Source organism: Nitratireductor kimnyeongensis (genome assembly GCF_019891395.1).
Classification (GTDB): Bacteria; Pseudomonadota; Alphaproteobacteria; order Rhizobiales; family Rhizobiaceae; genus Nitratireductor; species Nitratireductor kimnyeongensis.
The window spans coordinates 575,334-802,130 of record NZ_CP078143.1; the positions used below are offsets into that span (position 1 = coordinate 575,334).

Genomic DNA, 226,797 nt, shown 5'->3' on the forward strand with positions numbered 1-226,797 from the left:
CTCCCTGCCATTCGGGCATTTGCCGGCCCGGAGACTGGAATGGCATGCCCTGGCGGGGGCTGAAATCCCCTTTCCGGGAAGTCGCGTCGAAACAATGAGGACAAACGATTTGTCCGGGCAAGAAGCCCGCACCATTGGTCCCGATGAGAGGCGCGAAGCTGACTGTTTCTTCTCCCCCAGTAAACGACCGATAAAGCCATGGGCCCAAACCCGCCAAGAGGTTGGCCCGCCGAAACCAGCATAAAGGGAGAAAGGACTCCTTCCTATGTCGCAGAGTGGTACCGTCAAGTTCTTCAATCAGGCCAAGGGATACGGGTTCATCACCCCGGACAATGGCGAGAAGGACGTGTTTGTTCACATTTCGGCTGTCCAGGCATCTGGGCTGCAGGGCCTGGAAGACGGACAGAAGGTTACATTCGAGACCGAGCCGGACAAGCGTGGCAAAGGTCCGAAAGCCGTCAATCTGGAAGTTGCGCCCTGAGGGGGGCGCAGCATTCCCGCAAATAGCTTTGCCGGTGTCGCGAAACAACGATTGAGGCAAAGCTCCTAGTTTGGGAGCATTTCCGGACAATCGGTTGTCGTCGCGGTTCCGGAAATGCCCTGAGGCGCCCCGCGGCTTGCGGGGCGCAGTCTGTGTTTGCGTCAGTTTTTGGAGAGAGGCGGCGCTCCAACAGGCGTGCCGCTGACACGCGGCCTTGCCCAGCCGCGATCCAGCGCCGGCTCTCGTACCGAACATTCATTATGGCGGGAAGCAGTGTTCCCACCATCAATGTCGGGCAACGCCAGCCCGACCCGTGCAGCCTCATCCCTCCAAGCGACGAGGCTGAAGGACGCAGGCGCGGCCGCCCTCCATCGTTCGAAGCGCCTACACCGGAGATCCGGCAGAACGTTTGACCCTGAGTGTCCGCACCGCGACCCGCTCTTCAGGAATGTTTCATAACGGTTGAACGCAACCTGCCTGCCTCATTCAGGTGCCATTCAGGTGCGAGAGAGTAAATCCTTTGCGAAAGCTGCGGCTCCCCCTGAAAAAACCGCAGCTCGTGTTTGAAGAGGTAAAGTCATGAAACGCTTCCTGAAGACGGGCATCCTCACACTTGCCGTCGCAGCCACGACGCTCGGAGCGATCTCTACCGCCGACGCCGGTCATCGCCATCGTCATCGGCACAACAACAACAACAACGACGCGCTCGCAGCCGGTGTGATTGGCCTGGCCGCAGGTGCCATTGTCGGTGGTCTCCTCTCGGAGTCGCGTCGTGACAACGATCGTGTCTACATCGACCCGCCCTATCGCCCCGATTACCAGCCTGTCTACCAATACCGGGAGCGCCCGGTATATCGCGAACGTCCGGTTCGCTATCATTCCGCGATGGAGCCATGGTCGCGCGAATGGTTCCGCTACTGCTCCAACCGCTATCGTAGCTTCGACGGGCGTACCGGCACGTTCATGGGCTATGACGGTCAGCGCCATTTCTGCCAGCCGCGATAACATTAGGGTTCCCTGCCCCGAGTAGAAATAAGGCCGGGCTCAGCCCGGCCTTTCTTCATGAAAAGCTGGATGTGGAGATAAAGAACGCATCCCAAGGATACTCTGGAAAATGAAGGACCGGGCCTCGGACACAAGCAACGAACGCCAGACCTGGACCGCAGCCACCCGCTGAGCCAACGATCGCCTCGCGCGAAATTCAATCTGTAGTTGATTCACGGGCGCGATGTCAATCAGAGCAGGAGCGCACGCAAAGGGTTTTGAAAGCCATCATGGCATGGGAAACCCGTTCTACGACGAACTCAGGTTGCGGCTCCGGCAATACACCGATCACGCGCCTGATCTGAAGATCGCCAATCAGAAGACTGAAAAACTGTTCCGCAGCGGTCGACGGCGACAGCACATCAAGACTGCCATCCTCACATGCCTGGCGAAGCAACTGTTCAACAAGTGGCGCCACGGCGCTGCGTCCGCCGGCGGAGATGGCGCGGCCCAATTCTCCACTCTCATCGGCAGCGGCAGCACGATTGAGAAGTACCGCTTTCTCGCCAAGAAGCATCGACAGGAGAACCGGGGCAACGTTCTCCAGACATTCCAGGGGATCTACTCCAGCCTCAATCGCTCGCTGCAGGGCCTCGCGGGTTTCCTGCGCATTCGACTCGACCATTGTTTTGAAGAGACCATTCTTGTCGCCATACCAGCGATAGAGCGTTTCGTTTGACGCCCTCGCCTCCCTGGCAATAGCCAGCATCGAGGTTCCGCCATAGCCCCTTTCGCGCAAAAGCCGATAGGCGGCACGCTCAATCTGCGCCTGGCGTTCAACCCTCGTTTCCGCACGCATGCATATCTCCGACTGCCTTGACACACACCGTACACAAATGTACGAAAATATAAAGTGTACAGATATGTACGATTTTGAAGAGACATGTGCGATTTTGGAGACAAGGCGATGCGCAACGTGACAACCGGCCTCTCGGTGGTTGCTATTCTTTTCTCCGGGGCGATCTTCGGGTTCTTCTATGCGTGGGTATGCTCAACCATGTGGGGCCTCGACCAGACGGACCCTCGTGTGGCGATCGAGGCCATGCAGGCGATGAACGCCTCGGTGCGCAATGCGGTGTTCTTCCCCGCATTCTTTCTGACACCTGTTGTCCTTGCGTTGACAGCGTACATGATCTGGGTCCAGGGGCAAAAGGCTCCAGCCTTCTGGATCGCTGCAGGAGCCGCGATCTACCTGATGTTCGGCCTCATTCTTACGATGGCAGTCAACGTGCCGATGAACGAGGCGCTGGCGCTGGTTTCGGTACCGGAAGAAATTGAAGCGGCAGAAGCAATCTGGTCCGAATACTCTTCAAGATGGCAATTCTGGAACCAGACACGGACGGCCGCATCCGGCGTGGCGCTGGCGCTCGCCGGCTATGGAATTGCGCGCCTGCGCACAGACTGAACGCGAAACTATACGAGAAATGGGTTCGAGCGCCGTTCGTCGCCGAAGCGTCCACCGGGTCCGTGACCACACAGAAAGCCGATGTCATCGCCCAGCGGCAGAAGCTTTTCCCTGATCGAGCGGATCAAGGCATCATGATCGCCGCCCGGCAGGTCGGTGCGGCCCACGGAGCCGTTGAAAAGCACATCGCCCACATGGGCGAACCGGGCCTTGCGATTGAAGAACACGACATGCCCCGGCGCATGGCCCGGGCAATGAAAAACCTCGAACTCGTGCTCACCGAAGGAGACCGTTTCGCCCTCGCTCAGATAGCGGTCTGGTGTGACGTTGCGAACGGATTGATCGAGGCCGAACATGCGCGCCTGGTTTTCAAGATTGGCCAAAAGCTCCCGGTCGTCCTCGTGCGACCCGATCAGCGGCACGCCAAGCGCCTCCTTGAGATCCATCGCGCCACCCGCATGATCGATATGACCATGGGTCAGCCAGATTGCCTCAACAGCGATACCATTGTCCTCAATGGCCCCGCGGATACGCTCCACCTCGCCGCCAGGGTCGACGACAACACCGCATTTGAGCTCTTCATCGAAAAGAATGGTGCAGTTCTGTTGAAATGGCGTCACGGGAATGACGCCGGCACGGAGATTGCCCACGAAGCCCTCCTGATCACGCCCCAAAAACACGGGGCCGAAACGCGAAACGGGCAACCACCCCCGGCTGCCCGTTTCAGAGAATTGATGAAGATCAGCTCTTGTTCATGGCGCCCATAACGGCACCGACAATGCCGGTAAGCACACCGCCACCGACAGCGCCGCCAACAGCATCACCAAGCAGGCCGCCCAGCGCACCGGCATCGCCGCCCATGCTCGATAGCAGAGCGCCACCACCGACACCGCCGATGATACCGCTCAGTATCTTGGCACCGTGACCCATCGCGGCCTTCTTAACGACAGAGCCAATCGCCTCGCCGCCAAGAACACCAGTCACAGCCTGCACAATAATAGGAAGTAGAGCTTCCATGTCCGGTCCCTCTCAAAAAACCGACCTCCCAGGGCCGGCGCGCACATGAAAGCGCGATTCCGGCCCATGTCAAACAGAAGGCTGTGAATATTTGGAGAGGTAACTTGCGGTTGCGGCTACTTATTGCGCCGCCACGCGCAGTTCCGGACGCACTTCGTTGGCATAGTCATTCATCAGCAAACGCGTGATTTCGCCGACTTCGAAGCGGTAAGGGCCAATCTCGGAAACAGGCGTGACCTCGGCGGCAGTACCGCAAAGGAAGCACTGTTCAAAACCTTCCAACTCTTCCGGCATAATCGCACGCTCAACCACTTCGAGGCCACGGCGGCGGGCAAGATCGATCACCGTGCGACGGGTGATTCCATCAAGAAAGCAGTCCGGCTTCGGCGTATGCAGGACGCCGTCCTTGACGAAGAAGATGTTTGCACCGGTCGCTTCCGCGACCTGACCACGCCAATCCAGCATCATCGCGTCGGCATATCCTTTGGCCTCCGCCGCATGCTTGGAAAGCGTGCAGATCATGTAGAGGCCGGCAGCCTTGGATTTGGACGGGGCCGTGCGAGGATCCGGGCGACGATACTCGGCCATATCAAGACGAATGCCCTTAAGCCGCTGCTCCGGGTCAAAATAGCTCGGCCACTGCCAGATCGCGATAGCGAGATTGATGCGGTTGTTCTGCGCCGACACGCCCATCAATTCGCTTCCGCGCCACGCAATCGGGCGAACATAGGCGTCGGCAAAGCCCTGCCGCGCCAAAAGCTCTCGGCAGGCATCATCGATTTCCTGCACCGACCAGGGGATGGTGAAGCCCAGAATGCGAGCGGATTCATGCAGGCGCTCGGTGTGTTCAGTAAGCTTGAAGATCTCGCCACCGTAAGCCCGTTCACCCTCGAACACGGCGCTTGCATAGTGCAGGCCATGGGACAATACGTGAATCTTTGCGTCTGCCCATTTGACGAATTCACCATTGAGCCAGATAAAGCCCTCGAGCTGATCAAAAGGAACCGCTGCCATGTAACCTCTCCCGCCGGTTCGTTTCCGTGGAACCGGACAAATCGAAAATACCGCCGTCGCAGACTACGCGTTGCCAAAGGGAAATTGAAGGATGTTCCGAAAAATGGCCTTCAGGATACCTTTTTGTTCGCATCAGGACGAAAACATTGTCAAAAATTACCACGCCTTGAAATTATGTCAATAAGGCTGACATAATTTCTTCATTAATCGTCGAAACGACCGGAAGCAGCTAGAGAGCATGACCGACGCCGACCCGATCAAAACCCCGCTGACGCTGGATGATGGCGTTGACTTCGCAATCATTGAGCATCTGTTCTTCGCCTACCGGGACTTTACGGCTGACCCAGATGCCATCCTCGACGAATATGGTTTCGGACGAGCGCACCACCGGGTCCTGCATTTCGTGAACCGACTGCCGGGCTTGACCGTTGCGGAACTGCTGGAAGTTTTGAGGATCACCAAACAAAGCCTGGCGCGGGTGCTCAAACAGCTCATCGACGACGGATACATTGTCCAGGTCCCAGGCCCCCGCGACCGTCGCCAGCGCGAACTCTATCCGACACAGAAGGGACGCGACCTGGCAGTGGCGCTGGCCTTGCCACAGTCCCGCCGCATCCGTGCGGCACTTGAAGAGGCCGAGCTTGGCGACAGCGCAGCGGTAGAACGCTTTCTGCGCGCCATGGTGAACTCGGAATTGCGCGCCCAGATGGACAAACTGCCCAACGGGCGTTCTAAATGAGCAACGCGTCCCCATCGCTTGAGGAGATCGTCACGATGAGCGAAACCGGCAATCTCGAGAAGGACCCACCTGTCCTCAGCGATGATGCGCCGCATTTGCTGGTGGTCGACGACGACACACGTATTCGCAGCCTGCTCAAACGCTTCCTGCGGGAAAACGGTTTCCGCGTCACCATTGCCGGCAACGCAGCCGAAGCGCGCCGCAAGTTGGTGGGGCTCGATTTCGATCTCGTCGTGCTCGATGTGATGATGCCGGGAGAGGACGGTGTCTCCCTGACCAGATCGCTGCGCGAGGAGAAAGACACACCTATCCTTATGCTCACCGCGCTTTCAGAAACGGACAGCCGTGTCACGGGGCTTGAGGCGGGAGCCGACGACTACCTGCCCAAGCCCTTCGACCCGCGGGAACTGGTGCTGCGCATCAACAGCATCCTGCGTCGCAGCGCGCCACAGTCCACGCCGAAAGTGGAACAAGTCGTGTTCGGCCCTTACGCGTTTCAGATCGCCAAGCGTGAACTCAAGCACAGCGGCAAGCTGGTGAAGCTGACCGACAGAGAGCGCGACATCATGGTGATTTTCGCGGAACGGGCGGGTGAAACCGTGCCTCGGCATGAGCTGGTGGGAGAGGACTCGGAGGTGGGTGAGCGCACGATCGACGTTCAGATCAACCGCCTGCGCCGCAAGATCGAGCGCGACCCTTCCAATCCTGTTTACCTGCAGACCGTGCGGGGTATCGGGTACCGGTTGAGCGTGGAGTAACCCACGCCTCAAACGGAAACGGGTCGATAATTCGCAATATCCGCCGTGATACCGAGACGATCCATCATTTCGTGGCGGTCGAAGCCGATGTCCGAATGCATGCGAGCCACGGCCTTGCCTGCTCGCGCAATCGCTTCCATCCCTTCCCATTCCACCATCGTGACAAAATTGAACGCCCCGGGGCCTGAAGCCTGTTCAAGAATGACATCCCCCAGGAAACCCGCCTGCTGGCGCAGAAGTGCATGGGTGGCAGAAACGCGATCGAGAAACTCATCTCTGGCGGCTGCCGGAACAGTGAATTTATCGACGCGGTAGACCGCGCTTGGCGCCGACACTGCTTGAGAAGGTGCGGACATGGAGTCTCCTTGTAAAACGGCCGGAAGTGGCATGAAAAGCACTTTCCGAGTTCAAGCCGACTTTAAGTCAAGAGACTCTTCAGCACGATCAGCCCGCAAACCGCCATGGGGAATTGCGCGAGCGCCGTGCGGAAAAGCGGTTCCCTCTTTCGCACGCAATGCATAGGATCGGTCTGGACAGAAGTTTGGGAATGGATGCCCGAAAGGGCGCATGGCGGCATTGAATATAAGCTCAGATCAGAAGACGACAGCCGGGAAGATCAAGTCGTTGACGCGCTTCAAACAGGCATTCGGCGCCATGCGCAGACCCTGGCGACGGTTCTGGCGCATCGTTTCGCGCTACATGCCCAAGCAGCTCTATGCGCGCTCGCTGATCATCGTGATCGCACCAATGCTGCTGCTCCAATCGGTCATCGCCTTCGTTTTCATGGAGCGCCATTGGCAAACGGTCACGCAGCGTCTGAGCCAGGCGGTCACGCGCGACATTTCTGCGATTATCGACATGATCGAGACCTATCCGGGCAATGACGGCTATGCGCAGGTCATCCGCATCGCCCAGGAGCGGCTGGCGCTGAAAATCGACCTTCTGCCACCCGATCCTCTGCCCGCTCCCGGCCCGAAGCCTTTTTTCTCGATCCTCGATCAAACGCTGGGTGAAGAGATCACCCGGCAGATCAACCGACCCTTCTGGCTCGATACGGTGGGCAATTCGAACATCATCGAAATCCGCATACAACTTGAGAACCAGGTTCTGCGTATCTTTGCCAGACGCAGCCAGGCCTATGCCTCCAACACCCATATTTTCCTGCTTTGGATGGTTGGCACATCGCTGGTGCTGATCGCGATTGCAGTGGCGTTTCTGCGCAACCAAATCCGTCCCATCCTGCAATTGGCCGCCGCTGCGGACAGTTTCGGCAAGGGGCGACCGACCCCGAGCGATTTCCGGCCGCGCGGCGCGGAAGAGATTCGCCGAGCCGGCAGCGCGTTCCTCTTGATGCGCGAGCGTATCGAGCGCCAGATCGAGCAGCGCACAGCCATGCTCACCGGCGTAAGCCACGATCTGAGGACAATCCTGACACGCTTCAAACTGCAGTTGGCCGTGGCAGGCAGCAAAGAGGATATCGAGGCGCTCAATCAGGACATCGAGGACATGCGCTCGATGCTGGAGGGGTACCTGGCTTTCGCGCGCGGCGAAGCAGCCGAAGACCCCGGCGCTTTTGATCTGGCGGGCTTCCTTGACCGCGCCGTGGAAGAAGCACGTCTTCGGGGCTGCACTCTCGAGGTGGAGACCAAAGGCAACACGCTTCTGCATGTACGGCCCAATGCCTTCAGCCGGTTACTGAACAACGTGATCGGAAATGCCTTTCGCTATGCCCGCAATGTGGAGGTGACGGCGCGCAACGCCAATGGCACTCTCACCGTCACTGTGGATGATGATGGGCCTGGTATCCCTTCCGAAATGCGTGAGGACGTCTTCAAACCGTTCGTGCGGTTGGACGAAGCACGCAATCAGGATGAGAGCGGCACCGGGCTTGGGCTCTCCATCGCCCGCGACATCGCCCGCAGCCATGGCGGGGACGTGACACTGGACGACAGTCCGCTGGGAGGGCTGAGAGCGGTGATCAGGGTGCCGGCCTGACATTGAAGGTTCTGGAGTGGCCTGCCTTCTGACGCGCTGGTCAGGCTCGATGAAACCGGCCGTCAGAATGCGGAGCGCTTGTGAAGGTCCAGATACATGATCGTATTGATCGTGTCGTCGGTGTGCTTACTGATCCGGTCTGCTTCACTCTCACCGGCGGTTTCGTTGCCAGCGGAGCATCCGCTGAATGAATATTCGCCCCAATTAGAACGAGCCAGGCACTGACGTGTCGATGAGGCGGCAGCGGGCTGCGTCAGCGCACGGCCGGGCGTGCCGGATGATCGAGTTCAAAGACCAGCGTCTGCACATCATTGGCATCAACACGGATGCGTCGGGCGCGGATGATGAACACAATGGTCTCGCCGCGCCCCGCCAGCTCGACGACATCGCCCTTCTGCGCCCATGCCTCCAGATGAAGCCGGTCGAGAAACCCGGCAAGGCCGGCGGTCTCTGCCGCTCTCCGCGCTACGGCGGTCAATTCCACGATTGTCTGCACGCAATCACCTCCTGTGAACCGTAATCTTGAAAAACAAGTGGGCGGACCAGCCTTCTTGATGTGAACGTTTGCACACTATCCTTTCGTCTAACATACTGGCGTAAGGTCGGGCCACGGACACAACATTTTCACCCGGCCGGATTATTGCAAGGAAGGGCTCATGACTTCACGCTACGCAAAAATCGCCATGACGCTGGCACTCGCTGCCTTCGCATTCATGGTGACTTTCAACAACATCACAGACTACGGCTCGAATTTCGCGTTCGTGCAGCACGTGTTCAGCATGGACACAACATTTCCAGGCAATTCTGCAATGTACCGCGCGATCACCACACCTGCGCTGTGGCATGCCGGATACTGGCTGATCATTGCTGGTGAAGGGCTTACCTTCGTGCTTCTGCTTCTTGGTGGCCTTAGAATGTTTGGCGCGCGCGACGCATCGGTCGCCGAGTTCCAAGCATCCAAAAACCTGACAATCGTTGGCGCCACGATCGGCTTTCTCGTCTGGTTCTTCGGCTTCATGGTTGTCGGCGGCGAGTGGTTCCTGATGTGGCAGTCCGACACCTGGAACGGCCAGGACGCAGCCTTCAAGTTCTACATGGCGATCATCGGCGTCTTGATTTTCGTGAACCAGCGCGACGAAGTCGCCTGACGAGCAGACGACCCAGAGCAGAATTGACTGCAATACTGCACTGCAAGGCCGTCCGGATGAACACCTCCGGGCGGCTTTTTCATGTTCAATTACTGGAAAATCTGTTTGAGGTCAGCCTGTCACGTCACGCAGAACAGGCGACCTGCGAGGATCGCCCCGGAACCGGCCTAATGCAGACGGCTGCCGTTTGGCACCTTCTTGTCAGACCCGGCCAGAACGATGGCGCCATCTTCGTCGGCAAAGCCCATGACGAGTATCTCGGACATGAACTTGCCAATCTGCCGAGGCGGGAAATTCACCACCGCCACCACCTGCCGCCCGACGAGAGTCTCGGGCGTATAATGCACGGTGATCTGCGCGGACGATTTCTTGATACCGATCTCGGGACCGAAATCGACCTTGAGCTTGATGGCAGGCTTGCGGGCTTCCGGATAAGGTTCAGCCTCAATCACGGTGCCGATGCGAATATCCACCTTCAGGAAATCATCATAAGTGATTTCCGGGGTCTTCTCCGATGACATGCCCGCTTCCCGTCCTGCGACCTAGGCGTTTCCGTAGGTCTCGAACAACACGCTGTTCAACGCATCCTGCGCCGTGCTGCCCGACCAGATGACATACTGGAATGCCTGATAATAGCATTCGCAGGCTTCCAGAGCGCTGTTCAGCATGGTTTCGACCTGCTGGCCCGTCGGCTCGACGCCGCCGGCAAGAACCAACGCCTGCCGGAACATCACCACATTCTCGCGCTCCCACAGGTCGAAATGGCCGAACAGCATCTGTTCGTTGATGAGCGAAAGGAGCCGCATGACTTCCAGGGTACGCTTCGCAGGCACTTTCAGATCAAAGGCGCAGGCAACATGCAGCGCCTCGAATTCCTCCATCCAGGAGAAGGACACGTTGTAATCGGTCCATGTGCCGGCCACGGCGATGGCGATCTCGTCGTCGCCATTACGCTCGAAGCTCCAGTCATTGGTGTGCGCGACATGTTCGATGACATCAACGGGATGCGCATCACGGGTCATGTCGAGTTCAAGAAGGCTCATTAATCTGCTTTCCCGTATCTGGAGGCGCTGCAACACCCCGCAAGAATCCACAGCGGAAATGCTCTTCCGCAAGACGTTTCAGACCTGAAACACAATGTGGAGCGACAACGACAACGCATGGAACTTACGCGGGCCCGCCCCTGCCCGACTGCATGACCAGTTACGAATCACGCTGTAAATTCAGTGTATTGATGCAGAGTCGCGTTACCAGACCTTTTTTATCGAAAGCCTGTGGAGCGTGTGGATAGAAACGCCACGCGGCACCGAGCGGCGTGACGTAAGCGACTCTCGGACAAGGATTTTTCGACGCCGTACACAGGCGACGGTAATAAAAAATTATTTTTTTGCCCGGGTGGATGACGCCGGTTTCGAATCGGATTTCGCAGCTTTTGCAGCCGCGGTGTCGGACAATTTGGCTTCGAGTGCTTCGATGCGGGCGACAAGAGCCGCGTTTTCCTCGCGGGCCTTGAGGGCCATTTCACGCACCATCTCGAACTCTTCGCGCTGGACGACATCCATCGAAGCCAGGATACGTTCGGCCTGAGCCTGAAAAGCTGTCTCGACCTCGCGGCGCACCCCCTGGGCGGCACCTGCGGCATCGGTCATCAGCTTGGCGAACTCGTCGAGGATTCGGTTGCTTCCGTTGGTCATGGCTCGTTTCCCAGATTGAACCCTTGACCTAGTGGGCAAGGCGACCGAATGCAAGGCAAACCGCGCCTTGACCTTGCCCCGATGCTTCGCAATACCTGCGGCCATTGAGTTTCACGCGCCGGGAGGCCTGATTGACCGATTACCTGCTTACGCCTCTCGCCGCCCTGCCCTTTCCCGCGATCGATCCAGTAGCGTTGCAACTGGGGCCGCTCGCGATCCACTGGTACGGGCTCGGCTATGTGGTCGGCATACTGCTTGGCTGGTGGTATGCGCGCCGGCTGGTCTCAAACGAACGCCTGTGGACCGGCGGCGAGCCGGCAATGACGGTGACGGACCTTGACGATTTCGTGCTGTGGGCAGCCGTCGGCATCGTGGCGGGTGGCCGCGTCGGCTATATCCTTTTCTATGACCTGCCACGCTATCTCGCGAACCCGCTCGACATCCTGGCGGTATGGGAAGGTGGCATGTCCTTTCACGGAGGCCTGTTGGGCGTGACGCTCGCCATGCTTCTTTTCGCGAAAAAACGCGGCATCAATGTGTGGAGCCTGTTCGACACGGTCTCTGCCGTGGTGCCGATCGGTCTCGGACTGGTGCGGGTGGCAAATTTCGTGAACTCGGAGCTTTGGGGCCGCGTGACGGACGCGCCATGGGGTTTTGTCTTTCCCAATGGCGGGCCGGAGCCGCGCCACCCAAGCCAGCTTTATGAAGCTGCGCTCGAAGGGCTGGTGCTTTTCGTCGTGCTGCGCCTTTTGACCCACAAGGGCCTGAAACTGAAAATGCCTGGTTTCGTGGCCGGGGCGTTCGTATGCGGCTACGGCCTCTCACGCATCGTGGTCGAATTCTTCCGAGAGCCTGATGCGCATATCGGTTATCTCGCCGGCGGATGGCTGACCATGGGCATGGTGCTTTCGCTGCCGATGGTGCTGGCCGGCGTCTGGGCAATGCTGAGGGCGCGGGCCGCTGCTTGATGAAAACACTGAAGGACCGCATCAGAGCACAGATCGAGACCACGGGGCCGATGAGCGTCGCCGACTACATGGCGCTTTGCCTTTTCGATCCCGAGGCGGGCTACTACACGACGCGCGAGCCGTTCGGTGCCGAGGGCGATTTCACCACAGCGCCGGAAATCAGCCAGATGTTCGGGGAATTGTGCGCCGTCTGGCTCTACACTGCCTGGAAGGCAAGCGGCGCACCGAAAACGCCTGTTGTGGCCGAGATTGGCCCCGGACGCGGAACGCTGATGAAGGACATGCTCCGGACCTGGGCCAAAATCGACCCGGCATTCAGGGAGCAGATGCAGCTCGTCATGATCGAGGCGAGCCCGCGGCTGAGCGAAGTACAGCGTAAGACGCTTGGGCCATTGGATGGCGAAGCGTCTTGGATTGTCGATATAGGAGCGCTGCCGGAAGGTCCGCTGTTCATTCTTGGCAATGAGCTTTTTGACGCCATCCCGATCCGGCAATATGTGAAGGTCGGAAATGCCTGGCGCGAGCGCGTGGTGGGCCTCGATGCGGCAGAACAGCTTGCATTCATGGCAGGGGCCGGCTCTGCGGACCCTACGATTTTGCCGCCGGGTTCAGAAAACGCGCCCGAAGGGGCGATCGTGGAATTGGCACCGGCACGCAATACACTGATGTCCCGCATCGCCGAACGCATCGGCAGAGAGGGCGGCGCAGGGCTTTTCATCGATTATGGCTATGCCTCACCCGCCCCCGGCGACACGCTTCAGGCCATGCGCGGCCACGCCTATCAGGACGTGCTGAAGGAGCCGGGCAAAGCCGATCTGACGGCTCATGTGGATTTCTTCGCCTTGGCGGGTGCCGCAAAGGAGCAGAGTCTGGCCGCTGAATTGATGAGCCAGGGCGACTTTCTCATCGGTCTCGGTCTTCTGGAGCGCGCCGGCCGGCTGGGCTCCGGCAAGAACGCCACGGAGCAGCAGGCGATCCGCAACGATGTGGATCGGCTTGCCGGCCCCGACCAGATGGGTGCCCTGTTCAAGGCGCTGGCCGTAACGCCATCCACAGTGGCGGTTCCACCATTCGTTTCACCGCATTGACTTGATTTCGCCCCTGCCCCACCATCCCGCCGCTTGAGAACATCTGAAAAGGCGGCGCATGCTGGACACAACGAGGCCGGAACCGCTGCGGTCCCCACTACTGGACCGTGAGCGGGAGAATGGCGTGAAGCATGGCTTCTTTACCCGCAAGGGCGGCGTTTCAACGGGGCTCTATGAAGGGCTCAATGTAGGTTATGGCTCGGGGGACGACCGCGAGATGGTGACCGAGAACAGAAGGCGCGTGGCCGATTGGCTGGGCGTCGATGCAGATCACCTGTTGACCGTTCATCAGGTGCATTCGCCCCACGCGATCATCGTCGATGAACCTTTTGCGGGCGAAAGGCCCGAGGCCGACGCGGTGGTGACCAATCGACCGGGATTGGCGGTTGGCGCGCTTGCAGCCGATTGCGGGCCCATTCTGCTCGCCGATGGCAAGGCGCGGGTGATCGCGGCTGCCCATGCCGGGTGGAAAGGCGCACTGACCGGCATTCTGGAAAACACCATCGCGGCGATGGAACTGCTGGGTGCCGAGCGGGAAGATATCATCGCCGTGCTTGGTCCCTCGATCAGCCAGGAAAACTATGAGGTCGGGCCGGAGTTCGTGGAGCGTTTCATCAACCACAACCCCGCCAACCAGGACTGGTTCCGCCCGTCGACCAAGGCCGGGCATGCGCTGTTCGATCTCAATGGATATACGGTGGCCCGGCTGACGGCAGCCGGCGTCAATGCCGCCCGGATCGGGCGTTGTACCTACGAAGAAGAAGAGAATTTCTATTCCTATCGCCGTGCGACGCACCGCGGTGACAGGGACTACGGACGCCAGATTTCGGCGATCATCCTGGAGGACATTTGATGGCGCTTCATTTTGACCAGGCAGAGTTCGATTCCCGGCGTGATCGCCTCGTCATCGAAATGGCCGAGCGCAAGCTTGATGCCATGCTGCTTTTCGCGCAGGAGAGCATGTACTGGCTGACGGGTTACGACACGTTCGGCTTCTGCTTTTTCCAATGTCTTGTCGTGAAGGCCGATGGCTCGATGGTGCTTCTGACACGCTCGGCGGATTTGCGTCAGGCGCGGCACACCTCCACCATCGAAAACATCGTCCTGTGGACCGACCGGCATGACGCAAATCCGGCCGTCGACCTGCGCAATCTTCTGAACGATCTCGATCTTCTGGGCGCGCGGATCGGTGTCGAATATGACACGCATGGCCTGACGGGACGCAGCACCCGGCTGCTCGACGAACAGTTGCAGACATTCGGCAAGATCGAGGACGCCTCCGATCTTGTCAGCCGCCTGCGACTGTTCAAGAGCGAGGCGGAAATCAAGAAGGTGAAGCGCGCCGCAAAACTGGGCGACGAGGCACTGGACGCCGCGCTGCCGCTGATCAAACAGGGCGGCGACGAGGCTGCGATCCTGGCCGCCATGCAGGGTGCCGTGTTTGCAGGGGGCGGCGACTATCCGGCCAATGAATTCATCATAGGTTCCGGCGAGGACGCGCTTCTGTGCCGCTACAAGGCGGGCCGGCGCAAGCTGAACAAGAACGACCAGATCACGCTGGAATGGGCCGGTGTTTATCACCATTATCATGCGGCAATGATGCAGACCGTGCTGACCGGCAAGGTATCCAAGCGGCATCAGGAGCTTTTCGAGGCGGCACGGGATGCGCTGACCGCCGTGCAGAAATCGATGACACCGGGCAACACCTTCGGCGACGTGTTCGATGCGCATGCCCGGGTGATGGAAGCGCATGGCCTGACAAAGCACCGGCTGAATGCCTGCGGCTATTCACTGGGCGCACGCTTCTCGCCCTCCTGGATGGATCCACAGATGTTTTATGCCGGCAATGAAGAGCCCATGGCGCCGGGCATGACGCTGTTCGCGCACATGATCATCATGGATTCCGACACGGGCAGCGCCATGTGTCTCGGCCGAACCTATCTGACCACCGAAGACGCACCCGAACCGCTTTCGCGCTATGGGCTGGACCTTATCACCCGGTGAAGGCAATATGCCGCGCAGGATCGAAGCCATTGAGGGGGGCTGCGGTATTTTGACGAAGCGCGCCATAACGGGCATCGCCATGTTGAGCCTGGCCGGTCTTGCAGGCTGCAACACGGGCTCCACGCTCGATTTAAACTCCGGCCCGACACCGGCAGGCAGTGTGCCTGGCGGTCAAGCCGAAAGCCAACAGCCAACCGATACCGCTCTCGCTTTACAGACGGATACATCGGCCGCGAGCGCGACGACGCCTCTGCAGTCGGTGACCACCAGCGAGCGCATCCAATTTGCTCCCGTGATCGGAGCTACATCGGAGGCCGTGCCTGCACTTTCACGCCGGCTCGAGGCGCGCGCCCGACAAAGCGGCATACCCATAGTGCCTCAAGGCGGAAGCGCCTCCATGGTGATGAAGGGCTATTTCTCGGCCATCGCCGATGGCGGCAAGACGACCGTGATCTATGTTTGGGACGTGCTCGACCCATCGGGCAACCGGCTGCACCGCATTCAGGGCCAGCAGGCTGCGCCCGGCGGTCAGGGCGATGGCTGGTCATCCGTCACAAGTGCCACGATGGAAGCGGTTGCGGACTCCACCATCAGTCAGCTTTCCGCATGGCTGGCGCAGCGTCAGGGCTGATTTTTTTCGAGTTTTCATCGTGATTCTTTCCTCAGACGCTTGCAATACAGCCTCACCCCGTTAAAAGCGCGGTCAAGCGTCAAGGCGTTCTCCGAGGACATTCCATGAAGCTCTTTGCGGGCAATTCCAACCGGGTTTTGGCAGAGGCCGTTTCCCGCTATCTCAACATTTCTCTTGGCAAAGCCACGGTTCGCCGGTTCGCCGATCAGGAGATTTTCGTCGAAATCCAGGAAAATGTGCGCGGCGAGGACGTTTTCGTCCTGCAGTCGACCGCCTACCCGGCCAACGATCATTTGATGGAACTGCTCATCATGATCGACGCCTTCCGGCGCTCTTCCGCCCGACGCATCACCGCCGTATTGCCCTATTTCGGCTATGCGCGTCAGGACCGCCGCACATCAGGCCGCACACCGATTTCGGCAAAGCTGGTGGCCAACCTGATCACCCAGGCAGGTGCTGACCGCGTGTTGACGCTCGACCTTCATGCAGGGCAGATCCAAGGTTTCTTCGACATCCCTACCGACAACCTTTTTGCCGTGCCCGTGATGGCGCGAGACGTGAAGGCCAACTACACCCTCTCCAACGTGATGGTGGTTTCGCCGGATGTCGGCGGTGTGGTGCGTGCCCGTTCGCTGGCCAAACGCATCGATGCACCGCTCGCTATTGTCGACAAGCGCCGCGACCGGCCGGGCGAATCCGAAGTGATGAACGTGATCGGCGATGTGAGCGGCAAGGACTGCCTGCTGATCGACGACATTGTCGATTCCGGCGGAACGCTGTGCAATGCGGCGGATGCGCTGCTCAACAACGGCGCGACCAGTGTCACGGCCTATATCACGCATGGCGTCCTTTCAGGCGGCGCCGCAGCGCGCATCGCCGGATCGCGCCTGAAGGAACTGGTGATCACCGATTCCATCCAGCCCAGTTCGGCAGTGGAAGCCGCCGAAAACATTCGCACGATCACCATTGCCGACCTCATCGGCGAGGCGATCTCACGCACCGCGACGGAAGAATCGGTTTCAAGTCTTTTCGACTGACAGAAACAGCTTCCCGGACACGATAAAGCCGGCTCCAGGAGCCGGCTTTTTTGATCGCGTGCCTCTTTGCTCAGGCTGCGACGCGATCCTGCGCAGAACCAACCCACGCAGAGAATTTTTCGACGAAGCCTGACAGGAAGGCCTTCGTGTCTTCATTGGTGATGTCGTTGTTCTGATCGATGAGGCCGGGCTTCATCTGCAGATAGACCTCCGGGCTGGTCAGCAGCGTGGCTCCGAGGCTGACCATGATGGAGCGCAGATGGATCTGGGCCGCGATCGCACCCATGGCACCGGGGCTGGACCCCACGACGGCAGTGGCCTTTCCGGTCCAGCTGTTCTGTCCCCAGGGTCTTGAGCCCCAGTCGATCGCATTCTTCAGGATCGCGGGTATGGAGCGGTTGTGCTCGGGCGTCACGAGAAGCACACCATCGGCTGCTGCAATCCTGTCCTTGAGCTGCTGCGCGGCAGCCGGATACGCCCCGACGTCATCATCATTGTACATCGGCAATGTGGAGAGATCGAAATAGTCGAACGCAAGGCGTCCTTCGGCGAGCTTTTCCAAAGCCTGTGCAAATTTATGATTGATCGACTCCTTTCGGTTGGAGCCAACGAGAACCAAAATTTTCTTCATAATGTATTCCTCTTTCCCCCGGTTCAAATTCCCGGTGGTATCCTTTGGTAACCACCCCTATATCTGGTGAGGAAAAGCGAGTTGCAAGAAGGCACCTTTATGAAACCGCGTCACGGGCACATCTCTGAGAACTGCCGGCCGATCAGCGAGGTTCTCTCGTTGATTGGAGACAAATGGACCTCTCTCATCATCGAACGCCTCAACGAGCAACCGTTGCGTTTCAACGCGTTGAAACGGCGCGTGGATGGCATTTCGCAGAAAGTGCTGACAAGTTCGCTCAGGGCCCTCGAACGCGATGGCTTTCTTGAACGCATCGAACATCCGACGGTGCCCCCGAGCGTGGAATACCGATTGACCGCCTTTGGACATGAGCTTGCTCAACCGCTCTCGGCACTGAAACAGTTTGCCCTCGCCAACGCCGGCAGAATGGAAGCGGCCCGGGCAGCCTATGACGCGCGCAACAGCTCCGGTGAAAGCAGCGACAGGCGGCCACAGCCGATTCAGCCGGCGACCATGGTCTGAAAGGGCTTGCGCCCTTGCGCATACCCCTTGCATCGGCTATAGACCCGCCGTCCGCGTAGACACCCTTGGAGGCAACGCGGACGGAAGTCCGTCCGAGCGTTTTCGGTATTCAGGCAGTGCATCATGCGCCGCCTGTTTCTCTTCTCGGAAAGCTTTCACGTTCCCGGTTTTTCCGGGAGCGCTCCAAAACATGAAAGGATAGGCCATGAGCCATCAGAGCTACGAGCTGAAGGCCGAGGCGCGCGAACGGGTCGGTAAGGGGTCCGCCCGGGCTATTCGGCGCAACGGTAAAGTTCCTGCCGTCATTTACGGCGACAAGGATGCCCCGCTTTCCATCACGCTTCCCTACAAGGAAGTGTCCATGAAGATTTTCGGCGGCGGCTTCCTCACCACGATTGCCACCATCGACGTCGACGGCAAGAAGATTCAGGTCCTTCCGAAGGACTATCAGCTTGATCCCGTCCGCGATTTCGTCATGCATGTGGACTTCCTGCGCATCGGCAAGGGCACGGTCGTGACCGTGAACGTGCCGGTTCACTTCATCAACGAAGAGACCGCTCCGGGCATCAAGCGCGGCGGTGTCCTCAACGTTGTGCGCCACGAGGTCGAGTTCACCTGCCCCGCTACGGCGATCCCCGACTACATCGAGGTTGATCTGGACGGTATGGATATCGGCGACTCCGCTCACATCTCCACCGTCAAGCTCCCCGAGGGTGTTCAGCCGACCATCACGGACCGCGACTTCACCATCGCAACCATCGCAGCGCCTGCCGGCCTGAAGTCGGAAGAGTCCGAGGCTGACGAGGATGAAGCGGAAGTCGTGGCTGAAGAGAAGGAGGGCGAGGGCGAGGAGTAATCCTCCCCTTTCCTGCAAAACCTCATGCTGCTCATTGCAGGGCTAGGCAATCCCGGCCAGCAATACGAACGGCACCGGCACAATGTCGGTTTCATGGCGGCGGACGCGATTGCGCGCCGCCATAGTTTTTCTTCATGGTCGAAGAAGTTCAACGCGCTCGTGGCCGAAGGCCGCGTCGGCGGCGAGAAAGTTCTGCTCATCAAGCCGCAGACTTTCATGAACCTCTCAGGCCAGGCGATCGGAGAAGCCATGCGCTTCTACAAGGTCGAGCTCGAGGACCTGCTCGTTCTCTATGACGAACTCGATCTCGCCCCCGGCAAACTGCGCATCAAGACGGGCGGCGGCTCGGGCGGCCATAACGGCATCAAGTCGATCGACGCCCATTGCGGCAACGACTATCGCCGCGTGCGCATCGGCATCGGACACCCCGGCGACAAGGCACGCGTGAACGCACATGTGCTGGGCGATTTTGCCAAGGCGGATCAAGCATGGCTTGAACCCATGCTGGACGCCATTGCAGACAATATTTCAATGCTTGCCGAAGGCGACGAATCGGGCTTCATGAACCGGGTCAGCCTCGCGGTGAAGGAAACCGGTGCAGAGCCTGCACAGAAGCGGGAAAGCAAACCCGCGAAACAACAGAGCCACATCCGCCAGGCGCGGCAGAAGGGGCCTACAGCCCCCCTCCCCGAGAGCGGCCCAATGGCGGCCATGCTCAAAAAACTCCTCGGCCAGAAGGAATAGGAAATGGGTTTCAAATGCGGCATCGTCGGTCTGCCCAATGTCGGCAAGTCCACGCTCTTCAACGCGCTCACCAAGACGGCCGCCGCACAGGCCGCCAACTATCCGTTCTGCACTATTGAGCCCAACACGGGCGAAGTGGCCGTGCCGGATCCGCGCCTGAAGAAGATTGCCGGCGTGACCGGCTCCAAGGAAGTCATTCCCACCCGCATATCCTTCGTGGACATTGCCGGCCTCGTGCGCGGCGCTTCCAAGGGCGAAGGGCTGGGCAACCAGTTTCTGGCCAATATCCGCGAAGTGGACGCCATCGTGCATGTGCTGCGCTGCTTCGAGGATGACGACATTACCCATGTGGAAGGCCGCATCGACCCTGTCGCGGATGCCGAAACCGTCGAGACCGAGCTGATGCTCGCCGACCTCGAAAGCCTGGAACGGCGCACCCTGCAAATGCAGAAGCGCGCAACCGGCAAGGACAAGGAAGCCCAGACGCTTCTGCCCATGATGGAGCAGGCGCTGGCGCTGCTTCAGGAAGGCAAGCCGGTGCGCGTTCTTCTCGACGGGATCGCAGCGGAAGACCTGAAGATCCTGCGCGGCCTCAACCTGCTGACCTCGAAGCCCGTGCTCTATGTGTGCAACGTGGCCGAGGGCGACGCCGCCGAAGGCAATGCCCAGAGCAAACGCGTCGAGGAAATGGCAAAGGCGCAAGGCGCGATGACGGTCGTGATCTCGGCTGCGATCGAGGCCGAAGTGGCCCAGCTCGCCGACGAGGAAGCAGCTGAATATCTGGAGGCGATGGGGCTGGAAGAGCCCGGTCTCGACCGGCTGATCCGCGCCGGCTACGAACTGCTCGACCTCATCACCTTCTTCACCTCCGGCCCCAAGGAAACCCGCGCCTGGACAGTTCAGAAGGGCGCCAAGGCACCACAGGCGGCCGGCGTGATCCACACCGATTTCGAGCGCGGCTTCATTCGCGCGCAGACCATTGGCTACGAAGACTTTGTGACGCTAGGCGGTGAAGTGGCCGCCCGCGACGCGGGCAAGGCCCGTGACGAAGGCAAGGAATATGTGGTGACGGACGGCGATGTGATGCTGTTCAAGTTCAACACCTGACCGGCTGTCCGATCGGCAAGAAGGCGATGCTGTTGACGGCGCGGCGATAGCCGGGAATCTTCATTTCCAGGTCCGGGAAGCGAAGCGATGATCAAGGCCTTTACCCTCCAGAACGAGCGTCTGAAATCAGTCGACTTGTCATCTGTCGACCGTGACGCGATCGTCTGGATCGATATGCTTTCTCCTTCTCCGGAGGATGAAAAAACCATTGAAGCATGGCTCGGGATCGCGATCCCGACGCGGGCTGACATGGAGGAAATCGAGATATCGAGCCGGCTCTACAGCGAAGACGGGGCGCATTACATGACCGCTACCCTGCCGGCCAGGGCCGACGAAGACCAGCCGGAAATGGGACCCGTGACCTTCATCCTCAGCCCCGCAGGAACGCTCGTGACGCTTCGTTTTCACGAACCCAGCGCCTTCCAGATTCTCACCCAGCGAGCAGAAAAGGCCAGCCTTGGATGCAACAATGGTGAGGCAGTGCTTATCAACCTGCTGGAAATCATCACCGACCGGCTCGCCGACATTCTCGAAAGGGCCGGCCGCGAAATTCTGGAACTTTCAAAAGGCATCTTCCACCCTTCCGAAAAGAAGGCATCCAAGCGGGACCGCGACTTCCAGATTCTGCTGCGCCGGATCGGCCGCAAGGAGGATCTGATCTCCAAACTGCAGGACAGCCTCCTGACCATGCAGCGCCTATCCGGCTTCCTGAGCGCAGTTTCGAGCCGAAGCGGCAAGGATGAACGCGCACGCATCAAAACCCTTTCACGCGACATAGCCTCGCTCGCAGACCATACGAAAGGGCTTTCGCAGAAGATCGGATTTCTGCTCGATGCGACCCTTGGCATGATCAGCATCGAGCAAAGCGCCATCATCAAGATTTTCTCCGTGGTCGCCGTGATCTTCCTTCCACCGACGCTTGTCGCCTCGGTCTATGGGATGAATTTCGACATCATGCCGGAGCTGCATTGGCCGCTCGGCTATCCATTTGCTCTTGGGCTGATGGTGCTCTCGGCCCTTCTACCCTTCTGGTATTTCAAACGCCGCGGCTGGCTCTAGCGCGCAGGTCCAGCAATCTTCCCCTTCCTCATGCTTGAAGAATGAACGGCTTGCAGCCATAAGGTTCAAGCCTGAACAGGATTGAATCATGACTGACAAAAAGTGGGCGTTTGAAGAGCTCGAGCCCGGAGTGACTATCCCCTTTGGTGAGAAAAAGGTCGGCGCAGACGAGATCATTGCCTTCGCCCAGCAGTTCGATGCGCAACCCATGCACCTGGATGAGGAAGCCGGCAAGGCCAGCATTCTCGGCGGGTTATCGGCCTCCGGTTGGCACAGCTGCGCCATCTTCATGCGCATGCTCTATGACGCATTGTTGGTCAATTCCACTTCACAGGGCTCCCCAGGCATCACCGAGGCCCGCTGGAAGCGTCCTGTGATCGCCGGCGACACGCTGACGGGAAGCACCACGGTCCTCGAACGGCGAGCGTTGAAATCGCGCCCCGGTATCGGTCTCGTGACTTTCCGTCATCTGGTTACCAACCAGCGCGGGGAAACGGTGATGGAGATGGAGAACCCGATCATGTTCAGAATGCGCGATGCAGGAGGCGCAGCATGAGCCTCGATCGTTTTCTGCGCGTCGGCGAGACGATAACGCTGGGCACCCACACGTTCACCGCTGATGAGATCATCGCGTTCGGTCGACAGTTTGATCCACAACCCTTTCACACCGATGCGGAGGCAGCGCGCGACAGTGTGTTCGGCCGCCTATGCGCCTCCGGCTGGCATACATGCGCCATGTGGATGCGATACAATCTGATAGGCATCGAGCGCGATGCGTTCGGGCCATGGGAAGGACCAGGCGAAAAACCGGAGTTCGGCCCCTCACCCGGCTTCTCGAACCTTAAATGGTTGAGGCCTGTCTATGAGGGAGACACGATCACATTCACGCGGGCAGTGACCGGACATCGCCCCCTGGCCTCCCGCCCCGGCTGGCATCTGGTCTCGCTTTCTGCTGCGGCACACGGCACAGATGGCGAGCCCGTGATGAGCTTTGAGAACGGGGTGCTGATGAAAGCCGGCTGAACCGGTCTCACTCGCCCTCAAAAGCGATCAGTGTGTGAACATCGACGCCAAGCGCTTCCAGCTTGGCCCGTCCGCCAAGATCAGGCAGGTCTATCACGAAACAGGCTGCCACGATGTCGGCTCCCATCTGCGTGAGGAGCTTGACCGCACCTTCGGCGGTTCCACCGGTGGCGATGAGGTCATCGACCAGAATGACCTTTTCGCCCGGCGTCACCGCATCCTTGTGCATCTCCATTTCATCGATGCCATATTCGAGACTGTAGGCTACGCGCACCGTGTCATGCGGAAGCTTGCCCTTCTTGCGGATCGGCACAAAACCCGAAGAGAGCTGGTGCGCAATCGCGCCTCCAAGAATGAAGCCACGTGCCTCGATGCCGGCGACCTTGTCGACCTTGGCCCCCGCATAGGGATGCACCAGTTCATCAACGGCGCGGCGAAAGGCACGCGCATTGCCAAGCAGCGTCGTGATATCACGGAACAGAATGCCGGGCTTCGGATAGTCCGGAATGGTGCGGATCGCGGATAGAAGCGTGTCTTGAAGTGTCTGAGAAGCTGCCATGTGCCCTGCCCCGGTTCAGATAGTTCTTGCCGCGTTGTGAAGCAAAAGAAAAGGGCGCTGCAAGCGCCCTTCCTGCTTTTGTTGCCCGGTCAGCACCTTAATGGAGGTCCGCCCAGATCTTGCGCTTGGTGAGATACATGAGGCCACCGAAGAGCAAAAGGAAGATCATGACGACAAAACCGGTGGACTTGCGCGCTTCCATGTGCGGCTCGGCCGCCCACATGAGGAATGCTGCAACATCGCGTGCATACTGGTCTACCGTCTCAGGCGCGCCGTCATCATAAGTGACCATGCCCTCAGAAAGCGGAGGCGCCATTGCAAGCGACGCTGAGGAGATGAAATACGGGTTGTAATAGGTGCCTTCCGGAACCTCGTGCCCGTGAGAATCTTCCTCATAGCCCGTGAGAAGCGCGTGGATATAATCCGGACCAGCTTCGGCATATTGGGTGAAGATGTCGAAGACAAAGGTCGGGAAGCCACGTTCCACGGCCCGCGCCTTGGCAATCAGCGAGAAGTCCGGTGGAACCGCTCCGTTGTTGGAGGCGGCTGCCTGCTGCGGATTGGCGAACGGTGCCGGAAAACGGTCAGACGGCTTTGCAGCACGCATGAACATGTCACCGGAATCATCCGGGCCGTCCTCGACTTCATACTCGGCCGCGATGGCGCGAACCTGAGCTTCGGAATACCCCAGATCCTCGAGATTGCGGAACGCGACGAGGTTCATCGAGTGACAGGCGGCACAAACCTCGCGGTAGACCTTGAAGCCGCGCTGAAGCTGGCCCTTGTCGTAGGTTCCGAAGGGGCCGGCAAACGACCAGTCCTGCTCGACCGGCTTCTTGATCGGATACTCGGCCGCGTTTGCTGCCGTGACCGCTGCCAGGCCGAGGCCGAGCGCAGCCAATCCGTTGAGGATGCTTTTCATTGCGAAAATCCCTTTGCGCATTCTCTCGCTCAGCCCTTTGCCTGTTCTGTAACCGGCGCGCCGGCGGACTTCTTCTCCAGCACCGCTTCCGTGATGGAATTGGGCAAACGGCGGGGCCTCTCGACCAGGCCGAGAACCGGCATGATCACGATGAAGAAGGCGAAGTAGTAAAGCGTCGCCACCTGAGCCATCGCCACATAGGTGCCTTCTGCCGGACGGGAGCCGAGCCAGCCCAGGAAGATTGCATTGACGACGAAGAGCCAGAAGAACAGCTTGTACCAGGGACGATAAACCGCCGAACGGACCTTCGAGGTATCGAGCCACGGCACCACGAACAGAACCGCGATGGCGCCGAACATGGCCAGAACACCACCCAGCTTGGAATCAATCGGGCCGATGTTGAACGTGATGGCGCGCAGGATCGCGTAGAACGGCAGGAAATACCATTCCGGAACGATGTGCGCCGGGGTCTTCAGCGCGTCAGCCTCGATGTAGTTATCCGGGTGACCAAGGAAGTTCGGAATGTAGAAGACGAAATAGGCGAACAGAGCCAGGAACACGACCATGGCAAACGCGTCCTTGACGGTCGCATAGGGCGTGAAGGCCACGGTGTCGGTCTTCTGCTTCACCTCGATGCCGGTCGGGTTGGTCTGACCGGTAACGTGCAGCGCCCAGACATGCAGCACGACAACGCCGGCAATCATGAAGGGCAGGAGGTAGTGCAGCGAGAAAAAGCGGTTCAGCGTCGGATTGTCGACCGCGAAGCCGCCGAGGAGAAGCTGCTGAATCCAGTCACCCACTACGGGAATGGCCGTGAAGAAGCCGGTGATCACCGTCGCGCCCCAGAAGCTCATCTGACCCCAGGGAAGCACGTAGCCCATGAAGGCTGTCGCCATCATCAGGAGATAGATGATGCAGCCAAGAATCCACAGGAGCTCTCGCGGTGCCTTATAGGAACCGTAGTAGAGGCCACGGAAGATGTGCACGTAAACGGCGATGAAGAACATCGACGCGCCATTGGAGTGCAGGTAGCGGATCAGCCAACCGGAGTTGACGTCACGCATGATCTTCTCGACCGAGTTGAAGGCGACTTCGGTGTTGGCGGCATAATGCATCGCCAGCACGATGCCGGTCACGATCTGCGCGACCAGCATCAGCGTCAAAATGCCACCGAATGTGTACGCATAGTTGAGGTTGCGTGGCACCGGATAGGCCACGAAAGAATCATAGACCAGACGCGGAAGCGGCAAACGCGCATCCATCCAGCGGCCGAGGCCGGTCTTGGGCGTATAGGTCGAATGTCCAGCGCTCATAGAAAATCCCCTCTCGCCGAGCCTTAGCCGACCTGAATGACGGTGTCGGACACGAATTCAAATGTCGGAACCGCAAGGTTTTCCGGAGCCGGGCCTTTGCGGATACGGCCGGCGGTGTCGTAGTGCGAACCATGGCATGGGCAGAACCAGCCGCCGAAATCGCCGGCCTGGCCAAGCGGCACACAGCCGAGATGCGTGCAAACGCCGACCATCACCAGCCAGTTTTCCTTGCCCTCGCCCGCGGAGCGGTCGATGTCAGTGGCAGGCGCGTCAGCGGCGATGTTGGCGTTGCGCGCCACTGGATCCTTCAGATCCTCCAGTGCGACCGCCCGCGCTTCCTCGATTTCCTTTTCCGTCCGGTTGCGGATGAACACAGGCCGGCCGCGCCATTTGACGGTCAGGGACATGCCTGGCTCAACGCCGGACACATCGACCTGGATTGACGCCAATGCGCGGGTGGAGGCATCGGGCCGCATCTGGTCGATGAACGGCCATGCAACACCAGCCGCACCGACGGCACCGGCAACGCCTGTTGCGACGTAAAGAAAGTCGCGCCTTGTATGTTCGGTCGAATCGGTAGCGCTCACGGGACTGCGATCCTTTCACCTTGAGTCGGCCGGTGGGGACGCCTTATTGCACTTTGAACCCAAGCAAACTCCCGCGCATGGCTGGAACTGCCCGGTTCTACCCCCGGCATTTTTCGATGGTTTCTATGCGCCACGCAGGAACTTGTCCAGACGGCGGCGACCCTACAGGGCAGATTGTCGCGGGGAAAACGCAGTGAATAAACATGACTTAAAAACTCTTATTTTTCAATACAGGCGCTTTTGCCATGTTTTCATAGGCGATCCCCTACACTCAAAGCGGCATGTCCGCCTCGAAGGTAAAGATGGAGTTGCCCTGCTCCCACGCGCTCACTCTCCGATAGTCCGCATGGCGACCAACAGGAGACCAACATCGGTGAAACCGGCGGAGCGCGATGCCAGCTCGAGGCCCAGGCGCGCGCCCCCAGAGACGCAGGTGAAGAAGCTGGATTTCGCTGGCGAAGAGACGGGGGGAGCCAGGAGGGCGGTCACGGACCCGGGTGGCTTCAGCATGTCAGGAGTCGCTATTGTCTCGCTCGACAATGAGAACGTTTACCGCGTATTCTGCCGCGTCTTACAACCACCTTCGATTGGGGGATGCATCATGACGCCGATCGAGCTTGGAACCTTCACACTGGTTGCCGCACTGCTCGTCATGTCGCCGGGCCCGAACGGCGTGTTGATCGCCAAGACGGTTCCGACGTCAGGCAAAGCGGCCGGGTTTGCCAATATCGCCGGGTTCTTCGCCGCATTCTACGTCCACGGCGTTTTGTCGATCCTCGGCATTTCGATCATTCTGGTGCAGTCAGCCCAGCTCTTCTTCATCGTGAAAATGCTGGGCGCGGCCTATCTCTGCTATATCGGTTTGAAAGCGCTTTGGCAGGCCTGCCACGGCTTTGCGGCACCACTTGAAGTGTCACCTGCCAAACGCCGGCGCACGCTCATACGCGCAGCGTTCGAAGGGTTTCTGACCAACGCGCTCAACCCGAAGGTGTCGATGTTCTACCTGGCGGCGTTTCCGCAATTCATCCCCGCCAATGCCGACGCCACGCTCTGGGCCTTCGCGCTTGTGGTGATCCACTCACTTCTGAACATCGTGTGGTTCTCGTCACTGGTGCTTTTGTTCTCAGGCTTCAAGTCGATCGGCGGCAATGTCCGTATGCAACGCTGGCTGAAAGCGGCGACGGGAACAGTGTTTATCGGCTTCGGGCTGAAACTCGCCACCATGCGCCCCTGACATCCCCTCAGGCAACACATCCTCGCAGGCTTCGCACATCTCCGCCAAAGGGGCGCGCTTCCAGATGAGGGTCAGCATGAGCCCGGCAAGAACCAGTATTGCAGCTATTATGATGGTGAAAAACACCTGCGATTGAAGGACAGGCGAGGAAAGGCCGGCGGAAACTTTCCGATGCCAACCTTGATCGCCACGAAATTGACACCCCGACCCCAGTCGCGGCAAGCGCCAACAGACTACGGGGCAACTCACTCAAAACAAAAAAAGTGCCGCTTATCCATCAGCGAAACGGATCGTCGTGCTGGCCCTACGGCCACTTCACCTCGGGCGGTAGGCTGGACAGGATGGAATTGACATTGCCACCGGTCTTGAGACCAAAGATCGTGCCTCGGTCGTAGAGCAGATTGAACTCCACATAGCGACCGCGCCGCACGAGTTGCTCCTCGCGGTCGGCTTCAGTCCAGTTCGTGTTGAAGTTTTTGCGCACCAGATGCGGATAGACAACCGCGAAGGCGCGCCCCACATCGCGTGTGAAATCGAAATCGGCCTGCCACCCGCCCTTTTCCTCCGGCGAGCGCAGCCAGTCGTAGAAAATGCCGCCGATGCCGCGCGGCTCCTGGCGATGCGGCAGGTAGAAATACTCGTCGCACCAGGACTTGTATTTTTCGTAGTCAACGATTGAGGCGTGTCGTTCGCAGACGAAACGCATGGCCTTGTGAAAGGCCTCGGTATCCGGATCCTCCTGAGTGCGGCGACGGTCGAGAACCGGGGTGAGATCTGCCCCGCCCCCGAACCACTGGCTGGTGGTGACCACCATGCGGGTGTTCATGTGAACGGCCGGCACATGGGGGTTCTGCGGATGGGCGATCAGCGAAATCCCCGAAGCCCAGAAGCTCGGATCGCGATCCGCCCCCGGTATCTGCTTGCGAAACTCGGGCGAAAACTCACCGTGGACGGTGGACACATGAATGCCGACCTTTTCGAAAACCCTGCCGTGCATAACGGACATGACGCCGCCGCCGCCCTCACCGCCGTCCCGTTCCCAGGGCGTGCGCTCAAAGCGCCCGGGTGTGCGTGTCGAGAGCGGCCCGGTCAGACCGTCCTCGAGCTCCTCAAACGCAGCACAAAGCCTGTCGCGCAATTCCTCGAACCAGGCGCGCGCAGCAGCCTTCTTGTCTTCGATGTTCTCCGGCAAACCGGTTGGCAGATCTGGTCGTTCCATATCTTTCCTCTCGCCCGATCCTACGCGACGGTGCGGCAGGCGGACAGCCCTACAAATGACTCGCAATTTTCAACCGCGTTGCCTAAGCTTCTTATCCATCGGGTCAAGGAGTTCTTTTGTGCGCGTGCCCGCAAAACCACCGCTGGAGGGGCTGAAACGCAGCCTCGACAAACACCGCGCAAGGGCGAGCCGCCTGCCACGCGATGGTTTTTTGCGAGAGAGTTTTTCCCTGCCCCGTGCCCAAGCACGGGAAAAAGCACGGGAATGGCTGGAGCGCTGGCCCAAGCAAGCCTACTGGACCGAAATCGAAAGTTGGTGCGAACGGCCTGGCGATGTGATCGAATTCACGATGCGCCGATTACCGAGCGCCGACTGAGAGACAGACACCCTCAAAGCGGCGATGCATGGCCTCTGCGAGGCTTGACTTGAAGTTCACTTGAACTTTTAGACACCCCTTTCTCGGCGAGGAGAGAGGTGCGATGCCGCCCAGCATTGATCACATACACACGCCGGATCCCATCGGATCCCCGCAGGCCCACAAAGAACGATCCGACCTTTTGGCGGGCGGCCTGGGGACCCGAAAGCCGGTTTCGTCTTACCGGCCCGAAGTTTTAACGCAACTGCCGCAACGCCTCGCCGGCTGCCATCGCCGCGCTCATAGCCAGGTTGAGACTGCGCGCCCCTTTCTGCATCGGGATCAGCAGACGGGCATCGACCGCCTCGTGAACAATATCCGGCGCGCCGACGGATTCCCGACCGAAGATCAGAATGTCGCCTTCGGTGTAAGAAACATCGGTATAATGCGTTTGGGCTTTGGTTGTGAAAAGCAGAAGACGACGCTTTTCCTCCCGGCGCCAGCGGTCAAAAACCTCCCACGACGAATGACGGACCAGCGCGGCGCGTTCAAGGTAATCCATGCCCGCACGCTTCAGGTTTCTGTCGGAGAGGTCGAATCCCGCTGGCTCGATCAGGTCGACGGTGAAGTTCAAGCAGGCGGCAAGGCGGAGGATGGCACCGGTATTCCCCGGTATGTCTGGCTGGTAGAGCGCGATACGCATCTGGCTGTGTCTCTCGACATGGCTGGCTGTGGCTTTCCGGTTACACCAGGCAGCGGGCGAACGAAAGGGCACAAAAATCAGTGGCAGTTCGCTGCAACTTTGAGTATAAGCCCACCATTGTCAACGCGAACCGAAGGAGAAAAGCATGGATACGCTTCGACATTACATGACTTGGCTCCGCGCCATTGGCCCGAAGGCCTGACGGCGGACTCGGTTCGGCAAGCTCCCACTACCTTTTCAGGCAGCTACGCATCGCAGTCCGTCGGGATTTCTTCCCGCATCTCAAGGACGTTCGCGATGCACAACCGCTTCCCCCGGCGGCCTTTCGGCCGCAACAACGACTTTGTCGTTCCGCATATAGACCCAAGCCGCTCCACCTTGCAGGATCGCAGGCTGGAAGCCTGGACGATGACACTCGGCGCAACGCTGTCGCCTGATAGACATACCGAACACAGGCGGCCCCATCGAGGTCAGCTACCCGACGTGGATATGAAGTACGCCATGCCGGAGCGCCTCGCCCTTTGGACGTTGCTGCGAAAGCTGTTCCGGTGATGGGACATCTGTCGGCGCTGCATTCACCAGCCCCCGTCCCGCCTCCCTGCGGGACGGGCCGAATACGCCATTTCGTTTTGCAACCCCTGATAGCATCAGTACATAAAATCAGTCTGGTCAAGCCTGGCCGTGATGGCTATAAGATGCGCCCTATCAACGAAAACCGCTGGAGGCGGCAATGGACAATTCGATGCTTACCTCCTTCGCAGGCCTGCGCCCGTGGAACACGGCGCCGCACAAGGCCTGACGGCGGGTTTCGTTCTCCAGCTTTTTCAGCACAGGTAAAGCCGCATTCGAGCGAATCCGCCGACCGATTCTTCCGGTTGACACAATGGATTTGCATCATGACCGCACGCATTCAAAAAAGGGGCGTCTCGCCCCACAAGACCAATCTCGCGAAAGCCGACCCGGCCACCCGCGCACTCGAGCGCGGAAACGAATTCGCTCCTGCCACCTCACTTTCAGGAGCCTTCAGGGCCGCTCTCGGCAGGCCAGCGGTTCCGCCGCACGATATCGCTCGTGACATGGGCATTATTGGGCACCCCGAGCCACCAAGTGCGGGGCCCTTGAAGGGGCCGGGGAAAAAGCGAACGAACGCCCCTGCGGCATCCGTGCCGCGCAAGGGCCACAGATAGCCGGGCATCCGGCAGAGATTGCTTCTCCGCCAGCTATCGAACGCGGAAAAGCCTTTAACAACAAACAACTACCTCGGGAACGTGAATCAATTTTTCACGTTTCCGGAACCCAGAATGAAAGACGTCTGAGACAATGTTTCAATGGTTCGAACGAAGACTTGAGCCTTTTCCCGACGAGGAACCGCAGGAGCCGCCTCGCACATTCTTCGCCTTCTGCATGCATTTCACGAAAGGGGCATGGCCCTATGTCTTGCTGGGGACGATTCTTGTCGCGGCCATAGCCCTGGCGGAGGTCTGGATGTTCGCCTTTTTGGGCGACATCGTCGACTGGCTGTCCGACCGCGACCGAGCCACATTCCTGGACGAGGAAGGCTTGCGGCTCATTGGCATGGCGGGCTTCATCCTTCTGATCCTGCCCGGACTGATCCTGCTGACCGGTCTCAACAACCATCAGATTTTGATGGGCAATTACCCTATGCGCGTCCGCTGGCAGGTCCATCGCTACCTACTCAAGCAGTCAATGAACTTTTATCAGGATGAGTTCGCGGGCCGCATCGCCACCAAGCTGATGCAGACAGCCCTTGCCGTGCGCGAATGCGTGGTCAAGACCTTCGACGTCTTCAACTATGTCGTGATCTATTTCCTCGGCATCCTGTTTCTGACTGCCTCGGCCGACTGGCGGCTGTCACTCCCAATCCTGTTCTGGCTTGGGGGGTATATTGCCCTCATGGCGTACTTCATCCCGCGCCTGGGCAAGGTCGCTGAAAAGCAGGCCGATGCACGCTCCATCATGACCGGGCGTGTGGTGGACAGCTACACAAACATCCAGACGGTGAAGCTTTTCTCGCATGCGCAACGCGAAGCTGGCTATGCACGCGATGGCATGAACGGCTTTCTCCAGACCGTCTACACACAATTCCGCTATGTTACGAGCCTCTATGGGCTTCTCTATTTCCTGAACTCGGCCTGCCTTGTTGGTGTGGGCTATCTGTCGATCACATTGTGGATCGGCGGGGAAATTTCGGTCGGCGCGGTCGCTGTGGCCATTGGCCTGGTGCTGCGGCTGTGGAACATGTCGCAATGGATCATGTGGGAGCTGACAGCGCTGTTCGAAAATGTCGGCACAGTGCAGGACGGTATCAGTTCGATCTCGCTGCCAAGACTGGTGGACGACAAACCGGGCGCGAAGGCGCTTGCCGTGCCGAACGGCCGGATCGACTTCGATCAGATCGGCTTCCACTACGGCAAGAAGGGCGGTGTGATCGAGGAGCTATCGCTGGCGGTAAAGCCCGGCGAGAAGGTCGGGCTGGTTGGTCGCTCAGGTGCCGGTAAATCCACCCTCGTCAATCTTCTCCTGCGCTTTTATGATCTGGAACGTGGCCGCATTCTCATTGATGGGCAGGACATTGCCGGGGTCACGCAGGATTCGCTGCGGGCGGAGATCGGCATGGTGACGCAGGACACTTCCCTGCTTCACCGTTCCGTTCGCGACAACATTCTTTATGGCCGCCCCGACGCAACCGAAGATATGATGCTGGAGGCGGCACGGCGTGCTGAGGCGATGGGCTTCATCGGCGGGCTGAGCGACCCGAAAGGCCGCAAGGGCTTCGATGCGCATGTGGGTGAGCGGGGCGTGAAACTCTCCGGCGGCCAGCGCCAGCGCATTGCCATCGCCCGTGTCATGCTGAAAGATGCTCCGATCCTCATCCTCGATGAGGCGACTTCAGCGCTCGATTCGGAAGTCGAGGCGGCGATCCAGGAAAACCTCTATCGCCTGATGGAGGGCAAAACGGTGATTGCCATTGCGCACCGGCTCTCGACCATCGCCGCAATGGACCGCCTTGTCGTCATGGACAAGGGCCGCATCGTCGAGGAAGGCACACATGACGAATTGGTGGCTGCCGGAGGACTCTATGCAAGCCTGTGGCAGCGTCAATCGGGCGGGTTCCTCGATCTGGAAGCGAATGAGGCTGCGGAATGAGCGTAGACGAGAAAAGCAAGGAACCGCCCAGAGCCGAAACCTGGTGGCGCAGCGTCGAAGGGGTCATCGATCCCTTCGGCGACACCGGACGTTCCGTGCTGCCGGTCAAGGCGCATGAATTCATCCTTTTCTTTGCACGGCAGGCGAAATGGCCCTTTATCCTGCTTCTGATCGCCGGCGGACTGATGGGCGCCGTCGATGCCGGGCTCTACTGGGCGCTCGGCTGGCTGATCGATCTTCTGGATTCGGCTTCGCCGCAGACACTGATCGCCGACCACTGGGGAAAACTCGCGGCCTTTCTTGCGCTGCTCCTTGTGATCCGCGCGGTGGTGATCATCGGCAACACGATCCTTGAGGAACAGGTGATCGCGCCTGCGTTCTATCAGCGTGTGCGTTGGCAGGCGTTTCGCCGGGTGATCGAACAACCCTATGAATTCTACCAGAACGACTTCGCGGGCCGCATCGCGACCAAAATCCTGCAGGGCGGTGAGGCAACCGGCGACTTCATCATCGACGTTCTGCAGACCATGTGGAGCTTCCTCACCTTCGTCGTGCTGGCCGCTTCCATCCTCACCGTGCTCGACCCTTTCATGGGTCTGGTCGTCCTGCTTTGGCTGGTGGCCTATATGGCGGTTGCCCGCTACCTGCTGCCCCCGCTCCGGCGGGCCGGCCGCCGTACAGCAGACCAGCGCTCCATCCTGAACGGGCGCATGGTGGACGCGTTTACAAACATCCTCGCGGTAAAACTTTTCGACAGTGGCCAGCGCGAACACTCCTATGTGCGCGAGGGCATGGCGCATTTTCTGAGTGCGGTGCAAACGCTGACGCGCGCCATCACCCGGGTGCGCGTCACGGTGGCCATCGTCAACGGTTTCATGATGGCAGCGATCTTTGTTCTTGCCGTGTCCCGATGGCTGGACAGCGCGATCACGACCGGCGAGATCGCCGCCGCCATGGGGCTTGTTTTCCGGCTCAACCAGATGTCGGGCTGGATGATGTTCAACATCAACGGGCTGATCCGCAACTATGCGACCGTTCAGGATTCCACCACGGTGGTTTCGGTGGAGCCGGCTATCCGCGATGCTGACCATGCCAAAGAGATGAAGCCTGCGAAGGGGGACATCCGCTTCGACAACGTCACGTTCAACTATGGCAAGGAAAGCGGCATCATCGAAGGGCTCGACCTGCATATCAAGCCAGGCGAGCGGGTTGCGCTGGTCGGGCCTTCGGGTGCCGGCAAGACCACCATCGTGAACCTGATGCTGCGCCTTTTCGAGGCCGAGCACGGAAAAATCCTGCTGGATGATCAGGACATCACCCAGGTGACCCAGGCCTCGCTGCGCGCTCAGTTCGGCGTGGTGAGTCAGGAGCCCATGCTCATGCATCGCTCAATTCGCGAAAACATCGCCTATGGCCGGGGCAAGGCCAGCGAAGAGGACATCGTCGCCGCAGCGAAGCGCGCTTCGGCGCACGAGTTCATCCTCAACGTATCGGACCCGAAAGGCCGCACCGGCTATGATGCAGTGGTGGGCGAGCGCGGCGTCAAGCTCTCGGGCGGTCAGCGCCAGCGCATTGCCATCGCCCGCATGATGCTGAAGAACGCCCCTATCCTCATCCTGGACGAAGCGACTTCGGCGCTCGACTCCGAGATCGAGGCCGTGATCCAGGAAAATCTCGAGCGGCTCATGGAGAACAAAACGGTGATCGCGGTGGCACACCGTCTTTCGACGATCGCCGCGCTCGACCGGATCATCGTGCTTGATCAGGGGCGCATCGTGGAGGAAGGCTCCCATGAGGCGCTGGTGGAACGGGCCGGGCTTTACGCACAACTCTGGAAACGCCAGTCCGGGGGCTTTCTGGGCGAACGGATGGCCGCGGAATAGCCTCGTCGACACATACAGTCACAGGCGGGGAGAACCGGCCGGGCTGGGTCTTTTTTGCACCACAGATGCTGTTCATTGGCAAATCGGCCAGCTCTTCCATCGACATGGAGCGCAGGGCCGGATGGGTCAGCGGATCCCGTTGCCATTCGGCCTCTGCCAGCGCCCTGCGAGCCTCTCGGTAGCGGGTGGTAAAGGCCTGAACTTTTATCCAGAAAAACTGTATCATTGCATTCCCTTTCTCGAGGAATGGCGTTCTGAGCAGCCAAAATTCACGCAGATGCGCTGATTTTCAATGGAGATTGCCTATCGGATGCTTTAGAAAAACTGCATGAAGCATCTGCCAAGGGTTCACCTGAACGGTTTGCGCGCCGTAGAAGCGGTCGGCCGCGGCGGCTCTTTGAGTGCGGCCGCTGAAGAACTGGGTGTCTCGGTTGGCGCCGTCAGCCAACAGGTGCTCAAGACCGAGGCACAGCTCGGGGTCGCGATTTTCGAACGGACGGGACGCGGCATCCGCCCAACCGCGCTCGGGCACCAGTTCATTGAGCGGCTGGGCGCTGGATTTCAGGCGCTGGATTCGGCGGTGGCTCTAACGCGGCATGATACGGACTCGGTGTTGACGATTTCAGTCGCTCCGGTCTTTGCCGCCAAATGGCTGGTGCCGCGGCTCGCTCGCTATGCAAAAGCACATCCGGAGACCAAGCTTCGACTTGAAGCCTCCATTGGGCTGGTTCATCCCGACAGCACGGATATCGACCTTGCAATCCGCGTCGGGGAAGGGCATTGGCCGGACGTGCGCGCAGAATACCTTCTGCCGCAGGAAGTCTTTCCAGTCTGTGCCCCTTCGATCGCAAGGAATCTCAGAACACCGGAAGACGTGCTAACCGCTCCTATCATCCGCGATGCCAACTCCAACATCGAATGGGATGTGTGGCTGAAGCCGCTCGGCCTCGACGAGCGCGACCTCGCGGAAGGCGATACGTTCACCGACGCTGCACTCTGCCTCGATGCGGCGATTGCCGGACAGGGGGTGATGCTTGCATGGCACACGCTCGCCCATGACGCACTGCGCGGCGGTCAACTCGTCGCTCCCTTCCGCGAACGCGCGAAGACACGCTTCAGCTATTGGCTGGTCACATCGCAGAAACGGCCAGAGCCCGCCAAGGTGCGTGGTTTCAAAAGCTGGCTACAAAGCGAGATAGCGCAGATGCTGGCAGAATAACCGTTCTGGTTACGGTAAAGCCCGCTTGGGCTGCTGACGTTTTTTGTCATCGGCAACCTCTTGCCGCATTCCGTGTTATAGTTCATGGCACGCATAAACTGAGAACAGGAGGATCGTCTCATGAAGGAATTTCATTGCGGCTCGCTCGTTCCAGGCTGCGACTGGCACACGCGCCATGAGGAAGAGGCGGAAGTCATCCGTCGTGCAGCCGAGCACATGCGCGAAGCACACGGCGAAACCGTGATCCGCGAGAGCATGGTGGAAGCCATACGCTCACGCATCGGTGAGGCCCGCAACGCGGCCTGACCACGCTTGTTCCGCCGACCTTCTCAGCCGGCGGAAGAGATGATTGATGCGGCGCGCTCAAGCAGCGCGTCGCGTTTCAATGAGAAATCAGAGGCGACCCAATCTTCCTCCAACCGGGAAAGAACCTCTCCGACTGCCTTTCCCTTTTCCAGCCCCAGTTTTGCGAGATCGGTTCCGTTGATCGGGAAAGTGGGCTTCTGCCATGCTTGGGCGAGCTTGATAAGACGGGTGTATCCAGCCGCCTCCATCAGCGCCTTGTCGTCATCCGATGCGCGTGCACGAGCGCTCACCAAAGCCAATTTCAGGCGCCACCAAAGGCCATTTGCTTCCGCATTGTAGGCGAGTTTCCTGAATCCGCTTTCGCCCAGGTCAGCCGGCGGAACCGGTGCCCCCACCCAACCCGCAAGGTCTTTCTTCTCTGCATTGGACAGGCGCAAACGCTTTCCCAGTTCCGAGATACGGGGTTCATGCGGTGGAATGATTGCGGCAAGCCGCAGCAATGGGTCGGGCCGCCAGCCGAGCGTCTGCTCCGTTTCGATCAGCGGAGCGATGGTGTCGATGCCCCACTTTTCCGATTCCGGAAGAATTTTGGTCAGCACGCCTGTCTGGCGCATCCACAGGAGGGCACGTGAGGGATCCGGCGCCGAGAACAGCTTTTTCAGCTCCGCCCACACACGTTCGGCGGACAATCGCTCCAGCCCGTCACGATGGCGTGCACAGGCCTTCAGCCCCGCTGCATCGGGGCGGCCCCTCCCATACCAGGCGAAGAAGCGGAAAAACCGCAGGATGCGTAGATAATCCTCGTTGATCCTTATATCGGCATCGCCGATGAACCGCAGGGTCTGGCTTTCGAGATCCTGCAGGCCGCCCACCATATCAACGATCTCGCCATTCGCACGGGCATAAAGTGCGTTGATGGTGAAGTCGCGCCGCCCAGCATCGCTGCGCCAATCGCGGCCGAACGTGACATTCGCATGCCGGCCATCGGTTTCGACATCGGCGCGCAGCGTTGTGACTTCATAAGCCTTTCCTTCAGCGATCACCGTGACAGTGCCATGGTCAATGCCGGTGGGTGCGGTGCGGAAGCCGGCGCCCCGAGCCCGACGCACCGTTTCATCAGGCTCCGTGGTCGTGGCGATATCGATGTCCGTGACAGGCTGACCGAGCAAGGTATTCCGCACGGCGCCGCCAACAACCCGGGCCTCGTCTCCATCCATCGACAGCGCGGCAAGCAGCGCCTGCAGCCTATCGTCGGAAAGCCATTCCGAATCTGAAATCAATCGCTTGTCCATCAAGCATAAAGTCTTTCGTAAAGAGTGCGAATGATGCCTGCCGTGACACCCCATATGAAGCGCTCGCCGAAGGGCATGGTGTAATAGAACCGTTCCTTTTCCTGCCACAGACGGCTTTCACGCCGATGATTGGCGGGATCCATAAGGAAGGCGAGCGGCACCTCGAAAGCTGCATCCACCTCATCAGGATTGATGCGCAAGTCAAAGCCCGGTTGCACGATACCCAGAACCGGCGCGATGCGGTATCCGCTTCCGGTGGAATAGACTGGCATGCGCCCGACCACATCGACCGTATTGGGAAGAAGGCCGATCTCCTCGTCCGCCTCACGCAGAGCCGCGGCCTCTGGCGAGGCGTCTTCCGGATCGATACGCCCACCGGGAAAGGCTATCTGGCCCGAGTGGTTGCGCAGCGCCTGGGTGCGTTGGGTGAGGATAACGGACGCACCATCCGCATGGTCGACCACCGGAATGAGAACGGCTGCATCGCGCAGACCGGGCCGCACAATCATTTCACGCAGGTCGGGGTTCAGACTGTGATCGCCGTAATCTTCCGCTCCCGCGGGCCCTTGCTGGCGCGCCGCGCGGCGGCGGAATTCTTCGGCCGAATAAAGAGTTCTCGAGACACCCGTCATGGTCATTGCGACAGCCTGTGCAACGCGTCGGCGGGCATAACGGGAAACACCGTGCCGCGCGAGCGGATAGCAAACATCACACGCCCGTCGATCTCGACCTCCTCTCCGACTTCCACCAGATCATACAGGACAGAACGCGCGACAAGCGCTTCAAGCCTTCCGCGGACATGCAGATACGGCTTCAATCCACCTGTATCCCGCTGGTCCACAAAGCGCATTTCGTGCTCGGGACCGGCTTCGACCACGTCACCTACATTTGTACGGAAGGTAAGCGCCTGCGCGTCCCCCTCCCCCGTCACAACCATCTCCACCGCAAGAAACGGTGCATCTTCAACGCGAATACCGACTTTTTCCACCGGAGTTACAAGATAGGTTTTGCCATCCTCATCCTTGCGCAGAACGGAGGAGAAAAGCTGAACCAGCGCCGGGCGTCCGATCGGCGTTCCCATGTAGAACCAGGTACCATCGGCGCGGATCTCCATATCGAGATCGCCACAAAATGGAGGATTCCAGCGGTCGACCGGCGGTACGCCCTTGCCCGAACGGGCAGCGCGCGCGATCATGGCTTCCAGGCTGGCAGTGTCGCCGGCTCCCGAAAGGCTCGACGGGCTGTTGCTCGTTTTCTTGTCCATGGTCACGAAATAGTCACTGTTGTTTCGCTTGTCAGCCTTGTTGAGTGTTTTAAATTTGCCAAAGGGACGTGAAGGCACGAATCGCTCCAGACACGTGCCGGTGTGGTCCGTTCCTGCTGCCCTTTACTCCCCGGGGCCTTTAACGAGGATCGAGACGGCATGACCATTGTTTCCAAAAACGAAGTTCCCGGCAAACCTATAAGCGACAAGGAAATGGTCGCTGAAGCCGAGCGCGCGCTGGCAGATATCGCAAAGGTGCGGGAAGGCGTCGGCCAAGTGATTTTCGGACAGGAAGCAGTGGTGGAGCGCACGCTTGTCGCCATCCTTGCCGGTGGCCATGCACTGCTTGTCGGTGTGCCCGGACTTGCCAAGACAAAGCTCGTGGAGACACTGGGCGTGGTGCTTGGCCTCGATGCGCGGCGCATCCAGTTCACACCGGATCTGATGCCGTCCGACATTCTGGGCTCGGAAGTGATGGAGCAGGATGAAAAGGGCAAGCGTTCCTTCCGCTTTCTGCCCGGTCCGATCTTCTCGCAGCTTCTGATGGCCGACGAAATCAACCGCGCCAGCCCCCGCACCCAATCCGCGCTTCTGCAATCGATGCAGGAATATCACGTGACCGTGGCCGGCCACCGGCACGACCTTCCCTCGCCCTTCCATGTGCTCGCGACACAGAACCCGCTGGAACAGGAAGGCACCTATCCCCTGCCGGAAGCACAGCTCGATCGCTTTCTGATGCAGGTGGACATTCTCTATCCCGAGCTCGACGCCGAGCGGCGCATCCTTCTCGAAACGACTGGTACGGATGAAGCGGAGGCAAAAAACGCGCTTTCGCCGGAGCGGCTGAAGGAAATCCAGATGCTGATCCGCCGCATGCCCGTTCCTGAAAGCGTGGTCGATGCCATCCTCCAACTGGTGCGGACTGCAAGGCCCGGGGTTGGCAACCCCGACACGGATCGTCACGTGGCCTGGGGCCCCGGACCTCGCGCCAGCCAGGCGCTGACGCTTTGCGCCCGTGCCCGGGCGCTTTATGACGGCAGGCTTGCGCCTTCAGTGGACGATGTGCGTGCGCTGGCCGAGCCGGTGCTGCAGCATCGCATGGCGTTGACCTTCGCAGCGCGGGCGGAAGGCATGACGGTGCGCGACGTGATCCGGCGGCTCGTGAAAGCGCTCGATTGATGGACCCCACGCTCCAGATAGGATCCTGATGGCGAAGATCGGCGAAGTTTCCACTCCGGTCGCATCGAGCGATGCGCTGGTTCGCGCGCGTGCGCGGGCAGCGCTGATGCCTGACCTGCTTGTGGACGCAAAACGCGTTGCCAACAATGTGATCGCCGGCTGGCACGGACGACGCAAACGCGGAATAGGCGAGAATTTCTGGCAGTTCCGTCCCTATGTGGAGGGTGAAGCTTTTTCACGCATCGACTGGCGGCGCTCCGCGCGCGACGACCATCTTTATGTGCGGGACCGCGAATGGGAGGCGGCTCACACGGTGTGGCTCTGGGCCGACCCATCGCCTTCGATGCTCTACAAATCCTCGCTCGCGCCCACCGCCAAGGAAGCGCGGGCGCTGGTACTGACCTTTGCGCTGGCGGAACTTCTGTCGCGAAGCGGCGAGCGGATCGCATGGCCCGGCGTCACCGACCCGTTTTCCGCCCGCAATGGTGCAGAACGGCTGGCAGCCCAGCTCATGCATACCCCCGACCTGCCGGCCCGGCCCGACCTTCTGCAGATCCGCCGCTTCTCCGACGTGGTTCTGGTGAGCGACTTTCTCGATCCCGTGGAAGAAACCATCGCCTGGCTGGACCAACTGGCGAGCCGTGGCGCACGCGCCCATCTCGTCGAGGTGGCCGATCCGGCGGAAGAAAACTTTCCCTACACCGGTCGCACTGAATTTTCCGACCCCGAAACGGGCGAAAAGCTGACGGCTGGGCGCGCAGAAACACTGGCAGAAGATTTCCGGCGACTTTATCTCGCCCGGCGCGAAGAACTGGCTTTCTGGTGCAAGCGGCTCGGCTGGAGCTACACGGTGCATCATACCGACCGGCCTGCCGCGCAAGCGCTGGTCACTGTCCACAACGGCATGAGCGCTGATGCCGGTTTCGGTTTGGAGGGGCGCTCGTGAACTGGCTTTCGCTCTCCTTCGCGCAGCCATTCCTGCTATGGGGCCTGATCGCCCTGCCGGTGATCTGGTGGCTTTTGCGGCTCACACCGCCGCGACCGCAAACGGAAACCTTTCCGCCGCTGAAAATTTTGGCGCGCGTGGCAAAACGCGAGGAAACGCCGCACAAGAGCCCGTGGTGGCTGACACTGCTGAGGCTGTTGCTCGCCGCGCTCGTGATCTTGGCGCTTGCCGACCCGGTGCTGAATCCGCGCGAAAAGGCAGCAGGCGAAGGCTCGGCACTCGCCATCGTGCTCGACAATGGCTGGGCTGCGGCTCCCGGTTGGGAAGAACGCGTGGCCACGGCGGCACGCCTGATCGAGGATGCACGCGCCAATGAACAACCGGTCGTACTGGCGCTGACCGCCGAAGAACAGAACCAGGAAATAGGCCCGTTTGATGCCGATACGGCGCTGGAACGGCTGAACGCAGCGCAGCCGCGCCCCGTACCGGGCAACCGGCCGGCCCTCTATGGTCGGGTGGCTGGTGCGCTTGAGGATTTCCCAGCCGCCGCTGTTGCCGTTCTGACTGACGGCCTGGCCACAAATGGGGATGAAGCCGCCTTTGCAGAGCTTTTCTCCAGTGGCCCGGGTGAAATCCTTTGGGCGCAGCCCGACCGGCTTGACCTGCTCGCAGCGACGGATACGCAGAACACGGCTGAAGCGTTCGAGATCACCGCAACGCGCGCGCAAAGCGATACCGGCCCGCGTCAGGCTGTTGCTTATGCGAGCGACGAGAGGGGCCGACGCATCGCCGAAACGACAATCACGTTCGGCGCGGGCGCAACCCGGGCTGTTGGCTCGATGCGCCTGCCCTTTGAACTGCGGAATGATTTCGTCTCCGTGGGAATCGAGGGCCAGAACCAGGCCGCCGGCCTGAGGGTTCTGGATGAAAACAGCAGGCGCCGGCGCATCGGGCTCATTTCGCAAAGCGAAGCGGATCAGGCGCAGCCGCTGCTTTCGCCGCTCTACTATATCGAACGGGCGCTTGCGCCATTCGCCGACCTCATGGAGCCATCGAGCGCCGAACTGACCGAGGCGCTTCCGGAATTGCTGGAGCAGAAGCCGGCGGTGATCATCATGGCCGATGTGGGCACGCTGCCGGCGGCTCCACGACAGGCATTGATCGACTGGGTGAATGGCGGAGGAACGCTGGTGCGCTTCGCCGGACCGAGACTGGCAGCGGCGGACAATGACGAGGATCTGCTGCCCGTTCGCCTCAGGCTGGGCGAACGTTCGCTCGGCGGCGCGCTCTCCTGGACCGAGCCACAGCCGGTTGCCGAGTTTCCTGCCAACGGCCCCTTTTCCGACCTCGCACCCCCGCGCGACGTGACAGTGAGCCGGCAGGTTCTGGCCGAACCCTCACCCGACATCGTGGAACGGAGCTGGGCCAACCTGGCCGACGGCACACCGCTGGTCACCGGCGTTTCACGCGGGGAAGGACAGATCGTGCTCTTTCACGTGACGCCGGAAGCCACCTGGTCGAACCTGCCGATCTCGGGCAGTTTCGTGGAAATGCTGCGCCGAATCGTCCAGCTTTCGCGCAATCAGGGGGCATTCAACAATGCGGGTGCCGAAGGCGGACGGGCACTGGCCCCCTATCGCCTGATTTCGGCGGAAGGACGGCTCGTGCCACCGTCCGGCGAGGCGGAGCCTCTCACCGCAGGCACAAGTGCCGTGACGCTCAAACACCCACCCGGCCTCTATGGCAGCGAGGAAGGCGTTGTCGCGCACAATCTGCTCGCATCGGATGCCGAACTCCTCCCGATTGAACGGCCCGAGGCCCCTGCCCCGATAACGACGATCTCTTATGGGCTCGACGAGCAGCAACCGCTCAAGGGGCCACTGTTTGCAGCCGCCCTCGCCCTCCTTGCGCTCGATACGCTGGCTGTTCTCTGGCTCGGCGGGCGATTGCGCCGCAGGCCGCAACTGGCCACAAGCGTCGCCGCAGCTCTGGCGATGGCTCTGGTGCTTGCAACGATGACACCGCAGACAGTCCTCGCACAGGATGAGCGTACCGGCGAGGCAGACGCCATCGAGGCGATTTCACAGACACGCATCGCCTATGTCATCACCGGGCTTTCCTCGCTCGATGCAACGAGCCGCGCCGGCCTTCAGGGGCTATCGACCTTCCTTGCAGCCAAGACGGCGCTGGAGCCCGGGGAACCTGCGGGCGTCGATATCGCCACCGACGAGTTGTCTTTCTATCCGTTGATCTACTGGCCCATCGACCCGGACGCACCGATGCCGAGCGAAGAGGCCATTGCCCGCATGGACGCCTATATGCAGTCTGGGGGAACGGTTTTGTTCGACACGCGCGACCAATATTCAAGCGGGTTTGGCTCGGATGCCGTGACACCCGCCACGCAGCGCCTGCGCGATATCCTTTCCGGCCTCAACGTGCCGCCGCTGGAACCGGTGCCCGAAGACCACGTTCTGACGAAATCCTTCTTCATCCTGCCGGAATTTCCAGGTCGCTTTCGCGGCAGCCCACTCTGGGTGGAAGCATCTCTCGATTCCTCCACCCGCTCCGACCGGCCCGTCCGGGTGGGCGACGGGGTGACGCCGATCATGATCACCGGCAACGACCTAGCGGGCGCCTGGGCGCTGGATGCCAGCGGAGAACCGCTTCTGCCAACCGTGCCCAACGATCCGCTGCAGCGCCTTTATGCTTATCGCGCCGGCGTGAACATCATGATGTACATGCTCACAGGAAACTACAAATCGGATCAGGTTCACGTGCCGGTCCTACTGGAACGGCTGGGGCAATAGCATGAACTGGTCGCTGAGTTTCGAACCGTTCTTTTCGTGGCCTGTTCTGGCAGTGCTGTTGATCCCCGTTGCGCTTCTGGCACTTCTCGGACTTTGGACGCGGCAACGCGGCGCGTGGCTCAGGCTGGCTGCGCTGGCCGCATTGGCCGCGGCATTGGCCAATCCGGTGCTTCTCGATGAAGAGCGCGAGCCGCTTAAAAGCGTGGTCGCACTTGTGGTTGACGAAAGCCAGAGCCAGACCACGATCGACGGACGCAGCGAGACGACCGGTGAAGCCGCCGCCGAACTGGAAGCAAGGCTTGCCCGCTTCAAGGAATTTGAAACCCGCGTGGTGCGCACCGGCCGGTCTTCCTCGGCAACTGAAAATGCCCAGACGCACCTTTTCGAAGCGCTCGATGGCGCCCTGCGCGATGTACCGCCTTCCCGCGTGGGCGGGGCCGTGCTGATCACCGACGGTCAGGTGCATGATATTCCAGAAAATGCAGCCGCAATCGGCGCGCCGATCCATGGCCTCATCACGGGTAGGCCTGACGAGATGGACCGCCGCATCCGCTTCGAACGCGCGCCGCGTTTCGGCATAGTGGGCAAGCCCCTGGAAATGACCTATCGCGTGATCGGCACTGGCAACCAGCAGGGGCCGGTGGATGTGCGCGTGATCATCAACGGCGAAGAACTCTTCATCGAAGAGGCGATGATCGGCCGCGAGACCTTGCTCGAGATCGACGTGCCAAATGCCGGCCGCAACATCATCGAACTGGCGATCGACCCGGTCGAAGGCGAACTCACGGATGTGAACAACCGCGCGGTCGCACTGGTCGACGGCATTCGCGAAAACCTGCGTGTGCTGCTCGTTTCCGGCGAACCGCATTCGGGCGAACGCACCTGGCGCAACCTTCTGAAATCGGACGCTTCGGTGGATCTCGTGCACTTCACCATTCTGCGCCCGCCGGAAAAGCAGGATGGAACGCCCATAAACGAGCTCTCGCTGATCGCCTTTCCCACGCGCGAACTTTTCGTCGAGAAGATCGATGATTTCGACCTGATCATTTTCGACCGCTACCAGCATCGTGACGTGCTGCCGATCCTCTACTACGATTACATCGCCGAATATGTGGAAAACGGCGGCGCGCTGCTGATCGCTGCGGGTCCGGAGTTCGCCGGCAACCAGTCCATCGCCCGCACACCGCTGATCGCCGCCCTGCCCGGCCTGCCAACTGGCGATGTGGTGGAACAGGGGTTTTATCCCCGCCTGACCGAGACGGGCGAACGGCACCCGGTGACGCGCGGCCTTGAAGGAGCTGGCTCCGAGCCTCCGGCATGGAGCCGCTGGTTCCGCCTGATCGGCATCGACCGGCCGGACGGTCAAGTGGTGATGCAGGGAGCCAACGAACAGCCGCTACTCATTCTAAACCGAAAGGGCGAGGGTCGGGTCGGCATGTTCCTGTCGGATCAGGGCTGGCTGTGGGCCCGCGGCTTCGAGGGTGGCGGTCCGCATGTGGCACTCTATCGACGCATTGCCCACTGGCTGATGAAGGAGCCGGAACTGGAGGAGGAGCGCCTTTCGGCTGCCGGTCGCGGCATGCGGCTGGAAATCACACGCCAGACCATGGAAGAGAGCGCACCGCCTGTTGAAATCACAACACCTTCAGGCAATGCGCTCACCGCCCAGCTAGGCCCAGCCGGCCCCGGCCGTTTTTCCACGAGCCTGGACGCCAATGAAATCGGCATTTACAGCATCGCCAATGGCGAACTGACCACGCTTGCCCATGTGGGGCCCGTCAATGCGCCGGAGTTCGGCGACATGATCTCCACGGAAGAAAAGCTTGCGCCGGCCGCCGACGCGACAGGCGGCTCGGTGCGCAGAATTGCCGACAACGACCTGCCCAACATCGTTCCCGTGCGCCGCACCGGAAGCGCCTCCGGCAATGACTGGATCGGGTTCAGGACCACCGATGACAGCATTTTGAAAGCCGTTCGCCGGGTTCCTGTCTTCACCGGGCTTCTTGCACTGGCGCTGCTGCTCTTCGCTTTTGGCGCTATGTGGTATCGCGAGGGGCGCTGAAAGCCAGCGCCCGACCGATTTCAGCAATTGTAGGTCACCGGCTCACCGGCGCTGTTCCGCGTTTCGCAGAGGCGTTCTCTTCCCGGATAACCGCCCTTCACATAGGGCGATGGTGTGGCACTTCCCGTGAGCGCACCCGGCCCGCGTTGTTCCACCGTGTAAGGTTCGGGAGAAATGCACCCTGTCAAAAGGAGAGAGACGAAAGGAAATATTACTAAATAACGCATTTATTCTTCTCTGTAAAAATTTCTAAAATAACAAATATAATCACAAATCACCTATCAATAGGGGATTTTTATTTCACAATTATTTCTCAGAGTCGATATTATATTGCGAGCGCGGCATGGGTGACGCTACCATTCAGTCTCGCCACCGCCCCCTCATTCAGCTCAACGGCCAACAGGCGTTCCGCATCGACCGGCCGCGGCATCGCAAGCTGGCCGTGGGGAATCTTCTCGAAGCCGAGGGGTCCATAGTAAGGGGCGTCGCCAACGAGCACGACGGAGCCCGCCCCTGCCTTCCGTGCGGCATCGACTGCGATTGCCACTAGCTTCCGGCCAATGCCTATGCTTTTGAAGGCAGGCCGCACCGCAAGCGGCCCAAGCAGGAGTGCCCGCCCTTCCCCGGCGGCGATCCATGTCATACGGACTGAAGCAATGACCTGGTCCTGATGAACAGCCACGAAGGAAAGGGAGCGATCATGCGGCCCGCCTTCGCGAATCTTGTAGGCAGCACGCGTGAAACGGCCGGGGCCAAAGGCTTCTTCGTTGATGAGCTCGATCTCAGCGTCGTGGGCCGGCTCTTCCGGCAGGTAGTGAATGTCGGCAGAAGACATGATCAGTTATTCCGGTGGTCTCGAAAGGTGGAGGCGGCCGCAGGCGCGCCTGCCCCATGCCAGGGGCCTTCAGTCCTTTCGTCGTCGCTCCACCAGAAACCGGATCATTGCCGTGCATTTTCCTCGCTGAAGGGAATTCCCGCTACCAGCATTTTTCCGCCTCGTCCACTGCAACTTTGCCACTGAACGGAATTTGTTGACGCAGCGTTTACGCTCCCAACGGTTGGGATCGGTCGGCCAATGCCCTACATCCATCGAAACAGAGGAGTTTTGAATGGGTTTGCTCGTAGAAGGTGTTTGGCACGACAAGTGGTATGACACGTCAAAGACAGGCGGCCGCTTCGAGCGGTCCAAATCGCAATTCAGGGATTTCGTCACGAAGGACGGTACACCCGCTGAGGGGCGTGAGCGCGGCTTCAAAGCCGAGCCGGGGCGGTATCATCTCTATGTCTCGCTTGCCTGTCCCTGGGCACATCGCACGCTGATCTTCCGGAAGCTGAAAAAGCTGGAAGACGTGATCTCGGTTTCGGTCGTCCATCACTTCATGGGCGAGAACGGCTGGACGTTCCTCAAGGAAGATGGCGCAACGGGCGATGAGCTGTACGACTTCAACTTTCTGCACCAGATCTACACCAAGGCTGACCCAGCCTATTCAGGCCGTGTGACCGTTCCGGTGCTCTGGGACAAGAAAACCCAGACCATCGTCTCAAACGAGTCGGCGGAAATCATCCGCATGTTGAATGAAGCCTTTGACGAATGGGGCGATGACACGCTGGACCTTTATCCAGAAGAGCTGCGTAACGAGATCAACAGCATCAACGAGTTCGTCTACGACAACATCAACAATGGCGTGTACAAGGCGGGCTTTGCGACCACGCAGGAAGCCTATGAGGAAGCTTTCAAGGCACTTTTCAGCGCGCTTGATGAAGTGGAAGAGCGGCTTTCTCGCCAGCGCTACCTTGCCGGCGACCGCCTCACAGAGGCCGATTGGCGGCTCTTCACCACGCTTGTGCGTTTCGATCCGGTCTATGTCGGCCATTTCAAATGCAACCTGCGACGCATCGCCGACTACCCGCAGCTTTCCAATTACCTGCGCGAACTTTACCAGATGTCAGGCGTGGCAGAGACTGTCGACATGCTCCATATCAAGGCGCACTATTATGGCAGTCACGGCACGATCAATCCGACAGGGGTCGTGCCATTGGGGCCGGAGCTCGATCTGACGGCACCACACAATCGCGACCGGCTAAAGCACGCGGCCTGAATTGCTCCCACCTCATAAAATCGAGTGATGCCGCCAATCCTCCTTCTCGCAACTTCCTGTGAGAAGGAGAATGGTCCGACCGGCAGTGCCCTTGCCTACAAAATCTTATGCGCCCCTACCACTCGTCCGAAACGGCGGCATTCTCGAATATTTCAGCAATGCGGCGGCGGGTTCCTTCGCTCGTTCCCTCGGGCAAGGCATCCAACGGGAAGAAACGCGCTTCGGCAATCTCACGATCAGGCACGTGAGGATGCGTCTGGCGAAAACGCGTGATGAGGTAGACCGCGACATGATCACGATTGCTGGCCATGCGATTGAAATGGAATGATTTCAACACCGGCCGTTCGAGAAGCTCAATGTTGCCTTCCTCGGCCAGTTCACGTGCAAGAGCAGCTTCCGTGCTCTCACCGGGCTCGACGCCACCGCCGGGGAAGTGCCAGCCCTTCACATAGGTGTGGCGCACAAGAAACACGGCGTGCGCTTCCTGATCGTAGATCACACCACGCATACCGAGCGTGACTGGGCGACTCAAACGCAGCCAGAAGTGAAAGAGACGGGCATTCAGGGGCGGTGTGGGGCGCTGCGAGGTGGACCTTGAGGGTGTTTCGTTCATATGCTGCATCCTGCGGGGTGGTCAGGGCGTTTGGCGTGTTCTACACACGGAAGCATGTTTCGCCTTGCGCATTTTTCCGACATCCATCTGGGGCCTCTCCCTGCCATAAGCTATCGCGAGCTCGCTTCCAAGCGCATCACCGGTTACATCAACTGGCGTCGCAACCGCAGGCTCAATCTCGATCATGGGCTGATCGACCGCATCACCGACGACATGCTGGCGGCAGAACCCGACCACATCGCGCTCAGCGGCGACCTCGTCAACCTTGCCCTCGACAAGGAGATAGAGATGGCGCGGCTCTGGCTGGAGAGCCTTGGCCCGGCTGACAAGATCTCTGTCGTGCCCGGCAATCACGACGCGTATGTGCCCGGCGCGCTGGCGCGATGCTGCAAGGCCTGGGCGGCCTACATGACTGGAGACGATGGCAAGGCGCCGAAAGGGAAAGGCGGGTTCCCCTATCTTCGTGTCCGCGACAGGATAGCCATCATCGGCGTCTCCTCGGCACGCGCCACCGCCCCCTTTCTCGCGAGCGGACATTTCTCAAAGGCGCAGGCCAAACGGCTGGCAAAGATGCTTGATGCCACCGGGAAAGCCGGACTTTTCCGGGTTATCATGATCCACCACCCTCCGGTGCGCGGGGCGACCCACGCAGCCAAACGACTTTACGGCATCAGTCGATTTCAAAAACTGATCCGCAAGCACGGCGCGGAACTTGTGCTCCATGGCCACACGCACAAGCCGACGGTTCATCGCATCGATGGTCCGAAGGGGGAAACAGTGCCTGTTGTGGGTGTTGCCGCCGCTGGCCAGTCGCATGGTAGCGCCAAACCGCCCGCTCACTACAATCTCTTCGAAATCGATGGCGCGCAGGGCGCGTGGGAAATCCGCTTCTCCCGGCGCGGTGTCACCGATGGAAACGGCACGATCGGAGAGGTCTCCGGGGCTCTGCTTACCGGTGGCGAGAAATCGGCCGGCTGAGCGCGCTCAGGACCGGCGGACCCGCCTCCAGAATGCGCTGCAGGCCCCAGTCAATCCGAGAGCCATTCCCGCCACCAGGGACGTGACGCACAGGTCCATCAGGGCGAGAGGCTCGTGGAGAACGCCTGCGGCATCGACGGAACTGCCAATGATGATCACTGCGATCAGACAGACAACACCGGCTGAGACCAGAAGTAAGGTGCAAAAAAACAGAAACTTCATCACAACCACTCGCTATCGACCCTTCAACCAAGAGTTGATCCGATAACGCGGCGAAATTTTGAAGCTTCAGAAACGGGACAACAGCGTTTCCAGTTCGGGAAAACGATCCCACATGGCAATCGCGACAGCCGCTACACCAACAATGCCACCCAACAAGACAAGTCCCAATCCACCCAGGAAACTGCGCCAGGCACCGGTTGTCGACGTTGCGGGGGCAATCGTTTCGTGAATTGTCGCGCCGCGGCGTGGTACCGCTTCAACATCACCCTCCACGACCCGCTGGCGTTCGACCATGCGTTCGGCAATGTAGCGTGTGACCTGATCGGCCACCGGCGCAATCTCCGTGCTTTCGGCCAGCACCACCCGACCGAGGCGGGTGTCGCGCAGAAAGCGATAGGTTCTGCGGTCCCGCCCCATCACCACATGGGCAACAGCATCGATCCACAGCCTTGGCTGCTCCCCCGAAGAAACGGCAAAGTCAAACGAAGGATCGTCCGCCGGCACATCGGCGAAGACCGGCTGAAGTTCCTGAGCCAGCAGTTCGAGCCGCGTCCGGCTCGCCTCCCGCATCTCGACGACCACATCCGCCCTGTCGGCAGCCGCGTTTTTCATCTCGCGCATAGCCTCGGAGAGATTTCGCACATTCGTAACCGAAGCTGCGGACTGACCAGCCTCACTCATGGGCAGGACTCCTGATGAAACTTAGCGTTAACCCATCGTTAACATGGCTAAAACAGAAAATCATCACGTTTTGTTCCGCTTCAGAAAGCAGCGTTTACAAAGAAAATTTATGCAAAACCGGGGACTATGAGGGATGTGCCAGCCTTACACCGCCCCGATACTCCGGGCGATGATACGGGCCACTGCCTCTGGCCTTTCCTCCGGCAACATGTGACCAGCCCCCTCCAGATGGTGAAGAGTGAAGGAGCTTGGCGCGTGCGCCGCCTGGCGAGGTGGCAACACGGCATCGAGCGTGCCCCATACGAGATGGACCGGCATCATCAGTTCCTCAAGCATACCGGCTGGAAACGCGCCCTGTTCTCCGTCGCGCACGATCACACCCGAAATCTCGATAAGTTTCTCCCGCTGGCCAGCCACGGCGTTCAACGCGATGGCTTCGGCCACGGTTTCGGGTGATATTGGAGAATGCGCTCCGAACATGTCCTGCATGGCAGAGGCAATCTCGGCGTCGGTGCTGGCCTGTGCGCGTGCCATCATCAGGTCGCCGGCGATCTCCCGTCCAAAGCCGCCCGGTGCGAGCAGCGCCAGGGAAGCAACGGTGCGTGGCGCAAGATGGGCGGAAAGGACCGCGATAGCCCCGCCGAAGGAATGGCCGGCCATATGACAGCGCCCTATACGGCGCGTCTCAAGATCATCAACGATGGCCTGAGCGGTGGCCTTCGCCTTGCCTGCCCCCGCGCAATCGATCGAGCGGCCATGGCCGGGAAGATCGTATGCAAGGATGCGCAGACCAGTGGGAAGCGCGCGGCGCACACGCTCCCAGATACGGTGGCTGCCGGCAAAGCCATGCAGCAGAACGAGGGCGCATTCGCCCTCGCCCTCATCTTCGGCATAAAGTGCGGCCGTCAACCGACGATCCGGTTGGCCGCCGATACCACGGCCTCGAGCGAAGCCGTGACGATGTTGGTGTTGACACCCGCACCGAAAAGCTTGCCCCCGGAATGCTGGACTTCCATGTAGCAGATGGCCGCTGCATTCGAGCCCTGCTGCATGGAATGCTCGGAATAATCGACCACCGACATCTCAACGCCCAGATGCTTGGACAACGCGTCGATGAAACCGTCGACCGGGCCCGTGCCCACGCCCTTGATCACCGTCTCCTTGCCCCCGTCCGTGATCGTAGCCTCGACGATGCGCTGGCCTTTGACACTCGTGTCGGGGAAGGTCTGATGATCGACGAACTTGATCCGCGCGCCGGGCTGGTCGACATAGAGTTCCATGAAACGCTCATAGATCTGCTTCGCAGGCAATTCCCGCCCCTCGCGGTCGGTGATCTCCTGGATGTCCTCGCGGAACTCCACCTGCAGATTGCGCGGCAGGTTGAGCCCGTAATCGGCCTGCATGACATAGGCGATGCCGCCCTTGCCAGACTGGGAATTGATGCGGATGATCGCCTCGTAGGACCGCCCGACATCCTGCGGATCGATGGGCAGATAGGGCACTTCCCAAAGCGGTTTGTTTGCCGCCCTGATGGCCTTCATACCCTTGTTGATCGCATCCTGATGTGAGCCAGAGAAGGCGGTGTAGACCAGTTCACCCACATAGGGATGCCGCTCGGGGATGACGAGCTGATTGCAGTACTCGTAGACATCCTTCATGCGGTTGATGTCGGTGCAGTCCAGTTCCGGATCGATCCCTTGCGTGTACATATTGAGCGCCAGCGTCACGACATCGACATTGCCGGTCCGCTCGCCATTGCCGAACAACGTCCCCTCGACACGGTCGGCGCCGGCCATCAGGCCAAGCTCGGTGGCGGCGATGCCGGTTCCACGATCATTGTGCGGATGCAATGAGACGATCAGGTTTTCGCGCTGATCGAGACTGCGGCACATCCATTCGATCTGATCGGCATGAATGTTGGGTGTGGACATCTCGACCGTGGAGGGCAGATTGATGATCAGCTTGTTATCCGCAGTCGGCTTGATGATCTCGATCACCGCATTGCAGATATCGAGCGCGACCTCCAGTTCGGTGCCGGTGAAACTTTCCGGAGAATACTGGAAGCGATAGCCACCGCCCGCCTTGGCGGCCATGTCCATGACCATCTTCGCGGCGTCGGTGGCGATCTGCTTGATGCCGGCAACATCCTTGCCAAAGACGACCCGGCGCTGCAACTCGCTGGTGGAATTGTAGAAGTGAACGATCGGCCGGTTGGCGCCCTCCAACGCCTCGAAGGTGCGGGTGATCAATTCCGGACGGCACTGCACGAGAACCTGCAGCGACACATCATCGGGCACCCCGCCCTCCTCGATGCACCAGCGGGCAAAATCAAAATCCGTCTGCGAAGCAGAGGGAAATCCGATCTCGATCTCCTTGAAACCCATGTCGAGCAGGAGTTTGAACATACGCGCCTTGCGCTCATGTCCCATCGGGTCGATCAAAGCCTGATTGCCGTCGCGCAGATCGACCGAGCACCAGATCGGCGCTTTCTCGATCCGTTTCGACGGCCACGTGCGATCCGCGATATCGATCTGCGGATAAGGCTGATACTTGATTGAAGCGTCCGGCATGCCTTTACGGCCCTGCGCGGTTTTCTCTCCCTGTACTCGGTTTTCTGCCATGTCAGTCATCGTGTTCTGCGCGTCCATTCCATTTTCTCCCGGCACCGGTTGCGTGCGCTTCGCACGGCGGGCCTGTCAACAGTAAATTGCAGATTTGGAGAAAGAGCTTCTGCCAGTCGGCGACATCGATCGCCGGGCGCTCCTTCAACGGACCCGGCGATCGCCGATAAGGCCGAGAAGAAGAAGGCTGGATGCTAGCGCGCGCACAGTCGCGCCGGAAAAGGCGGCACGAGCGGAACGGGAAACTGTCTGGCGCGTCATCATGGAGCTTTCCTTAAACGACGCCGACGCGGCTGGCAAGTGGATCGTCATGCAGGCGGAAGGGAGAGCTTGACATGCCACTTTGCATCTGTATTTTACCAATCGGATAATTAACTTTATGGTGAAATAATGCAGGCCGACGTGCTCAGCGCTACCTTCTCCGCCCTCGCCGACCCGACACGCCGTGCAATGCTCGCCCGGCTGGCCGAAGGCGAAGCCACGGTCAACGAACTGGCGGAGCCATTCGAGATGACACTTCCGGCCATCTCCAAGCACTTGAAAGTTTTGGAGAAAGCTGGGCTCGTTTCACGCGGAAAGCACGCCCAGTTTCGCCCCTGCCGCCTCGAAGCCGCCCCCTTGAAGGATATCGCCGGCTGGGTGGAAGCCTACCGCCGCTATTGGGAGGCGAGCTTTGACCGCCTCGACAGCTACCTGGGAGAAATACAGAAGGAGCAACCACGATGAACGTGAAAATAACGCAGAACGCCGATGCCGAGCTCTCCATCCAACGCGTGTTCAATGCCCCGCGCGATCTCGTTCTCGAGATGTGGACCCGCAAGGAGCACCTGGACCGCTGGAGCTGCCCGGACGGGATGACGATACCGGTTTCGGAAGGTGACATCCGTACAGGCGGCTGGTTTCGCACCTGCATGCGCGGCAATGATGGCTCGGAATACTGGGTCAGCGGGACATATCACGAAGTCTCACCCGAACGGATCGTTTTCACCCATGCCTGGGATGAAGAGAGCGGAGAGCGTGGGCACGAAACCGTTGTCACGATCGCTTTCAGCGACACTGAAGACGGTAAGACGCACATGCATTTCCACCAGGCTTTCTTCACCTCGACCGCATCGCGTGATGGCCATGCAGAAGGCTGGAAAGCCTGTTTCGAAAAGCTCGACAAGCTCCTTTCGCAGACCGCTTGAATCACAACAAAACTGCCCGGAGGGGAATATGGGACAGCAGACCGCATCCCGCGAGGAATGGCAAAAGGCCCGCGAAAACCTGCTCGCCAAGGAAAAGGCCCACGCGCGGGCCAGTGATGCACTGGCTGCCGAACGGCGCCGCCTTCCCCGCGTTCTGGTCGAAAGGAAGTATCTTTTCGACGATGCAGATGGCAGTCACTCATTCGAGGCGATCTTCGAGGGCCGCAACCAATTGATCGTCTATCACCACATGCTGAAGCCGGCTGATCCTGCTCCCTGCTCCGGTTGCGCCATGTTTGTCGACAATCTGGGCGACCCGGCGCATCTCAACGCACGCGACACCACTTTGGCGCTCGTCTCGCGCGCACCGGTGGAAGACATTGAAGCCTTCAAGGCCCGGATGGGCTGGAGACTGCCCTGGTACTCGGTGATGCACTCCACATTCAACGCCGATCACGGCGTGAGCGGCGCGGTTTCGGCCTGAATGTCTTCCTGCGCGAGGGCGGGTCGATCTACCACACCTACCACACCAGCGGCCGTGGGGTGGAGACACTCGGCACGAGCTGGACCCTGCTCGACCTGACGCCCTATGGACGGCAGGAGACCTGGGAAGTGTCACCCGAAGGCACACCACAGAGCGCGCCCCATCAATGGTGGCGATTGCACGATGAATATTCCTGAGCGTCTCACCTTCGATCCTCTTCTGATCGACGGGCAACAACCGCCTCATAGGCGACCTGCAGGCGCTCGCGCACGCCCGGCCCCTTTTTGCCCGGGTCTGGCTGCAATCCAAGATGCGTCACACGCAGATCATCCATGAACTCCTCCCAGAGCGGCGAGCCACCCTCAGCAAGGATCTTGGCCCGGATCGAAAGTTCCTCGGTGACCGGAAGCCATTTGCTGCCCCAGGCACCGATCATCGCAAAGACGGGTACCAGCTCGATGCCCTTCTCCGTCAGGCTGTAGATCGCCTTCTGCTTGTGGCTGGGATCATCCGCTTTCGAGATCACGCCCTCTGACGTCAGCCGTCGCAAACGATCCGCGAGGATGTTGGACGCGATCCCCTCCATGGAATTGTTCAGCAATTCACGGAAGTGACGCATGTTCCCGAACATCATGTCGCGCACGACGATGAGGCTCCATTTGTCACCAATCACCTCGACCGTGAGATTGATCGGGCAACCCGAGCGATGCTGATCCTGCAAAAAAGCCTCCTGAAAATTCTGATTGCACAATGCAACCAGTGATACTAGTCTGCAACTGATTGCAGTTTGCATACGGTTCTAAATCATTCCAACTTGAAGCGAAACGGGGTGAAGGCGAATGCGTTGCAGCCGTTGAACACATGCCACGGCCAGCGACCCGCCGTCTCGCAACCCGCGAGCTCTGACTTGGCGAACAGGTGAAGAAAGTTCCGCATCATGACAGTGAAACTTTATTCCCATCCCCTCTCGTCCTATTCCCACAAGGCATTGATCGCGCTCTATGAGAATGAGACGGCGTTTGAACCCGTCACACCCAATCTAATGGACCCCAGCGAACGCCACGCCTATCAACGCATTTCGCCGACAACCAAGATCCCGGCCCTCGTGGACGAGGCCCGTGACCGCATCGTGGTGGAATCGACCATCGTGATCGCATATCTCGATCAATTTTATCCCGGTCCGACGCGCCTTGTTCCGGCGGATCCCGAGCAAGCCCTTGAGGCTGGGATGCTCGACCGGCTGTTCGGCAACTACGTCCACCAGCGCCTGCAGAAGGTCGTGGGGGGATCTGCTTCGCCCTGCGGAGAAGCGCGATCCTTTCGGGGTCGACGAAGCAATATCCGGGCTGAAAACAGCCTACGCGTTTCTGGAAAAGCGCCTGGAAGGCAAGCGCTGGGCGCTGGGCGACCAGTTCTCGTTTGCAGACTGCTCCGCGGCACCTGCGCTGTTTTATGCCAACAACATTGTTGCGCTCAACGATGGGCATCCGGCATTGGCAGCCTATCTGACCCGCCTGATGGAGCGTCCAAGCTATGCGCGAACCCTGTCTGAGGCCGAACCTTATTTCCACATGGATCCCCTCGACAACAAACCGACATTGACGCCGCCGGTAGCGTAACCTCATGAAGAATGGCAAACCTGACCGCACCCGCCGCACCCTCCTTGCCGGTGCTGCGGCGCTCATTTCCCTTCCCAACCTGCCTTGGAGATCCCAAGCCATGCCCACCCCGACACCAACAGAGGCAGCCCTCAAAGCCCTCGATCATTCCATGAGCGCGCGTGTGAAAGCGGGCGAAATTGCCGGGGCCACATGGCTTGTCCACCATGGAGAACGGATACATGTGTCCAGCGCAGGAACCTTCGAGATGAACGACGCCGGCGCAGCGATGGCGCGGGATACGATCTTTCGGGTAGCGTCGATCACCAAACCGGTGACAGGAGTGCTGGCGATGATGCTGGTGGAGGAAGGCCTTCTGACGCTGGACGGCCCCGTGGACGGTCTTTTGCCGGAGCTGGCGAACCGCAGGGTCCTAAAACGGATCGACGGGCCGCTTGATGACACCGTGCCGGCAAACGGACCGGTGACGCTGCGACAGCTCCTCACGATGACTTTCGGTCTCGGCGCCATCATGGTGTTCCCTGAGGCCTGTCCCATACAATTGGCGATGCGAGAAGCCGGCATCGCGCCAAGCTGGATCCTGCCGAAAATGTCGTCGGATACCTATATGCAAAAGCTCGGCGAGCTGCCGCACGCAGCGCATCCGGGAGAAAAATTCCTTTACAACAATGGTCTTGATGTTGCCGGCATCCTGATCGAGCGGGCGACGGGGGAACGGCTGGGCGCATTGATGAAAGCGCGGCTCTTCGAGCCGTTGGGCATGACAGACACGGACTTTTTCGTGCCACCGGAAAAGCAGCACCGGCTTCCACCTCTCCACGGCCCCGACTTCACGAACGGCACCATGGACATCAAGGCATACGGCCCGGAAGACGGCATCGATTTCAGTGCTCCGCCACCGCTCGATTCCGGAGCTGCAGGTCTGGCCACCACGGTGGATGATTATCTCGCATTCTCCCGGATGATGATGAATGGAGGCGAACTGGATGGCAGGCGTTATCTCGAGCCTGAGACCATCGAGGAGATGACGCGGGATCAACTGACACCGCAACAAAAGACCGGTCCCCATGCCGATATGTTCATGGAGGACGGAGGGGCTGGCTGGGGCCTTGGAGTCTCGGTCGGGCTGAAGAAGACGCGACCATGGCTCACGCCCGGCAGCTTCGGCTGGAACGGTGGCTATGGCACAACCGCATACACCGACCCCGCCAATGGGATCATCGGCATCTATTTCAGTCAGCAGATGATGACATCGCCCGAACCGCCGGCGACCTATATGGATTTCTGGACTCAGGTCTATAGCGGCGCCTGATGCAGCGCACCTAAGGCCCCGCCCAACGCGCCACCATGCGGCTTATGGGCGGGCCTGCCAAAAGCACGAAGAGAAAACGTGCCATTTGCACCGCCATGATGAAGGAGAGGTTCACGTTCTGCGAGGCAGCGGCTGCGATGATTGCAACCGAATCCATGCCGCCGGGACTCGTGGCCAAATAGGCAGTGAGCGGATCGATGCCCCATTCCACATGCAGGAACCAGGCGAGCCCGCCGCAAAACAACATCAGCGCGACGATCGACAGCACTACCTGTGGCATCGCTTTCATGGCGGTGGCCAGAAGCGGGCGATCAAATTTGAGACCTATACTCCAGCCCACGGTGAGATAGGCAGCCCCCATCAGCCAGGGTGGAAGCTCCAACGCCAGTCCACCGCCCAGATGCGCCAGTGCACCCACGAGAAGCCCTCCCAGGAAATAGGGGGAGGGAAAACGCAGCACCCGCCCCACTATCGCCCCAGCCACCATCAGAAGCGCGGTGATGAACAGCCCTTCACCATTGACCGGCGGAAACCACACGATACCAGGCGCATCAACACTCGATACATCCACCCAGAACCGGGCTATGAATGCCGCAGCGACAGTGACGAAGATGACCCGAAGATATTGCATGAACGCAACGAGCCGCTGATCGGCACCGAAGGCCCCCGCCATGAGAACCATGGCAGTCGCCGCGCCAGGCGCGGAGCCCCACACAGCCGTTGTGCCCGGCAGGATTTTCCATCGGCTTACGAGAAAGCCCAAAAGGCTGCTTGCCGAGACGGTTGTCACCACCGCCAGAATGAGAATGGGCCAGATATCGGCAAAGGAGGCGAGAATTTCCGGCTCGAGAGACCCGCCAATCAGCAAGCCCACCAGAGCTTGCGCGCAGGCAAAGGCCAATCCTGGCACACGTATTTTCGCCCCAAGCACACCTGCAAGAACGGCAGCCAGCATGGGCCCGATAAGAAGTGCTGCAGGAAGCTCGCCGAAAAGCATTAAACCGGCGAAACCGACAGTGAACGCTAGGAGAACCGGCCACTGGGCAACAGGAACGAGACGTGTAAGCGGGCCTTCGAAAGAGGGTGGCGGCGTGGAATCCATGAACGAGCGTCCTGACTGTCTGTCGGCACGGCATACAGGATGAGGTCGCGGATGGGAACGTCTGCGACTAGCCGTTGCGGCTCTTGAGACAAGATTGGCTCCCCGCCCCGCCCCGCAAGGCGGTTCACTCTCGCCCTCTTCTCTGCGAGGTCGACATGACGAAGGGCGGATCCGACCGCTTGTGCCTGGTACGACACCGAAAATGGTACAGACGCCGGACTTGCGATAGCGTTGCGGAGGTTCGGGTTCGCCGAACAAAGTCAACGAGCTTGTCGGGATGTCTCTTCCTCATCCGTCCTGGGTGGGAACAGAGGCGAGAAAGGAGCCCGAAATGCGCTACATGCTGCTGATGATCCCCAAGGGATACGAGACCGCCGGACCGGAGCTTGATCTGCCCGCCGATGCCGTGGCCAAGATGATGGCTTACAATGAAGAACTCCGTGCTGCCGGTGTGCTGGAAGCGCTGGAAGGACTGCATCCGCCGTCTACGGGTGCAAGGGTCTCCTTTGCCAGCGGCGAGCCGGTGGTGATCGACGGGCCATTCATCGAGGCCAAGGAAGTGCTTGGCGGCTTCTGGATCATTAATGTTCCAACATTCGACGATGCCCTTGAATGGGCGAAGCGCTGCCCCGGCGCCCCCAATGAGACCATCGAGATCCGGAAGATCCAGCAGATGGAAGACTATAGCGATGAAGTGCAGGAAATCGTGAAAACCTATCCTGACGTGCTGGAGAAAGGCATCGACCGTTCCTGATCAGCAGAATTTCGCCTTGTGCTCGGGCTCGACATGAATGGTGACTTCAGCACCGGGCTGGGCTTTGGCGAGCGCACCTTCGATCCGGTCGCAGATGCGATGCGCGGCTTCAACGGTCATGTCTGACGGCACCACCAAATGAAACTCGATGAAGCGGGCTCTGCCCGCTTCACGCGTCTTGAGATCATGGAATTCGATGGAACCTTCATCATTCTCCACGATCACGCGTTCGATTTTGGCCAGTTCCTCCGGCTCCACCGACACATCCATGAGCCCCTGGACGGAATCGCCCACCAGATGCCACCCGTGCCACAGAATGTTCACCGCAACCACCAGCGCCATCACCGGATCAAGCCAATACCAACCGGTGGCCACCGCGAGAATAAGCCCCAGGATTACGCCGGCCGAGGTGACGACATCGGTCCACAAATGCTTCCCGTCTGCCACCATCGCCGGCGAACGTGCCTTTCGCCCTGTCGAGATGAGCAGCCATGCCCAAAGGCCGTTTCCGACCGCGGCCACTCCGTTTACCAGCAAACCGAGAACGGGGGCGTCAAGCAGGCGCGGGTCGAACAGAACCGTCCACGCCTCATGGATGATCAGAAGCGCAGCGACGACAATGAGAACGCCTTCCAGAACGGCGGAGAAATACTCTGCCTTGTGATGGCCGAAGGGATGGTTCTCGTCCGCCGGCGTGTGCGCGATGCGCAGCGCATACCACGCAACGCATGAGGCAACGACGTTGACCACAGATTCCATCGCGTCGGAAAACAGCGCCACAGAATCGGTGAGCCACCATGCGGCAAGCTTGAGGGCGAAAATGCCGAGCGCCACGATGATGGACCACATCGCTATGCGCTGAAGCTTGCCGTTCGACGGCATGGCGGTTCCTTTCCATCCCTCCCGGCCAACTCCGGCGGGAACCCATATGGCCAATGCGTCAGGCCGCTTTCACCCGCGCCTTGCGCGGCAGGTGCGCCACCACATTCTCGATCATGCGCATACCTGCATTCTGTCCGAGCGTCATGATCGATTCGGGATGGAATTGCACGGCCGCAACAGGCTCATCCTCATGTTCTATGCCCATCACCACGCCATCCTCCGTTTCGGCAGTCACCACGAAGGCGGACGGCATGCGTACCGGATCGGCAAAGATGGAATGGTAGCGGCCGACAGTCACTTCTGACGGCAGGCCCGAGAACACGAGGCTGTTTCCACTGGCACGGATGCGCGAGGGCTTTCCATGCATCGGCTCGGCAAGCTGGCGCAGTTCACCGCCATAGGCTTCGACAAGCGCCTGAAGGCCAAGGCACACACCGAACATCGGCAGATTGCGCGCGCGCGATTTGGCGATGGTGGCCTTGCAGTCGAAATCCTCCGGCCGACCGGGTCCGGGCGAGAGAACCACCAGATCCGGCGCCACCCTGTCGAACACCTCATCGGCGACCGGCGAGCGCACCGTCAACACCTCCGCGCCCGTCTGGCGGAAATAATTCGCAAGCGTGTGCACGAAGGAATCCTCGTGATCCACGAGCAGGATCTTCACCCCCTCACCCACACGGGCACCGGCGCGCGTCTCGTCTTCCATGTTTGTCTTCCCGGCATCGCGGATCGCCGACAGCATGGCCGACGCCTTGAGCTCCGTTTCGGCCTCTTCCTCCTGCGGATCGGAATCGAACAGAAGCGTCGCCCCTGCCCGCACCTCAGCGACACCATCCTTGATGCGAATGGTGCGCAGAGTGAGGCCGGTGTTCATGTCGCCGTTGAAATGCACCATGCCGATTGCGCCACCATACCAGACGCGCGGGCTCTTCTCGTTCTCTTCGATGAACCGCATGGCCCACAACTTCGGCGCACCCGTCACCGTGACGGCCCAGGCATGGCTCAAGAACGCGTCAAATGCGTCCATACCCTCCCGCAGCCGCCCCTCGATGTGATCGACCGTGTGAATGAGCCGCGAATACATCTCGATCTGGCGGCGACCAATGACACGTACGGAACCCGGCTCGCACACACGGCTCTTGTCGTTCCGGTCGACATCCGAGCACATGGTCAGTTCGGACTCGTCCTTCTTGGAATTCAGGAGTTTGATGATCTGTTCGGCATCTGCGATGGCATCATCACCCCGCCGAATCGTACCTGAAATCGGGCAGGTCTCGACACGCCTTCCATTGACCCGCACGAACATCTCCGGCGATGCACCGACGAGATATTCCTGCTCTCCCAGATTGATGAAGAAGGAATAGGGCGAGGGATTGATCTCCTTCAGACGGCGCGAGATCTGCGAGGGACGGCGCTCGGAGCGCTCCAGAAACATTTGACCAGGCACGACTTCAAAAAGATCCCCGCGCTGGAAGCTCTCCTTCGCCTTTTCCACCAGACGGGCATATTCGCCGGGCTCATGGTCACCGCGCGGCGGGATCTGATCGGCGGTCTTGAAAGGCTGCCGTGAGCCATCACGCGGCAGGCCCGCCGTCGAGACATTACTTCGTGCATAATCATATCGGTCGTGCCAGGCCTTCGCGGCGTGATGGTCAACCACCAGGATTTCGTCCGGGAGATAGAGAATGAGATCGCGCTGGCTTTCCGGGCGCTTGAGGCTCTGCCTGATCGGATCGAACTGGAAAGCGAGATCGTAGCCGAAGGCCCCATAGAGCCCCAGGTTGGCGTCGTGATCGGTGTGAAAAAGATCGGTGATCGCGCGCAATACGGTAAAGACCGTCGGCACGCGGGAACGCTCTTCTTCTGAAAACACACGGTCGGGCTCGGCAACCATCAGCGCAATGTGGCTATCGTCGCGCTTGTGCACGGTGACATCTTCCAGGCCTTCGATCCGCCCGGTCATGAGGCGCATGAGCGTCTTGCCGCGGTCGTTCAACGCTTCGATCTTCATGTCGCGGCCACGTGCAGAGATCACCAGTGGGGGGTCGATGATCGCCGTGTCCCAGCGGGTGTAGCGGCCCGGATACTCATAATTCGAGGAGAAAACAGCACCACGACGCTCATCCAGTGCATCGATATAGGCGTCGATAGCACCTTCATAGGCCGTCTCCACACGGCTTCGCGTGATGGTGATACCGCCAGCGGTTGTAAAACGCTCAGCGCCGTTATCCAGAACTTCCAGGCTCATCTCATGCTCCCTGTTTCAGGCATCGCCGGGAAGCGCAGACAAAAATGGCCGCCCGGTTTTCACCTGCGGCCATGGTCTTTTCTACGCGCACACTGCACGGCTGGCCGCTGTTAACGGACCCACCACCAGAGTTTTGCGCAAGAAATCTTCGTCATGGCTTTTCCATAGCCTCGACTGCGCTTTCACGCAACTGCTTTCCTGAGCCATTGGGCAGTCGCCTGCCACGATAGAGCGCGAATAGGCTAAGACAGAGCCATGTGAAACTGGCCCATGCCGCGCCCAGCGCCCATCCGGCGGCCACATCACTCGGCCAATGCACGCCCAGATAGACCCGGCTCATGCCGACAATGAACGAAATGAACACCGCCACGGCGAGCACATAGAGCCTAACCCGCCAGTCGGGAAAAAAGCGGACGACGAGAGCGGCGAGAGTAAGGTAGGCAATGGTGGTGACCGTGGCGTGACCACTGGGAAAACTCGCCGTGTGAATGACGTCCAGATGCTCGACGAGATCAGGACGCGGGCGTTCATAATAGTTTTTCAGACCATAGGAAACCAATGCGCCGGACCCGACAGACAGGACCGCGTAAAAGGCCGCACCATAGCGCCGCCTCACCAAAAGCAGGCCCGTCACCACGAGAAGGGACAGCACGATGACCGGATAGCCGCCAATCGCCGTTATCTCAAGCGCGGTCTCTTCCAGCCAAGACGGCCCCAACGGATCCGAAACGTCGAGAGGGTTTCGCAGGGACAGAAGGACGGCTTCATCCAGCGCCTTCATCTCCCCCTCCGCGACCTCGTCGGCAATGGCAAAGAAGGCAAACGAGCCAAGTGTCAAAACCAGGAGAAGAATCACCGGCGCAAGCGCTCCGCGCTGTCGCGCAACCTGTCGAAAAAATCCGTTCTGCTCAATCTTCATCGTCCAAGTTGCCCCTTCGCGCCGATTGCCTTGTATCACACGGGATGCGAACATCATGATTGTTGCGCAAATAAGATGATTTTCGAGCAGGGCCGAAAGCATGACCGGTCCTGATGTGGGCCTCCAGATTGCGGGATCATTCCGTGCTGCACAACGCCCCCGCATTTACCGCAATTGCCTTGACATCGCCTCACACAGGCACCACGTTTAAAGTATGAGCACGAACCGAAAATACATGTCCGATTTTTTCCGGGTATGTCCCATTGCGGGATACTGACCCCCGGTTCGGTGCTGTGCGCCTCCGAACCGAGGGGCGCTCTTCCGCCATCTGATCCGAATGATCATGTGAGCGGCGGAAACGGTCTGAGGCGCATCAACAGAAATTCGTACGACAATCGAAGCCTCGTGGCGTGCAATGGATGCATGCCGCATGACACGCATGGACAAGCCAATGCAGCAGAAGACAGGGCGCAAGCCGAGCATCACGATTTCCGAAACCGATTATGAACGCCTGACCGGGTTGGCCGAGGCTCTGGAAGACCGCAATCCAGACGTTTCGGAAACCATGATGGCCGAACTCGACCGGGCCCGCGTTGTTCGCGACGGCTCGCTTGCCGCTACAATTGTGCGTATGGGTTCGACCGTCGTCTACACCGCAGACGGCGGGCCGGAAAAGACCGTTACACTCGTCTATCCGGGCGATGCGGACATCGAAAAGGGCCGGATCTCCATCACCACTCCGGTAGGCACGGCCCTGATCGGGCTGAAGGAAGGCCAGTCGATCGACTGGGCCGCGCGCACGGGCCAGACCCACAAGCTGACCGTGGTGCGCGTTACCCAGGAAGAAAACGCTGCCTGACCCTGCCGTACTTCCTGCGATCATGTTCAGTCCGCATCTCCGCTTTTTCACGGGACATCTCCTGACGGGAGCCTGACCCCTGCGTCATTCCCGGGCGCAGGGGCCAGACGACCGACATTCGAGCTGCGCTGCCGTTCAGGGCCGCGCGGATTTGTCTGTTCGCGGTTTCCCATACCAAGACGCCGAAACCGCGCTTGAGATCGTGCAGGAGATTGCCGTGTGGACCGGACAGGGATGCATTTTGACAACCAAGGACTTCACTATCCTCGAATTTCTGCAGGAACGCGGACACAGGTTCAGTGAAACCTATGCCGCGCTTCTGCGCGCAAAACTTGAAACGGCTACAGTCATCTTCCGGGAGGATATGCCCGCACACGTGGTCACGCTCAACAGCCGCGTGCGCTTCCGCACGGGCGACGAGACACCGCAGACACGCATCATCAGCCATGACGAGCTACAAGGCTTCGTCGGGCTGACATTGCCACTGACAACATTGCGCGGGCTGGCGCTTATCGGGCTGGCTGCAGGCGAGAGCATCGTTCTTCCAAGACACGGCAACTCTCACCCGGAGCACCTCATGCTCGAAGACGTGCTTTATCAGCCGGAAGCAGCACGTCGAAAGATGCGCGCGGTGGCGCGCCCGGCGCTGCGCCTTGTTCATGATGCGGATGCGATTGCGCGACATTCCCCCGAATACTCCGACGGCGATGACCCGGGGCCCAGTGCCGCTTGACCCTCACGACAGGGGAGGGATTAATCCCTTGGTCCTGCGGAGGCGTGCGCGATGAAAGAATGGATGGTCAACGATTTGGCGAAGCTTGCCGGCGTCTCGGTCCGGACCCTTCACCACTATGATGCCATAGGCCTTCTTTCACCTGTGCGTGTCGGCGAGAACCGCTACCGTTACTACGGAGAGGCGGAATTGCTGCGCCTGCAGCAGATCCTCCTTTATCGCGAGCTTGGGATGCCGCTCGAGACGATCGGTTCCATTCTCGACGATCCGCGCTTCGACAGTCTGGCAGCGCTGAATGAACAACGCAGCCATCTCGCGGCCGAAGCCAAGCGCTATCGCCAGCTCATCAGGACGATCGACCGCACGATCGCCCATCTGAAAGGAGAACGTGCGATGCAATATGAGAATTTGTACAAGGGCTTCGTGACGCCCGAAAAACAGGCCGAATACGAAGCATGGCTGAAAGATCGCCTTGGTGATTCAACACACGAGAAAGTCACCGCAAGCGATTCGGCAGCAAAGGCAATCAGCGATCAGGATATGAAAGAGCGCATGAGTGCGCTCGCGGGGATCGAGGCGGTCCTCGTGAAGACAATGGAGGACGGCACGGTGCCGGAAGCACGGGCGCTTGATCCATTGATCCAACGACACCATGCCTGGGTGGCACAGATGTGGGGTAGAGACTGCTCACACGACGCTTACGCCGGGCTTGCCGACATTTATGAAAGCCACGACGACTTCAAGCAGCGATACGAAACGCTTTCGCCCGGCTTTTCCAAATGGCTACCGATTGCCATGCGCAGCTGGACAAGGCGTGTGAAGGAAAGCTGAAAAACGTCGCTCACGCCTTGGCACCCACCCAATAACGCGGCCCCGGCCCCGACCGTCCCGCCCGGTCGGCCGGGTTCGTCAGAGCGCATGTCTCCAGCGAGAGGCAGCCACAGGAGATGCATTCGGTAAGGCCGCGCTTCAACCGTTCCATCTCGGCGATCCTATCGTCTATGCGCTTTGCCCAGCTTTCGGAGAGGCGAGCCCAGTCGTCACCTTTGGGTACGTGGTCGGTCGGCAACTTGTCGAGTTCTGCCTTGATCTCGTCCAGGGAAAGCCCCACGCGTTGCGCGAAGACGATGAACGCCACACGCCGCAACACCGCGCGTTGATAGCGGCGGTGGCCTGAACCTGCACGTTCCGAGGTGATCAGTCCCCGCTCTTCATAATACCGCAGTGCGGATGCGGCCACGCCGCTGCGTTTCGAAACCTGATTGATGGTGAGCATCGGTGTCTCCACTGGGGAACATCGAGGACCCCATGCAAAAGCCTGGCATTTAAGTTTACTTAAACTTCACTAAATGAGTGCTTATGCGAGCACGCGCCAGGCAGGTTTGCAACCCGCCAGCACCACAGACTCCACTTTTCAGGAAAGCCCCTCTATCAAGCCGTTATCATTGAGGAATATCCGCTCGGACGATGGAACGCGGGGCAGGCCCGGCATGGTCATGATCTCACCGCAGATCGCGACCACGAAACCGGCCCCTGCCGACAGCCGCACTTCGCGGATCGGCACGACATGGCCGGTGGGTGCGCCGCGCAGGTTGGGATCAGTGGAGAAGGAATACTGGGTCTTCGCCATGCAGACCGGCAGATGTCCATAACCCTGCTCTTCCCACTGCTTCAACTGGTTGAGCACGGAATTGTCTGCGATCGCCTCCGAACCGCGATAGATTCGTTTGACCACCGTGTCGATCTTGTCAAAAAGCGGCATGTTGTCGGGATAGATCGGTGCGAACTGCGAAACGCCACTCTCGGCCAGCGTCACCACCTTGTGGGCCAGTTCCTCGATACCTGCTGAGCCTTCCGCCCAGTGGCGGCACAGCACCGCCTCCTCGCCCTGTTCCGCCACATAGGCTTTCACCGCCTCGATCTCTGCATCGGTGTCGGTGTGGAAATGGTTGATGGCGACGATGGCCGGAACGCCGAACTGCTTCACGTTTTCGATATGGCGACCGAGATTGACACAGCCTGCCCTGACCGCCGCTACATTCTCGTCGCCCAGATCCTCTTTCTTGACGCCGCCATTCATCTTGAGCGCGCGAACGGTCGCTACGATCACGGCGGCAGCCGGCTTGAGACCTGCCTTGCGGCATTTGATGTCGAAGAATTTTTCCGCTCCGAGATCGGCGCCAAAGCCCGCTTCGGTCACCACATAATCGGCGATCTTCAGCGCCGTGCTCGTCGCCATCACCGAGTTGCAGCCATGCGCGATGTTGGCGAAGGGGCCGCCATGCACAAAAGCCGGATTGTTTTCCAGCGTCTGCACCAAATTGGGCTGAAGTGCGTCTTTCAGGAGAACGGTCATTGCGCCATCGGCTTTGATATCGCGGGCAAAGACCGGACTTTTGTCACGGCGATAGCCGATGATGATGTCGCCGAGACGCTTTTCAAGATCTTTGAGGTCCGTCGCAAGACACAGGATGGCCATGACCTCGGAGGCGACGGTGATGTCGAAGCCCGCCTCACGCGGGAAGCCGTTGGCCACACCACCCAGCGAGCAGACGATCTCGCGCAGCGCCCGATCATTCATGTCCATGACACGCCGCCACGCCACGCGGCGAATGTCGATCTCCAGGGCATTGCCCCAGTAGATATGGTTGTCGATCAGCGCCGAGAGCAGATTGTGAGCCGAGGTGATGGCATGGAAGTCGCCGGTGAAATGGAGGTTCATGTCCTCCATCGGCACAACCTGGGCATGGCCGCCACCGGCCGCGCCGCCTTTGACGCCGAAACACGGGCCGAGGGACGCTTCTCGGATGCAGATCGCCGCCTTCTTGCCGATACGGTTCAGACCATCGCCAAGACCGACCGTCGTGGTCGTCTTGCCCTCCCCCGCCGGCGTCGGGTTGATCGCCGTGACGAGGATCAGCTTGCCATTGTCGTTCTTTCTGGCCTCGGCGATGAAGGCGGCAGAAACCTTCGCCTTGTCATGACCGTAGGGTAAGAGATGCTCCGATGGAATGCCAAGCCGCGCTCCGATTTCCTGGATGGGCTTCTTTTTGGCCGCGCGGGCAATTTCGATATCGGATTTCACTTCGGCCATGACGATGATTCCCTCTCCCGGTGGCACGCAATGCGTGCCGATAGGCATAAAGCCGCGATTTGAAAACATCCACCATCGCAAAAGAGGCGCAGAATGCGTGGATTGCGACAGGCGGACTTGCCCCTAACAACAGCCAGCAAGGGGAAATCCGGATCCATGCCCGCCGCTGTCGTAGCGATGACTATCGATCAAGCACCAGGCGCAGTTCCACGAGGTTGGAGCGCACACGCAGAATGTAGAAGCCCATGGTGGCAAGGTGCGTGGGCATGATCCATCCATCTTCCCGACCATTGGAGATGATGGCGGGCTGCACTTGGAGCGCGGCGCTGAACTGCTCTTCCGTCGTATCCCAAAGCGAACCGAGCGAGCGCTGCTTGATGACATCCTCGAAATCAGCTCCAGCCGCCTTCAGCAGGCCGTAATAGGCGTAGAGCTGACCATAGGCAAACCAGAACCGGTCATCCGCCCGCGTATCGAACCAGCCCGAATTATAGTTTTCCGAACGCTGGCGCAGGAGATCGGAAGTAGAGCCCAGATCGCTGGCGATGCGGTCGAGATACTGGATGAGATTGTCGGCGCGCGCATCGAACACAGCCTCGCAGGTTTCCAGACGATCGTTGAAACTGCGCAGATCCCGAATGGCGGAACGGTAGAAGCTCGGCGTCGGCGTCTTGGGACCAAAGGGGCTGAGGCCGAAATACCAGGTCTCCTCATCAAAGGTGAGTGCACCGCGCGCATTCTGCAGGTCGCGATCGATCTGCGAGGTGCCGCGCACGCGCCCCAGCGCATCGACAAGCTCTATCGCACTGCGGCGGGTCGCCTGATTGATGCCGCGCTGGAAGGACGCCTTGTTGTCGAAAAATGGCGTGTCGTCCCAGTCGAGCACGAAAAAGAAGCCGAGTTTGTAGAGAAGCATGGAGGAGATCCACGCGTTCTCATTCACATTGAAGTCGGTGAGGTCCGCGGTCACGTCGACAATGGCTGAACGTCCGCAGGTCCGTGTCTCGCCGCCCTGCGTGGCTGCTGTCTGCTCTCCGGCAGAAACGGCCCGCGCATCAAGCTTGTATTCCTCGACATAATCGGGATCAAAACCGGTCCAGACCTGTGTCTGCCAGAAGAAGTAGCCATAGAAACCGACAATGGCCAACAGGACGAGGCCAATGGAGCCACGGAGGATCCAGCCGCGCCGCGTGTACCATCGCCCGGCAGCCATGAACGGCCAGAGGAGCCAGGCAATCAAAAGCCCGATGCCCCGACCGATCCAGTGGAACACGCGGGTGAAAAAATCAACGATTGGATCGAGCACGAAGCGCCTCCCTCAGGCGTTTTTTGGTCCAGGATCAGGCTTCAAGACCATAAAGACGCTTTCGCAGCGCCGGTTTGTCCATGAGATATGCGGTTTTGAGCCGGGCCACAACATATTCGCGCCAGGGTTCCGGCCAGGTTTCATAATCGCGGTAAAAACCCTGCTTGTTGAAAACATAGCGGGCAATGAAATCGGACGGCACGAAATCGGAAATCAGCCGGTTGGTGAGCCAGGCATCCTTGTGCGCGGGGTCGGCGCGGGTGACGAAAAAGCGTTCACGCGCCGGGATTTCCTCGATCTTGAGCGTTCCCGTCTGGTTGATCTCGCGCACGGCCGCATTGAGCAACGGAACACTCCCCTCGCCGGCGACCAGTTTCGCGTTGCGGTGCGTCCAGGTCTGCAGCCATACCGGATCGACGCGGGCGAAGTCCGTATCCGGCTCCTCGCACCGGATCAGATCGAGCAGCACCATTTCGCCGCGATGGGCAAGATAGTTGGAGCGTTCGATCCACGAGGCACGCGGCAGCTGGATGCGGCCCGTCTCGGCCAGAAAGCGGAAGATGCGGGCCGGATCGTCCTTCGAGAGATAGCTCACCTGCCAGGGCCGCGAGCGGCGGAAGCCCGGCGTCGCCGGATCGGCGATCACCGTCGTCATGGCTGGATCGGTAAAAATATAGATGCCGCCGAAATGGCTCGTCCAATAGGCATCATGCCGGAACACGACCTGTTCGGGCACGAGGCTGTTTTCGCGGATGTCGCCGGTTTCACGCGCCAGCGCGACCATGCGGTTGAGCAGTTCATCATCGCGCCAGGCGTCGGGCTCATGCTTCACCCGGTCAGCAAGCCGGCCAAGCTCCGCGGCCTTTCCGAGCAGGTCCTCGGCAGAGAGAACCTTGAACTCCACCTGCGCGATGGAGAGCAGATCCTCGATGTCGCGCACGTGGTTTACCTGTTCCTCGATCTCGCCATAGACCACATCCTTGATGGTGATCGCATTGATGGCGCGCGCATTCGCCATCATGAATTCGTAAACGAGCTGCGAGGTGTTGGAGAAGGCCGTGTGCACCACAGGCAGCTCGATCTGCGCCGGGGTGAGGATGATGAAGCGGCGGTTGACACCGTTGGGATCGAGATACTGCTCGTCGTCCAGCTCCTCGGCAATCTGCGGCGAGAAGCCGGTGCGGTCGACCTCGAAGGAGGCGAGCTTCGTCTGCGGCACGCCGAAGGCCTCCAGCGCCTTGTTGTAGCGCGCGATCAGATGCGGCTCCTCGATTTTCAGGAGGCGGCCGAAGATGAGATCGTTTTCGCGGAGGAGGTTCACCAGGTTCCCCTCGCCTTCATGTCCTCGATCTCGCGCAGGGCGCGTTCGCGCAGGCGCTGGTCGCGGACGATCGTGGAGACGGCCGCATCGTCGGACCGGTCCGAATAGCGGAACTCCGAATCCGCATAGCGGTTGACCTCCTGCATGACCATGTCCATCGTGAATGGCCTGCGCAGCTCGGCGATCATCGCCTTCTTTTCATCGTAGCCCTTGCGCAAAAAGGCATCGGGCGTTTCGAACCATTCGTCCGGAAGATCGATGTCCATGGCGCGCATCTTGATGGCGTCGGTGATGTTCTTGATGGCGCGGCCGGTGAAGCGTGGCTCTGCCAGCTTGATCTCGTGCAGATAGGCGCCGATATCCGTCAGCGTCTTCGGCTCGCCGCGATCGTTCAGGAAGCGCTCATGGACCTTCAAAAGCCCTTCTTCCTGCGGCTTCGAATGCGCCTCAAAGGCAGTCTCGACCGCGCGCTTGATTTCCTGTGTTGCAAACGGCTCGTGCTCGCCAAGCGGGATCGAATGGTTCTTTCCGGCCAGAAGCACGAAGATGTCGACATAATCCTCGAAAGTCTGCGGCCCGTCGACAAGCCAGCGCGCGCCGGCGCGCTGCCGCAGCGCATCGTCCACATTTTCCGGATAGTTGGAGAACATGCCGAAGGAGCAATTGCCGCGCACAACGGTGCCTGCGCCCGCAAAGCTCTCCATCAGAACGCCCGTCACCTCCTGCTGACCGGCGGACGCCCGGTCGTCGGAGCGCTTGGCCGCCACCTGATCGATGTCGTCAATGGTGCCGAAACCGATGGCGCGCGGGCTCAGAACATTTTCGACGAACTGCTTGCAGTTCTGCCCCGACTTGCCCTGATAGGAGGAAATCTGGTCGACGCCGAAATTCTCATAGTGGAAGGGCACGCCCGCGATCTGACAGTAATCGTTCAAAAGGCCAGCTGTCATCTGGATCAGGATGGTCTTGCCGGTGCCCGGAGCGCCATCGCCGATGAAGGTGAACAGAAATCCGCCGAGTTCAACGAAAGGGTTGAGCTGGCGCTCGAAATCATAGGCCATCAGCATCTTGGCGAGCTTCATAGCCTGATATTTGGCGATGTGGTTGCCGATGATTTCGTTGGGCTTCTTGAATGTCATGACGAGCGGCTTGCGCCGGCTGCCCGGCGCGACGTCGAACCCGTCCAGCGTAAAATCGTCGACCTCAAGCCGCATATGCGTGTCTTCGAACGCGCCGAGACCGGTGAAACGGCTGCGCCGCTGCAAAAGCCCCTCGATTGCGACGCGGGCAAGCGCGCGGGCGCGCGCTGTCATCGCAGTGTCGTCGGCGGCACCCGAGATCGCGCCATCGAGCGCGGCAAGAACGCTTTTCAGCGCATCCTGCGGCGTATCGAACTGGAAATCCGGTTCATCCGTGTCGTTCACCGGCTCGCTGTCGGCGTCGAGCATCTGCAGGAGATAGGATGAGAGCGTGAAGGCGGCGACATAGGCCGAAGCTTGCAGAAGCGCGTGATAGCTCTGCGCGGCCTCACCCTCGAGTGGGCTGCGGGCGTTGCGCTCCTGAAGAGTTTCAAGTTCGGTTGACCGCGCAAAGACATCGGCAACGGCCAGCGCCACGGCCACCCCGCGACGCGTGCGAAAGAGAAGCGTGTGCTGCGGAATGGACAGCATCGGATCGCCCTGCCGGATGGCGGCGATGGTTTTCGCCAGTTCCACTTCGCGCGTGCGACGCAGCGCGCCGGTGGAGACGGTCGACACGAAACGCCGCCCGGTGCCGGCAAGCTCGGTGCCGGAGCGGCCGTCATCAGACTGAAGCACCACAAAGCGCGTCACAAGGCTCTGCGCCGTCGCCCGGTGCTTCTCGATGTCCTTCTCGTCGATGGTCGTCAGGCCGGTGTCCATGGAAACTCCTGATCTTTCGGGCAGTGGGGCCGCCCCTGATGCATAACGCCAGCGGCCATCGCCCTTCTCCCCGCCTGCGGGGAGAAGGTGCCGGCAGGCGGATGAGGGGCATGCGGCGTCTCGGGCGGAAAAGCGCCCATGCCTCGCCAAACTTTCATCCCTGATGCCCGCCCCTCATCCTCACCTTCTCCCCGCAGGCGGGGAGAAGGGGGCGCAAACGCTGGCGCATAGCCTTCTGCCGGGGCGAAGTTGCTACACATCCGTGATCACCCGCCCGCCCGAAATGACGTGCACGTCGTAGCCATCGAAAATCTTCTGTGCCTCGCCCGCGGCATAGAGCGCCTGATAGGCTTCGTGCGGCACGAGCGCGTGCTGCTCATAGGCGCTCACGCCCATGCGGGCAGCGTCGAGATCATCCGTGTCGATGAAGAACTCCTCCCGCGCCGGTTGGCTGGACCACAACCCCTTGCGCGCCGGGCGCTCGGTCTTGGAATAGACCTCTTGCACCGTCCAGGTGAGAAGCCACGCATTTTCCTGCCGGCGCACCTTGCCCAGCACTTCCGAGACCGTCGAGTTGTTCTCGGTGATGCCGGCTGTATAAAACGGCCCCAGGACCACCCGGCGCAACTGCTTGGGGTGGAGATGTTCGAAATCCTTGTCGAGATTGCCGGCGATCGTGGCCGGCGAGAGGGAATAGGCAGAGTTTTTCTCGGCGAAATCATCGAAGCGGTGGGCGAGTTCCGGGTTGAGCAGACCTCCGACCGGCAGGCCAATCTCGACATCCTCGTTGAGTTTGCCATCGTCGGAAACCAGCGCCTTGACCATGGCGGGCGTAGAATCCTCGACCGCCGCCATATAGACCATGGGAAGGCTGGAATTTCCGTCGAAAGCGCCCCAATGCACCAGATAATAGGGCCGTTTCGTTTTCGGATTGACCGAAACGCGCACCGTTTCCGGCAAAATGAAGGGCGAGAACACATTGCCCGCCTTCAACTCTTCCAGATAGAGCCGCTCGGCCATGGAACGCTGCAGGTCAGCCGGAAATTCGCGATGGCGCAGGATGAAATCGACCATCTCGGCGCGCAGCTCGTCCGGCCCGGAGATGCCGGCAAGACGCTTCTCGGCCTGACGCCGGTCGTTTTCCAGTTCAAGCACGCTCTGGAAGACCGGATAGCCGCTCTCGGCGCGCTGGATGCGGAATTTTTCCATGAAACCGAGACGGTTCTGCCAGCACTCGAAAGAGCGCTCCAACCGGCCGATATAGGGTGAGACGACCTCGGCCACGAGACCGTGCGATTGGAACGGCGAGGCCGACCGATCGCCGAAATAGACGCCAAGACCCTCCAGCGCGGATGCGATGGCATCGAAGTAACGTGCTGCGGCGTCAGGAGCGGCGTTCATGCAAAAGACCTGTTCTGGGACATTCGCGCCCGCCCCTCATCCGCCTGCCGGCACCTTCTCCCCGCATGCGGGGAGAAGGAGGATGGCCGCAACGTAAACGTCCCCCTCTCCCCGCGAGCGGGGAGAGGGTAAGGGTGAGGGGCAAGGCTCGGCATTGAATGTCCGCGCACCGAATGTCATCAGCCGCGAACGTAATTGGCTGCGTCGTGTTTCTTCATCACGTCTTCGAACCGGCGGGCGAAGGCATCGTCGGCAAGCTTCTTGCGGCGCTGGATGTCGGCGGTCGTGACCATGTTTTTCTCATGCAGTTCAAGCAGGTCGCCAATGTGCCGCTGCGCGGCGGCCCCAATGCCGGCCATGGTCTCCTCGGCGGTGTTGTCGACCTTCGAGCCAAGCGTATTGATGCGGTGGGCAACGTCTTGCTGGGCTGCGGTCTTCAGCGAATCCTCGAGCGCCTTGTAGAGAACGATGCGCTGCTCGGTGTCGATGGTGAGTTTGTTGATCAGCGTCGACTGGGCAGCGATCTGGTTGTTGAGTGAATCCACGAATGTCTGGAACATGGAGGTGTAGCGTTCAAGCGTCTGACTTTCCGCAAGCAGCTCCTGCTCCTTGGCCTGCGCCTCATTGTATTCCGTGGCGAGCTTCGAGCGTTCCCCCTCGAGCTGCGCTCGGTCCTTCTGGCTCGTGGAGGCAGCGATGCGGTTTTCGATATCGAGCAGCATCGGGTTCAGTTCCTCGATGCGCCTCTGGGTGGTCTCCAGCGTCTCCATTGTGGATTTGCGTCGCTCGATAACCTTGGCCAGACTTGCCTCGGAGGTCTGGTAGCGTTCTTCGAGAACCTGCTTCTGATCCTTCAGAATACCGGTGATCGTATCCGACTTTGAAAGCAATTCCTGAAGATTGCCTGCCAGAGACATGTTGCGGACGCGCTCGGTGCGCATGCGCTGCTTTCGCTGCTTAGAGAAGATGCCGATGAAGTTTTCCCAGCCCGTGTAACTCTTCATGCTCTCGAACTCGGAACCGAAGACATTGGTGGCGTCCTCAAGACCGATGATCAGGTCGGCGATGTTCGTCTCCATCACCTTCTGTTGTGTGAGCACGTCCTGAATGCGCGCATTCTCGATGTCGAAGTCGGCCTGGCCGATCTTTTCGTCGGTGCGGGCAAGCTTGTCGAGCACGGTGCCAGACTGCTCGATCTTCGAGCGCATCTTGTCGACCACCTCACGGGTCTTCGCGATCTCCGTGTCGAAATTCTGCAAGGTGGCCATGATGATACGCTCCGCAAAGGTCAGGGTTGCGGAAATATATGTGGGTCCATTGACGATTGAAAGACGTTACCGGCCTCGGCGCACAATTCCTCAAGTGCGGTGGCAGCGCCGCTCTGCCGGCGCTCCCTGTGGCGCAGCAGGCTGAAATCGCGTGCGCCAAGATCAATGTTCGCCACTTTCAACAGACCACGCTCCACCAGCGGGCCGGCAGCGGACATTGAGATGGCTGCAGCACAGCCGCTCTCACGCACTGCGGAAAGCACCGCCTCATTGGATGGAAACTCCATGACCAGATCGAGCGTGCTTGGATCGACGCCCATCTCGGCCAGTGCGTTTTCGAAGGCGGCACGTGTGCCAGACCCCTCCTCGCGCATGATCCAAGATGCGCCCGCGAGAAAATCCTGCGCGCCGAGAGGCTTGCCCGCAGCCCAAGGGTGCGTGGGTGCGACGACCACGGCCATCACGTCGCGATCCACCCGGCGCACGGTGAGTGCCGGTTCATCCACCCTGCCCTCGACGAGCCCAACCTCTGCCACGCCTTCAAGCATCGCGTCTGCCACCATGCGGGTGTTGCCCACAGTGAGCTTTAGCGAGATCCCGGGGTAGAGCCTGTGAAACCGCATGAGCACCGGCGGCAGCCAGTAGCTGGCCACCGTCTGGCTGGCATGGACATTGAGCGTGCCGCGCCGCAGCCCGCCGAGTTCCGTAAGCATGGTTTCAGCCGAACGGACACGGGCGAGCGTCGCCTGCGCCTCGCCCAAAAACACCCTGCCGACACGGGTAAGCTCGATGCGGCGGCCCACGCGGTGGAACAGCTCCACCCCGTAATAGCTCTCCAGCGCCTTGATCGAGGCGCTGACGGCAGAGGGCGTACGCCCCACGGCACTGGCTGCCTGGGTCAGGTGCTCCCGCTCCGCAACGGCCACAAATATCAGCAATTGTTCAAAAGTCATGAAACCATTCGATTCTACCGAATGAAACATGACACACTATTCGATAGAAGTCGATAAACACCCATGCGACCAAAGACTCATTCATCGCATCAGGTCGCATTCATGTCCGCACTTCGCCACCCGCTTCAGCTTCTTCCCGGTATCTTTCTGTCTCTCGTTGTCGCTGGGGCGGCACTCTTGGCCGCATGGACGGAACAAGTGTATTTCGGCGAGGCGTGGCTCGAAGGACTGGTTCTCGCCATTTTGTTCGGCACCGCGATAAGCTCCGCTGCCCGACTAAGCCCTGCCTTCCGCCCCGGCATCGATTTCTGCGCCAAGGCCGTGCTGGAAGTGGCAATCGTTTTGCTCGGTGCTTCTATCAGCCTTGGCGCGCTCGGCGATGCAGGGTTCGGACTGGTCGGCGGCATTGTCGGCGTGGTCGTACTGTCACTGCTTGCAGGCTATGCGATCAGCCGGGCGCTCGGCCTTTCGCGTGGACTGGCAACGCTGGTCGCCTGCGGCAATTCCATCTGCGGCAATTCGGCGATTGCAGCCGCAGCACCCGTGATCCGTGCCGAAGCCTCGGAAGTGGCCGCATCCCTCTCCTTCACCGCATTCCTCAGCATTCTCGTCGTGCTTCTTCTACCGGTGATCTATGCGGCCATCGGCATGAGTGCTGTGCAGTCGGGCGTTCTGGCAGGCCTCACGGTCTATGCGGTGCCGCAGGTGCTGGCTGCCGCCGCCCCTGCCGGTCCAATCGGGATTCAGGTGGGCACACTGGTCAAGCTGGTGCGCGTGCTCATGCTCGGGCCCGTGATCTTTGTCCTGGGGCTCAGCCATGGCAGAAAGACCGGCGTCAAGCTTGGCTTCTTCGAGATGGTGCCCTGGTTCATCATCGGCTTTCTGGCCATGATGGGGCTGCGTTCGGTCGACCTCATTCCCGCTCCGGCCCTGCCCGTCATGCATGAGATCTCCGGTCTTCTCACGATCATCGCCATGGCCGCACTCGGCCTAACGGTCGACATCAAAAGCGTGATGAAAAGCGGCGGGCGCGTGATCGTCGCAGCCCTTCTGTCGCTGACCACTCTAGGTGTAGTGAGCTACGCGCTGATCCACTTTCTCGGTATCGCCTGAACGAGAGCGCTATTCCGCAGCACTTCCGGCAAAGCCCACAAGGTCTTCAGCCTTCCAGCGACCCATTTCCTCTTCCCAGTGCTTGCGGCAAAGCGAAACATAGACATCCTTGCCGATGGCCACCTGTGCGCCCTTCTTTGCCACTTTACCATCAGCCGCGAGCCGAACCACCATGGTCGCCTTACGCCCACAACGGCAGATCGTGCGCACCTCGCGCAGCTCGTCCGCCAGCGCCAGAAGCGCCTGCGATCCGGTGAAGAGATTGCCTTGAAAATCGGTTCGCAACCCGTAGCACATGACGGGAATGCCAAGCCTGTCCGCCACGCGAGCCAGCTGCCAGACCTGCTCTTCTTCGAGAAACTGCGCCTCGTCGACAAAGACGCAATGCACTGTCGAGTGATGGTGATGCTCGGCGATGCGTGCGAAAAGATCATCGCCTTCACGGAACATTTCCGCATCGCTGTCGAGGCCGATGCGCGATGAGATGTAGCCGCCGTCTTCCTTGCGGTAGTGTCCTGCGACAAACAGCATCGTGTTCATGCCGCGCTCGCGGTAATTGTAGGAGGCCTGCAGGAGCATGGTCGACTTGCCTGCATTCATCGTCGCGTAGTGGAAGTAGAGCTTTGCCATCGCGCTGCCTTTGTCGTTCGCGCTCTTAAACACCACCAACGGACATTAGAAAACGCCGGATCGGTTTTCTTCCACCAAAATACCGTCGTATACGGCGCGTTGCATGATGCGGGCAAACATCTCTTTGTGCTTGCAGTGCCTATGAATTGGTGCTTGCCTTTGAAATAATGCGCAAAGCCGGTTAAGACCCGCGCTCTGCCAACAACAACCACAGAGGAGAGCTGCCATGTTAACCGGCCGAAAATCGTCCCTGGTCCTTGCGCTCGCCGCAAGTCTCGCATCGGGCACCGCATTCGCCGCCGAACCGGAGTCCTGCCAGTCCGTAACTTTCTCGGATGTCGGCTGGACCGACATCACTGCAACCACCGCGACTGCTTCAGTGGTGCTTGAGGGGCTTGGCTACGAGCCCGAAACCCAGGTGCTTTCGGTGCCGGTGACCTATGCATCGCTCAAGAACAACGATGTGGACGTCTTCCTCGGCAACTGGATGCCGACCATGGAAGCCGACATCGCGCCTTACCGCGAAGACGGAACGGTGGAAACCGTGGTGACCAATCTGGAAGGCGCGAAATACACGCTGGCCGTTCCGCAATACACCTACGATGCGGGTCTCAAGAGCTTCGCCGACATCGCCAAGTTTGCCGACGAGCTGGACGGCAAGATCTACGGTATCGAGCCTGGAAATGACGGCAACCGCCTGATCATCGACATGATCGAGAACGATACGTTCGGCCTCAAGGATTTCGAAGTGGTGGAGAGCTCGGAAGCCGGCATGCTCTCACAGGTGCGCCGTGCCGTGGGATCGAAAGAGCACGTGGTGTTTCTTGGCTGGGAACCGCACCCGATGAACGCCAATATCGAAATGGCCTATCTTGAAGGCGGTGACGATGTTTTCGGCCCGAACTATGGCGGCGCGACGGTTCATACCAACACGCGTGCAGGTCTTTCCGAAGAATGTCCCAATCTTGGTGCGCTTCTGAAAAACATGGTCTTCTCGCTCCAGATGGAGAACGAGATCATGGGCAAGATCCTTGACGACGGTGCCGAGCCGCAAAAGGCGGCTGCAGAATGGCTCAAGGCCAATCCGGACGCGCTTGGCCCATGGCTAGAAGGCGTGACCACGTTTGGAGGCGAGCCTGGCCTCGACGCCGTGAAGGCGCATTTGGGCATGTAAACGCCTTGACGATGCGGGGTGCCCGGCAGGCACTCCGCAACGTCTCACTTTCGGCTTGCAATCCGAAAGACCGCCGCACCGGCGGCACACGCGACGCATAAGAAGAAATCCGAGAAAAGGAGATCCCTGGGCTCATGGACCCTCTTTCAGAATGGATCGCTGACTGGAAAATTCCCATCGGTCGTTGGGGCCGAGACTTCTTCGACTTTCTCACCACAAATTTTGCCTGGTTGTTCGACACGCTCGCAGACGTTCTGGCCGATGTGCTGGACGGAATGGTGGACGTTCTGCTGGCCGTTCCCGCCATCCTTCTGGTGCTTGCCATTGCAGCACTCGCCTATCTGCTGCAACGCTCCTGGAAGCTTTCTGTCGCAGTAACACTCGGCCTTCTCTTCATTATCAATCAGGGTTTATGGGAGGAAACGGTCGAGACACTGGTGCTTGTCGTGGCTGCGGCCGCCGTCTCCATGGCAATAGGCGTCCCTGTTGGCATCTGGGCAGCGCACAATCCACGCGTCTATCAGTTTCTGCGACCGGTGCTCGATCTGATGCAGACGCTGCCGACCTTTGTCTATCTCATCCCCGTTCTCATCCTGTTCGGTCTGGGCGCCGCGCCCGGTCTGATCGTGACCGTGATCTTCGCTTCACCTGCTCCGATCCGGCTCACCTATCTCGGCATCACGTCGGTTCCACAGCCCATGATCGAGGCCGGACATGCCTTCGGCGCCACAAAACGGCAACTCCTGTGGAAGGTGGAATTGCCCGCCGCGCTGCCCTCCATCATGGCGGGTCTCACCCAATGCATCATGCTGTCGCTCTCCATGGTCGTCATCGCAGCACTGATCGGTGCAGACGGGCTTGGCAAACCGGTGGTGCGCGCACTTAACTCGGTCAACATCCCACTCGGCCTCGAAGCGGGGCTCGCCATCGTCGTTCTGGCGATCATTCTCGACCGTATCGCACGCATTGAGCGGGGGAGCGACAAATGAACGTGGCGATCGATTTCAACAAGGTCGACATTCTCTTTGGTACGGAGCGGCAGAAGGCAGAGGCGCTTCCGCTGGTGGATGCGGGCAGGAACCGCGAGGAAATTCTCGCTGAAACCGGCGCGGTGCTCGGCTGTGCCAACTGCGACCTGACTGTGGAACGCGGCGAGATATCCGTATTGATGGGACTGTCGGGCTCGGGAAAGTCCACCTTGCTGCGTGCGGTGAACCGGCTGAACACCGTGGCCCGCGGCAATGTCGTCGTTCATGACGGCGACTGGCAGGCCGATGTGGTAAACTGCTCGCAAGCCGAATTGCGCAAGATCCGCCGCGAGTGCGTGGCGATGGTCTTCCAGCAATTCGCCCTCCTGCCCTGGCGCACGGTGGCGGAGAATGTTGGCTTCGGGCTGGAGCTTGCCGGTGTGCCCGCAAAGGAGCGCAAGGAACGCGTGATGGCGCAGCTCGAGCTGGTGCATCTGATCGACTGGGCCGACAAATATGCGCATGAGCTTTCGGGCGGGATGCAGCAGCGCGTGGGCCTTGCCCGCGCCTTTGCCACGGAAGCGCCGATCCTGCTCATGGACGAACCCTTCTCCGCACTCGATCCGCTCATCCGAACGAAACTGCAGGACGAGCTGCTGGAACTTCAGGACCGTCTGAAGAAGACGATCCTCTTCGTCAGCCACGATCTGGAGGAAGCGCTCAAGATCGGCAACCGCATCTCCATCATGGAAGGCGGGCGGATCGTGCAGACGGGCACGCCGGAAGACATCGTCCTGGCACCGGAAAACGATTATGTGCGGGACTTCATTTCCAATGTGAACCCGCTCTCTGTGCTGACCGCCTGGAACGTGATGCGCGATGTTCGCGACCTGGAGGCGGCGGGCGAAGGCTGGCTGTGGCTCGACCGGCGCAAGACCACGCGATTCAAGTTCGATGAAAACATGCTGGTCATCGACGCCGAGCGAAATGGCAAGCCCGCCATCTGGGTCTCCTGCGACAATATCGAGGAGTTGCCCGAGGACAGGCCCAAGGTCTTTTGGGCAACCGCCGGCACACCGCTGCGCACGGTGATGCGGGCCATGCAGCAATCCCAGACGGCGCCGGTGGCGCTCTTTGACGAGGCCTCACGGTTTGTCGGGGCGATTGGCATACGCGACGTGCTTGGCGCCATCATCCGGCGCTGAGCATCTTCACACACAGCGGCATTGCGCAGATGCCGCTTTTCGCAATGAGCCTCCCCCGCTACTGTCTTGATGACACATTGAGGGAGGCTGTCACATGAACCCAACCGGCATCGTTGCGCTCGTCACGGGTGGCGGCTCAGGACTTGGTGAAGCGACCGCGCGCGAACTCGCCGACAAAGGCGCAAAGATCGCCATCGCCGATGTCGGCATGGAGAGAGCCGAAGCGGTGGCCGCCGATATCGGCGGCATTGCGGTCAAATGCGATGTCACCAGCGAAGCCGATGGTCTGGCGGCTCTGGGGGAAGCAACGGATAAGCTCGGCGCGCCGCGCATACTGGTGAATTGCGCCGGCATTGTCACGGCCACTAAGACCGTCGGCCGGGATGGGCCCCACCCGCTCGATCTTTATCGCAAGGTGATCGAGATCAACCTCCTTGGCACGTTCAACATGATCCGTCTGTTTGCTGCCCAGGCACAGGAACTCGAACCGCTTGAGGGTGGCGAGCGCGGGGTCATCGTCAACACGGCCTCGGTTGCCGCCTTCGACGGGCAGATCGGCCAGGTCGCCTATTCCGCCTCCAAGGGCGGCGTGGTGGGCATGACACTGCCCATTGCCCGCGATCTTTCACGCTCCGGCATCCGCGTGTGCACCATTGCGCCGGGCATCTTCAAGACGCCGATGATGGCCGGCCTGCCGGAGGACGCACAGGCTTCGCTTGGCCAGCAGGTGCCCTTCCCGCCGCGCCTCGGTGAGCCTTCCGAATATGCAGCGCTAGCCTGCCATATCGTGGAGAACCAGATGCTGAACGGCGAGACGATCCGTCTTGATGGCGCGATCCGCATGGCTCCGAAATAGCCCGATGCTGGAAAATCCACCGTCCCCGCTTGCAGCCACAAGCCTGATCGGCGAAGGAGATGCTTCAACGAATTGAGGCATCGATGAGCGAAGGCAAACAAAAGGACATCATTCTCGAAACGGATGCGGATGCCATTCGTCTTGCGAAGACGCTTGTGCGCGTTGCGCGCTTTGGTGCGCTGGCGACAATTGATCCAGAGGATGGCGCACCCTTCGCCACCCGTGTTGCCACGGCAACTGATCTGGACGGCGCGTCGCTCATCTTGGTGTCTGGACTGTCCGCTCATACGAAGGGGCTGGAATCCGATCCACGCTGCTCCCTCCTGTTGGGCGAACCCGGCAAAGGCGACCCGCTGGCGCATCCACGCCTTTCCGTCAAGGCTGCCGCATTGCGACTGGAGCACGACAGCGAAGACCATGCGCGCGCCAAGCGTCGCTATCTCGCACGCCATCCCAAGGCCAAGCTGTATATCGATTTCCCGGATTTCTCTCTCTACCGGCTGGAGCCAAAGACGGCACTTCTCAATGGCGGTTTCGCCCGCGCCTACAGACTTTCACGCAAAGAGCTTCTGTTCGATAGCCCGGCACTTGCCGGCCTTGCCGAAGCGGAAGCTGGCGCCATCGCTCATATGAACAGCGACCACGCAGACGCGATCGAAAATTACGCCCGCTTTTTCTCGAAAGAACGATCGGGAAAATGGCAAATGACCGGGATCGATCCTGAAGGCATCGACCTGGCGCTTGGCGATGAAACCCGCCGCATCTTCTTTGACACTCCCTTGGACGAGGCAGCACAGATGCGGCATGTCCTCGTAGCGATGGCTGGACAAGCTCGTGCAGGACTAGCCGCGTGACACGGAACCTTATCCCCATCGACAGCGCTGAAGATCCACGCATCGCAGCCTATCGCAACATCCGGGAGCGTGATCTGGTGGGTCGTCAGGGACGGTTCGTCGCCGAAGGGCGCGTCGTGCTCAACGTTCTCTTTTCTACCAGCCGGTTCACGGCAGAAAGCGTCTTCTTGCGTGAAAATCGCGTTGCGGGGCTGTTCGATCTGATCGAACGCATTCCCGAGACTGTTCCGATTTACACGGCCAGCGCTTCAATCATGGACGAGGTTGCCGGTTTCGAGATCCATCGGGGCATTCTGGCGATCGGTCGCAAGCGGGAAACAAGCGGCGAAGCGCTGCTCGATACGCTGCCTGAGGCAGCGCTGGTGGTCGCACTCTCGGGCATATCCAATCACGACAATATGGGTTCGATCTTCCGCAACGCCGCCTCTTTCGGCGCTGCCGCCGTCTTGCTCACCGATGATTGCTGTGATCCTCTCTATCGCAAGGCTATTCGTGTTTCGGTAGGCGCAGCGCTGAAACTTCCCTTTGCGCGGTTCAGCGATACAGCCACTCTTGCGACCGCGCTGCACGACCGGGGGTATTCAATTCTCGCACTGAGCCCGCAAGGAAAGATCGACATTGCAGAGATTAAGCGCGATCCGCGCCATGCATTGCTTCTTGGCAGCGAAGGGCACGGACTTTCGGAAGAGGATATGAAGCGGCTTCCCACCGCCCGGATTGCCATGGCCCCGGATTTCGACAGTCTCAACGTGGCTGCGGCTTCTGCCATTGCACTGCACCGCCTCTGGTGCCCGGTCTAAAGCTGGGATGCCCGATCGCGCAGGGTGCGCACTCTTTCGGCAAGGCTTAGGGGGCGGTCATCGGCTCCGGTCTCCTCAGCCTGAATGGCTTGTGCGATCGGCGAACCCTCCCCTTCCAGCGAGGCGGTCAGGCCAATCACTTCGGCTGCCAGGCTATGGATCTGCTCGCGCAACGCTCCATCCGCGTGTGCATCATCGCCTGCCTTGGCACGCGGAGCCTTTCCGTTTTTCTTGTTTTCCGAAAGCTCGGCACGCAATTTCTTGTTTTCCTGAAGCAGCCTGGAAATACGTGTCTTGAGTTTTTCCTGATCACCTTCAGAAGATTGTTGCATGGCCGTCGTCTTTGAACCTCCATCGGCCAAAAGCGTGCGAAGTTGCAGGGATCTGTCTGCAAGTTCGCGTGACAGGCGCTTGCATTCCGCCTCCGCTTCCTTCAACCGGCGAGCCCCCTCTTCAGACAAGCTGGCCTCGCTCGCCCCATTCTTCTCCTTGCGGAGACGCGCAATTTCAGTTTCCCTGCGTTCCAGCTTTTCTTCGTGCTCGTAGAGCGCTCTCATCTGCACCTCCAGCTTTTTCTGAAGGTCTGCGTTACGCTTCTCGGCCATTTTCAAGCCGGCTTCAGCCTCTTTGCGTGCGGTTTCGGCTTCGCGTGCTGCACGAATTGCATCCTTACGATCACGACGAAGTTCGGCCAGGTCATCCTCCACCTTGCGCAACTCCGTCTCGCGAGCGACCATTTCGATCTGCCGGCTGCTTGCCAGCAAGCGCTCTTCCTCATAGCGGTCATTGAGTTCCGTCAGCGCGTTACCACGTACTTCAAGCTCCGAGAGCGCTTCTTCCAGCCTGGTTTCCAGCGTGGAAATGACTTCAGCGTTCTCCGCCAGAGCCGTGCGCTGCTTTTCGGTTTCGCCGCGCAATTCGGCAATCACCTTGTCCTGTGCGTCGCGATCCTCGGCAAGCTGCCTGGCCTCATCGCTCAACCGGGCGATTTGGACCAGTTGCGAAGACGTCTTCGCGTTCAGGGACTCGATGTTCATTTCGAGCCGGCGGGCCGCCATGGCGTGGCTGGCGCGCAACTGATCCTTCTCCGCCTCGAGTTCATTGGCAGAAAGCGGCAGGCTGGCTTCTATACGCTTTGTCGTGAGCCGCACCGCCCTGCGCCACACAAGCGGCGCCATCGCAAGAGCGAGGAATCCGGCGGCAAAGAAGCCCAGAAGAATAAGCAGTATCGTCGTGATCACCGCATGAAACCCATTTCGTCAAGGAAACCCTGCATGTGCAGTTGTCACCTCATTGGGTCACGCAAAACGGCACGCGCGTCAAGCTGATACGTGCAGGAAGAAGGTTGAGACCATCGGAGGAAAGCCGCAATAAGCCTGTCCCCCCTGTCCGGTCTACGTCAGAACGGATTCCAGGTCGGTTTGGGTGTCATCTTCAGATACCCCAGATTGACGCCAAGGCGAGCGCCGACACCAGTCCGGATCGGAACCAGAATCATGTTGTCGTTGGTCAACGCGTTGAAACCTAGACCAGCCACCAGATAGGCAGAGCCCGCAACGCCGCCGAAACGCCGGTACAGATCATTCACCGAATTGAGGTTATAGACGAGGATCATCACGCGGGACCCCTGACCGCCATAGTCCCAGCCGATAGATGGTCCCTGCCAGAAAACCTTATGGTCGCCAGCGTTCTTGGTATAAAGCAGGCCCTCGCCATAGGTCAGACCGCCGATAAACGCGCCGGAGCCTTCCTCGCCAAGAACATAGCCGTTCGGCAAGCCGTAATTGGAGAAGATCTTCTCCACCACGGCTGCCAGACCGCCCGTGGTGGCGCCGAAAAACCCGTGTCCGGCGTCAACGATCTCCTGAGCCGTGTAGCCATTGTTGGCCCGTGCCGAATTGGTGGTCACGGAGATGGCGCCCAGGCCGACAGCGAAAACCACCAGAAAGACCTGGATAAACCGCGTCCAATCAAAAAGCCGTGCAGGCATTGTTCATTCTCCATCCATGAGTGGCTGTCATAGACCCAGACCGCCCACCGTTACCCCGCCGAGAGCCACGATTGCTTCAAAATAGGCCGTGAATCTTTTCCAACTGTTAACCTCAACCTGAAACATGGCCGGCGCATGGCCCAACGCCACGGATAAGCGTCCGCCGCCAGCGCCATTTCCGGCCAAACTGTTGCCGGTTTTCGCGCGCCTGTGTAACCAGAAGCAGCGTGTTCCATGAACTGATTCGGTTGGTGACTGGAACCTGTTCGAAGTCGGAACCACAAGAGCAAAGACCGTCCGGCACGCGCCATCCACAGGCGGCGATGGCTCGATCGGCAACAACGTCTGGAGGACAGATGCCCATGTCCGAACTTTTCTCACTGAGCGCAACCGATCTCGCCGCTCTTCTGTGCAGTCGCGTATGCCACGACATCATTTCGCCGGTGGGTGCAATCAACAACGGCCTCGAACTGTTAGACGAGGGCGGCGCTGACGAAGATGCCATGGCCCTGATCCGCGCCAGCGCGGTGAACGCCTCGGCACGCCTCCAGTTTGCCCGCATTGCCTTTGGCGCCGCCGGCTCGGCAGGCATGCAGATCGATACAGGCGATGCACAGGCAGTCGCCACGGCCTTCATAGCGAACGAAAAGCCCGACCTCGAATGGCACGGCGCGCGTGCGCTTCTGCCCAAGAACCAGGTAAAGCTTTTGCTGAACCTGCTGCTCGTCGCCAATTCCGCTATTCCGCGTGGTGGCAAGCTGCGCGTTTATCTAGAAAATCTGGAAAGCGCCCCCTCCTTCAAGATCAAGGCTGAGGGGCCAATGCTGCGCGTTCCACCGAAATTTCTTGAGCTTCACTCTGGAAGCAAACCGGAAGAGCCGATCGATGCCCACAGCGTCCAGTTTTACTACACGCTGCTGCTGGCCCGCGATACAGGCATGACCGTCAATATTCGCGCCACGGCCGACGAGATTATCCTGGCTGCCGGGAAATAGTCCGTTAACCATAAGTCTTTGCGGCAGCTTTACCAGCCCTGCTCCATAATCCTTCCTGCTTGCCTGACAGCGGCAACTGCATTGCACGAAAGGATGTGGAAAATGGCTCGCTGCCTGATCGTCGACGATTCCAGCGTCATCCGGAAGGTCGCCAAACGGATACTTGCCAGCGCGGAAATGATGGTCACCGAGGCCGCCAGTGGGCAAGAGGCCCTCGATCTGTCCGCCCATGACATGGCCGACATCATCATTATCGATAGCTCGCTGCCGGATATGGATTCAAGCGATGTTGTTCGCCGGTTGATGGCTTTGCCCGCGGAGTTCAAGCCTTATATTCTCTTGTGTCTGGCTGAACTCGACCTCGGCGCGATCATGCGCGCGAAGCGGGCTGGTGCCCAGGGCTATATGTTGAAGCCCTTTACCCGCGCGCAATTGCTCGAACAATTCCGAGAATTTCAAACGGCCGCTTAGCGCCTTGCCGCAGCAATAACAAACTCAGGCAAAGCAAAAACCCGGCCTCGCGGCCGGGTTTGCGCGTTTTGAAGGGGATTTGAAAAGAGGTCAGGCGCTTTCGCGAATTTCCTCGGGCTCGCGCAGCACGTAACCGCGACCCCACACCGTCTCGATGAAATTCTGACCGCCGGACGCCGCATCAAGCTTCTTGCGAAGCTTACAGATGAAGACGTCGATGATCTTCAACTCCGGTTCATCCATCCCACCATAGAGATGGTTCAGGAACATTTCCTTGGTGAGCGTCGTTCCCTTGCGGAGCGAGAGCAGCTCCAGCATCTGGTATTCCTTGCCAGTCAGGTGGACGCGCTGCCCAGCGACCTCGACCGTCTTGGCGTCCAGGTTCACGATCAGATCACCGGTGGTGATAACCGACTGTGCATGCCCCTTGGAGCGGCGCACGATCGCGTGAATACGCGCCACGAGCTCGTCCTTGTGGAACGGCTTCGTCATATAGTCGTCAGCGCCGAACCCGAGGCCCCGCACCTTGTCCTCGATGCCAGCCATGCCGGAGAGGATGAGGATCGGCGTCTTCACTTTCGAAAGGCGCAGTGTCCGCAGGACCTCGTAACCCGACATATCCGGCAGGTTGAGATCAAGCAGAATGATATCGTAATCGTAGAGCTTCCCCAGATCGACACCCTCTTCTCCGAGGTCCGTCGTATAAACATTGAAGCTCTCGGACTTAAGCATCAGTTCGATGCTTTGTGCCGTGGCACTGTCGTCTTCAATCAGCAAAACGCGCATCTTTATCCCCTTCTCGCCGCCGACCCGGCCTGGCAGGCACCCGGCACCGAAGCAATGATTGCCTGAATCGGAGCCTGCCAGTTAATGGTTAACAAAATCTAATTCGGTCTGGCAAGCGCCAGATTCCCTTTTCAGCTTTTGAAGACACTGCATTGATTCCAATGGTGAAATATCCGCCTATGAATAGATCGAATCACATTAGCAGTTCACGCTAACCGACTCTCTCCGCAATCAAATTACGGCTTTCTCACGCACAATCTTTACCGCGCCTTAAGCCATCGTCCTTATGATTAACAATGCCCGTAAACGAATGGTTACCGAAGGGGCTAAATCTTAGGAATTTGTTTCCTAAGTGCGCTTACCCTGCGAGGACTGACCCGGCGTAAACGGGACTGACAGCCGCCGAGGGGCGCTGGTGTGTGCGTATTGTGGGAGTATCGAGTATGAAGCCGCGTGAAAACCTCGTTCGACTGAAGCAGTTTCAGGTTAATGAGAAGCGCCGCCGCATGGCACAGCTGGATTCGATGATTGCCGAGTTCGACCGCATGGCTGCGGAACTGGATGCGCAGATCATTTCAGAGGAAACGAAGGCCGGTATCACCGATCTCAATCACTTCGCCTACCCGACATTCGCCAAGGCAGCGCGTCTGCGCCGCGACAACCTGCGCACCTCGCAGGCGGAACTCGTCGAACAGCGCAAATCCGCCGAGGCGGAACTTTCCGAAGCTGAAGCCGAGCTCGCCAAGGCCGAAGCGCTTGAAAACCGCGACGGGCGCGGCCGTCAGGAGACTGCAGCCTCCCGCGCGATGACTGGCTGATCCCGCTCCCACGAACACATCTTGTCGCTGAACCGGTTCTAACGGTAGGGATATCCCTGCCGTTTTTGCGTTGTTCATGAAAAAGAGCCGGATTCACAGGCGTTTCTGAAACAACCCAGACGGTCCGGAGACCTCTCAGGATCGATCAGCGCACCGCGCCCGCAAAAAAGGGCCGGCGCAAAACGCCGGCCCTTTCGGGTTTGAACAGCGACCGACGCGGTTTCCATTTATCGTGGAAATGCGCCGAAAGCTGATCAATGTCGATATTGCTGGATGCGTGTTGTCCGCAGCCCCGCCAGGCCATGATCATCGATAGACGCCTGCCATGAGAGGAATTCCTCCACCGTCAGACGATAACGCTGACAGGCTTCCTCAAGACTCAAAAGCCCACCGCGCACTGCGGCCACCACTTCCGCCTTGCGACGGATTACCCACCTGCGCGTATTGCTCGGCGGCAGATCCGCAATTGTCAGCGGGCTGCCATCCGGGCCGATGACATATTTTACGCGCGGTCGAACCATTTCGGTCATAGTACTCTCTACCTGAACTCAAGACCCGATACACAAGCTACTGCGCCGGCTTTAAAATTTGCCTAAACACATGGTAAGCATACGGTAACGGACATGAATCCCGCGTTAGGAATTTGTCGCCTATTTGTTTCAAATTGCGCCGGCCCGCGCGGAAAACCTCCGGGAAACCGGGGCTTGGCACCGCATGGCTCTGGTTAACCTTCGGGCTGGCAGCACACGGATCCTTGACCTATATTCGCCGCATTGGCATGTAATCGGCCACGATCAAAGACAAAGAAGATCAAACAAATGAACAGCCTCGACCTGCCCGGACGCCCGCAGGACTGCCGAATCGTGGTGGCCATGTCAGGCGGCGTGGACTCCTCCGTCGTTGCCGGCATCCTCGCCAAACAGGGCTATGACGTCGTCGGCGTCACGCTACAGCTCTATGATCATGGCGAGTCCGCCCATCGTCCGGGCTCCTGTTGCGCCGGTCAGGACATCGATGATGCACGCCGTGTCGCAGAGACGCTGGGCATCCCCCACTATGTGTTGAATTACGAGCAGCGCTTTCGCGAGGCCGTGATCGACCCCTTCGCTCAAAGCTATGTCGCCGGCGAAACGCCGATCCCCTGCGTTTCGTGCAATCAGACCGTGAAATTCGCCGATCTTCTGGAGACGGCACGCGACCTCGGCGCCGATGCGCTCGCCACCGGCCACTATATCCGCAGCCGCGCCAATGGCGCCCACCGTGCACTGACGCGGCCGGTGGATGCAGATCGCGACCAGAGCTATTTCCTTTTCGCGACCACGCAAGAGCAAATCGACTATCTGCGTTTTCCGTTGGGCGGGCTCTCCAAACCAGAGGTGCGCGCCATTGCCGAAGACATGGGGTTGAGCGTCGCCACCAAGCAGGACAGCCAGGACATCTGCTTCGTCCCGCGGGGCAAATATTCGGACATCATCAGCAAGCTGAAGCCCGAGGCCGCGACGCCGGGTGAAATCGTGCACCTGGACGGACGCAAACTCGGCCGCCACGACGGCGTGATGCATTACACGATCGGCCAGAGGCGCGGTATCGGCGTCGCCACGGGTGAACCGCTCTACGTGGTGCATCTGGATGCTGATAATGCGCGCGTCATTGTCGGCCCGCGAGAGGCGCTGGAAACGCACAAGGTGTTCTTGCGCCAGGTGAACTGGCTGGGCGATGGGCCGCTTGACGAGTTGCCCGCAGATGGGATGGAGGTCTTTGCCAAGGTGCGTTCGACCCGCCCACCGCGCCCTGCCGTGCTGCATCACGCAGACGGCAAAACCTGGGTTGAACTGACCGAGGGCGAGGCAGGCGTCGCTCCCGGGCAGGCTTGCGTGCTTTACTCCGATGAAGGCAATGAGGCCCGCGTCTTTGGCGGTGGCTTCATCGAGCGTTCGGAAAGAGGGCGGGAAGCCGAAGCACAGCTCACACGCCTGGCAGCAGCCGCCCACAGCGCATAAGGTTCTCTTCGCCTGCGTTCGCGGTTGGTGGCCTGCAAGGAGCGGGCAATCTTGCTACAATGGGCAGTGGCTGGAAAAATTACACTGGCTGACGAGACGCGTCAGCCATGCGTTACAGAACCGGCCGTCAGGATACGCAGAACCTCGATGGCCTCTTCGCCCGTCGTGCGCGGCTCGCTCCTTGTTTCGATGCAGTCGAGAAAATGCTGCAGCTCACGCGTCAGCGGCATCCCTTCTTCCACATCCACATAGGTTGGCTCGTTGGTGGTGAACGCCCAGTGGCCGCTATCCTGCCAGACCGCATGGCGATAGACGGCGAGCTTCCGCCCCCAAGGCTCCACATCATCGAACACCGCCATCGCCTTGTCGCCGACAACCGTCAGACGGCGTTCACGATAGGGGTTAAGCCGCGAGGTGAAGAGGTGGCTGCGCAGGCCACCGGGGAATCGCATGTGGAGATGCGCGAAATCGCTCAGATGATCGAGCAGCGCCGCCCCCTCGCCCCGCACCTCTTCGGGTGCCGCTCCCGTCAGCGCCAGGATCATCGAGAGATCGTGCGGTGCAAGATCCCACAGAGCGTCATTCTCGGTATGAAATTTGCCAAGCCCCAGACGATGGGAATGAATATAGCGGATCTCGCCGAGATCGCCCTGGTCGATCAGCGATTTCAGTTTTTCGAAAGCCGGATGGAAGCGCAGCACATGGCCGACCATGATGATGCGCCCCGTTTCACGCGCCACGGAAACCGAGCGCTCGGCATCCTCGACAGTCAGCGCTATGGGTTTCTCAACCAGGACATCCTTGCCCGAACGCATGGCCCGAATGGCATATTCGGCATGAAACTGTGGCGGCAAGGCAAGCACGATCGCGTCGATATCGGCATGCTCGAAGAGCGCGTCGGGTGAGATCGCCACGCATTCATGTTCGCTGGCAAAGCCTTCAGCCCGCGCCTCATTGGCGTCAGACACGGCAGCCAGCACTCCCAGAGACTTAAGCGTGCGAATGTGGTTCGAGCCCCAATAGCCACATCCGAGTACGGCAATACGCGGTTTCATAAAATCCTTCGCCCAAGATTTTGGCGCAGAAAACACATACAGACGCGGCCCTCGCGACTCAACCCTGCCCGTGAAATCCGGCCCATTTCTTCAGGGAAATCGTTAGCCTGGACAAATTCCCCCAAGAAACGGTGAAGCCCGCTTGACACGACAGACACCGCCCCCTTATATCCGCGCGTCTTCATGAGGCACCGAACCGGTTTCGAAACGGGTTCCCAAGCCTCCAGGCGGCGGAGTAGCTCAGTCGGTTAGAGCAGAGGAATCATAATCCTTGTGTCGGGGGTTCGAATCCCTCCTCCGCTACCACTGGAAGCATTTTACCAACATCGGGCCGTTACAAAGAGCGGGAATTCCAGCCGATGTAATACATCTCGAACAATTGTACGCGGAGATGTCATGGCCTCTGCTTCCTATATCACCCGCCATGAAGACCGTTATTACCTTCAGGTTCGACTGGGCCGTACATCTGCTCGCCGGGCAGTTCGATAGAGTCTCGTTAAGGCCCAGCAATGCCTCGCTCTTCCCAAAAAAAGTCCGGCAGCTGAAGGCCTACCTTCAGCAGCTTCGGCTAATCACTCCGGAGGAGCTGCGGGCGCGGCAGAATTCTTAAGCGCTTCAGAAGAAGCTGAACCGCCGGGCACTGGCTCAGCCGCTCCGGGTTCGCCGGAGGCTCCAACTCCTGAGTAGTATGGAGCATCATGAGCAGAGCGCCCTCCCGTTGACAGATCATAATCGGGTGTACACCGGAACTGCTCGCCAGCTGCGGGAAAATCTCTCCCTCCATCAAGGTTTGAAACGTTACCTTGGAGTTGAGCTGGGAAGCGTGCTTCTTGCTTTATGACATTTCCGACCTTCTCAGGGTCGAAGGCAGGCGGCTGCAATTCAAAACTTGCGACAGCGCATCTTTTTTGCGGACGCTCATCTCCATTTCCAAGAAACCGGCCCCCTGCCAGGCAAATTCAGTTTGCTTCCGAAAAAATATGTTTGGTTTCGAGGAAGTCATTGAGAGCCTCAACGCCATGCATGCGACCAAGCCCGCTCTGTTTGAAGCCTCCCGTCTCCGCTTCGGCAAACAGCCGATTGTGCGAATTGATCCAGACGGTTCCGAATTTCAACGCGCGGGCAACCCGTTGCGCCCTTGCAAGGTCCGCCGTCCACAGGCTCGCAGCAAGGCCCAGGCGCGTGGCGTTTGCTTTGGCGATTGCTTCAGCTTCACCCTCGAACCGCTCGATGACAAGCAGCGGACCAAACAGTTCCTCCTGTACAAACTTGCTCGATAGATCGTTTATGGCGACGAGCGACGGCGCGATGAACGCGCCCTTTCCTTCGCGGACTTCCCCCCTGACGATGACATCTCCTTCGGCGGCGGCTTCGTCGAGCAACGCAGCAATCCGATCACGGGAGCGGATATCAATCATCGGCCCCATATCGCTGGCCGGGTCTGTTCCCGGGCCGAGCCGCATCTTCGAAAGGCGCTGGGCGATGGCGCTGGCCACCTGATCGTAGACCGGCGCCTCAACAAGCACACGGCTCACTGCGGTGCACATCTGACCGGCCATGACCGTGGCACAGCGAACGATGGTCGCAACCGAATTCTCGATGTTGGCGTCGGCGAACACCACGGCAGGTGTCTTGCCGCCCAGCTCGAGCGCAAGACGCTTGAGCGTATCGGCGGCCGCTCGCATGATCGCCTTGCCCGTGCTCACCGATCCGGTAAACGATATGATGTCGATGTCGCCATGCTCGGCCATGGCGCGGCCAACGGCATCGCCGGACTCGTTGACCGAGTTCAACACGCCCGCTGGCACCCCCTCGACCGCCAGAGTTTCCATGAGCACAGCATTGGTAAGCGATGTCTGCGGTGCGGGCTTGACCACGGTGGTGCACCCAGCGGCCAGGGCCGGCGCAAGACTGCGTATCAGCAGCGTAATCGGCGCGTTCCACGGCACGATCACTCCGGCGACTCCGCCCGGCTCACGGGCATAGATTGACTGCTGGCCCTCATCGATTTCCTGAACGCGCCCGAAGATGAGGCGTGACAGCCCCGCGTAGTAGCGCAACTCCGAAACGGCGGCATTGAGTTCATGATCGATCTCACGCCCGAGTTTGCCGGACTCGGCAATTGCGATGGATTTGATCAAGCCCCTGCGCGCTTCGACCGCATCGGCCATGGCCAGAAGCACATCCGAGCGCAGACGCGGCCTCGCCGCCCATCCGCCCTTCTCGAAAGCCGTACGAGCGGCCGCCACCGCTTGGTTCACGAGCGCTGGCGAACCGGAACGGTAACGGCTCGCTTCGGTACCATCCGCAGGGTTGGTTGTCGCAAGAATTCCTTCGGCGGCGTCCTCGATCCAGACGCCCCCAATATAATGATTAGCTATACGAATGGAATCCATACCCACCTCCCTTGATCACGAAATTCCCTTCTATCCGCAACCGATCCAGCCGTAAAGCAGGCAATTCCTGCGTTGACAAACATGAGGATCGCTTATTTAATTAGTAAGACAAACTAATAAAGAAAAAGGAATGTCTGGGGTGGAAAGTAAGCCGGTAATTATCGTAGGTGCGGGCCCCACGGGACTGGCTCTTGCAGCCCGCTTGGGTATGGACGATGTGCCTTGCATTTTGCTGGAGGCTGAACCCGATTTGACGGTGGATCTGCGGGCAGGCTCCTTTCACCCCCCAACGATCGAAATGCTGACGGAGCTTGGGATTGGCGAAACCATGCATCGCGAAGCGATCAAGGTACCGGTGTGGCAGGTGCGGGACCGCATCGCGGGCGTGGTGGCTGAATTCGACCTGTCTCTTCTGTCGAACGACACGCCCTATCCCTATCGCCTGCATCTCGAACAGCACAGGCTTACGCCGATCCTGCTGGACAGGATCCGCAAGGATTTGTCCAGCGTCGAAATCCGCTTCGATGAAGTCGTAACCGAGGTCGCTCAGGACGACGGCGGCGTAACCGTAAAGACCGCGAATGGCGAAACGCTGCGCGGTGCTTTTCTTGTCGGGTGCGATGGTGCGCGCAGTGTCGTGCGCGCGGCCATGAAAGTCGATTTCGCAGGTTTTACCTGGCCCGAGCGCTTCCTTGTCGCCAGCACGACGTTCGATCTCGGCGAGTGGGGCTTTGCCGGGGCGGGCTATATCGCTGATCCTGACAACTGGGCGGCCGTGTTCATCGTTCCCGATGATGGCCCTCCCGGACTTTGGCGCATTGCCTACGGCACCGATCCCGCGATACCGGATGAACAGGTCATGGCACCGGCCTCCATACAGGAGCGGCTTGGAACCATCATGGAACATGCCGGCCATGACGCAGAACCGTTCCCGCTGAAATATGCCTCGACGTATCGCGTACATCAGCGGGTCGCCACGCGATTTACCGAGGGCCGGATCCTGTTGGCGGGAGATGCGGCGCATCTGAACAATCCGCTGGGAGGGTTCGGGTTGAATGGCAGCGTGCACGATGCCGTCAATCTCGGCGGCAAGCTCGTCGAGATCTACCTCGACGGTGCCCCTCATGAGGACCTTTTCGACCTTTATGACCGGCAGCGTCGCCCGGTTAACATCAGGGCCGTCCAGTCCATGAGCATTCGCAACAAAAAGCTGCTCGAGGAGCGGGATCCGGACGTGCGCGCTGCCGAACAGCGAAGGCTGAGGGAGATCGCGGCGAATCCGGAAACCGCACGCGCCTATCTTCTGAACAGTTCAATGATCAATTCGGTACGCGAGGCCGCTGCGGTCAAGTCCGGCGCTGCGCCCATGGACGTGCCCCTGAGTATGACCAAGCCCGCGGCAAAATAGCAGGATTTCACATTGCGAGAGGAGGAGAACACCGATGGCACAGGCTTCCGTTTTCAAGACGTCGGATAACACCCGGCAGGTCTATTACGACAAGATTGCGGGACAGAGCCTGTCCCCGCTCTGGGAAATCCTCAAGAGCCTGTTGCCTGAAGAGCCGATCACGACGACGAAGGCCCACGCCTGGCGCTGGGAGGATGTCAGGCCATTTCTTCTTGAATCGGGCGATCTCGTTACGGCTGAAGAAGCCGAGCGTCGCGTGCTCGTCCTCCAGAATCCGGCCTATCCCGGTCAGCCGCGCGTCACGCCCACCATCTATGCTGGAATCCAGCTCGTGCTGCCCGGAGAAGTTGCACCAGCGCATCGCCATACGCCATCGGCCTTTCGCCTCATTCTCGAAGGCGACGGCGGGTATACGATGATCGGCGGCGAGCGTGCCAGGATGCATGTGGGAGACTTTATCATTACCCCGGTATGGGCCTATCACGATCATGGCAATGATGGCGCGGACCCGGTCATGTGGCTTGACGGTCTCGATCTGCCGATGGCCCGCACCTTCGAGATCATCAGGGGCGAGGAGCACGAGGTAGACCGGCAGGCGTCGGCGCGGCCAGAGGGCGATTCGCTGTCGCGTTTCGGATCTGGCCTGCTTCCCCTCGAGGGCGAAAACCCTCATGGTCTGACGTCTCCGGTAATCCGATATCCGTTCGAGAGAACCCGCGAAGCGCTGCTCGGCAGCGCCGCAGGGCGCGCGCCTGATGCACATACCGCCATTTCCATGCGCTTTTCCAATCCCTTGACGGGAGACTGGGCGATGCCAACCATCGGCACCTGGATGATGTATCTCCCCGCGGGATTTGAAACAGCCCCCATGCGCTCCACCGATGCCATCGTCGCCAGCGTGATCGAAGGAGAAGTCCAGATCATGTCCGGCGAGGAGACTTTCGACGCCGGGCCGCGGGACGTCACCGTTATGAAGAACGGAAGCTGGCGGCGCATCAAGGCCATCAAGGACACATTCCTTTTCTGCTTCTCGGATCGATCCGCGCAGCAAAAGCTCGGCTTTTTCCTGGAAGAGCGGGGTTAGGCTCCATGCGTCTGTGCCGCTTCAACGAGACGAGACTTGGCGTGATGACAGACGTCGGCGATATCGCCGATGTCAGCGCAGCCGTGGACGTCCTGCCTGAGCTCAAATGGCCCTTGCCGCATGGCGATCTGCTCGTGGCCAACCTCGACATCGTATGTGCCCGTATCGGGCAACTCCTGCCGGACGCGCCACGCCTTGCGCGCAACAGCGTAAGGCTCGACAGCCCAGTCGCCAATCCGGGAAAAATCATCGCCGCGCCCGTCAACTATCACAAGCATCTGGACGAGGCCCGCAAGGACACCGGAATCAACTTCGGCACCGAGATCAAGACCATCGATGATCTGGGGCTGTTTCTGAAGGCGCCAAGCTCGTTGATCGGCTGCGACCAGACTGTATTGCTGCCGCCGCTAGACCGGCGTATGGATCACGAGATCGAACTGGCGGTCATCATCGGCAAACCCGGTTTCGAGATCACCCGCGAAGCTGCGCTCGACCATGTTGCGGGCTACGCGATCGCCCTAGACATGACCATACGCGGTCCCGAGGACCGCAGTTGGCGCAAATCCTTCGATACCTTCAGCGTACTGGGACCGAGCCTCGTCACTCCCGATGAGGTTCCCGATCCCGACAATCTCGATTTCACATTGCGTGTGAATGGCGAGGTCCGCCAGCGTTCCTCGACAAAAGCCCTGATCTTCGACGTCCGCAAGCTGATCGAGCGCGCGTCCTTTGCCTACCGCCTCCATCCCGGCGACGTCATCATGACAGGCACACCCGAGGGGGTGGCTCCGGTCGGCGATGGCGACGTCATGGAATGCCGCATTGAAAGCGTAGGAGAAATGAGCGTTCGGGTCGGGAAAAGACACCACGCGGCTGCAGTGCAGGCAGGAGGCAGCGCATGACCCATATCGCCAATGCCAGCGTCAGCCTCATACCTTTCAAGCTCAAGACCCCGGTAGGGGGATCAGGCGTAGGCGGCGTGGACGTCATCATCGTCGAATTAACCGATATGGATGGTGCCACAGGACTTGGGTTTTCCTACGTGCTCGGTGGCGGCGGCGCGGTCACTGCGCTGGCCGCTCGGCAACAGGTCGAGCGTTTCGCCTCGGGAGCCATTCCGCCGCCCCAGGCTCTGTGGCGCAATGTCGCCGCAACCTTCAACCGCACCGGGCTCGGGCCCAATCTGGTTGCGCTGGCGGCACTGGACATGGCCGCATGGGATCTCGAAAGCCGGAGCCGCGGCGTGCCGCTTGGGGTGGCCATGGGAGGTGCCGCAAGGCCGGTTCCGGTCTATGGAAGCGGTGGTTTCAACGCCGCACAGACACCCGACCAGGCCTGCGAGACCGCGCTGAGACAGCTGGATCTCGGACTTCGTGCCTTCAAGCCACGCGCCCGGGGCGCCCGTATCGACGCACTCCTTCTGGCTGCCGTTCGCAAGGCTCTGCCGGACGACATTCATCTGATGACAGACGCCAATGAGAAATGTGATCTGGCCGGCGCGATGTGGTTGATGTCCGCCGCCAGAGACAACGGCCTGCTGTTCGTCGAGGAACCGCTGCCATCCACGGCGCTGGAAGGCTATCGCGCCCTCGCCGCTCGGTCGGATTGCGCAATAGCAACTGGCGAACATCTTCAGGGCCGCGGTGCAGCATTGCCCTATTTAAGCGAAAGGCTGGCGACGGTGTTCCAACCGGATCTCGCGATGATGGGCGGGCTGACGCCGATCCTCGAGATTTCGCAGATCGCCGCTGCATTCGACATCGGTATCGCACCGCATTTTCTGCCGGGCCTGTTCGCGCATGTCGCTTCTGCGGCTGCCAATGTCACCTGGCTTGAGGATTTTCCGCTTCTCGAACCTATGTTCGAGGGGTGGCCACAATGGGACGCTGACGGCCGCATGAGCGCCGGAGGGGAGCCTGGACATGGACTGACGCTCAAGGAGGAGTATCGCCGGTCTGCACAGTCCGTTTAGAACGTCCGAAACGCCTGATAAGAGAAGGCGGAGGGGACAAAAAAGGGAGAGAGAACATGACCAAGCTTACATTGAGCACAAGCGCGCTGTGCGCCGCCTTGCTGGCGTTCACGGCAATGCCGGCCGAGGCCCAGGACGAACTCGGACTGGCGCATTTCATGCCGCCTGCCCATACACTGCATACGGAAGTCTTCGTCCCGCTGCAGGACAAGATCGCCAAGGCGACCGACGGCAAGATTGCGCTGCGGATCTATCCCGCCGGAGAGTTGGGCGCAGGGCCGAACCAGCAATATGACCGTGCCCTGCGCGGTGTTGCCGACATGGTTTTCGGCCTGCCGGGATACACTTCCAGCACGTTTCCGCGGACCCTGCTGCTGGAATTGCCCGGCGCTCTGCCCGACGCACAAGAAGCCGTCGACATGATCTGGGACAATATCGACCAATTCGCTCCGGACTTCGAACGGGTGGAACTGCTCGGCCTGTGGACGGCAACACCGACACTCATCGCCACCCGCGGCAAGCCCGTTCGCTCGCTGAAGGATCTTGAAGGGATGACCATCCGCGCCCCGTCCGTGTTGGGAGCGGAGTTTCTGGCCGAATGGGGCGCCAATCCCGTCAACATACCCGCCTCCGATCTCTACACCTCACTGGAAACCGGCGTGATCGACGGTGTGATGACCGGACCGGATGGCATTCGTTCCTTCCGGCTTTATGAGGTGCTTGACTATATCACCCGGGACTTCCCCGGCGGTGTCTCCACCTTTTATGTGATCGCCAACAAGGACCAGTGGGCCGCGCTGCCCGAGGAACAACGCGCCGAACTCGAGGCGTTGTTCGGTCGCACCATCAGCGCCGACGGCCAGGCCGCCTATCGCTGGGCGGCCGATGAGGCCTATAAATTATTCGACACAGTGGACGGGCTCGAAGTCATCACGCTCGATGAGGGAGAAGCCGGGCGCATCATCGAGGCCATTGAGCCTCAGATTGCCGCTTACAAGAGCCAACTGAAAAAAAGCGGCATCGATGCCGAGGCCATTCTTTCGGCTCTTGAAGAGTAGAGGCTATGGCCGGTTCACGCTCTGAGCCCAACACACACCTTCCCGACGCTTTAGCGCGAACAGGAGAGACGCTGGCGATAATCGCCGGCGTCCTCCTGGCTATCCTTATCGTGCTGATGACTGTCAATGTCGTGCTTCGCTACGGCTTCGACAGCGGCATCCACGGGATCCTCGAGATCATGCAGATCGGCATGGTTCTGGTGATCTTCCTCGGTCTGCCGCATTGCACGGCGGTGGGCGCCCATATCGCTGTCGAGATGCTCACCCACATTCTGCCAGCCATATTCTGGCGGATCATCAATCCAATCGTGGACATCGGCTGCGCGGTCATTTTTGCCATGATGGGCTGGTTGTCAGCGTTGCGGGCGCTGGACGCCCACGAATATGGCGACACCACGAATTTTCTGCGCATCCCGCTCGCATTGCCCTGGAGCGTCATCGCTTTGGGCTCGGGCGCAACGGCCCTGATCTTTGCGGGTAAGTTATTCTGGGCCCAGACCACCAGTCCAGAGCGAGCTCCGGAGGACAATCCATGACCATCGGTCTGATCGCGCTGGCTGCGCTGGCCGTTCTCTTGTTGGTGCGGGTACCGGTGGGAATAGCGATGATCATCGTCGGGTTTTTCGGCACGCTAGTGTTCACGAACCCCACCGCGGCATTCGCAACGATGACCGGAGAAACCATTGAACTCGCGATGAAGCTTGAAATCATGGTGATCCCCTTTTTTCTGCTCATGGGAAACCTTGCTGGCGTATGCGGGCTATCAAGGGATCTTTTTGATGTCGCCAACGCCCTTCTCGGACGGATGCGTGGGGGCCTCGCCTCGGCGACCGTCATCGGATGCGGCGGGTTTGCTGCCCTCTCGGGTTCGTCGGTCGCCGCAGCGGTGACGATGGGCAAGGTTGCCATTCCGCAGATGAACCGCTTTGGCTATGACGACCGGCTCGCCACCGGTGTGGTCGCGGCAGGTGGGACGCTGGGAATCCTGATACCGCCCTCTGCCGGGTTCGCGGTTTACGGCATCCTCACCGAGCAATCGATCGGGAAGTTGTTTCTTGCGGGAGTCCTGCCAGGAATTCTGCTGATGACGCTCTTCATTCTCGTCATCATGATCGTCACCGCCATCTGGCCTCATCTTGGACCCGCCGCCGCCGTCATGCCACGCCGAGAGCGGATGCAGGCGGTTTTCCGGTCCCTGCCTTTCATCCTCGTCGTTCTCACCACCATTGGCGGCATATATCTGGGCGTATTCACGCCTATGGAATCCGCCGGGGTCGGCGCCATCGCCACCTTCTTTGTCGCGCTGTGGCGGCGCTCGCTGAGCTGGAGCCGCATTCGACTGGTGCTGGTGGAAACCACAACGACGACCGCGATGATTTACATCATCCTGATCGGCGCCAGCATATTCACGCCATTTCTGGCCCGCACCGGAATCCCATCCGCACTTTCAGCCGCGATGCTCGATCTCGAGCTTGGCGTCTTTGGCAGCATGATGCTTCTGATGGTCGCCTATCTCATTCTCGGCACGTTTCTCGACGGCTTCGCGCTGCTCGCACTCACACTGCCAATTGTATTTCCGGTGATCGTCTCGCTCGGGCTTGATCCTATATGGTTCGGCGTTTTCATGGTTGTCGTGCTTGAAATGGCACTGATTTCGCCACCCGTAGGCATGAATGTCTTCGTGCTCAAATCCATCGTGCCCGACATCTCGCTCAGCCACATTTACACCGGAACGCTGCCTTTCTTGCTGGCAATGATCGTTCTGATCGTCCTGCTCGTTCTCTGGCCAGACATTGCTCTGTTCCTTCCGGAGACTATGGGCCGATGACCATCGCTCGCTTCAACTATGTCACCCCAGTTCGCTTCGGTTTCGGGGCTCTATCGGTGCTCGCCGACGAGCTGGGACATTTGGGCGTCGGCCGGTTTCTTTTGGTTACCGATCCGGGCATCGTAGAGGCGGGGCTGGTCGAACGCGTGACCGCGGTGGTGAAGCCCGCAGCGATCTTCGATCAGACGCCAAGCAATCCGACCGAGGCCGCAGCGATCAAAGCGCTTGCGGCGTTCCGCGAGGCGGAGTGCGACGGTGTCGTCGCGCTCGGCGGCGGCTCATCGATCGATCTGGCCAAGGCTGTCGCCTTGCTGGCAACGCATTCAGGCGTGCTCGCCGACTATGTCATAGGGGGCGGAAGCGCAGATGCCATTGGTCCGACGAGCCCCATCATTGCGGTTCCAACGACGGCGGGGACGGGAGCCGAGGTCGGACGTGCAGCTTCGCTGACCCTGCGAAACGGGACCAAGGCCGCCTGTGTGAATGCCCACCTTATTCCCAGATGCGCAATCTGCGACCCGGATTTGACCCTGAGTCTTCCGCCGATGTTGACAGCATCGACCGGTATCGATGTGCTGTGCCACGGGATCGAAGCCTATTTCTCTTCGACCTTCAATCCGCCGGCCGATGCGATCGCTCTCGATGTCGTTTCCCGTTCGGCGCGAAGTCTGCCCGAAGCTGTACGCAATGGAAACAACCGCGATGCAAGGAGCGAGATGCTCCTCGCTGCGGTTATGGGTGGAATGGTGTTTCAGAAAGGTCTGGGCGCCATTCATGCCCTCACTCATCCCCTCGGCGCTCTCGGCTATCCCCACGGCACCCTCAACGCCATCGTGCTGCCGCACGTTCTGGCGATCAACGAAAAGCTCGCTCCTGCGCGCGCCACGGAGCTTAAGTCGGCGCTCGACAACGTTTCTGGCAAAAGCCTGTCGGTATGGACAAACGATTTTATCGCCGCTTTGGGCTTGCCGCAGCGCCTTTCTGCATTAGGAATGACACGAGATGGATTCTCTGACTTTGCCGAAAAGGCCGAGCGCGAGCATCTTAACAAGACAAACCCGCGGCCGCTGACCGCCGCGGAGTTTTTGACGATTCTGGAGGCAGCATATTGACGGATACACCCGTCCCGGCCGAACACGACGACGCCTTGCCCCAGGGCGAGGCCGAGATCGGAGAACTTGGACGCCAGACCGGCTACCTGCTCCGCCGGGCCAGTATGACCTATACGACCCACTGGATGTTAAGCACCCGCGCGACCAGCATCGCCGGACTAACCCCTGTTCAGGCGGGCATGCTCATTCTCATCGAGGAAAATCCCGGGCTTACCCAGATCGAACTGGCGCGATTGCTGAATGTCGAGGGGTCAACGCTGTGGGCGCTTGTCGCCAAACTGCGCGAGATGGGCCTCGTGCAAAGATACCGTCAACCCGGGGACAGGCGGGCTTTCGCGTTGCATCTGACCAAGCAGGGTAAGCGCGCGCTCGTCCAAACGACCGCCCTGCTTGCAGACCATCAGGAAGCGCTGCTCCAGCGCCTTACGCCCGATCAACGGGCGCAGCTCAATCAGTCGCTCAAACTGATCATCGCGGCCGGGGAAGTGGAGAATCAAAGGCTGGCCGAGATGGCGCCACAATAATCCTCGGCAACAGGCTGGCGGGCATCACGCTGGGTCAGCTTCCTCAGCGAGGACCGACCAATTCCTGCGTCATGAATGCCGCTTTTTTTTCAACAACAACGCGTCTTCCGCCGTAGCATCAAGAGGAGATGCGTCTTAGCGCCTTCAAAGCCGATCTTTGCAGAGCGCGAGTAATTGTGGCCTGCCGCGAGAGATGCCCCCTGCCCTACAATGTAAATACGCGTGGCCGTGGCGCGCGCTTAAGATTCTTGTCGCGGAAGTAACGTCATTCTGCATCCAGCGCCGTGTGGCGGAACGGCAATGATCCGCTCGCCACCGAACGACGGCGCGAGCGGATATGTTGCTTCACAGGTCACGATATTGGCAGTGCCGAGGCCACTAGAAGCCGCGAAAGCAATCAGAGCCTGCAGCGTATTTTCGTTAGGTGCGGGGTTGGCTGCAGCTTACTCCCGCTAACACCCTGTCCAGCAAGCGATGTTTCGAAAAGACATGCGTCCAGAGACCCATGACCTGGGCTTCGTGTTTCTTCTACCATGCAGGACGCTGTTTTCTCGTGGTTCAGATGGGTTCCGTTACGTCTTCCCTCCCCGGCAGGCGGCTCCATATAGGGTCTACGAGCACCAAGGAGTATCGTCAGGCGTAGTCGGGCTCAACCGATTGAGCCACCATCGACGACACTGACGGGCATCAGAAGATGACGAGCCTCGCCCCCATCCCCATTGATGAGATCAATCAGCATCTTGCTGACCTCCTGGCCGATTTCGTAAGCAGGCGAGGAAACGCTACACAGGGTTGGCTTCGAGAATTTCTGGAACAGGAAGGCGTTGTAGCCGGTGACCATCAATTCCGACGGCACGGAAAGACCGCATCGCTCCGCAGCCTGCATCGCCGCAAGGCCGAGCTGGTCATTGCCACCCATAACGGCATCGGTGTTGGGATGACTTCGCAACCAGGTTTCGATCTGGCGAATGGACAATTCGAAATCATCTTCGCTGCATGACAGGTGATCGATACGTGCCCGCTTTCCCGCAGCGGCAACTGCCGCGGCTGCCCGTCTCTCCATAGCCGGCCAGACCTGGCGGGAAGCGGCAAACAAAATTCGCTTGGCGCGCTTGTCGATCAGACGTTCGACAAGCATCCCCGCCCCTACACCATCGTCCTGACAGACCGAAGAGACTTCAGGCAGATCAGGTGGTGGGGCGTCCTGGATGACGACCATCGGCAGCTTGAGCTGTGCGAGTTTTTTATAAACCTGCACCCTCTGCTCACGCTCACCTGAGACCATCACCGCAAATCCGTCATAGCCGAAGCTGCGCTCCATCAACGTGTCGAGGGCTTTGAGGTTGCGCAACCCGTTCACCATGAGGCTGTAGCCGATGGTGGCGAGAAAATTGCTCATCCCCGCAGCAACCTGGGTGATGTAGGGATCGTCGAGAAAACGCCGATCGGGATGCAACACCGTCAGGCCGAGCGCGAATTCCTTTTGCAGCCGCAAGCTGCGACCACTGCGCTGAGGGCGATAATTAAGCTCACGGACAGCTTCGCGTACCCGAGCCGCCACCTCGTCGCCGACACGCGCCATGCGCCCGTTGATGACATTGGACACCGTCATCACGGAGACATTGGCGAGTTTTGCCACGTCCTTAAGGCTCGGTTTTGACGACCGCCCCACGGCGGACTTCTTGGCCATATCGCGTTCGACCCAATTGCCCCGTCACAGCGGCCCTACAAGCAGCTGTGATTGATATACGCCGAATTACAGCCTGGCGGGTCGGGAGACTGTGGACAACTGAAAGCTTCTGCATCGGTAAATGCGTTTATTCGCTCGCCCGGATGCCGCTCTCGGCACATCAGCGCCTTCACTCCGTGTAAAGTGTTTTCACCAGTTCGATCGCAGATTGCCGGAAAACGGCTTCTGCATCCTTCGAAACATAGCAAGCAAGCTCCACCTCATAGCCGCCTTCGGCATAGCAATCGGCAGGCGGCAAATACCCCTCGGTCCCGTTTGTATACCCTCCTACGAAAGTCATCGCGAAGGGCGACGCTTCCCGGATGGCTAGTCCCGTGGCAGAAAAGATCTCCATCGGAGCCGACACCAGAACCACATCGCCAATGCGCAGGGCGCGTATCGGAATGGGCACCGTCGAAACGCCCTGCACACGCCGGGCCATGACGAGCATGATATCGTCGCGCCGTGCCCGGAAATGAATATCGGCAAGCGTGTCATGGTCCACGCCTTCATTCTTCAACGCGTGGAGCTCCGACTTGGTCGCGGCCGCGCGTTCTTCAAGAACGTCGATGGACTCGAACGGCTTGACGGGCAGCTCGGCCACGGCTTCGGCAACGCGGATTGTCGCGGGGTTGTCGGCAAGCACCGTCTTCTTTTGAATGCCTAGCGGAGCACCCGATTCCACCACATGGCTGTATTCCATGCGGTAGTTCATCGGAGACATCGCGGTGAGCGTGGTGGCTGCATCTGCCGCGATCCGGTTGCCGATCTGCTCGGCAAGCCGGACATCGCCGCTCAGCGCCTCGAACGGAATCTGATCCCCAGCACTGCCCTGCAGAAACAGACAGACACCCCCGACGAGCTTTTCCACGCCTTCTTTGAGCGCCCCGGGGAATTCGGCGCTGATCGCCGTATTCTGGTGAGCGAGCACGATTGGATGCGTGCCGTAACCCACCACGCTTGCGATCGTATTGCCGTCGAGATCGTCGAAACGCAGGAGCGCTATCGTGGTGTCGCGCAATCCGCCTTGATGTGGGCTGACCACCATGCGTCCTTCCGGCGTGGAGAAACGCCGGTTCCGCGTAACTTCGCTTGCGCCATACCCGAAGGCCACCCGTGCAGGCTGCAAGCTCTCCACCGCGATGCGGCAGGCCGAAAGAACGGCGTTCCGGCACTTTTCGCGCCATGACGGCATCAGGTTCATGCCGGGCATGTCCGGCGACAGACCATTGGTCGTCTCCGCATCCCAGACGGGGGCGCTGTGTGTGTGCGTTGCCCCTATCGAAACGAGAGCAGCCGGAACGCCGGTTTCACGCTCGATTTCCGAACGCAGTTCATCACAGACACGTGTGGGCAATCCCGTCAGATCGAGATCGCAGACCAGAATTTTCGTTCCGTCGTTTTCAAGGCAAAGTGCTGTCGCATGCAGCGGCAGGTGAATGCTCTCGGCCAGATCAACGGTACGCGCCCCCCACAGGATATGAGGGATGCCCACCGGCGGCGTCATGTCCGCGCGGCCCACTCCACAATTCAACAAGGTTCCCTCCTTCATCATACGTAATCCCGCGCCACCGCGGCCCCGCGCCGACCCTTGAGAAGTTCAAAATCGCACCCTTCATCCGCCTGCAAGATGTGATCGGAAAACATCCGCTCGAACCCGCTGGCGGGCGGCGCAGCCGGCACCCAATCTGCCTTGCGACGGGCAAGCTCCTCGTCGGGCACTTCAAGCACGATGGAGTTTGTCGATGCATCAATGGAAATCATGTCACCGTTTTCCACCAGCGCGAGGGGGCCGCCGATAGCCGCCTCCGGTGATACATGGAGGATGACCGTGCCATAGGCCGTGCCGCTCATTCGCGCATCGGATATGCGCACCATGTCAGTCACGCCTTTCTGAAGCAGCTTGCGGGGCAGCCCCATGTTCCCCACCTCCGGCATGCCCGGATACCCGCGCGGACCGCAATTCTTCAGCACGAGAACGCTGGTTTCGTCGACGTCGAGTGCAGGATCATCGATCCTTGCGTGGTAGTCATCGATGTCCTCGAACACCACCGCCGCGCCGCGGTGCGTCATCAACGACGCTGTCGCGGCCGAAGGCTTCATAATCGCTCCATTGGGAGCCAGATTGCCTCGCAGCACCACGATCCCCCCATCCGCGGTAAGCGGTTCGGAAAAGGGACGAATGACCTCTTCATTGAGCACCCGGATCGCGCTGTTGTTCTCGGCAATCGTACGGCCATTCACCGTGAGGCAATCCGCGTGAAGACGCTCCGCATCGAGAAGCCTTCTGAGCACTGCCTGCATGCCCCCGGCATTGAAGAAGTCTTCCATCAGAAAGCGGCCCGAAGGCATCAGATCAACAATGGTCGGAATGTTGCGGCCAATGCGGTTCCAGTCATCGAGCGAGAATGGCACCTCGACCCGCCCCGCCAATGCCTGCAAATGGATAACCGCATTGGTCGATCCACCGATTGCAGCGTTTGCGCAGATTGCATTTTCGAACGCCTCGCGCGTCAGGATTTGCGACATGCTCAGTCCCTGGTGAACCATCTCGACAATGCGCCTGCCGCTCATGAACGCCAGCACGCGCCGCCGTGCATCCACAGAGGGGATGGCCGCGTTTCCTGGAAGCGTGATCCCCATTGCTTCCGAAAGGCAGGCCATCGTGGAGGCAGTGCCCATCGTATTGCAGGTGCCGGGCGACCGGCTCATGGCGGCCTCCGCCGCCGAAAACTGGTCTGGCGAGATCGTTCCGGCCCGCATCTCCTCGCTGAGACGCCAGACGTCCGTTCCCGATCCCAGAACCTCTCCGTTGAAACTGCCGCTCAGCATGGGGCCGGCAGAAACCAGCAGTGTCGGCAGGTTGCAACTCGCCGCCCCCATTAGAAGAGCCGGTGTGGTCTTGTCGCAGCCCGCCAAAAGAACCACCCCGTCAATGGGATTTGCGCGAATGCTTTCTTCCACCTCAATAGCCGCGAGGTTGCGGAACATCATGGCGGTCGGGCGCATATTTGATTCACCCAGCGACATCACCGGGAATTCGACGGGAAAACCGCCTGCCTCGAAGATGCCGCGCCGCACATGTTCAGCCAAATCGCGCAATTGACCGTTGCAAGGGGTCAGTTCCGACCATGAATTGCAGATGCCAATGACAGGCCTGCCGTCGAAAAGATGCGGAGGAAAGCCTTGGTTTTTCATCCAGCTTCGGTGAATGAAGGCTCCCTTTTCATGCCCTCCAAACCATTCGGTGGAACGCAACGGATCTTTTTTGCTGGTCATTTCGTTTCTCGCGAGATTGGCGCAATGGCCCTGATGATCTTCCGGTCATGGCAGCGGAACCTATTTTCAGGCTGCGACGGCCTGCAATTCCTCTGCAAAATGACACGCTACCTGATGGCGCTCACCCAACTCCCTGAGCGCCGGCGCCTCTCTTCGGCAAACGTCTTGTGCGAAAGGACAGCGTTGGCTGAAGCGGCATCCCGGAGGCGGGTTGAGAGCGCTAGACACCTCACCGCCAAGGCGCGCACGCTTGCCCCGGAGACGTGGATGAGCAACCGGAATCGCCTCCAGAAGCGCCTTTGTATAGGGATGACGTGGAGAGGCGTAGAGCGCATCCTTTCCCGCGATCTCCACCACCTCACCCAGATACATGACGGCAACCCGGTCCGAGATATGTCGCACGACCGAAAGATCATGCGCGATGAACAGGTAGGAAAGGTTGAATTCCTCCTGAAGATCCTGCAGCAGATTGATGACCTGCGCCTGCACCGAGACATCCAACGCCGAGACCGCCTCGTCGCAGACGATGAAGCGCGGGTCTGCCGCAAGAGCGCGCGCGATACCGATCCGCTGCCGCTGCCCGCCCGAAAATTCATGCGGGTAACGCGTGATATGCGCCGCATTGAGCCCCACCCGCTCAAGCAGCATACGGGCACGGTCGCGCATGTCATGTCGCGTCATGCCTCCCTGCACATAGAGCGGCTCGGTGATAATGTCTTCGACCGTCATACGGGGATTAAGGGAACTGAACGGATCCTGGAAGACGATCTGAATCGACTTGCGGATGGCCTTGAGTTCACCGGCATCAAGCTTCAAGAGGTCCCTCCCCTCGAAAAGGACCTCCCCCCGGTCCGGTTCGATAAGACGCAGAAGCAACCGCCCGGTCGTGGATTTTCCGCAACCGGATTCTCCAACGAGCCCCAGCGTTTCTCCCTCGCCGATATCGAAACTCACCCGATTGACCGCTTGCACTGTGCCAACGGTCGTGCCCCTGAAAGGGCTGCGGATGGTGAAATACTTGGAAAGATCCCGAACGGATAGAAGCGGTGCTTTGCTCATACCTCGGCTCCCTCTGGTTGTGCTGCCGAGGCGACGAGTTCATCCGCCCGGATACAGGCAGAAGCATGTTCCTTTCCTATAGCGATCATTGGCGGTCTACCGGCCACGCAGTCCGGTTGTGCGAGGTCACAGCGCGGCGCGAAACGACAGCCGGGTGGCAGCGCGCTGAGGCTTGGCAGCGTACCCGGTATGGTGGTCAACCGACGGGAATTTCCGGTCAGTTCCGGCGTACACTGCATGAGACCTTTCGTGTAGGGATGCCCCGGCCTGTCGAATATCTCCGTGACCGGACCCTGTTCCGCGATTCGGCCGGAATACATGACCACCACCTTGTCGGCGCATTCAGCAATGACCCCCATGCTGTGCGTGATCAGCACGATCGCCATCTTTGTCTCGGCCTGGATTTCCAGAAGAAGGTCGAGGAGCTGGGCCTGAATGGTCACGTCGAGCGCCGTGGTGGGCTCATCGGCAAGAAGCAGCTTGGGAGAGCAAGACAAGGCAATGGCGATCATGACGCGTTGCCGCATACCGCCCGAAAGCTGATGCGGATAATCATTCATCCGTTGCACAGGCGACGGAATGCCGACCTTGGTTAGAAGCTCCACCCCCCGGTCGAAGGCTGCACGGTAGCTTATGCGTTCGTGAATACGGATCGGCTCGATGAGCTGATCGCCGATCTTTAGAACCGGATTGAGTGAGCTCATCGGTTCCTGAAAGATCATACCGATGGAGCCCCCGCGCAACCGCCGCAACTCCCGCTCGGAAGCGTGCGCAAGGTCGCGACCATCGAACATGATTCGCTCTGCAGTAACGTGCGATGTACTCTTCGGCAAAAGCCCCATTACGGCGAGCGCAGTGACGCTCTTGCCGGAGCCGCTCTCGCCGATAAGGCCAACGATCTCGCCTTCGTTCACGTCGAAGCTGACATCATCCACCGCGACCACCTCACCATCGTCGCTCGTGAACGTGGTGCGCAGTCCCTCAACGCGCAGAATTGGATTTTTTTGCATCGTCAGTGCTCCATCTTCACGCGAGGGTCGAGTACGTCGCGCAAGCCGTCCCCCAGAAGGTTCAGGCCAAGCACCGTGATTGCGATCGCCATACCCGGGATAATGGTCATCCAGGGCGCTTCGCGGATATAACTGCGGCCTTCGGAGATCATGATGCCCCAACTGGGATCGGTGGGAGCCGCCCCGAGCCCGAGAAAACTGAGCACTGCTTCCGAGAGAATCGCATAGGCGAAGACGAAACTGAGCTGCACCACCAGAGGTGCCATGCAATTGGGCAGGATATGACGCCGTAAGATATGGAAGTCACCCGCACCCGCCGCTCGCGCCGCATTGACGAATTCGAGCTCGTTCACCTGCAGAACCGAGGCGCGCAGGATACGCGCCGTGCGTGGAATATAGACGACCGCCAGCGAGATCACCGCCGTCATGGCCGACGCTCCCATCGCCGCGGCAATTCCGATGGCAAGCAGCACCGACGGAAAGGCCATGAGCGCATCCGAAAGACGCATGAGAATACCGTCTAGACGCCGGAAGTAACCCGCAAGCGCCCCAAGAAGCACACCGAACACGGCATTGAGGAGAACCACGCCCAGACCGATGGCAAGGCTCAGACGCGCGCCCCACGCCACCCGACTGAAAAGGTCACGGCCCAGATTGTCCGTGCCGAGAAGGAATTCGAGCGACGGCGGCTGGAAACGTGAACGGATGGCCATCTTGTTCGGATCGACCGCTGAGATTATCGGAGCGAAAATGGCTATGGCCGTCACGAAAAGACATAACCACAACCCGATCATGAAGGATCGATGCCGGATGAGGCGGCGCACACGCCGCCCCCCAAGGAACCGGCGCAGGGAAGTCAGCGCGCTCGGATTGTTGGAGATTTCGAGATGGCTCATTGGACGCGCACCCTTGGATCGAGCCAGGCATAGAGCACATCGACAACGATGTTCAGGATCAGAAGGACCGCCGCCACGAAAATGAGACCTCCCTGGATCATGGGATAATCGCGTCCAAGGATCGCATTACCGAGAAGCGCTCCGATCCCCGGCACCGCGAAAATCGTTTCAACAATTACCGAACCGGAAAGAAGCACCGAGAGGATCATTCCGAGCACGGTAACGACAGGGATCAGCACATTGCTCATCGCGTGCTTGATGATCACCCGTGGCTCGCTCGCACCCTTGGCGCGGGCCGTGCGAATATAATCCTGGCCCAGCACTTCCAACATGGTAGAGCGGGTCAGACGGGCGAGCAGTCCGATCTGCATCATCGCCAGCGAAAGCGCCGGCATGGTTGCGGCGAGAAACCAGCCGGCCGGGTCTTCAAAGAATGGCACATAGCCGCCCGTTGGCAGCCAACCGAGATGCACCGAAAACAGGACAATCATCACAAGTCCCAGCCAGAAATTGGGGACGGAAACCCCGATCAGTGCAAAGGTCATCGCTGCCTGATCGATCCAGCGATTGTGCTTCATCGCTGCAATGACCCCGATGGAAAGCCCGAGGATGACTGTCAGCGCGAGCGAATAGAGCGCGAGCGATATGCTGATGGGAGAACGCTCCAGTACCACTTTCAGGACCGGCTCTCCCAGAATAATGGAGTAGCCGAGATCGCCCTGGAACAGGTTTCCGTAAAAGATCATGATCTGCGACAGAAGGGATTTGTCGAGCCCCAGCGTCTGCCGCAGTTTGATGAGTTCGTCAGGCGTGGCGTTGGGGCCCGCCAGAACGGCGGCGGGATCCCCGGGTACCAGCTGCATGATCCCGAAGGAGATCAGGCTGACGAGCAGAAGAATCGGCACGGCCTGGGCTATGCGCCTCAGCGTGTAAGCAAGCATGTGACCTCCAAACGTTTCCGTGCCGGTTCATACATGACGGAACATGGGTCGGAATGGCTGGCTATTCGGCCAACCAGACATTAGAGACCCGCGTGTTGAAGAATGGCACATAGCCCTTCACATTGGCACGCGTCGCCTGGTTCTTCGGCGTCACGCCGAAGGGAATTGCCATCACTTGCTCGAACACTCGCTCCTGAGCCTTGGCGAAAGCGGCTTTGCGCTCTTCCAAATCAGGACTCGTGCTCAAAATCTGAAATTGCTTCATGAACTCGGCGTCGGACTTGTTGTCCTTCGGCTTGTGCACATTGGACGGATCGGCAAGGTTGCGCAGCGACTGGGCGCCGCCCTGAGCGGTGACCGTGATCCAGCCCGTGAAGAAGAAGTTCCAGCCTTCCGTCTCGTTCACGCTCATGCCAAGCGCAGTAGGCCAGTCCAGAACCACCAGTTCGGCATTGATGCCCGCCGCTTTCAACTGCTCCGACATGACAACCGCAGCTGTGTAGAGGCGAGGAATATCCCGTGTCGTCAAAAGTTTGACTGCCTCACCATTGTAGCCAGCCTCCTTGAGCAGGGCTTTGGCCTTCTCCGGGTCGTTCTGATTGTAATACTGGCTGCCGGCCTCTGTGTAATAGGTCTGGCCGGGAAACTGGAATGACGGGTTGAGGCTGTAGGAACCATCGCTCATCGCATCCATGATTTCATCGAGATTCATGGCCGCCTGAATCGCCTGGCGGATCTTCAGATTGTCCGTCGGCGGCTCGGAGAGGTTCGGATAGTTCAGCCAGAGGGCAGCATGTTTGAGCTGCGTCTGGACGATGTCCTCATTGCCGACAAGGCGCTCCTTGGAGAGCGTCGGCACATCCTCGACAATATGCACTTCGCCCGTTTCGAGAGCGGCAAGCCGGGCGCCAGGTTCGGCGAGCGTGCGGAAGGTGACGGTGTCGACACAGGCCTGCTTGCGGCCGGCAAAACCCGACATGGCGTCAAGCGTTTCGTTGGCCTTGTAATCCTCGTAACGCTTCAGCTTTACATGGCTGTCGGCCACGAACTCCTCAAGCTGGAAAGGTCCAGTGCCAATGGGCTCCAGCCGGGTCGCCTCGGCATTCGCCTGTTCCGAGGGAACGATGACGATCGGCACTGTCGATGCCGAAATGCTCTCCAGGAAGCTTGCCTGCGGCTCCTTTAGAAAGATGGTAAAGGTCGCATCATCCGGCGTTTCCCAGCGATCGACACTGCCAAGCGCGGAACGATCGACGCCAATGCGGTTGTATCGATCGAAGGAGGCAGCCACATCTGCCGAGGTCAGCGGCTTGCCATTGTGAAACTTCACACCAGGGCGAAGCTTGAAGGTGTAGGTCAGCTTGTCCTCGCTGACGTCGAGGGATTCTGCAAGATCAAGGATTGGCGCCATATTCTCATCGCGCGTCATCAGCGTTTCGAAAATATTCATGGCGACATTGCGCGTCGCATTGGCTGCGTTCACATGCTGATCGAGCGTGCCGAGTTTGGCCTCCATACCCAAAACCAGGTCGCCCCCCACATGGCCGCAAAGTTCAGCATGAGCCGGGCCCGCAGCGACCGCCATTGCGCCCGCGACCAGCAGGCCACGCAACCGGTTTTTTGAGTTTCTGTGCGTCATTTCACTCTACCCCTCTGTTTTTCTTGGCATCATTCCCCCAGGCGCGGTTTCGCGCCGTCCCCAGGGGTTTCGCTTTATGGCAAGTGCGAGTCAGGACGACTTACAAGATGCCATATTTCGCGAATACGGTTGCGAGGCGCTCCCCCGCTTCGAGATCTGCCAGCGTGTTCCGCTCGCCGCGCAGGCGCTCTTGCGCCACCTCAAGAACCTGGACCTCTATTTCTTGTGGAACGACGATAACGCCATCGGCATCGCCGAAGACCAGATCGCCTGTGTTGACTTTCACGCCGGAGCACTCGATGCCGACGTCAAGCGCCACGACCTTGCCGCGCCCCTTGCAATCCAGCGGCGCAATGCCGCCGTGGAAAACGGGAAAGCCCGCGGCGAGAATTTCACGCGTGTCGCGCACCAGGCCATCCATGACCGCCCCTGCTGATCCGCGGAACTTTGCCGCGGTGCTCAAAAGCCCGCCCCATGGCGCCATGCGCCCCGAGGTGCCGCATGCGAAAACCGGGATTTCATCCGCCTTCAGATCGTCCACGAGCTCAATCTCAAGCTCATAGGGGTTTTCACCCGGCGCAGGGCGTTCATAGACATCCATGCAAAGCGCCGTACGCGCCCTTCCGACCATCACCAGCGAACTGTCGAGAGGCCGGATCGTGTGGTGCATGGCTTGGTTCATATACCCCAGATCATCCAGAACATCGGAGAGAAGAGCAGTGAAGAAGCGCTCCCTGAGTTCGATCAGGGTGGGTTGCGATTCGGTTTCCAGGGTGGCCATCGGTACGGTCGCCTTCGTGGTGATTGCTTGCTTGAATTGCAAAAGGTTTATCGTTAAATCATATGTGAAGGTACGGCTGAGTCAATAGTCAATTTCGGCGACGGCCCTTCGAGACAAAAGAGGATGGAAGATGAGTCCACTCACTGGAATGACAGCCTTGGTCACCGCGGCTGGACAAGGGATCGGCATGGCAAGCGCCCGCGCCCTGGCCCAAGCAGGTGCGATGGTTCACGCCACGGATATCAATGACGCTAGCATTTCAGCATTGGCGCAACAGACGAGCTCCGTCGTACCGCACTTGCTCGATGTCCGCGACATGAACGCCATCTCCGGACTGGTCTCCGAGATCGGCAGGATCGACATTCTCTTCAATTGCGCCGGCATCGTTCACAACGGAACCGTGATCGAAGCGAGCGACGAAGATATCGACCTCGCCATGGATCTCAACGTCAAGGCGATGATCCGCACCATCAAGGCTGTGCTGCCCGGCATGCTGGAACAGGGAAGCGGCAGCATCATCAACATGGCCTCGGTTGTCTCGAGCGTGAAAGGCGCGCCCAAACGATGCGTCTACGGCCTCACCAAAGCCGCGGTGATCGGACTTACCAAATCCGTCGCCGCCGACTATGTGGGCGATGGAATTCGCTGCAATGCAGTTTGCCCCGGCACGGTGGACAGCCCTTCGCTGCGCCAGCGGCTTGAAGCGACAGGCGACTACGAAGCTGCCCGCAAGGCATTCGTGGGTCGCCAGCAGATGGGGCGCCTGGGGACCGCCGAGGAAATTGCCGACCTCGTTGTACACCTGGCAGGCGCCACCTACACCACCGGCCAGACCTATGTCATCGACGGCGGCTGGACGATCTGACACCATAGGAAAACATGATGAAACTTGTTCGCTTTGGCGCGGCCGGCGCCGAAAAGCCGGGCCTCATCGATGGCAATGGCGATCTGCGCGATCTCTCCCGCCATATCGGGGACATTGCCGGGGAAGTTCTCTCACCCGAAGGGCTTGCCACTCTTGCAGCACTCGACGTGTTTGCCCTGCCCATCATCAATAGTGACCAGCGGTTTGGTCCCTGTGTCGCAGGCACGGGAAAGTTCATCTGCATAGGCCTGAACTACAGCGATCACGCGCGTGAGGCCGGCTTGCACGTTCCCTCAGAACCGATCGTCTTCATGAAAGCCACCAGCGCGATCTGCGGTCCCGATGACGATCTCGTCATCCCGCGCGGCGCAACCAAAACCGACTGGGAAGTGGAACTGGGTGTTGTCATAGGCAAAACCGCAAAGCATGTGAGCAAGGAAGATGCACTCGAACATGTGGCCGGATATTGCGTCCTCAACGATGTTTCCGAGCGCGCTTTCCAGAACGAGCGTCAGGGACAATGGACCAAGGGGAAATCCTGTGACACCTTCGGGCCTACCGGCCCCTGGCTCGTAACCCGAGACGAAATCGCCGATCCTCAAAACCTTTCCATGTGGCTCACGGTGAACGGTGAAATGATGCAATCTGGTTCCACCCAGACGATGGTATTTGGGGTGGCGGAACTCGTCAGCTACCTCTCCGATTTCATGTCCCTGCAACCGGGCGATATCATCTCGACCGGCACACCGCCCGGCGTCGGCATGGGTCTCTCCCCCCAGCGTTATCTCAAGGCAGGCGATGTAGTGGAGCTTGGCATCGAGGGCCTTGGGAAGCAAAAACAGCGTTGCATATCGTACGGCTGAAGCGCCCGAGTGCGGGAACAACTTCGCTGTTGAAGCTGGCGCTGAAATCCAAGCGATGACTGCCCCAGGAAAACGGGTAGTTGCAGCGTATTTCTAGCTGCGAGAATGGTGGCGACGGCCTTCCGTTGCTACCATTCACAACCGCTTTTATACATTTAAACGCGGTCTCGGATAAACGCTGCCTCGGACGCTTAGGCAGCCCCGGGCAGGCTAGAGCCTTTCGGCAAGCCGTAAGGTCACCATATAACCAGCCCAGGACGAAGCGCCCGTCAGTACAGTGCCCCATGCCATATCGACGATCGTCACCGCTACGGACCAGTTTTTCACCGTTGCCAGATTGGTCATGTCATAGGTGCCATAAGCAATCAAACCAAGAAGTGCGCCGGCGATGAGGGCACTGGTTGCCGTGCCGCTGGTAAGGGCGGGAGCAACGGCGAAATAGACGATACCCGCCACGTACACGCAGTAGAAAAGCCCGGCAGCGGCAAGGTTTGGCTGATCCAGAAGCAGATGCCCCATGCGATCACGGTAGAACCCTGTGGCCACACGCGACAGCCAGACATAATCCAGCCCGAAGAAGACAATCGCCGTGGCGAGATAAGCGATGATGTAGGTCATTGAGCACTCCGATGCTTGAAGGTTGCTCAGAATCAGATTCCGAGGATGGGCTGAACGGCGCGCACCAGCCAGCTGCGGAATTTCAAAGGGGCGTCGGTAACAGCAAGACAGATGCAGTCCTCGCCTTCCGTCGCTACCGGCTGATGCTGGAGCGTCTCGTCGGCTTCCTCCAGATCCCCACGCGCGAATAACGCGTCGCCGTCGTGAAAACTGCCGGAAAGAACAAGCGTTAATTCCCGGCCTCGATGTCCGTGCTCAGGCACCGGTTTGCCGGCTGGAATGCGCAGCAAGCGGACCATGGTGGACGGGTCACCCACAGCAATAGGCAGGTGATAGGCACCGCGACCAAGCGGCCGCCATTTCAACGAATCCACGTCGCCACCCACATATGAGCGCAGAGGGTCCGGCAGGACGACAGAAAGAACGCTCCCCGGGATAGGACGGCTTGGCGGTGGTGTCACGCCTTGCGCCCCTGGGCTCTCCAACCGCTTTCTGAGGGTCATCCAGCTTCGATCTTCATCGAGCAGAGAGGGTTCAGACGCAAGGTCGTGGACCAAGGCTCCACCTGCCATTTCCATCACGGCGAGGCGGCGCCTGCTCTGCGGAGACAGAGCAAGATGGGTGGCAATCGCGATTCGCCAGCCTTCCGAGAGCACACCGGTGGCATAGTCCAGAAGAAGCTCGTCACTGACTTGATGCTGAATGCTCATGGCCGGTCTCCCAGCGCCGCGCGCAGTTTTGAAAAGGCGAGCCGGATGCGCGATTTCACCGTACCCAGCGGCAGCCCTAGACGTTCCGCGATCTCGCTGTGCGAAACCTCTTCGAAGAAGGCCAGTTTGAGAAGATCATGCTGCTCGGGAGGAAGTCCGGTAAGGGCAGTATGCAACCGTTGTTCCTCGTCATGTGCTTCAACGGCATCATCGGCAGAGCGACCCGTATCCGGCACGAACGCCGGATCGTTGGGATCGAAGTCCGGCTGCCGGCTGCGACGGTAACTGTCTATGCGCAAGTTGCGGGCGATGGTGAAAATCCAGGCACCGGGCGAGCCTTTCACCGGGTCGAATTGCGCAGCCTTGCGCCAGATCATGACCATCGTTTCCTGCATCAGTTCTTCCGAGATTTGCGGGTCCCGGACACGCTGCATCATGAAGGCGCGCACCCTTGGAGCATAGGCGCGGAAAATCTGCTCGAAAGCCTCCATGTCGCCGCTCATACCAACGCGGACGATCATCCGTCCAACATCGTCTTTGGGCTCTGGTCTGGAGATGTCCTTCATCAAACCCCGCAAGACTGGTGTGTGATACCGAATGTCGTGCACGGCGCGAAACGCTGCAAGCGCCGGTTCGGCAGGCAATGTGGGGCAAAGATCGAGATTCATGCCCTGAGCTACGACAGTTAGAGCATTCCGGATCACAACAAGCAAAATTTTTTGATGCCGGGAGATCCAAACGAACTCCATGTCCGTAACCCTTAATAACATCCATGGAGGGTTTCCCGTTGCTGACACGAAAACACAAACCGACCGACAGTCGCGTGGCGGTCATCGGCAGCGGCATTTCCGGGCTTTCGGCTGCCTGGCTGCTTTCCCGCTCTCGCCAAGTGACGCTTTATGAGGCGGATCAGCGCCCAGGCGGCCACGCGAATACGGTGGACGTGATCACCCCGAACGGCCTCACCGCAGTGGATACGGGTTTCATTGTCTACAATGACCGTAATTATCCCGAACTCGTCTCACTTTTCGAGCATCTGGGCGTGCTTACCCAGCCGTCCGACATGTCCTTTGCGGCATCGCTGGATGGCGGCCGGTTCGAATATTCCGGCTCCGGGCTCCGGGGTCTGCTTGGTCAGAAAGCAAATGTCCTGCGTCCGTTCTTCTGGCGCATGATCGCCGACATCGTTCATTTCTACCGCACGGCCCCCTCCATTCTGATCGAACGCGGCGATGCGGGTGAAACCCTCGGTTCATTTCTCGCAAGGGCGGGCTACAGCGATAGCTTCATCAACAACCATCTTTTGCCCATGGGCGCCGCGATCTGGTCGACCACGGCCGCACAAATGCGGGAATATCCACTCCACGCCTTTATCGGATTTTTCGAGCGACACGGCCTTTTGACCTTCACGAACCGACCGCGCTGGCGCACCGTCACTGGCGGCAGTCGCACATATGTCGAGCGGCTCCTGAAAGACTTCGATGGAGAGGTGCGTCTTGCCTCACCGGTAACGAAGATCCGACGCCGGGACCACGGCGTTGAGGTGACTGACGCCTCTGGACATACCGATCTGTTCGACGACGTCGTGGTTGCCACGCACGCGGATCAAGCGCTTCGCATGCTCGACGACCCAAGTCAGGATGAATATGAGCTTCTGAGCGAGTTTGCGTATACGGCGAATGAAGCAGTGTTGCATCGGCATACCGGACTGATGCCCAAGCGCCGTAATGTCTGGGCGAGTTGGAATTATATCGAAGCAGAACGCCAGACGGGAGAAAGGCAGCTCTGTGTCACCTATTGGATGAACCGCCTGCAAAATCTCGACCCGGCTCATCCCCTCTTGGTGACGCTCAACCCGATTTACGCTGTCCCCGAACAAGATCAGATTGCCGCGTTTTCGTACACGCATCCCCTCTTCGATACGAAAGCGCTCGTGGCACAAAAACAGCTTTGGCGCCTTCAGGGTGCACGCAGAACCTGGTTCTGCGGTGCCTATTTCGGCAGCGGTTTTCATGAAGACGGCATCCGTTCCGGCCTTGCTGCTGCAGAACAATTGGCCGGGGTCTCGCCACCTTGGAGACCCTCCCGGCAAGACCAGACAGCTCCGATCAAACGAGTTGCCGTGGCAGCAGAATGAATTGGGTTTCCACCATATATTCCGGACAGGTCGTCCACCGGCGTCACAAGCCCAAGTCGCACAGATTGAGCTACCGGGTGTTCGCTCTATACCTCGATCTCGATGAACTGCCTTTTCTGTCGGAGCGCTTGCGGCTCTTCAGCCATAACCGCGCCGGAGTGTTCTCCTTCCACGACAGGGATCATGGCAATGGTGCTCCGGGTGGATTGCGGCGCTGGGTCGATACGCAGATTGAAATGGCTGGTTTCCATGCAGATAAAATGCGGGTGGGCCTGCTGTGCTATCCAAGGATATTTGGATACGTCTTCAACCCCCTTTCCGTGTATTTTTGTAAGGATGAAGCGGGCCACGTCCGCCTGATACTCTACGAGGTGTGCAACACCTTCGGCGAACGACACACATATGTTATTCCCGTGGAGCGCATCGGTGCGAAGGGCATTCACCACGCCTGCGACAAGGCGCTCTATGTGTCGCCCTTCCTGTCAATGAACTGCCGGTACAACTTCCGGATCCTGCCGCCAACCGAGGATGTGTTGGTCGCTATCAACGAGACGGAAGAGAACGCACCGGTGTTGCACGCCTCCTTTGCAGGGCAACGTCGGGACTTGACCGACAGGGCGTTGCTCGGACTCCTTTTCAGCCATCCACTGATGACCCTGAAAATCACCGGTGCAATTCATTTCGAGGCGATACGCCTGTGGCTGAAGAAAATCCCCTTCCACAGGCACACGCCCTCCCCGCAGCGGGTCTCCCAATCTATGATCAAACCGGGTCAAAAGGCAGAATCTCATGAGCCATATTGAAAATGCCTCCAGGCTACGTGCCCAATCGTCAAGCCCCCTTTGGCAGCGCATCGTCTGTCGTTGGGCGGACGCCATCGATTGCGGTCAGATCACTCTGCATTTCCCCGATGGCGGGCGCCACACAGCAGCCGGGACACGGCCAGGTCCTACCGCCGTGCTCCGCTTCAAGAATGGTCGAGCATTCATGCAGATCCTGACAGGAGGCAGCAACGGTTTCGCACGCGCCTTTCTGGAGGGCCATGTCGAAACGCCAGATCTGGATTCCATCCTTGAATTGGCGCTGGCCAACGAAACACGCTGGCGCGCCGTGTTGGAGAGTTCCTCCCTGATGTCCAAGCTGGATGTGCTGAGGCATCGCCTTCGTCGGAACTCACGTGCGGGGAGCAGGCGCAACATCGCGTTCCACTATGATCTCGGCAACGCTTTCTACAGCCAGTGGCTCGACAGGAGCATGACCTATTCGTCAGCGATCTTCAGCGCGCAAACGCAGAACCTGGAGGAAGCCCAAGCTGCCAAATATGATCGCATCATCGATCGCCTGAAAATCGGGCCTGACGATCACGTCCTCGAGATTGGTTGCGGCTGGGGAGGTTTTGCCGAACATGCAATCCGCAGGACGGGTTGCCGCGTGACCGGCCTGACGCTATCGCGCGAGCAGGCCGCGTTCACCCGGGAAAGGCTGGCAAAAGCTGGCTTTTCCGACAGGTCCGAAATCCGTCTGCAGGACTATCGTGATTGTCGCGGCACCTTTTCCAAGATCGTCTCTATCGAAATGTTTGAGGCCGTCGGCGAGGAGAACTGGCCTCTCTATTTCGACCGCGTCCGCGCGCTCCTGGCACCGGGTGCGCGTGCCCTCATCCAGGTCATCACCGTGGATGAAAGTCGCTTTGAAAGCTATCGAAGGAATGCGGATTTCATCCAGACCTATATTTTCCCCGGTGGCATGCTTCCGTCCCAGCGCGCCTTCGAAGATGCCGCTTTCAATGCCGGTCTGACGCTCGCGGACCGATATAGTTTCGGGCAGGATTACGCCCGCACATTGAGGGAATGGGAAGCGCGCTTCACACGAGGGTGGGAAGCCATTTCCTCACTCGGCTTTGACGAGCGTTTTCGCCGCATGTGGCTCTACTATCTTGCCTACTGCCGAACCGGATTTCGCAACAAACGTATCGACGTGGTGCAATACGAACTCGCTTAGCACCGCATTCCGCCAGCAGGTCAGTTGCCGTCCCGAACAAGCTTGCGGGTAATCGCAAAACGAACCGCCGACGGCAATGCATGCAACAGTTTGATTGCAATCTTCATCTTCCAGGGGAAAATAATCTCGTATCGCCCGGAATCGAGCCCTTCTTCTATAGCCGCTGCGGCCTCCTCCGCTGAGATCAGGAATGGCATCGGGAAATCGTTGCGCGCCGTCAGAGGCGTATCCACGAATCCGGGATTGATGATGTTCAGCGAGACGTTTCTGCGCTCGGCCTCCGGCTTCATTGCCTCGCACAGATTGTTGAGCGCAGCCTTGGTCGCACCATAGGATGCGCCACCGGGCAAACCGTTATAACCAGCCACAGAAGCCATGACGGCGATCTTGCCCCGCCCGCGCTGCATCATCGTTTCCAGCAGCGGTTCAAGTGCATTCAAGGTGCCTTGCAGATTGACGGAAATCATCGACTGCGCGGTTTCGGCACTGAAGTCGAAAGCCCCGTCGCGCTTGTAGGTACCCGCTGCGAGGACAGCCATGTCGAGCGCCCCCAGATCACGCTCAATCTGCCGATGAACCCGTTTGGTCCCCGCCATATCGGTGACATCGAGCGGATAAGGGAAGATGCGCCCCGCCTGCTCGTTCGCCAATGCTTCCAGCGCTTCTACGCTTCTGGCACTGGCCGCCACGTGCCACCCGCTGCGCGCCAGGCGCAACGCCAGCGCGCGCCCGATGCCGGAACTGGCACCTGTGATCCACACTGTCCCTTTGGCGTCTTTGCCTGTCATCACGCTCATACTCCTCTGTTTCCAGAGACTACGCTTCGAAACAGGGGTCGGATCACCCACGGAAGTGTCTCGTGAAGGAACCGGGAAAGCGCTTCACCTTATCAGGCGTCCACATAGAAGGGATGACGTGCCGTTGCACCACCTTGCTCAAAAAGTCCGAGATCACAGGGACAAAGCGAAAAAGAGTGGTTGGCCATGTGTCGGCCGGGAATGAACTGGCTTTGATGCGGCAGCGTGACCGAAATCAAGGCTATATCAAGCCGTTTGTTGCGGAGAATTGCCCCCCGGGGCCGTATCCACTCATGGGAATTGAGGCTACCACGCATTCCGGCGGCAGCCTCAAGACAATGTCAGAGAAAGAGATCCGCGATGATTGCCGATCCGACATAGGTGCCCGTCATCACGAATACGGCCACGATAAAGAGCTTCCAGCCCGAGGACTTGGCGATTGAGATTTCGCGACTGGTGATCGCGATACCGGCATAAGCCAGACACGGCGTGGCAAGCGTGAGAAAGTTCACGTGGCTCACCTTGTCCAGAACCCAGGCACTGCCGGGTGTCCAGGGCAAAGTTGCGAGGATGCCCACGAGTGAGATCCAGGCGACCGAAGGCAGGTTGATTGGAACCACATGTGTCAGGATCAGTCCAATCATTGCGATGACGTAAAGGACGGCAAGGCCGACCAGTCCCTGGATGACCGTGGCATCTGTCGCAACCGTGTTCCCCACAAGCGCAATGAGGGATACGGCGGCCAGCAGCACGGCATGCTGGCCAAGATCGGGCTTCGTGTTTGCTTCGTAGTCGACGGGAAGTTCAGCAGTGCTCATGATCATTCTCCGACGTTGCTGGCTGCGGGCTCTTTACGGCCCAGAAGGTCATAGAGTTTCTCGGTCACCGGCAAGGCCACAAAGATGCACAGGTAAAGGCCGGTTGCATATGTCAGAACATTGCTGGCCCCGGCGAGAGCAAGAATTTGCTCTTCCATCGCCGGTACGGCGTGAGACAACGCGCCGGAGCAAGCCGCCATCATCGAACCCGATCCGATGCCGCACGCCATCGCTAGCGCCTCGATGCTGAACCAGCCAGAGGTCGCAAGAAGCGATGCGAGAATGGCAAAAATGAAGGTCCCGAAAAGCGTACCGATGACATAGACGCCCATAACGCCGGCACCCTCGGCGGATTTCAGCCCGTATTTGTCGGCGATGATCGCGATGTTCGGTTCACGGGCGACGGAGAATGTGGCGCCCACTGCCTCACGCCCCATACCGAGCACCAGAACGGCAACCGGGAAAGCAAGCAGGATCGTGCCCAGATTACCGAGCTCCTGCAAGATCAACGCAGGCCCCGCGGCAATGATCTTTTCCATTGACGGACCGATGATCGTCCCGAATTTGGCGATGAACGGCATGATTGCGATCACGATCAGCGGTGACGCAGCACGGACCTCACGTTGCCCCATCCAGCCTTCCACCTTGCGAATGACGTTGGGATTGAGAATGAGCCCCATCACGAAGGCATACAGCAGTGGCAGAAGCAGGATCGAGCCGATGCCGATCGGCACGGCTATTACGCCGATGGCCTCTGCGATGATGGTAATGACCACCACGCTCAGATGAAGGCGCCAGTCCAACAATCTGTCTTTCGTCTTTTCCATTGAGATCCCCTCTCGTAAGCCCGCCCCATTCTTAACGCGGGCCGGGATGGAACAAAGGGCGGCCCCGAGGGACCGCCCATGCGGTTCAGCCCGGCGCGTAACCGAAGCCGATGGTTGGATCGGATGCGGTCTCGACCCAGACTGATTTGGTGGTCGTGTAGGCAGCAAGCGCCTCCCGACCGGAAGAGCGCCCATAACCCGACTGGCCAAAACCGCCGAAAGGCGACATCACATGGATTGTCTTGTAGCTATTGATCCAGAAGGTGCCTGCACGAACTTTTGCTGCAATGCGGTGCGCGCGGCCCACATCCTTGGTCCATACCGCTCCCGCCAGGCCATAGGGCGTGTCGTTGGCAAGCGCCACCGCTTCTTCCTCATCCTCAAAGGAAAGAACGGATAGCACGGGGCCAAACACCTCCTCACGCGCGATCTCCATCTCGCGCGATACCTGATCGAGAATTGTCGGAGCATAGAAAAAACCGTCGGTATCGCTCAGAGCCTTCGGCTTGAAGCCACCGGTTTCCAGATGCGCGCCTTCCGAAACGGCGGCGCGTACCATAGTGTCCACCTTGTTCCACTGGCGGGCATTGTTGATCGGGCCGATCTGCGTGGACGGGTCGAGCGGCATGCCGACTGGAATTCGGGCACTGGCGTGCGCCAGTTTTTCAACCATCTCGGCGTGCACGCTGCGATGAACCAGAAGCCGGGAACCCGCCACGCAGCTTTGACCGCACGCGGCGAAGATCGCCGCCTGCGCACCGGCCACGGCACGGTCGATATCCGCATCGGAAAACACGATGTTTGCGGATTTCCCCCCCAATTCCAGGATCGAGGGGATGAGACGCCGCGCCGCGGCAGACGCGATCGCCGCACCGCCCGCGGCCGAGCCGACGAACACCACCAGACCCGTCGCGGGGTGTTCGATCATCTTCTGTCCGGCCGTCGGCCCCTGCCCTGCAATCACGTTGACGAGCCCCTTCGGCGCACCTGCCTTGACGCACAGAGCCGCGATGACGAGCGAGCTCAACGGGGTCAGCTCGGAAGGTTTGAGCATCACCGCATTGCCCGCACAGATCGCAGGCGCCACCTGCCAGCAGCAGGTGAAAAGCGGCGCATTCCAGGGGGTAATCTGGGAAACCACGCCGATTGGCTCGTGGCGGGTGTAGTTGAGGTGGCTTGATGGTACCGGGATCACGTCGCCACTGATCTTGTCACACCAGCCCGCATAATATTCGAACATCTCGGCCATGCGAGCCGGCTCGCCGGCGGCATCGCGGATCGGACGGCCCGCCGAGATCGCCTCAAGCCGGGAAAGCGGCTCCGCATGCGCGCGAATCTGGCGCGCGATCTCGAACATGATACGCCCGCGTTCCGCGGCTGACTTGCCCCACCATTCGCGCTGCGCAGCGACTGCCGCTTCGGCAGCTTTTTCCACCACGGGTGCTCCGGCGTCCGAGAACTCGGCAAAGGCCTTTCCAGTGGCCGGATCGGTCAGAACAAGGGTCTCGCCATCACCCGGCATCAACCCTCCGGCAACGTGATTTTGTATCTCGGCGCTGCCAAGAAACTCAGTGAGCAGCCGCGCGATTTCTGTGCGCGTTTCGGTTGCGGGGATCATGTCGTCAGCCATTCGTCTTCTCTTCCGTACCGGCCGCAACACGGCCAAGCAGCATAAAATCCTGATCGTCGGCAATGCCCGAGCTTTCCTCGGACCACAGTTTCGCGACCAATTCCGAGACTGGCATGGAACAGTCGCTGTCTCGCGCCAGTTCGAGAGCCAGTCTCACATCCTTGCGCATCAGACCCGCAGAAAATCCGCTGTCGAAACTGCCGGTCAAAACCCAATTGGGAAAATGGATCTCGCTCAGCGCGCTCCGTCCCGTGGCGCTGTTAATGACGGAAAGCGCGTCCTCGGCCGGAAGCCCAGATGCCTCTGCAAGGCGCAGCCCCTCCGCCGTGGTGAGCATATGGCAGGCCACCAGCATATTGTTGACGAGCTTCGCGATATTGCCGGCCCCGCTTGGCCCGACATGGATCACCTTGGAGGCTAGCGCATCAAGAACCGGATTGGCCTGCGCGACCCATTGCGCATCACCACCCAGCATCACCGAAAGGGAACCGCTTGCCGCGCCCTGCGGACCGCCACTGACAGGCGCATCAAGAAAACCGTGGCCGATCTCGGAGAGTTTTGCCGCAAGTCTACGGCTCACCGCCGCTTCAGACGTCGACGTGTCGATGATGATTTTTGGAGACTTGAAGGCACCTGCGGCCAGCCCGACCTCAATCGTCGCTTCGACATGGCTGGCAAGAGGCAATGAGAGGACAATCGCGTCGCTTGCTTCGATCACCCCGGCTGGGGTCTCTTGAGCAGCGATGCCGGCTTCTTTGGCTCTTGCCATGGCCTGAGGCGCAAGATCAAAAGCTGCCACCGAAAAGCCATTGGCCAGAAGAGAGCGGGCCATGCCCATTCCCATCGCTCCAAGACCAATCACGCCGACCGACTGCGTCATGCCACCTCCCATCCACTTGGTGTTCATGACACTGCGGTGACAGAGTGTTGTTGAGTAGACGCCGATTCAGGGACGTTGCGTTGCCATTTTGGCAACACAAGATGCATTATTCACGGAATGCCGACATGTTTGCGGCGAGATATTCCACCGTCGTCGAAGCTGACTGCGGCAAGCGACGGCGGGCCCGCACCATAAGGTGCGCACTGACATGCCGCAGGCTTTCCTCATCAAGTTCGACAATCGCAACCTCACCCCGCTCTGCCTGTATCGAAACGGAGAAGCGCGGAAGGAAGCTTCCGCCCATGCCCGCTCCCACATACCGGATCAGTGCGGCGATGGAAGAAGTCTCCACCTGCGGACGCAGCGCAAACCCGAGATCGCCGGCAGCGCGCGCGACCAGTACCCTGATGCCGTGACGGGCATCAAGAATGGCAAAGGGATGATCCAGCATTTCAGCAAGCCGAACGGACCGGCGTTCAGCGAGCGGGGATTGAACCGGGACCACACCGCAGAGCGGTTGCCTTGCAAGCGCAACGGCGCGTGTCGCCTCCATAGGGACAGGATTGTAGGCGATGCCCAGATCCGCGTCCCCTTCAACCACCTGGCGCTGGATTTCCTCCGTTCCGGCAATATTGATTCGAAACCTCAGGTGAGGATGTTTCTCCGCGAGCGGTGCAAGGCCGTTCTGCATCAGATCTGCGGCAAACCCTTCGCCGACCGCGATACGCACCACCTGCCCGCCCGAAGCTCTGAACTTGCCGAGCTGATCGAGCAGAAACGTCTCTTCATCCTGCCGGACAAGCGCATGTTCACGCACCAGCCGCCCTGCATCCGTGAGCACGATGCCCTGTGCGCTGCGTTCCACGAGACCAACACCCAGCCGCGCTTCCACTTCAGCCAGCTTGCGGCTGATCGCCGAGGGCGCAACATTCAGCCGTTCGGCGGCACGACGGATCGATCCCTCACGGGCAACGACCAGAAACGCCCTCAAAAAGCGGCTGTCCAGAGCGTCCATCAGCCTGAAAGAGCCTGCCGCGTCAATCGCACCCAGTATTCGGCGCCCGTTGGCAGCACTTCGTCATTGAAATCAAACCGAGGAGAATGAAGTCCCGGGTTTTCACCCTGGCGCGCCGCGCCCAGCCAGATATACGCTCCGGGTTTTTCGTTCAGCATGAAAGCGAAATCTTCCGACGCCATGCTTGGTCCGGCCTCTCCCGCATCGAGCCCCATCGCCTCCCCCACACGCCTGGCAAGTCCTGCCTCGGCTGCACTGTTGACGGCCGCAGGATAGCGTCGCTGATAATCGATGTTCGCCCGGCAACCATGTGCCGCGGCAATGCCCTGGGCCACTTCTGCCAGCCTCGTTTCGATTTCGTCTCCTGCCTCGGATTGGAACCAGCGGGTCGTTCCACACACGACCGCACGGTCGGGGCAGACATTGAATGCAGAGCCGGTGTGAATCTGTGTCACTGAAACGACGCCCGGCACGAGCGGAGACAACCGGCGCGCCGGCAATTCCTGCAGCGCTGTGGCGATACGCGATGCTGCGGCCACCACGCCATCGCTCTGCTCAGGCATCGCGCCGTGTCCGCCACGTCCCTCAATGGTGATCTCGAAAATCGCGAAGGCTGCCATCATTTCTCCGTCGCGGGCGACAAGCCGCCCTGGTGCGAGACCTGGCCAATTGTGAATCCCGAAAACGCTGTCGCATGGATGCTGGCGAAAAAGTCCCTCTTCAATCATCACGCGCGCGCCACCATCGTTCTCTTCCGCTGGCTGGAAAATCAGGGTCACGTTTCCGCCGGTCACACCTTCAGACGCCATCTGACGCGCAGCCAGAAGCAACATCGCCGTATGTCCGTCATGCCCGCAGGCGTGCATCTTGCCAGGGTAGCTCGACGCGTACTCCAGTCCCGTCGTTTCCTCGATGGGCAGCGCATCGATATCCGCCCGCAGACCAATCGAGGGGCCCCCGTCACCCAACCGCGCGACCACGCCGGTCTTCGCAAGCCCGGTTTGAACCTGCCAGCCCCAGCCCTCCAGGAGACCGGCGATGAACTTCGAAGTACGCTCTTCCTGAAATCCAAGTTCGGGATGACGATGCAGGTTGCGACGCCACGCAATGGCCTCGTCAATGTGAGCGCTTTCGAACATTTTCCACCCTTTCCGGATTGTCTTTTGAACGCGGCCGATGGGCGCGCGCACGACAGCACGTGAAAGAGACGCCCGCAATTGTCAAGAACAGGCGCTCATCACCCATTCGTCGGAAAAGGCCCCGTGCGCGCCTCCAGAATTGCCACGACGGCTATCCGACCACTCGCGATGCCTTGGTGGAAATTTCAACCAGTCAAAGCGCGGTCATAGGCCTCTACGGTTTTGCGTGCCCTCGCTCTCACTATATCAACGGCGTCACCCGGTCGATAAAGCCCCGTTCCCAGACCGAATGCGCGCACGCCGATCCCGAAATAATCGGCCAGCGTGGCATCGGAGACACCGCCCACGGCACACACCACAGCACTCTTCGGTAAAATTGCCTTGATAGCGGCAATGCCGGATACGCCAAGCGCGGATGCCGGGAAAAACTTAAGCGCCGAAGCCCCGCATTTGTGCGCCAGAAGGGCTTCGCTGGGCGTGAAAACACCGGGCATGGAGATCATGCCGAGCGACACGCTGTGCCGGATCACCTCCGGGTCCGTATTCGGGCTGACGACCAGCCGGCCGCCGATATCATGCAATCGCGCGACGTCCTCAACGGTGAGCACCGTACCGGCACCGACAAGCGCCCGGTCTTCCGCTATTGCTAGGGCTGTTTCAATGGACTGGAACGGTTCCGGCGAATTCAGCGGCACCTCGATGGAGGTGATGCCTTCATCGATGAGCATCTCGGTCATGGCCGCAACTTCCGAAGGACGAATGCCACGCAGGATCGCCACCAGGGCCCGCTTCTCCCCCGGCCAATTCCCATCTCGCTCTGGCATGTCTATTCGCTCCAAATTCGTTTCGCTGACCTGAAAAGTCCTGCCCGTGAGGCTTCTCCCGCATCTTTTGAGACAACCTGGAAGCCCTGTTTTTCCATGGCGGTCGCGTACAACGTCTTGATCGGATCTGATGCGATCAGCGTAACCCGATCATCCATACCGAAAAGCTCTCGCGCGGCAGAGACCTCGCCGCCGATCAAAAGACCGGAAAGGTGTGCGGCACCATCGCCGCGGGATTCCAGCCCAAGCAATTGTGCAGCACGGACACCGAAGAACCCGGAAAGGACAGCGTGCGCCTGTCCTTCGGTGCGTTCCAGCGCGGACTGGAATGCTGCGGCATCTGACGAGACAACGGCTTTCTCCTCGATCGCGTGCTGCAGAATTCCATGCTTCGTCAGCAACGAAAAAAGCTCTCCGGTCATGAACGTGCTGAAACGCGTAACCACACCGTTCTCAATCTCGACCCATTTGCTATGCGTCCCCGGCATGCAAACCAACGCATTGCCGCTCTCGCTCACAGCACCCAGCAATTGTGTTTCCTCGCCGCGCATGACGTTCGGTGCCTGCGGGTCGTTCAGCGAAATCCCGGGCAGGATACGAACATCATTCTTGGCATCGGCAACTCGTACAGACTGTGTCGGCAAAGCCTCGAGGCTCGCGGGAACCTCCACATAAGGTGCCTCCAGCCACCCCTGCCTGGCACCCGCCATCCCGCAGATCATGACAGGCGTTTCAGCAGGTGCTTCCACCTTTGCCAGATGCGCTTCAAGAACCGGCGCAAAGCCCGTATTCGCGCAATGCATCATGCCCTCTTCGCTCCTGCTGGATGCGACGACGGCACCCTCGGCATCCAGAAGCCAAAGGCGAAAACTGCTCGTGCCCCAGTCAACGGCAGCGCAGAACGGACGGGAAAGGTCGGTCATGAAAGTGAACTCAGGCCGGATGCTGCAAAACGCTCAGACCACCATCAATAACGAGGCATGCGGCATTCATGAAGGGACATTCGTCGGAAATCATGAAAACCGACGCCATGGCGATCTCGTCGGGCGTTGCAATGCGACCGCCCGGATGCAGGGCCATGGTCTCTGCCCGCGCAGAATCCGGATCGGGGAAACTGTTCCAGTAGTCAACGTTTTTCTGCGTTTCGACATAACCCGGCGCGATGGCATTCACCCGCACCCCCCTGCCCGCATATTCCAGCGCCAGCGCCTTCGTCATGCCCAGAAGCGCGTGCTTGGCCACCGGATACGGGAAGGTGTGCGGAATGATCGTGAAGCTGTGGGTCGAGGCGATGTTGAGGATCGCGCCGCCGCCCGCTGCAATCATGCCGGGCAAAAGCGAGCGGCAGCAATGCCATGCTCCCTTCAGATTGATGTCGAAACAGCGCGCCCATTCTTCATCGTCGGTCTCGAGCGGTTCATGGAAGACGTTGACACCGGCATTGTTGATAAGCGCATTCGGAATACCGATTGTCTGCACGGCCATATCCGCCGCGGCCTTGATCGCAGAGGCGTCCGAGATATCGGCGACAGCATGGGCCAGCCGACCGTCAGCCTGATCGAGTTCGACGACTGTCTGCTCGAGAAGTGCTTCATCCCTGTCCACCAGGAACAAAGAAGCCCCTTCCCGCAGGCAGGCTTCGGCTATCGCCCGCCCTATGCCCTGAGCGGCACCTGTCAGAAAAATGCGCTTGCCGCTCAACCGTCCCTGTCCAGATGTCATGCGATCTCTCCCGATATCCAAGGCGCTACCAAACGTTCGCTAAAAGGATGGCAAATCCAATATCTACAACACGCCATCCTGCATCAACGACGCCCGATTGCGCTTGACCGCATATTGTCGAGCAGCACGGCAAGCAGGAGGATGAACCCACGGACCACATATTGATAGAAAGCCTGAATATTCAGAAGGTTCATGACGTTCTCGGCAATGCCCATGATCATCACACCGACAATCACTCCGGTCATTGTTGCACGCCCGCCCGCCAGAGACACACCGCCAAGAACACAGGCGGAAATGACGGAGAGCTCAAGCCCCGTGGCCGCATTCGGCTGTCCGGATGTAATGCGGGAGGCAAGCAAAATGCCGGCGACCGCACAGATGAAGCCCTGTAGCGTGAAAATCCAGATCCGCATCCAGTCTACATTGACGCCCGCAAGCCGCGAAGCTTCCGGATTGCCGCCCATGGCGAGCGTGTTCTTGCCGAAGACCGTGCGGTTCAGGACAAATCCGAAAATGACGAAGAGAGCAGCCAGCACCCAGATCGGGGTCGGAACGCCCAGGAACTTGGAGAGGGCAAGCTGGTAGAACGTGGGATCGTCGATACCGACAGCCCGCCCGTCCGACGAGATGAGCGCCAGCCCGCGCACGATCTGCATGGTCGCCAGCGTGGTAATCAGCGCATTGATGCGGAACTTGGCGATGACCACACCATTGAAAAGGCCGACCAGCGCTCCCGCAGCCAGCGCGGTCAGGATTCCGAGAAAGATGGATCCGGTGGCGTTCGACGCCATCACCGCAACCATGCCACAGAATGCGACATTGGAGCCGACGGAGAGATCGAAGTCCCGTGCTGCCAGGCAAAACATCATCGTGCAGGCAATCACACCAACGGTGACCACAGACTGCAAGAGACCGAGCATGTTGCGTTCGGTCAGGAAGTTGGGGACCGTCAGCGACACGAGCGCGAAGGCGAGAATGAAGATTACAAGCAGTCCCTGGTCGCCCAGGATGAGCTTTTTGATGGAAGTGGTCATCGTGAAGCCTCTTAACCGACCGATGCGGCGCTTGCCTCGTCCGGCAGCGCCGCGGCGAGGATGGATTGTTCGTTGAAATCAGCTCTTTTGATCTCCGCGCTGATGCGCCCTTCGCACATCACGAGGATGCGGTCGCAAATGCCCATCACTTCGGGCAATTCGCTGGAAACAACGACAATGGCCATTCCCTCCTCCGCGAGCTGATAGAGAATGTCGTAGATTTCGGATTTGGCGCCCACATCGATACCGCGCGTCGGTTCGTCGACGAGAAGAACCCGTACACCTTTTTCCGACAGCCAACGGCAGAGAATGACCTTTTGCTGATTTCCACCGGAGAGGTTGATGATGTCCTGCTTGCGCGAGGGTGTGCGCACCCTCAGTTTCTTCAGAAAGGTCTCGGCGACCTGCCCCTCCTGGCGCAGATCAAGCACACCAAACCGTGTCAGATGACGGCGCGAAGAGATAAGGATGTTCTCTTCAAGCGAACGGCCCTGGATGATGCCGTCGAACTTGCGATCCTCGGAGCACAGAACGACTCCCTTGCGGATCGCCTCCGCCGGCTGACCGGACGCAATCTCCACACCACCGACACGCACATGGCCGCCACCACGCGGATCGGCACCGCTGATCAAGCGCAAGAGCTCCGAGCGCCCCGCGCCAATGAGGCCAAAGAACCCGAGTATTTCCCCTTTTCGCGCCTGAAAGGAGGCTGGAACGGGCAGCTTCTCGCCATGAACTCCATCCACCTCCAGCTCGACCGCTCCGACGGCACGGGCACGCCATCCCCAGATGTCGCTGATTTCGCGTCCAACCATTTCGGAGACGATTTGCTCGCGCGTCACCCCTTCGATCGTTTCGTGATGGGCAGCAAGTTTGCCGTCGCGCAAGACTGTGAGACTGTCGCAGAGGCGGAAGACTTCGTCCAACCGATGGGAAATGTAGAGAATGACGCGGCCATCCTCCCTCAGCCTGTCGATTAGGGTGAAAAGAATTTCGCTCTCACGAGAGGATAATGAAGAGGTCGGTTCATCCAGCGCGATGACACGCGCATCGAGCATGACGGCTTTGGCAATTTCAACCATCTGACGTTCGCCGATCGAAAGTTCTGCGACCTTGCGCGTCGGGTCGACCGCAATACCTGCAAGCTCCAGTTTGCTGCGAACATCCTCATACATGGCACTGAAGCCAATGACGCCACCGGATGCAGGAAACCGACCAAGGCAGAGATTTTCAGCAACTGTGAGCCCGGGAACGAGCTGCAATTCCTGATGGATGACCACGACGCCAGCATCGAAGGCATCACGGGTGGACTGATAGTTCTGTGGTTCGCCGTCTATGCGCACAGTGCCTTCATCGGCAGCTGCGTCGCCGGAAAGAATGCGGATCAGCGTGGATTTCCCCGCGCCGTTCTCGCCCATCAGACCATGAACCGCGCCTTTGCGAACGCCAAAAGAAACATCGGAAAGCGCTTTGACGCCGGGATAACTCTTCGAGATGCCGGAGAATTCGAGATAGGCAGACATGAAGCTGGCTTCCTCCAAAGCGTAGCCAGTGTCGAAACCCGCCGAAGAAGCGGGAGGAGAGCAGCCGGCAGATTGCACGCCGGCTGCATGGAAACCGCCGGCTATTCGATGCCGAGTTCCTTGCGGACATCCTGATAGTTGTCGCGCAGCGCCAAGGCACCGGACGTCAGGATCAGCTTCTCCGGCTCCTTGCCGTCGACGATCCACTCATACATGTTGAGTGCGGTTTCATAGCCATGGCGTTTCGGCGAGATGATCACGGTTCCGAAGAAACCCGTTGGCTCTGGCTTCTTGAATTCGTTGATCGCCGAATCTGCACCGCCAATGCCTACACCGATCATGCCATCGGCACCGATCCCCACACCTTCCGCAGCGCGCACCGCGCCAAGGACTGCTTCATCATTGAGGCCGAAAGCGACCCAATGCTTGATGCCGGCATTCTTGTTCAGAACCACGGTCGCGGCATTGAGAGCAGCCTCGGTGTCTGTACGTGCCTGCGGCGCGTCGAAGATATTGGCTTCCGGAAAGCCAGCCTCTTTGAGCTTTGCGATCGCACCTTCGACCCGATCGACTGCAGTCGGAAGCTGATCGTAGGAGACGCGGATTGCACCAACCTCGCTCATATCCCAACCGCGGTCCTTGATCTCCGCAACGATGGCTTCACCAGCCGTCTCACCGATCTTCACTGCCGAGATGCCCATATGCGGCACATCGTCAAGGGGCTCGCCATCGGATCCGACCAGCCTGTCATCTACGGTCATCAGCTTGAGGCCATTGGCGGCGGCCTTGGCGACAATGCCCGGTCCGAGCTTCACATCGGGCGTGCAGATCACGAAGCCCTGGACGCCCTGGACACCGAGATTATCGATGGCGGACATGACTTTCTCGCCGTCTTCCGCACCGATTTTGACCAGCGTGAAGCCTTTTTCAGAAGCGGCAATATCAGCAAACTTCCATTCATCCTGAAACCACGGCTCTTCCGGCTGCTTGACCAGAAAACCGATCTTCACTTCGTCGGCCAACACCGACCCGGCCATAAGCGTGCCGGCAATAGCAGCCATTGCTGCGGCTTTCAAAATACGCATGAGAACCTCCCTGTTGCTCTGCGACGCCCTCCTGAGAGCGGATGAAAATTACGTCTAATTATCATATTAGTCAATTGCATTTGTATGATAAATAATGCTATTGATTTGACAACGAATAAAAGACGGCCATGACTGCCGACAAGAAACCCCTTCGAGGCTTTTCGAAAAGCCGGGGGGCAAGAGAATGTGGAGGCAACAGGAAAGTGACCGTTTCAGCCATGGATGCTCCGGCGGGCAAGTCGATCCGTCCGCGGGTTCGCCTGTCAGTGGCACAGTCTCTCGCCGAGGGCATTTTGTCGGGAAAATTCGCGGAAGGCTCGAACCTGCCGCGTGAAAACGATCTTTGCGAAGAATACGGCGTCAGCCGCACGGTCGTCCGCGAGGCGCTGAAAATCCTTCAGGCCAAAGGTTTGGTTGTGAGCCGTCCGCGCATCGGAACCATCGTGTGTCCCCAGGATGAATGGAATATTCTGGACAACCAAGTCCTTGAATGGATTGGCCCCAATCTCGACAGGATGGGGCTGGTGGATTGCATTCTGGAGGCGCGCGGCGCGATTGAGCCAATGGCAGCGGAGCTGGCCGCGCGACGGGCCACGATGCAGGAAATCGCCGATATCGAAGCAGCCTGGCAGGCCATGGCGAAGGCCGGCAACGATGTCGAAGCCTTTATCGCCGCGGACACCGTGTTCCATGAGCTCCTTCTAAAGGCCAGTCACAACAGAATTTTTCAGCAGTTCGGCGCTCTTATGGATCCTGCTCTGAACTTCATGCTGTCCACCTCGGCTCGTTCGGCCGAAAACCTTGAAGAATCGATCGATCAACACGGGGCGCTGGTCGAAGCACTGCGATTGCGCGACAGCGAAGGCGCACGCAAGCTAGCGCTCGCCCTTATTGCCAAGGCCAAGCACGATGTGAGTGCCGCCCGATCCGTCAAATCATAACGAAAAAAGACACGTTTTCATGAAGATCACCAAGCTCACCACGTTCCTTGTTCCGCCGCGTTGGCTCTTTCTCAAGATCGAAACCGATGAAGGGATTTCCGGCTGGGGCGAACCCGTTCTGGAAGGTCACGCGGCAACGCTCGCAGCCAAGATCGAGGAGTTCTCCGACTTTCTCATCGGCGCCGATCCCATGCGGATCGAAGACATCTGGCACATGCTCTACCGGAACGGATGCTATCGCGGTGGGCCGGTGCTGATGAGCGCCTTGTCAGGCATCGACATGGCGCTCTGGGACATAAAGGGGCAATATTACAACGCTCCCGTCCACGACCTCCTGGGCGGTGCCGTCCGCGACAAGATCCGAAGCTATTGCTGGATCGGCGGCGACCGCCCTTCGGATCTCATTGCCGGCGCAAAAGACCTGATGAAACGTGGATTCAACGCCTGCAAATTCAACGCCTGCGCGGAAATGCAGATCATCGACAGCTACAAGAAGCTCGATGGCGTCGTCCAGCAATTGTCGGATCTACGCTCCGCCGTCGGGACCGAGATGGATCTCGCTTTTGATTTCCACGGCCGCGTTCACGCGCCAGTATCGAAGCAGTTGTTGAAGGAAATCGAGCATCTCAGACCGATATTTATCGAAGACGCGGTCGACTCTGCTCATATCGGCACGCTGGCCGATCTCTCCCGACAAACCTCGATCCCTCTGTGCATCGGCGAGCGGCTGCATTCGCGCTTCGATTTCAAGCCGGTGTTCGAACAAAGGGCAGCAAGCGTAATCAACCCGGACACCGCGCATGTCGGCGGCATCTCCGAAATGCTGCGCATTGCACACTGGGCCGAAGCCTATGATGTCGCCCTTGCACCGCATTGCCCGCTGGGACCGATCGCGCTGGCCGCCTGTTTGCAGGTGGATGCCGTCTGTCACAACGCCTTCATCCAGGAACAGAGTCTCGGCATCCACTACAATGCCACGCAGGACATGGCCGACTATCTCGAGCCGGGTCACGGCTTTGAACTGGAAAACGGGTTCCTGAAGATCCCCAAAGGGCCGGGCCTTGGCATTCGGGTGAATGAGGAGTTTGTGCGAAAGCAGGCAGAGGTCGGGCATCGCTGGCGCGCGCCGGTGTGGCGGCACGAGGATGGATCAATCGCCGAATGGTAACCGGCCGCTCCTGAAACAGACTCGGTAACGGCGTCTCTAAAGAACCTTCGAGAGAAACTCCCGGGTCCGCGGTGACTGCGGGTCGGCGATCATCTCGCGCGGGTTGCCCTGCTCCACGATCACGCCGCCATCCATGAAAATGAGCTGGTCGCCGATTTCGCGGGCAAAGCCGATCTCATGCGTGACCACGACCATGGTCATGCCGGCTTCGGCGAGGTCGCGCATCACCTGAAGCACCTCGCCTACAAGCTCGGGATCAAGAGCGGATGTGGGTTCGTCAAACAACAGCACCTTGGGCTTCATCGCCATGGCACGAGCGATGGCCACGCGCTGTTGCTGCCCGCCCGACAGTTCCCGCGGATACCGGTCGACCTTGTCCGACAGCCCTACGCGGGCAAGCAGTTCCATAGCCTCGGCTTTCGCCTGGTCGACAGGCAAACGACGCACATGGATGGGCGCTTCAACGAGGTTCTCCATCACCGTCATGTGAGAGAACAGGTTGAAAGACTGGAACAGCATGCCGATCTCGGCACGCCGCTGGCAAAGTTCGTCATCCTTCACCTCGTGCAGACGGTCACCGCGCAGGTCGTATCCCACGAAGGCGCCATCGACGAGAAGGATCCCACCGGTGAGCTTTTCCAGATGGTTGATGCAGCGCAAGAACGTGCTTTTTCCGGAACCCGAGGGCCCGATGATGCAGGCAACCGAGCCAACCGGAACATCGATGTCCACGCCCTTGAGCACTTCAAGCGGGCCGTAGGATTTGCGCACGCCACGGGCGAACACCATGGAGTTCTCCGGCACACCAAAGCGCGCGCGATTTTCGCCTGGCGTGTTGCTCATGCTGACAGCTCCCTGCTACGCGATCCAAATGCGTTGCGCAGAACGCGAAGGGCCCAGGAATCCGCCCGGGTCTCGCTGCGTCCAAAATGACGTTCCAGAAAATGCTGTCCCACCGACATGATGGAGACGACTGCCAGATACCAAAACGCGACCACGATAAGCAGCGGGATGGTCTCGAAGGTGCGCGCGTAGATCGACTGCGCCGAATAGAAAAGATCATCGACCGCGATGAAGGTCACGAGCGAAGTCATCTTGAGAAGGTTGATCGCCTCATTGCCAGTGGGCGGCACAACGAAGCGCATGGCCTGCGGCAGGACGATACGCTTCAGGATGTTGCGATAGGGCATACCAAGGGCGCTTGCAGCTTCCGACTGCCCGGAAGGCACCGACTTGATGCCGGCGCGGATGATCTCGGCCATGTACCCGGCCTCACAAAGCGACAGGGCCACAACGGCGGAGAAGAACGGCGTCATGAAATCATTTGTACGGATCGAGAATACCTCGCCGACAAATGGCAGCGTCAGCGAAAATTCGCGCACCAGGAGGGCGAGATTAAACCAGAAAATGAGCTGGATCAGCGCCGGGACACCGCGAAAGAACCAGACATATGCCCCTGCGAAACCACGCAGGACGGGGCTCGGAGAAACCCGCATGACAGCCACCACCGTGCCGATGATGATGGCCAGCGCCATGATCACCACAGTCAGGATCAGCGTGTTCAGCAGACCCCGCATGATGGAGGGATGGAAGAGGTAGCCCGCAGCCGTCTCCCACCCAAAGGCGGGATTAACGGCGAATGCACGCAGAATGAAAAACGAGAGCACCAGCGTCAGAGCCGTTCCGATCCAGATGCCATAGCTGCGCCGCGGCACAACGACGAGACGGTCGACATCCGCGACCAGGGAGGATGGCTGGGGGCGAGCTTCGCTCGCGTCGACCTTGCTCATCGTTTCTCCAAATTCACTGCAATGACGTTGTGGGCCGATTACTCGGCCCGCAGCGCTTCCATGTCACCGACGAAGTAGGGTTCCTTGATTGCATAGGCACCCATTCCGAATTTTTCGAGGATCGACTGGTAGGTGCCGTTCTCGAACAATTCGGAAAGGGCCGAAACCATCATGTCGGCGGTAGGCTTGTCATCCTTGGCGATGGCAAGACCAAGCGGCGCAACGTCATAGAGCGTTGGCAGCACAACCAACTGGCCCTTGCTTGTCACCTCGAAATAGCTGGAAGCGGTGGCATCGTCCATCCGTGCATCAACGCGGTCGGCAAGCACCGCCTGAATGATGTCGGTTGAGGAATTGAACACCGATTTGTCGATCGGCTCCAGCCCCTTCTCGGTACATTCCGCAGTCAGCTTGTCGACCAGAAAGTCGGAGGCGCTGCCAGCCGAAACGCCTACGCGCTTGCCACAGAGCGGCTGCTCTCCGGTGAATTCATCCTGCTTTTCCGGTGATGTGGAAGCGGCGATGCCAGCTTTGATGAACATCACGAAATCGACCTGTTTCAAACGATCCGGATTGGCCGAAAAGGTTTCCCAGGCAATCTTGAAGCGGCCGGCAGCAAGCCCCGGGATCATCGAGGGGAACGGGGTGCGCTGGACGTCAAGCTCGGCATCCACAAGCTTGGCGACTTCGCCTGCGAGTTCAATGATGATGCCGGTCGGCTTGCCGTCAGCATCGAGATATTCGAACGGCGCGAAGTCGATCGTGTTTGCGACCGTCAGCTTGCCCGACTCTTCGACCTCAGGCGATTTCGTGACATCCGCGGCCATCGCCGAAGAGCTCCAGCCACCGATCATCGCGGCAAGGCCGAGCCCCGTCCATCGCGCCAAACATGTGTTCATACCCGTTCTCCTCTGGATTCATTCTTATATGCCGAAGCCCGGCTGCATAACCCTTTGCAAAACGGCCCCGGGTTCCCGCGGGATCATCAAGGCCGCATCCACCCCGCCTATCAGCCAGCGGCGCTTTCCTGCGCGGCCTTCTTTTTGCGGTAATGGTAGTTCTTGTCGATCCGCTCCATCAGGTAATCGCCATAAAGCACCGGCTCGTACTTTGGTTTCGCATCGTCCACAACACAGGCAGGCAACGCTTCAATCTGCGCTTCCATCGACGGATCGAAGAAGAATGGCTGTGAATAGCGCTCGCGGCCCGAACGGTTGATCACGCGATGCGGCGTGGAGACAAAAACATCATTCGACCAGCGGGCGAGAATGTCGCCGACATTCATGACAAAGGAGTTGGGGATCGGTGGCGCCGGTACCCAATCGCCAGCCTTGTTCTTCACTTCGAGACCGCCCACGTCATCCTGAGCGAGCAGCGTGATGAACCCGTAATCGGTGTGTGGGGCAGAACCGAAAAGGCCCTCTTCCGCCTTCTGTGTCGGGTAGTGAAGAAGCCTCAGAAATGTCGTCGGGTCTTCAAAATGCGCGTTCAGTTCGTCTGGCGAAAGCCCCAGCGAAATGGAGATGGCGGCGACCATCTTGCGTGCCAGCGTGCTCATCTGGTCCACATAGCGCTCGATGGTTTCACGGAACTCCGGCAACAGCGCAGCGTCCGGCCACTGGTTCGGGCCCTGCAGCGGCTTCTCGGCCAGCGCCCGCGGGTCATCTGCCTCCACTTCGTGCATGAAGAAGATCGATTCGCTCTGATTGGGCTTGCTGACGGTGGCCACGGACGACGTAACGATCGTGGAACCGGCAAACGGCAGGTAACCTCGGAAGTTCTTGTCGATCCGCAGCTTCAGCTTCTCATCTTCCGGAAGAGCGAAGAACTGCTTGCTGGCCTCACGGACGGCTTCAATGTCGGATTGGGGAATCTGATGGCCGACGATATAGAGAAATCCAATATTCTCAAGATAACCGCGAAGCGTTGAAGCAACCGCGCGCACCGCCTCCTCATCACAGCCATACAGACCAGAAACGTCGAGAACAGGAATTTCGGAAAACTCGCCGCGTGCACTCATTGACATGACCACCGTCCCAGCTTGAACATACCATACAGTACTGTATTTATGCATATCAGATTGTGGTCGGCAATAGCCGAAGCAGACGGAATTGGACAACCAGCATGGCGCCACGGAAAATCATCATCGATACAGACCCGGGACAGGACGATGCATTTGCGATCCTGTTCGCTCTGGGCTCGCCTCAGGAGCTTGAAGTGGTCGGCATCACAACTGTTGGCGGCAATGTCCCCCTTTCGCTCACCACCAGGAACGCGCTCAAGGTGGTGGAGTTGGCGGGGCGTCCCGATGTCCCGGTCTTCGCCGGTTGCCCGGCCCCCATGGTGAAAAAGCTGATGACGGCGGAATATGTGCATGGCGAGACCGGCCTGGACGGCGCCGAACTGCCCGAACCTGTCACCACGGCGGGAAGCGAACATGCGGTCAACTGGCTCGCGCGCACCATCATGGAGGCTGCAGAAGGCGAGATCACCGTCTGCACGCTTGGACCGATGACCAACCTCGCCATGGCCATGACCATGGAGCCGCGCATCATTCCGCGCATTCGCGAGGTGGTGTTGATGGGAGGTGGTTTTTTCGAAGGCGGCAATGCCACTCCGACCGCCGAGTTCAACATTTTCGTGGATCCACATGCGGCCCACAAAGTCTTCCATTCGGGCGTGCCGGTCACCATGGCGCCGATTGACTGCACCTACACCGCGCAGATGACACCGGAATGGCTCCAGACACTCCGCGCGACGGGTAGCCGCGCGGCCCTCGAAGCTGCCAACATGGCTGATTTTTACTGCCAGTATGGCGACCACAAATTTCCCACCAAGGCGCGTCCGATTCACGATGCCTGCGTCACCGGCTATTTGCTTTCCCCAGAGATTTACGAACAGCGGCGTTGTTACGTGACCGTCGACATTTCATCATCCGAGACGATAGGCATGACCGTCGTCGACTGGTGGCACGTCACCGGGAAAGAGAAGAATGTCAATGTATTGCGGCGAATAGAACCGGCTCCGTTCTTTGAACTGATGCTCGAGCGCATCAGCGCTCTCCCATAAGGCATGGGATGACCGCGCGCTCAACTTCTGCTAGCGGAAGCCGGGTCGCTATGGTCCATACTTGGGTTCTGCCGGACCCGGAGCCGGCAACCCATCCGAAGTGGAGACAGCGTTGGCACGAAAGACAAATGCAAAACCCGCCTCGGACCGAAAGCCCTCCCCACGCCAGACGCTGAGCCGGGAGGCGTGGGTCAAGGCTGCGCGCAAGGTTTTGGAAAAGCGCGGCATTGCCGAAGTCAAGATCGACCGGCTCGCGCGCCACTTCAAGGTCACGCGCGGAAGCTTCTATTTTCACTTTTCCAGCCTGAAGGATCTCCACGACGAGCTCTTGAACGAATGGCGCCGCGCCAATTGCGCCCCGTTCGAGGCCAAACGCCATGTCACGGACATTGACGGCCTGCAATTCTTCACGCAGATCGTCCATATCTGGGTGGACGAAAAGCCATTCAGCCCGTTGCTGGACCTTGCCGTGCGCGACTGGTCGCGCACCTCAAGGTCGCTGGGACGCGAAGTGGCGGAGATGGACGACCTGCGCATCACGCTGCTGCAGCGCGCTTTTCGCGCCATGGGATATGGACCAGAAGAAAGCCTCGTGCGGGCCCGCCTCACCTATTTCCACCAGATCGGCCAGTATGCGCTTTCCTTCAAGGAAGACCCCGAACAGCGCAAACGCCATGGCCCGATCTATGGCAAGGTTCTATTGGCACCACTCGTTCAGGAGCCTAATCTGCCAAAGGATTGGCAGGACACGGACGGCAATTAGTTCGACCACCACGAGGCCTTATTTTCTCGACCGTTCGGCGAGTTCAAGATCTTTCAGAACGCCTTTCATATCGCGAATTCTCTGCGCGGACGTTTGCCGCTCCGCTTTCGAGGAAAAACCGAAGCCGGAGATCTTGTGATCGAGCTCGACCGGCACGCTGCAGGACGCATGGAACGAGCGAAGGTGAGTCGAGCGGGCAATCTCGCCCAGATTTTCCGCCGTTAGACCTGAACCTGCCATGATCTCGATGCGATCGCCTGCGTGGACCCGCATGGCAGCGAGCGCATTCTGCCCCTCCCGAACAGTCGGAGCCCCGCCGGATGTCAAAATTCTTTCAAAACCGAACGCAACAGCAAGATTAATCGCCTCCAGCCGATCCTCCACCGTGTCGATGACACGGTGCAACGTGCGCCCCATGCCGACACTTGCTTCGCTCAATATTTCAAGAGCCTTCTCGTCGAGCACACCCTCGACGGTCGCCGCTCCAAGCACAACGCCTGCAAGCCCAGCCTCCCGAGCGGCCAAGATATCATCGTGCATAAGAGCGACCTCCCGCATGTTGAAGCAGAAATCGCCCTGGCGTGGCCGGATCATCGCGTAGGCAGGCACACCGCATTTGGCTGCCGCCCGCATCAAGCCATGAGAGGGTGTGAGCCCGCCAAGCGGCAGCGCCGAGCACAGTTCGATACGGTCGGCCCCACCCTCGACACACGCTTCCACTCCATCGACTGTGTCAACACAGACCTCAAGAGTTGCCTGCATGGTAAGCCTCCCTTGCAAAGATCGCAGCACCAATCAGCGCGCTCTCGACGCCTCCCCGTACCGGGATAAGCAACCGCTCACTTCGCTCTATGAGGCAGCGCTGACGCACCTCCAAGTCGAGCGCTTCCATGAGCGGCCCATCCTGTGCCAAACCGCCACTGACCGGCACGATGGAAGGGTCGACCATGTTCACCGTGTTGGCCAGTGCCCCGCCAACAATGTCCAAAAACACGTCAACCGTGCGTGTCGCCTGCTCTCCTCCACCATGCCATTGGGCCAGAATCTCGAAACTGTCGATCTCGAGGCCATGAAGGTGCTCATGCAGCCGCTCGATGCCGCGCGCAGCACCCAGCGTATCGACACATCCCCTCTGCCCGCACCCGCATTCGATGGCAGGCAGAGGCGTTCCGGTGCGCATCGCACTTGCCGGCCCATGCCCCCACTCTCCAGCATTGCCCGTGGCACCGCTCATCACTTTCCCGTCGATGACAACCGCACCGCCGATTCCGGTTCCAATTATCACCGCCAGAACATGCCGATGCCCGACACCGACCCCCGCCTTGGCCTCGGCGAACGCGAATGCATTTGCATCGTTCATGACAAAAACCGGACGACCGAGCCCTTCACCGAGGTCCCTGGCGATATTCCGGCCCGTAATGCAGGGAATATTGGCACTGCGCGCCAAGCCAGTATGCGGATTGATCACCGCGGCGATCGAGATGCCGACGGGGGTCCTGCCCTCTCCCGCCATCGCCTTCACTGTTTCAAGAAACGCTGCATAATCGTCAGCTGGTGTAATTTGCCTGCGTCGAATGACAGGCATTTCGTCATCGCCCATATCGGCAACAACGGTCTTGGATCCGCCGATGTCAAAACAGCAAAGCATTTCAGCCCTTTCGTGTTGGCCGAATTTTGGTGGAGCAGGTCAGTTCCTTCTCAGGTCTCCTCCAGAGAAAGTTTGCCCTCCACCAGAAACCGAAAGCGTCCACGACCACATTTATCGATGACGATACCTACCTCGCGCTCGCTCAATCGTCGTTGAAGCAACAAGAGCCGCGCCTCCAGATTGTCGATGTAGTCCGGCAATCTCAGCGCTGGATCGAGACGGAGTTCCCTATTGGTGAACGCGACACGCCCACTCTGCGCATGTTCCCGTGCAAGCTTCCAGAAGATCGCACCCGCCACGCCACGAATAATGTAGACGTCGTCGACAAAAATGGAATTGTCGACCCTGTAATGCCTCAACCGAATGGCCTTGCCAGCGGCACCAGTTCCGGGAAGAACTGAATGAGCGCGCTCGGCAGTCTCTTCTTTCTGCAATAGGGCAACACGCGCAGACACAAGTTCCGCAATCAGGGTCAACGCATCCTCTTCATCATAGCCAAACTGGTTGGGCTCTGTGCTCTCTGCAAACAGCACACCCATCGTCTGGTCTTCACACAAGATGGGAACTGCGATCTGACTCTGAGGTGCCTCGAGGCCCGGGAAAGCGATGGCATTGGCACAAGTCCACTCCAGTCCGGCTGCCCTCGCACTGTCGAGGACGGCGGCGCGATAGGTATATTGCGACGTCATGTGGCCAATGCGTATCGGAACGCGCTGAGCGGCTGCCACCCCGATCACCCCGTCCCCGAGGCCAATTTCGGAACCGATGCCGGAGAAGGGGTAACCGCGCGAACTCACCGTGTATAGCCGGCTGGAAACTTGGTCGAGCATCAACACCATGGCGTGCTCGATCCCGAAATGCTGCTGCAGACAGGCAAGCAGCGTATCGAACAGCTCCCCCATATCGGAGGCGCGCAAGAATTGCTCGCTGCTGCGGCGCGCGGCCGCCAGCGCATTGCGTTTCATGGGCCGGGCGATCACCTCGCTCGCGACCGGCTCGATCTCACGCACACGAAAAATGTCGGAGCCGAGCAGGCGGAAAACATCCTGCATACCGCTGTGCGAGGCGATACCTGCAAGCTTGGCACGCATGATCTCAAACAGTGGACCGCTGGTCTGTGTTTCCAGATATTCGAGGGTGAGGCGGTATTGGGCATTCGTGTCCGAATCGACCACCGTTACGGAGGCCAGCCTGGTCGCGAGCAGATTGCGGCGGGTCTTGTTGAAGAACTGATAGGACAGTGCAACGTGGTCAGGATCGACATACTGCACATGCGAGATCAGAGACACGTTGGGGATGCCGTCAACATCAGCCGTGGCTAGGATCGAAGGGACGATGCCTTCAAGCGCATTGCGTATCTCGGGGAGCCAGGTTGTGGTCATTTGCGCAATTCAGCCCCAGCCCCCGGTCCCGGGGTCTGCACAAAAGCGGCGACCGGATAGAAATCGAGCGCCACGAGATCATCCACGTCGACTGCACAATACGCTTCAGTGAACCTGCGGGCATAATCCACATCGCGAAGTTCCTGCTCGAGCCCTGCCAGTTGCTCCACTGCGGCCTGCCTGTCACTCGGGGAACATTCGCCCGTGATGACGTCCACCCCTTTGATCTGGATGGATCGATGGGTATGGGGCTGGCTGAAAGTAACAGCCACCGGTGCACCCTGATCTGCTGCCGCAAGAATCGCTTGATTGCTTCTGCGCAGCAACAGAATGCGCATGCGCCCGCCCTCGAGAACACGGCACGCGCAGCCCTGACCACTCAGTGGAACATTCCCTCTACCGCCGACAGCAATGATCACACTGACACCACTCTCGCAGAACTCCGAAAGTTCTGCCGACAGAATGGTGTCAATGCCGAGATCACCCGTGCAGGCGCTGTGCGCCGCCAACTCGGCTTCAGGAGAATGAGGGCGCTGTGCGCGCGGCATGTCTGGTTTCGCTTTCCCTGAACCGCGTGAGGGATGCAGGCCTATCCCGACGCGCATAAAAGCCATTTAGCATTTTTTTATGATCTCTTGCAGCTAGATTTAGCAGGCACCGCAACCCCCGGTAAACTATTCGACTGGCCATTCGCTACCGCGTTCATCGCAACGGCGGCAGTGATCACCCCGAAGAAGCCGCGAGGATCAAGCGGGAAGACAGGTGCTATAATCTGGCACAGGGAGGCGCCGATCTGGGTACGGGTCTGACCCCTCACCTGGTGGAAGCCCCCAAATGTCGAAGCGCTGGATCCGAGCTGTTGTGCGCGCTGTGGCGGCCAATTGATGGTTCGCCAAGCGCGTGGGGGACAGCGAAACAGTGCAACCAGGATACGCAAGATGAATTATGTTATTCGTCCAGACACGGACCTGTCAGATGCGACAGGGCTGCGCCTGAAACCGCTTCTGACAGAGATCAAGGGCAAGCCCATCAGCCCTTCCGATGCCGAGTACGAGGAGGCTCGGACACTCGCTAACAACAACTGGGATCACCGACCTGCGCTCATCATCCGAGTGGCAGACGCGCGCGATGTCGCACTCACATTGCTCTTTGCGCAGAAAGAAGGCGTCGAAATTGCCGTTCGAAGTGGAGGCCATTCCACATGCGGCCATGGCTCCTGCCCCGGAGGCATCGTAATCGATCTACGCGACCTGAACGCGCTAGAATTCGCGCAGGATCAAAGCTGGGCCTGGGCTGGCGCGGGGCTCACGGCTGGCGAAGTCACGGCCGAGGTCGAACAGCGCAAGCTCATCATCGGTTTTGGCGACGCGGCCACAGTCGGCATTGGTGGGCTCACGCTCGGTGGCGGCATCGGATACATGGTTCGCAAGCACGGTTTGACCATCGATTCCGTTCTGGCCTTCGAGGTGGTTACAGCGGCCGGCGAAGTCCTGATTGCGGACGCCGACAATCATCCAGACCTGTTCTGGGCCCTCAGAGGCGGCGGCGGCAATTTCGGTGTCGTGACACGCTTCAAATACCGGCTAAATCCGCTTCCGGCGTTCACAGGCGGACCGCTTATTCTCCCTGTAACGCCCGAAACACTGACCGGCTTCGTAGCAGCAGCGGAGGCGGCCCCTGATGAACTCTCAACCATCGCGATGGTAATGCCGGCACCTCCCATGCCTTTTTTGCCGCCCGAAATAGTTGGAAAAACGGTTCTCATGGGGATGATGGCGTTCGCGGGACCGACCGATCAGGCCGAGAAGGCGCTTGCTCCCTTCAGAGCGCTGGCGAAACCTATAGCAGACCTTGTGGGGCCGGCCCCCTACAGCTCCATGTACATGCCGGACGACCCGATGCTCCATCAATCGGTTTCCATCCGCACCACCTTCATGGACAAGGTTACAACAGCACAAGCGGAGAATATGCTTGAGCTGATTGAAGACAGCGAAGCCCCTTTGCGCATGATCCAGGTCAGGGTGATGGGTGGGGCGGCGGCCCGCATCGCGCCGGAAGCCACCGCCTTCGCGCATCGGCAAAGAAAGATCATGACGGTGTTTTTGGCTATCGATAGTCCAGAGACACTGGCGCGAAATGAAGAGTGGGTCTCCCGGTGCCTGAAGGAACTGGGCGACAACGCTCTCGGCGCGTATGTGAATTTCCTCGCGGACGAGGGCGCTCAGCGCATTCGCCATGCGTATCCGGAGGCCACCTGGAACCGCCTGCGGCAGATCAAACACCGATATGATCCGGACAATATCTTCCGGCTCAATCAGAACATTCCGCCCGCAGTTTAGAAACAGGACGGATCAAGCACATCCGGCGCCGGGGCACTCCCCCGGCCCGGACTCCACCTGCCTTCAATCAAGCACTCTCGCGCAGACGCTCTTTCTCAGGCGGGCTAGGCATGAATTTGCGCTCGGCTGCTCGCCGCGCTTCCTTTCGTTCCGCCTTCTGCCTGGAAAGGAACAGAGCGACCGCGTATTGCAGGGCAATCCCGACAGCCAGCAAGACTGTGTCGGAAGCGAAATTGGTTTCAAAGCGCAAACGCACGATCTGCAACACAATCGCCAGGACAGATCCTGAGGCGAAAACGGCAAGCCCGTTCCTCCCCATCAGCTCGATAGGGCGAAAAACCGACCATTGAAAGGCCTTGATAACCCAGGCGACGTTGGTCAGGACATAAGCAAGCGCAAGTGCGTGGAGAAGCCGCGGCAGCGCCACGAAGGTCTTGTCAAAACCCGCAATGAAGAATGGCAAGACCTCGCGTCCTGGCAGCGCACCCGCCTTCAGCAACACCCAAACGCAGGAGAATGCCAGAAATGCGGCGCACAACCAGAAAAGCCACGCGCGATACGGTACAAGCTTTCGTCCCTCGAGCATGCAGAGGCCGCCGGCAATTCCAACGGCGTAAATCAGTTGCCAGGCTATCGGATTGAAGAACCACCCCCCCGGATTCGGGTAGTTCGGCAGGTTTAGCCGGAAGGTGCCGGCAAGCAACCAGACAACAACGGCCACTCCGATCAGCGCCAGCGGGCTGCGCAGACCAATCATGATGTATAGCGGCGAGATAAGCAGCAACATGGCGTAGAGCGGCAGGATGTTGAAGTAGCCAAGCTGGTGGCCAAGGAGTGGCACGCCAACCATGGTCTGTAACGGCTTCGTCAGAAGCGGACCGAAATTAATGCGACCAAGCATCTCGAAGACGCCGAAATACAGCGCGCCGCCAGCAACCAGCGCAATGGCCAGAACCGACGATACGATATGCGTGACGTAGAGCAGCCCGGCACGGCGCCAAACCTTCATGCACGTTGCAAAGAATGCTCTTTCGCGAAAGCCGCGCGAATAGGCAAGCCCCACGGCAATACCGGACATGAGTACAAAAGCCTCGGCTGCGTCGGAAAAGCCAAAATTGCGCGATGTTAGCGTCTCGTAGAGATTTCCCGGGACGTGATTGATGAAGATCGTGATCAAAGCGAGACCACGGAACACGTCCAAGCGCTGGTCACGGCCAACGCTTGAGGGGATGAAAGGAGCGTTCATAGGGCAGCCTCACTGCTCCGCGTCAGCGGGCTCAAGCGCCGGTTCTGCCACCGGCGGGTTTGCGGGCGCCGGCTCTGCAGCGCCTCGCCAATACGAAAGGATGGCTTCCTGACGCAGAACCACCGGCGAAGGCTCGCGATCGTCCGATGTCTGAAACAGCCCTGCTTCCCCAGGCTCGATCGCACTCCACGAACTGACATGGATGAGAAACGGGGCACAAACCTGCGGTCCGGCCACCAGAAGGAGCCAACCCACATATTCGGGGGCGAACTGGAAAGCGAGCCCCAGGGTCACGAGACCTGTGGCACTGATCCACCAGCTTGCAGCCCACGCTTCAGGCAGGCTGACGGAGCCGGCTTCCCGATCGGTGGCGGGCCATCCACCATCGAGACCGAGAAACACTTCCACCACCGCACGGCACTGATACATCAACATGATCGGCGCAAGCAGGCTCGTCGATAGTATTTCCGTCAACGTGTTGAGCAAAGCCCGCCCGGTGCCGCCAAACCGCTCATTCACACCGCTCAAAGCGCCACGCAGGACAATGAGAAGTTTCGGTCCAATCAAGAGGCCGAAAACCCCGACCAGCAGGGTAAGCGCGAGTCCCTGTTCAACCCGCGGAAAAACCGGGAACAGTCCCGGTTCAGGAAAATAGTCCGGCACACCCTTCAACACCGGCGCAGCGATTGAGGCCATGATGAAGAGTGCCCAAAGAGGCGATGCTACATAGGCCATGATGTTCTGGACAAAGACGAACCGGCTCCACGGCTTCAGGCCGGGAGCCACCATCACCCGAGCGTGTTGAAGATTGCCCTGGCACCAGCGACGGTCGCGCTTTGCAAAGTCCACCACATTGTCGGGGCCCTCTTCATAGGAACCGGAAAGATCCGGATCGACGCGAACGATCCACCCATTGCGGCTCAGAAGCGCGGCTTCCACATAGTCATGGCTAAGAATGTGCCCGCCGAAAGGCGGGGTTCCGGACAATTCCGGCAGCCCGCAGCTTTGAGCAAACGCGCGCGTACGGATAATGGCATTGTGGCCCCAAAAGGGACCCGCCTCACCCTGCAGGGATGCAAGGCCGCGTGTATAGATCGGAGAATAATAGCTGGTGGAAAATTGCATCGCACGTCCGAAAAAAGATCGTGCGTGAACGATCTTGGGCAGGGTTTGAAGCAACCCCAGCCTGGGTTCGCAATCCATGCGCCGCACCATCTCGGCCATGGTCGAGCCTTCCATCAGACTGTCCGCATCGAGAACGATCATATAGTCGTACAATGCACCGGACGTTCGGATAAAGTCGGCGATATTCCCGGCCTTCTTGCCGGTATTTTTCTCGCGACGGCGGTAATAGATCGCCGTTTGCGCCCCACTCTCCACCTGCAGACGCTGGAACCAGCGCTCCTCCTCAGCCGCAACGCGATCATCGTTTGTGTCCGATAAGATCGCGAAATCAAATCGACCGGCGGCACCCAGCGTGTGGAGGCTGCCGATCATCGCGGCCACATGGGAAAAGGTTTTGACCGGATCCTCGTTGTATACGGGAACCAGAACCGCCGTGCGCGCCTCTGTCGGCGCCAGTTCGAAAGGCTCGTGCTTTTCTGAAAAGGGAGAGGTCAACAGGCCGTTGAATGCGTAAGCCGCGCCCCAGGCCAGCCAGGCTGTGCTGGCGGCTAGAAGAACAATACGGATGGCGTCGATCCATTGAATGCCATCGGCGGAAAAATAGCCGACCGCAAGCGAAGCGACGAGCCCCGCCATAAGCAGGCAGAAAAGGATCGACAAAACGCGTCTTACGCTGACCATCACACTCTCGCGGCGTTCAATGACCGCCCCTTTCGGCAGTCACATACGTACCCGGCTTCACTTCCACGCCAATCGTTTGAGCAGAATGGAGAAAAGCGCCGGACGAGCGCGCCGGCGTTCAAGCACCTGCTCGGGCATCGCCATGGGCGCCACCGGCAGAGTGTGACGGAGAGGCGTCATCGGCTGGCTATCCGTCTCACGAACGTGCATCATCTGTTTCTCTCCACTGATAACTCCAGATTTCGGAAAGGCGTTTGTCGTCGAGCTTGAGATGCCCGCTCATTTCGACAGGACCCTCACCGTTCGGCTTCAGGTCAATCACCAGACGCCACATGCCGTTGCTCTCGATGCGGGAAACCGCCGAATGGGCAATCTCGCCCCGGCTGACGTTTACAACTGCTTCAATGTTTGAATCGCCGGGAAGGTTCCGCAGGACTTCGCCATCAAAATCCACGACGAACTTGCGCAACCCGTCCTCGTTCTTGACGCCCGAAACACCTCCCTCTCCGCTGCGAAGCGCCATAACTCTGGCGAACCGGTTGGTCGGTTCGTCGATAGCGCCCCAGGTCAAGCGATAGTTGAATTCCAGGGCATCGCCGGCCTTGACGTCTCTTTCAGGGACCCAGAACGCGACAATGTTGTCATTGACTTCCAAGTCGGTGGGGATCTCCACCAGAGTAATGTTGCCACGCCCCCAGGCCTCGAGCGGCTCAACAAGCAGTGACGGCCTGCGTTCGTAGTGAGCGCCGGCATCCTGGAAATGCGCGAAATCACGATCGCGCTGATACAGCCCGAAAGCCTGCGGGCTGTCTTCGGAAAAGAAGGATGTTGCGAGCTGGGAGGGATTGTTCAAATTGCGCCACAGCTCGTCACCGTCCTTGCGAACGATCTTCAGACCATCGCTGTCATGCACCTGCCCGCGATAGTCATCGAAAGCGCTGTCATTGTTCTCAGCAAAGAGGAACATGGATGTCATTGGCGCAACGCCGAGGCGACCAATATCCTTGCGGGCGAAGAGGCGTGCGGTCACCGTCATGACGGTGTTTCGCCCAGGCGTTATGACGAAGCGATAGGCGCCGGTCACACTTTCGCTGTCGAGCGCCGCATAGACCACCACTTCCTTGCTGCGCCGATTTGGCTTCTCGATATAGAAATCGGTGAAACGGGGGAACTCTTCCCCATTGGCGGTAGCTGTATCGATGGCTAGACCACGCGCCGACAGCCCATAAAGCGTGTCCCGCCCCAGCGCACGAAAATAGCTTGCACCGAGGAATGAGACCAACTCATCCATCACATCAGGAGCGTTGAGAGGGTAGTGAAGCCGGAATCCGGCCTCACCCTCCATCACGAGATCTTCGAAAAGGGCCGGATCGAGCGGCTTGCGATACTCGAAATCACGACCGGTGAAGAGGATCGGCTCGGCCTTATCCCCCTCCACCGCGTACAGGCGAACAGGCTCCTTGAACAACCAGCCCATATGGAAGGCCTGAAGCTCGAATGGGGCCTCCCCCTGCCACAGGGCGTGATCGGGCCGGAAGCGAATCGCCCGATGCTCATCATAGGTCAAGCTGGCTATCTGCTCCGGCAACTTGAACTCAGCCTTTGAGAATGGCTCGGAAGCTTTGCTCTTCATCGCCTCCGTGAGAGCTTCAAAGGAAAAGGCCTGTGCCTTTCCTTTCTCATCAACGCCTTGCGGCGCAGGATTCTCGGCGCGCGTCTGGGTTGCAAGAGCCGTCAGGCTGGACGTACCCAACAGCGACGCTGACAGGCAGGAAACAAGGAAGGATCGTCGGTCCATATATGGAGCTCGTATGCAAGAAAACTTAGGGTGAAGCCGCGGCACAAACCACGCGCTTTCAACGCATTAATTGCGGTTTTGTTTCGGCACTGGACATAACATTCGAAGACTGACCGTTACCAAGATTTGAAGGCACAGCACGAAGCGGCGGATCGCTGTACAGCTTCCCCTCAAGACTTGCAATCCTGTTCTGAATCGTGCCCAATCGCACCGTCTCGCCTAAGGTGAGCAAACCCACCACAAGCCGTCATGGCCGAATTGGATAAAAGGCTGTTGGCGGTGCATCAATCCGGGAAATTTGCCGATGGATCTAGGACTGAAAAACAAGCGCGCCCTCGTGCTCGGCGCAAGCCGCGGCCTCGGTGCTGCCATCGCCCAGGGGCTGGCGAATGAAGGCGCGAACGTAATCGCCGCCGCACGCAGCAAGGACAAAATCGGGGCTTGGGTGAAGGAGTTGCCGGCAGGCGCGGGCTCCGTACAACCCTATGAGCTGGATCTCTCAGACCATGCCGCGATCGACGATTTGGCCGACAAGCTTCTGGCCGAAGGGGGCGTCGACATTCTTGTGAACAACACAGGCGGCCCCCCGCCCTCTACGGCTGTGGAGGCAAAACGCGGAGACTGGATTTCGAATTTCGAGACGATGGCCGCCAATATCTTTCATCTGACCGGGCGCCTCCTGCCAACAATGCGCGAGCGCAATTGGGGGCGTATCCTGACCGTCACTTCATCTGGTGTGGAGCAGCCAATTCCGGTTCTGGCGTTGTCCAACGGCATTCGCTCGGCTATCGTCGGTTGGTCGAAAACACTGGCCACGGAAGTCGCGCGCGACGGCGTTACGGTCAACATCCTGATGCCCGGACGCATTCACACCCAGCGCGTCGTCGAGCTTGATACGGCGGCAGCCAATCGCTCCGGCAAGCCCTTGGAGGAGGTTTCCGCGGCTGCGGCGGAGATCATCCCAATGGGGCGGTACGGCGATCCGGAGGAGTTCGCCAACATGGCGGTTTTCCTCGCCTCCGAGCGCGCCTCCTATATCACCGGCTCAAAGATACGGATCGACGGCGGCGCCACCCGTTCGGTCTAGGCTTCGGCTCAACGTCTCAACGCACGCCCAAGCGCATGCCATGATGCCTTGGGCGTGCGCTCCAGTGTTTCGAAATCGACGTGTACGAGACCAAAGCGCTTCTCGTAACCGAGGGCCCATTCATAATTGTCGAGAAGCGACCAAACGATGTAGCCCTTCAGCGGGACGCCCGCTCTCAAGGCCTTGCGCACAGCAGCGAGATGTCGGTTGAGGTAATCGATGCGCGCGGCGTCATCCACACGCCCGTTCATCACCTCGTCGGGCGAAGCCATGCCGTTCTCCGTGACAAAGATCGGCAGCCCTTTGGTATAGGTCTCGTGCACCCAAGTCATGAAATGATGCAGGCCATCAGGGTAGATTTCCCAACCCATCTGCGTTTTGGGCAATGGCCCCTCCACCTCCTTCAATGCGGGGAACTGGTCTGACCCGTCCGCGGCAATCAGCTTGCGGGTATAGTAATTGATCCCAAGCCAGTCGACGGGTGTGCCTATGATATCGAAATCCTTTTCGTAACCCTCCGGCATATGAGGCCCAAGCCCCTCAAGCACGTCTTCAGGATAGGCTTTGTGGAACACACCACCCAGGAACCAGCGATTGTATATGCCATCGTAGAGGCGCGCTGCCTTTCGCGCCTGCGGACTATCGTCCGCAGGCGCCGAATACTCGAAATTGGCGACCAGACCCAGATTGTTCATGCCCAATGCGCGCATCGCCTGTGTGGCGCGGCCGTGCGCCAGAAGCACATGATGCATGGCGCGCGCAGCCGCACGAATGTCGCGCAATCCCGGAGCATGCTCGCCCATGAAATGGCTGAGCCAAGCCACACACCAGGGTTCATTGATCGTGGCAGCCGTGGCCACCCGGTCGCCAATCCGCTTCATCACCACATCGGCGTAATCGGCAAACCAGGCTGCCACATCCCGGTTGCGCCAACCTCCGAGATCCGCCAGCGGCACCGGCAGGTCCCAATGATAGAGTGTGGCGAATGGCTTCAGGCCCCGCTCGAGCATGCCGTCGACGAGACGGTCATAGAAGTCGAGCCCTTCGGCGTTTGTCGCGCCGCGCCCCTCCGGCAAGACACGCGACCAGGAAGTAGAGAAGCGGTAGCAATCGAACCCCGCATCACGCACTAGATCGAGATCACGTTCCCATCTGTGATAGTGATCGCAGGCCGTCGCCCCACTTTCCCCGCGCACGGTGTTTCCGGGCGTGGCCGCGAACGTATCCCAGTGCGACACTCCACAGCCACCAAACCGACTGCCCTCGATCTGATGGCCGGAAGTGGCCGTTCCAAAGATGAAATCGTCCGGAAAGTCCGCACGAGATAATTCGAGCTCCCTGACTTCCGTGTCGGTGGCGGACATGATGGCCTCCCGGTTTGACCTTGGATGACGAGTCAGAATCAGCGCTGCCTAGGGGGAGCAGTGGTCTGACCTATGACGAAATCGGCCTCCCACAACTCGCTTTGAAGAGGGCCATGCGGCTTGTCGATACGTTCAAGTAGCATCTGCGCCACACGCTTACCGGCCTCGCGGATGGAGGAGCGCACTGCAGTGAAATACGGAATGTCCGGCACCCTGCCTCCAAATCCCGATTTGGAGCCGGACTGCAGAAACGACAGGCAATCGTCGAAGGCGATGACTGACACGTCCGCGCCTGCTCGCAAACCAAGATCTGCCAGTGCCCGTGTCACGCCCATGGCCGGCAGGACACTTGCCACGACAATGGCGGTCGGAGGCTCCGGGAGATCCATCAATGTCCGCGTCGCGTGGTACCCATAGGGTTCCACCATGTCGGAGCTGTGCAACAGCCGAGCATCCAGCGCGATGCCGGCCTCCTCCAGCGCGGATTCGTAACCCTGTCGCCGGCGGTCTGCGAAGTTCATGGTCTCCAGACCGTTGATGAGCGCAATTCTTTGATGCCCCAGGTCGAGCAGGAACTTGGTGGCGCGATGAAATGCCCGACGGTTGTTCACATCCATCCAGCAGTAATCCGCCCCTTCCTCGTCGCTCCGCCCATGAACGACGAAGGGAACCCCGAGTGCGTTGAGGATGCCAATGCGGCTGTCCCCTGTCAGCGGGCCATGAACCACCACCCCGTCCACGCGCTGATCATCCACCAGATCCCGATAGATGCGCTCCTGCTCTTCGAGCGACGCGAGCCGCAGAAGGATGTCATATCCATTCTCGCCGTAGATCTCGCCTGCCCCGGCGATGAAATCGGCAAAATGCGGGTTGATCATGATATGCTCGGACAAGCTCACCACATGCCCGATCATGCGCGACTTGCCAGTTGCAAGGCTCGCCGCGCTTGGGCTCGGTCGATAATTCAACCGTTCGGCTGCTTCCACCACTCTCGCACGCGTTTTCTCTGCCACCTCAGGAAAGCCATTCAGCGCCCGTGAAACAGTCGTCTGCGACAGTCCAAGCGTTTCCGAGAGCATTTTGAGATTGATCGCTTTTCGGGCGGTCACCGCGTCTTCCTTTTCCAAAGCGCTTTAAAAACTGGTGTCACAGCCTTCTGATTTGATCAAGGCCTTTGAGATTCGAAATGGCGACATTGAACAAATTAGAGGAAATTTCTGCGTTTCCAGCCATTTTTCTCCAGCAATCTACTCAGCCCCTTGACTCTGAAACACCGCAGACTGATGCTACCTTTATCCAAAGCGCTTTGAATTTCGTTTAGAACGTTGTCATTGCGACGGACATGCAAAACCCGAGGAGGAGCGGCCCTGTGCCGCAAAGTGGAGGAACCATGAAAACGTCCATGATTGTCGGCGCGCTCGCACTGGCGCTCGCCGGCACCACTGCTCACGCCGCCGACCTGAAATTCGCCCCGGGCGAGGATGCCCGCTTCAACTGGAAAAGCTTCGAGGATTTCCAGGCAGAACATGATTTTTCCGGTCTGGAACTAAGCATCTTCGGCCCGTGGCTGAGCGCCGACAAAGATCTGTTTGAATCGATCACCGCCTTCTTTGAGGAAGCCACGGGTGCAACGGTGAACTATTCCGGATCCGACTCCTTCGAACAGCAGATCGTGATCGACACACAGGCTGGAAGCGCGCCGAACATTGCGATTTTTCCGCAGCCCGGCCTAGCGGCCGACCTCGCTTCCAAAGGCCTCCTCGCACCGCTTGGCAACGATACCGCCGAGTGGATGAAGGACAATTACGCGGCGGGCCAGTCCTGGGTTGACCTTGGAACATACAAGGGCAACGACGGAGCGGCTGCGTTTTTCGCGTTTCCGTACAAGGCCGATGTAAAGTCGCTCGTCTGGTACATTCCGGAAAACTTTGAAGATGCCGGATATGAAGTGCCGCAAACCATGGAAGAGCTGAAGGCGCTTTCCGAGCAGATCGTCGCTGATGGTGAAACTCCCTGGTGCATCGGGCTCGGTTCGGGTGGTGCAACCGGTTGGCCGGCAACCGACTGGGTGGAAGACATGATGCTGCGCACCCAATCGCCGGAAGTCTACGACCAGTGGGTGCGCAACGAAATCCCCTTCAACGATGAACGTGTCATCGCCGCGATAGAGGAATTCGGCGCGTTTGCCCGCAATGACGACTATGTTGATGGCGGCGCGGGCGCCGTTGCTTCAACCGACTTCCGCGACAGCCCCAAGGGTCTCTTCGCCGTGCCGCCGAAATGTTACATGCACCGGCAGGCATCCTTCATCCCATCCTTTTTCCCCGAAGGCACTGAACTCGGCCGCGATGCGGACTTCTTCTATCTGCCCGCCTATGCGGAGAAAGATCTGGGAACGCCCCTGCTCGGTGCAGGAACGGTCTTTGCGATCACCAAGGATTCTGAAGTGGCACGCGCCTTCATAGAATTCCTAAAGACACCCGTCGCACACGAACTCTGGATGGCACAAAGCGGATTTCTGACACCCCACAAGGGGGTCAATGTCGAAGCCTATTCCAATGATTCGCTCCGCAAACAGGGGGAAATCCTAACTAGCGCTACGACTTTCCGTTTCGACGGGTCCGACTTGATGCCGGGCAAGATCGGCGCCGGCGCATTCTGGACGGGTATGATCGATTATGTCGGCGGTAAATCCGCCGAAGATGTCGCCACCGACATCCAGAAGGAATGGGACGCCATCAAATAGGCACACGCACTGACCGTCCCGCCGCGCCAAACAGCGGCGGGACCGGCCAAACCCAGCAGGCGCCTCGGGAGGCAGTCATGGCAATCTCCTCTACCCAAACAGGCCCCACTGACGGGTCACCCGGCCCTGGTGCATTTTTGCTGAACCTCGTGATCGCACTGGGCATCATGGTGGCAGGCATCGTCTTTGCGGTGCTGTGCGCGGTGGCCGTCTTTACCGTTCTCGACATGGTTCTTCCCGATATCAAGCTGGTCCAGGCGGTGTTGGTCATGGTGCTCGGCGTGGCCGCCTGTTTTGGCTATTTCTGGGGCTCCAACCGATTGCTGGACATGGTTTATCCGCCACGCGGACGCCGCGTGGCCGAAAACATCAATGCAGCCAATGGCATCCGGCCATGGCTTTTTCTCGGACCAGCCGTCATCATTCTGGGAATCTATCTGGTCTACCCGGTGGTCAATTCGGTCGTCCTGTCCTTCTACGGACCAAGCGGAGAACATTGGGTTGGCGGTGACAATTATGCCTGGCTGGCAAAGGACGCGGCCTTCCGCGAGAGCATGCGCAACAATCTTTTGTGGCTCTTTGTGGTGCCGGCTGCGGCCACCTTCTTCGGCCTCATTGCCGCCGCCCTGACCGATCGGATCAGTTGGGGAAATGTCGCCAAAAGCCTGATCTTCATGCCCATGGCGATTTCCTTCGTCGGCGCCAGCGTGATCTGGAAATTCATCTATGATTACCGCGCCGAAGGGTCTGAACAGATCGGCATTCTCAACGCCATCGTCACATTTTTCGGCGGCGAGCCGCAGGCCTGGATTACCATCCCCTTCTGGAACAATTTCTTCCTGATGATCATCCTGATCTGGATCCAGACGGGATTTGCCATGGTCATTCTCTCAGCCGCGCTGCGCGGCATTCCCGAAGAAACCATCGAGGCGGCCATCATCGACGGCGCCTCACCCTTCCAGATTTTCTACAAGATAAAGGTCCCGCAGATCTGGGGCACCATCGCCGTGGTCTGGACCACCATCACCATTCTGGTCCTCAAAGTCTTCGATATCGTGCTCGCCATGACCAACGGTCAATGGGGCAGCCAGGTTCTTGCCAATTACATGTTCGACTGGATGTTCCGCGGCCTCGATTTCGGCCGTGCCTCCACCATTGCGCTGGTGATCATGGCGATGGTCACGCCCATCATGATCTGGAACATCCGTGAAGCACGAAAGGACATGAAATGAGCACGCCCGTTGGCTCCCGGCCCGCGCTCGCATGGGTGGTCAATATTTCCGTGATCCTCCTCGTGGCCCTTTGGACCCTTCCCACCTTCGGCATTCTGGTTTCGTCCTTGCGCGACAAAGACCAATTGGCCGTGAGCGGCTGGTGGACAGCTCTGACCGCATCCGAACGCAACCTCGTCGCGCGTTCAGCCCCGCCGGAGGAAGCAACACTTCAGGACGGCCGGTATATGCTTACAGGGAATGTATTCGAGGGCAACAGCGGCGAGGTCACCGGCTTTGGCATTTCCTCGCGCGAACCCTCTGTCTTTGCCGTCGGAGAAAATGCGGAGTTGCGCGACGGCGGAATGCTCACCGTCGACGCCGATGGCAACTATATGATTGCTTACTCGGAAAAACCCGAGCCCGGGCGCGGTCATCGCATCTTCGTGAGCACAGTGGAGCCGCCAAGATTCACCACCGAGAATTATGAGAACGTGCTGTTCTCGGAAGGCCTTGGAAAAAGCTTCATCAACACGATGACCGTAACCATTCCGGCCACAGTCATCCCCATCCTGATCGCCGCCTATGCAGCTTATGCACTTGCCTGGATGGAGTTTCCCGGCCGAGCACTTCTGCTCGCCGCCATCGTCGGCCTCCTTGTCGTGCCGCTTCAAATGTCACTCATCCCGCTCCTGCGCCTCTACAACACGATTGGCATCGGCAAGTCGTTCATTGGCATCTGGCTTGCGCACACCGGCTTCGGGCTGCCCCTGGCCATCTATCTCCTGCGCAATTACATGGCTGGCCTGCCGCGCGAAATCATCGAGAGCGCGCGCGTCGACGGCGCGTCGGACTTCGAGATCTTCCGCAAGATCATCTTGCCTCTTTCGTTTCCTGCACTGGCATCATTCGCCATCTTCCAGTTCCTCTGGGTCTGGAACGATCTGCTCGTCGCCACTGTCTTCCTCGGCAATAACGAAGAGCAACTGGTGCTGACGGGACGTCTACGCGAATTGCTGGGGTCTCGTGGCGGCAATTGGGAGATACTTACCGCCTCGGCCTTTGTGGCCATCGTGGTGCCCATTCTCGTTTTCTTCGCACTGCAACGATACCTGGTCCGCGGCCTTCTCGCCGGGTCCGTCAAAGGAGGCTGACCACTCCCATGAATGTCCTGCACGATGTTCCCTTCGAACATGCCCCCGGAGCCATGAGCCGCCACGCGAAAGACGGCGACTGGTGGCGCGGCGCGGTGATTTACCAGATCTATCCGCGTTCCTTTCAGGATTCCAATGGCGACGGGATCGGCGACCTTAAAGGCATCACCCAGCGCCTGCCCTACATCGCCTCCCTCGGTGTAGACGCGATCTGGATCTCGCCTTTCTTCAAATCCCCCATGCTCGACTTCGGATATGACGTTTCCGACTACAAGGACGTCGATCCGATGTTCGGCACGCTGGCCGATTTCGATGCCATGATCACCGAAGCTCACCGGCTCGGCCTCAAGGTCATCATAGATCAGGTCATTTCCCACTCTTCCGATCAGCATCCATGGTTCATGGAAAGCCGGCAAAACCGCACCAATACGCGCGCCGACTGGTATGTCTGGGCCGATCCAAAACCCGATGGCAGCCCGCCGAACAACTGGCTGTCAATCTTCGGCGGCTCGGCCTGGCAGTGGGATACGAGCCGTTGCCAATACTACCTGCACAATTTTCTGGCGAGCCAGCCGGATCTGAACTTTCACAACCCCGATGTTCAGGATGCCCTGCTCGATACGGTCCGCTTCTGGCTTGAGCGCGGCGTCGATGGCTTTCGTCTCGACACGATCAATTTCTACGTTCATTCGGCCGGACTGGAAGACAACCCGCCGCTCAAACAGGAACACCGCAACGCATCCATCGCCCCAGCGGTCAATCCCTACAATTACCAGGATCATCTCTATGACAAGAACCAGCCCGAGAACCTCCAATTCCTGAAGCGCTTCCGCGCCCTGCTCGATGAGTATCCCGGCACTACGGCCGTCGGCGAGGTGGGAGATGCCCAGCGCGGGCTCGACATCGTCGCCCGATACACAAGCGGCAACGACAAGGTGCACATGTGCTATTCCTTCGATTTTCTATCGCAGGAGCCACTGACACCAAAACGCGTTCGCGAGGTCATCGAGGCCTTCGAGCAAAAAGCGCCGGATGGCTGGTCATGCTGGAGCTTTTCCAACCATGATGTGGTGCGCCACGCCTCGCGTTGGGCCGACCAGGTGCATGACCGCGAAGCCTTCCTCAAGATGACGACAACGCTGCTTCTGTCGCTGCGCGGTTCTGTCTGTCTCTATCAGGGAGAAGAATTGGGCCTCACGGAAGCGGTGCTCGACTTCAAGGACCTGCAGGATCCATATGGCATCCAGTTTTGGCCGACCTTCAAGGGGCGCGATGGCTGCCGAACGCCGATGGTGTGGTCGGAAACACAGGTTAATGCCGGGTTCTCGGGCGTAAAACCATGGCTTCCTGTTCCACCGGAGCATCTGCATCTGGCGGTCTCTGCCCAGGACAGGCCGGGCTCCCTCCTCACCCATTACCGCAAAGCGCTCGCCTTCCGCGCGCGGCATCCGGTGTTCGCCAAGGGCGACATAACGTTCAGGAACGCAGGGCCCGACGTCCTTCTGTTCGAGCGCTCAATGGCGGCGCACACGATCATCGTTGCCATCAACATGACCGGTCATCCCGTCGAGATTTCACTGGATCTGGAAGCCTATGCGACCATGGAAGACGCCGAGGCCGACGGCGTGATGGAGAACAACCTGTTGAAATTGCCGCCATATGGATGCTGGTTCGGCAGCCGGGGAGTGGCACAATGACGGCGCTCGATCTGAAGAACATTCAAAAAAGCTATGGCGCTACGAAGGTCATACACGGGATCGATCTCAAGATCGAGGATGGCGAGTTCATCGTTTTCGTCGGTCCGTCGGGCTGCGGCAAGTCCACCCTGCTGCGCATGATCGCCGGTCTGGAAAACATCACCGGCGGAGACATGTTCATCGGTGGTGAACGGGTCAACGACATCCCACCTTCCCAGCGCGGCATCGCTATGGTGTTCCAGTCCTACGCGCTTTATCCGCATATGACGGTCTACGACAATATGGCCTTCGGCATGAAGATTGCCAAAGCCCCGAAAGAGGAGATCGACAAGCGTGTACAGGCCGCCGCGGAAATTCTCCAGCTGACTCCGTATCTTAATCGCCTGCCCAAGGCGCTTTCGGGCGGTCAACGCCAACGCGTGGCGATCGGTCGGGCCATCGTCCGCAATCCGAAAGTGTTCCTGTTCGATGAACCCTTGTCCAATCTCGATGCGGCTCTTCGCGTGGCGACACGAATAGAGATTGCCAAGCTGAAAAGCTCCATGCCCGAAACGACAATGATCTATGTCACCCATGATCAGGTGGAAGCGATGACGCTCGCCGACCGGATTGTGGTCCTGTCCTCGGGTCATATCGAGCAGGTGGGAGCACCAATTGAGCTCTATGAAAAGCCAGCCAACCTGTTCGTCGCCCGTTTCATCGGCTCACCCGCCATGAACATCCAGCCGGCCCGGGTCGAAAGAACCGGTCACAACACCCTTATCAGCCTTGGTGGACGGGAGACCATGATTCCCATTCCCTCCCCCGAAACGCTCTCTGGCACCCGGTGCCATTTCGGCGTTCGCCCCGAAGACCTGCGAATCGCCGATGGAGAAAACTTCCTTTTCGAAGGCGACGTGCACTTCGTCGAGCGACTGGGTGAAGTCACCAATGTTTACCTGCACGTGAAAGATGTGGATGACGCAATCGTCGTGAAAGTGGCAGGCATACAGAAATATACCAAAGGCGAGCGTCTCCGCATCACTGCAGCCCCTGAAAAGATGCATCTTTTTACGGAAGAGGGTCGCTCATTCCTTCATATTTGACACGCTTGATGCGCGCGCAGGATTTCTTGACCCGAATCGAAAGCTTACCTAACCATAGTGAGGTTACTGGGGCTTCCGAACCTCCACTCTGGATCTCCCCTCTTGTGCTGCTCGTAATGGAATGATCGGCTCTGAAACTGCCGGCCTTTTCGCCATGAAATTTTTATGGAACGGGCATTCAGCGGGCCTCGTATTGCGTATCCGCGAAACCCTTGGCACCGGTCTTTGAAGGTGCGGATTTGCGGTGACACCGAATGGCGACTGAGACACGCGAGAAACGCCCTGCAAGGCTATCCAAGGCCGTATCGCGGCGCGATCTCTCCAACCTTGCACGCAACTATTGCCAGTCTGGCGAACCTATCTCCTACCTGATTGCGGAAGCTGCACCAGACAGCACGACGGGTATGGCAAGTATTCTTGTGTCCAACTGGACCTTCGACACGATCGAGGATGTGGGACTAACGGCAATCACCCGGCTTGTCGAAAGCTCCATTTCAACCTTTCCGGGTACGATGCCGCGCGGATGGCATCCGCTAGCACTTTCTGCGCTCCTGGCTTGCGATGAGATCGCGAACCTTTCGCTTCATCAACAGCAAGAGGTTTTCCTTCTCAAACTCCCCTCAGGCAAAAAGCGCTACATCGCGCTGATATCCACCAATCAGACGGACGCGCTCGATCTCGCCGAGCTGCGTCGATTGCAGATGGGGCTGTGTCATCTCCTCTCAGGCTACAAGACCAAAGCGAACCCGGCGGGCGAGCCGCTCTCCGAGCGGGAGCGGGAATGCCTCCATTGGGTTTCTGAAGGGAAAACAGCCGATGAGGTCTCGCTTATCATCAACGTGTCATCGAACACGGTGAACAGTTATGTCGCCCACGCGATCCACAAGCTGGCGGCCAAGAACCGCGCTATGGCGATTGCTACGGCCATTCGCAACGGACTTATATAGATCGGTATGTCAGGGATGCTTTCGGACATCGCAGTCGAGCTACAGGAGCTCAGCGAAAGCATCGGCGCTGACCGATTTCATCTTTATCTGGTCCAAGGCGTCTCAAAACCCAAATTGATCCCCTGTATGACAGGGCATCTCCCCGAAAAAAAAGGCGCAAGCGTCGAGTTTGCAAGTCGATTACCCAAGCGCTTTGCAGACAAGCTCTCTGAAACCTTCCACCCCCTGTCCTGGGGGATTGCAATGCCTGAGACGTCTTCGGGGATGCACTGGGAGGAAGTCTCTCCACTGGATGAGGGAAGTTGCCTGATCCTGCCGCTCGCCACGGATCAGCGGAATCATGGGGCGATTTTCATTCTCGGCCAGAACATCAGTGTGGACCGGGATATCCTGTTCGACCTTCATAGTCAGTGTCACGTTCTTTTCGCACAGCTTGTCGAACGAGACCCGCATCCCGCGGAAAACGCAAGCCCGACCATTTCCACACGCGAACTTCAGTGTTTGAAACTGACCGCCAACGGACTGACCAGCGAGGAAATCGCAAAGCGCCTGGGGCTATCGGTACATACTGCCAACCAATATCTGGCGAACACGACGCAAAAGCTCAACGCGGTCAACCGCGTTCACGCAGTTGCCAAGGCACTTCGCAGGGGATTGATCGACTAGTCGCCAATTTCCCTGCGGCGACGCCGGCCTGCAAGTCCGGATCACCCGTTAATGAGCGGCCTTTCGCTGCGCACGATGCGCGAAGCCTGCAGGGCTTTCGCCAGGTAGCGCGAATTCACCTCAGGATCATCGGACGGATTGTCAAAGGCCACGTAATTGACCTCGACCCCGGCATTGTCTGCGCTGAGTTCCAAGGTGAAATAGACCGTGGCGCCCTGCGGGCGCAATTCCAGATCGAGCGAAATGCGCGGGCTTCCGCTCCATGTCACATGGGCGTCACAGCCGTGCCCCAGACGCAGCGTACCCGGCATGAAATAGAGTTCAGCAGCAGACTCAACGATATCAGCCACGCTTGCCAAGCTCTCCAGCCGAATGAACGCGATATAGTCGGCCACGTCGATCAGACGCAACTCGTTCGCCACCGCGCGTATGGCGTTGGCAACGATGATTTCGCGAGCAGGCGAATGCGGCTGCTTATCCATAGTGTATCCCTGCTGACTACGGTCTCTCACCGGTTCTGTAGATGCGACGGATCAACTCCGCGACAGCTTTGTAAAACTGCGACGGAATCAAACTATCAATCGAAACTTGTTTGTACATGGAGCGCGCGAGCACCGGCTCTTCGAACACTGGAATGCCGTGCTCGGTTGCAATTTCCCTGATCCGGAGCGCGATAAGATCTTGCCCCTTCGCCACCACCACGGGTGCCGCGTCGTCGTCGCGGCGATATCGCAATGCGATGGCAAAATGGGTCGGGTTGGCAATGACAAGTGTCGCCTGCGGCACTGCCGACATCATGCGCTGGCGCGCTCTGTCACGCGCGAGCGACCGCAGGCGCGCCTTGACGATGGGGTCACCTTCAGTCTGCTTGTGCTCGTCCTTGACTTCCTGCTTGGTCATGCGCAGATCCACACGCCACTGGTGACGAGACCAAAAGAGGTCGGCAACCGCGATGACTGCTACCACAAGTGTCACAACGACAAGACACTGAACTGCAATATCGCGAATGATCGAGGTGAATTCGACAGGATTGGTGATCATGCCGGCGAGCAATCGCGTCTCGGCCTCGCGCATCGCCAAAATGAGAAAGCCGCCGGCAACAATGATCTTTCCCAACGATTTTGCGAACTCCACAAAACCCTTGGCGCCGAAAATCCGGCTCCAGCCCTCTTTCAGTGAGATGCGCGAAAGCTTCGGCTTAACCCGATCAAGGACAAATCGCGGTGTGTTCTGAAAGACTGAAGCAGCAACACCAGCCGTTACAAGAAGAGCCATAACGACCCCGACAACCTTCGCGATCTCCAGAAACACAAGCTGGTAGATCGCCATCGCATCAGAGCGCGTTTCCAGCGACCAACCGTCCGCCCGTTCCAGAAAAATAGAAAGAAAGCTGCCGAGGCGTATCGCGCTGTCCTGCGCGAAAAAAATTGTGAAGGTCAGTATGGCAAGAAAAGACGCGAAAACAGGCACTTCCTTGGAAAAGGGCAACTGCCCCTTGTCGATGGAGTCACGGATCTTCTTTTCCGTTGCCTCTTCGGTCTTGCTTTCCTTGTCGGCACCTTCCGCCATCAGGACCTTCGCTCAAGCGATTGCAGATACAGTGATCCGGCGCGCGAGTCCGCGAACCGGCTTTCTCCCTCATGAAAGCGTCAGGCGGCTTCCTGCTGCTGCATGCTTGGGAGGACAAAACTGCCCTGCTGTGCGAGCTGAACCGCACTTGCGGAAATGCGCCTGCGAGCCTGCATGATATCGGCCTCTGGCACGTCCTCCGAACCGGTGCTGAGTTCTGCCTCGATCATGCGGCGTGTGCGCTGGCCGAGCGCCGACAGGACCGCTTCGACAGTGGCTTCCGGAGCGTTGCGAAGCGCCAGCGTGACCAGTTCACTCGACAAGCCGTCGAACAGCGCCACGCGTGCTTTCTGATCAAGCAACACAATCTCCTCGAAGGAGAACAGCTGGGAGCGGATCGCTTTCACATCGCTGGTGCCGGTGAGTTCCAGTTCGTGAATGACCTCATCGGCCTGCTCCTTGTCGAGCTCGTTAAGGAGCGATGCCACACGCGCCAGACCGACTGCAGAATCCTTGCCGGCGCGCATATTGCGCAGAAGTTCGCTCATGCGGTTCTCGATAAGCTTCTTTGCCTGCGTGGGCATCTCCCCCGTCGCCGCCATCCGGCTGATGACCGATGTGCGTAGGCTCTTGTCCAGGCTTACCAGCACTTTCGCGGCGATTGATGGAGCGATGCCACCCAAAATGGTTGCGATGACTTGCGGATGCTCGGCGGAGATAAGTTCAATCAATTCCTCCGCAGGAAGCTTTTCAAGTTCGGCCCAGACCTCTTCGGCTTCGCTGACCGCCGGCGCATTGCGCCCCATAAGCAGGTCCATCTCCTCTTCGGAGAGGGTTTCATTCAAAATCGTGTCAATGCTGTCGGCTGAATCGAGAAGCCCGGCTCCCTCGGTGAACTCGCTTTCGAATTCGCTGACCACTTTCTCCAGCTCCGCCTGCGGAATCGTCCGCAACATGCGGGCGCCTTCCATGAGCGCCTTGAGCTCGTCCTGTTTAAAGAACTTTAGTAGACGACCTGCCGAAGGCTTGCCCATCGCCACGAGAATGGTGGCCGCCTTCTGTGCCTGTGTCAGAGCAAGAGCCTCTGTCATGATCGAACCGACCTTCCTAACCGCTATTCGCTATGCATTTACTCGACGGATGCCTTGCCGGCGATTTCCGTGAGCTTCACCCCGAAACGAGACGGGTCGTCATCGACCAACGTAATCTCACCCCGCGCGATACGCCTGCCGTTCACGACGATCTCGACCGGCTCGCCGACGCGTCGATTGAGCGACACTGTCGACCCCTTTTTCAGGGCCATGAGTTGCGACACCGGCATCTCGGCGCTGCCGAGAACGATCTGAACCTCAACGGGAATGCTCATCACCAGATCGGGATTTCCCGAGAAAGAGTCGGCTCGCTCACCACCGCCGGGATTCTCCTCGTGGAGCACGTCCTTCAATTCCTCAATCGCCTTGTTGAGCTCTTCCTCGCCGTGTTCCTGCGGCTCCGGCTCGGCATTTGTCATCGTCATTCTCCTTCACCGCCTTTCCGGCACATCATTGTGCCAGAAGGCCTTCGACGACATCCTTGCGGGCGTCGAAGGGTTGTTTGATCCGCACTGTGTAGTGATGTCCGGCTTTCCCGAAATCACACGTGAAAACGGTCTTGTCGCGTACTGCGAGCCGTGCCTCGGGTTGAGCACCATCGCCAAACTCGATCACCTGACCTTCATGAAGCGACGCGAGTTGGCCGAGCGCCATGCGCATCACCGGAATTGTCGCCTTCAGGCGCACGTTCGAACGCATGACCTCGTCGCTGAAGCGATTGTGCCAGTCCGCCGCTTTGACACTGTTCTGGCGCGTGTCTTCTGCTTCAGGATCGCGAACCTCAAGCAGAAGTCGCTGGGGCATCCATGCGGTGAGAAAACCACTCTGGTTTTCTCCGCCAATGGCAAATCTTATGCGAACACCCGGACCGTCCCGCACCACGAAGCGTTTGAAATCAGGGCCGGCCAACACCGTCGGCATCTGCAAGCGCAATCCGAGCGAACGGGCGCCCTTCCCATTCAAGGCCCTGGCAAAAATATCGAAGGCATGCGCTGCCACATCGCGTTCAATAGCCGAAGGCGGACGCTGGAGTGGAACCGCAGGCAAGTCAGGATTGCCTCCGAACATTGCGCCCACGAGATGGGAGATCGCCATAGGATCAAGCCGCATGGTAAGTGCGTCACCGGATGCATCTCCAGGAACAACCACCAGCGCATCACAGCAGTCCGCTTGTGGCTTTAGATCGGCAAGCCGGACGATTTCGACGTCTACCAGATCGACCGTGATCGGCGTGGGCAACTTTTCTTCCAGACTGTCCATGACACGCGGCAAGGCACGGGCTGCGCAGGAACGCGCGGCCTCAACCACCTTTCGCGGATCGCCGGTAGCGCCCACAAGTCGCTCGACGACAAGGGCACGCATCAGTTCTGGGTCATCCGTCAGCGCCATGATCGGCCATAACTCCGTTGATCCTGCTGCATCATGCGGCCTGTTTCTCACCACCGCCGGCATTCATGGTGCTTTGCTCGACAGCATCGATGGTCGGTCGGTCGTATGCGGAAATGGTCTTGCGACCAAACTCAAGCGCCACCTGCGGCAGCGAACCGTTCATGTACGCAAGCAACGTCTGTTTCACGATCACGTAAAGCCGGTTCTTCTTCTCGCGAACAATCTTGATCTTGGTCGCGATCGGACCGACCACCGCATAGGACATGAAGATTCCAAGGAAGGTCCCCACCAGAGCCGCGCCAACCAGACCACCAAGGATTTCAGGAGATTCGTTGATCGCCCCCATGGCCTTGATCACGCCGAGAACGGCGGCCACGATGCCCAGCGCAGGAAGTCCTTCGGAAACCGCCACGAGTGCGTTGTAGGATTTGAGTTTGTCGCGCCGGATGGTTTGGATTTCCTCATCCATCAGCGCCTCGATTTCGAAAGGACGCGCATTGCCAATGATGATGATGCGGCAATAGTCGCAAATGAAATTGGTGAGGTCCTTGTTCTTGAGGATCGTCGGATAGGTCTGGAAAATTGCGGATTCTTCGGGATTGTCGATATGCGCCTCAACCTCGCTACGCGATTTGGTGCGCAACTCCCGCATCAGACTATGCAAAACGCCGAGTGTTTCCAGATACTCGGTCTCTTTCGGCACCGAACCCTTGAAAGCCTCGATGCAGGCCTTGCCCGCATCCTTCACGGTCGACATCGGGTTGGCGACAAGGAAGGTTCCGAACGCCGCCCCGCAGATGATCACGAATTCCCACGGCTGGAAGAGCACATCCACATGCCCACCCATCGCCATGTAGCCGCCGATCACGCAGCCGAGCGTTACCACCAGTCCGATCAGAATACCCATCTACACCGCCATCTTTTCTAGGCCTTTTCCCCTGTGTATCCGCCGTGGCTTGCGTGAGGCTTGAATACCTGAAGAGGCTGCGAAAGCCTCGCGCAAGATAGGCGGATTAGGGTTGCGCAACCGAAGATGGCGGAGGGCACGCCTTGATCAACACCTTCACGAGCTACAACCTCATCAACCGCGACCTGTCGCGTTCGCTGGAGCGTGTGCAGTCGCAGCCGATGGTGCAGCGAGAGACCGAATATTATCAGGAGAACATCGGTCGAGTGACCTCCATCGAGGAATTCGTCAACGATGATCGCCTCTTTCAATATGCCATGAAGGCACACGGGCTCGACGACATGGCTTATGCCAAGGCCTTCATGGTCAAAGTGCTGGAAGAAGGCATCAGCGATCCCGAAAGCTTCGCGAACAAGCTCACAGATAAGCGTTATGTCGAATTCGCCCGCACCTACAATTTTGCGGCGGGCGGCGTCGACACCACCAACTACAATCCCGCGCAAAAGGGGACGGTGGACAAATACCTCACCCGCGCACTCAAGAACGGCGCATCTCCCAATGATCCGGCTCTCATCGGCAGCATCAACAATTACCTGGCGAAGATCCCCGACATCAAATCCGTGGATGATCTGCTGAACGATCAGGAAATTCTGTCATTCGCTTTGCTCGCGAACGACTTCGATCCGGACGAGGTGATCGACCTCAAATTTCTTCGTTCGGTCCTGGAAGGCGGCATCGACGATCCCGATAGCCCCGCGAACCAGACCGACGACAAACGTTACAAGGCACTTGCGGAAGCCTTCAATTTCGCGCGCTACGGCGAGGATGCAACGACCTACAACATCGCCAACAACCTGGCGGTTGAGCGTTATGTACGCCAGACACTTGAAGAGGATGCGGGCCAGGAGAACGAGGGGGTACGGCTCGCGCTCTACTTCCAACGCAAGGCTCCCGAATTTCAGTCCTACTACGAGCTGCTGGCCGACAAGGCGATCGCCGAGGTGGTGCGCACAGCGCTTGGTTTCCCCGCCGCACTTGCCCAGGCCGACATCGACAAGCAGGTCGAGATGATCAAGGAACGCATCGACATCGAGGACTTTCGCGATCCCGAAAAACTGGAGGACTTTCTAAAGCGCTTCACCACGATGTGGGAACTCGAGAACCCTACCAGCTCTCAGCAGACCTCCATCGCCGCGCTGTTCAGCCAGCCCGCCGAATTCGGGATCTCCACAGATATGCTTTTCACCATCGCGCAGTTGAAGAGGTAAGAGACCCTATGCAGACCGGACTCTATGTGGCCCTGTCCTCCCAGGTGGCGCTCGAGAAGCGCCTTGGAACACTGGCCGACAACGTCGCGAATGCCGGCACTGTCGGTTTTCGTGCCACATCGGTGAATTTCCGCGACATGGTCAACGGCGACGGTCCGGATTCGGTCTCGTTTGCTGCCCCCGGCACACCCAACATTGCCACCCACGCCGGCGGATTGCGTGAGACCAAAAACCCGTTCGATTTCGCCGTACAGGGCGACGCCTGGTTCGCACTCGATACGCCGGCCGGCACCGTCGTCACCAAGGACGGCCGCTTCACCATGCGCGACACCGGTGAGTTGGTCAGCCTCGACGGGCACCCAGTCTTGGATGCCGGCGGAGCCCCGTTGCTGCTCGATCCCCTCGGCGGCCCGCCCGAGGCAAGCGCAGACGGCACGCTTCGACAAAACGGCCAACTGGTCGGTGCTATCGGTCTCTACGCATTCGCTCCGTCTCAGGATTACGCACGCTTCGGCAATTCGGGCTTCGTCGCCAATGATGCCCAACCTGTCATCGATCAGCCGGATGTCGGCGTCGCCCAGGGTTTCGTGGAAGAAGCCAATGTCAATCCGGTTCTTGAAATGATGAACCTTATCGAAGTGCAGCGCACCTTCGAGCATGTTTCGGCGTTGATGAGCGATAGCGATACCGCGCTCAAGGATGCCATAAAGCTTCTGGGCGCATGAGTGAAACTGTGACAGAGCCTGCAATCTCTGCTGTTCCCCCTAGAGAAACCGTGCTGACCGCGCTTGAAGAGGCTTACCGACGAATAGCGGGCGATCAGCGGTTCCTCGTCCGGCATGGCGGTCGTGTCAGCGAGGTTTCACCGACCCATTACAGCGTGCGCGGCCTTTCGGACACGGCCAAGCTTGGTGATGTGGTTTCGAGGCAGGATCGTAGGGGTGGCATTGCCGGTGCCGGGGAGGTTGTACGCATCGCGCAGGATAGCGTGCTCGTTGCTCCCTTCGAGGCAGCAGGCGCGGTGGGGCTCGGGGAAGCCGTTTTCAATCGCGGTCAACTCGGTCTTGCGCCGTCCCCATCATGGCGCGGTCGTGTCATCGATGCGCTTGGTCGACCCGCGGATGGAAAGCCTGCTCCCACCGGGGCACCTTCCACCACCAGTGCCGCCCCCGTCACGCCACCGGCCATGCAACGACACCGGGTCTCTGAAGCATTTCGTACAGGTGTTCGTGTCATCGACATCTTCACCCCCCTTTGCCATGGACAGAGGCTCGGCGTCTTTGCCGGTTCCGGCGTCGGCAAATCGACGCTCCTGTCCATGCTCGCCAACGCGGATGCGTTTGACACGGTGGTCATAGCACTGGTGGGTGAGCGCGGCCGCGAGGTCCGAGAGTTCCTCGAGGACACAATCGGGCCCCAAGGCATGACCAAATCGGTGGCTGTGGTCGCCACCAGCGACGAAAGCGCCATGATGCGCCGTCGCGCACCAGATACCGCCATGAGCGTCGCTGAATATTTCCGTGACCGCGGTGACAAGGTTCTTCTCATCGTGGATTCTATCACGCGCTTTGCCCATGCATTGCGCGAAGTGGCAATTGGCGCCGGAGAACCTCCCGTGGCACGCGGTTATCCTGCCTCGGTGTTCACTGAACTACCGCGCCTGCTCGAACGCGCCGGCCCCGGGGAAACCGGCCGCGGCTCCATCACAGCAATCCTGTCTGTGCTTGTGGACGGAGACGATCACAACGACCCGGTTGCCGATGCCGTGCGCGGTATTCTCGACGGCCATGTGGTACTCGACCGCGCCATTGCCGAACAGGGACGCTTTCCGCCGGTCAATCCCTTGGCCTCCATCTCACGCCTTGCCGAACGTGCGTGGAAACCCGACGAAAAGCGGTTGGTAACACGGTTGCGCGCGATGATCGCCCGCTTCGAGGACACCCGCGACATTCGTCTCCTCGGCGCCTATCAACCCGGAAACGATGCCGATCTCGATCAGGCCGTGCGCCAGATACCGCTCATCTACGATGCCCTCACACAATCGCCGAACGATCCGCGTTCAACTGATCCTTTCGCGGATCTGGCGATGAAATTGAAAGCCGGAGAACCGGTACAATGACGTTGAAACTGGCCAGTCTCGAACTTCCGGATGGGAGGCGGACCGAACCGAACCCGACCGCTGCGCCTGCAGTCGAGGCACCCCCGTCTTCCCGAAAATCCGCATTTCTTCCCCGCCGTCTTCAAAAGGCCGCGCCGCTCCACAAGCCAAGCAGCAGCCGCAGCGACTGGATGATCATGGTCGGGGGTATCGGGCTCGCCGCAGTTTGCGCTATGTTTCCCTGGTACATTTTTTTCAATCAGGAACAGTTCGGCGTTCGCCCCATGACCTTCGCGGGGCGCCCCTCTCCCCAGGGGCCTTCGCGCGAGGCGCTCCCCGCCTTGGTCGGTGCGCGCATTCCATCGCAGATCATTCCCTTGCCGCAGGTCGATTATACGTCCACCGGAACTGTCGACCATACGCCAACCGAAGCGTTGGAAGACCAGCCCTTTCCCGGCGATGAACCAAGCTTTCGCCTCGTGCATGTGGTGGGCGGACGCGCCATGATCGAAGACGAGGATGGATATTGGCTCGTCCAACGCGGCTCTCGTCTACCCGATGGCAGCCGCGTCTCTCAGATTGTCTGGAAAGACGGTCACTGGGAAATGGTCACGTCGCGTGAGCTGGTGGTCAAAGTTTCTGCAGAAGACGGGACGTAAGGCCCACACAAGACTGGCTGCCTAAAGTGCCATCAGGATGTTTGCATAGACCGAGAGACTTGCCTGATGCAGCCCGTCAACCTGTTTGATCTTGCCACCCAGCAGGCGAAGTGGCTTTCCGTTCGCCAGACGACGGTGGCCAGCAATGTCGCCAACATCAACACGCCCGGCTACAAGGCCCTTGAGGTGGAACCTTTCGAGAATGTCTTGAATGGTTCGCGCGTGGCCTTGACCAGCACCAATCCAAACCATCTGCAATTCGGGGCGACCAACGCCTCCTTTTCGGTGGACAGCACCGACGATCCGTCCGTTCTGCCGTCTGAAAACACGGTGAAGATGGAGGATGAACTGTCCAATGCAGGTGAGGTTCGCCGCTCCTTCGAGCTGAACACGGCCATCGTCAAGGCCTTCCACCGCATGTTGATGAACACGTCGAGAGGATAAGCCGTGGACCCCCTTTCCGCTTCTCTGAAAGTCGCCGCATCCGGTTTGCAGGCTCAGTCCGAGCGCATGCAGGTGGTTTCCGAAAATCTGGCGAACGCCAAATCCACAAGCGACATTCCTGGCGGAGATCCCTACCGCCGCAAGACCATCAGCTTCGTTGCCGAACTGGACCGCAATATCGGCGGCAGCGTTGTCGAGGTCGGGTCGATCGCCCGTGATCCCACCGAATTCACGCTCGAGTTCAATCCCGGCCACGAGGCAGCGGACGAGCGCGGCTACGTAAAGGTGCCGAATGTCAACGTCTTGATAGAGATGGCCGACATGCGCGAGGCCAACCGCGGCTACGAAGCGAACCTGCAAGTCATCAAACAGGCGCGCGAACTCATTTCCATGACCATTGATCTGATGCGGAGCCAGTCATGATTCCTCCCGTGGGCAGCATTGCCCCTTCGACATTGACGCAAGCCACCGGTCTCCAGCCGGCTCGTCAAGCCCCCACCTCCGAAACCGGAGAGGCTTTCAGCGCGATGCTGGGGCAAGCGGCGGCGGATACGGTGGCGAAATTGAACCATGCTGAAGGCGTCTCCATCCAGGCGCTGCAAGGCGAAGCAGAAACCCGGGAAGTGGTGGATGCGGTCATGAGTGCCGAACAGGCGCTACAGGCGGCGATTGCCGTTCGTGACAAGCTTGTCACCGCCTATCTCGACATCAGCCGAATGGCCATCTGAGGAGCCTGATTGATGAAAGCCCTGTCGATTGCCGCGACCGGTATGAGCGCCCAACAGCTCAATCTCGAAGTGATTGCCAACAACATCGCCAATATCAACACGACCGGGTTCAAGCGCGCCCGGGCCGAGTTTTCTGATCTGCTCTATCAGACAGAGCGCATGCAGGGCGTGCCCAGCCGCGCCAACCAGGCCATCATTCCCGAAGGCGCAAATGTCGGTTTGGGCGTCAAGGCTGCAGCAGTACGCAACCTGCATATCCAGGGTCCGATGAACAACACCGGCAACAAGCTGGATGTCGCGCTGGTCGGTAAAGGCTGGTTCGAGATTGAAGGCACTGACGGGGAGCCACTCTACACCCGTGCGGGCTCGTTCAACACCAATGCCACCGGTCAGCTCGTCACCACGCAGGGCTACAATGTAAATCCGGCGATCATTATCCCCGAGGACGCGGTAGAGGTGGTGATCAACAAGACAGGACAGGTTTTTGCGAGAATTGACGGCCAGGCAGAGCTCCAGGATCTGGGGCAACTGACCCTTGCAAACTTTGCCAATGAAGCAGGCCTCGACCCGATTGGTGACAATCTCTTCCGCGAGACCCCTGCTTCTGGTGCCGCCATCCAGGGCGTTCCGGGAGATCCCGGCTTTGCCGTCATCGAACAGGGCTATCTCGAAGGTTCCAACGTCGACCCGGTGAAGGAAATCACCGAGCTCATATCCGCTCAACGCGCTTATGAGATGAATTCAAAAGTCATCCGCGCGGCTGACGAAATGGCCGCAACCGTTACCCAGTCGATCCGGTAGGTTCGCATGAACAGACACTCCGTCGTCTCCGCTCTTATCCTGGCCCTGGCCAGCTTCTTTGCATTCGGTTTTCCGGCTGCAGCGCAGGAGCAGGCGGTGGTGTCCACGCGTGTCATCTACCCCGGCGAAACCATCTCCATCGACGCGCTCGACGAAGTATTCCTGCGCCGCCCCCCGCGCGGCAACACGGCGATCGCTCGCATGCTGGAAGACATCGACGGGAAAGTCGCGCGGCGCACGCTCCTCCCGGGGCGCCTCATCCCCATCAGCTATCTGCGTGATGCCTATCTGGTGGAAACAGGCACCCCCGTCACTGTGACCTTCAGCGAAGGCCCCCTCGTCATTTCGCTGCGTGCCGTTCCGCTCCAGGCAGGTGCTGCCGGCGACATGATCCGGTTGCGCAACATCGAGAGCGGTCGCACGTTCACGGGCGTGGTGCTTGCGGACGGAAGCGTCCAGGTCGGAGCCATATGATGCGCCGTCTGTTCCTCTCCATCCTTTTGGCGATGGCGTTCAGCCTGCCGGCCGGCGCCGCATCGCGCATTAAGGATATCGCGATGCTGCAGGCGGCACGCGACAATCAGCTTGTCGGCTATGGTCTGGTCATCGGTCTTCAGGGAAGCGGCGACAGCCTGCGCAACTCGCCATTCACCGAACAGTCCATGCGTGCAATGCTCGAGAATCTTGGCATCGCCTCGGAAGGTGGACGCGCACGTGCGAAGAATGTGGCTGCCGTTATCGTGACCGCAAACCTTCCGCCCTTCGTGCAGTCGGGCGCACGGATTGATGTCAGCGTCTCCTCGCTTGGCGATGCGACGTCGCTTGCCGGCGGTACGCTGGTGATGACACCCCTTCGCGCCGCCGATGGCGAGATTTACGCGGTGGCACAGGGGTCCGTGATCGTTTCCGGTTTCAGTGCCCAGGGGCAGGCAGAAACACTCACGCAGGGCGTACCCACCTCCGGACGTGTGCCTAATGGCGCTATCATCGAACGCAAGGTCGAGGCCTCCATGTCCGATAGCGCCAGCCTTGTCCTGCAGTTGCGCAATGCGGATTTCTCAACGGCCGTGCGCGTTGCAGACGCAATCAACATGTATACCGGCTCCCGTTTCGGCGCGCGGCTCGCCAATGAAGAAGATGCCCGCACCATTCGGATCCGCAGGCCCAAGGGTATTTCCTATGCCCGCTTCTACGCCGAGATCGAAAATCTAATGGTCGAGTCCGACGGCCCGGCCCGGGTCGTCGTCGACGAGCGCACCGGCACCGTGGTCATCGGCAATGACGTGCGTATCTCCCGGGTTGCCATCAGCCACGGTACACTCACCGTGCGCATCACAGAGACGCCACGTGTGGTTCAGCCGGAACCGTTCTCGCGCGGAGAGACAGCGATCGAACCTTTCACCGAAATTGAGGCCGATCAGCCAGATGCCAATGTGGCCCTGCTGGACGGCCCCAACCTGCAAACTCTTGTCTCCGGCCTCAACCGGCTGGGCGTGAAGCCCGACGGCATCATCGCCATTCTTCAGGGCATCAAGTCCGCTGGCGCGCTGCAGGCCGAACTCGTGCTGCAATAAGGTGCACCGCATGTCACGCAGTATTCGATCGAGAAAAATCACAACCGCCGCATTCGCGGGGCTCGTTCTCGCCACCCAGATTGTGCCACTCCATGCACTGGCGAACGATAATCCAACAACCATGAAGCCCGACGAAGTTGAGCGCTTCTGCGCAAACATTGCCGATGCAGCACGCGATCGCCGCTATTCCCTTCAGGCCATGGAACTGGAGAAGCTAAAAGGCGAAGTGGACGAGCGCATCGCCGCGTTGGAGCAAAAACGTGCCGATTACGAGGGTTGGCTCCAGCGCCGCAACATCTTTCTCGCGCAGGCCGAGGCCGGCATTGTGGAGATATATGCATCCATGCGACCCGACGCAGCAGCCGAGCGGCTCGCGGAAGTCCGCGTTGAGCTTGCCGCCGCCATCCTGATGAAGCTGGAGCCGCGCACGGCCGGCATCATCCTCAACGAAATGAACAGCAAGTCCGCAGCGACGCTGACGACCATCATCGCCAGCGCCGCGCGGCCGGAGGACCCGACATGACGTTCCGGCCCGTATTTCTCCTGCCGCTGGCGTTTGTTGCCGGTTGCTCTCAATCGCTCAAGGAGATCGGCAAAGAACCCGCCATGACCCAGGTGGGGGCGTCCATCGACCCGGAGGTGATGGCCGCTTACAACTACCCGAAGCGCCCGGCACCTGCGCTCACCCGTTACTCCCTCTGGGACGACAAGCAAAGCCGGCTCTTCACCGATCCGCGCGCGCTCAATGTCGGCGACATCCTGACAGTCGAAATATCGATCAACGACAAGGCCCGTTTCAAGAACGAATCCGAGCGTTCGCGCGATGTGGACCGCAGCCTGGGCCTTTCAGGCTCGTATTCTATCGGCGGCGCAGGCTCATCGGCCGCGCTCGACGGCAAGATCGGTTCCGGGACGTCGACAGCGGGCGGCGGCCAAACAGAGCGCTCGGAAAACATACGTCTCCTCGTAGCGGCGGTGGTTACACAGGTGATGTCCAACGGCAATCTGCGCATCCGTGGAACCCAGGAGGTAAGGGTCAACGCAGAGCTGCGTATCCTCACCATCGAGGGAATCGTGCGGCCAAGCGATATCGATCCGCAAAACATGATTTCCTACGAACGCATCGCCGAAGCGCGTATCTCCTACGGGGGCCGCGGTCGGATCAGCGAGGTACAGCAGCCACCCTACGGCCAGCAATTCCTCGATCAAGTGCTTCCATTCTAACCTCGGCGACGGAGCCTGAAGACGCATGGCGCTGCTTGAACAGCAACCTACCGAGAAAAAGGGACCGTCCCTCGTTGTCCAATTGGCGATGCTTTTGGTCATGTCGGCCCTTGCCGCCGGAACTGCTTGGTTTGCTGGCAGCTACTTGCAAAGCAGATCGGGCAGCGTCGAGGAACCCGCTGCAACGGCAGAGGAAAGCGTTGCCTCCGACCACGCTAATGACGAGGATGGCGCTGGCAAATCCCAGCCCGGCATCTTCATGATGGAACCCATCACCACCAACCTGGCTGAACCAAGTGAAGTCTGGGTGCGTGCAGAACTTTCTCTCGTGTTCGATGGCGAACCCGATCCGGTGATGGCCGCCGCCATTCATCAGGATCTCTTTGCCTATCTGCGGACGGTGAAGCTGCGCCAGGTGGAAACCGCCAGTGGCCTCCAGCATTTGCGCTCCGATCTTGCAGAACGCGCCAGCATTCGCAGCGAGGGTGCGGTCAAGCAAATCCTCTTCAGGGCCCTGTTGTTCGAATGAGACGTCTCGCTCTTCTGACCGCCGCTTCTCTTGTACCAACTGTTGCGGCGGCGCAATCCATCGATCTTGGTGCACTGACAGGCGCCGACGGCTCCACCATCGGCACGATCATTCAACTTTTCGGCCTTTTGACGATTTTGTCCGTTGCGCCGGGAATCCTGATCATGGTCACAAGCTTCACCCGCTTCGTGATCGCCTTTTCCATCCTACGCGCCGGCATGGGGTTGCCCACCACACCTGCGAACCTGATCCTGATCAGCCTATCCTTGTTCATGACCTTCTATGTCATGGCTCCAACCTTCGACAGAGCCTGGGCGGAAGGCATGCGTCCGCTCATGAACAACGAGATCAGCGAAGAAGTTGCGGTCCAGCGTATCGCCGAACCCTTCCGCGGCTTCATGGTCAACAATGTTCGCGAGAAAGATTTCGCGCTCTTCGCCGATCTGGCCGCGGAACGCGGCAATATAGACATCGACGTAACCGTAGAAACTGCAGATTTGCGGGTTCTTGTGCCCGCTTTCATGATCTCAGAGATACGTCGCGGTTTCGAGATCGGTTTTCTCATCGTGCTGCCCTTCCTCGTTATCGATCTGATCGTGGCGACCATCACCATGTCCATGGGCATGATGATGTTGCCACCGACGGTCGTCTCCCTGCCGTTCAAGATATTGTTCTTCGTCCTGATCGACGGCTGGAACCTGCTCGTCGGCAGCCTCGTCCGCTCTTTCGTTTAAAGGGCTTCGCGGCCCTACAATTCGTTTCTTCAGAAAAAACGCCACCCGACGAAATTCAGCCCGTCCATTATCCTTTTGGTAGGACTTTCCCGCGATAAATGCCTTCAAGCATGGCGGACAGATCTTACAACGGGATCAAGGGCATGAAGCCGCTCCGTCATACCGGTGAGCCCGGTATGTCCCTCGTTTGTTTTGTATTTCAGGGGCGTTTATCCCATGGCAAGTCTTATGACCAACGCGTCGGCAATGACGGCGCTGCAGACCCTCAACACCATCTCCAAAAACATGGCGACCACCCAGTCCCGCATCTCGACGGGCCTGCGCGTGAGCGAAGCTTCCGACAACGCTGCTTACTGGTCCATCGCGACTTCGATGAAGTCCGACAACAAGGCCCTTTCCAGCGTTCAGGATGCTCTGGGTCTCGGTGCCGGTAAAGTCGACACGGCCTACACGGGTATCAACGAAGTCATCGACACCGTCGACAAGATCAAGCAGAAGCTTGTCACGGCACGCGGTGCTTCGCAGGAAGACCAGCAGAAGATCCAGGGCGAAATCAACGCCCTCCAGGATCACATCACGTCGGTCGTCGGCAACTCCAACTACGCCGGCTCCAACATCATCCAGGACAACACCGATGTGAACATCGTAGCGTCCTACAACCGCAGCGGCGCGACCGTCACCATTGACGAAATCACGCTGACGGGTGCCAACGTTCTGGTGCTCGACGCGGCTGGCACGGCTGGTAGTGCAGCAAGCGTCGTTGCAGCGGCCCTGTTCGATGCTTCGGGCAGCCAGGTTGCCGACGGTGCAATCGATACCGCACTCGGCACCGTCGAAACCGCTCTCGCCTCGCTCGCCGACCAGGCAGCAGAACTTGGTGCGGCCAAATCGCGCGTCGATCTTCAGAAAGATTTCGTTGGCAAGCTTTCCGACGCAATCGAACGCGGTGTTGGCCAGCTGGTCGATGCGGACATGAACGAAGAGTCGGCTCGTCTGTCGGCCCTGCAGGTTCAGCAGCAGCTGGGCATTCAGGCGCTTTCGATCGCCAACTCCAATTCGCAGAACATCCTGTCGCTGTTCCGCTAATCGATGGATCCCGGCGCAAAAGCGCCGGTATCAATCCTTGACGGACGGGCCGCTCATACGAGCGGCCCGTCTTTTTTTTGATATTTGGAGCAACTGTTAACATCCATTAATCGCCTGTTAACCATGTGCATCTACCTATCGTTAACCATACCCGGCGCGAAAACGCGGTGCCACCGGGGGTGATTGAACAAAGAGGTGATCACGTGGCCAGCATAATGACCAACACTTCTGCGATGGTTGCATTGCAGAGCCTCAAGGCGACCAACAAGGCCATGGACGTGGTCCAGGGCCGCATCTCCACGGGCTACCGCGTTGCCGAAGCGAGCGACAACGCTGCCTATTGGTCCATCGCGACGACAATGCGTTCCGACAACAAGGCCTTATCGGCGGTGCAGGATGCGCTGGGCCTTGGGGCGGGCAAGATCGATACATCCTACACAGCCATGAACAATGTGCTTGAAGCCGTGGATGCGATCAAATCCAAACTTGTGACAGCACGCGGCGCCAGCGCGGAAAACCAAGGCAAAATCCAGGCCGAGATTGACATTCTGCTTGACCATATCAAGAGCGCCGCCACCGGTGCGAGCTATGCCGGGACCAACATACTGGCGACCGACGACACCGGAAATATTGAGGTGGTATCCTCCTACAACCGCTCGTCAGCCGGCACTGTCACCGTTGACACGATTAAGATCGACATTGCCAGTGTGAAGCTCTTTGCTGCGGGCGGACTTCCCGGCGGTCTCGCCGATGACATCATGCTCATCGACATCGTGACCAATGGAACAGATGCTGACATCGACGGTTATCTGACGGATGTCGAGACTGCACTCTCTAACATGTCCAACGCCGCCGCCGATCTCGGCGCAGCAAAGACCCGCCTCGATCTGCAGAAGGATTTCGTTTCCAATCTGATGGACTCCATCGAGCGCGGGGTCGGCCAGCTTGTCGACGCCGACATGAACGAAGAATCGACGCGGCTTCAAGCCCTACAAGTTCAGCAGCAGCTCGGCATCCAGGCGCTTGCCATCGCCAATCAAAACGCACAGAGCATCCTCTCTCTCTTTCAATAACTCGCAGTCTTAAATCCAGGCAGCTTTCCCATGGGGTCGCATCGCGACCCCATTTCATTTTCGCACAAGCTTCGGCGTCTAGTCTCCCGGACACAACTCGTATGGGAGCATTGGGCGTTGCCTGAGCAGATTCAGACCGTCGTTGAAAACCTGAAAAGCCTCGGGCCTCGCCGGCTTGCCCTTCTGGGAGGCATGCTGGCCCTGGTCATGGCCGTCATCGTTGCCGGTGCGGCCTATCTCAACAGGCCCGCCTACGAAACTCTGTATGTCGGGCTCGATCGGTCCGATGTGAACCAGATTGGGCTGGTGCTGGGCGAAGCAGGCATCGGATTTGATGTCGTTTCGGACGGCACGGCCGTCCTGGTACCTGCCGGAAAAACTGCACAAGCGCGCATGTTGCTGGCTGAGAAAGGGCTGCCAAGCAGCACCAATGCCGGCTACGAGCTCTTTGACAATGTCGGCTCTCTGGGGCTCACGACCTTCATGCAGCAGGTGACTCGCGTTCGAGCTCTTGAAGGCGAAATCGCCCGCACCATCCAATCGCTTGCCGGCATTAAGGCTGCACGGGTTCACATCGTAATGCAGGAACGCGGCACATTCCGTACGGAAGAACGCCAGCCCTCGGCATCCGTCGTCATTCGGGCATCCAGCCTTGATGCAACAAACGCAGCCTCGTCGATCCGCTATCTCGTCGCAGCCGCCGTCCCCGGTCTGGATGCAGAAAAAGTGACCGTTCTCGATTCGACCGGCACGCTCCTGGCCGCTGGCGACGATCCGTCCAACAGTACAGCGCAACGCTCCATAGGCGTGGAACGCACGGTAGAGAACCAAATCGAGCAGAACATTCGCCGCGCTCTTGCACCCTATCTGGGCCCTGACAATTTTCGTGCCAGCGTCAAGGCAGATGTGAACACCGACGCCCGTCAGATCGAAGAGGTCATTTACGACCCGAACTCGCGCGTCGAACGATCGGTTCAGGTGGTCCGTTCCAGCGACAGCGCCAATCGCGAAACAGCCGTTCAGCCGACTTCTGTAGCACAAAACCTTCCCGAGGATGACACTGCAGCCACAGCAGGCCCAAAATCCTCCGAGGAAAGTGAGCGCCGGGAGGAAACCACCAATTACGAACTGAACACCAAACGCATCGCCACCACGAGCAACGGTTTCAGCGTCGACAAGATGTCGATTGCCGTGGTGGTGAATCAGGCAAGGATCCTGGAGATCCTCGGCCCCAACGCCACCCCCGAGCAGATCAATGCACGGATCGCCGAGATTCAAAGTGTCGTCGCCTCAGCTACCGGCTTTAACGAAACCCGCGGTGACGTGATCAATGTTTCATCAGTCGAGTTCATCGACGGCCTTGACGGAACACCCATGCCCGAAACCGGCATTCTCGATGCCGTCGGGCAGCATACTGGAACTCTCATCAACGCAGCCGCCTTCATCCTCGTCGCGTTTCTCGTCACCTGGTTCGGCCTCAAGCCCATCGGGGCCAACCTCATGCGGCCGGCGATCGCTTCAGGGGCCGCTTCCGACGACATGCAACGGGCACTGCCCAATCCTGCAGAAGAGCAGGCACGCCTCACCGACGGCGGGTACTCCGATCCAGCGTTCGAGGAAGACGATACATATGGAACGCATCGGCTTAAGATTCGTCCCGCTCCACAAGAACGCTTGGCTCGGATGGTCGACCTCAACGAGGAGCGCACCGCCCACATTCTTCGCAAATGGGCGCGCGCCGAGGCGGAGGCCGGTTGATGTCTCCCTCCCTTTCGCTCTTCGACGCCTTGCCAGACTTCGGCACCCCGATCCCGCCCGTCTCACCACCCAAGGCGGAGAGCAAACGGTTCAATTCCCTCTCTGAACGCCTGGAGCCCCCTGCGAAGGATGCTGTCCCTCCATTGCAGACTCAGCTTGACGAGATGATCACGGCAGCGGAAGCGGCCCTGGCAGAGAAGCTCGCGCAAGAACATGCTGTGGCTCTCCAACAGGAACGTGAACGGCACGCTGAAGAGCTCGAGGCACTGCGCAATCAACTGGGTGACACAGTGGGTCAGGCGATCAACAACCGTTTTGCTGCGCTGGAAGATGATCTGGTGACACTGACCTCGCAAGCCACAACACGGATTCTCGGCGGTGTTCTGACGGAGGATCTGCAGAAGCGATCGATCGTGGAGCTGGAGCGCGTGATACGCAATGCGATCGATGATCGGGAAACCTTGCGCATCCGGGTCAGCGGTTCGCCCGCTCTGTGGGAAAGTCTGAAAGCGGGGCTCGGCGAGAAGGCGCGCCATGTCGATTTTGCGGAGGCACCCGGCTTCGACCTCAGCATCTCGGTCGATGAGGAACTCTTTGAAACCCGGCTCACGGAGTGGTCGGAAACACTTGCAGGATTGATCTCATGAGCGTTGCGGAAGACGAGGATCGCGCCTCGGAGATCATTATCGTTCGTCGCGGCGGCGGCGACGAAGACGAGGGCCATCATGGTGGGGCATGGAAGATCGCTTTTGCGGATTTCATGACCGCCATGATGTGCTTTTTCCTGGTGATGTGGCTTATCAACGCGACCGACGAAGATACCAAAACCGCGCTTGCAAGTTACTTCAACCCCGTGCAGCTCATTGATCGCAACACGAGCAGCAAGGGTCTTGAGGACGTCGACGGTGATCCGGTCGACAGCGCGCCCAACGATGTAGAGGATGATGCACCAGGTGCACCATCGGAGAACAAGGATCAGACATCCGGCCCGATGAGTTTTGAAAATTCGGTTGGCCAGTCGGACATCCAGAAACTGTCTGACGAGAACCTGTTCTCTGATCCGTATGCCGTGCTTGCCGAAATCGCATCCAACACCGACACGATGCAGAACATTTCTCAAAAAGGGGATGGAGGCGCACAGATTGCGGGCCCCTCCTCCGGCGCATCCGGAGGAGAATCCTACCGCGATCCATTCGCACCCGATTTCTGGTCGCAGCAGGTCGCGCGACCGCAGATAGGTGTTCAGGGGGATCCCGACAATGCACGTGAAAACCCTGCTGGAACCGATGCCGATCTCCCGAGCAATGGCACCAATCCGCCACCAGCCGCGGCTCGGGAAATAGCCGAGGCAGAGGCCGGAACCGAAATCGCTCTGGAGCCGGTTCGCGAGGTCCAGCCCCTCAAACCTCTGGAGCGGGAAGACGTTGCCACACAGGCAACCACTCCTCCTGAAACATCACAGAGTAGCGAGAGCGATGCCGCGGAAGCGTCCGCCGAGCCTCCTGCACAAGATGCGTTGGAAAGAGGTGAGCAGCTGGCCGAAAAGATCCGATCCCAGCTTGCTGCACAATTTGCCGGAACACCGCTTGAGAGCTCCATATCCGTCGTAGCAACCGACGAGGGCGTGCTTGTTTCGATCACCGACGATCTTGAAAACGGCATGTTCCCGGTAGGGTCCGCGGTACCGCAGCGCGAGCTCGTTCTCGCCATGGACAAGATCGGTCAGACCTTGAGCGAGCAGTCGGGCAGGGTGAGTGTGCGCGGCCACACGGACGGGCGCCCCTTCCGCAGCGAGACTTACGACAACTGGCGTCTGTCCAGCGCGCGCGCTCAGGCGGCTTACTACATGCTCGTGCGGGGTGGGCTGGATGAGTTGCGCATTCAGCAAGTGGCAGGCTTCGCCGACCGCAAGCTGAAGGTGCCGGAAGATCCCTACGCCAGCGCCAACCGTCGCATCGAAATCCTTCTGGAAGTGCCGCGATGAGGGCAGTTGCACGTTTCGCCGCCATTCTGTTCACTGGTCTTGTCTTCGAGACTGGTGCCCAGGCGGCTTCCATGCAGCCCTATCAAATGGTCCGCTCGCTTCAGCGGGTTCAAGACCGCATAGCAGGTGGCGATCATGCGGCCCTGCCCATGCAGCAGAAACTCCTCGGCATCATAGACAACCGCATACGCAAAGCCGACCCTGAGGATTTCTCGGATCCGCGGAACCTTCAGGCCCTGCTGATATACGGATTAAGCGGCGGCAATCCCAAAACGCTCGAACTGCTCTTCTCCAAACTCACTTTGGGTGCCCAAGAGACCCGGCTCGGCGAAGCAATAGTTCGCTACGCGCATGGGGATTTCACCGCTGCACGGTCAATGCTGCAGGAGATCGACCCCAAGTCTCTCCCCCCGGAAGTAGGGCCGCCCGTCGCTCTCGTCAGCGCCACAGTGACAGCGCGGGACAACCCGCTTTTTGCGATTCGCATGCTCGATGAGGCCCGTCTTCTCAGTCCAGGGACCCTCATAGAGGAGGCGGCCCTACGGCGAAGCATCCCGCTCGCCGCCGCCCTCAAGGACACCCAACGGCTTGCCCGGGCATCGGAACAATATGTCCGGCGCTTTCTGCGCTCGCCCTACGCCACGCAGTTTGTCGACACATTCGTGGCCGCTGTCGTGGAATTGCACGACACTGTCGATCCTTCCATGGTCGACGAAGTCACCGCACAGATGTCGGACGAACAGGCGAGGATCGTGTATCTGCGGCTTGCCCGCAAAAGCGCCATCGAGGGCTATGAGCGGCTCCTCGCCTTCGCTTCTCAAAAGGCCATGGCTTATGGTCGTAACGCAGACGGTGGCAACGATCCACGAGCCGTTCTCTACGCCAACATGGCTTCTGTCAGTTCGGACAATGTGAACGAGGTCCTTGTTGCCCTAACCGGCATTGATCGCCATCGGCTCTCAAAAGCGGATCAGGAATTGCTCGATGCGTCCGTCGCCATAGCCAAGGCAGTTCTTGACGAACCCCGACACACCTCAGCTGTCGCCATGGACTCCGAACCGGAACTCGTGGATGCGCGCCTCCCGGACGAAGAATTTTCCGAACATGACAACAAGAGTGCTGAGATCGCCGATAGCTCAACCTCACTTATCGCTCAGGAGGCCGCTATGCCTGTCGTTTCCGGCGAAACCGTGCATGACGAGGCCGATAGCTATCTGAAGGAAATGCGCAGCAAACTCGACGACATTGATGCACTGCTTGGAAAGGAACCCGGACAATGAATCCTGCCATCAGCCGGAGTTTGCCGACCAGCCTGCAGCCGCTGGACAAAGGGCCCCAGAAACGGACGGGCGGAGAGCCATTATCGTCCGCCTTCGAGGAGGCGCTGTCGGAAACTCCAAACACCAAGGGCGACAGCGAGAAGAAATCCAGCGAGGAAGCCACAGACTGGAAGCCGATACGTTGGACGCTCGCCGAAGGATTGGGTGCCCGAAAAGAGCCCTCCGGCGATGAAGAACCGCCAAATGAAGGCAGCGAACCGACGCTGCTCCCCGAGGCGCTTTTTTCCCGGCAAGGTCCATCCGTGTCCAATGACATGAGCGGAGAGACAGGCTTTGTCGACGGTGACGAAAGAACGGCTGATACGGCGCGCGAACTTCTGAGCGACGAGGACGGCCGTGCAGTGGACTCCGGTGGGAAACCGGAGGCCGCGCCCCTGGTTTCCGAAGACGCCCCTGTTGCGCCACAAATGGCTTCAGCCCAACCTCTTGTTCAGGCGAATGAACGGACCCGGGAACGCATGGTGCCAGCCAGACCGTCAGACAAGGCCGAGCAATCTCTACCTGGGCTGGCTAAGGCATCCGAGAAAACCGCTTTGTCTGTCGGTGACAAGCCGTCCACACCGGCAGCCATCGAGCAGGCAACCAAACAACTGGGCAAGCCCGATGCGGCACTCCGAGGCCTTGGCGGCAACGAGGGGCCTGGGCGTGAGAATGGCCACCAGCAACAACAGGAAATCCGCGTTGTCTCCATCCAGCGTGCGCCTGCCCCTGCCCCCACTGTTGGCGGCGACCCGAACCCTCTGACCTCGCGCGCCGGAACGAGTGAAGCAGCACAGTTGCAGGCCAGCCAGCAGGGCGAAGCCGGAAAGATGGTGCAGACCCTGAAGATCCAGCTTCAACCGGCCGAGCTCGGAACGGTGACGGCCAAGCTGCGTCTCGTGGGCGAACAATTGATGGTTGATCTGCAGGTCGAAAGCACCGAGGCGCGCCACCGGCTCAGCACCGACAGCGAGTCCATCGTGAAAGCGCTGCGCTCACTCGGCTACGACATTGACCGGGTGACCGTTCAACAATCCGCTCCCGGAGGTCAAAGCAACACCGCGACCGGCGGCAACACGCGCGATGGAGCATTCCAGTCTATGAGCGACAGCCGTGGCGAAGGTGATCCTTCGCGAGGAGCCGGCGGCGACCGCTCCACCCGCGAGGAGGCCCGCAATGGCGGCCGGCAGGCACAGGACACCGCCGATGCGTCTCATAACGGCCTTTATATTTAGCTTTTCTGCGTTGGCTGGCAGCGCCCAGGCTGCCGGGAATGCCTGCGAGGGTGAAATCCTCCGCGCGGCAGAACGTTACCAGGTCCCCCCCGGCATTCTTTATGCCGTTGGATTGACGGAAACCGGGGTGAAGGGAAGCTTGCAGCCTTATGCGCTGAACATCGAAGGCAAGGCCGTCTTCGCCCGCAACGCGACGGATGCAATACGCACCTACGAGCGCGCCCGAAGCGAAGGCAAGAAACTGATCGATCTGGGCTGCATGCAAATCAATCATCACTACCATGGAGAGCAATTCAAAAACTTGCGCTCCATGCTGGATCCGCGTCAGAATGTCGATTATGCCGCCCGGTTTTTGGTTCAGCTCAAGCAACGCCACGGCTCCTGGTCGATGGCCGTCGCACGCTATCATGCGGGCCCCAACAACGATCCCGCACAAAAACGGTACGTTTGCCGAGTGATAGCCAACATGGTCGCCACAGGCTTTGGAGCCTGGACACCGGAAGCACGACAATTTTGCAATCAGTGATTGAACTCTCGCTTTCAACGAGGCTCAGCAAGCCTGCCCGACAGACTCCCCAATATTGACTCCTGAGATTTCACAGTTGTGCGTGATTCGCCCGACCAGTTACCACTTGATACATAAGTTGATTCGGAGGGCGGACCGGTGATTGTCGTGATAGACGAGCGTGAGTTGGTGACTGAAGGTTATCACTCACTTTTCAATCGTGAAGGAGTTGCGAGCGCGGGGTTCGCACCGGACGAATTCGGAGAATGGGTCGAGACTGTCCCTGACGATGAACTCAAGGCGGTCAGTGCATTCCTGCTCGGCCAGTGTGATGGCGGCAACATCCGGGCCCAGCGCATTCGCGAGCGCTCCACCGCCCCCTTGATTGCTCTCAGTGAACGCAATTCGCTTGATGACACATTGCGCATGTTCGAGTGGGGCGTCGACGATGTCGTCCGCAAGCCGGTTCACATCCGCGAAATCCTGGCACGCATCACGGCGATTCGTCGTCGCGCCCAACAGGAGACGGAGACGTTCACGGAAATTGGCGCCATGCGGATTTACTTCGACGGGCGCGACCCGGAAATCGAGGGGCAACCGCTTCCCCTGCCACGCCGTGAACGCCGGATCTTGGAATATCTGGCGAGCAACCCCACGCGCCGGGTGACCAAAACGCAGATATTCAACGCCATCTATGGCATCTTCGATGAGGATGTCGAAGAGAACGTGGTCGAGAGCCACATAAGCAAATTGCGCAAGAAGCTTCGCGAGAAGCTCGGGTTCGATCCCATCGATTCCAAGCGCTACCTTGGCTACCGGCTGGCGGACACCTGATCCGCCAGGTTTTTTTTCCTTCAGAAAGCACTACCACCAGTTTCACGCAAGTCACGCCTCCTACCTTGTCCGTGATCGGCGTAGACTATGAGGAGACTTCCGATGGGCCTTTACGGCATGATGCGTACCGGTGTTTCCGGCATGGCGGCACAATCCAACCGGTTGTCCACCGTCGCCGACAACATCGCCAATTCCAGCACCAATGGTTACAAGCGCGCGAAAGCGGAGTTTTCCTCGCTTGTCCTGCCGTCCTCTGGCGGCTCTTACAACTCCGGCGGTGTCACGACTTCGATCCGCTATGAAATTTCCAAATCCGGTCCACTGCAGTACACCACATCCGGAACGGACCTTGCTATCGAGGGCAACGGCTTCTTTGTCGTTCAGGGCACCAATGGCCAGCCCTTTCTCACGCGGGCCGGCTCATTTGTCCCCAATGCAGATGGCGAACTCGTCAACGCCGCGGGCTATAAGCTCATGGGTTACAGCTATGCCAACGGTGTCCCAGCGGTCACCGCAAACGGATATGCCGGGCTCGAAGCCGTAACAATCGCGCAGTCGGAACTGGTGGCAACTCCATCGCGCAACGGCACCCTCACGGCCAACCTTCCCTCAAGTTCAGATGTGGTTGCGGCGGCAGACCTGCCTTCAGCCAACGCGGCCACCGCCCAATACACGCACAAGACCTCGCTCGTGGCCTACGACAATCTCGGCGGCAAGCAATTGCTCGACGTGTACATGACAAAGACAGGCGCGGACACTTGGGAAGTTGCGGTATACGACCGCGCAGATGCGGCACCCAACACGTCGTTCCCATACGCAAATCCGGCATTGGCGACCACGACGCTCACGTTCGATCCGACCAATGGTAAACTCGATGGCGCGAGCCCCACAGATATCGCTCTGACCGTGCCTGGCGGCGACACGCTGACCATCGATCTTTCCGACATGACTCAGCTCGATACCGGCTTTTCGGTAACCGGCGAAGTGGACGGAAGCGCCCCCTATGCGATTGACAGTGTCGAAATCTCCGAAGACGGCACAATCTTCGCGCAATACGCAGATGGCTCCAGGCGAGCTCTGTACCGTATCCCACTTGCCAATGTGCAGAGCCCCGATCAGTTGAAGGTCATCACCGGCAACGTTTTCTCCGAAAGCGCCGATTCAGGCGGCGTGCAGCTCGGCTTCTCCGGGACCGGGGGGCTCGGCAAGGTGACACCAGGAGCTGTCGAGCGTTCGAACGTCGACATCGCCACCGAGTTGACAGACATGATCGAAGCTCAGCGCAACTACACAGCCAATTCGAAATCGTTTCAGACAGGTTCCGAACTAATGGAACTTCTGGTCAATCTGAAGCGCTAAGCGTGGGTTTCCGGAACCGGGGAGTGGAAGAACGTAAATGTCCCTGACATCTGCACTGAACATTGCGCAGACTGCGCTTTTCAACACCTCGCGCCAGACCACCGTTGTGTCTCGCAACGTTTCGGAAGCCAGCAATCCGGACTACGCGCATCGCAGCGCGCTTCTGTCCAGCATGGCCCCAGGCGCGCGCGTCGTTCAGATCCGACGCGCGGCCGACGAAGTTCTCTTCAGACAAAATCTCTTCGCGATCTCTGCCTGGCAGGGACAAAAAGCGATGTCTGGCGGTCTCGACACCATGCGTCTCACCGTCAATGGCGTTGACGATGCAAACGCACCGGCGACCGCGATCAGCAAATTGCAGGAAGCCCTGCAACTCTATGCGGCCACGCCGTCCAACACCACGCTCGCAGAGAGCGCGATGCAGGCGGCAAATCAGGTGGTGCGGTCGCTCAATGACGGTGCCAGATCCGTACAGAACTTCCGGGCCGATGCAGATCGGGATATCGCAACTGCGGTTGACGATCTCAATTATCTTCTGGGCGAATTCGAAACCGTCAACACAGAGATCGTGAACGGAACGCGAAGCGGCCGCGACGTGTCGGACGCTCTGGATCGTCGAGATGCGCTTCTTAAGAAGATTTCCGAATATGTCGCCGTATCGACAACAACGCGCTCAGGCAACGACATGGTCATCGTTACCGCCGATGGCGCCACCTTGTTCGAGACCATACCCCGGCCTGTTACGTTCACTCCGAACACGAGTTACGGGCCGGGTACGACCGGGAATTCGGTCTATGTAGATGGTGTGCCGTTGGTGCCCGGCGTGGGTGGCAACACGAGCGCCAAGGGTTCGATAGCAGCAGCACTGCAGTTGCGCGACGAGACCGCGCTACAGATGCAGCGCCAACTCGACGAGGTCGCACGCGGTCTGATCACGGCCTTTGCCGAGACCGATCCCAGCGGCACTCAGCCCGACATGGCAGGACTATTTACATGGGCGGGGGGACCGGGAATTCCGCCCGCGGGCACGCTCATCGATGGGTTGGCCGGTGCGATCCGCATCAACGCTGCATTCGATAAGAGCGCCGGCGGAGACCCGTCGCTCCTGCGTGATGGCGGTGCCAACGGCGCAGCCTATCTGCATAATACAAGCGGCGCGGCATCCTATTCGGATCTGCTCCTTAGCTACTCCCAACGCCTCGACGAGCCAATGGCATTTGACCCTTTGGCAGGTCTCGACACAAACCGCAGCGTGACAGCCTTCTCGTTCGATTCCGTAGGCTGGCTGGAAGCGAGCCGCAAAGAGGCGGCCAGCGGAGCTGAAGGCAAGGAAGCATTGGTGGTACGCACGGCCACCGCACTTTCGAATGCAACTGGCGTCAATGTCGACAATGAAATGGCGTTGCTGCTCGATCTCGAAAATGCCTACGAAGCTTCAGCACGGCTCATCGCCGTGATTGACGAAATGCTCTCCACGCTGATGCAGGCTACAGGGTAGAAAGACCGACCATGAAAACCTCCTTCATCTCATCGCTGGCCATGTCGCAGTCGCTGCGGTACCAGACCATGCGCATGCAGGCTGAATTGGCCGAAAGACTGAAGGAGTCGCAAACCGGACGACATGCTGATGTCGGCGTCGCACTCGGCGCCCATGCAGGTCGCAACCTTTCAATGACCCGCAGCATCGATCGTCTGAACGGCCTCGTCGACGCCAATGCGATCGCCGCCAACCGACTTTCAGCAACGCAGAACGCGATGACGCAAATCGGCGATCTCGGACAGAGCCTACTTGCATCGCTGACCGCAGCGAAATCCGATATCGATCAGGTCTCTGTGTCTCAGGCGGAAGCCGAACGCGTATTGAAATCGATGACTGGCATACTCAACACCAATCTGAATGGTGAGTATCTGTTCGCTGGCATCAACACCGACGTCAAGCCGATGTCCGATTTCCACGATCCGGCCTCGCCAGCCAAAGCTGCATTCGATGCAGCCTTTGTGGCGAAGTTCGGCTTTGCTCAAAATGATCCTGCAGCGGCAAGCATCACGGCGGCCGACATGGACGACTTTCTCACCAATTTTGTGGAACCCCAATTCCTCGGCGCAGGCTGGGAAACCGATTGGTCGAGCGCATCCAGCCAGAAAATTACAAGCCGCATCACCCTGAATGAGACCGCGGAAACGTCGCTGACTGCCAACGAGACCGGCATACGCAAGTTGGCCATGGTTGCAGCCACGATCTCCGACCTTCTCAATGGCTCTCTGGGCGAGGAAGCGCGCGATGTACTTTATGACCGGTCGCTCACGCTCGTTGGTGAAGCCGTCGCCGAGATCGCGAATGCACAAGCTCAGGCGGGAATTGTCGAGAATCGCGTCTCCGCGGCTAGCGAGCGGCTTTCCGCGCAGGTTGATCTCTTCACGACACTCATCAAGGACAGCGAAGGCGTGGATCCCTACGAGGCAGCGACACGGGTAAATGACCTGAGAGCGCAACTAGACGCATCATACGCGCTAACTGCGCGCCTTCAGCAGCTCAGCATCTTGAACTATCTGCGATAACCAACAGACAGCCGAACCAAACGAACGGGAAGCACATGTACCAGTTTTCCTACAGCGAAGTTCAGACAGACTCGCTTGCCGACGCCCGAGATCGGGAGGAACAGGTTCTGAGCCGTTCGATCGATCTTCTTCAGGCCGCGCGCGAAAAGGGCCCGAACTCGCAGGAAACAGTGGAAGCGATCCACTTTATGATCCGCGTCTGGACTGCCTTTATCGATGATCTTGGCAACCCGGACAACGAGCTACCCAAGGAACTCAGGGCCAATCTGATTTCCATCGGCTTATGGCTGTTGCGGGAAGGGGAAGAAGTGCGTCAGGGACGGTCGCAGAACCTTGATGGCCTTATCGAGGTGTCGCAGATCATCCGCGACGGCATTCAGCAATGACCACTTTAAAAATATCGCTCAAAGCCAACGAGAAGATCTACGTCAACGGCGCCGTCATCAAGACCGACCGGAAAGTGACGCTCGAATTCCTCAACAACGTTCAGTTCTTGCTTGAGAACCACGTCCTTCAGGCGGAAGATGCCCACACACCCCTGCGCCAACTGTATTTCACGGTTCAGATAATGTTGATCACGCCGGACAATGCAAATGACGCGCGCCAACTCTTTGGCCAGCTCCTCCCCAAACTCCTAAACAGCTTCACAAGCGAGCGAATTCGTGCCGGCTTGAAGCATGTGGAAGAGCTCGTAACAAACGGTCAAGTTTATGACGCCCTGAAGGAAATCCGTGCGCTCTATCCCGTCGAAGACGAGATCATGACCCAGAATAATCAACTGGCCCGCAGCGAGCCCGTCACTGCCATTGCAGGAGAGTAAGCCATGAACGTGGAAGCAGCATCAGCCACGCAGACCTACAGCAACGGCACTCAGCAGACGGCAGCACCGCAGACCGTCGATTACCAGGCATTCCTACGCCTTCTGGTCGCTGAGATGAAAAACCAGGACCCTACGAGCCCGATGGAGTCTACCGATTATGTGGCCCAGCTCGCCACATTTTCCCAGGTCGAGCAGTCAGTCCAGGCGAACGCCAAGCTGGATCAGATTTTGCAGGCCTCTGCGCTTGCCCAGGCCGGCAGCCTCGTGGGCCGGGAAATCACCTCCGCCGACGGGGAAATCACCGGCAAGGTGGCCGAGGTGCGCCTCTATAGCGATGGCGTGATGGCCGTTCTCGAAAGCGGCGACAAGATTCCCGTCGGACCCGGTGTCGTGATCCGCTGAACAATGAATGAAGCTGACGCTCTCGACATTGTCCAATACGCGATCTGGACGGTTCTGGTCGCCTCCAGCCCGGCAGTGATCGTTGCCATGGTGGTCGGCGTCGGCATCGCGCTTGTACAGGCTCTAACGCAGGTGCAGGAAATCACCCTCACTTTCGTTCCCAAGATCGTGGCAATCCTCGTCGCTGTCGCCTTCTCCGCCCCCTTTGTCGCGTCGCAGATTTCCGGATTCAGCAACGTCATTTTCCAGCGGATCGAAGGCGGCTTCTAGTCCCTTCCCTGTCCCCCTCTCCTCTTTCACGCAAGTTTGAGACGCTAGCTTCCACGCACGGACGTGCAAACGCGTCCTGAATCGAGCGGGAAGACCGGCATGGCGTTGAGCGAAGCAATTACAGGCACAGAGACCCGGAAGCACGGCCGCGACGTGGGCTTTGCTATCGGCATCGTCATCATTCTGGCGGTGCTCTTCCTGCCCATCCCGGCGTTTTTGATCGATGTCGGCCTCGCTTTCTCCATCGCGCTTTCTGTGCTGATCTTGATGGTCGCACTGTGGATTCAGAGGCCACTGGATTTTTCCTCCTTCCCCACCATCCTGTTGATCGCGACGATGCTGCGGCTTTCGCTCAACATCGCCACGACCCGCGTGATCCTGTCCGAAGGTCATGAAGGAGCGAATGCGGCCGGCTATGTGATCGGCGGCTTCTCGCGCATGGTTATGAGCGGCGATTTTGTCATCGGCCTCATCGTCTTCATGATCCTGGTGGTGGTCAACTTCGTTGTCATCACCAAGGGTTCGACGCGTATTGCCGAGGTCGGCGCACGTTTCACCCTAGACGCCATACCCGGCAAGCAGATGTCTATCGACGCCGATCTATCTGCCGGCACGATTGACGACAAGGAAGCGCAGCGCCGCCGTGCCGAACTTGAGGAGGAAAGCTCCTTTTTCGGCGCGATGGACGGTGCCTCGAAATTCGTGCGCGGCGATGCGATAGCCGGTCTCATCATCACCGCCATCAACATCGTGGGTGGCATCGCAATCGGCTATGCACGCCACGATATGAGCATCGGCGAAGCCGCAGACGTCTTCACAAAGCTCTCTGTTGGCGACGGCCTGGTCTCGCAGATCCCCGCACTCATTGTCTCTCTGGCGGCCGGTCTGCTCGTGTCCAAAGGCGGCACACGTGGCTCCGCGGATCAGGCGGTGTTCGGACAGCTCAGCGCCTATCCACGCGCACTTTTCGTGGCGGCGATGCTTCTGACCGTGCTCGGCCTTGTCCCAGGCCTTCCCCTTGTTCCCTTCGTGGCACTGGCAGGCATCCTGGGCGGTATCGGATATGCCTTGCCTCGCCGGGCTCGCCAACGACGTGAAAAGGAGAACGAGGCGCAACGACAGGAACAGCTCTCCCAGGAAGAGGAAGAGCGCAACTCCGTCAGATCCTCGCTGAAGACCGCAGAGATTGAACTCCTAATCGGCAAACAGCTTTCGACGCGGCTTCTGGCATCGCATCAGGAGCTCGCCTACCGCATGGGCAAGATGCGCAAGAAGTTCGCCGCTCAGTACGGTTTCGTGGTGCCCGAGGTGCGTTTGACCGATGACTACTCGATCCCCCCGAAGAGCTACCGCATCAAGATCCACGGCACTGTGGTGACGGAATATCAGATGCGCGTGGGAGAGCTTCTCGTGCTCGTCGGCAACAACCGGATGCCAGATATGCCTGGTGAAGAAGTCAAAGAACCCGCCTTTGGAATGCGGGCATTTTCAGTGCCGGAAATGTTTGCCGACGACCTGAAGCGCGAGCGATTTGCCTTCGCCGACAACATGTCGGTACTGCTCACGCATTTAAGCGAAGTGATACGCAACAATCTGCCGCAGCTCCTATCGTACAAGGATATGAAGGCGCTGATCGAGCGGCTCGATCCCGAATACCGCAAACTGGCCGATGAAATATGCTCTTCGCACATCACCTATCCCGGCCTGCAGGCGGTGCTGAAACTCCTTCTGGCCGAGCGTGTGTCGATCCGCAACCTACACCTGATCATTGAGGCCATCGCTGAGATAGCGCCGCATATCCGCCGCACTGAGCAGATCGTGGAGCATGTGCGGATCCGCATGGCACAACAGATTTGCGGAGACCTGACTGAAGGCAACACGCTCAAGGTCCTGAGACTCGGCGGACGCTGGGACCTCGCCTTCCACCAGGCGCTCAAGCGCGATGCCAAGGGCGAGATCCGTGAGTTCGACATCGATCCGCGGCAACTTGAGGAGTTCGGGCAAGAAGCGAGCACCGCCATTCGCAAGCATCTCGATGCCGGCGAACGTTTCGTTCTCGTCACTGCGCCCGAGGCGCGTCCCTATGTTCGCATGATCACCGAGCGCCTGTTCCCCACCCTTCCCGTGCTCAGCCATGTGGAGATGGCAAAAGGGGTCGAGCTCAGCGTGTTGGGTTCAATCTCCTGATGCCCGGGACCCACCTTCCCCGGCTGACTGCACCGGCGACCTGAGGTCATGCTGGAGACCCCGCTTCTGGCCGCCTTTCTTGCTTTCTGTCGCATTGGCGGCTGTTTCCTGTTCATGCCAGGCCTTTCTAGTGTCCGCGTGCCGATGCAGGTGCGGCTGTTTGCGGCCGTGGCGGCCACGCTCGCCTTGCTGGCGCATCTGTGGGATCTCATCACGCCACATGTTTCCGATGAACCTGGCCCCCTCTTCCTGCTGATTGCCTCCGAACTGGCCATCGGTGCGTTGATCGGCCTTATCGCCCGCTTCTACGTGCTTTCGCTTCAATTCATCGGCACTTCCATGGCGATGTTTTCGGGCTTCGGCATGGCCGCCGGTGGTACAGCCATCGAAGAAGCGGAGGCCCAACCGCCCCTGACGGCCCTTATCTCCCTATCTGCTCTGATGTTGCTTTTCGTTCTCGATTTCCATCATCAGATTATTCGCGCACTCGTTATTTCTTATGAGCTTGCACCGATTGAGGCTCTGTTCGACCCGCAATCGGCCCTGACCGACATAACCGATACGCTTTCGGATGCCTTTTTCGTGATGGTCCGGCTCGGCAGCCCTTTTCTCGCCTATGCGATATTGGTGAACCTTGCGATTGGTTTCATCAACAAGCTCACACCGCAGATCCCGATCTATTTTATCTCCCTCCCCTTCGTGATCACGGGGGGCATCATTCTTCTCTACTTCGCCATACCCTCACTGCTCAGCCTTTTTGCCGAGGGATTCTTCCCGATCTTCGAAGGACGCTAGCGATGCCGACACCCCGCCAGAAGCGTCTGCAGAAACTGGTTCTGGTCATGCAGCGTCTCAAGGATTTTCACCAAGCCCAGCACGCCGCGCACATGGCCGACGCCGCCGTGGCACAGGAAGAGGCAAAAGCCATAACCGAAACGCTCGATGCCGGAACGGACATGACAGCGCTGTTTCCGGAGCTTTATCATCGTCGCGTCGCCAATGCGCTTGAACGCAGCCGTGCAAGCGCCGAACGCGCCCGGCAGGAAGCGGAGCGCCTGTTGCAGGCCGATGCACGCGGAAACGCACTGGCCCGAGCCTATCGCGAGGCCAGTGATCTATCCGAACGCAATGCTGCGGACAAGGAACGTCTGGAGTTCATCGAGCGCCGGAAAACAAGCGGGGCTTAAGCCTCCCACAAGCTTGCTCTGAGAAGATGCTGCCTACGAAAACGAATGATGGAGGACGCCTTGGCGATATCGCCTCCAGGCGACATTGTCCTGAACGTTGCGCGCGCCGCCGACCCCACCAAAGCTGCAGCCGCAAAAGAGCGGCTCCAAGCGCAATCGGGCGTGACCGCAAGCTTCTCGGCAGTGTTCGACGAAAACCCCGTCCAGGCTTCGAAGGCCAACGCAAACGCTCCTTCCGATGTCGAGAGGAAGTTCGAGGCGATGGTGCTGCAGAACTTCATGCAATCCCTACTGCCTGAGGAGACGTCTGCCGTCTATGGCGAAGGTCTCGCGGGTGAAATGTGGCGGTCCATGTTGGCCCAGCAACTGAGCGAGACGCTGGCAGAAAAGGGCGGCATAGGCATCGCACGCAGTGTGTTGCGCGACTACACGGTGGAGAACGAAAAGCCCGTGCCGATCGGCGCGGTCTCTCAAACACCTGAGCAGGAAGAGGTCGGCAAACGTGCGCTTCTTTCCACTGCCATGGTCGAGGAAATCCAACGAGAAACAGCCAAAACACTCGGCGTGAACACGGCCTCGGCCAGCCGCGACAAAGACAGCTGAAGTTCAGGAACGGAACAACACCATGTATGATATGACCTCCGCATCAAACTCTAAGAATGCCACCCACAAGCTGAACCAGCATGGTGGCGCAAGTGCCCTGGCGATCATGCGGCGCATTGAGGAAACCATCGACGCGGAAACCGCCGCAATTCGCGAAGACCCAGCTTTTGACCTCAAAGCGTCCAACGCGCGCAAAAGCCGGCACCTTTACGAACTCACCCGTGCGCTCAAAGGAGCCAATGAGGCTGGGCTGGCCAATGCGCATCGTGACGCTCTGATCCGCCTGCGCGATAAACTCGCTGACAACGAGGCCACCATTCGGGCGCACATGGGTGCGGTAAACGAAGTCGCCGATCTTCTGCAGGACGCCATCCAGCGTGCACAGACAGACGGCACCTATTCTCAGCAAGAATTCGGACAGGCCGCATCGGCATGATCAAATTCGCCTTTGCCGCTCTCTGGATCTGCGCCGTGACGGTCGGAACGATGCTCTACTCGTTTCAGATTTCACAGGCCGAGAACAACGTGGAACCACCACCTGCCTTTTTTGGCGGCCTTGATTATGTGAGCACCGATGTCATCTCGGTACCAGTGATCAAGGCGGGGGCGGTGAACGGCTATTTTTTGACTCGCCTTTCCTACTCCGTGGATTCAAAAAAACTGCCTGCGCTCAGCATTCCTGTCCAAACGATGCTGGTCGATGAGATCTACTCCCACCTCTATGCAAACCCTGCGATCGACTACGCGAACAAGGAAGGTTTCGATGTCGCCGCCTTCCGGGACGGGCTTCGCGACAGCATCAACAAGCGGGTCGGCGAAAAGCTCATTCATGAGGTCTTCATCGAGCAGGCCGACTACCTGTCAAAGGCCGAGATCCGCGACAACACTGCACGCAGCAGACTCGGACCGGGAGAGCCTGAATCCACACCCACCAAGGGCGCGCACTAGCACGGTAGGAGGGAGGTCAGGCCTTCACCCGCTGCTCACCATGCGATCCACGGACGCCAAATCCGACTGATCATTGAAGATGCCCGCTGCCTAAAGCGAGAATGAATATTATAGTTTTAATTCGAAATAATTATAAAATCGTACCCGCTTAAACTACAATTATTAAATAGAATTATTTATAAAATTTATAGACCCAAACATAATACATAAAAAAAGACTCTCTAAGCGAACTTTTGTATCCTACGCCTCATTCTTGTCCAAAATTAATCTATTTAATGCTGATATAGGGCGTTGCCTTATACGGCCATCGTATGCAAACAGTCTTTTGCTACTTCGGTAATCCCACCAATTTTCGGCAGGGATGCGAGGCACTGTTTCGACGAAGCGGATTATGCAGGCCGAAAGAGTATAGTTTGGAGATTTACAGTGAAGACGACCCAGTCCTCGGTCAATATATCCACCGGATCACCCGGCAATGAATATCTTGATGTTTTTGACAGCACTGCACAGAGCCCCTGTTTACCGCTTCTGGCAACCGCCATTGGCTACAAGCTGCGCCGCGCGCAACTTGCCGTGTTTCAGGATTTTCAAAGATCGTTCGCCTGCGTCAAACTTCGACCAACAGAGTTTGCGGTCCTGTCTCTGATTGCAACCAATCCAGGCCAGAAGCAAACCGAAGTGGCCGAGCAACTGGGCATCAAACGTGCCAATTTCGTTGCACTCATGGATTGTCTAGAAACCCGTGGTCTAGCTGAGCGTCGGAAAGGCGATATCGATCGCCGTTCCCACTCTCTGCATCTTACGGCGAAAGGCTCCGATTTCATCGCTGAGATTTCAAAACTCTGGGCTCAGCATGAGAAGCGGATCATTGAGCGATTGGGGGGGAGAAGACAATAGGGACACTCTGATCACACTTCTGGACCGCCTGCTTTCCGGCAAGAAACGGACGCCGATGCCCCGTCGCTGAGACGAACAAAAACATTGACGTATACGTCAAATTCAGCCTACGCTCCGGCATTGGCATATGTCACACCTGAAACGACTATCGCCAACGCAATGACAACACGGCGCAGACGCGCTTACAGGAGAGCTTAGATGGGGATGGACGCAATTGCCGAGAAGGTGAAGGCACGCGTGGCAGATTCGGATTTCGGCCGATCGGTGAAATTCGACTGTGGAGATGACGGAGTTATCGTTATCGACGGAAGCGCCGTTTCAACCGACGACGGCCAAGCAGATTGCGTCATCAGCTTGTCCAAGGACGATCTTGAAGCAATGATCGCAGGCGATCTGGATCCGACAGCAGCATTCATGCAGGGCAAGCTCAAGGTCGACGGCGACATGTCTGTCGCCATGCAGTTGAGTCAGATACTGTAGCAAGCCTCTCTTCGAGAGGAATTGCTGCAGCTTTGACAAAGGCACCCTGGGGCGGACCCAACACGAGTTCGGTCTGCCCCAACAAAATCAGGCAACTCGGCTCCGCACAACCGCTTTACGACCGGAGGGATAAAGTACTCCCGACGCGTGCGACAGTGCACCCGGGACAAGCTCGAGCGCCAGAAATCTGTTTGTCTCATACGGACCAGGCATGGAAAGCGCCGCTGTCAGATCGGCCGAAAAACCAAACCGTCCATAGTATCCGGCATCTCCGACGAGGAGAATCGCCAGGTGCTCTAATCGACGCGCTTCCGCAATGGCATGAAGCATCAAAGCAGCGCCAACACCCTGTCCGGCACATTCTTCCACCACCGCCAGCGGCCCAAGAAGCAGGGCGTTGACGTCAGTGTTACCCAAACTGACATTCCAGAGGCGGACAGTGCCAATCATACGACCTTCCGGTTCGCGCGCAATGAACGCCAAACCGTCCGCCGGTAAACGGCCGCGGCGCAGCTTCTCCGAGGATTTCGACTTGCGCCTGGGCCCCATGACGCGATCCAGCAGAGTTTCCCGCTCGGCCGCATCCCGGTCATTCTCGCAAAGAATCGAGTAGGCAGGCGCAAACGCGCTGCCGAGAACAGCCTGTTTCATTCCTCTAAATCCCGAAGTCCGGAAAATCCTGCCCGCGCTATCGTGCGCAGGCAATGCAATCTATCTGTCAGATCACATAGGATCGTAGCGGCTCGAAACCGTTGAATGCCACCGATGCGTAGGTCGTGGTGTATGCGCCCGTGCCCTCGATCAGCACCTCATCGCCAATTGTCAGCGAAACCGGCAGCGGGTACGGGGTCTTCTCATACATCACGTCGGCAGAATCGCAGGTCGGCCCGGCCAGTACGCAAGGTGCCGTTTCGCTGCCGTCGTGACGCGTTACGAGCGGATAGCGAATCGCCTCGTCCATGGTCTCGGCCAAACCGCCGAACTTGCCGATGTCGAGATAGACCCAGCGCACATTGTCGTTGTCAGCCTTCTTGGAGATGAGGACAACTTCCGACTTGATGACGCCGGCATTGCCCACCATGCCACGCCCCGGCTCGATGATCGTCTCGGGAATGCGGTTGCCGAAATGCTTGCGCAGCGCCGAGAAGATCGCCTGGCCGTAAGCCTGTGCGGCGGGCACGTCACGCAGGTAACGTGTCGGAAATCCGCCACCCATATTGACCATGCGCAACACGATGCCTTCGTCCGCAAGTGCACCAAAAACGCCGCGGGCGTCGGCCAGTGCACGATCCCAGGCGTCGAGATCTGTCTGCTGCGAGCCAACGTGAAAGGAAACGCCATAGGGGTCCAGACCGAGAGCACGGGCATGACGCAGAACGTCGACGGCCATGGCCGGTACGCAGCCGAACTTGCGCGACAGCGGCCACTCGGCCCCCGCACCATCCGTCAGGACACGGCAGAACACGCGTGAGCCGGGAGCAACACGCGCGATTTTCTCCACCTCTTCCTCGCAATCGACCGCAAACAGACGAATGCCCAGTTCATAGGCACGCGCAATGTCGCGCTCTTTCTTGATCGTGTTGCCATAGGAGATGCGGTCCGCAGTCGCGCCGGCATTCATCGCCATTTCGATTTCGGCCACCGAGGCCGTGTCGAAGCTGGAGCCCAACTGAGAAAGCAAACGCAGGATTTCCGGCGCCGGGTTGGCCTTCACCGCGTAGTAGATCCGGGAATCGGGCAGCGCCTTTTCAAAGGCGCAGAAATTGTCGCGCACCACATCGAGATCAACGACGAGGCAGGGGCCCTCGGGACGTCGGGTGGCGAGGAAGTCGAGAATGCGCTGGGTGGCCATGTGTCTCTCCAATCGCGGCTTTCAGACCGCGTTACCGAAGCTTCGAAATTGCGAAAGCGAACTCGCCTCCGCGGTGGACAAAGGGCGCGGCATACGCACACGGGATCCGGCAGGTGGAGAGCACCGGAACCAGGTCATGCGATAACGCGCTTCGATGCATTCCCGCCTCGCGGCGAAGATGCGCTTTGTCTGCCTCAGCTTTGGATGGGAGACCCCAACCGCACTGCCGGCAATGAAGGTGTGCCTCTTCAGTAACCCCGGCTTTTGGACAGCCGGCAGACACCAGAAAGGCCCGCACCGTCGTTGCTTCAAGATGTCCTCGGTTTGATGGTTGGCCATCAGACCGACTGGAGCGGTTAGGTCCAGGTACCGTACCGGTTTCCTCGCCATTTTCGAGGTCCGGCGGACACCCACAGGCACGTGCGACTTTGGGCAGCGCGGATATAGGCGCAACGGCTGTCACAATCAATGAAAAATTTTATGTCCTTGAAAAAAAGGGCGTGAATGCCGACCTTTGGCGCTCTGGGACGTTGAGGAAGACGAAGATGATCAAGATGCGCGATACGCTAAACGCTTTCCTCGACTACCCAGATGCTTCTCTACCTGCCAGTGGCGAGGGACCGTTGGTGGGCCTGACACTTGGTGTGAAAGATATTTTCGACGTGGCGGGATATCCGACCGGTGGCGGCAATCCGCGCCGTGCTGAACACTTTCCCCCTGCCCTCAGTACAGCACCAGCGATCCAGCGTCTCCTCGATGCGGGCGCGCGCTTCATTGGCAAAACGCAAACCGACGAACTGACCTTCTCTATGATCGGGCAGAACGCTCACTATCCGGCTCCGGTCAATCGCGCCGCGCCACAGCGTTTCACTGGCGGCTCTTCCTCCGGTTCGGCCGCAGCGGTAGCTGGCGGGCTAGCCGACATTGCCGCCGGATCCGACACCAATGGCTCAATCCGCGCGCCCGCTTCCTATTGTGGCCTGATTGGTCTGCGCGCGACCCATGGGCGCATCCCGCTCGAAGGAGCCATGCCGCTTGCCCCTTCCTTCGATACGTTCGGCTGGTTTGCCCGCGATGCAATTATCTATTCCCGGGTCGGCGAAGTGCTGCTTGAGAGCGATCCGCACAGGGATCGTCTCGTGCGCCCAGTTCGCATCTCCGATTTCGATGCCCTTCTTTTCGCAGATCAGGAGCGCACGGTTTACAGCACGATGCTTGCCTCAGTCATGCATCATTTCGACCGGGATGCTGCCTTCCTTGCGCTGCCCGGCTCCATGGACGCTTTGTTCGAATGCTTTCGTGTCATTCAGGCTTTCGAGGCCTGGGAGGTTCATGGCGAATTTATCCGGACCGCAAACCCGCAGCTCGGTCCCGGCGTTCAGGAACGGTTCGAGTTTGGCAGCCGTCTGAGCGCGGCGGCGGTGGCCGAGGCGCGTGCTGAGCGCCAGCGCTTCCAGCAGGAATTCGCCGCGCTGTTCGATCACGATATGGTGCTGGTCATGCCAACCCAGCCGACCGTGGCCCCGATGAAGAATGCAACGCAGGAAGAGCTCGACCGCTACCGAAGCCTTGCGCTCAAGCTTACCTCCATCGCCGGCCTTCTGGGCTGGCCTCAGATCACGATCCCACTCGGTAAGGTGCATGATGCCCCCTTCGGCATCTCACTTCTCGGGCCCGCCGGAAGTGACCGGCAGCTCATCCGCATCGCCGCCGACATTCTCTCCGGAAGCTGAAGGAAACTATCGTGGACACACTCAGCCGCATGCGCGCATTCGTCGATGTCGTCGAAGCCGAAGGCTTTTCAGCCGCCGCCCGAAAAGTAGGGAAATCAAAGGCGCTTCTATCAAAATATGTCCGCGAGCTGGAAGACGAACTGGGCGCCCTTCTGCTCAATCGCACCACCAGGCAATTGTCGCTGACGGAAGCAGGTCACACCTATTTCGCCCGGGCAGTAGAACTGTTGCGCGACGTTGAGGATCTTGCCGAGGCAGTGCGCGATTCCTCAGGGGATGTACGCGGTAGGATCAAACTTTCGGCACCGCGCACATTTGCTGATGCCCCCATCGGTCAGTCGCTCATCGATTTCGCCAGTGCGCATCCGGACGTCACGCTTGAAATCAGTCTCGATGACCGTTTCGTGGACCTGGTCGAGGAGGGTTTCGATCTCGCCATTCGCATCACCAAGCTCGCCGACTCCTCTCTGATCGCCAAGCGGCTGGCTCCATTCCGCGTAATGCTTTGCGCTTCTCCAGAGCTGATCTCCCGTCATGGCGAACCGATCACGCCCCAGGAGCTCACCCATTTACCCTGCATTGTGGACACCAACAGCCGCTACCGCCAGAACTGGCCGTTCAGGCTGGAAGATGGCACAACCGTCAATGTGCCGGTCACGGGTCGTCTGGAGGTGAACAGCCCCATGGCGGCCAGGGCAGCGGCTTTGTCCGGCCTGGGGTTCGCCATTCTGCCGGATTTTATCGCAGACCCGGAGATCAGCGCCGGCCGTCTTGTCCCTCTGCTCGAGCAAAACAGTTTCGACGGCGCCGGGATTTATGCCATCTACCCGCATCGTCGCTACCTGCCCGCTAAGGTTCGTGCCTTTGTCGATTTTCTCGCGCAGTGGCTGAAAGAAAATTATCCCAACAAGTAACACAACGTCCAAATTCTGCCCGGTTCATGTAGAAAGCAGTATGAGCCAGACGGGAGCGGGACGATTGCACATGGTGATTCGGACGAAATTCATGTTCAGAGCCGGGGTAACCGTCCTCGCCCTGTCTTTTTCGGCACCTGCCCTCACGCATCCCCACGTCTTCGCAGAAGCCCGGCTCGACGTGAACACGGACAGCAACGGAAACGTTGCCTCCCTGCATCATGTCTGGCGCTTCGACGACCTTTTCTCCAGCACGGTTCTAGTCGAATTCGACAAAAACCAGGATCTCGCGCTTGATCAATCGGAGCTGGAAGAGGTCGGAAACGTGGTTCATGCTTCTCTCGCCGATTTCAATTATTTCCAGCTCGTCACGCATGACGGCAAAGATGTGCCGATGCAGGCGCCCGAGAGATTGATTGCCGACTTCGTCGACAACCAGCTGATCATTCTGTTTGAATCCGCCCCGGATTCGCCCCTGCCCCTTTCGGGCAAGGTGGAGTTTGGTGTCTACGATCCGACCTTCTACACAGCCATCGATTTCGTCGAAGACAGCTATATGACGGTCAACAATCTCCCGGCCGGCTGCAGCAGCAGTGTCGTTCGCCCGGATCCCGATGAAGCGCTCGCCCAGAATCAGCAGAGCCTGACGGACGCTTTCTTCAATGATCCAACCGGCAATGACATGAGCAAGATCTTTGCGACCCGCCTGGAGTTGACCTGCAGCAAGGATAGCTGAACCATGTCCTCATCCCGCCGTGTCGTCATCGCTACCGCAGCGATCATTCTATTGGCCGCAGGTACCGCGATGGCGCAAAGCTCGCTTGGTATCGGCGCTGCCGAACCAGCCATTACCCCGACCGGCCCTTTTGCGAGCACGTTGCAATGGATCAACACACAGCAGCAGGCATTTTATCGCACCTTGACCGGTGCGTTGAAGGCAATGCGCGAGGATGGCAGCAAGCTCTGGGTCTTGATCGGCCTTTCCTTCGCCTATGGCGTTTTCCACGCAGCCGGACCGGGGCATGGCAAAGCGGTCATTTCCTCCTACATGCTCGCCAATGAGGTGGCGCTACGCCGCGGCGTCATTCTCTCTTTCGCGTCGGCTCTGCTCCAGGGCGCAACCGCCATTATTCTGATGGGTGTGGTTTTCCTTGCATTGCGTGGAACATCGATCTCCATGACCGATGCAGCATGGTTTCTTGAAACCGTCAGCTTCGGCCTCATCGCCGGTTTCGGCGCCTGGCTCCTGTGGCGCAAAACTTCGAGCCTGAGGCGCGCCAGCGTCCCCGCACCGCAACCCATGCACAGCCTGTCCGCAGCGCACGTCCATGAGCACACTCCCCATCATGTTCATGTGCATGATTGTGATCATCACCACCACTCCACCTGCGGTCACGAGCATCACCACCGATCCGCTATCGATCATCATCATCACCATCATGTGCATGAACACGCATGTGGACATGACCATGATCACGGGCACGGGCACGGGCACGAAGCTGCACATGATCACGGCTCTGATGCGGTCTGCCCCAGTTGTGGCCATTCGCACGCTCCGGACCCGAGCCTGCTGACTGGCGAGCGTTTTGACTGGAAAACCGCAGGCTCTGCCATCGCCGCCGTGGGCATACGCCCCTGCTCCGGTGCACTGATCGTGCTCACCTTTGCTTTTCTGAACAGCCTCTGGCTTGGCGGCATTTTATCGGTGATTGCTATGTCGATCGGAACGGCGATCACTGTTTCGGTGCTGGCCACCCTCGCTGTAACCGCAAAGAACTGGGCGGTAGCATTGTCGGGTGGGAATCGTGCCAGCAACCGTGTTCACAACGTTATCGAAATCGGTGGCGCTGCCCTGGTACTGGTTCTGGGTCTGACCCTCTTGGCAGCAAGCCTTGCCGCCTGAGAGGTAAGCCGGATCAGCTGCGCTTCCGCTGCGCGCGGGCGCGCAACCAGAAGACCATGAAGAATGCCAGCACGAAAAGAACCGCGACGACCCCTGCAATCCAGGGTGAATAGGCACCGATGGCGAGCATGATGCGCGGCATCAGATAGGCCACGACACCAAAACCGATGAGGATGAACGCGGCTGCGATCGCCGCCTTGCGATTTTCCGACAAAGGTCCCTGCCCGTCCGTTCGCCGTGCCCCAGGCTCAGACCCTGAAAGCTTCCAGCCGTTTCTTCTGACGGCCTTCCTTATCGAAATTGGCTGGATCAAGCCATGCGTCAAATGCACCTTTTAGCGCAGCCCACTCGCTGTCGAGTATCGAATACCAGGCCGTGTCCCTGTTTTCGCCCTTCACGATCATATGCTGACGGAAGACCCCCTCAAACTTAAAACCGAACCGCTCTGCAGCGCGGCGCGAGGGCAGATTGGCATTGTTGCACTTCCATTCGAAGCGCCTGTACCCCAGATCATCAAAGACGTAGCTGGCAAAAAGATAGAGCGCCTCGGTCGCCCGCACGCTACGCGATATCCCCGGTCCCCAATAAATGTTTCCAGCCTCTATAACACCATTGGCCTGGTCAATACGCATCAGCGCCTGCCGACCGCCGACATGTCCCGTCTCCCTGTCGATCACCGCATAGAAAAACGGATCGGCGCTTTTGGCCGCCTTTTCAAGCCAGGGTCTGAACGCCTCCTCGCTTTCGGGCGGATATTCCGCCAGCCAGCGAAACCGCTCATCCGCGTCGGCAACCGTGGATACGGTATAAAGGCCGTCGCCATGGAGCACCGGATCAAGGGGCTCTAGCCTGACGAAACGCCCCTCGAGCACCTCGCGTTCCGGGCGCGGTCTGGTGCTCCAGTTGATGAGACCTGTCTGCATACGGATGTTCTCCAGCCTTGCATGTGCTCTGCCAGCCTTGTCATCGTTCTGCAAAGCACGGTGGCGCGGCGGACGAAAGGCCCAGCAGGACATGCAGACCTGCGCCAGGAAACGGATGGAGAAGCATAAATTGGAAACGGACGAGGCGGCCACTGGTCGGCCGCCCCGTTTCGAACCGTGCTTGGGAGGAGGAAAGCCGATCCGACAGTCAGAATCCTAACTGCCCAATCGTTAACGTTTACTTAACGGTGATCCTCAAATTGCAGCTATCTTGTAACAATCTCCGGGCCCATAAGGCTGTATGGCAGCCATGTTGACATAACCGGGATATAGGTAACCAGTATCAGGAAGATAAACAGGACCAACACAAAGGGCGCCGCTGCACGCACCACCTGGATCAGGCTCATGCCGGTTATGCCGCTCGTCACAAACAGATTGAGCCCGATTGGCGGCGTGATCATGCCGATTTCCATGTTCACCACCATGATGATGCCAAGATGGACCGGGTCGACACCCAGTTCCATCGCGATGGGAAACACCACGGGAGCGACGATCAGGAGGAGACCCGAAGGCTCCATGAACTGCCCGCCCAGGAGCAGAAGAAGGTTCACTGCAATCAGGAAGGTAAACCAGGTGAATCCGGCATCGACCATGAGACCGGTGATCGCCTGAGGTATGCGCTCGGCCGTCAACACATGGGCAAACAGCAGTGCATTGACGATGATGAACATCAGCATGACCGTGGTGCGCGCTGCATCCACCGTCACTTTGCGCGTTTCTTCATTGAAAAAGGCGCGCAGAAAGTTCCTCCCCATCAGGCTGAGATTCCGCCGCCAGATCGGCAGGCTTGCCACCAACAGCCCCGGCAGCGCTGCTACCCCGCCCCCGCCGCGCCACAGCGCGTAAGCCACCATGGCAACCACGGAGAGGATGAGCCCCGTAAACGTGCGCCCCTGGAGGGTCACCCCTTCCCAGTCGGCGGTCAGGAAGAAGCTCAGGATCATCCAGACAAAGAAGAACGCAAGTGCATAGACGGTGGCGGAAAACCCGACGCGCGAGCGCTTGCCGTCCTCCTCCTTCATCCATCGCTCGTTCTTCATCGGTCCCATGTCGCGGTAGACGAACAGCGCCACCGCAAAGGAGTAGACAGCGGCAACGGCCGCCGCCTCCGTGGGTGTGAACACTCCGCCATAGATCCCGCCAAGAATGATGATAATGAGGAACAGCCCCCAGCCTGCCTCCTTGCCCCCCGCGACAATCTCGTGAACCCCTTTCCACTCTTCTGCTGGCAGGTTGCGCACCCGCGCCATCACATAGATGGCAACCATCAGCATCAGCCCGGCGACGATCCCGGGCACCACACCGGCCAGAAACATGCGTCCGACCGAAACGTCCGTCGCCGCCGAATAGACAACCATCACGATGGAAGGCGGTATCAGAATGCCGAGCGTACCGGCATTGGCGATGATGCCGGCCGCAAATTCCTTTGAGTAGCCCACCTGCCGCATGCCCGCGATGGCGATGGTGCCGATGGCAACGACCGTTGCCGGTGAAGAGCCGGAAAGAGCTGCGAACATCATGCACGCCAGCACCGACGCCATCGCGAGGCCCCCGCGAAAATGACCTACCGATGCAATGGCAAACCGGATGATGCGCCGAGCCACGCCACCCGTCGACATGAAGGCCGATGCCAGAATGAAGAACGGGATCGCCAGAAGCGTGTAATTCTGCGACGCGGTGAAAAGCTGCAGGGCCACCGATGAAATGGAATCGCTTGAAAAGAACGCGATAATGATGAGTGACGAGAGCCCGAGGGCCACCGCTACCGGAACCCCCAGGAACAACAGGAGTAGCACGAGAACGAAAAGAATGGCTGGTTCCATCGCCGCTACTCCTTCAAGGCATCTTTATTTTCAGCGACGAGATCTTCCGCCTCGTGGCCGGCAATGATCAGATCGCGCTCCCCTCTGGCGACACCCACAACACCCTCAAGCGCACGAAATGCAAGCAGAGCAAGACCAACAGGAAGCATGAGATAGGCCACCCAGCGCTGCACTCGATCCTGTAACCCGAACGCCTCCTGCATCCAGAGTGGATAGCGAAGATCATCGAGCCCGGTCCCCCGATCGAACATGAAAGTCCAGTAGCCGATGGCACCGGTCTGGCGCCAGTTGGTCGACACATCGGCGCCTACCAGCGTCAACCAACCGGCATAGAGAAGAATGAAAGCGTAGAGGAAAACACAGACCGCCCCGAAAATCGCAACAGCCTTGAAAAGCCTGGAAGGAAGCAATCGAATGAAGGCATCAACCCCCAGATGAATGCCGTTCTTCACGCCATAGCTCATGCCGAAAAGGATCATCCACGCAAACAGGATGCGCGTGAACTCCAGCGCACCGCCCCAACCGCTGTTGAAACCGTATCTGGCAATGACCTGGGTGAAGGAGACAAACGTGATCGCTGCCAAAAGTATGGCAAGCACGTTTTCTTCAAATCGCGCGACCGCATTGGGAAATCGCCGTTCCAGGAAAAACAAGACGGCGACGATTGCGACAAGCCCGAGCGCCGGCCATAACAGAACCATGATTTCACTCCCGGGAGCTACCTGTCACAAGACCGCCCGCACACGGCGGACGGCCCTGCATGATGCGACGAGGGGAACGCCGCGTCGGGAAAGACCGAAAACCTCAGGAGCCGCTGGCGGCAGCTGAATCGATCAATTCCTTGCCGATATCACCTTCGAATTTCGCCCAGACAGGCTTCATGGTTTCGACCCATGCCGCGCGCTGCTCAGGGCTCAGTTCACGGATCGTACCATTGGCATCCAGGATGTTCTGGCGGCAGGTTGCTTCCTGATCGGCAACATTGGCGTTGGCTGTCTCCGTCACTTCCTGGACTATGGTGACGAACTGGTCGCGCACAGCGGGATCAAGACTCTCCAGCCACTCCGTCGACGTCACGAGGAGATAGGCAAGAAGCTGATGATTGGTCTCCGTGATGCCATCCTGCACTTCGAAGAATTTCTGCGTGTAGATGTTGCACCAGCTGTTTTCCTGGCCATCCACGACACCTGTCTGAAGCGCGCCATAAACTTCCTTGAACGCAAGTTTCTGTGCCGAAGCACCCATGGCCTCGATCATGGCGACAGCCACGTCGGAGGTCTGAACGCGGAACTTGAGTCCCGCCGCATCCTGCGGCTCCAGAAGCGGCTTGCCGGCAGAAAACTGCTTGAGACCAGAAGACCAGAAACCAAGGCCCGTATAGCCTTCGTCTTCCATCACGGTCAGGAGGCCTTGTCCGTCATCTGACGTGGTGAATTTGTTCACCGCGTCAAGTGTTGGAAACAGGAATGGAAGATCGAACAGGCGATATTTGAGGGTGTAGGCCTCAAACTTCGCAAGCGACGGAGCAGCCAGCTGAACATCGCCCAGAAGCAGCGCCTCCATCACTTTGTCGTCGTCATAAAGTGTCGAATTCGGAAACACCTCCATACAGGCGGTTCCGTTCATTTCCTCGTTCACCCGGTTTGCCAGAAGCGTCGCCGCATCCCCTTTGGGATGACCCTTTTCGGCAACGACGTGGCTGAATTTGATAACCATTTCGCCATCGTCGCACTGGGCTTGAGCCTGCCCTGCAAACATGGTCAGGGAAAGCGCCGAGACGGCACCGATCAGAAGTCGCATGAGGTTTCCTCCACTCCGCGGTCCACAGAATGCTGCGGCCGAAAAATCGCGGTCTGTCACCGCCTGTTTCTTTTCTGGCAAGGCATGGGCGATCCTCCGCACCCACGCGCCATTGCAAATGTATCCTGTGATACAGGCAGAGTGAAATCAAGCGAGACGGGAACTCCCGCCCCCTTTTCTCCCTTATGCTTTAGTCTGAGTATTCCCGTTCATCGGCAATCACCTTGCCATCGCGCGGCAGGCTACCGGGCTCCACAAGCACCACGCCTCCACCGATCTTGGTAACATCGCGCAGCGTCGTTTTGATGGCCTCAGTATCGGGCACGGCGTCGGCAAGTATTTCCACATTCAAGGTCATGGCATCGCTCGCGCCTACCCGTGTGACAACGAGCCGGGCCCGCTCGATCTCAGCATGCCTTCGGGTAATTTCGGCTATCTGTTTGGGATCGACAAACATCCCCTTGATCTTCGTGCGTTGGTCGGCGCGCCCCATCCAGCCTTTGATCCGCACATTGGTACGTCCGCACGGACTGGTTCCCGGTAGAAAGGCAGAAAGGTCGCCGGTGCCAAGCCGAACCAGCGGATAGGATGGATTGAGCGAGGTCACTACCACCTCGCCCACCTCGCCTTCCGGCACCGGATCATCCGTCCCAGGACGAACGATCTCCACGATCAGGTTTTCGTTCACCACCATGCCTGGCAGCGGTAGCCCGTCAGCCCCGGAGGTCTCAAAGGCGATCACGCCGAATTCCGCCGTCGCATAGCACTGCAGTATATGGATTCCCCGCGCTCGATACGCTTCGCGCATGGCAGGAAACAGTGCTCCCCCGGACACCAGACCGGTCCGGAACGAGGATAGATCCCTACCATCCCGATCTGCGCGATCAAGCATGATCTGCAGAAAATCCGGTGTCCCGGCATAGACATCCGGCCGAAAGGCCTCGGCCGCCTCCACCTGCATGTCGGTGTTCCCGGTGCCGGCCGGAAAAACACTGCACCCCAGCGCTCGGGCGCCCGTGTCGAGCACGAAACCGCCCGGTGTCATATGATAGGCGAATGCATTGTGAACGCGCGCCCCCGGCCGCACGCCGGCGGCGAAAAAGGCACGCGCGGCCTGCCAGGGATCGGCCCCCGCGCCTTGAATTTCCCAGATCGGGCCCGGGGACATGAAAACCCGCGCGCCCTCCAGCGCGTCGGGATCGACAAAACCGCCGAACGGCGGAGACGCCCTTTGAAGGTCCAGAAGTTCCGCTTTGCGCAGGACCGGCAGGCGCGCAAGGGCTGCGCGATCCACGATGCCGGAGAGATCATGCCCTGAAAGCCAGTTCGCAAGCCCATCTGCCCTGGCCACGGCACCGCTCAGAAAATCCGGCAATCTTGAAAACAGATCACGTTCACGCTCGGCTGGATCACGAATTTCCAGCGCGTCGAAATGCGGGGACATGGCTCCTCCCGAAGGGTTTTGAGCATGTTATCGCAACAATGCCCCCCTGCGGGCAAGACCGACCAAGGTCATGCAGCGCACCCGGTCAAAAACCAAGCAAAGAAGACAAGCCGCATTCTGCGGCCTGCCCTCCTCGTATTCTCAATCAGGAAACGCCCGAAGCGCGGTTCAGGACGAAATTCGTACCGTTTGCCAGGGTACAATTCATCCTATCGCTCGATGCCAGAAGGCACGTCGCTGAGGTCTGCCGCTGGCTCTTCAACGAATAGAAGGAAAGATCGATGGTCTGCGCGCCACGATGCGAGTAAGACCCTTCCGTCAAGACCTCGCCGGTCTCCACGGCCCGGGAGCTGAAGCGGCCGCCCTGAAGGGTCGACATGGCCACACCATCCGTGCCCATCCACTGCCCTTCAACACCGGTCTGGCGCGCGGCGCGCTGCCCGCCGCCGTCTGGCATACCCGTCTGGCAACCGGCCAGCGCAAGTGCTGAAACGACCGTGGCAAGCGTCAGAATATTGCTTGTCTTCATGATTCTGGCCTCCTGTCGCGCTGCTGGAATACAGCCGGCAGCGCCCGCCTTGAATTGGGCCCAGCCCCTTTCAGAGCCCGGCAATACCCAATCCAATTGCCCGATTTTGTCATCAATGCAAGCACAGCACACACTTCATCGATCAACGCACGAGAATGTTGCGGAACTGCCACGGATCGGATTCGTCGATATCCTCGGGGAAAAGGCCGGGTCTGCCCTCAAGCGGGGTCCAGTCGGTATAATAGCCCTTCACGGGTCCCAGATACGGCAATTGCACCTCAAGACAGCGGCGATAATCCACTTCGTCCGCCTCAACGATACCCGCTTCAGGGTTTTCCAATGCCCATACCATGCCCGCGAGCACCGCGGATGTCACCTGCAGTCCGGTCGCATTCTGATAAGGCGCGAGTTTGCGTGCCTCTTCGAGCGAAAGCTGTGATCCGAACCAGTAGGCATTCTTCTTGTGGCCATAGAGCAGGACGCCGAGCTCATCGATGCCATCAACCAGCTCGGTTTCATCAAGCACATGCTGCTCCGGCTGCGCCTTCCCTTCGGCACCGAACATCTCGTGCAGGGAAAGGACCGCATCATTGCAGGGGTGATAAGCGTAGTGGCAGGTCGGCCGATAGACGACTTTGCCCTTCTTGTCGCGAACGGTGTAGAAGTCGGCGATCGAGATCGACTCGTTGTGGGTGACGAGAAATCCGTATTGCGGACCCGGTGTCGGACACCAGCTGCGCACCCGCGTATTGGCGCCCGGCTGCTCAAGAAAGATTGCAGCCTTGTTGCCTCTTTTCTGCTTGCGCGCGTTCTTCGGTTTCCATTTTTCATGCGTGCCCCAACCCAGTTCCGCCGGCTGCAAGCCTTCCGCAATGAAGCCCTCGACCGACCAGGTGTTCCAGAAAACGTTCATGGGCTTGGGTTTTTTGGTGCGTTGCGTGTCGCGTTCGGCGATGTGTATGCCCTTCACACCGCAGGTCTTCATCAATTTCGCCCAGCCTTCACGGTCATCCACGCCAGGCTCCGCGAACTCGAGCCCGAGATCGACAGCAAGATTCACCAGAGCCTGTTTGACAAACCACGAAACCATGCCCGGATTCGCACCGCAGGTGGAAACGGCAGTGGTGCCACCGGGGTTTTTCGCTTTTTCGCTGCGGACTGTCTCGCGCAAGGCATAATTGGTGCGCGAGGCATTGTCGGCGTTGCCATCGAAATAGAAACCGAGCCATGGCTCCACCACCGTGTCAACATAGAGCACGCCAAGCTTGCGGCACAGCTTCATCAGATCAAGTGAAGACGTGTCCACAGAGAGGTTCACGCAAAAACCCTGCCCTTCACCTTCGGTCAGCAGCGGCTTGAGCAGTTCCTTGTAGTTATCCTTCGTGACATGTGCCTGCACGAAACGGATGCCGCGCTCATCCAGAAGCTTGCGATCCGCGTCGTTCGGGTCCACCACGACCATGCGCGACTTGTTGAACTCGAAATGGCGCTCGATCAACGGCAGCGTACCGCGCCCGATAGAGCCAAAGCCGATCATGACGACCGGGCCGGTGATTTCTCCATGGACGGGCCATTTCCTGTCAGCCATTGCGCGCCTCTCCTAAACAATACGATTGAGCTTCCAAAACACAGAAGCGTGTCACAATAAAGCGCAAATGCTGATCCGGTGCGTCCAAGCTTCGCTAATCCTGAAGCGCATCAAGGCCTTCGACAGCGCGTGAAATGGCGCATTCGATGATCTCTGCATCTGCCACGCCATTCACCACAAACGGGTCCTGGGCGACACAGGCTTCAATGCCCTCGCGCACGCCGCGCGCCAGGATAATGCCGCCGGTTCTCGGCACCTTGCGTCCCGAAGCAATGAATGTCCCACTTGCATAATGTTTCTCGAGCCAGGCCAGATGCCCTTCCATATGCGCCTCCACCTGCTCCACCGGCACAACGTAGCGCAACGATATGATAAACATCACCTCTCCCCTTTTCCGGTTGTTGCGAAGCGCGCTTTGAGCATCGCTTCTTCATATTCTCCTTCGGCAGTGGAATCGAACACGACCCCACCGCCCACATTGTAGATGGCCTCCCCACCGACAAAGAGCGAAACCGTGCGGATCGCCACGTTGAAACGCATGGTGCCGTCGGGTGCGGCCCAGCCGATCGCCCCGCAATAGGCCTCGCGTGGCGCTGCTTCCAACCCGTGAAGAATCTCCATGGCGCGGATTTTCGGCGCCCCTGTAATCGAACCGCAGGGAAAGAGCGCAGCGAAAATGTCACGAAAATCGACATCCGGCCGTAGCTTCGCGCGGACGCGGCTGACCATCTGATGAACGGTGGGATAGCTTTCCACCCGAAAGAGCTCGGGAACCTCCAGGGTTCCTACCTCGCTGATGCGGGAGATATCGTTGCGCAGGAGATCGACAATCATCCGATTCTCCGCCTGGTTTTTCGGATCGTTGCGCAAGAAATGTTTTTGCGCCGCATCTTCCTTTGGCGTCGCCCCTCGTGGCGCCGTCCCTTTCATGGGCAAGGTCTCGATCCAGCCATCCCGCGAAACCTGAAAGAACAATTCAGGCGAACGGGAAATGATCACCGGCCAGCCAAGCTCTACCAGCGCCCCGTATCGCACCGGCTGGCGTGCACCGAGCGCATCGAAGAGCCCGGCAGGCTTCCCAATCCAGCGCGCCTTGATGGGAAAGGTCAGGTTCGCCTGATAGCAGTCACCCGCCCGCAAATGCGCGTGTAGGCGTTCAAAACGGCTCCTGTAATCCGTACTGCTCCAGCTCGGCCTGACGTCGGAAAGCGCGCCATCTCCCACGACCGGCACGCCAATCGGCCGATCCTCGGGCGGATCGAAAACGCCAAAGCATAGAAGCGGCCCACGCCGCCCTTCTGGCAGGAGTGGTCTCAATTTCGGCTCCAGCAGGTATCCGGCCTCATAGGCCATGTATCCTGCCAGCCAGAAGCCCTCTCGCCGGGCCAACTCAGCCCGTTCGAGCATGATGTCGAATGTCTCGGCATCCAATGCGGATAGAACAGCGCGAGGCCGGGAGAAATACATCTCCCGGCCAGCCGCGTCATCGCGAATGAGGACCCGCCCCCGATTTTGTCCGGGCATTGTGTCTGAGAAACCTGCCCTAACCGTCGAGCGATTCAAGCTCGTCGATGAGACCCTCGATCACCGACAACCCCTTGCTCCAAAAATCAGGATCACTGGCATCAAGCCCGAAAGGTTTCAGAAGCTCGGAATGGTGTTCCGTACCGCCCGCTTGGAGCATGGCGAAATATTTGTCCTGAAACCCTTCCGGAGCCTGTTGATAGACCGCAAAGAGTGAATTCACCAGGCAATCGCCGAAGGCATAGGCATAGACGTAGAAGGGCGAATGGATGAAGTGGGGAATGTAGGTCCAGAACGTCTCATACCCCTCCCGCAGCTTGACGGATGGTCCGAGGCACTCTTTCTGGACATCGAGCCACAATTCACCGATCTGGTCAGAGGTCAGTTCCCCGTCACTACGGCGCTTTGCATGGACCTTTCGCTCAAACTCGTAGAAAGCGATTTGGCGGACAACCGTGTTCAGCATGTCCTCCACCTTCTGCGCCAGCATCGCCTTGCGCTCTCGCTTCTGGGTCGTCCGGTCGAGCAGGGAGCGGAAAGTCAGCATTTCGCCAAACACCGACGCCGTCTCGGCCAGTGTCAGGGGCGTTGGCGCCATCAAGGCCCCCTGCTTGCCAGCCAGCACCTGATGGATGCCGTGCCCCATCTCGTGAGCAAGCGTCATGACATCGCGCGGCTTGCCGAGGTAGTTGAGCAGCAGATATGGGTGGGCAGAAGGAACCGTGGGATGAGCAAAAGCGCCCGGTGACTTGCCCGGACGCACAGGCGCATCGATCCAGTTGCGATCGAAAAACCGGCTTGCAATCTCAGCCATGCGCGGATCGAAAGCCTGATAGGCATCAAGCACCGTTTTCCTGGCCTCGTCCCATCCGATCACTGCCTGCGGCGTCTCCGGCAAGGGGGCATTGCGATCCCAATGGCTCAAAACATCCATTCCAAGCCATTTGGCTTTCAGGGCGTAGTAGCGATGCGAAAGCTTCGGATAGGCGTTTCGGACCGCTTCGGCCAACGCATCCACCACCGGTCGCTCGACCCGGTTCGCCAGATGGCGTGAATCAGCGATGTCCTCAAACCCACGCCACCGGTCGGATATTTCCTTGTCTTTGGCCAGGGTGTTGGTGATCAGCGTAAACGTGCGCAAATTCCTGGAAAACGTGTCAGCCAAAGCCTCGGCGGCGCTACGGCGTGTCTCACCATTCGCGTCCTGCAACAGGTTGAGCGTCTGCTCCAGCGCCAGCTCGTCCCCGTCCACGGTGAACCGAAGACTGGTCATGGTCTCATCGAACAGCCGGTTCCAGGCCCCTCGGCCGGTTACCGACTTTTCGTGAAAGAGTTGTTCGACCCTGTCTTCCAGCTCATAGGGCTTGTCACGACGAATATCGAGCACCCAGGGCCTGTAGCGCGCAAGCCTGGCATCCGCTTCCAGCGCCGCGTCGATCACGGCATCGTCGATCTTGTTTAGCTCCAGCGTAAAGAAAATGAGATGCGCGCTCGCATCGGTCAGCTTCTCCTGCACATCTCCATATAGCTTTGCACGTTTGGGATCGGAAGTGTCGCCGGCATAGAGAAGTCCGGCATAGGAAACGATGCGGCCCATCAATTCTTCAATGGTTTCATAAGCTTCGACGGCTTCGCCGAGCCTGCCTTCATTTCCTCTCGCGGCCTCATCTGCAAGCTTGCCTTTCCATGCGGTCTCGAAACCGGCAGCTTCCGCTGCAGCGCGATCAAGGTCGCGCTTCAATTCGGGCGACTCGATCGCGGGATAAAGGTCAGCCAGATTCCACTCGGGCAAATTGCCGAGTTCAGAAACTGCGTTTTCAGCCGCTAGCGCCGCATCCGTTGCCGCAGGACGTGAAGCCCTGTCAGTGTTGTTGGCCATGTAATCCTCGTTGAGCCGAAATCGCTGTCCGTCCGCGGTGCCGAAAGGTTTCGTTCACCGGGATTCTTGAGCCCTTGTTTAGAAGCCTATGCCATTTTGATAAAGCCCGCGCCGAAAAACTGCGTGCGATATCGTAACGCCATTGCATAATTGCGACATGTCCGAAGCCGTTCTCATAGTGGATGATGACCCAGTTCAGCGGCGCCTTCTTCAGGCGGCGGTCGAAAAATTGGGGCATACGCCGCTCTTCGCAGAAAACGGTCAAGAAGCATTGGACGTGCTGGAACGGGCGGAAAAGCCACCGTCCACGATCGTGCTTGACCTGATGATGCCGCAGATGAGCGGGCTTGAGATGCTTGACCGTCTTCGGGGGGATGGAACCGAAATCCCGGTTATCGTGCAGACAGCTCGCGGCAGCATCGACACGGCCGTCGAAGCCATGCGCGCCGGAGCCTTCGATTTCATTGTAAAGCCCGTAGCACCTGCTCGGCTCGGTGCAGCCATAAGCAATGCCCTCAAAGTCAGCGCTATGGAAACCCGCCAACGCCAGGGCAAAAGCGCGGCGGAGGCGTCATCACTCAACCAATTGATCACCAACAGCCCATCCATGGCGCGAGTCATCTCACTGGGCCAGAAGGCAGCCGCCAGCGACATTCCCATTCTTATTGAAGGCGAATCCGGCGTTGGCAAGGAAATCCTCGCCCGTGCAATTCAGAGCGAAAGCCGGCGTCGGCGAAAGCCCTTCGTCACCGTCAATTGCGGGGCGATTCCCGACACGCTGGTGGAGAGCATACTCTTCGGCCATGAAAAAGGAGCTTTCACGGGGGCCACGGAAAAGCGAGAGGGCAAATTCACCGAGGCCGACACGGGAACGCTTTTCCTGGACGAGATCGGTGACCTCCCACTCGACGTACAGGTAAAGCTCCTGCGGGCTGTGCAGCAGGGTGAGGTGGACACGGTCGGCGGGCGCGGCACGCGGAAAGTGGACATTCGCCTGATCTCGGCTACCAATCAGAACCTGATCGAGCGCGTCAAGGAGGGACGGTTTCGCGAGGACCTCTTCTATCGCCTCAATGTCTTTCCGATCATGGTGCCCCCGCTGCGCGACAGAAAGGATGACATCCCCCTCCTGGTGCAAACCTTCATCGCCCGCTTCGGCAACAATGCACCACGCCGCGTCACCGGGATTTCACGAAGAGCCCTTGAACTGCTTGATCGTTACGATTGGCCTGGCAACATTCGGCAGTTGGAGAATGCGGTGTTTCGGGCGGTGGTGCTGTGCGAAACCGGCGTCCTTGATGTTACGGACTTTCCGCAGATCTTTGCCCAGGTCGAAGGACTTGATCCCTACGAATTTCTCAACAGTGGCAGTGAAGACAAGAACCGCGCGGGCGCCGCAGAGCCGGCGACGGAAGACGGTTTGAAACAGACGCCCTCTATTGCCCGGGATTTGCCGGGACAAATTACTATCGTGGACGAAAACGACAATCTGCGTCCATTGGAGGAAATCGAAGGCGAGATTATTCGATTTGCTCTTGAACACTACAGCGGTCAGATGAGCGAGATCGCCCGTCGGTTAGGAATCGGGCGTTCGACCGTGTACCGGAAGCTCAAAGACATGGGCATCGATCCGACCGATCGCACGCGTGCGAAAGACGATTGAGGCTTCAAAGCCACAGTCCAGAGCTTAACACCTTGTTTACCCTGCAACGGCTTGTCTCATTTTGCCACGATATCGCCATCCTCTTCACGCATTCCTTCTTTAATAAGATCGAATTAACCATTAAACAGAATAATCGGAAGGTGGGAACCACACAGTCCGAGCCTTGGGCTCGGGGGACAAACACCAGCCTGTAAGGCCACGGATCTTGAAACAAAACGACGTTCACGTTCTTGGGTGGCGTTTGCCTGCGCTCATACGCGTGAGGCTTCTCGCCGGTTTGATGCTAGCAGTTGGCGCGCTTGTCGCAGCAGCGCCCGCCGCCCACGCTGAAACACGCACTCTGAAGCTCTATTTCATCCACACGAAAGAGCGAGCGGAGATCACCTACAAGAAGAACGGCCGCTATATTCAGAGCGGCCTGAAGCAGGTGAATCGCTTCCTGCGCGATTGGCGCCAGAACGAACCCACCAATATGGATCCGCAGGTCCTCGACCTGTTGTGGGAAGTGTATCGCGCCGCCGGCGCGCGCGATTACATCCACGTCGTCTCGGCCTATCGTTCGCCCAAAACGAATGCCATGCTGCGTAGCCGTTCCAGCGGCGTCGCCAAGAAGAGCCAGCACATGCTCGGCAAGGCGATTGATTTTTACATTCCAGGCGTAAAGCTTTCCAATCTGCGGAATGCCGCCCTCAAATTCCAAGCCGGCGGTGTTGGATATTATCCGCGTTCAGGATCTCCTTTCATTCACATCGATGTCGGTGGTGTACGCCATTGGCCCCGCATGAGCCGCAAACAGCTTCTGGCCGTCTTCCCGGATGGAAAGACCATGCACGTTCCTACCGACGGCAAACCCCTGCCCGGATACAAGCAGGCACTCGCTGCCTATGAATCGCGAAAGCGCAACGGAAGCTCGATCCAGGTCGCGCGCGACAGTGGCGGCGGAAATGGCCGCGGTCTCTTGGCAGCACTCTTTGGTGGCGGCGCCGACGAGGAAGAGGATACCGCCGAGACCACAACGGTCGTTGCACGGCAGCAGCCTGCCGCCCGCCAGCCTGAGGCACCTGCCGCAGCTCCTGCACCACAACCCGAGCCCGAATCGGAGACCCCGAGCACGATTTTGGCCGCCCTTCCGCAACGCAGCCTACCGACGCCAAGGGCTGCCCCGCGGCCGGATGTTGCTGTCGGCCAGCCGCTACCCTTTGAAGTCAAGCCGGCGGAGGAAACTCCTGTCATTGAGGAGGCAACGCCGCAAAACGCAGGAACCGCGGTGCTGGTCGCCGCCAACATACCGATCCCGACACGTCGTCCGGAATATGTGCCGGATGCAGCCACGCAGGAAGCGCTTGTCCAAATGGCATCGGCACAGACTGATGCTCCGGACGCTATTGCGGGCGTTTTGGCCCAAGACACGGAAACCGAGCAACCGATCACTACAGCTGCCTATCTCCCGATGCCTTCCGAACGTCCCGAGCGCGCAACATCCGACGAGTTCACGCTCGCCGCACTTCCCGAACCGCGTCCACAGGCTGAAGCGGAACCCGTGAAGAGCGATTTCGCTCTTGCAGGCGACGCGGAAATGGAAACATCAGCCAGCGCTTCTTCCCTCCAGGAAGAACTCGGCCAGCCCGTTTCCGCCTCCCCCCGCAAAGCGCTTCTCGCACGAGCGGAACAACTCCCCCAGAGCCGCCAGGAGAGCCGGGCGCGCAGCACACGTAAATCGGCGAAACCGGGCCCGAGCGATGTGGCCAGAGGCGCCCAGCCCGTGGTCGTCGCCACCTTGGGCGAGGCACCGACCCGCGCGCTTAGCCAGAATTCGATGCTGACAGAAGCCACTCCCCCAGCCCACCCGCCGGCATTCGACAGCGAGTTCGTCCGTTCGCCCGAAACCGTCTACACGACTGGTTTTCAGCAAGACATTACCGTGGCGGATGCCACGCGCTTTTCCGGCAAGGCCGTCAACTTCATCTCGATGGCCCGTTTCCGTACCAACTGAGAGACGACAAGCATAAAAAATGTGGGGCCTCACGGCCCCGCATTTTTTTGCATCTTGCTCGGGAGATAATCAGCCCTTGAGGCCGCTCGCCGTCCGCGCCAAAGCCTCGATTGCGGCCCAATCGCCGGCTTCGATCGATGCGTCAGGCGCCACCCAGGAGCCGCCCACGCAGATCACATTCGGCAGTGAAAGGTAATCTCCCACATTCTTCGGCGATATGCCGCCTGTTGGGCAAAAACGGATAGAGGCGAGCGGCGAAGAAAGAGCCTTGAGGAAGGGGGCTCCACCCGACTGCTCGGCAGGAAAAAATTTGAGGAGGCTGTACCCTTCTTCCCGCGCCGCCATCACCTCGCTTGGTGTCGCTGCACCTGGAAGAAACGGCACCTCCGACATCGAGGCCGCATCGAGCAGTTCCTGCGTGATACCGGGACTGACGATGAATCGCGCGCCGGCCGCCACCGCATAGGAAAAATCCTTCGAGGTCAGGATCGTGCCTGCACCAACAATCGCTTCTGGCACCTCCTCGCTGACGAGACGGATGGCGTCAATCGCATCGGGTGTGCGCAGCGTGATCTCGATCGCCGGCAATCCACCCTTCACCAACGCTCGCGCAAGCGGGACGGCGTCTGCCAGCCGCTCGATCTTGAGAACCGGTATCACCGGCTGACCCTGCAAGATAGCCAGCAGCACCTCGTTCTTCTTCTGCATGGCAGCGTTCATGTGCAAACGTCTCCTCAAAATTTTCTATCTCCGAGCGAAATCGCAACGTTAAAACGGTTCAAGACACGGATTTCGCAGTCCATGAACACTTTTCTCCCGAATCTGGCAAGTTGCAAAACTCAAAACACCGCTTCCAAAAACCCCCTGAGCCGAAGGAAGTACGCCCACAAACGCAAACCTAAGGCGCGGTACGGCAAACGGCGTGTGAGCGCTTCACGGGTCACGGGCCCCACAACGCCATCCGAAATCAGGCCGGCTTCTTTTTGAATGCGTTGCACGGCAAGGTCGGTCTGCGGGCCGAAAACGCCATCCACCGCCACCCGTTGTCCAAGTGCGCAGAGCAATACCTGCAGGCTCTCGACTGCCGCGCCCCGCGTGCCGATCCGCAACACCGCTTCCGTAACGGGCGGCCCTCCGCCTGCCGAATAAGCTCGGTAAGCCCGAGCGAGCTTTCGGTCATACTGGTTGCGCCTATAGCCCGGGCCGTTATAGCCGCGCGCAAATCGCACCCAGTCCCGCGACATCAGAGCATCTTTCAACCCTGCTTTCCCGATATACCGCAACATCAGCCCAACCTGCCCGGCGATGCCGCATCTGGCCTCTGCGACCAGCGCTTCCACATCGGCAAAGCCAAGCCAGCTCCAGTGCGCGCCCATCACCTGCCCAACCCCCCAGGAGACAGATTCGCAGGCTGCCTTCCGATCGATACGCGCGGCCTGTTCAAACATCAGCCAGCGCTCCACCTGCCCGCGCGGATTGGCAATCTTCCCGACTTCCGGCGAAGACAATCCCGCCGCTCTCGCTTCCCAACGTTTTGCGTCGGCGAGCCTCCGATCAAAATAGTGGCCCTCAAACCGGATAATCGGCTCCTCCCGTCCACGCAGCATCACGTGCGACCTCCCACCGCTTTCCACCTGTGCAACCGCCAGAATAAGGGCAGGGTCGACTCCCGCCTTCGAGGCCGCTCTGCTGATTTCTCTGATTGCTGCTTTTGAAAACATCGCTCTCGCCCATGGTTGCGCTGGACGATTATCCATCAATACAACCTTGAGGGGATAAAGAAAGAATATCGCAACCGCTGAGGAAGCCGTCACATCTCGTGCAAAGCTTTGAAACGCTGCTTTTTCTTGCATGCGGTTCAGGAGAGGCGTAGGAGACCGCGCATGATTTCTTCCTCACCCGCACAGACGTTTCGCGTTGCCGCGCTCTATCGCTTTGCCTCTCTCCCCGAGCACGAGGCATTGCGTACCGAGCTTGCCACCTTCTGCTGCAAGCGGGGCATTCGCGGCACGCTCCTTCTCGCAGCCGAAGGCATTAATGGCACTGTGGCCGGAACACCGGAGGCTATCGAAGCGCTCATTGAACATCTTGAAAAGATGCCCGCGCTTAAAGGTTTGGAGGTGAAGTACAGCACGGCCTCCGAAATGCCCTTTCACCGCATGAAAGTCCGGTTGAAAAAAGAGATCGTCACAATGGGCGTGCCCGAGGTCGATCCAGTCAATCAAGCTGGGACCTATGTGGAACCAGCCGAGTGGAATACCTTGATCTCCGATCCCGAGACGGTGGTCGTCGACACTCGCAATGCCTATGAGACGGCCATTGGTACCTTTTCCCGGGCGATGGATCCAGAGACTGAAACCTTCCGCGATTTTCCCGCCTGGGCCGAGCGTAATCTCAACCGCCTGAAAGGCCGCAAGATCGCCATGTTCTGCACCGGCGGGATCCGTTGCGAAAAGGCAACCGCCTACATGAAGCTGATTGGCGTCGATGACGTCTATCACCTGAAAGGCGGCATCCTGAAATACCTTGAGGAAGTGCCTGCAGAAGAGAGCCTTTGGGAAGGGGAGTGTTTCGTCTTCGACGAACGCGTCTCTGTTCGCCATGGGCTCGAGAAGGGCGAAGCGACGCTTTGCCGGGCCTGTCGGCATCCGCTGACACCCCAGGATCGTGCCTCACCCCTGTTCCAGGAAGGTATTGCTTGCCCCCACTGCGCCGAAAGTCGGAGCGAAGCGGACCGCGCCCGCTATGCCGAGCGCCAGCGTCAGATCGAGCTGGCCGAAAAACGCGGCGACCGCTTCCCCATCGGAACACCGGTAGGGAAGCAAGACGCCTGAGCGTTCATCCCATACCGGCGAGGTCCTCAAGGATCGCCTCGGCATGGGTCCACAAAATCGCGCTTCCCTCACCTTCGAGCCGCATAAGCTTGCTGTTCGGCAAACGCTTGTTGAGAGTCTCTCCGAAATCCGGCGCATGCACCGGGCTTGTGTCGGCCAGGCCAAACCACAGCCGCACCGGGCAAACGATGTCCTCGAGCCGGAAGGGCCATGGCGCCATGGCAAGACGCGTGTCGCGAGCGTATCCTGCGACGCCCTGACTGAAACCTTCATCGAGTGCTCTGCGATAAAGAGGCGCGAAGGTCTCGGCTGCGTAAAACGCCCGATCCTGCGGCCCGCTCATTGTCTCGATCATTTGCCAGAGCCAGTCGGCGCTTGCCATCGCAGCGATATCAGCCTCCAGCCGTTCAGGATCATCCTTGGCAATCTGCACCATGCTTGCCACAGG

Annotated in this window: 230 protein-coding genes, 1 tRNA gene and 2 pseudogenes (1 of these 233 cut by a window edge); 127 read left to right on the forward strand and 106 right to left on the reverse strand. The window is 59.2% G+C overall.

Features of this window, described 5'->3' with window-relative positions:
- Positions 1-265 precede the first annotated feature (265 nt).
- The gene (locus KW403_RS02645) at positions 266-481 is read left to right on the forward strand and encodes a cold-shock protein (RefSeq protein ID WP_223005964.1); all 216 of its coding nucleotides are present in this window, start codon (positions 266-268) and stop codon (positions 479-481) included.
- 579 nt (positions 482-1,060) lie between these two features.
- The gene (locus tag KW403_RS02650) at positions 1,061-1,486 is read left to right on the forward strand and encodes a BA14K family protein (protein ID WP_223021221.1); all 426 of its coding nucleotides are present in this window, start codon (positions 1,061-1,063) and stop codon (positions 1,484-1,486) included.
- Positions 1,487-1,712: 226 nt separating this feature from the next.
- Here the strand turns inward: KW403_RS02650 and KW403_RS02655 are convergent, their stop codons facing one another.
- On the reverse strand, positions 1,713-2,324 hold the full coding sequence (locus KW403_RS02655) for a TetR/AcrR family transcriptional regulator (RefSeq protein ID WP_223021222.1): 612 nt from the start codon (positions 2,322-2,324) through the stop codon (positions 1,713-1,715).
- Positions 2,325-2,432: 108 nt separating this feature from the next.
- Between KW403_RS02655 and KW403_RS02660 the strand changes: the two genes are divergently transcribed.
- Positions 2,433-2,930, forward strand: a complete 498-nt coding sequence (locus KW403_RS02660; RefSeq protein WP_223021223.1) for an anthrone oxygenase family protein — start codon at positions 2,433-2,435, stop codon at positions 2,928-2,930.
- 8 nt (positions 2,931-2,938) lie between these two features.
- Here KW403_RS02660 and KW403_RS02665 read toward each other — a convergent pair whose 3' ends face one another.
- From KW403_RS02665 to KW403_RS02675, 3 genes are all read right to left on the reverse strand, one after another.
- The gene (locus KW403_RS02665) at positions 2,939-3,580 is read right to left on the reverse strand and encodes an MBL fold metallo-hydrolase (RefSeq protein ID WP_223021224.1); all 642 of its coding nucleotides are present in this window, start codon (positions 3,578-3,580) and stop codon (positions 2,939-2,941) included.
- Positions 3,581-3,671: 91 nt separating this feature from the next.
- A complete protein-coding gene (locus tag KW403_RS02670) occupies positions 3,672-3,947 on the reverse strand; it encodes a hypothetical protein (protein ID WP_223021225.1) in 276 nt (91 codons plus the stop codon).
- Positions 3,948-4,067: 120 nt separating this feature from the next.
- Positions 4,068-4,961 (reverse strand): branched-chain amino acid aminotransferase, encoded by an 894-nt coding sequence (locus tag KW403_RS02675; RefSeq protein WP_223021226.1) that lies wholly within the window; start codon positions 4,959-4,961, stop codon positions 4,068-4,070.
- Positions 4,962-5,199: 238 nt separating this feature from the next.
- On the opposite strand from KW403_RS02675, the gene KW403_RS02680 reads away from it, so the two are divergent.
- Both KW403_RS02680 and KW403_RS02685 read left to right on the forward strand, forming a co-directional pair.
- The gene (locus KW403_RS02680; protein WP_223021227.1) at positions 5,200-5,700 is read left to right on the forward strand and encodes a MarR family winged helix-turn-helix transcriptional regulator; all 501 of its coding nucleotides are present in this window, start codon (positions 5,200-5,202) and stop codon (positions 5,698-5,700) included.
- Between the two features lie 35 nt (positions 5,701-5,735).
- Positions 5,736-6,458 (forward strand): response regulator, encoded by a 723-nt coding sequence (locus KW403_RS02685; protein WP_223022416.1) that lies wholly within the window; start codon positions 5,736-5,738, stop codon positions 6,456-6,458.
- A gap of 8 nt (positions 6,459-6,466) precedes the next feature.
- Here the strand turns inward: KW403_RS02685 and KW403_RS02690 are convergent, their stop codons facing one another.
- The gene (locus tag KW403_RS02690; RefSeq protein WP_223021228.1) at positions 6,467-6,814 is read right to left on the reverse strand and encodes an antibiotic biosynthesis monooxygenase family protein; all 348 of its coding nucleotides are present in this window, start codon (positions 6,812-6,814) and stop codon (positions 6,467-6,469) included.
- 298 nt (positions 6,815-7,112) lie between these two features.
- Here KW403_RS02690 and KW403_RS02695 point away from each other — a divergent pair, with 298 nt between their 5' ends.
- A complete protein-coding gene (locus KW403_RS02695) occupies positions 7,113-8,453 on the forward strand; it encodes a sensor histidine kinase (protein WP_223022417.1) in 1,341 nt (446 codons plus the stop codon).
- A gap of 253 nt (positions 8,454-8,706) precedes the next feature.
- Here KW403_RS02695 and KW403_RS02700 read toward each other — a convergent pair whose 3' ends face one another.
- Positions 8,707-8,949 carry a hypothetical protein gene (locus KW403_RS02700; protein WP_223021229.1) on the reverse strand — a complete coding sequence of 81 codons (243 nt, stop codon included), beginning with the start codon at positions 8,947-8,949 and terminating at the stop codon, positions 8,707-8,709.
- 160 nt (positions 8,950-9,109) lie between these two features.
- Between KW403_RS02700 and KW403_RS02705 the strand changes: the two genes are divergently transcribed.
- Positions 9,110-9,601, forward strand: a complete 492-nt coding sequence (locus tag KW403_RS02705; protein ID WP_223021230.1) for a DUF2165 family protein — start codon at positions 9,110-9,112, stop codon at positions 9,599-9,601.
- 167 nt (positions 9,602-9,768) lie between these two features.
- On the opposite strand, the gene KW403_RS02710 is transcribed toward KW403_RS02705, so the two are convergent.
- The 3 genes from KW403_RS02710 to KW403_RS02720 all read right to left on the reverse strand — a co-directional run bounded on the left by KW403_RS02710 (position 9,769) and on the right by KW403_RS02720 (position 11,295).
- On the reverse strand, positions 9,769-10,122 hold the full coding sequence (locus tag KW403_RS02710; RefSeq protein ID WP_223021231.1) for a tRNA-binding protein: 354 nt from the start codon (positions 10,120-10,122) through the stop codon (positions 9,769-9,771).
- Positions 10,123-10,143: 21 nt separating this feature from the next.
- Entirely contained in the window at positions 10,144-10,644 is a 501-nt protein-coding gene (locus KW403_RS02715; RefSeq protein ID WP_223021232.1) for a type III secretion system chaperone family protein, read from the reverse strand.
- A 336-nt stretch (positions 10,645-10,980) separates the two neighbouring features.
- A complete protein-coding gene (locus KW403_RS02720; RefSeq protein ID WP_223022418.1) occupies positions 10,981-11,295 on the reverse strand; it encodes an accessory factor UbiK family protein in 315 nt (104 codons plus the stop codon).
- Between the two features lie 131 nt (positions 11,296-11,426).
- Between KW403_RS02720 and lgt the strand changes: the two genes are divergently transcribed.
- The 6 genes from lgt (at position 11,427) to KW403_RS02750 (ending at position 17,023) form a co-directional block, all read left to right on the forward strand.
- Complete coding sequence (lgt, locus tag KW403_RS02725) at positions 11,427-12,263, forward strand: prolipoprotein diacylglyceryl transferase (protein WP_223021233.1); 837 nt, start codon at positions 11,427-11,429, stop codon at positions 12,261-12,263.
- The gene (locus KW403_RS02730; RefSeq protein ID WP_223021234.1) at positions 12,263-13,351 is read left to right on the forward strand and encodes a class I SAM-dependent methyltransferase; all 1,089 of its coding nucleotides are present in this window, start codon (positions 12,263-12,265) and stop codon (positions 13,349-13,351) included. The genes lgt and KW403_RS02730 overlap by 1 nt, the downstream gene beginning before the upstream one ends.
- A gap of 58 nt (positions 13,352-13,409) precedes the next feature.
- Positions 13,410-14,204: a peptidoglycan editing factor PgeF gene (pgeF, locus tag KW403_RS02735; RefSeq protein WP_223021235.1), complete on the forward strand. Its 795-nt coding sequence runs from the start codon at positions 13,410-13,412 to the stop codon at positions 14,202-14,204.
- The gene (locus tag KW403_RS02740) at positions 14,204-15,355 is read left to right on the forward strand and encodes a M24 family metallopeptidase (protein WP_223021236.1); all 1,152 of its coding nucleotides are present in this window, start codon (positions 14,204-14,206) and stop codon (positions 15,353-15,355) included. Before pgeF ends, KW403_RS02740 begins: the two co-directional genes overlap by 1 nt.
- A gap of 7 nt (positions 15,356-15,362) precedes the next feature.
- Positions 15,363-15,986, forward strand: a complete 624-nt coding sequence (locus KW403_RS02745; RefSeq protein WP_223021237.1) for a hypothetical protein — start codon at positions 15,363-15,365, stop codon at positions 15,984-15,986.
- 104 nt (positions 15,987-16,090) lie between these two features.
- Positions 16,091-17,023, forward strand: a complete 933-nt coding sequence (locus tag KW403_RS02750) for a ribose-phosphate pyrophosphokinase (RefSeq protein WP_223021238.1) — start codon at positions 16,091-16,093, stop codon at positions 17,021-17,023.
- Positions 17,024-17,093: 70 nt separating this feature from the next.
- Here KW403_RS02750 and KW403_RS02755 read toward each other — a convergent pair whose 3' ends face one another.
- A complete protein-coding gene (locus tag KW403_RS02755; protein WP_223021239.1) occupies positions 17,094-17,654 on the reverse strand; it encodes an NADPH-dependent FMN reductase in 561 nt (186 codons plus the stop codon).
- 99 nt (positions 17,655-17,753) lie between these two features.
- Between KW403_RS02755 and KW403_RS02760 the strand changes: the two genes are divergently transcribed.
- From KW403_RS02760 to KW403_RS02790, 7 genes are all read left to right on the forward strand, one after another.
- Entirely contained in the window at positions 17,754-18,176 is a 423-nt protein-coding gene (locus tag KW403_RS02760; RefSeq protein ID WP_223021240.1) for a winged helix-turn-helix transcriptional regulator, read from the forward strand.
- 205 nt (positions 18,177-18,381) lie between these two features.
- Complete coding sequence (locus KW403_RS02765; RefSeq protein ID WP_223021241.1) at positions 18,382-19,032, forward strand: 50S ribosomal protein L25/general stress protein Ctc; 651 nt, start codon at positions 18,382-18,384, stop codon at positions 19,030-19,032.
- 24 nt (positions 19,033-19,056) lie between these two features.
- Positions 19,057-19,776 (forward strand): aminoacyl-tRNA hydrolase, encoded by a 720-nt coding sequence (gene pth / locus KW403_RS02770; RefSeq protein WP_223021242.1) that lies wholly within the window; start codon positions 19,057-19,059, stop codon positions 19,774-19,776.
- Between the two features lie 3 nt (positions 19,777-19,779).
- Entirely contained in the window at positions 19,780-20,883 is a 1,104-nt protein-coding gene (ychF, locus tag KW403_RS02775) for a redox-regulated ATPase YchF (protein WP_223021243.1), read from the forward strand.
- A gap of 87 nt (positions 20,884-20,970) precedes the next feature.
- On the forward strand, positions 20,971-21,942 hold the full coding sequence (locus KW403_RS02780; protein WP_223021244.1) for a magnesium transporter CorA family protein: 972 nt from the start codon (positions 20,971-20,973) through the stop codon (positions 21,940-21,942).
- An 88-nt stretch (positions 21,943-22,030) separates the two neighbouring features.
- On the forward strand, positions 22,031-22,498 hold the full coding sequence (locus KW403_RS02785; protein WP_223021245.1) for a MaoC family dehydratase: 468 nt from the start codon (positions 22,031-22,033) through the stop codon (positions 22,496-22,498).
- A complete protein-coding gene (locus KW403_RS02790; RefSeq protein WP_223021246.1) occupies positions 22,495-22,965 on the forward strand; it encodes a MaoC family dehydratase in 471 nt (156 codons plus the stop codon). The genes KW403_RS02785 and KW403_RS02790 overlap by 4 nt, the downstream gene beginning before the upstream one ends.
- A 7-nt stretch (positions 22,966-22,972) precedes the next feature.
- Here KW403_RS02790 and KW403_RS02795 read toward each other — a convergent pair whose 3' ends face one another.
- The 4 genes from KW403_RS02795 to petA all read right to left on the reverse strand — a co-directional run bounded on the left by KW403_RS02795 (position 22,973) and on the right by petA (position 26,346).
- Positions 22,973-23,524, reverse strand: coding sequence for an adenine phosphoribosyltransferase (locus tag KW403_RS02795; protein WP_223021247.1), 552 nt, complete (start codon positions 23,522-23,524; stop codon positions 22,973-22,975).
- A 97-nt stretch (positions 23,525-23,621) separates the two neighbouring features.
- The gene (locus tag KW403_RS02800; RefSeq protein ID WP_223021248.1) at positions 23,622-24,446 is read right to left on the reverse strand and encodes a cytochrome c1; all 825 of its coding nucleotides are present in this window, start codon (positions 24,444-24,446) and stop codon (positions 23,622-23,624) included.
- 29 nt (positions 24,447-24,475) lie between these two features.
- Entirely contained in the window at positions 24,476-25,759 is a 1,284-nt protein-coding gene (locus KW403_RS02805) for a cytochrome b (protein WP_223021249.1), read from the reverse strand.
- Between the two features lie 23 nt (positions 25,760-25,782).
- A complete protein-coding gene (gene petA / locus KW403_RS02810) occupies positions 25,783-26,346 on the reverse strand; it encodes a ubiquinol-cytochrome c reductase iron-sulfur subunit (protein WP_223021250.1) in 564 nt (187 codons plus the stop codon).
- 601 nt (positions 26,347-26,947) lie between these two features.
- Between petA and KW403_RS02815 the strand changes: the two genes are divergently transcribed.
- A complete protein-coding gene (locus tag KW403_RS02815; RefSeq protein WP_223021251.1) occupies positions 26,948-27,580 on the forward strand; it encodes a LysE family translocator in 633 nt (210 codons plus the stop codon).
- A gap of 304 nt (positions 27,581-27,884) precedes the next feature.
- Here the strand turns inward: KW403_RS02815 and hemF are convergent, their stop codons facing one another.
- Positions 27,885-28,799, reverse strand: coding sequence for an oxygen-dependent coproporphyrinogen oxidase (hemF, locus tag KW403_RS02820; RefSeq protein ID WP_223021252.1), 915 nt, complete (start codon positions 28,797-28,799; stop codon positions 27,885-27,887).
- A gap of 118 nt (positions 28,800-28,917) precedes the next feature.
- Here hemF and KW403_RS02825 point away from each other — a divergent pair, with 118 nt between their 5' ends.
- Entirely contained in the window at positions 28,918-29,175 is a 258-nt protein-coding gene (locus KW403_RS02825) for a hypothetical protein (protein WP_223021253.1), read from the forward strand.
- Between the two features lie 235 nt (positions 29,176-29,410).
- On the opposite strand, the gene KW403_RS02830 is transcribed toward KW403_RS02825, so the two are convergent.
- Positions 29,411-29,857 carry a tRNA (cytidine(34)-2'-O)-methyltransferase gene (locus KW403_RS02830; RefSeq protein WP_223021254.1) on the reverse strand — a complete coding sequence of 149 codons (447 nt, stop codon included), beginning with the start codon at positions 29,855-29,857 and terminating at the stop codon, positions 29,411-29,413.
- A gap of 297 nt (positions 29,858-30,154) precedes the next feature.
- Here KW403_RS02830 and KW403_RS02835 point away from each other — a divergent pair, with 297 nt between their 5' ends.
- From KW403_RS02835 to KW403_RS02855, 5 genes are all read left to right on the forward strand, one after another.
- On the forward strand, positions 30,155-30,409 hold the full coding sequence (locus KW403_RS02835; protein ID WP_223021255.1) for a hypothetical protein: 255 nt from the start codon (positions 30,155-30,157) through the stop codon (positions 30,407-30,409).
- A 768-nt stretch (positions 30,410-31,177) separates the two neighbouring features.
- On the forward strand, positions 31,178-33,025 hold the full coding sequence (locus KW403_RS02840) for an ABC transporter ATP-binding protein (protein WP_223021256.1): 1,848 nt from the start codon (positions 31,178-31,180) through the stop codon (positions 33,023-33,025).
- Positions 33,022-34,908 (forward strand): ABC transporter ATP-binding protein, encoded by a 1,887-nt coding sequence (locus tag KW403_RS02845; RefSeq protein WP_223021257.1) that lies wholly within the window; start codon positions 33,022-33,024, stop codon positions 34,906-34,908. The genes KW403_RS02840 and KW403_RS02845 overlap by 4 nt, the downstream gene beginning before the upstream one ends.
- A 328-nt stretch (positions 34,909-35,236) precedes the next feature.
- Complete coding sequence (locus KW403_RS02850) at positions 35,237-36,127, forward strand: LysR substrate-binding domain-containing protein (RefSeq protein ID WP_223021258.1); 891 nt, start codon at positions 35,237-35,239, stop codon at positions 36,125-36,127.
- 120 nt (positions 36,128-36,247) lie between these two features.
- The gene (locus KW403_RS02855) at positions 36,248-36,433 is read left to right on the forward strand and encodes a DUF1059 domain-containing protein (protein WP_223021259.1); all 186 of its coding nucleotides are present in this window, start codon (positions 36,248-36,250) and stop codon (positions 36,431-36,433) included.
- 23 nt (positions 36,434-36,456) lie between these two features.
- Here KW403_RS02855 and KW403_RS02860 read toward each other — a convergent pair whose 3' ends face one another.
- The 3 genes from KW403_RS02860 to KW403_RS02870 are packed head-to-tail and all read right to left on the reverse strand — an operon-like array spanning position 36,457 to position 38,989.
- Positions 36,457-37,725 carry a CCA tRNA nucleotidyltransferase gene (locus KW403_RS02860; protein WP_223021260.1) on the reverse strand — a complete coding sequence of 423 codons (1,269 nt, stop codon included), beginning with the start codon at positions 37,723-37,725 and terminating at the stop codon, positions 36,457-36,459.
- Complete coding sequence (locus KW403_RS02865; RefSeq protein WP_223022419.1) at positions 37,725-38,357, reverse strand: CoA pyrophosphatase; 633 nt, start codon at positions 38,355-38,357, stop codon at positions 37,725-37,727. The genes KW403_RS02860 and KW403_RS02865 overlap by 1 nt, the downstream gene beginning before the upstream one ends.
- Positions 38,358-38,359: 2 nt before the next feature.
- The gene (locus KW403_RS02870; protein WP_223022420.1) at positions 38,360-38,989 is read right to left on the reverse strand and encodes a DUF1285 domain-containing protein; all 630 of its coding nucleotides are present in this window, start codon (positions 38,987-38,989) and stop codon (positions 38,360-38,362) included.
- A gap of 159 nt (positions 38,990-39,148) precedes the next feature.
- On the opposite strand from KW403_RS02870, the gene KW403_RS02875 reads away from it, so the two are divergent.
- Genes KW403_RS02875 through KW403_RS02890 form a run of 4 tightly spaced genes read left to right on the forward strand, consistent with a single transcriptional unit; the run spans position 39,149 to position 45,983 of the window.
- Positions 39,149-40,168 (forward strand): AAA family ATPase, encoded by a 1,020-nt coding sequence (locus KW403_RS02875; protein WP_223021261.1) that lies wholly within the window; start codon positions 39,149-39,151, stop codon positions 40,166-40,168.
- Between the two features lie 28 nt (positions 40,169-40,196).
- Positions 40,197-41,114 (forward strand): DUF58 domain-containing protein, encoded by a 918-nt coding sequence (locus KW403_RS02880; RefSeq protein ID WP_223021262.1) that lies wholly within the window; start codon positions 40,197-40,199, stop codon positions 41,112-41,114.
- Positions 41,111-43,921, forward strand: coding sequence for a DUF4159 domain-containing protein (locus tag KW403_RS02885; RefSeq protein WP_223021263.1), 2,811 nt, complete (start codon positions 41,111-41,113; stop codon positions 43,919-43,921). The genes KW403_RS02880 and KW403_RS02885 overlap by 4 nt, the downstream gene beginning before the upstream one ends.
- Position 43,922: 1 nt before the next feature.
- Entirely contained in the window at positions 43,923-45,983 is a 2,061-nt protein-coding gene (locus KW403_RS02890) for a hypothetical protein (RefSeq protein ID WP_223021264.1), read from the forward strand.
- Positions 45,984-46,308: 325 nt separating this feature from the next.
- Here the strand turns inward: KW403_RS02890 and KW403_RS02895 are convergent, their stop codons facing one another.
- The gene (locus KW403_RS02895; protein WP_223021265.1) at positions 46,309-46,818 is read right to left on the reverse strand and encodes a GNAT family N-acetyltransferase; all 510 of its coding nucleotides are present in this window, start codon (positions 46,816-46,818) and stop codon (positions 46,309-46,311) included.
- A 274-nt stretch (positions 46,819-47,092) separates the two neighbouring features.
- Here KW403_RS02895 and KW403_RS02900 point away from each other — a divergent pair, with 274 nt between their 5' ends.
- The gene (locus KW403_RS02900) at positions 47,093-48,082 is read left to right on the forward strand and encodes a glutathione S-transferase family protein (RefSeq protein WP_223021266.1); all 990 of its coding nucleotides are present in this window, start codon (positions 47,093-47,095) and stop codon (positions 48,080-48,082) included.
- 115 nt (positions 48,083-48,197) lie between these two features.
- Here the strand turns inward: KW403_RS02900 and KW403_RS02905 are convergent, their stop codons facing one another.
- Positions 48,198-48,695, reverse strand: a complete 498-nt coding sequence (locus tag KW403_RS02905; protein ID WP_223021267.1) for an NUDIX domain-containing protein — start codon at positions 48,693-48,695, stop codon at positions 48,198-48,200.
- A gap of 54 nt (positions 48,696-48,749) precedes the next feature.
- Here KW403_RS02905 and KW403_RS02910 point away from each other — a divergent pair, with 54 nt between their 5' ends.
- Positions 48,750-49,673, forward strand: a complete 924-nt coding sequence (locus KW403_RS02910) for a metallophosphoesterase family protein (RefSeq protein WP_223021268.1) — start codon at positions 48,750-48,752, stop codon at positions 49,671-49,673.
- A gap of 6 nt (positions 49,674-49,679) precedes the next feature.
- Here the strand turns inward: KW403_RS02910 and KW403_RS02915 are convergent, their stop codons facing one another.
- The 4 genes from KW403_RS02915 to leuA form a co-directional block, all read right to left on the reverse strand.
- A complete protein-coding gene (locus KW403_RS02915) occupies positions 49,680-49,895 on the reverse strand; it encodes a DUF3955 domain-containing protein (protein WP_223021269.1) in 216 nt (71 codons plus the stop codon).
- A gap of 66 nt (positions 49,896-49,961) precedes the next feature.
- Entirely contained in the window at positions 49,962-50,576 is a 615-nt protein-coding gene (locus tag KW403_RS02920; RefSeq protein WP_223021270.1) for a hypothetical protein, read from the reverse strand.
- Between the two features lie 144 nt (positions 50,577-50,720).
- A complete protein-coding gene (locus tag KW403_RS02925) occupies positions 50,721-51,485 on the reverse strand; it encodes an alpha/beta fold hydrolase (RefSeq protein WP_223021271.1) in 765 nt (254 codons plus the stop codon).
- A complete protein-coding gene (gene leuA, locus KW403_RS02930) occupies positions 51,482-53,206 on the reverse strand; it encodes a 2-isopropylmalate synthase (protein ID WP_378596819.1) in 1,725 nt (574 codons plus the stop codon). The genes KW403_RS02925 and leuA overlap by 4 nt, the downstream gene beginning before the upstream one ends.
- Positions 53,207-53,587: 381 nt before the next feature.
- On the opposite strand from leuA, the gene KW403_RS02935 reads away from it, so the two are divergent.
- The 3 genes and pseudogenes from KW403_RS02935 to KW403_RS02945 all read left to right on the forward strand — a co-directional run bounded on the left by KW403_RS02935 (position 53,588) and on the right by KW403_RS02945 (position 55,065).
- Positions 53,588-53,923 (forward strand): ArsR/SmtB family transcription factor, encoded by a 336-nt coding sequence (locus KW403_RS02935; RefSeq protein ID WP_223021273.1) that lies wholly within the window; start codon positions 53,588-53,590, stop codon positions 53,921-53,923.
- Positions 53,920-54,384, forward strand: coding sequence for an SRPBCC family protein (locus KW403_RS02940; RefSeq protein WP_223021274.1), 465 nt, complete (start codon positions 53,920-53,922; stop codon positions 54,382-54,384). The genes KW403_RS02935 and KW403_RS02940 overlap by 4 nt, the downstream gene beginning before the upstream one ends.
- A 28-nt stretch (positions 54,385-54,412) precedes the next feature.
- A pseudogene (locus KW403_RS02945) lies at positions 54,413-55,065 on the forward strand (DUF899 domain-containing protein).
- 5 nt (positions 55,066-55,070) lie between these two features.
- Here KW403_RS02945 and KW403_RS02950 read toward each other — a convergent pair.
- On the reverse strand, positions 55,071-55,589 hold the full coding sequence (locus KW403_RS02950; protein WP_246637869.1) for a winged helix-turn-helix transcriptional regulator: 519 nt from the start codon (positions 55,587-55,589) through the stop codon (positions 55,071-55,073).
- 216 nt (positions 55,590-55,805) lie between these two features.
- On the opposite strand from KW403_RS02950, the pseudogene KW403_RS19310 reads away from it, so the two are divergent.
- The 3 genes and pseudogenes from KW403_RS19310 to KW403_RS02960 all read left to right on the forward strand — a co-directional run.
- Positions 55,806-55,991 (forward strand): annotated as a pseudogene (locus tag KW403_RS19310) (glutathione S-transferase family protein); the annotation flags it as partial.
- 94 nt (positions 55,992-56,085) lie between these two features.
- Positions 56,086-56,487: a glutathione S-transferase family protein gene (locus KW403_RS19315; protein ID WP_246637870.1), complete on the forward strand. Its 402-nt coding sequence runs from the start codon at positions 56,086-56,088 to the stop codon at positions 56,485-56,487.
- Positions 56,488-56,587: 100 nt separating this feature from the next.
- Positions 56,588-57,799 carry a serine hydrolase domain-containing protein gene (locus KW403_RS02960; protein WP_246637871.1) on the forward strand — a complete coding sequence of 404 codons (1,212 nt, stop codon included), beginning with the start codon at positions 56,588-56,590 and terminating at the stop codon, positions 57,797-57,799.
- A 10-nt stretch (positions 57,800-57,809) separates the two neighbouring features.
- On the opposite strand, the gene KW403_RS02965 is transcribed toward KW403_RS02960, so the two are convergent.
- Positions 57,810-58,901 (reverse strand): AbrB family transcriptional regulator, encoded by a 1,092-nt coding sequence (locus tag KW403_RS02965; RefSeq protein WP_223021277.1) that lies wholly within the window; start codon positions 58,899-58,901, stop codon positions 57,810-57,812.
- A 331-nt stretch (positions 58,902-59,232) separates the two neighbouring features.
- Between KW403_RS02965 and KW403_RS02970 the strand changes: the two genes are divergently transcribed.
- Positions 59,233-59,655 carry a YciI family protein gene (locus KW403_RS02970; protein WP_223021278.1) on the forward strand — a complete coding sequence of 141 codons (423 nt, stop codon included), beginning with the start codon at positions 59,233-59,235 and terminating at the stop codon, positions 59,653-59,655.
- On the opposite strand, the gene KW403_RS02975 is transcribed toward KW403_RS02970, so the two are convergent.
- The 3 genes from KW403_RS02975 to KW403_RS02985 all read right to left on the reverse strand — a co-directional run bounded on the left by KW403_RS02975 (position 59,656) and on the right by KW403_RS02985 (position 63,704).
- Entirely contained in the window at positions 59,656-60,537 is an 882-nt protein-coding gene (locus tag KW403_RS02975; protein WP_223021279.1) for a cation diffusion facilitator family transporter, read from the reverse strand.
- Between the two features lie 58 nt (positions 60,538-60,595).
- Positions 60,596-62,785, reverse strand: coding sequence for an anthranilate synthase (locus KW403_RS02980; RefSeq protein WP_223021280.1), 2,190 nt, complete (start codon positions 62,783-62,785; stop codon positions 60,596-60,598).
- A 151-nt stretch (positions 62,786-62,936) separates the two neighbouring features.
- The gene (locus tag KW403_RS02985; protein ID WP_223021281.1) at positions 62,937-63,704 is read right to left on the reverse strand and encodes a phosphatase PAP2 family protein; all 768 of its coding nucleotides are present in this window, start codon (positions 63,702-63,704) and stop codon (positions 62,937-62,939) included.
- Between the two features lie 451 nt (positions 63,705-64,155).
- Between KW403_RS02985 and rnk the strand changes: the two genes are divergently transcribed.
- The 3 genes from rnk (at position 64,156) to KW403_RS03000 (ending at position 66,127) form a co-directional block, all read left to right on the forward strand.
- Positions 64,156-64,563, forward strand: coding sequence for a nucleoside diphosphate kinase regulator (gene rnk, locus KW403_RS02990; RefSeq protein ID WP_223021282.1), 408 nt, complete (start codon positions 64,156-64,158; stop codon positions 64,561-64,563).
- A 241-nt stretch (positions 64,564-64,804) separates the two neighbouring features.
- Entirely contained in the window at positions 64,805-65,296 is a 492-nt protein-coding gene (locus KW403_RS02995; RefSeq protein WP_246637872.1) for a GreA/GreB family elongation factor, read from the forward strand.
- Between the two features lie 51 nt (positions 65,297-65,347).
- Positions 65,348-66,127 (forward strand): MerR family transcriptional regulator, encoded by a 780-nt coding sequence (locus KW403_RS03000; RefSeq protein WP_223021283.1) that lies wholly within the window; start codon positions 65,348-65,350, stop codon positions 66,125-66,127.
- A gap of 10 nt (positions 66,128-66,137) precedes the next feature.
- Here the strand turns inward: KW403_RS03000 and soxR are convergent, their stop codons facing one another.
- The 8 genes from soxR to KW403_RS03040 all read right to left on the reverse strand — a co-directional run bounded on the left by soxR (position 66,138) and on the right by KW403_RS03040 (position 76,540).
- Positions 66,138-66,572 (reverse strand): redox-sensitive transcriptional activator SoxR, encoded by a 435-nt coding sequence (soxR, locus tag KW403_RS03005; protein ID WP_223021284.1) that lies wholly within the window; start codon positions 66,570-66,572, stop codon positions 66,138-66,140.
- 138 nt (positions 66,573-66,710) lie between these two features.
- Positions 66,711-68,390, reverse strand: a complete 1,680-nt coding sequence (locus KW403_RS03010) for a formate--tetrahydrofolate ligase (RefSeq protein WP_223021285.1) — start codon at positions 68,388-68,390, stop codon at positions 66,711-66,713.
- Between the two features lie 181 nt (positions 68,391-68,571).
- Positions 68,572-69,696 carry a DUF2333 family protein gene (locus tag KW403_RS03015; protein ID WP_223021286.1) on the reverse strand — a complete coding sequence of 375 codons (1,125 nt, stop codon included), beginning with the start codon at positions 69,694-69,696 and terminating at the stop codon, positions 68,572-68,574.
- 34 nt (positions 69,697-69,730) lie between these two features.
- Positions 69,731-71,017 carry a DUF6638 family protein gene (locus KW403_RS03020; RefSeq protein ID WP_223021287.1) on the reverse strand — a complete coding sequence of 429 codons (1,287 nt, stop codon included), beginning with the start codon at positions 71,015-71,017 and terminating at the stop codon, positions 69,731-69,733.
- Positions 71,014-72,918 carry an AAA family ATPase gene (locus KW403_RS03025; RefSeq protein WP_223021288.1) on the reverse strand — a complete coding sequence of 635 codons (1,905 nt, stop codon included), beginning with the start codon at positions 72,916-72,918 and terminating at the stop codon, positions 71,014-71,016. The genes KW403_RS03020 and KW403_RS03025 overlap by 4 nt, the downstream gene beginning before the upstream one ends.
- 252 nt (positions 72,919-73,170) lie before the next feature.
- Positions 73,171-74,319, reverse strand: a complete 1,149-nt coding sequence (locus KW403_RS03030) for a hypothetical protein (protein ID WP_223021289.1) — start codon at positions 74,317-74,319, stop codon at positions 73,171-73,173.
- Positions 74,320-74,498: 179 nt separating this feature from the next.
- Complete coding sequence (locus tag KW403_RS03035; RefSeq protein WP_223021290.1) at positions 74,499-75,587, reverse strand: hypothetical protein; 1,089 nt, start codon at positions 75,585-75,587, stop codon at positions 74,499-74,501.
- A 20-nt stretch (positions 75,588-75,607) separates the two neighbouring features.
- Entirely contained in the window at positions 75,608-76,540 is a 933-nt protein-coding gene (locus KW403_RS03040; protein ID WP_223021291.1) for a LysR family transcriptional regulator, read from the reverse strand.
- Positions 76,541-76,642: 102 nt separating this feature from the next.
- On the opposite strand from KW403_RS03040, the gene KW403_RS03045 reads away from it, so the two are divergent.
- The gene (locus KW403_RS03045; RefSeq protein ID WP_246637873.1) at positions 76,643-77,653 is read left to right on the forward strand and encodes a YeiH family protein; all 1,011 of its coding nucleotides are present in this window, start codon (positions 76,643-76,645) and stop codon (positions 77,651-77,653) included.
- A 9-nt stretch (positions 77,654-77,662) separates the two neighbouring features.
- On the opposite strand, the gene KW403_RS03050 is transcribed toward KW403_RS03045, so the two are convergent.
- The gene (locus KW403_RS03050; RefSeq protein ID WP_223021293.1) at positions 77,663-78,283 is read right to left on the reverse strand and encodes a thymidine kinase; all 621 of its coding nucleotides are present in this window, start codon (positions 78,281-78,283) and stop codon (positions 77,663-77,665) included.
- Positions 78,284-78,509: 226 nt separating this feature from the next.
- Between KW403_RS03050 and KW403_RS03055 the strand changes: the two genes are divergently transcribed.
- The 6 genes from KW403_RS03055 (at position 78,510) to KW403_RS03080 (ending at position 84,140) form a co-directional block, all read left to right on the forward strand.
- Positions 78,510-79,457: a choline ABC transporter substrate-binding protein gene (locus KW403_RS03055; RefSeq protein ID WP_223021294.1), complete on the forward strand. Its 948-nt coding sequence runs from the start codon at positions 78,510-78,512 to the stop codon at positions 79,455-79,457.
- 134 nt (positions 79,458-79,591) lie between these two features.
- A complete protein-coding gene (gene choW, locus KW403_RS03060) occupies positions 79,592-80,446 on the forward strand; it encodes a choline ABC transporter permease subunit (protein ID WP_223021295.1) in 855 nt (284 codons plus the stop codon).
- Positions 80,443-81,630, forward strand: a complete 1,188-nt coding sequence (choV, locus tag KW403_RS03065; RefSeq protein WP_223021296.1) for a choline ABC transporter ATP-binding protein — start codon at positions 80,443-80,445, stop codon at positions 81,628-81,630. The genes choW and choV overlap by 4 nt, the downstream gene beginning before the upstream one ends.
- A 94-nt stretch (positions 81,631-81,724) precedes the next feature.
- Positions 81,725-82,486, forward strand: coding sequence for a 3-hydroxyacyl-CoA dehydrogenase (locus tag KW403_RS03070; protein ID WP_223021297.1), 762 nt, complete (start codon positions 81,725-81,727; stop codon positions 82,484-82,486).
- A gap of 83 nt (positions 82,487-82,569) precedes the next feature.
- A complete protein-coding gene (locus KW403_RS03075; protein ID WP_223021298.1) occupies positions 82,570-83,340 on the forward strand; it encodes a HugZ family pyridoxamine 5'-phosphate oxidase in 771 nt (256 codons plus the stop codon).
- On the forward strand, positions 83,337-84,140 hold the full coding sequence (locus KW403_RS03080; RefSeq protein WP_223021299.1) for a TrmH family RNA methyltransferase: 804 nt from the start codon (positions 83,337-83,339) through the stop codon (positions 84,138-84,140). Before KW403_RS03075 ends, KW403_RS03080 begins: the two co-directional genes overlap by 4 nt.
- Here the strand turns inward: KW403_RS03080 and KW403_RS03085 are convergent.
- Together KW403_RS03085 and KW403_RS03090 are read right to left on the reverse strand one after the other, a co-directional pair.
- The gene (locus tag KW403_RS03085; protein WP_223021300.1) at positions 84,137-85,381 is read right to left on the reverse strand and encodes a coiled-coil domain-containing protein; all 1,245 of its coding nucleotides are present in this window, start codon (positions 85,379-85,381) and stop codon (positions 84,137-84,139) included. The two genes, KW403_RS03080 and KW403_RS03085, sit on opposite strands and share 4 nt — an antisense overlap.
- A gap of 158 nt (positions 85,382-85,539) precedes the next feature.
- A complete protein-coding gene (locus KW403_RS03090; protein ID WP_223021301.1) occupies positions 85,540-86,130 on the reverse strand; it encodes a DUF1134 domain-containing protein in 591 nt (196 codons plus the stop codon).
- A 362-nt stretch (positions 86,131-86,492) separates the two neighbouring features.
- Between KW403_RS03090 and chpT the strand changes: the two genes are divergently transcribed.
- The gene (chpT, locus tag KW403_RS03095) at positions 86,493-87,125 is read left to right on the forward strand and encodes a histidine phosphotransferase ChpT (protein WP_223021302.1); all 633 of its coding nucleotides are present in this window, start codon (positions 86,493-86,495) and stop codon (positions 87,123-87,125) included.
- A gap of 102 nt (positions 87,126-87,227) precedes the next feature.
- Positions 87,228-87,596 carry a response regulator gene (locus KW403_RS03100; RefSeq protein WP_223021303.1) on the forward strand — a complete coding sequence of 123 codons (369 nt, stop codon included), beginning with the start codon at positions 87,228-87,230 and terminating at the stop codon, positions 87,594-87,596.
- Between the two features lie 90 nt (positions 87,597-87,686).
- On the opposite strand, the gene ctrA is transcribed toward KW403_RS03100, so the two are convergent.
- On the reverse strand, positions 87,687-88,382 hold the full coding sequence (ctrA, locus tag KW403_RS03105) for a response regulator transcription factor CtrA (RefSeq protein ID WP_223021304.1): 696 nt from the start codon (positions 88,380-88,382) through the stop codon (positions 87,687-87,689).
- A 443-nt stretch (positions 88,383-88,825) separates the two neighbouring features.
- On the opposite strand from ctrA, the gene KW403_RS03110 reads away from it, so the two are divergent.
- The gene (locus KW403_RS03110; RefSeq protein ID WP_223021305.1) at positions 88,826-89,200 is read left to right on the forward strand and encodes a flagellar export protein FliJ; all 375 of its coding nucleotides are present in this window, start codon (positions 88,826-88,828) and stop codon (positions 89,198-89,200) included.
- Between the two features lie 254 nt (positions 89,201-89,454).
- Here the strand turns inward: KW403_RS03110 and sciP are convergent, their stop codons facing one another.
- On the reverse strand, positions 89,455-89,730 hold the full coding sequence (gene sciP / locus KW403_RS03115; protein WP_007009631.1) for a CtrA inhibitor SciP: 276 nt from the start codon (positions 89,728-89,730) through the stop codon (positions 89,455-89,457).
- A gap of 288 nt (positions 89,731-90,018) precedes the next feature.
- On the opposite strand from sciP, the gene mnmA reads away from it, so the two are divergent.
- Complete coding sequence (mnmA, locus tag KW403_RS03120; protein WP_223021306.1) at positions 90,019-91,200, forward strand: tRNA 2-thiouridine(34) synthase MnmA; 1,182 nt, start codon at positions 90,019-90,021, stop codon at positions 91,198-91,200.
- A 101-nt stretch (positions 91,201-91,301) separates the two neighbouring features.
- Here mnmA and KW403_RS03125 read toward each other — a convergent pair whose 3' ends face one another.
- Positions 91,302-92,255: a Gfo/Idh/MocA family protein gene (locus KW403_RS03125; protein WP_223021307.1), complete on the reverse strand. Its 954-nt coding sequence runs from the start codon at positions 92,253-92,255 to the stop codon at positions 91,302-91,304.
- A gap of 229 nt (positions 92,256-92,484) precedes the next feature.
- Between KW403_RS03125 and KW403_RS03130 the strand changes: the two genes are divergently transcribed.
- Positions 92,485-92,561: transfer RNA gene (locus KW403_RS03130), tRNA-Met, on the forward strand.
- Between the two features lie 653 nt (positions 92,562-93,214).
- Here the strand turns inward: KW403_RS03130 and KW403_RS03135 are convergent.
- Positions 93,215-94,651, reverse strand: a complete 1,437-nt coding sequence (locus tag KW403_RS03135; RefSeq protein ID WP_223021308.1) for an aldehyde dehydrogenase family protein — start codon at positions 94,649-94,651, stop codon at positions 93,215-93,217.
- Positions 94,652-94,781: 130 nt separating this feature from the next.
- On the opposite strand from KW403_RS03135, the gene KW403_RS03140 reads away from it, so the two are divergent.
- Genes KW403_RS03140 through KW403_RS03180 form a run of 9 tightly spaced genes read left to right on the forward strand, consistent with a single transcriptional unit; the run spans position 94,782 to position 103,637 of the window.
- A complete protein-coding gene (locus KW403_RS03140; protein ID WP_223021309.1) occupies positions 94,782-96,059 on the forward strand; it encodes an FAD-dependent oxidoreductase in 1,278 nt (425 codons plus the stop codon).
- 34 nt (positions 96,060-96,093) lie between these two features.
- Positions 96,094-97,143: a cupin domain-containing protein gene (locus tag KW403_RS03145; protein WP_223021310.1), complete on the forward strand. Its 1,050-nt coding sequence runs from the start codon at positions 96,094-96,096 to the stop codon at positions 97,141-97,143.
- A gap of 44 nt (positions 97,144-97,187) precedes the next feature.
- On the forward strand, positions 97,188-98,045 hold the full coding sequence (locus tag KW403_RS03150) for a fumarylacetoacetate hydrolase family protein (RefSeq protein ID WP_246637943.1): 858 nt from the start codon (positions 97,188-97,190) through the stop codon (positions 98,043-98,045).
- Positions 98,042-99,115, forward strand: a complete 1,074-nt coding sequence (locus tag KW403_RS03155; RefSeq protein ID WP_223021312.1) for a mandelate racemase/muconate lactonizing enzyme family protein — start codon at positions 98,042-98,044, stop codon at positions 99,113-99,115. The genes KW403_RS03150 and KW403_RS03155 overlap by 4 nt, the downstream gene beginning before the upstream one ends.
- 56 nt (positions 99,116-99,171) lie before the next feature.
- The gene (locus KW403_RS03160; RefSeq protein WP_223021313.1) at positions 99,172-100,173 is read left to right on the forward strand and encodes a TRAP transporter substrate-binding protein; all 1,002 of its coding nucleotides are present in this window, start codon (positions 99,172-99,174) and stop codon (positions 100,171-100,173) included.
- Between the two features lie 5 nt (positions 100,174-100,178).
- Positions 100,179-100,709, forward strand: coding sequence for a TRAP transporter small permease (locus KW403_RS03165; protein WP_223021314.1), 531 nt, complete (start codon positions 100,179-100,181; stop codon positions 100,707-100,709).
- Complete coding sequence (locus tag KW403_RS03170) at positions 100,706-102,001, forward strand: TRAP transporter large permease (RefSeq protein ID WP_223021315.1); 1,296 nt, start codon at positions 100,706-100,708, stop codon at positions 101,999-102,001. The genes KW403_RS03165 and KW403_RS03170 overlap by 4 nt, the downstream gene beginning before the upstream one ends.
- A complete protein-coding gene (locus tag KW403_RS03175; RefSeq protein WP_246637874.1) occupies positions 101,998-103,113 on the forward strand; it encodes an iron-containing alcohol dehydrogenase in 1,116 nt (371 codons plus the stop codon). The genes KW403_RS03170 and KW403_RS03175 overlap by 4 nt, the downstream gene beginning before the upstream one ends.
- Entirely contained in the window at positions 103,110-103,637 is a 528-nt protein-coding gene (locus tag KW403_RS03180) for a MarR family winged helix-turn-helix transcriptional regulator (protein ID WP_223021316.1), read from the forward strand. The genes KW403_RS03175 and KW403_RS03180 overlap by 4 nt, the downstream gene beginning before the upstream one ends.
- Before the next feature lie 649 nt (positions 103,638-104,286).
- Here KW403_RS03180 and KW403_RS03185 read toward each other — a convergent pair.
- The 9 genes from KW403_RS03185 to KW403_RS03225 form a co-directional block, all read right to left on the reverse strand.
- Positions 104,287-105,327, reverse strand: coding sequence for a LacI family DNA-binding transcriptional regulator (locus KW403_RS03185; RefSeq protein WP_223021317.1), 1,041 nt, complete (start codon positions 105,325-105,327; stop codon positions 104,287-104,289).
- A gap of 169 nt (positions 105,328-105,496) precedes the next feature.
- Entirely contained in the window at positions 105,497-106,921 is a 1,425-nt protein-coding gene (locus KW403_RS03190) for a neutral/alkaline non-lysosomal ceramidase N-terminal domain-containing protein (RefSeq protein WP_343224049.1), read from the reverse strand.
- Entirely contained in the window at positions 106,918-108,645 is a 1,728-nt protein-coding gene (locus KW403_RS03195) for an IlvD/Edd family dehydratase (protein ID WP_223021319.1), read from the reverse strand. The genes KW403_RS03190 and KW403_RS03195 overlap by 4 nt, the downstream gene beginning before the upstream one ends.
- A 66-nt stretch (positions 108,646-108,711) precedes the next feature.
- Positions 108,712-109,704, reverse strand: a complete 993-nt coding sequence (locus KW403_RS03200) for an ABC transporter ATP-binding protein (protein ID WP_223021320.1) — start codon at positions 109,702-109,704, stop codon at positions 108,712-108,714.
- A complete protein-coding gene (locus tag KW403_RS03205) occupies positions 109,701-110,714 on the reverse strand; it encodes an ABC transporter ATP-binding protein (RefSeq protein ID WP_223021321.1) in 1,014 nt (337 codons plus the stop codon). Before KW403_RS03205 ends, KW403_RS03200 begins: the two co-directional genes overlap by 4 nt.
- A gap of 2 nt (positions 110,715-110,716) precedes the next feature.
- Positions 110,717-111,610: an ABC transporter permease gene (locus KW403_RS03210; RefSeq protein WP_246637875.1), complete on the reverse strand. Its 894-nt coding sequence runs from the start codon at positions 111,608-111,610 to the stop codon at positions 110,717-110,719.
- Complete coding sequence (locus KW403_RS03215) at positions 111,607-112,551, reverse strand: ABC transporter permease (protein WP_223021322.1); 945 nt, start codon at positions 112,549-112,551, stop codon at positions 111,607-111,609. Before KW403_RS03215 ends, KW403_RS03210 begins: the two co-directional genes overlap by 4 nt.
- Before the next feature lie 61 nt (positions 112,552-112,612).
- Positions 112,613-114,190, reverse strand: a complete 1,578-nt coding sequence (locus KW403_RS03220; RefSeq protein ID WP_223021323.1) for an ABC transporter substrate-binding protein — start codon at positions 114,188-114,190, stop codon at positions 112,613-112,615.
- A 100-nt stretch (positions 114,191-114,290) separates the two neighbouring features.
- Positions 114,291-114,971 carry an RraA family protein gene (locus KW403_RS03225; protein ID WP_223021324.1) on the reverse strand — a complete coding sequence of 227 codons (681 nt, stop codon included), beginning with the start codon at positions 114,969-114,971 and terminating at the stop codon, positions 114,291-114,293.
- 130 nt (positions 114,972-115,101) lie between these two features.
- Here KW403_RS03225 and KW403_RS03230 point away from each other — a divergent pair, with 130 nt between their 5' ends.
- Both KW403_RS03230 and KW403_RS03235 read left to right on the forward strand, forming a co-directional pair.
- Positions 115,102-115,836 carry an SDR family oxidoreductase gene (locus tag KW403_RS03230; RefSeq protein ID WP_223021325.1) on the forward strand — a complete coding sequence of 245 codons (735 nt, stop codon included), beginning with the start codon at positions 115,102-115,104 and terminating at the stop codon, positions 115,834-115,836.
- A 17-nt stretch (positions 115,837-115,853) separates the two neighbouring features.
- A complete protein-coding gene (locus KW403_RS03235; RefSeq protein ID WP_223021326.1) occupies positions 115,854-116,699 on the forward strand; it encodes a fumarylacetoacetate hydrolase family protein in 846 nt (281 codons plus the stop codon).
- 210 nt (positions 116,700-116,909) lie between these two features.
- Here the strand turns inward: KW403_RS03235 and KW403_RS03240 are convergent, their stop codons facing one another.
- From KW403_RS03240 to KW403_RS03250, 3 genes are read right to left on the reverse strand one after another with little or no spacing between them, the layout of a single operon-like run.
- A complete protein-coding gene (locus KW403_RS03240; RefSeq protein ID WP_223021327.1) occupies positions 116,910-117,317 on the reverse strand; it encodes a DUF2177 family protein in 408 nt (135 codons plus the stop codon).
- 32 nt (positions 117,318-117,349) lie between these two features.
- A complete protein-coding gene (locus KW403_RS03245; RefSeq protein ID WP_223021328.1) occupies positions 117,350-118,027 on the reverse strand; it encodes a ChrR family anti-sigma-E factor in 678 nt (225 codons plus the stop codon).
- On the reverse strand, positions 118,024-118,695 hold the full coding sequence (locus KW403_RS03250) for a sigma-70 family RNA polymerase sigma factor (RefSeq protein WP_343224050.1): 672 nt from the start codon (positions 118,693-118,695) through the stop codon (positions 118,024-118,026). The genes KW403_RS03245 and KW403_RS03250 overlap by 4 nt, the downstream gene beginning before the upstream one ends.
- A 122-nt stretch (positions 118,696-118,817) precedes the next feature.
- Here KW403_RS03250 and KW403_RS03255 point away from each other — a divergent pair, with 122 nt between their 5' ends.
- The 3 genes from KW403_RS03255 to KW403_RS03265 are packed head-to-tail and all read left to right on the forward strand — an operon-like array spanning position 118,818 to position 122,165.
- Positions 118,818-120,164 (forward strand): NAD(P)/FAD-dependent oxidoreductase, encoded by a 1,347-nt coding sequence (locus KW403_RS03255; protein ID WP_378596818.1) that lies wholly within the window; start codon positions 118,818-118,820, stop codon positions 120,162-120,164.
- Positions 120,161-120,967: a DUF1365 domain-containing protein gene (locus KW403_RS03260; protein ID WP_223022425.1), complete on the forward strand. Its 807-nt coding sequence runs from the start codon at positions 120,161-120,163 to the stop codon at positions 120,965-120,967. Before KW403_RS03255 ends, KW403_RS03260 begins: the two co-directional genes overlap by 4 nt.
- A complete protein-coding gene (locus KW403_RS03265) occupies positions 120,954-122,165 on the forward strand; it encodes an SAM-dependent methyltransferase (protein ID WP_223021330.1) in 1,212 nt (403 codons plus the stop codon). The genes KW403_RS03260 and KW403_RS03265 overlap by 14 nt, the downstream gene beginning before the upstream one ends.
- Positions 122,166-122,185: 20 nt before the next feature.
- Here the strand turns inward: KW403_RS03265 and KW403_RS03270 are convergent, their stop codons facing one another.
- The 13 genes from KW403_RS03270 to KW403_RS03330 all read right to left on the reverse strand — a co-directional run bounded on the left by KW403_RS03270 (position 122,186) and on the right by KW403_RS03330 (position 135,459).
- Positions 122,186-122,962, reverse strand: a complete 777-nt coding sequence (locus KW403_RS03270) for an SDR family NAD(P)-dependent oxidoreductase (RefSeq protein ID WP_246637877.1) — start codon at positions 122,960-122,962, stop codon at positions 122,186-122,188.
- A 341-nt stretch (positions 122,963-123,303) separates the two neighbouring features.
- Positions 123,304-123,780, reverse strand: a complete 477-nt coding sequence (locus tag KW403_RS03275) for a hypothetical protein (RefSeq protein ID WP_223021331.1) — start codon at positions 123,778-123,780, stop codon at positions 123,304-123,306.
- A 2-nt stretch (positions 123,781-123,782) separates the two neighbouring features.
- The gene (locus KW403_RS03280) at positions 123,783-124,607 is read right to left on the reverse strand and encodes a DUF3100 domain-containing protein (RefSeq protein ID WP_223021332.1); all 825 of its coding nucleotides are present in this window, start codon (positions 124,605-124,607) and stop codon (positions 123,783-123,785) included.
- Between the two features lie 85 nt (positions 124,608-124,692).
- Positions 124,693-126,237 (reverse strand): aldehyde dehydrogenase family protein, encoded by a 1,545-nt coding sequence (locus tag KW403_RS03285; protein WP_223021333.1) that lies wholly within the window; start codon positions 126,235-126,237, stop codon positions 124,693-124,695.
- A complete protein-coding gene (locus KW403_RS03290) occupies positions 126,230-127,117 on the reverse strand; it encodes an NAD(P)-dependent oxidoreductase (RefSeq protein WP_223021334.1) in 888 nt (295 codons plus the stop codon). The genes KW403_RS03285 and KW403_RS03290 overlap by 8 nt, the downstream gene beginning before the upstream one ends.
- A gap of 106 nt (positions 127,118-127,223) precedes the next feature.
- On the reverse strand, positions 127,224-128,132 hold the full coding sequence (locus KW403_RS03295) for a LysR family transcriptional regulator (protein WP_223021335.1): 909 nt from the start codon (positions 128,130-128,132) through the stop codon (positions 127,224-127,226).
- A complete protein-coding gene (locus KW403_RS03300) occupies positions 128,132-129,271 on the reverse strand; it encodes a M20 aminoacylase family protein (RefSeq protein WP_223021336.1) in 1,140 nt (379 codons plus the stop codon). Before KW403_RS03300 ends, KW403_RS03295 begins: the two co-directional genes overlap by 1 nt.
- A gap of 185 nt (positions 129,272-129,456) precedes the next feature.
- Positions 129,457-130,095 carry a 2-dehydro-3-deoxy-6-phosphogalactonate aldolase gene (locus KW403_RS03305; protein ID WP_223021337.1) on the reverse strand — a complete coding sequence of 213 codons (639 nt, stop codon included), beginning with the start codon at positions 130,093-130,095 and terminating at the stop codon, positions 129,457-129,459.
- A 2-nt stretch (positions 130,096-130,097) separates the two neighbouring features.
- Complete coding sequence (locus tag KW403_RS03310; protein ID WP_223021338.1) at positions 130,098-131,018, reverse strand: 2-dehydro-3-deoxygalactonokinase; 921 nt, start codon at positions 131,016-131,018, stop codon at positions 130,098-130,100.
- Positions 131,019-131,028: 10 nt separating this feature from the next.
- Complete coding sequence (locus tag KW403_RS03315) at positions 131,029-131,817, reverse strand: SDR family oxidoreductase (protein ID WP_223021339.1); 789 nt, start codon at positions 131,815-131,817, stop codon at positions 131,029-131,031.
- Positions 131,818-131,900: 83 nt separating this feature from the next.
- Complete coding sequence (araH, locus tag KW403_RS03320) at positions 131,901-132,851, reverse strand: L-arabinose ABC transporter permease AraH (protein WP_223021340.1); 951 nt, start codon at positions 132,849-132,851, stop codon at positions 131,901-131,903.
- An 11-nt stretch (positions 132,852-132,862) separates the two neighbouring features.
- Positions 132,863-134,374, reverse strand: a complete 1,512-nt coding sequence (gene araG, locus KW403_RS03325; protein ID WP_223021341.1) for an L-arabinose ABC transporter ATP-binding protein AraG — start codon at positions 134,372-134,374, stop codon at positions 132,863-132,865.
- 101 nt (positions 134,375-134,475) lie between these two features.
- The gene (locus KW403_RS03330) at positions 134,476-135,459 is read right to left on the reverse strand and encodes an arabinose ABC transporter substrate-binding protein (protein WP_223021342.1); all 984 of its coding nucleotides are present in this window, start codon (positions 135,457-135,459) and stop codon (positions 134,476-134,478) included.
- 218 nt (positions 135,460-135,677) lie between these two features.
- Here KW403_RS03330 and KW403_RS03335 point away from each other — a divergent pair, with 218 nt between their 5' ends.
- Complete coding sequence (locus KW403_RS03335; protein ID WP_223022427.1) at positions 135,678-136,400, forward strand: FadR/GntR family transcriptional regulator; 723 nt, start codon at positions 135,678-135,680, stop codon at positions 136,398-136,400.
- 19 nt (positions 136,401-136,419) lie between these two features.
- Positions 136,420-137,568: a galactonate dehydratase gene (dgoD, locus tag KW403_RS03340; protein WP_223021343.1), complete on the forward strand. Its 1,149-nt coding sequence runs from the start codon at positions 136,420-136,422 to the stop codon at positions 137,566-137,568.
- Between the two features lie 36 nt (positions 137,569-137,604).
- Here the strand turns inward: dgoD and KW403_RS03345 are convergent, their stop codons facing one another.
- The 4 genes from KW403_RS03345 to KW403_RS03360 all read right to left on the reverse strand — a co-directional run bounded on the left by KW403_RS03345 (position 137,605) and on the right by KW403_RS03360 (position 141,384).
- A complete protein-coding gene (locus tag KW403_RS03345; protein WP_223022428.1) occupies positions 137,605-138,357 on the reverse strand; it encodes an amino acid ABC transporter ATP-binding protein in 753 nt (250 codons plus the stop codon).
- Positions 138,358-138,407: 50 nt separating this feature from the next.
- Positions 138,408-139,358 (reverse strand): amino acid ABC transporter permease, encoded by a 951-nt coding sequence (locus KW403_RS03350; RefSeq protein ID WP_223021344.1) that lies wholly within the window; start codon positions 139,356-139,358, stop codon positions 138,408-138,410.
- A gap of 38 nt (positions 139,359-139,396) precedes the next feature.
- Complete coding sequence (locus KW403_RS03355; protein ID WP_223021345.1) at positions 139,397-140,257, reverse strand: ABC transporter substrate-binding protein; 861 nt, start codon at positions 140,255-140,257, stop codon at positions 139,397-139,399.
- Between the two features lie 110 nt (positions 140,258-140,367).
- Positions 140,368-141,384, reverse strand: a complete 1,017-nt coding sequence (locus tag KW403_RS03360) for an isopenicillin N synthase family dioxygenase (protein WP_223021346.1) — start codon at positions 141,382-141,384, stop codon at positions 140,368-140,370.
- Between the two features lie 98 nt (positions 141,385-141,482).
- Between KW403_RS03360 and KW403_RS03365 the strand changes: the two genes are divergently transcribed.
- Together KW403_RS03365 and KW403_RS03370 are read left to right on the forward strand one after the other, a co-directional pair.
- On the forward strand, positions 141,483-142,427 hold the full coding sequence (locus KW403_RS03365; protein WP_223021347.1) for a nucleoside hydrolase: 945 nt from the start codon (positions 141,483-141,485) through the stop codon (positions 142,425-142,427).
- A gap of 112 nt (positions 142,428-142,539) precedes the next feature.
- Positions 142,540-143,190: a TetR/AcrR family transcriptional regulator gene (locus KW403_RS03370; RefSeq protein WP_223021348.1), complete on the forward strand. Its 651-nt coding sequence runs from the start codon at positions 142,540-142,542 to the stop codon at positions 143,188-143,190.
- Positions 143,191-143,208: 18 nt separating this feature from the next.
- On the opposite strand, the gene KW403_RS03375 is transcribed toward KW403_RS03370, so the two are convergent.
- From KW403_RS03375 to KW403_RS03390, 4 genes are read right to left on the reverse strand one after another with little or no spacing between them, the layout of a single operon-like run.
- Entirely contained in the window at positions 143,209-143,952 is a 744-nt protein-coding gene (locus tag KW403_RS03375; RefSeq protein ID WP_223021349.1) for a copper homeostasis protein CutC, read from the reverse strand.
- Positions 143,936-144,838, reverse strand: a complete 903-nt coding sequence (locus tag KW403_RS03380; protein WP_223021350.1) for an ROK family protein — start codon at positions 144,836-144,838, stop codon at positions 143,936-143,938. Before KW403_RS03380 ends, KW403_RS03375 begins: the two co-directional genes overlap by 17 nt.
- A 50-nt stretch (positions 144,839-144,888) precedes the next feature.
- Positions 144,889-146,220, reverse strand: coding sequence for a GAF domain-containing protein (locus tag KW403_RS03385; protein WP_223021351.1), 1,332 nt, complete (start codon positions 146,218-146,220; stop codon positions 144,889-144,891).
- Positions 146,217-146,768 carry a hypothetical protein gene (locus KW403_RS03390; RefSeq protein WP_223021352.1) on the reverse strand — a complete coding sequence of 184 codons (552 nt, stop codon included), beginning with the start codon at positions 146,766-146,768 and terminating at the stop codon, positions 146,217-146,219. The genes KW403_RS03385 and KW403_RS03390 overlap by 4 nt, the downstream gene beginning before the upstream one ends.
- 390 nt (positions 146,769-147,158) lie before the next feature.
- Here KW403_RS03390 and KW403_RS03395 point away from each other — a divergent pair, with 390 nt between their 5' ends.
- Positions 147,159-148,559, forward strand: coding sequence for an FAD-binding oxidoreductase (locus tag KW403_RS03395; protein ID WP_223021353.1), 1,401 nt, complete (start codon positions 147,159-147,161; stop codon positions 148,557-148,559).
- A gap of 67 nt (positions 148,560-148,626) precedes the next feature.
- On the opposite strand, the gene KW403_RS03400 is transcribed toward KW403_RS03395, so the two are convergent.
- Genes KW403_RS03400 through KW403_RS03415 form a run of 4 tightly spaced genes read right to left on the reverse strand, consistent with a single transcriptional unit; the run spans position 148,627 to position 153,409 of the window.
- Positions 148,627-149,805, reverse strand: coding sequence for an OpgC family protein (locus KW403_RS03400; RefSeq protein ID WP_223021354.1), 1,179 nt, complete (start codon positions 149,803-149,805; stop codon positions 148,627-148,629).
- A 9-nt stretch (positions 149,806-149,814) separates the two neighbouring features.
- The gene (mdoH, locus tag KW403_RS03405) at positions 149,815-151,632 is read right to left on the reverse strand and encodes a glucans biosynthesis glucosyltransferase MdoH (protein WP_378596816.1); all 1,818 of its coding nucleotides are present in this window, start codon (positions 151,630-151,632) and stop codon (positions 149,815-149,817) included.
- Positions 151,633-151,668: 36 nt separating this feature from the next.
- Positions 151,669-151,824 (reverse strand): hypothetical protein, encoded by a 156-nt coding sequence (locus KW403_RS03410; protein ID WP_223021356.1) that lies wholly within the window; start codon positions 151,822-151,824, stop codon positions 151,669-151,671.
- Positions 151,808-153,409, reverse strand: coding sequence for an OpgD/OpgG family glucan biosynthesis protein (locus KW403_RS03415; RefSeq protein WP_223021357.1), 1,602 nt, complete (start codon positions 153,407-153,409; stop codon positions 151,808-151,810). Before KW403_RS03415 ends, KW403_RS03410 begins: the two co-directional genes overlap by 17 nt.
- Before the next feature lie 304 nt (positions 153,410-153,713).
- Here KW403_RS03415 and KW403_RS03420 point away from each other — a divergent pair, with 304 nt between their 5' ends.
- On the forward strand, positions 153,714-154,496 hold the full coding sequence (locus KW403_RS03420) for an SDR family oxidoreductase (RefSeq protein ID WP_223021358.1): 783 nt from the start codon (positions 153,714-153,716) through the stop codon (positions 154,494-154,496).
- Positions 154,497-154,504: 8 nt separating this feature from the next.
- Here KW403_RS03420 and KW403_RS03425 read toward each other — a convergent pair whose 3' ends face one another.
- Both KW403_RS03425 and KW403_RS03430 read right to left on the reverse strand, forming a co-directional pair.
- Entirely contained in the window at positions 154,505-155,860 is a 1,356-nt protein-coding gene (locus tag KW403_RS03425) for a GH1 family beta-glucosidase (protein WP_223021359.1), read from the reverse strand.
- A 38-nt stretch (positions 155,861-155,898) separates the two neighbouring features.
- A complete protein-coding gene (locus KW403_RS03430) occupies positions 155,899-156,969 on the reverse strand; it encodes a LacI family DNA-binding transcriptional regulator (protein WP_223021360.1) in 1,071 nt (356 codons plus the stop codon).
- A gap of 281 nt (positions 156,970-157,250) precedes the next feature.
- Here KW403_RS03430 and KW403_RS03435 point away from each other — a divergent pair, with 281 nt between their 5' ends.
- The 7 genes from KW403_RS03435 to KW403_RS19320 all read left to right on the forward strand — a co-directional run bounded on the left by KW403_RS03435 (position 157,251) and on the right by KW403_RS19320 (position 165,366).
- Positions 157,251-158,606 carry an ABC transporter substrate-binding protein gene (locus KW403_RS03435; RefSeq protein WP_223021361.1) on the forward strand — a complete coding sequence of 452 codons (1,356 nt, stop codon included), beginning with the start codon at positions 157,251-157,253 and terminating at the stop codon, positions 158,604-158,606.
- Between the two features lie 227 nt (positions 158,607-158,833).
- A complete protein-coding gene (locus tag KW403_RS03440; protein ID WP_223022429.1) occupies positions 158,834-159,838 on the forward strand; it encodes a carbohydrate ABC transporter permease in 1,005 nt (334 codons plus the stop codon).
- On the forward strand, positions 159,835-160,971 hold the full coding sequence (locus KW403_RS03445; protein ID WP_223021362.1) for a carbohydrate ABC transporter permease: 1,137 nt from the start codon (positions 159,835-159,837) through the stop codon (positions 160,969-160,971). Before KW403_RS03440 ends, KW403_RS03445 begins: the two co-directional genes overlap by 4 nt.
- A gap of 8 nt (positions 160,972-160,979) precedes the next feature.
- On the forward strand, positions 160,980-162,668 hold the full coding sequence (gene bglA, locus KW403_RS03450; RefSeq protein WP_378596583.1) for a beta-galactosidase BglA: 1,689 nt from the start codon (positions 160,980-160,982) through the stop codon (positions 162,666-162,668).
- Positions 162,665-163,753 carry an ABC transporter ATP-binding protein gene (locus tag KW403_RS03455; protein ID WP_223021363.1) on the forward strand — a complete coding sequence of 363 codons (1,089 nt, stop codon included), beginning with the start codon at positions 162,665-162,667 and terminating at the stop codon, positions 163,751-163,753. The genes bglA and KW403_RS03455 overlap by 4 nt, the downstream gene beginning before the upstream one ends.
- A gap of 254 nt (positions 163,754-164,007) precedes the next feature.
- Positions 164,008-164,700: a helix-turn-helix transcriptional regulator gene (locus tag KW403_RS03460; protein WP_223021364.1), complete on the forward strand. Its 693-nt coding sequence runs from the start codon at positions 164,008-164,010 to the stop codon at positions 164,698-164,700.
- Positions 164,701-164,943: 243 nt separating this feature from the next.
- Positions 164,944-165,366, forward strand: a complete 423-nt coding sequence (locus KW403_RS19320; RefSeq protein ID WP_246637878.1) for a helix-turn-helix domain-containing protein — start codon at positions 164,944-164,946, stop codon at positions 165,364-165,366.
- A 41-nt stretch (positions 165,367-165,407) separates the two neighbouring features.
- Here the strand turns inward: KW403_RS19320 and KW403_RS03470 are convergent, their stop codons facing one another.
- From KW403_RS03470 to motA, 6 genes are all read right to left on the reverse strand, one after another.
- Entirely contained in the window at positions 165,408-165,848 is a 441-nt protein-coding gene (locus tag KW403_RS03470) for a hypothetical protein (RefSeq protein WP_223021366.1), read from the reverse strand.
- 16 nt (positions 165,849-165,864) lie between these two features.
- The gene (flhB, locus tag KW403_RS03475) at positions 165,865-166,935 is read right to left on the reverse strand and encodes a flagellar biosynthesis protein FlhB (RefSeq protein ID WP_223021367.1); all 1,071 of its coding nucleotides are present in this window, start codon (positions 166,933-166,935) and stop codon (positions 165,865-165,867) included.
- An 80-nt stretch (positions 166,936-167,015) separates the two neighbouring features.
- Positions 167,016-168,026: a FliG C-terminal domain-containing protein gene (locus KW403_RS03480; protein ID WP_223021368.1), complete on the reverse strand. Its 1,011-nt coding sequence runs from the start codon at positions 168,024-168,026 to the stop codon at positions 167,016-167,018.
- A gap of 38 nt (positions 168,027-168,064) precedes the next feature.
- Entirely contained in the window at positions 168,065-168,451 is a 387-nt protein-coding gene (fliN, locus tag KW403_RS03485; RefSeq protein WP_223021369.1) for a flagellar motor switch protein FliN, read from the reverse strand.
- A 25-nt stretch (positions 168,452-168,476) separates the two neighbouring features.
- Positions 168,477-169,415: a FliM/FliN family flagellar motor switch protein gene (locus KW403_RS03490; protein WP_223021370.1), complete on the reverse strand. Its 939-nt coding sequence runs from the start codon at positions 169,413-169,415 to the stop codon at positions 168,477-168,479.
- Positions 169,416-169,446: 31 nt separating this feature from the next.
- A complete protein-coding gene (gene motA, locus KW403_RS03495) occupies positions 169,447-170,322 on the reverse strand; it encodes a flagellar motor stator protein MotA (RefSeq protein WP_223021371.1) in 876 nt (291 codons plus the stop codon).
- A 143-nt stretch (positions 170,323-170,465) separates the two neighbouring features.
- On the opposite strand from motA, the gene KW403_RS03500 reads away from it, so the two are divergent.
- The 38 genes from KW403_RS03500 to KW403_RS03685 all read left to right on the forward strand — a co-directional run bounded on the left by KW403_RS03500 (position 170,466) and on the right by KW403_RS03685 (position 201,887).
- On the forward strand, positions 170,466-171,590 hold the full coding sequence (locus KW403_RS03500) for a DUF1217 domain-containing protein (protein ID WP_223021372.1): 1,125 nt from the start codon (positions 170,466-170,468) through the stop codon (positions 171,588-171,590).
- A gap of 8 nt (positions 171,591-171,598) precedes the next feature.
- Positions 171,599-172,315: a flagellar basal-body rod protein FlgF gene (gene flgF, locus KW403_RS03505; protein WP_223021373.1), complete on the forward strand. Its 717-nt coding sequence runs from the start codon at positions 171,599-171,601 to the stop codon at positions 172,313-172,315.
- On the forward strand, positions 172,312-173,709 hold the full coding sequence (gene fliI, locus KW403_RS03510; RefSeq protein ID WP_223021374.1) for a flagellar protein export ATPase FliI: 1,398 nt from the start codon (positions 172,312-172,314) through the stop codon (positions 173,707-173,709). The genes flgF and fliI overlap by 4 nt, the downstream gene beginning before the upstream one ends.
- Positions 173,706-174,347: a hypothetical protein gene (locus KW403_RS03515; RefSeq protein WP_223021375.1), complete on the forward strand. Its 642-nt coding sequence runs from the start codon at positions 173,706-173,708 to the stop codon at positions 174,345-174,347. Before fliI ends, KW403_RS03515 begins: the two co-directional genes overlap by 4 nt.
- A 66-nt stretch (positions 174,348-174,413) precedes the next feature.
- Positions 174,414-174,791 carry a flagellar basal body rod protein FlgB gene (flgB, locus tag KW403_RS03520; RefSeq protein ID WP_223021376.1) on the forward strand — a complete coding sequence of 126 codons (378 nt, stop codon included), beginning with the start codon at positions 174,414-174,416 and terminating at the stop codon, positions 174,789-174,791.
- A 3-nt stretch (positions 174,792-174,794) separates the two neighbouring features.
- Positions 174,795-175,214, forward strand: a complete 420-nt coding sequence (flgC, locus tag KW403_RS03525; protein WP_223021377.1) for a flagellar basal body rod protein FlgC — start codon at positions 174,795-174,797, stop codon at positions 175,212-175,214.
- Positions 175,211-175,519, forward strand: coding sequence for a flagellar hook-basal body complex protein FliE (gene fliE / locus KW403_RS03530; protein ID WP_223021378.1), 309 nt, complete (start codon positions 175,211-175,213; stop codon positions 175,517-175,519). Before flgC ends, fliE begins: the two co-directional genes overlap by 4 nt.
- A 12-nt stretch (positions 175,520-175,531) precedes the next feature.
- A complete protein-coding gene (flgG, locus tag KW403_RS03535; protein WP_223021379.1) occupies positions 175,532-176,320 on the forward strand; it encodes a flagellar basal-body rod protein FlgG in 789 nt (262 codons plus the stop codon).
- Positions 176,321-176,326: 6 nt separating this feature from the next.
- Positions 176,327-176,794: a flagellar basal body P-ring formation chaperone FlgA gene (gene flgA, locus KW403_RS03540; RefSeq protein ID WP_223021380.1), complete on the forward strand. Its 468-nt coding sequence runs from the start codon at positions 176,327-176,329 to the stop codon at positions 176,792-176,794.
- The gene (locus KW403_RS03545) at positions 176,791-177,894 is read left to right on the forward strand and encodes a flagellar basal body P-ring protein FlgI (RefSeq protein WP_223021381.1); all 1,104 of its coding nucleotides are present in this window, start codon (positions 176,791-176,793) and stop codon (positions 177,892-177,894) included. Before flgA ends, KW403_RS03545 begins: the two co-directional genes overlap by 4 nt.
- A gap of 10 nt (positions 177,895-177,904) precedes the next feature.
- Positions 177,905-178,417 carry a MotE family protein gene (locus KW403_RS03550; protein ID WP_223021382.1) on the forward strand — a complete coding sequence of 171 codons (513 nt, stop codon included), beginning with the start codon at positions 177,905-177,907 and terminating at the stop codon, positions 178,415-178,417.
- The gene (gene flgH, locus KW403_RS03555; protein ID WP_223021383.1) at positions 178,414-179,118 is read left to right on the forward strand and encodes a flagellar basal body L-ring protein FlgH; all 705 of its coding nucleotides are present in this window, start codon (positions 178,414-178,416) and stop codon (positions 179,116-179,118) included. Before KW403_RS03550 ends, flgH begins: the two co-directional genes overlap by 4 nt.
- A gap of 25 nt (positions 179,119-179,143) precedes the next feature.
- The gene (locus tag KW403_RS03560; RefSeq protein WP_223021384.1) at positions 179,144-179,647 is read left to right on the forward strand and encodes a flagellar basal body-associated FliL family protein; all 504 of its coding nucleotides are present in this window, start codon (positions 179,144-179,146) and stop codon (positions 179,645-179,647) included.
- Positions 179,644-180,381, forward strand: coding sequence for a flagellar type III secretion system pore protein FliP (gene fliP, locus KW403_RS03565; RefSeq protein ID WP_223021385.1), 738 nt, complete (start codon positions 179,644-179,646; stop codon positions 180,379-180,381). Before KW403_RS03560 ends, fliP begins: the two co-directional genes overlap by 4 nt.
- Positions 180,382-180,597: 216 nt before the next feature.
- Positions 180,598-181,467: a flagellin N-terminal helical domain-containing protein gene (locus KW403_RS03570; RefSeq protein ID WP_223021386.1), complete on the forward strand. Its 870-nt coding sequence runs from the start codon at positions 180,598-180,600 to the stop codon at positions 181,465-181,467.
- Between the two features lie 203 nt (positions 181,468-181,670).
- Positions 181,671-182,540, forward strand: coding sequence for a flagellin N-terminal helical domain-containing protein (locus KW403_RS03575; protein WP_223021387.1), 870 nt, complete (start codon positions 181,671-181,673; stop codon positions 182,538-182,540).
- A gap of 117 nt (positions 182,541-182,657) precedes the next feature.
- The gene (gene fliF / locus KW403_RS03580) at positions 182,658-184,298 is read left to right on the forward strand and encodes a flagellar basal-body MS-ring/collar protein FliF (protein ID WP_223021388.1); all 1,641 of its coding nucleotides are present in this window, start codon (positions 182,658-182,660) and stop codon (positions 184,296-184,298) included.
- Entirely contained in the window at positions 184,298-184,945 is a 648-nt protein-coding gene (locus KW403_RS03585) for a hypothetical protein (protein ID WP_223021389.1), read from the forward strand. Before fliF ends, KW403_RS03585 begins: the two co-directional genes overlap by 1 nt.
- Positions 184,942-186,282, forward strand: coding sequence for a MotB family protein (locus KW403_RS03590; RefSeq protein WP_223021390.1), 1,341 nt, complete (start codon positions 184,942-184,944; stop codon positions 186,280-186,282). The genes KW403_RS03585 and KW403_RS03590 overlap by 4 nt, the downstream gene beginning before the upstream one ends.
- Positions 186,279-187,562: a chemotaxis protein gene (locus KW403_RS03595; RefSeq protein ID WP_223021391.1), complete on the forward strand. Its 1,284-nt coding sequence runs from the start codon at positions 186,279-186,281 to the stop codon at positions 187,560-187,562. Before KW403_RS03590 ends, KW403_RS03595 begins: the two co-directional genes overlap by 4 nt.
- Positions 187,559-188,836, forward strand: coding sequence for a flagellar hook-length control protein FliK (locus KW403_RS03600; RefSeq protein WP_223021392.1), 1,278 nt, complete (start codon positions 187,559-187,561; stop codon positions 188,834-188,836). Before KW403_RS03595 ends, KW403_RS03600 begins: the two co-directional genes overlap by 4 nt.
- On the forward strand, positions 188,808-189,362 hold the full coding sequence (locus KW403_RS03605; protein ID WP_223022431.1) for a lytic transglycosylase domain-containing protein: 555 nt from the start codon (positions 188,808-188,810) through the stop codon (positions 189,360-189,362). The genes KW403_RS03600 and KW403_RS03605 overlap by 29 nt, the downstream gene beginning before the upstream one ends.
- A gap of 138 nt (positions 189,363-189,500) precedes the next feature.
- Complete coding sequence (locus KW403_RS03610; protein WP_223021393.1) at positions 189,501-190,175, forward strand: response regulator transcription factor; 675 nt, start codon at positions 189,501-189,503, stop codon at positions 190,173-190,175.
- 102 nt (positions 190,176-190,277) lie between these two features.
- On the forward strand, positions 190,278-191,534 hold the full coding sequence (locus KW403_RS03615) for a flagellar hook protein FlgE (RefSeq protein ID WP_223021394.1): 1,257 nt from the start codon (positions 190,278-190,280) through the stop codon (positions 191,532-191,534).
- Between the two features lie 37 nt (positions 191,535-191,571).
- A complete protein-coding gene (flgK, locus tag KW403_RS03620; RefSeq protein ID WP_223021395.1) occupies positions 191,572-193,032 on the forward strand; it encodes a flagellar hook-associated protein FlgK in 1,461 nt (486 codons plus the stop codon).
- An 11-nt stretch (positions 193,033-193,043) separates the two neighbouring features.
- Positions 193,044-194,093, forward strand: a complete 1,050-nt coding sequence (locus KW403_RS03625; protein WP_223021396.1) for a flagellar hook-associated family protein — start codon at positions 193,044-193,046, stop codon at positions 194,091-194,093.
- 35 nt (positions 194,094-194,128) lie between these two features.
- The gene (gene flaF / locus KW403_RS03630) at positions 194,129-194,479 is read left to right on the forward strand and encodes a flagellar biosynthesis regulator FlaF (RefSeq protein WP_223021397.1); all 351 of its coding nucleotides are present in this window, start codon (positions 194,129-194,131) and stop codon (positions 194,477-194,479) included.
- The gene (gene flbT, locus KW403_RS03635; RefSeq protein WP_223021398.1) at positions 194,476-194,913 is read left to right on the forward strand and encodes a flagellar biosynthesis repressor FlbT; all 438 of its coding nucleotides are present in this window, start codon (positions 194,476-194,478) and stop codon (positions 194,911-194,913) included. The genes flaF and flbT overlap by 4 nt, the downstream gene beginning before the upstream one ends.
- A 3-nt stretch (positions 194,914-194,916) precedes the next feature.
- Positions 194,917-195,315, forward strand: coding sequence for a flagellar hook assembly protein FlgD (gene flgD, locus KW403_RS03640; RefSeq protein ID WP_223021399.1), 399 nt, complete (start codon positions 194,917-194,919; stop codon positions 195,313-195,315).
- A gap of 3 nt (positions 195,316-195,318) precedes the next feature.
- Positions 195,319-195,585, forward strand: coding sequence for a flagellar biosynthesis protein FliQ (fliQ, locus tag KW403_RS03645; protein ID WP_007008607.1), 267 nt, complete (start codon positions 195,319-195,321; stop codon positions 195,583-195,585).
- 99 nt (positions 195,586-195,684) lie between these two features.
- Positions 195,685-197,772 carry a flagellar biosynthesis protein FlhA gene (gene flhA, locus KW403_RS03650; protein ID WP_223021400.1) on the forward strand — a complete coding sequence of 696 codons (2,088 nt, stop codon included), beginning with the start codon at positions 195,685-195,687 and terminating at the stop codon, positions 197,770-197,772.
- 48 nt (positions 197,773-197,820) lie between these two features.
- Positions 197,821-198,567 carry a flagellar biosynthetic protein FliR gene (fliR, locus tag KW403_RS03655; RefSeq protein WP_223021401.1) on the forward strand — a complete coding sequence of 249 codons (747 nt, stop codon included), beginning with the start codon at positions 197,821-197,823 and terminating at the stop codon, positions 198,565-198,567.
- A gap of 2 nt (positions 198,568-198,569) precedes the next feature.
- The gene (locus tag KW403_RS03660; RefSeq protein WP_223021402.1) at positions 198,570-198,959 is read left to right on the forward strand and encodes a hypothetical protein; all 390 of its coding nucleotides are present in this window, start codon (positions 198,570-198,572) and stop codon (positions 198,957-198,959) included.
- A gap of 60 nt (positions 198,960-199,019) precedes the next feature.
- Positions 199,020-199,562 carry a rod-binding protein gene (locus tag KW403_RS03665; protein WP_246637879.1) on the forward strand — a complete coding sequence of 181 codons (543 nt, stop codon included), beginning with the start codon at positions 199,020-199,022 and terminating at the stop codon, positions 199,560-199,562.
- A gap of 22 nt (positions 199,563-199,584) precedes the next feature.
- A complete protein-coding gene (locus KW403_RS03670) occupies positions 199,585-199,998 on the forward strand; it encodes a hypothetical protein (protein ID WP_223021403.1) in 414 nt (137 codons plus the stop codon).
- Positions 199,995-200,510, forward strand: coding sequence for a hypothetical protein (locus tag KW403_RS03675; RefSeq protein WP_223021404.1), 516 nt, complete (start codon positions 199,995-199,997; stop codon positions 200,508-200,510). The genes KW403_RS03670 and KW403_RS03675 overlap by 4 nt, the downstream gene beginning before the upstream one ends.
- A gap of 426 nt (positions 200,511-200,936) precedes the next feature.
- On the forward strand, positions 200,937-201,407 hold the full coding sequence (locus KW403_RS03680; protein ID WP_246637880.1) for a MarR family winged helix-turn-helix transcriptional regulator: 471 nt from the start codon (positions 200,937-200,939) through the stop codon (positions 201,405-201,407).
- A gap of 198 nt (positions 201,408-201,605) precedes the next feature.
- Positions 201,606-201,887: an SCP2 sterol-binding domain-containing protein gene (locus KW403_RS03685; protein ID WP_223021405.1), complete on the forward strand. Its 282-nt coding sequence runs from the start codon at positions 201,606-201,608 to the stop codon at positions 201,885-201,887.
- 87 nt (positions 201,888-201,974) lie between these two features.
- Here the strand turns inward: KW403_RS03685 and KW403_RS03690 are convergent, their stop codons facing one another.
- Together KW403_RS03690 and odc2 are read right to left on the reverse strand one after the other, a co-directional pair.
- Positions 201,975-202,538, reverse strand: coding sequence for a GNAT family N-acetyltransferase (locus tag KW403_RS03690; RefSeq protein WP_223021406.1), 564 nt, complete (start codon positions 202,536-202,538; stop codon positions 201,975-201,977).
- 67 nt (positions 202,539-202,605) lie between these two features.
- Positions 202,606-203,739 carry an ornithine/lysine decarboxylase gene (gene odc2, locus KW403_RS03695; RefSeq protein WP_223021407.1) on the reverse strand — a complete coding sequence of 378 codons (1,134 nt, stop codon included), beginning with the start codon at positions 203,737-203,739 and terminating at the stop codon, positions 202,606-202,608.
- Between the two features lie 545 nt (positions 203,740-204,284).
- Here odc2 and KW403_RS03700 point away from each other — a divergent pair.
- The 4 genes from KW403_RS03700 to KW403_RS03715 all read left to right on the forward strand — a co-directional run bounded on the left by KW403_RS03700 (position 204,285) and on the right by KW403_RS03715 (position 208,289).
- The gene (locus tag KW403_RS03700) at positions 204,285-205,472 is read left to right on the forward strand and encodes an amidase (protein ID WP_223021408.1); all 1,188 of its coding nucleotides are present in this window, start codon (positions 204,285-204,287) and stop codon (positions 205,470-205,472) included.
- 11 nt (positions 205,473-205,483) lie between these two features.
- Positions 205,484-206,386 carry a LysR family transcriptional regulator gene (locus KW403_RS03705; protein ID WP_223021409.1) on the forward strand — a complete coding sequence of 301 codons (903 nt, stop codon included), beginning with the start codon at positions 205,484-205,486 and terminating at the stop codon, positions 206,384-206,386.
- A gap of 70 nt (positions 206,387-206,456) precedes the next feature.
- Positions 206,457-207,122: a DUF1007 family protein gene (locus tag KW403_RS03710; protein WP_223022433.1), complete on the forward strand. Its 666-nt coding sequence runs from the start codon at positions 206,457-206,459 to the stop codon at positions 207,120-207,122.
- A gap of 3 nt (positions 207,123-207,125) precedes the next feature.
- Positions 207,126-208,289 (forward strand): nickel/cobalt transporter, encoded by a 1,164-nt coding sequence (locus tag KW403_RS03715; RefSeq protein ID WP_223021410.1) that lies wholly within the window; start codon positions 207,126-207,128, stop codon positions 208,287-208,289.
- 13 nt (positions 208,290-208,302) lie between these two features.
- Here the strand turns inward: KW403_RS03715 and KW403_RS03720 are convergent, their stop codons facing one another.
- The 11 genes from KW403_RS03720 to KW403_RS03770 all read right to left on the reverse strand — a co-directional run bounded on the left by KW403_RS03720 (position 208,303) and on the right by KW403_RS03770 (position 219,859).
- The gene (locus KW403_RS03720) at positions 208,303-208,503 is read right to left on the reverse strand and encodes a hypothetical protein (protein ID WP_223021411.1); all 201 of its coding nucleotides are present in this window, start codon (positions 208,501-208,503) and stop codon (positions 208,303-208,305) included.
- A 34-nt stretch (positions 208,504-208,537) separates the two neighbouring features.
- Positions 208,538-209,212 carry a GNAT family N-acetyltransferase gene (locus KW403_RS03725; RefSeq protein ID WP_223021412.1) on the reverse strand — a complete coding sequence of 225 codons (675 nt, stop codon included), beginning with the start codon at positions 209,210-209,212 and terminating at the stop codon, positions 208,538-208,540.
- A 266-nt stretch (positions 209,213-209,478) separates the two neighbouring features.
- On the reverse strand, positions 209,479-211,095 hold the full coding sequence (locus KW403_RS03730) for a TRAP transporter large permease (RefSeq protein WP_223021413.1): 1,617 nt from the start codon (positions 211,093-211,095) through the stop codon (positions 209,479-209,481).
- A gap of 5 nt (positions 211,096-211,100) precedes the next feature.
- The gene (locus KW403_RS03735) at positions 211,101-211,796 is read right to left on the reverse strand and encodes a TRAP transporter small permease (RefSeq protein WP_223021414.1); all 696 of its coding nucleotides are present in this window, start codon (positions 211,794-211,796) and stop codon (positions 211,101-211,103) included.
- A gap of 103 nt (positions 211,797-211,899) precedes the next feature.
- Positions 211,900-212,895: a DctP family TRAP transporter solute-binding subunit gene (locus KW403_RS03740; protein ID WP_223021415.1), complete on the reverse strand. Its 996-nt coding sequence runs from the start codon at positions 212,893-212,895 to the stop codon at positions 211,900-211,902.
- A gap of 190 nt (positions 212,896-213,085) precedes the next feature.
- Positions 213,086-214,339, reverse strand: coding sequence for a phenylacetate--CoA ligase family protein (locus tag KW403_RS03745; protein WP_223021416.1), 1,254 nt, complete (start codon positions 214,337-214,339; stop codon positions 213,086-213,088).
- Positions 214,340-214,484: 145 nt separating this feature from the next.
- Positions 214,485-214,868 carry an Omp10 family outer membrane lipoprotein gene (locus tag KW403_RS03750; RefSeq protein WP_223021417.1) on the reverse strand — a complete coding sequence of 128 codons (384 nt, stop codon included), beginning with the start codon at positions 214,866-214,868 and terminating at the stop codon, positions 214,485-214,487.
- 142 nt (positions 214,869-215,010) lie between these two features.
- Positions 215,011-216,456: a homospermidine synthase gene (locus KW403_RS03755; protein WP_223021418.1), complete on the reverse strand. Its 1,446-nt coding sequence runs from the start codon at positions 216,454-216,456 to the stop codon at positions 215,011-215,013.
- Between the two features lie 94 nt (positions 216,457-216,550).
- Entirely contained in the window at positions 216,551-216,835 is a 285-nt protein-coding gene (locus KW403_RS03760) for a YciI family protein (RefSeq protein ID WP_223021419.1), read from the reverse strand.
- Positions 216,835-217,980, reverse strand: a complete 1,146-nt coding sequence (locus KW403_RS03765; protein ID WP_223021420.1) for an aminodeoxychorismate synthase component I — start codon at positions 217,978-217,980, stop codon at positions 216,835-216,837. The genes KW403_RS03760 and KW403_RS03765 overlap by 1 nt, the downstream gene beginning before the upstream one ends.
- Before the next feature lie 19 nt (positions 217,981-217,999).
- Positions 218,000-219,859 (reverse strand): M3 family oligoendopeptidase, encoded by a 1,860-nt coding sequence (locus tag KW403_RS03770; protein ID WP_223021421.1) that lies wholly within the window; start codon positions 219,857-219,859, stop codon positions 218,000-218,002.
- 157 nt (positions 219,860-220,016) lie between these two features.
- On the opposite strand from KW403_RS03770, the gene KW403_RS03775 reads away from it, so the two are divergent.
- Positions 220,017-221,522: a sigma-54-dependent transcriptional regulator gene (locus KW403_RS03775; protein WP_223021422.1), complete on the forward strand. Its 1,506-nt coding sequence runs from the start codon at positions 220,017-220,019 to the stop codon at positions 221,520-221,522.
- 280 nt (positions 221,523-221,802) lie between these two features.
- Positions 221,803-223,515 (forward strand): peptidoglycan L,D-endopeptidase MepK, encoded by a 1,713-nt coding sequence (gene mepK / locus KW403_RS03780; protein ID WP_223022434.1) that lies wholly within the window; start codon positions 221,803-221,805, stop codon positions 223,513-223,515.
- Between the two features lie 69 nt (positions 223,516-223,584).
- Here the strand turns inward: mepK and KW403_RS03785 are convergent, their stop codons facing one another.
- Both KW403_RS03785 and KW403_RS03790 read right to left on the reverse strand, forming a co-directional pair.
- Positions 223,585-224,223, reverse strand: a complete 639-nt coding sequence (locus tag KW403_RS03785) for a 2-dehydro-3-deoxy-phosphogluconate aldolase (protein WP_223022435.1) — start codon at positions 224,221-224,223, stop codon at positions 223,585-223,587.
- A gap of 131 nt (positions 224,224-224,354) precedes the next feature.
- Positions 224,355-225,272 carry an N-acetylmuramidase domain-containing protein gene (locus KW403_RS03790; RefSeq protein ID WP_485020653.1) on the reverse strand — a complete coding sequence of 306 codons (918 nt, stop codon included), beginning with the start codon at positions 225,270-225,272 and terminating at the stop codon, positions 224,355-224,357.
- 126 nt (positions 225,273-225,398) lie between these two features.
- Between KW403_RS03790 and trhO the strand changes: the two genes are divergently transcribed.
- Positions 225,399-226,349 carry an oxygen-dependent tRNA uridine(34) hydroxylase TrhO gene (gene trhO / locus KW403_RS03795; RefSeq protein ID WP_223021424.1) on the forward strand — a complete coding sequence of 317 codons (951 nt, stop codon included), beginning with the start codon at positions 225,399-225,401 and terminating at the stop codon, positions 226,347-226,349.
- Between the two features lie 4 nt (positions 226,350-226,353).
- Here trhO and KW403_RS03800 read toward each other — a convergent pair whose 3' ends face one another.
- Positions 226,354-226,797, reverse strand: partial view of an alpha/beta fold hydrolase gene (locus KW403_RS03800; protein WP_223021425.1) — the 3' portion only. Its footprint extends 414 nt past the window's final position; only the last 444 of its 858 coding nucleotides appear in the window; the start codon falls outside the window, past its right edge; the stop codon is at positions 226,354-226,356.

Coding starts and splice junctions, on each gene's coding strand:
- KW403_RS02645 (WP_223005964.1), top strand. CDS start 266: ATGTCGCAGAGTGGTACCGTCAAGTTCTTCAATCAGGCCAAGGGATAC.
- KW403_RS02650 (WP_223021221.1), top strand. CDS start 1,061: ATGAAACGCTTCCTGAAGACGGGCATCCTCACACTTGCCGTCGCAGCC.
- KW403_RS02655 (WP_223021222.1), bottom strand. CDS start 2,324: ATGCGTGCGGAAACGAGGGTTGAACGCCAGGCGCAGATTGAGCGTGCC.
- KW403_RS02660 (WP_223021223.1), top strand. CDS start 2,433: ATGCGCAACGTGACAACCGGCCTCTCGGTGGTTGCTATTCTTTTCTCC.
- KW403_RS02670 (WP_223021225.1), bottom strand. CDS start 3,947: ATGGAAGCTCTACTTCCTATTATTGTGCAGGCTGTGACTGGTGTTCTT.
- KW403_RS02675 (WP_223021226.1), bottom strand. CDS start 4,961: ATGGCAGCGGTTCCTTTTGATCAGCTCGAGGGCTTTATCTGGCTCAAT.
- KW403_RS02680 (WP_223021227.1), top strand. CDS start 5,200: ATGACCGACGCCGACCCGATCAAAACCCCGCTGACGCTGGATGATGGC.
- KW403_RS02685 (WP_223022416.1), top strand. CDS start 5,736: ATGAGCGAAACCGGCAATCTCGAGAAGGACCCACCTGTCCTCAGCGAT.
- KW403_RS02690 (WP_223021228.1), bottom strand. CDS start 6,814: ATGTCCGCACCTTCTCAAGCAGTGTCGGCGCCAAGCGCGGTCTACCGC.
- KW403_RS02695 (WP_223022417.1), top strand. CDS start 7,113: ATGCGCAGACCCTGGCGACGGTTCTGGCGCATCGTTTCGCGCTACATG.
- KW403_RS02705 (WP_223021230.1), top strand. CDS start 9,110: ATGACTTCACGCTACGCAAAAATCGCCATGACGCTGGCACTCGCTGCC.
- KW403_RS02710 (WP_223021231.1), bottom strand. CDS start 10,122: ATGTCATCGGAGAAGACCCCGGAAATCACTTATGATGATTTCCTGAAG.
- KW403_RS02715 (WP_223021232.1), bottom strand. CDS start 10,644: ATGAGCCTTCTTGAACTCGACATGACCCGTGATGCGCATCCCGTTGAT.
- KW403_RS02720 (WP_223022418.1), bottom strand. CDS start 11,295: ATGACCAACGGAAGCAACCGAATCCTCGACGAGTTCGCCAAGCTGATG.
- KW403_RS02730 (WP_223021234.1), top strand. CDS start 12,263: ATGAAAACACTGAAGGACCGCATCAGAGCACAGATCGAGACCACGGGG.
- pgeF (WP_223021235.1), top strand. CDS start 13,410: ATGCTGGACACAACGAGGCCGGAACCGCTGCGGTCCCCACTACTGGAC.
- KW403_RS02740 (WP_223021236.1), top strand. CDS start 14,204: ATGGCGCTTCATTTTGACCAGGCAGAGTTCGATTCCCGGCGTGATCGC.
- KW403_RS02745 (WP_223021237.1), top strand. CDS start 15,363: ATGCCGCGCAGGATCGAAGCCATTGAGGGGGGCTGCGGTATTTTGACG.
- KW403_RS02750 (WP_223021238.1), top strand. CDS start 16,091: ATGAAGCTCTTTGCGGGCAATTCCAACCGGGTTTTGGCAGAGGCCGTT.
- KW403_RS02755 (WP_223021239.1), bottom strand. CDS start 17,654: ATGAAGAAAATTTTGGTTCTCGTTGGCTCCAACCGAAAGGAGTCGATC.
- KW403_RS02760 (WP_223021240.1), top strand. CDS start 17,754: ATGAAACCGCGTCACGGGCACATCTCTGAGAACTGCCGGCCGATCAGC.
- KW403_RS02765 (WP_223021241.1), top strand. CDS start 18,382: ATGAGCCATCAGAGCTACGAGCTGAAGGCCGAGGCGCGCGAACGGGTC.
- pth (WP_223021242.1), top strand. CDS start 19,057: ATGCTGCTCATTGCAGGGCTAGGCAATCCCGGCCAGCAATACGAACGG.
- ychF (WP_223021243.1), top strand. CDS start 19,780: ATGGGTTTCAAATGCGGCATCGTCGGTCTGCCCAATGTCGGCAAGTCC.
- KW403_RS02780 (WP_223021244.1), top strand. CDS start 20,971: ATGATCAAGGCCTTTACCCTCCAGAACGAGCGTCTGAAATCAGTCGAC.
- KW403_RS02785 (WP_223021245.1), top strand. CDS start 22,031: ATGACTGACAAAAAGTGGGCGTTTGAAGAGCTCGAGCCCGGAGTGACT.
- KW403_RS02790 (WP_223021246.1), top strand. CDS start 22,495: ATGAGCCTCGATCGTTTTCTGCGCGTCGGCGAGACGATAACGCTGGGC.
- KW403_RS02795 (WP_223021247.1), bottom strand. CDS start 23,524: ATGGCAGCTTCTCAGACACTTCAAGACACGCTTCTATCCGCGATCCGC.
- KW403_RS02800 (WP_223021248.1), bottom strand. CDS start 24,446: ATGAAAAGCATCCTCAACGGATTGGCTGCGCTCGGCCTCGGCCTGGCA.
- KW403_RS02805 (WP_223021249.1), bottom strand. CDS start 25,759: ATGAGCGCTGGACATTCGACCTATACGCCCAAGACCGGCCTCGGCCGC.
- KW403_RS02815 (WP_223021251.1), top strand. CDS start 26,948: ATGACGCCGATCGAGCTTGGAACCTTCACACTGGTTGCCGCACTGCTC.
- hemF (WP_223021252.1), bottom strand. CDS start 28,799: ATGGAACGACCAGATCTGCCAACCGGTTTGCCGGAGAACATCGAAGAC.
- KW403_RS02830 (WP_223021254.1), bottom strand. CDS start 29,857: ATGCGTATCGCGCTCTACCAGCCAGACATACCGGGGAATACCGGTGCC.
- KW403_RS02835 (WP_223021255.1), top strand. CDS start 30,155: ATGCACAACCGCTTCCCCCGGCGGCCTTTCGGCCGCAACAACGACTTT.
- KW403_RS02840 (WP_223021256.1), top strand. CDS start 31,178: ATGTTTCAATGGTTCGAACGAAGACTTGAGCCTTTTCCCGACGAGGAA.
- KW403_RS02845 (WP_223021257.1), top strand. CDS start 33,022: ATGAGCGTAGACGAGAAAAGCAAGGAACCGCCCAGAGCCGAAACCTGG.
- KW403_RS02850 (WP_223021258.1), top strand. CDS start 35,237: ATGAAGCATCTGCCAAGGGTTCACCTGAACGGTTTGCGCGCCGTAGAA.
- KW403_RS02855 (WP_223021259.1), top strand. CDS start 36,248: ATGAAGGAATTTCATTGCGGCTCGCTCGTTCCAGGCTGCGACTGGCAC.
- KW403_RS02860 (WP_223021260.1), bottom strand. CDS start 37,725: ATGGACAAGCGATTGATTTCAGATTCGGAATGGCTTTCCGACGATAGG.
- KW403_RS02865 (WP_223022419.1), bottom strand. CDS start 38,357: ATGACGGGTGTCTCGAGAACTCTTTATTCGGCCGAAGAATTCCGCCGC.
- KW403_RS02870 (WP_223022420.1), bottom strand. CDS start 38,989: ATGGACAAGAAAACGAGCAACAGCCCGTCGAGCCTTTCGGGAGCCGGC.
- KW403_RS02875 (WP_223021261.1), top strand. CDS start 39,149: ATGACCATTGTTTCCAAAAACGAAGTTCCCGGCAAACCTATAAGCGAC.
- KW403_RS02880 (WP_223021262.1), top strand. CDS start 40,197: ATGGCGAAGATCGGCGAAGTTTCCACTCCGGTCGCATCGAGCGATGCG.
- KW403_RS02890 (WP_223021264.1), top strand. CDS start 43,923: ATGAACTGGTCGCTGAGTTTCGAACCGTTCTTTTCGTGGCCTGTTCTG.
- KW403_RS02895 (WP_223021265.1), bottom strand. CDS start 46,818: ATGTCTTCTGCCGACATTCACTACCTGCCGGAAGAGCCGGCCCACGAC.
- KW403_RS02900 (WP_223021266.1), top strand. CDS start 47,093: ATGGGTTTGCTCGTAGAAGGTGTTTGGCACGACAAGTGGTATGACACG.
- KW403_RS02905 (WP_223021267.1), bottom strand. CDS start 48,695: ATGAACGAAACACCCTCAAGGTCCACCTCGCAGCGCCCCACACCGCCC.
- KW403_RS02910 (WP_223021268.1), top strand. CDS start 48,750: ATGTTTCGCCTTGCGCATTTTTCCGACATCCATCTGGGGCCTCTCCCT.
- KW403_RS02915 (WP_223021269.1), bottom strand. CDS start 49,895: ATGAAGTTTCTGTTTTTTTGCACCTTACTTCTGGTCTCAGCCGGTGTT.
- KW403_RS02920 (WP_223021270.1), bottom strand. CDS start 50,576: ATGAGTGAGGCTGGTCAGTCCGCAGCTTCGGTTACGAATGTGCGAAAT.
- leuA (WP_378596819.1), bottom strand. CDS start 53,206: ATGACTGACATGGCAGAAAACCGAGTACAGGGAGAGAAAACCGCGCAG.
- KW403_RS02935 (WP_223021273.1), top strand. CDS start 53,588: ATGCAGGCCGACGTGCTCAGCGCTACCTTCTCCGCCCTCGCCGACCCG.
- KW403_RS02940 (WP_223021274.1), top strand. CDS start 53,920: ATGAACGTGAAAATAACGCAGAACGCCGATGCCGAGCTCTCCATCCAA.
- KW403_RS02960 (WP_246637871.1), top strand. CDS start 56,588: ATGCCCACCCCGACACCAACAGAGGCAGCCCTCAAAGCCCTCGATCAT.
- KW403_RS02965 (WP_223021277.1), bottom strand. CDS start 58,901: ATGGATTCCACGCCGCCACCCTCTTTCGAAGGCCCGCTTACACGTCTC.
- KW403_RS02970 (WP_223021278.1), top strand. CDS start 59,233: ATGCGCTACATGCTGCTGATGATCCCCAAGGGATACGAGACCGCCGGA.
- KW403_RS02975 (WP_223021279.1), bottom strand. CDS start 60,537: ATGCCGTCGAACGGCAAGCTTCAGCGCATAGCGATGTGGTCCATCATC.
- KW403_RS02980 (WP_223021280.1), bottom strand. CDS start 62,785: ATGAGCCTGGAAGTTCTGGATAACGGCGCTGAGCGTTTTACAACCGCT.
- KW403_RS02985 (WP_223021281.1), bottom strand. CDS start 63,704: ATGAAGATTGAGCAGAACGGATTTTTTCGACAGGTTGCGCGACAGCGC.
- rnk (WP_223021282.1), top strand. CDS start 64,156: ATGCAGCAGAAGACAGGGCGCAAGCCGAGCATCACGATTTCCGAAACC.
- KW403_RS03000 (WP_223021283.1), top strand. CDS start 65,348: ATGAAAGAATGGATGGTCAACGATTTGGCGAAGCTTGCCGGCGTCTCG.
- soxR (WP_223021284.1), bottom strand. CDS start 66,572: ATGCTCACCATCAATCAGGTTTCGAAACGCAGCGGCGTGGCCGCATCC.
- KW403_RS03010 (WP_223021285.1), bottom strand. CDS start 68,390: ATGGCCGAAGTGAAATCCGATATCGAAATTGCCCGCGCGGCCAAAAAG.
- KW403_RS03025 (WP_223021288.1), bottom strand. CDS start 72,918: ATGGACACCGGCCTGACGACCATCGACGAGAAGGACATCGAGAAGCAC.
- KW403_RS03030 (WP_223021289.1), bottom strand. CDS start 74,319: ATGAACGCCGCTCCTGACGCCGCAGCACGTTACTTCGATGCCATCGCA.
- KW403_RS03035 (WP_223021290.1), bottom strand. CDS start 75,587: ATGGCCACCTTGCAGAATTTCGACACGGAGATCGCGAAGACCCGTGAG.
- KW403_RS03040 (WP_223021291.1), bottom strand. CDS start 76,540: ATGACTTTTGAACAATTGCTGATATTTGTGGCCGTTGCGGAGCGGGAG.
- KW403_RS03045 (WP_246637873.1), top strand. CDS start 76,643: ATGTCCGCACTTCGCCACCCGCTTCAGCTTCTTCCCGGTATCTTTCTG.
- KW403_RS03050 (WP_223021293.1), bottom strand. CDS start 78,283: ATGGCAAAGCTCTACTTCCACTACGCGACGATGAATGCAGGCAAGTCG.
- KW403_RS03055 (WP_223021294.1), top strand. CDS start 78,510: ATGTTAACCGGCCGAAAATCGTCCCTGGTCCTTGCGCTCGCCGCAAGT.
- choW (WP_223021295.1), top strand. CDS start 79,592: ATGGACCCTCTTTCAGAATGGATCGCTGACTGGAAAATTCCCATCGGT.
- choV (WP_223021296.1), top strand. CDS start 80,443: ATGAACGTGGCGATCGATTTCAACAAGGTCGACATTCTCTTTGGTACG.
- KW403_RS03070 (WP_223021297.1), top strand. CDS start 81,725: ATGAACCCAACCGGCATCGTTGCGCTCGTCACGGGTGGCGGCTCAGGA.
- KW403_RS03075 (WP_223021298.1), top strand. CDS start 82,570: ATGAGCGAAGGCAAACAAAAGGACATCATTCTCGAAACGGATGCGGAT.
- KW403_RS03090 (WP_223021301.1), bottom strand. CDS start 86,130: ATGCCTGCACGGCTTTTTGATTGGACGCGGTTTATCCAGGTCTTTCTG.
- chpT (WP_223021302.1), top strand. CDS start 86,493: ATGTCCGAACTTTTCTCACTGAGCGCAACCGATCTCGCCGCTCTTCTG.
- KW403_RS03100 (WP_223021303.1), top strand. CDS start 87,228: ATGGCTCGCTGCCTGATCGTCGACGATTCCAGCGTCATCCGGAAGGTC.
- ctrA (WP_223021304.1), bottom strand. CDS start 88,382: ATGCGCGTTTTGCTGATTGAAGACGACAGTGCCACGGCACAAAGCATC.
- KW403_RS03110 (WP_223021305.1), top strand. CDS start 88,826: ATGAAGCCGCGTGAAAACCTCGTTCGACTGAAGCAGTTTCAGGTTAAT.
- sciP (WP_007009631.1), bottom strand. CDS start 89,730: ATGACCGAAATGGTTCGACCGCGCGTAAAATATGTCATCGGCCCGGAT.
- mnmA (WP_223021306.1), top strand. CDS start 90,019: ATGAACAGCCTCGACCTGCCCGGACGCCCGCAGGACTGCCGAATCGTG.
- KW403_RS03125 (WP_223021307.1), bottom strand. CDS start 92,255: ATGAAACCGCGTATTGCCGTACTCGGATGTGGCTATTGGGGCTCGAAC.
- KW403_RS03135 (WP_223021308.1), bottom strand. CDS start 94,651: ATGGATTCCATTCGTATAGCTAATCATTATATTGGGGGCGTCTGGATC.
- KW403_RS03140 (WP_223021309.1), top strand. CDS start 94,782: ATGTCTGGGGTGGAAAGTAAGCCGGTAATTATCGTAGGTGCGGGCCCC.
- KW403_RS03145 (WP_223021310.1), top strand. CDS start 96,094: ATGGCACAGGCTTCCGTTTTCAAGACGTCGGATAACACCCGGCAGGTC.
- KW403_RS03150 (WP_246637943.1), top strand. CDS start 97,188: ATGACAGACGTCGGCGATATCGCCGATGTCAGCGCAGCCGTGGACGTC.
- KW403_RS03155 (WP_223021312.1), top strand. CDS start 98,042: ATGACCCATATCGCCAATGCCAGCGTCAGCCTCATACCTTTCAAGCTC.
- KW403_RS03160 (WP_223021313.1), top strand. CDS start 99,172: ATGACCAAGCTTACATTGAGCACAAGCGCGCTGTGCGCCGCCTTGCTG.
- KW403_RS03165 (WP_223021314.1), top strand. CDS start 100,179: ATGGCCGGTTCACGCTCTGAGCCCAACACACACCTTCCCGACGCTTTA.
- KW403_RS03170 (WP_223021315.1), top strand. CDS start 100,706: ATGACCATCGGTCTGATCGCGCTGGCTGCGCTGGCCGTTCTCTTGTTG.
- KW403_RS03175 (WP_246637874.1), top strand. CDS start 101,998: ATGACCATCGCTCGCTTCAACTATGTCACCCCAGTTCGCTTCGGTTTC.
- KW403_RS03185 (WP_223021317.1), bottom strand. CDS start 105,327: ATGGCCAAGAAGTCCGCCGTGGGGCGGTCGTCAAAACCGAGCCTTAAG.
- KW403_RS03190 (WP_343224049.1), bottom strand. CDS start 106,921: ATGATGAAGGAGGGAACCTTGTTGAATTGTGGAGTGGGCCGCGCGGAC.
- KW403_RS03195 (WP_223021319.1), bottom strand. CDS start 108,645: ATGACCAGCAAAAAAGATCCGTTGCGTTCCACCGAATGGTTTGGAGGG.
- KW403_RS03200 (WP_223021320.1), bottom strand. CDS start 109,704: ATGAGCAAAGCACCGCTTCTATCCGTTCGGGATCTTTCCAAGTATTTC.
- KW403_RS03205 (WP_223021321.1), bottom strand. CDS start 110,714: ATGCAAAAAAATCCAATTCTGCGCGTTGAGGGACTGCGCACCACGTTC.
- KW403_RS03210 (WP_246637875.1), bottom strand. CDS start 111,610: ATGAGCCATCTCGAAATCTCCAACAATCCGAGCGCGCTGACTTCCCTG.
- KW403_RS03215 (WP_223021322.1), bottom strand. CDS start 112,551: ATGCTTGCTTACACGCTGAGGCGCATAGCCCAGGCCGTGCCGATTCTT.
- KW403_RS03220 (WP_223021323.1), bottom strand. CDS start 114,190: ATGACGCACAGAAACTCAAAAAACCGGTTGCGTGGCCTGCTGGTCGCG.
- KW403_RS03225 (WP_223021324.1), bottom strand. CDS start 114,971: ATGGCCACCCTGGAAACCGAATCGCAACCCACCCTGATCGAACTCAGG.
- KW403_RS03230 (WP_223021325.1), top strand. CDS start 115,102: ATGAGTCCACTCACTGGAATGACAGCCTTGGTCACCGCGGCTGGACAA.
- KW403_RS03235 (WP_223021326.1), top strand. CDS start 115,854: ATGAAACTTGTTCGCTTTGGCGCGGCCGGCGCCGAAAAGCCGGGCCTC.
- KW403_RS03240 (WP_223021327.1), bottom strand. CDS start 117,317: ATGACCTACATCATCGCTTATCTCGCCACGGCGATTGTCTTCTTCGGG.
- KW403_RS03245 (WP_223021328.1), bottom strand. CDS start 118,027: ATGAGCATTCAGCATCAAGTCAGTGACGAGCTTCTTCTGGACTATGCC.
- KW403_RS03250 (WP_343224050.1), bottom strand. CDS start 118,695: ATGAATCTCGATCTTTGCCCCACATTGCCTGCCGAACCGGCGCTTGCA.
- KW403_RS03260 (WP_223022425.1), top strand. CDS start 120,161: ATGAATTGGGTTTCCACCATATATTCCGGACAGGTCGTCCACCGGCGT.
- KW403_RS03265 (WP_223021330.1), top strand. CDS start 120,954: ATGAGCCATATTGAAAATGCCTCCAGGCTACGTGCCCAATCGTCAAGC.
- KW403_RS03270 (WP_246637877.1), bottom strand. CDS start 122,962: ATGAGCGTGATGACAGGCAAAGACGCCAAAGGGACAGTGTGGATCACA.
- KW403_RS03275 (WP_223021331.1), bottom strand. CDS start 123,780: ATGAGCACTGCTGAACTTCCCGTCGACTACGAAGCAAACACGAAGCCC.
- KW403_RS03280 (WP_223021332.1), bottom strand. CDS start 124,607: ATGGAAAAGACGAAAGACAGATTGTTGGACTGGCGCCTTCATCTGAGC.
- KW403_RS03285 (WP_223021333.1), bottom strand. CDS start 126,237: ATGGCTGACGACATGATCCCCGCAACCGAAACGCGCACAGAAATCGCG.
- KW403_RS03290 (WP_223021334.1), bottom strand. CDS start 127,117: ATGACGCAGTCGGTCGGCGTGATTGGTCTTGGAGCGATGGGAATGGGC.
- KW403_RS03295 (WP_223021335.1), bottom strand. CDS start 128,132: ATGGACGCTCTGGACAGCCGCTTTTTGAGGGCGTTTCTGGTCGTTGCC.
- KW403_RS03300 (WP_223021336.1), bottom strand. CDS start 129,271: ATGTTCGAAAGCGCTCACATTGACGAGGCCATTGCGTGGCGTCGCAAC.
- KW403_RS03305 (WP_223021337.1), bottom strand. CDS start 130,095: ATGCCAGAGCGAGATGGGAATTGGCCGGGGGAGAAGCGGGCCCTGGTG.
- KW403_RS03310 (WP_223021338.1), bottom strand. CDS start 131,018: ATGACCGACCTTTCCCGTCCGTTCTGCGCTGCCGTTGACTGGGGCACG.
- KW403_RS03315 (WP_223021339.1), bottom strand. CDS start 131,817: ATGACATCTGGACAGGGACGGTTGAGCGGCAAGCGCATTTTTCTGACA.
- araH (WP_223021340.1), bottom strand. CDS start 132,851: ATGACCACTTCCATCAAAAAGCTCATCCTGGGCGACCAGGGACTGCTT.
- araG (WP_223021341.1), bottom strand. CDS start 134,374: ATGTCTGCCTATCTCGAATTCTCCGGCATCTCGAAGAGTTATCCCGGC.
- KW403_RS03330 (WP_223021342.1), bottom strand. CDS start 135,459: ATGCGTATTTTGAAAGCCGCAGCAATGGCTGCTATTGCCGGCACGCTT.
- KW403_RS03335 (WP_223022427.1), top strand. CDS start 135,678: ATGGATGCTCCGGCGGGCAAGTCGATCCGTCCGCGGGTTCGCCTGTCA.
- dgoD (WP_223021343.1), top strand. CDS start 136,420: ATGAAGATCACCAAGCTCACCACGTTCCTTGTTCCGCCGCGTTGGCTC.
- KW403_RS03345 (WP_223022428.1), bottom strand. CDS start 138,357: ATGGTGTTCGCCCGTGGCGTGCGCAAATCCTACGGCCCGCTTGAAGTG.
- KW403_RS03350 (WP_223021344.1), bottom strand. CDS start 139,358: ATGAGCAAGGTCGACGCGAGCGAAGCTCGCCCCCAGCCATCCTCCCTG.
- KW403_RS03355 (WP_223021345.1), bottom strand. CDS start 140,257: ATGAACACATGTTTGGCGCGATGGACGGGGCTCGGCCTTGCCGCGATG.
- KW403_RS03360 (WP_223021346.1), bottom strand. CDS start 141,384: ATGTCAATGAGTGCACGCGGCGAGTTTTCCGAAATTCCTGTTCTCGAC.
- KW403_RS03365 (WP_223021347.1), top strand. CDS start 141,483: ATGGCGCCACGGAAAATCATCATCGATACAGACCCGGGACAGGACGAT.
- KW403_RS03375 (WP_223021349.1), bottom strand. CDS start 143,952: ATGCAGGCAACTCTTGAGGTCTGTGTTGACACAGTCGATGGAGTGGAA.
- KW403_RS03380 (WP_223021350.1), bottom strand. CDS start 144,838: ATGCTTTGCTGTTTTGACATCGGCGGATCCAAGACCGTTGTTGCCGAT.
- KW403_RS03385 (WP_223021351.1), bottom strand. CDS start 146,220: ATGACCACAACCTGGCTCCCCGAGATACGCAATGCGCTTGAAGGCATC.
- KW403_RS03390 (WP_223021352.1), bottom strand. CDS start 146,768: ATGCCGCGCGCACAGCGCCCTCATTCTCCTGAAGCCGAGTTGGCGGCG.
- KW403_RS03395 (WP_223021353.1), top strand. CDS start 147,159: ATGAATTATGTTATTCGTCCAGACACGGACCTGTCAGATGCGACAGGG.
- KW403_RS03400 (WP_223021354.1), bottom strand. CDS start 149,805: ATGAACGCTCCTTTCATCCCCTCAAGCGTTGGCCGTGACCAGCGCTTG.
- KW403_RS03410 (WP_223021356.1), bottom strand. CDS start 151,824: ATGATGCACGTTCGTGAGACGGATAGCCAGCCGATGACGCCTCTCCGT.
- KW403_RS03415 (WP_223021357.1), bottom strand. CDS start 153,409: ATGGACCGACGATCCTTCCTTGTTTCCTGCCTGTCAGCGTCGCTGTTG.
- KW403_RS03420 (WP_223021358.1), top strand. CDS start 153,714: ATGGATCTAGGACTGAAAAACAAGCGCGCCCTCGTGCTCGGCGCAAGC.
- KW403_RS03425 (WP_223021359.1), bottom strand. CDS start 155,860: ATGTCCGCCACCGACACGGAAGTCAGGGAGCTCGAATTATCTCGTGCG.
- KW403_RS03435 (WP_223021361.1), top strand. CDS start 157,251: ATGAAAACGTCCATGATTGTCGGCGCGCTCGCACTGGCGCTCGCCGGC.
- KW403_RS03440 (WP_223022429.1), top strand. CDS start 158,834: ATGGTTCTTCCCGATATCAAGCTGGTCCAGGCGGTGTTGGTCATGGTG.
- KW403_RS03445 (WP_223021362.1), top strand. CDS start 159,835: ATGAGCACGCCCGTTGGCTCCCGGCCCGCGCTCGCATGGGTGGTCAAT.
- bglA (WP_378596583.1), top strand. CDS start 160,980: ATGAATGTCCTGCACGATGTTCCCTTCGAACATGCCCCCGGAGCCATG.
- KW403_RS03455 (WP_223021363.1), top strand. CDS start 162,665: ATGACGGCGCTCGATCTGAAGAACATTCAAAAAAGCTATGGCGCTACG.
- KW403_RS03460 (WP_223021364.1), top strand. CDS start 164,008: ATGGCGACTGAGACACGCGAGAAACGCCCTGCAAGGCTATCCAAGGCC.
- KW403_RS19320 (WP_246637878.1), top strand. CDS start 164,944: ATGCCTGAGACGTCTTCGGGGATGCACTGGGAGGAAGTCTCTCCACTG.
- KW403_RS03470 (WP_223021366.1), bottom strand. CDS start 165,848: ATGGATAAGCAGCCGCATTCGCCTGCTCGCGAAATCATCGTTGCCAAC.
- flhB (WP_223021367.1), bottom strand. CDS start 166,935: ATGGCGGAAGGTGCCGACAAGGAAAGCAAGACCGAAGAGGCAACGGAA.
- KW403_RS03480 (WP_223021368.1), bottom strand. CDS start 168,026: ATGACAGAGGCTCTTGCTCTGACACAGGCACAGAAGGCGGCCACCATT.
- fliN (WP_223021369.1), bottom strand. CDS start 168,451: ATGACGATGACAAATGCCGAGCCGGAGCCGCAGGAACACGGCGAGGAA.
- KW403_RS03490 (WP_223021370.1), bottom strand. CDS start 169,415: ATGGCGCTGACGGATGACCCAGAACTGATGCGTGCCCTTGTCGTCGAG.
- motA (WP_223021371.1), bottom strand. CDS start 170,322: ATGGGTATTCTGATCGGACTGGTGGTAACGCTCGGCTGCGTGATCGGC.
- flgF (WP_223021373.1), top strand. CDS start 171,599: ATGCAGACCGGACTCTATGTGGCCCTGTCCTCCCAGGTGGCGCTCGAG.
- fliI (WP_223021374.1), top strand. CDS start 172,312: ATGAGTGAAACTGTGACAGAGCCTGCAATCTCTGCTGTTCCCCCTAGA.
- KW403_RS03515 (WP_223021375.1), top strand. CDS start 173,706: ATGACGTTGAAACTGGCCAGTCTCGAACTTCCGGATGGGAGGCGGACC.
- flgB (WP_223021376.1), top strand. CDS start 174,414: ATGCAGCCCGTCAACCTGTTTGATCTTGCCACCCAGCAGGCGAAGTGG.
- fliE (WP_223021378.1), top strand. CDS start 175,211: ATGATTCCTCCCGTGGGCAGCATTGCCCCTTCGACATTGACGCAAGCC.
- flgG (WP_223021379.1), top strand. CDS start 175,532: ATGAAAGCCCTGTCGATTGCCGCGACCGGTATGAGCGCCCAACAGCTC.
- flgA (WP_223021380.1), top strand. CDS start 176,327: ATGAACAGACACTCCGTCGTCTCCGCTCTTATCCTGGCCCTGGCCAGC.
- KW403_RS03545 (WP_223021381.1), top strand. CDS start 176,791: ATGATGCGCCGTCTGTTCCTCTCCATCCTTTTGGCGATGGCGTTCAGC.
- KW403_RS03550 (WP_223021382.1), top strand. CDS start 177,905: ATGTCACGCAGTATTCGATCGAGAAAAATCACAACCGCCGCATTCGCG.
- flgH (WP_223021383.1), top strand. CDS start 178,414: ATGACGTTCCGGCCCGTATTTCTCCTGCCGCTGGCGTTTGTTGCCGGT.
- KW403_RS03560 (WP_223021384.1), top strand. CDS start 179,144: ATGGCGCTGCTTGAACAGCAACCTACCGAGAAAAAGGGACCGTCCCTC.
- fliP (WP_223021385.1), top strand. CDS start 179,644: ATGAGACGTCTCGCTCTTCTGACCGCCGCTTCTCTTGTACCAACTGTT.
- KW403_RS03570 (WP_223021386.1), top strand. CDS start 180,598: ATGGCAAGTCTTATGACCAACGCGTCGGCAATGACGGCGCTGCAGACC.
- KW403_RS03585 (WP_223021389.1), top strand. CDS start 184,298: ATGTCTCCCTCCCTTTCGCTCTTCGACGCCTTGCCAGACTTCGGCACC.
- KW403_RS03590 (WP_223021390.1), top strand. CDS start 184,942: ATGAGCGTTGCGGAAGACGAGGATCGCGCCTCGGAGATCATTATCGTT.
- KW403_RS03595 (WP_223021391.1), top strand. CDS start 186,279: ATGAGGGCAGTTGCACGTTTCGCCGCCATTCTGTTCACTGGTCTTGTC.
- KW403_RS03600 (WP_223021392.1), top strand. CDS start 187,559: ATGAATCCTGCCATCAGCCGGAGTTTGCCGACCAGCCTGCAGCCGCTG.
- KW403_RS03605 (WP_223022431.1), top strand. CDS start 188,808: ATGCGTCTCATAACGGCCTTTATATTTAGCTTTTCTGCGTTGGCTGGC.
- KW403_RS03615 (WP_223021394.1), top strand. CDS start 190,278: ATGGGCCTTTACGGCATGATGCGTACCGGTGTTTCCGGCATGGCGGCA.
- flgK (WP_223021395.1), top strand. CDS start 191,572: ATGTCCCTGACATCTGCACTGAACATTGCGCAGACTGCGCTTTTCAAC.
- KW403_RS03625 (WP_223021396.1), top strand. CDS start 193,044: ATGAAAACCTCCTTCATCTCATCGCTGGCCATGTCGCAGTCGCTGCGG.
- flaF (WP_223021397.1), top strand. CDS start 194,129: ATGTACCAGTTTTCCTACAGCGAAGTTCAGACAGACTCGCTTGCCGAC.
- flbT (WP_223021398.1), top strand. CDS start 194,476: ATGACCACTTTAAAAATATCGCTCAAAGCCAACGAGAAGATCTACGTC.
- flgD (WP_223021399.1), top strand. CDS start 194,917: ATGAACGTGGAAGCAGCATCAGCCACGCAGACCTACAGCAACGGCACT.
- fliQ (WP_007008607.1), top strand. CDS start 195,319: ATGAATGAAGCTGACGCTCTCGACATTGTCCAATACGCGATCTGGACG.
- flhA (WP_223021400.1), top strand. CDS start 195,685: ATGGCGTTGAGCGAAGCAATTACAGGCACAGAGACCCGGAAGCACGGC.
- fliR (WP_223021401.1), top strand. CDS start 197,821: ATGCTGGAGACCCCGCTTCTGGCCGCCTTTCTTGCTTTCTGTCGCATT.
- KW403_RS03660 (WP_223021402.1), top strand. CDS start 198,570: ATGCCGACACCCCGCCAGAAGCGTCTGCAGAAACTGGTTCTGGTCATG.
- KW403_RS03670 (WP_223021403.1), top strand. CDS start 199,585: ATGTATGATATGACCTCCGCATCAAACTCTAAGAATGCCACCCACAAG.
- KW403_RS03675 (WP_223021404.1), top strand. CDS start 199,995: ATGATCAAATTCGCCTTTGCCGCTCTCTGGATCTGCGCCGTGACGGTC.
- KW403_RS03685 (WP_223021405.1), top strand. CDS start 201,606: ATGGGGATGGACGCAATTGCCGAGAAGGTGAAGGCACGCGTGGCAGAT.
- KW403_RS03690 (WP_223021406.1), bottom strand. CDS start 202,538: ATGAAACAGGCTGTTCTCGGCAGCGCGTTTGCGCCTGCCTACTCGATT.
- odc2 (WP_223021407.1), bottom strand. CDS start 203,739: ATGGCCACCCAGCGCATTCTCGACTTCCTCGCCACCCGACGTCCCGAG.
- KW403_RS03700 (WP_223021408.1), top strand. CDS start 204,285: ATGATCAAGATGCGCGATACGCTAAACGCTTTCCTCGACTACCCAGAT.
- KW403_RS03710 (WP_223022433.1), top strand. CDS start 206,457: ATGGTGATTCGGACGAAATTCATGTTCAGAGCCGGGGTAACCGTCCTC.
- KW403_RS03715 (WP_223021410.1), top strand. CDS start 207,126: ATGTCCTCATCCCGCCGTGTCGTCATCGCTACCGCAGCGATCATTCTA.
- KW403_RS03725 (WP_223021412.1), bottom strand. CDS start 209,212: ATGCAGACAGGTCTCATCAACTGGAGCACCAGACCGCGCCCGGAACGC.
- KW403_RS03730 (WP_223021413.1), bottom strand. CDS start 211,095: ATGGAACCAGCCATTCTTTTCGTTCTCGTGCTACTCCTGTTGTTCCTG.
- KW403_RS03735 (WP_223021414.1), bottom strand. CDS start 211,796: ATGGTTCTGTTATGGCCGGCGCTCGGGCTTGTCGCAATCGTCGCCGTC.
- KW403_RS03740 (WP_223021415.1), bottom strand. CDS start 212,895: ATGCGACTTCTGATCGGTGCCGTCTCGGCGCTTTCCCTGACCATGTTT.
- KW403_RS03745 (WP_223021416.1), bottom strand. CDS start 214,339: ATGTCCCCGCATTTCGACGCGCTGGAAATTCGTGATCCAGCCGAGCGT.
- KW403_RS03750 (WP_223021417.1), bottom strand. CDS start 214,868: ATGAAGACAAGCAATATTCTGACGCTTGCCACGGTCGTTTCAGCACTT.
- KW403_RS03755 (WP_223021418.1), bottom strand. CDS start 216,456: ATGGCTGACAGGAAATGGCCCGTCCATGGAGAAATCACCGGCCCGGTC.
- KW403_RS03760 (WP_223021419.1), bottom strand. CDS start 216,835: ATGTTTATCATATCGTTGCGCTACGTTGTGCCGGTGGAGCAGGTGGAG.
- KW403_RS03765 (WP_223021420.1), bottom strand. CDS start 217,980: ATGCCCGGACAAAATCGGGGGCGGGTCCTCATTCGCGATGACGCGGCT.
- KW403_RS03770 (WP_223021421.1), bottom strand. CDS start 219,859: ATGGCCAACAACACTGACAGGGCTTCACGTCCTGCGGCAACGGATGCG.
- KW403_RS03775 (WP_223021422.1), top strand. CDS start 220,017: ATGTCCGAAGCCGTTCTCATAGTGGATGATGACCCAGTTCAGCGGCGC.
- mepK (WP_223022434.1), top strand. CDS start 221,803: ATGCTAGCAGTTGGCGCGCTTGTCGCAGCAGCGCCCGCCGCCCACGCT.
- KW403_RS03785 (WP_223022435.1), bottom strand. CDS start 224,223: ATGCAGAAGAAGAACGAGGTGCTGCTGGCTATCTTGCAGGGTCAGCCG.
- KW403_RS03790 (WP_485020653.1), bottom strand. CDS start 225,272: ATGGATAATCGTCCAGCGCAACCATGGGCGAGAGCGATGTTTTCAAAA.
- trhO (WP_223021424.1), top strand. CDS start 225,399: ATGATTTCTTCCTCACCCGCACAGACGTTTCGCGTTGCCGCGCTCTAT.